The following is a 220,969-nucleotide window of genomic DNA, read 5'->3' as shown; positions in this document are numbered from 1 at the left end:
GCCCGCCCCCCCCCCCCCCCCCCCCCCCCCCCCCCCCCCCCCCCCCCCCCCCCCCCCCCCCCACCCCCCCCCCCCCCCCCCCCCCCCCCCCCCCCTCCCCACACACATGGCGGGTGCGCATGGGAAGGCGACGGCAATGGATTGGGGAGGGAGGGGATGGTGGAGAGCAGGGGACGGGGGAGTGCAGGGAAAGGAGGACAGAGGGGAAGGCAGGACAGAGGGGAAGGCAGGGAGGGGGAGAGGCAGGGAGGGGGAGAGGCAGGGAGGGGGAGAGGCAGGGAGGGGGAGAGGCAGGGAGGGGGAGAGGCAGGGAGGGGCAGGGGAGAGGAGGGCGGGGGAGGCTGGGTAGTGCCGAGCCATGCTCGGCAGCTCCAACCGCCAAACGTGCTGCGCGTCCGCGCGCTGAAATGAACCGCCGGCGCTCACCGTTGCGCACCGACCCACTGTCGAGGGGCGGGGCGTAGGGGAGTGCGGGACAGGTTTTGCGCCATGGATGGAGCAGAACGAGCCTGCAGGGACGGACGTGAGGCGTGCCCCGGATTTCCTTGCGCGCTGCCCCAAGCCAAAGAACGCCTAGCCCACCGCTTCCAGCGCTTCAGCTGTTCGGCTTCACCGCAAAAAGAAAGAAGCCCGTAAAGTCGACCCAAGGGAACAACGAACATCCACGGCCGATGGCGGAACACGCGCGCCGGTGCATCTGGATTGTTCAGGGGGGTACGAAACATCGCCGCTCATGTTCACTTTCACGGGGAAGTATCCATGCGTTCGTACAAGTTGCAGCCGTTGGCCCGCGCCATCCGCGGAGGCCTGATGGTGTCGGTGCTGGGCATGGTCATGCCCGCGCTGGCCCAGCAGGCCAGTTTCGATATCGCCGGGGGGCGTATCGAGGAAGCATTGCCGGAATTCGCCCGCCAGGCCGGAATCCAGATCATCAGCCCCGCCGTCGGCGATCGCGAGAACGCCGTGGCCGTCGCCGCCCTCAAGGGCCAGATGGACGCCCGCCAAGCACTGGGACAACTGCTGGCCGGGACCGGGCTCAGTGTCGCCTCCGATGATGGCCGTACCATTACACTGCGCGCCGATCGGCCCTTGCTGGCCGCCCTTGGCAGCAGCGGACTGCTGGCCACGCAAGCCGCCGCACCGGTCGCCGTGGCCGACACCCAGGCCCCGCAGCCGGCCCGCGACGCGCCGGTCACCCTCGACTCGGTCACCGTCGTTGGTACCCAGATCAAGGGTGCCAAGAGCGCGGCGTTGCTGCCGGTCGCCACCCTGCAGGCCGAACAGATCGAAGCCACCGGCGCCGTTTCCGGCGACGAGTTGTACCGCTCCATCCCGCAGATGGGCGATGTCTCCTTCAGTGGCACCAATGGCGGCAACAGCTCCAACTATGCGCGCGGCGACATCGCCTCGGTCAACCTGCGCGGGCTCGGCGTCGGCAACACCCTGCTGCTGATCAACGGCCGCCGCACCGTGGTCCACCCCACCAGCCAGGCCGATGGCAACCTCGTCCCCGTGCTGACCTACAACGCCAACACCATCCCCGTTGCCAACCTGCGCCGGGTGGAAGTGCTGCTCGACGGGGCTGCGGCGATCTACGGCACCGACGCGGTGGCCGGCGTGGTCAACAACGTCCTGCGCGACGATGTCGACGGCGGCACCATCAGCGTGCAGCGCGGCATCGGCGAGGGCACGAATCTGCGCGACCTCGGCATCAATGGCCTGGTCGGCAGGAACTCCGAGGACCTGCGCAGCAACATCACGCTGGCCTTCAACTACTACTCCACCACCGGCCTGAACTCGCTGGACCAGGACTGGACCCGCAGTGCCGACCGCGCGCCGGATTTCGTGGGCACCGCGTTCGAGGGATTGAGCGGCACCGACAACCGCAACAGCAACAGCCCGTGGGGCAACTTCACCGCGATCGGTCCGCGCGTGCGCCAGGGCACTACCTTCCTGACCACCGCTGCCGGCGCGTTCCATGTGCAGCCCGGCACCAATGAAGGCTGCAACGCCAGTCTCGGCCAGGGCCTGTGCGTGCAGTCCGGCAGCAAGGCCACCGCCGGTGCCGACCGCAACCTGCTGGACAACCAGCAGGCGCAGTTCCCGCTGTCGATCACGCCCGACGTGCGCCGGGTGAACCTGTTCCTGACCGGCAAGCATGATTTCGACAACGGCATCACCGCCTTCGGCGAAGCCGGTTGGTATCAGTCGGAGGCGCGCAGCCTGCAGTCGGGCGTCAACACCATCGCCGCGCTGCCGATGACCGTGGCCGCCAGCAACTACTGGAATCCCTTCGGTGCCACCCGCCTTCCCGATGGCAGCGTCAACCCGAACCGGCTGGCCAATCTCAACGTCGCCGCGGGCGGCATTCCGGTCAGCATCAGCAGCTACCGCTTCGAACGTCCCACCCAGATCGAGGTGAAAAACACCCAGTTGCGTGCCCTGGGCGGCCTGCGCGGTTTCCACTTCGGCTTCGACTGGGAAACGGCGGCGCTGTATTCCAGGGCCAAGGTGGTGGACACCCAGGATGCGGTCAGCATGACCCTGTTCCAGCAGGCGCTGGCGGATTCCACCTCGGCGGCCTACAACCCGTTCTGCGGTGGCTGCAACGACTACGGCAAGCTCGACCGCTTCTTCTACAAGGCCACCCGCAAGAGCGAGACCGAGCTGTATCTGTGGGACATCAAGGCCTCGCGCCCGGACCTGTTCCGGACCTGGGCCGGCGATGTCGGCATGGCCACCGGGCTGGAAGTGCGCCGGGAAACCCAGCGCGACGACCGCGATGCCCGCGTGGACGGCACCCTCACCTACACCGACAGCATCACCGGTATCGCCTATCCCAGCGACATGTACGGTGTCAGCCCGACCCCGGACACCGAAGGGTCGCGCACCGTCGCCGGCCTGTTCGCCGAGTTCTCGGTGCCGCTGGTGTCGCGTGAGATGGGCATCCCGCTGGTGCGCGCGCTGGACCTGCAGGTGGCCGGCCGCGCCGAGCACTACAGCGATTTCGGCAACGTCACCAAGCCGAAGCTGGCCCTGGGCTGGACCGTCGTCGATGGGCTCACCCTGCGCGCGTCGTGGGCCAAGGGCTTCCGTGCGCCCAACCTGGAACAGGTCAACGCCACGGTGGTGAGCCGCTCCAACACGCGCACCGATTACATCCAGTGCGAAGCGGACGTGCGCTCCGGTGCGCTGGCCTCGATCAATGCCTGCGGCACCACGTACCGCTCGTCCACCACGGCGCGGCGCTCCGGCAACCCGGACCTCAAGCCGGAAACCTCCACCAATACCAGCGCCGGCATCGTGTTCCAGCCGCAGTTCATTCCGGACGACTTCGGCCGCTTCACTTTCGCGGTGGATTACTACAAGTACGCGCAGGAAGGCATCATCGGCCTGTTCGGCGAAGGCAATGGCCTGATCCTGGACTACCTGCTGCGCCAGCAGGGCAGCAGCAATGCCAACGTGGTGCGTGCCGCGCCGACCGCCGATGACATCGCCCGCTTCGCCGGCACCGGGCTGGACCCGGCCGGCAAGGTGCTTTATGTCACCGACCAGTACGTCAACATGCAGCCGCAGACCGTGCGCGGGGTCGATTACAGCCTGGCCTGGAGTTCGCCGGAGACCGGCATCGGCCGCGTCGACATCGGCATCAACGGCACCCGCCTGATCGAGTTCTATCGCGATCGTTCGCCGGCGTTGCAGGCGCTGGAAGATGCAAAGGCCACCGGCCTGGTCGATCCGTCGATCGCCATCACCGGCGGCGGCGACCTGATCGGTGACGGTGGCAATCCCAAGTGGAAATGGAGCGGCAACCTCACCTGGCGCTACCAGAACGTCACCGTCGGCGCGAGCGCGCGCTACGCCAGCAGCTACCATGAAACCAGCCTGACCCTGGCCGATGGCACGCCGTGGACGGTGAAATCGCAGACCCTGGCCAACGCCTTCGTGAAGTACGACTTCAACAGCGAAGGGATGTTCAACGGTGTATCGCTCAAGCTGGGGGCCAACAACCTCGCCGACAAGCGACCGCCGGTGTCCGATGACAGCTACGGGTATTCCTCGGCGGTGTACCAGGCCTATCCGCGTTATTGGTATGCGAGCGTGACCAAGGCGTTCTGATCCGCGGTTCCTTCCTTACATCGCTGCCCGGTCGATGCCGGGCAGCGCAGCAGGAGTTTGAATGGGCGCAACATTGGCAGCAGAGCGGGCGTTGTGGTTGGCCGAGCATGTCCTGCCGTGCGAACGGGGGCTGCGCGACTGGCTGAGGCGGCGCATGGCGCAGGCGCAGGACGTGGATGACGTGGTGCAGGAGACCTACGCCATCCTGGCCGCGATGGCCGATGTCTCGCACGTGCGGCAGCCGCGCGCCTATGTCTACCAGGTGGCGCAATCGGTGGTGCTGCAGCAGCTGCGCCGCGCCCAGGTGGTCTCGATGGAGATGGTGGCCGAGTTCGATCGGCTGCCGATCACCGGTGAGGACGCCTCACCGGAACGGCTGGCGTCTTCGCGCCAGGAACTCAACACAGTCACCGCGTTGATCGCGCAGTTGCCGGACAAGTGCCGCCAGGCCTTCATCCTGCGCCGTGTGGAAGGGTTCTCGCAGCGCGAGATCGCCGAACGCATGCAGATCAGCGAGAACACGGTGGAAAAGCACGTATGCAAGGGTATCCGGTTGTTGATGGAGTCGATGAAACAAGGTACGGGTGAGGCAGGATCCACGGGAAAACCGGACAACACGGAGGCAGTCCATGCAAGGCGGCGCTGAGAACCGGATCGATGACGAGGCCGCGCGCTGGGTAGCGCGCGAGGACCGCGGGCCATTGCCGCCGGAAGAACTGGCCGAGCGCGACCGCTGGCTGGCGTCTGATCGCCGCCACTTCGGGGCTTACGCACGCGCCCATGCGGTGTACGCGCGCACCGGGCGTGCCCGCGCGCTGGGCAGTGCCGATCGGGTGCCGGCGGCCAGGCCCGTCGCCGGGTCGCGGCCGCGCCTGCAGTGGGCGATGGGGCTGGCTGCCTCGCTGTGCCTGTTGGTGCTGGGCGTGCACCCGCACACCGATGCCGGTGACTACTACGTCGCCGCCAAGGGCGAGATCCGCCGCGTACCGCTGGCCGACGGCTCGGCGGTGACGCTGGATTCCGGTGCGGCGGTGCGCGTGCATTACACCGACAAGCGCCGCGAGCTCAGCCTGCTGCGCGGCGAGGCCCTGTTCGACGTGGCCAAGAACCGCGCCCGTCCCTTCGTGGTGGTGGCGCGCGATACCGCAGTGACCGCGGTCGGCACCAGCTTCTCGGTCAGCCTCAACGAGCAGCGCACCCGCGGTGTGGAAGTGCTCGTGCGCGAGGGCATCGTGGATGTGGCCAATGCCAGCGGCGCGATCGCACCGACCCGGCTGCTGGCCAACCATCGCGCACTGGCCAATCGCACCCACGGCATCCGCATCGAGAGCGTGGGCCACGACGACCTGGACCAGCAACTGGCCTGGCGCGAGGGCATGCTCTCCTTCAATGGCGACACGCTCTCGGTGGCCGCCGCGCAGTTCCTGCGCTACAGCGATGTGCGCATCATGATCGATGACCCGCTGGTCGGCAGCCGCCGCATCGTCGGGCTGTACTCGGCCAACGACCCGATCGGCTTCGCCCGCAGCGTCGCGCTGAGCCTGGGGCTGGACGTGGAGCAGAACGGCAACGATGTCTGGTTGCGCACGCCGCACAACGCCTCCTACAGCGCACCGCGCTCACTGCAATGAACCAGGACGCCCGAATGAACTCGACTGTGTTGCGCGCGCGCCGGCTGGCGCTGTTGACCGGGATGCTGCTGGCCGGCGCCGTCGGGGTGGCCAGCGCGGCCGACGCGGACGTGCTGATCCGCAATGCGATGGTGTTCGACGGCACCGGCCGCGCACCGTTCGCGGCCAGCGTGCTGGTGCAGGACGGGCGCATCGCCGCGATTGGAAGCGGGCTCAAGGCGCCGGCGCACACCCGCCAGGTGGACGCGAAAGGCCAGGCATTGCTGCCCGGCCTGTTCGACCTGCACACGCACTGGACGCCGAACGCGCAGCCGGCGACGCTGCCGCAGATCGCCAACCGCTACCTGGCCGCCGGGGTCACCACGGTCAGCGACTTCCACCAGCCCCCGGAGGCCTATGCGCCGCGCCGGGCATGGCTGCACAGCATCGACGCGCCGGATGTGAAGTTCGCCGCGCGCATGAGCACCCCGTTGGGCCACGGCGCCGACTGGGGCGATGAAAACACCACGCGCTGGGTCAACTCGCCGGAGGCCGCCACGGCGGCGGTCAAGGCGGTGGCCGCGTACGCGCCGGATTTCATCAAGGCGTTCACCGATGGCTGGCGCTACTCCAACGCCGCCGACAACAGCAGCATGGACGAGGAAACGCTCGCCGCGCTGGTCGCCGAAGCCCATCGCCAGCAGCTGCGCGTGTTCACGCACACCGTGATGGTCAAGCGTGGCAAGACGGCCGCGCGGGCCGGCGTGGATGCGCTGGCGCACAGCGTGCAGGACGGCCCGGCCGACGCGGCGTTGATCGCGCTGATGAAGCAGCATGGCACCCGCTACGCACCGTCGCTGGCGGTGTACCTGCCCGAACGCGTGGATGGCAGCGGCAAGGCGCGCGCCGGCACCGAGGCGTACCGGCAGCGCGAGGCCAACTTCGCCAACGCGCTGCACAACGTCAAGACCCTGCACGATGCCGGCATTCCGATCGTGCTCGGCACCGATGCCGGCATGACCGGCACCCCGCACGGCGCGTCCACCCTGCGTGAGCTGGAGCTGTTCGTGCAGGCCGGTCTGACCCCGACCGAGGCGCTGCTGGCCGGCACCCGTGACAGCGCCGAGGCCCTGGCGCTGGGCGACCGTGGCAGCATCGAGGTCGGCAAGCGCGCCGACCTGCTGCTGGTCCGGGGGCGGCCGTGGGAGCGCATCAGCGACGTGCGCAACACCGAGCAGGTCTACGTGGCCGGGCGCCAGGTGGTGGGCAAGGGCGTACGGCAACCGGCCGGCAACCGTGCCACCGCGCTGCCGCCGCTGGCCATCGACGCGCTCGTCGATGATTTCGAACGCGCCGACCAACGCACCGCGCTGGACACGCTGCGCAATGACGATGCCGACGGCGGCAACGACCGCACCGTGCAGGTCACCGCCGTGATCGACCGCGAGCAGGGCGGCAAGGCGCTCTCGATGCAGGCCCGGCTGTCCAGCAAGGACGATGCGCATGCAGCGGTGATCCTGCCGTTGACGCGCGGGTCGGTGGCACCGGCCGACCTGCGCCGCTGGCACGGCGTGCGCGTGGACGTGCGTGCCGATGCCACGCTGCGGCTGGAGGCACGCGGCCTGGAGGGGCGCCGTTGGAGCGCGCCGCTGGCGACCAGCGGCAGCTGGCGGACGCTCGAGATTCCCTTCACCGCGTTGCGGGGCCAGCCGCCGTACCGCAGCACGGGTCCGCTGCCGGCATGGCGCGGCGACGACGTGCAGCAGTTGCTGTTCTCCGGCACCGGCAGGGCCGGGGAGACGATCTGGTTCGAGATCGACAATGTACGGTTCTACTGAGATGGCGTGGCATCTGCGCATCGCCGTAGCCGTGCTGGTCGGGGCGCTGGCGTTGCCGGCGTCCGCCGCCGATGCGCCAGACAGCGTGCTGGCGGCAGTGGACGCCTACGCCGGCCGCCAGGCCGAGGTCGGGCAGGCACTGTGGGCGCGGCCCGAGCTGGGTTACCAGGAAGTGCAGGCCTCGGCGCTGCTGCAGCAGGAACTGCGCAAGGCCGGGTTCCGCATCGAGGCCGGGGTGGCCGGCATGCCGACCGCGTTCGTGGCCCGTTATGGCACCCGCGGCAAGGGCCCGGTGATCGCGCTGCTGGCCGAGATGGACGCGCTGCCGGGCATGGCGCAGGCGGCCGTGCCGACGCGCAGCCCGCTGCCGGGCCAGGACGCGGGGCAGGCCTGCGGCCACAATCTGTTTGGCGCGGCGGTGGTCGGCGCGGCGCAGGCCGTGGCGCAGTGGCTGAAGGCCAGCGGCAGCGACGGCGAGATACGCGTGTATGGCACCCCGGCCGAGGAAGGCGGCAGTGGCAAGGTCTACCTGACCCGTGCGGGTCTGTTCGACGATGTCGACGTGGCCCTGCACTGGCACCCGGCCTCGGCCAACTCCGCCGCCCAGGGCACCAGCCTGGCCAACATCAGCGGCAAGTTCCGCTTCAAGGGCATCGCCGCGCATGCCGCGCTCGCGCCGGATCGCGGGCGTTCGGCGCTCGATGGTGTGGAGGCGCTCAACGACATGGCCAACATGATGCGTGAGCACGTGCCCGACGGCACGCGTATCCATTACGTGATCAGCAATGGCGGTGCCGCCCCCAACGTGGTGCCGGACGCAGCCGAAGCCTATTACTACGTGCGGCATGTGGATCCGGCCGTGGTACGCGATGTGATCGCGCGCCTGCAACTGGCCGCGCGCGGTGCGGCGATGGGCACCGGCACCGAGGCGACATTCGAGCCTACCGGTGGCGTGTACTCGCTGCTGCCCAACGATGTGCTGGGCCAGATCATGCAGCGTTCGCTGCAGCGGGTGGGTGGGGTGATCTACGACGCCGCCGATACCGCGTTCGCGCAGCAACTGCAGCAAAGCCTGCCGCAGCGCCCTGCGCTGGAAAGCGCGGCATCCCTGGAGCCCTACAGCGCCGAGCAGGCCGGCGGCGCCTCGACCGATGTCGGCGATGTCAGCTGGAACGTGCCGACCGTCGGCCTGAGTACCGCCACCTGGGTCCCGGGTACACCGGCACACAGCTGGCAGGCGGTGGCCGCCTCGGGGGCGCCGATCGGTGCGAAGGGCGCGCTCAACGCCGCGCGCGTGCTGGCCTTGGCCACGGTAACCCTGTTGCAGTCGCCGCAGACGGTGGCGGCGGCGAAGCAGGAGTTCGCGCAGCGACGTGGCGCGCAGTTCCGCTATGTGCCGCTGCTGGAGCGCGCCACGCCGCCGCTGGACTATCGCCAGCGCGCCAAGGAGTAAGCCGGCCGGGAGGTGCTCAGTCGAGCGGTGCCATCACCTTCAGCGGTGCCAGGTCGTAGCCCATCGCCTCGGCGCGCGCCTTGAGCCGGGCAAACAGGGCGCTGTCCATGCTCGGCGAGCGCGACAGGATCCACAGGTATTTGTGGGCCGGGTCACCGACCACGGCCCACTGATAGTCCGGATCGAGCGCGATCACCCAGTAGTCGGCCCAGACCAGCGGCACCCACGCCAGCCAGTCCGGCACGAAGCGTACCTGCAGGCGTCCGGGATGGCCCTCGACCGGGCGCGCCACGCCTTCGGCGGCGATGCGCTCCCCATCGGCGATGCGACAGCCGTTGTGCACGCTGATCCGCCCGTCGGCGCGCAGCGCATAGGTGGCGGTGATGTCGCCCACGCACTTTTTCTGGAACGACACCGGCAGGTGCGCGATCTCGTGCCACTGGCCGGCGTAGCGGCCCATGTCCAGGGCGGGCACGGAGGTGACGGGCGCGGCGGCCACGGCGTCCGTCGCAAGGCCAGCCCAGAGCAGCATGCCGGCGGCGAGCAGGGTAGGGCGAAGATGCATGGCAGACCTCTCGGCTGGACGTTCGAGCTTAGGTGCAGGCATGCATGGGCGTGTAAAGGTTCTGTCAGCGCGGAGGGAGCGGGTGACCGCAGGCTGGCCAGCCGCTGGCACCGGGAGGACGTGCATCCAGGTCGTTACCGTACCGCGTGCGGGGCGTGCGGGGCGTGCGGAGTGCGCGCGCCGCAGCCAACCCGGTGCGTTGATCGGTGTCGCATCGTCCGCGCCTCGCCTTCGACGCCGTCGATCCGGCGCTGCCTGCAGAGCGTCCCGCAACGGAGAGAACACGCAAAAAAAAGACCTGCATTTCTGCAGGTCTTTTCGAATACTGGTGGCCGAGGACGGAATCGAACCGCCGACACGGGGATTTTCAATCCCCTGCTCTACCAACTGAGCTACTCGGCCACTTCATCGCTGCGTTGCCGCTGGCGAGGACGCGAATAATACGGAGGTATGCAGGGTTCGGCAAGCGTTTCGCGAAAAAAATTTCACATTTGTTGCCGCGCGGTACGCAGGCGCAGGCAAGTGCTTGATCCAGCATGCCCGCGTGCCCGGTGCGTGCGCATGAATATCGGTTCAGCACGCACGCCCTGCGCCGCTCAGTGCGTGTCGTCCGGCATGCACCACAGCAGCACGATGCCGATCACCATCATCACCGCCGCCAGCAGCAGTGACGCCTGGTAGGAGCCGCTGTCGCGCGCCAGCGTGCCGGCCAGCGCCGGGGCCACGATCTGGGCCACGCCATAACTGAGGGTGAGGGTGGCCATCGCCTTGGCCGGGTTGTGCGGGTAATGGCGGCCCACCACGGTCAGGGTGAGGCTGACGATGCCGGCGAAGGTGAGCCCGAACAGCAGCGCGCTGCCCAGCCCGGCCGCCAGCCCGTCATCCAGCAGCGGCAGCACGAAGGACACCGCCTGCAGCGCGAAGGCCAGCATCAGCGCGCGGATCAGGCCCATGCGCGCGGCCAGCCGGTCCCAGCCGAACGTGGAGGGCAGGGCGGCCAGGCCGACCACCACCCACACCGCGCTGCCGTGGCCATGGAACGTCGGGGTCTGTTCGAGGATGGCGACGATGAAGGTGGCGCTGACCACGAAGCCGACGCCAGCGCAGAAATAGGCGGCGACCAGCAGCTGTCGCCAGCGTCGCCCGGGCGGCGCCGGGGCGTTGGCGTCGGTGTGGCTGGAGATCGCCACCGGCGCGGGCATCCAGCGCCAGGCCGGGACCAGGAACAGCAGGCCCAGCCCGCCCAGCCACAGCCACTGGGCGCTGGACCCGGCATGCCCGGCCAGGGCCGCCGTCGCCAGCCCCGAGATCACGATGCCCAACCCCAGCCCGGCGAAGTGCAGGCCCAGGCGAGGCCGCTGCTGCTGCGACAGCAGCCAGTTCAGCACCAGCCCCGAGGCCAGCAGCAGCCCGGCCGTGCTGGACAGGCCGGCGACGAAGCGCAGCGCGCTCCACAGCGCCACGTCGGTGGTGATGCCCATCAGGGCGGTGGCCAGCACCGCCAGTAGCAGGCCGATGCGGTAGAAGTGGAACTTCACGCGCATATCGCCCACCCGCGCCACCAGCAGGGTGCCCAGCAGGTAGCCGAGGTAGTTGAAGGTGGCCAGCCAGCCGCCTTGCGCGGCACTGAGCCCGGCGTCGACCCGCATCAGCGGCAGCAACGGGGTGTAGGCGAAGCGGGCCAGGCCCACGGTGAGGACCAGCGCGCAGATGCCGGCGCCGATGACCTGCCAGGGGCGGGGCGATGGAGAGGGCGGGCGGGAAGCAGGCATCGGCGGTCGGCGGGGTGGGGGACGCAGCGATCCTCGGCGATCCGGGTACGGCTGTCTTTCGATAGAATGACCCATCATGTCGATGAAGCGCCAAACCCGTCCGGCCACCTCCGGCGCTGCCGGTCGCGAGCTGGCCGTGCCACCGTTGCGCGCGCTGCCGTGGCCGGTGGTCGCGCATGGCCGGCAGATGGCCCCCGGTGAGCACTTTCCCCCGCACGTGCATGGCTGGAATCAACTTGCCTTCGCCACCGACGGCGTGCTGCAGGTCAGCGCCGCGCACGCGCGGTATGTGATCTCCCCGCAGCAGGCACTGTGGATCCCCACCGGCACGCTGCATCACACCCGCGCGCTGGGCGACGCGTCGTTCCGCAACCTCTATGTGGCCGATGCCATCGCCGCCGGCATGCCGGCGCAGTGCATGGTGCTGGACGTGTCGCCGTTGCTGCGGGCGTTGATCATCGAACTGGACGGCACCCGCGCCGACGACGACGGCCCCTATTACGCCGCGTTGTGCGCGGTGATCGCCGCACAACTGCTGCGCCAGCCCCGCCATGCACGGCACCTGCCGTGGCCGCAGGACGCGCGCCTGCAGCGCTGGTGCCAGGCGCTGTACGACCAGCCCGACGATGAGCGCCCCATGCAGGCATGGGCCGCGCAACTGTGCGTCTCCACCCGCACCCTGGCACGCCACTTCGAGCGCGAGACCGGCATGAGCGTGCGCGCGTGGCGCACAAGGTTGCGCGTGCTGCGCGCGATCGAATGGCTGGCCCAGGGCCGCTCGCCGACCGTGATCGCGCATGCGCTGGGCTACGCTTCGGCATCGGCGTTCAATTACATGTTCCGGGTCGAAATGGGGGTCAGCCCATTGCAATGGCGGCGATCGCGGTGACAATCCTCCCTCGTTCGATGGCGGGTTCGCCGCCTCTGGAGTAACGCCATGCCCGATTGGATGTCACTGCACGATGCCTACGGCAGTGCCGAATCCGCCGGCGCCATGCTGGACGCACTGGATGCCGGTGCGGGGATTGCCGGGGTGGACTGGGACGAACTCTGGTCGCGCCTCTGCCACCAGTCCACGGTCTACACGGCCAGTGTCCACGCGCTGCCGTATCTGCTGCGCGCGGCGCTGAGAGGCTCGCCGGAGACGCGGCTGGAGCCGCTGGTGTTGGCCGGTGCGATCGTCGCGCATGGCGACGACGTACCGGTGGTGCTGCCCGGTCATGCGCAGGTGCTGCAGTCGCTGGACGACTGCGCCGTGCAGACCCTGCGACAGCGGCGCGATGCACCCGGTGCGGAGACGGATGTCGTGTACCTGCTGCAGGCCGTGCTTGCGTTCCGCGGCGAACGGCTCTGGTCGCGGAACCTGGCCGGGGTGCTTCAGGGCGAGCTGTCGGGGGTGTGTCCGGCCTGCCGGTCGGATCTGTACATCGTGATCGATGACGCGCAGGCATTCGTCACCGACCAGGAATGGATCGGCGGGCGCAGCGTGCCGAAGGCGCCGATCGACGGCGGCGACCGTCCCCCGGCGTCCGAGGCGGAGGCCTGGCTGCTGGGCATGGCGCAGACGCATGGCGGCGCGCTCGCCGAGAAGCTGCCGCTGTTGTTCGGCACGTCGCGCTGCACCCACTGCGGGGCGGCGCTGGAGATCGGCGAGGCGGTCCGTCTGGCCAGCTGAGCGCCCGCGCTGCGCGGTTTACGGTGCAGCCGCCGGGGCCGCGACCGCGACCGGGCAGTCCAGGCTCAGCAGCCGCTCGCCATCGAAACGCGCCTGGATCATGCCGTTGCTTTCCTTGGCCAGCGGCCAGCGTGGCTGCGCGGCCGGGCCGGGCAGCGGGTTGCCAAGGTGGAAATAGACCGTGGCCCGGGAATCGCCCGGATGGACGGCAGCGCAGCCAACCACAGGCGAGGCCAGGCGGCCGCAGTCGCCCTGCAACAGGCACAGCCGCGTGTGGCACTGGCCCTCGCCCGACCAGCGGCCCTGCGCGGCCCGGCAGCCCGGTTCAGTGCCGAGTACCGCCCAGCAGGCCAGGCCCACCACGGTGGTGGCCGAGACCAGCGCCGGCAGCAGGGCGCGCCGCAGGCGCTGGCGCCAATGGACAGGCAATGCGTTCATGGCGTGATGATGCGCCACGCTGCGCGCGCTGACCATGTCGCGGCAGGGCCGCCGTGCCGATGGAACGCTGCAACCCCACCAGGGGCCGCGATCCCCGGCGCGCAAGGCCTGCGCGGCGCGCACTGGCGTGCACCGGTGGAACGCTGTTTTACCCCGCCGCCGCGCGGCGTCCACGGCGCGTAGTGTCGAACCTCCCGTCATACCCGCCCGGAGTTGCACCGATGAATGACCTCACCAATACCCGCGTCGTGCTGGCCTCGCGCCCGCAAGGCGAACCGGTGGCCGCCAATTTCCGCGTGGAGCAGGTGCCCGTGCCGACACCCGGCCCGGGCCAGGTGGTGCTGCGCAATCGTTATCTGTCCCTCGATCCGTACATGCGTGGCCGGATGGAAGAAGTCCCCTCGTACGCGCCGCCGGTAGCGCTGGGCGCGGTGATGGAAGGGCGAACGGTGTCGGAGGTGATCGCCTCGGCGCACCCCGGCCTCGCCGTGGGCGAACAGGTGCTGGCGACCGGCAACTGGCAGACCCACGCGGTGGTGGATGGCGAGGCCATTACCCGCCGGCTGCATGACACCGGGCTGCCGATCAGTACCGCGCTGGGGGTGCATGGCATGCCCGGTTTCACCGCCTATGCGGGCCTGCAGGAAATCGGCCGGCTGCAAGCGGGGGAAACGCTGGTGGTGGCGGCGGCAAGCGGGCCGGTCGGTGCGACAGTGGGGCAGATCGCCCGGTTGCAGGGCGCGCGCACGGTCGGCATCGCCGGTGGTGAAGCGAAACGCCGTTACCTTGAAACCCTCGGGTTCGACGTGGCCCTGGACCACCGCGCCGAGGATTTCGCCACGCAACTGCGCGCGGCGGTGCCGGACGGCATCGATGTGTACTTCGAGAACGTCGGCGGCCACGTGTTCGAGGCGGTGCTGCCGTTGCTCAACGATTTCGCCCGCATCCCGGTCTGCGGCACCATCGCCACGTACAACGCGCGCGGTGCGGTCCTGCCCGGCCCGGACCGGCTGCCCGGCTTCATGAGCCAGGTGCTGCGCCAACGTCTCACGGTGCGCGGCTTCATCCAGTCCGATTTCAACACCTTGTTCCCCTCGTTCCTGGAGGAGATGGAGCAGTGGCTGAAGGACGGCCGCGTGCAGTATCGGGAAGACATCGTCGAGGGCTTGGCCAACGCGCCGGAGGCCTTCTTCGGCCTGCTCAAGGGGCGCAACTTCGGCAAGCTGGTGGTCAAGCTGGAGTGACTGCGCACGCGGCGCCGACGCGACCCTGACCCCTGCCTCACGACCGGCGGGCTAGCGTGGCTGCCTCCCCCGACGAGTACAGCGCATGAGCAGCCAAGACAAGCAGCCGGTCCAGCAGGAAGGCGTCAAGGAAAGCCAGCAGGACCGCAAGCAGGACGAAACGGCCCGGCAGCGGCCCGCGCAGACCGACCAGGCGATCCACGATGCGGAAACCCGCCGGCCGCCGCGCAAGGACGATAACCCTGCGTGAGCCGGCGCGACCGCGACCGGCCGGTCGCGGGCATCGCCGGAACGAAAAAAGCCCCGGGAGACCCGGGGCTTTTTTCTGGAATGGTGGTGGAGCCAAGGAGGATCGAACTCCTGACCTCGTCGATGCGAACGACGCGCTCTCCCAGCTGAGCTATGGCCCCACGGATACCGCAACAACCCCGCAGGCACCGCCTCGCGTTGGGCCTAGTCTAGCGCCGTGAATGGGGCGCTGCCAAGACCCGCTGCAATCCCGCACGTACGGGGGCGTGCGTACGCCCTCAAGCGGGTACGACGGCCTCCGTCCTCGGCCGCGCGCCGGAATTCTGAACGTTCGAGTGGATTTGTGAAGAACCAATTCACGCTTGAACCATATGAAACAAGCACTTGCGTACTGTCCCTAGTACAAAAGGACTAGGCAGGAAAACGTAAAGAGGACCAGAAAGGGTGCCGATAAGAAGTGTGACGAACATCCCACACTTTTCTCCTCGAGTACCAACGATGACGACCCGTGCCGCCACCGTTTTCTCCTCGTCCATCGGCGCGCGCCTCGCGCTGCTGATGGGCATCATCACTGCCGTTGCCTTCGTCGTGCTGGCGGTGCTCATCTATCGCCAGGCCGCCAGCAGCTACCAGCAGCGGGTGCAGGCCGGCCTGCAGTCCTCGACCGCGCTGATGCGCGATTCGGTGGACCTGTACGACCGCAGCCTGAGCGACAGCACCGAACGCATGGCCGGCACCTTCCGCGCGCTGCTGCCCGAGGGCGATGCCAGCGTGGACACCGCCCACCCGATGGCGGTCGGCGAGCGCCAGGTGCCGACGCTGCGCCTGGGGGCGCAGGTGATCAACCTGCAGGAGACCGCCGTGGATCGCTTCGCCAGCGCAACCGGCGGCGTGGCCACGGTGTTCGTGCGCGACGGGGAGGATTTCGTGCGGGTGTCCACCTCGCTGCGCAACGCCGAGGGCGCGCGTGCGCTGGGGACCGTGCTCGACCATGCGCATCCGGCGTACCGCAAGCTGCTTGAGGGCGGCCGCTACACCGGGCCGGCGCGCCTGTTCGGGGTGGACTACATGACCCATTACATGCCCATCACCGACGCCAACGGCGAGGTGGCCGGCATCGCCTTCGTCGGCCAGAACTACTCCGACGGGCTGACGGCGCTGAAGACCCGGTTGCGCGGCGCGCAGCTCGGCAAGGAAGGCCACTTCCTGGCGGTCGATACCCGTCCCGGCGAACGCCATGGCAGCCTGATCGTCGCACCGGCCGACGAGGGCCAGTCCATCACCGCGCATGTGGACGCCGCCGACCTGCCGGCGCTGGAAGCACTACTTGCCGGCACCCTCGACCAGGCCACGCTGCACATCCGCGAGCGCGCCGATGGCCCTGCGCAGGCCTACTTCGTCTCGGCCCAGGCGTACGGCCCCTGGCAGTGGGCGGTGCTCGGGCTGGAGCCGGTGTCGGTGCTGCAGAACGTGTTGCACACGCTGATGCTGCGCATCGCGTTGGTGGCCGGGCTGGGCCTGCTGGTGGTAATCGTGGCCCTGCTGGTGGTGGTCAAGCGCATGCTCACCACGCCGCTGGCCCAGGCCGGGCAGGTGGCGCGCGATGTGGCGGCCGGTCGCCTGGACCGGCAGATCGTGGTCGCGCGGCAGGACGAGGTCGGGCAGTTGATGGGCGCACTGCAACAGATGCAGGCCAAGCTGCGCGAGATCATCCAGGCGCAGAACGAGATGAGTCGCCGCCACGCCGATGGCGCGATCAGCCACCGCATCGACGCCAGCCGGTTCGAGGGCGAGTTCGGCACGATGGTGACCGGCACCAATGCACTGGTGGCCGCGCACATCGAGACCAAGATGCGCATGGTCGACCTGGTGCGGTCCTACGCCAGCGGCGACCTGTCGGCGTCGATGGAAGAGCTGCCTGGCGAGAAGGCGCTGATCACCGAGGCGGTCAACGGCGTGCGCGGGCGGCTGCTGGCGATCAACGGCGAGATCAAGCGCCTGGTGGCGGCGGCGGCCGCCGGCGACTTCAGCGAGCGCGGCGACGCGGAGGCCTTCGAGTACGATTTCCGCGACATGGTCCAGGGCCTCAATACCCTGATGGTGACCGCCGACCGCAACCTCGCCGCGTTGTCCGGGCTGCTGCGCGCGCTCGCCGCCGGCGACCTGCGTGGCCGCATCGACGGCGAGTTCCAGGGCGTGTTCGCCACCATGCGTGACGATGCCAACGCCACCGTGGCGCAGCTGACCGCCATCGTCGGCGACATCCAGCAGGCGGCGGTATCGGTGTCCAGTGCCTCGGCCGAGATCGCGGCGGGCAATGAGGACCTGTCACGGCGGACCGAGCAGCAGGCGGCCAGCCTGGAAGAATCGGCGGCCTCGCTTGAGGAGCTCACCGCGGCGGTCAAGCAGAACGCCGACCACGCACGTCGCGCCGACCGGCTGGCCACCGACGCGGCCGAGGTGGCCGCGCAGGGCGGGGCGGCGGTGGCGCAGGTGGTGCAGACCATGGCCGGGATCGAGGCGTCCTCGCACCGCATCGCCGACATCACCACGGTCATCGATGGCATTGCCTTCCAGACCAACATCCTGGCGCTCAATGCGGCGGTGGAAGCTGCCCGCGCAGGCGAGGAAGGGCGTGGTTTTGCCGTGGTCGCCTCGGAGGTACGGGCGCTGGCACAGCGCTCGGCACAGGCCGCGCGCGAGATCAAGGGCCTGATCGAGGCCTCCGGCAGCCAGGTTGCCGAAGGCAGCCAGCTGGCCAGCCAGGCCGGCCAGACCCTGCAGCGGGTGGTCGCCTCGGTGGGCGAATTGAGTGGCCTGATCGAAGACATCGCCAGCGCCAGCCAGGAGCAGGCCGCGGGCATCGAGCAGGTCAACCAGGGCATCGTGCAGATGGACGGGGTGACCCAGCAGAACGCGGCACTGGTGGAAGAGGCCTCGGCGGCGGCGCGTGCATTGAATGCCCAGTCGGCCGACCTGCAGCAGACAGTGGGCCGTTTCCGACTGGCCGGCAGCCCTCGCGCCGAGCGCCAGTCCGCGGCGGCCTGAGTCCGCGGCGGCCTGATTCCGCGCGGTGGCGCCTGCGGTCTCAACATGCCGCTAATGCTCCGTGCCGTCAGTTCGCATGCTACGTGGCCCGAGGTGACACCAGCGTTCGGCAATCGCCTTCGGCCCGGTGCATTGAACAGATCGGGCCAGCATCGAGAGCCTAAATCAGCCTTCCGTCAGCAGTTGCTGAAGAAGGTTGGTTGACATTGGCATCTCAAGCCGAGAAACGGAGAAGGAGGGAAATAAATCCGAAAGTGGATAGCCTCGGAATTCTAAAAATAACATCACTCAATACGGCCACTATGGTGATCGAGTGATGTCATTTATCGTATCAGTTAGTTTTTGGCGGGAGGGTATTGGGTGCGGGGGTTACCAGCCAGTATTCATGCTTTCGCTAAGTCCAGCGCCCACATTTGGTGCTTTCCAAAAGATATTTCCAATGGACACTCCAAATCGCCCGTCACCCCAAAAGAAAGACTCCTCCCCGCTTTTTCTGCAGCTATTTGAAGAGATGCTGGCGCGTTGAACATTGTTCATGAATATCGCGGTATTCAGGGCGTTATTGAAAATGTTGTTGCTGACGGTGATGTCGTGAATCATTCCCGGGAAGGCCGACGCGACTGAAAGTTGAAACTCGCCTCCCTCGAACGTATTGCCTAGTATGGTTACGGAATTTGAATTGTCGTTAATTGACATAATTATTCCGCCAGTCTTGCATGACAGCCAATTTCCAATGCACTTCACGTAGGAGCTATTGTTTCTTATTACGACAGATGACGTCTTTACTTGATCAATTACATTGTTCGATATAATTATCTCAAGCCCTTTGTCTACGAATACTCCAATGCCTGCGCCGCCTGAGCACAGGATGGTATTGTTTGTGATGCGGACGCCTTCAGGCTGTGCATCTGTCGCGCCTAGATACACCCCTCCGCAGCCTAGCATGTAGTTTCCATCTACGAACGAGTTTATTCCGTTATTGCGGCTGCAAACCGCGTATCCCCCGAGTGTATTGAAAAAGCAGTCACGAATTTGATAGCCCTCTCCACCTACGCAGTGAAAGCCGTGTGACAGGAATAGAGAGAAAGATACTCTATTTATGTGAATCGTTGCGTCATCCGGTCGACTCGGTGGCGGGTATGCATATTCCACTCCATTTTGCGCGCGATTCGCTCCGTCAAGCCCAATGTCTTGAAGTAAAATCCCTCCGCCTAGTGCATAAACAAGTGCGACATTGTCCGGGTACCCACTGCCTGCCTGGATGACGCAATTCGGACCAGAACCGGTAATTAATATGCTTGCGGTAGATTCAATTCGACTTTGGATGAATATCGGAAATCCAATAACATAGGTTCCGGGAGGAAATACGATGTGGCCACCTCGACTTCCGGCGCTGTCGATAGCTCTCTGGATGGCAGCTTGATCATCAGTGACGCCATCTCCTCGCGCACCGAAGTCCTGAACGTTGATGAAAATCGCAGCCCCTTCGCTGCTCGGAGAAACAGTTCTTGTGTCCGTCAGGTCATTGCTCTGTGCGCCCCCTCCCATTGCACTGCTGGTCTGCGTGGCGAGCAATGCCGCGCCGATACTACCTATTCCGAAGATCGATGAGAATTTGCGGCGACTTGAGTTTAGCGTATCGGCTGAATCGAGCACTGGCTTAGCTCCTGGGTGATGTATTGCAGACTCTGACTATGATGCGGCTTTTTTTCGCATAAATCTGTGCTGAAATACGTATCTTTGGAGCAGGCGGTTCGGCTGCTTGAACGGAGTCGCCGCCGACTGCCTGTAAAGTGTGATTGAGGGCGCATTCATCAGTGCATTGAAGAGGAGTAGAGGGCTGGCTCTTTCAGCTTGCGCTCCGAGCGGGCATAATCCGCGCCAGAATCCCGGCGGCTCAGCCAGCAGACCAGGGGAGGGGGATGGACGGCCGTCCCCCGCATCGCCCTGCAACCAGCCTGCAACATCCACGCAATACCGTGCCCCATCGCTGCCCGCGCAGCGGTGTCGATGTTGTTCATCCGCGTGCGCCGCACGCCACCCAGATCCGTACCCCCGAGACCCTGCATGCCTGCCTATCGCACCACCCCCGCGTCGATGTCGTCCCGCCGTTCCACCGCGCTGCCGCGCCGCCATGCACTGGCGCTGGCCTGTGCCACCACCGCGCTGTTCGGCCTGGCCGGCACCGCGATGGCGCAGGACGCCACGCCGACCTCGCTGGATGCCATCACCGTCAACGCCGACCACCGCGAGCGCAACCTGCAGGAAGTGCCGGTCTCGGTCGGCGTGGTCCAGGGCGAGAAGATCCGCGATTACACCGCCGGCGGCGACGACACCCTGCTGGCGCTGTCGGGCAAGGTGCCCAGCTTCTACGCCGAGACCACCACCGGGCGCATCTTCCCGCGCTTCTACATCCGTGGCCTGGGCAACATCGACTTCTACCTGGGTGCCTCGCAGCCGGTCTCGATCATCCAGGACGACGTGGTCCTCGAGCACGTGGTGCTGAAGTCCAACCCGGTCTACGACGTGGACCAGATCGAAGTGCTGCGCGGCCCGCAGGGCACGCTGTTCGGCCGCAATACCACCGCCGGCATCGTCAAGTTCGACACCATCAAGCCGAGCCAGGACGCCAGCGGCCGCGTGCAGGCCAGCTATGGCAGCTACGGCAGCGTGGCCATCGACGGCGGCGTGGGCGGTGCGATCAATGACATCGCCTCGTTCCGCGTGTCGGCGCTGTACCAGCACCGCGATGATTACGTGGACAACACCTACACCGGGCCCAGCGCCGATGGCACGGTCGCGCCGCGCAAGAACGCCATGGGCGGCTTCGACGACCGCAACGTGCGCGCCCAGCTGCTGCTGCAGCCCAGCGACAATTTCTCGCTGCTGGCCTCGGCGCATGCGCGTGACTATGACGGCACCTCCACCCTGTTCCTGCGTGGCGCGGTGACCAAGGGCTCCAACAAGACCGACGTGGCGCGCGACCGCGTGGCTTACGACGAGGCGGACAACAACCCGCAGTCCTACAAGACCTACGGCGGTTCGGTGAAGGCGGTCTACGATTTCGGCAATGTCTCGCTGACCTCGATCACCGCCTACGAGACCACCTCCGGTTACAGCCGCGGCGATACCGACGGCGGCGCCGCGGCCAACTTCCCGGTCAACGGCGTGGCCAACGGCTACGGCCAGTCGATGGGCCAGATCCGCGACCTGGACCAGTGGACCCAGGAAATCCGCCTGGCCAATGGCGACGACAACCGCCTCAAGTGGCAGGTCGGCGCGTTCTACTTCGACGGCCGCGACACCACCGATTTCTACCAGCGCGCCTGGTTCCTGCAGGGCAATGCACGCAACCCGAACAACTGGGTGCGCCTGCGCAACGTCAACACCTCCTGGGCCGGGTTCGGCCAGGTCAGCTATGACGTGACCGACAAGTTCACCCTGACCGCCGGCCTGCGCCAGACCCGCGACGAGAAGCACACCCGCCTGCTCAAGACCGCCGATACCGCCGCCGGCGTGGTGACCTACAAGGGTCGCACCGACGTGGAAATGGCCGACACCACCCCGAGCTGGGACGTGAGCGCGATGTACGCGTTCAACCCGCAGTTCAGCGTGTATGCGCGCGTGGCCCGTGGCTTCCGCGGCCCGACCATCCAGGGTCGCTCGGCGGTGTTCAATGCCGACTTCACCACCGCCGATTCGGAAACCATCCTGTCCTGGGAAGCAGGCATCAAGAGCAGCCTGTGGGACAACCGCCTGCGCGTGAATGCCGCTGCCTTCACCTACGTGGTCAACGACATCCAGCTCAACGGCAACGATTCGGATGGCAACGGCGTGCTGTTCAACGCCGACAAGGCCAAGGCCTACGGCCTGGAAGCGGACATGGAACTGCGCCCGATCCCGAACCTGAGCCTGAGCGCCGGCGTCAGCCTGCTGCACAGCGAAATCCAGGACGACCGCGTCTATGCCCAGGTCTGCGCGCTGAACGGCGCGGTGGTGTGCACGGTGAACGACCCGACCATCAAGGTCGGTGCCAACACCTTCGCCCAGATCAACGGCAACCCGTTGCCGAACGCGCCGAAGTACAACATCAACCTGGCCGCGCGTTACGACGTGCCGGTCAACGACAGCGATGTGTTCTTCGTCTCCACCGACTGGAACAAGCAGGGCTATACCAGCTTCGTGCTGTACGACTCGGCCGAGTTCAACTCCAAGGGCAGTTTCGAAGGCGGCCTGAAGCTGGGTTATTCCGGCAACTACGGTGCGTGGGAAGTGGCGCTGTTCGCGCGCAACATCACCAACGAAAAGAACCTCAAGGGCGTGATCGAAAACTACATGGCCGCGGTCTACAACGAACCGCGCACCGTGGGTGTCTCGCTGAACATGAACTGGTAAGCGGCACGTGCCGGCACCGCGATGACGCGGTGCCGGTAGCCGTGCGATGTATCGCCCACAACGCCCTGCACCCGCAGGGCGTTGTCGTTTGCAGGCATCGGCGTTGGCACACCTGCGTGCTATCGTCCGCAGCCGCAGCCGGCGCCTGCGATGTCCAGGTGCCTGGCGTTGAACGGAGCCCGACCATGCTCAAAGAACTGTATGCCCGCTACCGGGACCCGTCCGCCGCCATCGACCTGCTGGCCCGATGCCGGGCGCAGGTGGTGCGCTGGCGCTGGGCGAACGAATCGATGGGGTCGCAGACGCCCTTCTCGCAGGAACACCATGGTGGCCCGGCAACGCGCTGGATCGCCGATGCAAAGGCCAAACCGCAGGTGCACGTGCAGCACGGCCTGGACGCGCACGACCGGGTACTGATCGAGTGCTGGCCCAACGGTCACACCATGGCATGGCTGCACGCACCCGGGGTGCGCCACGGCCTGGGGTTCGATGCCGATGGCGACATCAACGCAGCGTGGGCGCACCGTGAGCAGGACGGGCGCCTGCTCGCGCTGGATCTCGTCGATGCGGCGCGCGGCTTCAACCAGACCTACCACTGGCAGGGCGGGCAGCTGCAGCGCGTGGTGATCGAAAACTGGTCGTCGGACCAGCCCACCTGGTGGTGCCAGAACCTCTATGCCTACGACGATGCCGGCCAGCTCGATACGATCGTGCTGGAATACCTGGAGGCCGATGGCAGCCCCAGCGGACAGCGGCGCCTGGAGTACCAGCGCCCACGCCCGGGTGAAACCCTGGCAACGCTGGGTGCCGAGGTCGAGCGGCTGCTGATCGAGGCGATCGCGGTGCAACTGCCGCGCATTCCACGCACCGAACCCCTGTATTGCCTGTTGCTGTGCTTCACCGACGAAGACCCCACCGCCGCATGGCCGCCATTCCTGGTCTGGGGCCGGCAGTCGTATCGAGATGCGGTACTGGCGCGGGGCGAAGACGTCCGCTACTACCTGTGGGCGCCCGACGAGATCCGCCATGCACAGGGCGACGCCGACGAACACTGGTTCGATCTCCCCGCGCTGACCGAGGCATGCCAGCGCCACGGCCAGTACATGGCGCTGCGCCAGAGCCCGGTGTCGGCCAGGCGTGTGCTGAAGCAGGTGGCCGCGTGGCTGGACGCGCCCGAACGCCGTGCGCTGTTGCACACCACCGAGGATTTCGTGGTGGCCGTGGCCGACAACAGCGGCAACCTTGATCCGCTACCCGGGATGCGCCGTGCGATCGGGCCCGAGCGCTGGGCACGGCTGAAATCACGCGGCTACGTGTGAGGTGCGCGAGGCCGCACGCCCGGGTGCAGCCCGGATGGGCTGCCGGGCGGTGCGGTGTGCATCCGCGCATGGGAGGACGGGGCCAGCAGTCTGCGCTCGCCCCGGGGGCCGATCCGCCGGCTCAGGCCGGCAGCAGCGGGGCCAGCACCGGTTCGAGCTGTTCCCGGCGCCATCCCGCCAGTGCCGGCGGCCACTGGCCACTTTCCAGGTAGCTTTCCAGGTGCTTGCGCGAGGCCAGCACGCCGTCGGGCAGGCCGAGTTCGGCGGTACGCGCGCTGACCGCATCCTGCAGCCGCTTCAGCGCCTGCTTGTTGCTGTCGTTGGCCGGTAGCGCCAGCGGTGCGTCGGCCTCGTCGTCCAGCGGCGTGTCCAGCGCCTGCCAGACCTGGCTGGCCAGTTTGCGCGGCGCCTTGGGGAAGCTCTCCATCAGCTTTTCCAGTGCCGGGACATCGGCCGGCGGCGTGCGGGCGAGCACCGCCGCCAGTTCGTTGTCCAGGATCCAGCTGCGCGGCTTGTCGCTGGCGCGCGCCTGCACGTCGCGCCAGCGCAGCAGCCGCAGCAGGCGGTGTTGCGCGGGGGCGTCCATGAACTGCGCCGAGCGCATCGCCACGTGCGGCCAGCGGTCTTCGTCATGCTCGACGCTGGCAAGCAGGCGTTCGGCATCGTCGTGCAGCCATTGCCGGCGATCGAGTTCGCCGAGCTTGGCGTCGATCGCATCGTGGATGGCGAACAGGTACTCGACGTCGTCGGCGGCGTAGTCCAGCTGCGCGTCGGACAACGGTCGGCGCATCCAGTCCGAGCGCGTCTCGCCCTTGGCCAGGGTGACGCCGGTGACTGCGTTGACCAGCTTCTGGTAGCCCATGCCGCCGCCGATGCCGGCCAGGGCCGCGCCGATCTGGGTATCGAACAGCGGCCGCGGCAGCACGCCGCAGGCGACCTTGAAGGTCACCAGGTCTTCGCTGGCGCTGTGCATGATCTTCAGGATGGCGGTGTCGGCCAGCCACGGGGCCAGTGCCTCGTTCATGCCGGGGATCAGCGGGTCGATCAGCAGGATCTCATCGCCGACGGCCATCTGCACCAGGGCCAGCTGCGGCCAGTAGGTGCGTTCGCGGATGAATTCGGTGTCCAGCCCGATGCGGGTGGGGCGCTGGCGGTAGCGCTCGTCCAGCTCCGCCGGGGTTTTGATCCAATAAGCCACGTGGGTTCCGTCTACTGCAGGGGGTGCACAGGGTACGCAGGATAACGCGCCGTGCCGGGCGCGCGCGCCGGTATCATGAACCGGTCGTCGTGCGGCTTGCCTGGCCCGTCCCGGTTCGGCCATGCTCGACCCTGGTTGCAAGGAACCCGATGTTGCGCACTTCCGCTCCCTTCCTGCCGTTGCTGGCAGCGCTGCTGCTCGCGCTGGCGGCGTGTTCGGCCGACGCGCCCGCGCCGGCCGCCGCCCCGACGGCGCCCCGGGCGGCCGCGCGCACCGCGGCGGCGGCCGTTCCGCCCGCCGCGCAGGTGACCATCGGCGGAGAGGACGCAGCCGAAACCGTGGCGCGCTGGCAGCCGCCGGCGGTGCAGATCGCCGACGATGCGGTGGCCGCCGCGCGGCGCAAGGCGGCACAGGCGTTCGAACAGGACCGGCTGTACGCCGACGAAGAGGCGGCGATTCCGATCTGGCTGGCGTTGCTGCAGCGCGACGGCAAGGACCGCCAGGCGCTGGCCGGACTCAAGCAGGCACGCCTGCGCCTTCTGGAAGAGGCCGGTGCGCTGCTGTCGCGGCCCTTGAAGCAGCGCGAAGCGCTGGCGCAGGCGAGTGACATGGCGCTGGTGCTGCTGGCGATCGCGCCCGAGGATGCGCGCGTGCGCCAACTGCAGTCGCGCGTGGAGATCGCCCAGCGCGTGATCGCCTACAACCGCGCCGGCGAAGACGACCTGCGCGCCGGCCGGGTGGGTGAGGATGGCGATGGCGCGATCCCCAATTTCCGCGAAGCGCTGCGCTTGAACCCGGATGACGTGCGCGCGCGGCAGGGGCTGGCCGCCGCCGAGAGCGCGTTGATCGGCCGGGCCGAAACGGCCGCGCGCGCCGGGGATTTCGCCACTGCCGGTACCTGGCTGGCCGAGGCGGCGAAGGTGCGCGACTCGTCCATCACCATCGCCGATGCGTTCGAACGCGTTGAACGCATCCGGGCCGATACGCTGACCCGGCTGCGCGACGAGGGCCTGCGCGACCTGACCACGCCGCAGGGGCTGAAGCCGGCGCGCGAGAAGCTCGAAGATGCGCTGCGCATTGCCTTGCCGGGCGATCCGGTGGTGGCGCAGTTGCGCGAGCGCATCGAGCTGGTGACCCACTACGGCAGCTTCCGGCCGCGCCAGGTGTTCAGCGATGCGCTGCGCGATGGCGGCCGCGGGCCGCAGATGATCGTGGTGCCGCACGGTGGCTTCCAGATGGGCGCCGGCGACAACGAGCGCGGCGCTACCGATGCCGAAAAGCCTTCGCATTACGTGCGCTTCGAGCGTGGCTTCGCGATGTCGATCACCGAGGTCACCGTGGCCGATTTCCGACGCTACGTGCTGGCCAGCAACGCACGCCCGCGCGCGACCCGGCGCGGGCACTCGATCGTCTACGACGAACGCAGCGGCAACTTCGTGCGCCACAGCGGGGTGGACTGGCGGTCGGATTACAACGGCGCGCCGGCGATCGCCAATTCGCCGGTCATGCACGTGAGCGTGCGCGATGCCGAGAACTACGCGACCTGGCTGTCCGAGCAGACCGGGCGTTCCTACCGCCTGCCCAGCGAGGCCGAGTTCGAGTATGTGGTGCGCGCCGGCAGCAGCGGCCGTTACCCCTGGGGCGATGCCGGCACGCCGCCGGCCGGGGCGGGCAACTTCACCGGTGCCGAGGACGTCTCCCCGACCGGGCGACGCTGGTACAACGCCTTCGTCGGCTATGGGGATGGCTGGTGGGGGCCGGCGCCGGTCGGCAGCTTCGAGGCCAACGCCTGGGGGGTGCACGATGTGGCCGGCAATCTCAGCGAATGGGTAGCCGATTGCTGGCACGCCAGTTACCGGCGTGCGCCGGCCGATGGTGCGGCCTGGTTCAACCCGGGCTGCCGGCAGCGGGTGATCCGTGGCGGCAACTGGGCCAATGCGCCGGACCAGACCCGGGCGGCGTGGCGGCAATCGCAGGACTCGGATACCACCAGCGCCCGGATCGGCTTCCGCCTGGTCCGCGGTATCTGAGTCGTGCCGGGCGGCACTCACGTCGCGTCCCGCCGCAGCCACTACCATGACGCCGTGCCGGCCAGCGTGCGCCGGTCCCGCCAGGAATCTGCAACATGCGCAACGATCCATTCGGTGGTCAACAACAGGGCCGGGCCCGGCGCCCGGGTATGTTCGGCAACATCCGCTGGTGGGTGCTGCTGGCCTTTGCCGGGTATGCGGCGTTCTACTGGTTCTCCAACCGGGCGGTCGACCCGTACACCGGGGAGAGCGTGCTGATCGACAGTTCGCTCGATGCCAGCGAGGAAAAGGCGCTGGGCCTGCAGGCCTACCAGGAGATCCTGGCCCAGGAGCGGCCGCTGGACCCCAACGCGCAGGTCTCGCGCGACGTGCGCGCGATCGCGCAGCGGCTGATCAGCAAGGTGGACGTGGTGGAGACCGCGCTGGCCGAGGAGCATGGGCTGAAGCCGGCGCACTTTTCGCGCGACTTCGAGTGGGAAGTGAATGTCATCCAGTCCGACCAGGCCAATGCGTTCTGCCTGCCCGGCGGCAAGATGGCCGTCTATACCGGGTTGATCCCGGTGGCGCGCACGGTCGATGCGATGGCGGTGGTGATGGGCCATGAAATCGCGCACGCGCTGCTGCGGCACGGTGCCCAGCGCATGGCCCAGCAGAAGCTGACCCAGATCGGGCAGATGGCCGGCGCGGCCAGCGGCATGGACCCGCAGCAGCAACAGATGGTGATGTCGGCGATGGGCTATGGCTACCTGTTGCCGTATGCGCGCAGCCACGAAACCCAGGCCGATGAGGTCGGGCTGATGCTGGCCGCCGCGGCGTGTTTCGATCCGCGCGAGGCGATCCCGCTGTGGGAGCGCATGGGCCAGAGCAGCGGGGGGCAAGCCCCGCCGGAATTCTCTTCCACCCATCCCAACCCCGGCACCCGCATCCAGAACCTGCAGGCGCTGATGCCCAAGGCGATGGAATACCGGCAGAAATACTGCGAAGGCGCGCGCCAGTGATCCTGGCCGGCGTTCGTGGTCAGCGCGCCGGTTCCTTGACCACGACGTCGATCACCCCGTCCTGCACGCGTGCCTTCAGCGCGTCGCCGGGGCGCACCTGCAACGGTGACCGCACCAGGCTGCCATCGTCCTCGCGGGTAAGGATGCTGTAACCGCGCGCCACGGTGGCCAACGGGCTGACCGCTTCCATCGAACGGGCCAGGCCGCGCAGGCGCAATTGGTCGCGCTGAAGCTGGCGGTCGATCGCCGCCGCGGCGCGCGGCTGCAGGCGCTGCAGGCGCTCGCGCAGGGCGTCCAGGCGACGCTGCGGATGCCCGTTGCGCAGCACCACGGCGGCATGCCGCAGCTGCGCCTGGCGGCGTTCCTGTTGCTGCCGCCACACGCTGGCCAAGCGCCGCGCCAGGTCCTGCTGGCGGCGTTGCAGCAGTTGCAGGCGCGCCTGCGGGCCTTGTGCGTTCAAGCGCAGCAACGCCCGGTCGGCGCGCTGCATCGCCTGGCCCAGGCCATGCCGTTGCAGCTGCACCATCCGCGCCGCCAACCGGCGCACGTGCAGCTGCAGGTCGCGCTTGTCGGGCACCAGCAGCTCGGCGGCCACCGACGGGGTAGGCGCGCGCAGGTCGGCGGCGAAGTCGGCCAGGCTGAAGTCGGTTTCGTGGCCCACCGCCGACACCACCGGGGTCTGGCTGGCGGCGATGGCGCGGGCGAGGTGCTCATCGTTGAAGGCCCACAGGTCTTCCAGCGAGCCACCGCCGCGGGTCAGCAGGATCACGTCGTAGCGCCCGCTGGCATCGGCAGCCCGCAGCAGCGCGGTGATCTGCGCGGCGGCGTTGTCGCCCTGCACCAGGCTCGGCAGCAGGTCCACCTCGAGCAGCGGGAAGCGGCGCGCCAGCACGCTGAGCACGTCGCGCACGGCCGCGCCGGTGGGCGAGGTGATGACGGCCAGGCGGCGTACGTGGGTGGGCAGCGCGCGCTTGCGCTCGGCCGCGAACAGGCCCTCTGCCTCCAGCCGCGCCTTGAGCTGCTCATAGGCGCGGCGCAGCGCGCCTTCGCCGGCTTCCTCCATGTGGTCCAGCACCAGCTGGTACTCGCCACGCGCTTCGTACAGGGTCAGGCGGCCACGCGCGAGTACGCGCATGCCGTCGCGCGGGACGAACTTCAGCCACTGGCTCTTGGGCTTGAACAGCGCCGCGCGGATCTGCGCGCGCGCGTCCTTCAGGGTGAAATACATGTGGCCCGACGCGGGGCGGGTGACGCTGCCCAGTTCGGCCTCCACCCAGATCAGCGGGAAGGCGCCTTCCAGCAGGTCGCGGGCCAGGATGTTGAGCTGGCTGGGCGTGAGGATCTGCGCGCTGCGGTCCATGGGCGGGTCAAACGGTACGAACGGGCGCCCATGGTCGCATACGCGTCACGGCCGCGGGTCGCGCGCGGCGTGTTGCTGCAGCGCCCACTGCACATGTTCGCGCACGATCGGCGAGGCGTGCTCGCGGCGCGCGTGCAGCGCGGCCAGGGTGTCGGCGTGGGTGGGGGCATTGCCCAGCGCCACGGCGATGTTGCGCAACCAGCGCTCGTGCCCGCTGCGCCGGATCGGGCTGCCTTCGGTGCGGCGCAGGAATTCGTCTTCCTCCCACGCGAACAGCTGCGCCAGCGACGCGGTGTCCAGGTCGTTGCGTGCACGGAAATCCGGCTCGTCGGTACGCCGGGCGAACTTGTTCCAAGGGCACACCAGCTGGCAGTCGTCGCAGCCGTAGATGCGGTTGCCCATCAACGGTCGCATCGCTTCGGGGATCGGGCCATCGTGCTCGATGGTCAGGTAGGAGATGCAGCGCCGCGCATCCAGCCGCTGCGGCGCGATGATGGCCTGGGTCGGGCAGACGTCGATGCAGCGCGTGCAGGTGCCGCAGTGCGCCGTGGCCGGGGTGTCCACCGGCAGCGGCAGGTCGATGTAGATCTCGCCCAGGAAGAACCACGAGCCGCCCTGGCGGTCGATCAGGCAAGTGTGCTTGCCGATCCACCCGAGCCCGGCATTGCGGGCCAGCGCGCGCTCCAGCACCGGCGCCGAATCGACGAAGACGCGGTAGCCGAAGGCGCCGATCTCCGCGGCGATCGCATCGGCGAACTTCTGCAGGCGGTTGCGCATCAGCTTGTGGTAATCGCGGCCCAGCGCATAGCGCGCCACGTAGGCACGGTCGCCATCGTGCAGCGTGTCCCAGGCCTGGGCATCGTCCTTGTGGCCGTAGTCCATGCCCACCGAGATCACCCGCACCGTGCCAGGCAGCAGTTCGGCCGGGCGCGCGCGCATCGTGCCGTGCCGCGCCATCCACTCCATCGTGCCGTACAGGCCCTTGCCCAGCCAATCGGCCAGGTGCGCTTCGTCCTCGCCCAGGTCGATGCCGGACACGCCGCAGCGCTGGAAGCCGTGCACGCGCGCGATCTCGCGCACGCGCTGGGCGGCGCGGGCCAGGTCGACGGGGGCGGGGAGCGGAACAGCAGACATGGCGACAAGTATAGAATCCCGGCATGCCTGAGCTTGCTGAACTGTTCGATGTAGCCGCCGCGCGCCGGATCGACGCGCAGGCCAGCGCACGGCTGGGCGACGGCGGGGCGAGCCTGATGGAGCAGGCCGGCCAGGCTGCCTGGCAGTGCCTGCTGGAACGCTGGCCGCAGGCCCGGCGCATCTGCGTGGTGGCCGGGCCCGGCAACAATGGCGGCGACGGCTACGTGCTGGCCCGGCTGGCGCGCCAGGCCGGGCGTCATGTGCAGGTGCTGCGGCTGGCCGGCGACGGCGCCGCCACCCCGCTGGCGCAGGCCGCGCTGCAGGCGTGGCGGGATGCCGGCGGCGAAGAGGCGTGCTTCAGCGGCGCGCTGCCGGCAGCCGATGTCGTCGTCGACGCGCTCTACGGACTGGGCCTGAACCGCGCGCCGGCAGGGGATGCGCAGGCGCTGATCGAGACGATCAACGCCGCTGCGCTGCCGGTGCTGTCGCTGGACGTGCCCAGCGGCGTCGCTGCAGGCACCGGCGCGGTGCCCGGCGTGGCCATCCGCGCCCACCTCACCCTGCAGTTCATCGTGAGGCACCGCGGCCTGTACACCGGCGATGCGCTCGAGTACGTGGGCGAGCGCCGGCTGGCGCCGCTGCAGGTGCCCGATGCCGCGCTGACCGAGGTGCCGCCTGCAGCCAGTGTCTGGGCGCAGGCGCGCCTGGCGGCGTTGCTGCCGGCGCGGCGCGCCAATACGCACAAGGGCGAATCCGGGCATGTGCTGTGCGTGGGGGGCAACCAGGGTAGTGGCGGTGCGGTGATGCTGGCCAGCGAAGCGGCCTTGCGTGCCGGCGCGGGGCTGGTCAGCGTGGCCACCCAGGCCGCCCACGCGGCGCCGTTGCTGGCGCGACTGCCCGAGGCCATGGTGCACGCGGTCGAAAACGCCGGCGACCTGCAGGCGCTGTTTCCGCGCGCCAAGGTGATCGCCATCGGCCCCGGCCTCGGCCAGGACGACTGGGCGCATGAACTGTGGCGGCAGGTGCTGGCCAGCGGCACGCCGCTGGTGATCGATGCCGATGCCCTGAACCTGCTGGCCGCCGCGCCGCAGGTGGTCCACGGCGCCATCCTCACCCCGCACCCGGGTGAGGCCTCACGACTGCTTGGCTGCAGCACGGCGCAGGTGCAGGCGGATCGTTTCGCCGCTGTGCACCAGCTGGCCGAGCGCTTCCACGCGGTGGTCGTGCTGAAGGGGGCCGGCACCCTGGTCGCCGCACCGGGCCAGCGCCCCCGAGTCATCGCGGCGGGCAACCCGGGCATGGCCGTGGGTGGCATGGGCGACCTGTTGACGGGCATCATCGCCGCCCTGCGTGCGCAGGGACTGGACGCCTTCGATGCGGCGAGCGCCGGCGCACTGGTGCATGCGCTGGCCGGCGACAGCGCCGCCGCCCAAGGCCAGCGTGGCCTGCTCCCCACCGACCTGCTGGTGCCGCTGCGCCGCCTGGTCAATCCGGAACCCGACATCGCATGATCACGTTTTTCCTGGCCCAGAGCGACGACACCGACCTGCTTGGGCAGTGGCTGGCCGCCACCCGTCCGCCGCAGGCGGTGATGCAGCTGCAGGGCGACCTCGGCGCGGGCAAGTCCACGCTGGCGCGTGCGCTGCTGCGCGCCCTCGGCGTGCAGGGCGCCATCCGCAGCCCGACCTACACGCTGGTGGAGCGGTACCCGTTGGACGACGGGCACGAGGCCTGGCACCTGGACCTGTACCGAATCGGCCAGGCCGAAGAGCTGGATTTCCTGGGCCTGGACGAGGGCAGCGCCTCGCTGTGGCTGGTCGAATGGCCCGAGCGCGGCGCGGGCGCATTGCCGCCGAGCGACCTGCACGTGGCGCTGGACATTGAAGGGCAGGGCCGTCGCGTCCGTCTCACTTCGACCAGCGACGCGGGTCGTGAATGGCTCGCCCGGCTGCCCCAAGGGGGCGACTTGCAGGCCCTTTCTGTCGGCTGACACTAGGAAACACCGGCAGGTTACGGATTATTAAGGGAAAAGGTGTTGCATTTCATTCAGCGCGGTGATTGAATCCTGACCCATGCCAATGGGGAAACCACTCACCGCCATCTGTGCCGCCGTCGGACTGTGTCTGGCGAGCGCCTTGGCGTGGGCGGGCGAAGTCCGCCAGGTGGGCCTGGAGACCGGTGCCACCGGCACCCGCGCCGAAATCGCGCTGTCCGGGAGTGGCGGTTACAAGACCTTGAGCCTGGCCGGCCCGAACCGCCTGGTGGTCGATTTCCCCGACTCCAGTGCCGTCCGCAATCTCAAGCTGCCCGCGCCCAAGGGCGTGGTCACCGCCGTGCGCACCGGCCAGCCGGTGCCCGGCACGTTCCGGGTGGTTTTCGACCTGGCCGAATCGGTCGCGCCGTTCCGCCCGCAGATGCTCAAGCAGGGCGACGAATCGCGCCTGGTGATCGAATGGCCGGGCGATGCGCCGGCCAGCGTGGCCCGCAGCGCGCCGTCAGCGCCGCCTGCCAGCGCGCCGCCCGCCAGCGTGCCGACGCCGACGTCGAGCGCGGCACCGGCCACCTCCACCGCGACCACCACGGCCGCCGATGCGGCGCAGGCGCGCAGCGATGCCGCCCGCGCCACCGCGCTGCTCACCGCCTCCGTGCGCCAGCAGGCCAGTGCCACGGCGGCCACGCCGGTGCCCAGCCCGGCGACGCCCGCGGCGACGGCCGCCAACGTCGCAGCGGCCGGCAACGCCAACGCCGCCAGCAACTCGGCCACCCCGGCCGCGATCCTCGCCGGGCAGGCCACCGCGGCCGTCGTGTCGGCGCCCACGCCCGCGCCGGTGGTGACCCCGCCGGCCGAGATCCCGCGCCCGGCCATGCCCAGCGATGCCTCACGCATCAAGATGCGCGCGGGCATGCGCCCGCTGGTGGTGGCGATCGATCCCGGTCATGGCGGCCAGGACCCCGGCGCCGTCGGCCCGACCGGCAAGCGCGAAAAGGACATCACCCTGGCCGTGGCCCGCGAACTGGCCCGTCAGGTCAATGCCACCCCGGGTCTGAAGGCCTACCTGACCCGCGACACCGACGTGTTCATTCCGCTGCCGATGCGCGCGCAGAAGGCGCGCGCGGCGAAGGCCGACATCTTCATCTCGATCCACGCCGATGCCGCCGAAAACCGCGCGGCGACCGGTTCGTCGGTGTATGTCCTGTCCACCAAGGGCGCCTCCTCGCAGCGCGCGCGCTGGTTGGCCGACAAGGAAAACGCCGCCGACCTGGTCGGTGGCGTGCGCCTGCAGCAGACCGAAGGGACCCTGGCCAGCGTGCTGCTGGACCTGGCCCAGAGCGGCTACATGAAGGCCTCTGAAGACGCCGCCGGCCACGTGCTGGGTGGCTTGAAGCGGATCGGCAAGAACCACAAGCCCAACATCGAGCGCGCCAACTTCGCGGTGCTGCGCACCTCGGACATGCCGGCGATGCTGGTGGAAACCGCCTTCATCTCCAATCCGGACGAAGAGCGCCGCCTGATCGACCCGGCGTACCAGCGCCAGATCGCCGGTGCGGTACTCGATGGCGTGCACACCTTCTTCAGCCGCCAGCCGCCGCCGGGCACGCTTTACGCCGCCCGCGCCGAAGCCGAGATCGACGCGGCCGGCACCGTGGCGGGCGGAAGCAAGTAATCCGCCCGTAGAGCCGACCAACGGTCGGCTCTACCGCGCTGCGGCCAGGCACGGGGCGGCGCTACGCTATCATCTACCGATGAAGTCCTGCCCCCACGTTCCCATCGCCTCCGCCCGTGCGTCCTCCGTCGTCCGGAGCCCTGCATGAGCATCCGCCAGCTGCCTGAAATCCTGATCAACCAGATCGCCGCCGGCGAAGTCGTCGAGCGGCCTGCGTCGGTGGTCAAGGAACTGGTGGAAAACGCACTGGATGCCGGCGCCACCCGGGTCGACATCGACCTGGAAGAGGGCGGCGTGCGCTTGATCCGCATTCGTGACGATGGCGGCGGGATCGCCCCGGAAGAGCTGCCGCTGGCGGTGTCGCGCCACGCCACCAGCAAGATCGCCAGCCTGGACGACCTCGAAGCCGTGGCCACGCTCGGTTTTCGTGGCGAAGCGTTGCCGTCGATCGCCTCGGTCAGCCGCTTCACCCTGTCCTCGCGCCGCGCCTGCGACGCGCACGGGTCGGCGCTGCAGATCGAGGGCGGCAAGCTGGGCGACGTCACCCCGCGCGCGCATGCGCCGGGCACCACCGTGGAAGTACGCGAGCTGTTCTACAACGTGCCGGCCCGACGCAAGTTCCTGCGTGCCGAGCGCACCGAACTGGGCCACATCGAGGAATGGCTGCGCTCGCTGGCATTGGCGCGCCCGGACGTGGAGCTGCGTGTCTCGCACAACGGCAAGCCGTCGCGTCGTTACAAGCCCGGCGACCTGTACTCGGATGCGCGCCTGGGTGAAACCCTCGGCGAGGATTTCGCCGCGCAGGCGTTGCGCGTGGATCACAGCGGCGCCGGCCTGCGCCTGCATGGCTGGATCGCGCAGCCGCATTACTCGCGCGCCAGCACCGACCAGCAATACCTGTACGTCAACGGGCGGTCGGTGCGCGACCGCAGCGTGGCCCACGCGGTGAAGATGGCGTACGGCGACGTGCTGTTCCATGGCCGGCAACCGGCCTACGTGCTGTTCCTGGAGCTGGACCCGACCCGGGTCGACGTCAACGTGCATCCGGCCAAGCACGAAGTGCGCTTCCGCGACTCGCGGCTGATCCACGATTTCGTTTACCGCACCCTGAAAGAAGCGCTGGCTGAGACCCGCGCCGGCATGACCCAGGCCGGGGTCGGGGCCGACGCGGGTGGGTTGCCGCCTGCGGCCTCGCCGGGCACGGGCTATGCCCCCTCGACAGGCGCTTACGCCCTGGCCGGCAACGGGGCGGGCGGCGGCTTCGGCGCGCAGTGGCGGCCGCAGCAATCGCCGTTGGGGCTGCAGGTGGCCGATGCGCCCTCGGCGTATGCCGCGCTGTATGCCGCGCCCGCCGGTGCCGGCGTGTCCGCCGGGTTGCCACCGATGCCAAGCGAGCACGGCCTGCCGGTCACCGCGGCCGACAGCGGCGTGCCGCCGCTGGGCTATGCGGTCGCGCAGCTGCACGGGATCTATATCCTGGCCGAGAACGCCGAAGGCCTGATCGTGGTCGACATGCATGCCGCGCATGAGCGGATCGGCTACGAACGCCTGAAGACCGCGCACGACGGCATGGGCCTGCATGCGCAGCCGCTGCTGGTGCCGATCACCCTGGCGGTCGGCGAACGCGACGCCGATACCGCCGAGCGCGAGGCTGACACGTTGGTGGCGTTGGGCTTCGAGATCACCCGCTCCGGCCCTGGCTCGCTGCATGTGCGCAGCATTCCGGCGCTGCTGGCCAATGCCGAGCCGGAGGGGCTGCTGCGCGACGTGCTCACCGACCTGCGCGAACACGGCCAGAGCCGGCGCATCGCCACGGCGCGCGACGAGCTGCTCTCGACCATGGCCTGCCATGGCGCGGTGCGGGCCAACCGGCGCTTGACCGTGCCGGAAATGAACGCGCTGCTGCGCGACATGGAAATCACCGAACGCTCGGGTCAGTGCAACCATGGCCGGCCGACCTGGGCTCGTTTTTCGCTGGCGGAGATCGACCGCTGGTTCCTGCGCGGACGTTGAAGGGGGAAAAAATGCGGATGTGGACGAGGGGACTCGGCGCGGCGATGCTGGCGCTGGGATTGGGCGCGTGTGGGGACACGCCGCCGGCACCGGTCGCGGTGGCCGCCGATCCGGCGTTTGCCGCCGAACAACAGCAGTGGCGCCTGCAGCGCTACCAGGAACTGCACGCCGCCGACGGCTGGACCAGCCTGGTCGGCCTGCATTGGCTGGAATACAAGGCCCATTACATCGGCAGCGGCCCGGGCAGCGGCATCCGCCTGGCGGTCGGGCCGGACAAGCTGGGCATGGTGTCGCGCCAGGGCGACAGCGTGTGGTTCACGCCTGAGCGTGGCGTCGCATTGAGCGTGGACGACGCGCCGGTCACCGGGCGCATCCGCTTTTTCAGCGATCGTGACGCCACGCCGACCCTGATCCGCTTCGATGGCGGCAAGGGCCAGTTGAGCCTGATCCATCGTGGCGAGCGCTATGCGCTGCGCGTCAAGCACGCCGACGCGCCCACGCGCGCCAGCTTTGCCGGACTGCAGTACTGGCCGGGCGGGCCATCGTGGCGGATCAGCGCGCGTTTCATCCCGCACGAGCCCGGCAAGACGATGCCGATCGTGGACATCACCGGGCTCACCACGCAGATGCCCAATGCGGGCACGCTGGAGTTCGAGCGCGATGGCCGCACCTGGCGGCTGGAAGCGCTTGGCGAGCCGGGCCGCGAGCTGTTTGTCATCTTCGCCGACCGTACCAGCGGCCATGGCAGCTACCCGGCCGGGCGTTACCTGGACCTGGCTGCGCCGGATGCCAATGGCCAGGTGCTGGTCGATTTCAACCACGCCTACAATCCGCCGTGTGCGTTCACCCCGTTTGCGACCTGTCCGTTGTCGCCGCCGGAAAACCGCCTGGACCTGCGCGTGGACGCAGGCGAGCAGGCCTATCACGCCCCTGAAGGAGAGGCTTGAACCATGTCGATGCTGTCACGTGTGTTGTCTTCGTTGTTGATCGCCGGTGGCCTGCTCGGGGCCATGGGTGCGGCGCAGGCGCGCGGTGATGCGCCGGCCGCCAAGCCCGGCCCGCCGGTGCCGCTGCTGTGGAAGGTGACCGGCCCCGGCGACAGCCGGTTGTACCTGCTGGGCTCGTTCCACATGCTGCGCGCGCAGGACTATCCGCTGGCGGCGGACGTCGACCAGGCGTTCGCCGCCTCCAGGCGCGTGGTGTTCGAGTTGTCGCCGCAGGACATGGAATCCCCGCAGTTGGCCCAGAAACTGGTGCAGGCGGCGGTGCGCACCGATGGCACCGAACTCAAGCGCGACCTCGACGCTGCCACCTGGACCAAACTGCAGGCCTATGCGGCCGACAACCAGCTGCCGCTGGCCCAGTTGCAGGGGATGAAGCCGTGGTTCGTCGGCCTCACCATCACCCTGGGCCAGTTCACCAAGATGGGGCTGGACCCCAACCTCGGCCTGGACCGGCACTTCATGGGTCGCGCGGCCGCCGCGGGCAAGCCGACCGCCGGCCTGGAAGACATCGACACGCAGGTCGGCGTGCTGGCCGGCATGTCGATGCAGGAGCAGCAGCAGATGGTGGCCGAGGCGCTGGACCAGGCCGAGAAGGCCGACGTCGAAGGCCGCCGCCTGCATGACGCGTGGCGCCGTGGCGACGACAAGCTGCTGTGGACCTCGATGGCCGCGGAGATGCGCGGCCAGTACCCGCTGCTGTACAAGCGGATCAACACCGATCGCAACGATGCCTGGGTGCCCAAGCTGCAGCAGTACCTGCAGCCCGGCCAGGGCGGCACGCTGGTGGTGGTGGGCGCGCTGCACCTGCTGGGCAATGACGGCGTGGTGGAAAAGCTGAAGTCCAAGGGCTTTGCGGTCGAGCGCATCTGCACCGGGTGCGCCAAGCCCAAGCGCTGACCGGCGCAGCGGGCGGATATGAAAAAGGCGCGGCCGGTGGGCTGCGCCTTTTTCGTTGCCGGTGACCGCAGTGACTCAGCGGCGGGTCTTGGTGCCTGGGCCGGGCGCCGGGGCATCCGGCTTGCCGGTGCCGGTGGAGGTGCCGCCCGGGCGGGGGCCGAAGCCGGTGCCCATGTTGCGCTGGAAGTCCTGCCAAAGCTCCAGGTTGCGCTCGGTCAGCTGGTTCATCATCGCCCACGGGGTCTGGCCGAGGAGGTTGCCCATCTGCTGGCGGAACTGCTGCTGCTGGTCCAGGAAGACCTGCATGCTGCGCTCCAGGTAGTTGCCCATGAAGCCCTGCAGCGAATCGCCGTAGAAGCGGATCAACTGGCTCAGCAACTGGGTGGACAGCATCGGTTCGCCGTCCTGTTCCTGGTCGGCGATGATCTGCAGCAGCACCGACCGGGTCAGGTCGTCGCCGCTCTTGGCGTCGCGGACTTCGAAGTCTTCGCCGTCGAGAATGAGCTGGCGCACGTCCTCGATGGTGATGTAACTGGAAATCTCGGTGTCGTAGAGCCGGCGGTTCGGGTATTTCTTGATAATGCGGTTCGCAGCCATGAAACGGTCACTCAGCACACAGTAGGCGCGCAGCATGGCGCAGTGCAGCAGCACATGCAACCGCCGAAAGGCCCATGCGGCGGGGTATCGCGGCCGATTCGTGTTGCGCAGCATGGATCTGCGCGGGGTGCAGCATTTTCCGGTTCCATGGCGGGGCTGTAGCCGGATGGGCCTGCAAACGTTTTCTCGAACATCGCCCGTAGCGTATTGCCCGCGCGGATTCCATAGAGCCGACCGTTGGTCGGCTGCTCTATGCGCTGCTGCAAGGCAGCCGACCAACGGTCGGCTCTACGTTGCCTGAAGGCAGCCGACCAACGGTTGGCTCTGCGTTGTCGGGAAGGCAGCCGACCAACGGTCGGCTCTACGTTGCCCTGAAGGCAGCCGACCAACGGTCGGCTCTACGTTGCCCTGAAGGCAGCCGACCAACGGTCGGCTCTACGTTGCCTGGAGGCAGCCGACCAACGGTTGGCTCTACGTTGCCGGAAGGCAGCCGACCAACGGTTGGCTCTACGTTGCCGGAAGGCAGCGGACCAACGGTTGGCTCTGCGTTGCCTGGAGGCAGCCGACCAACGGTCGGCTCTACGTTGGCCGGGAGGCAGCCGACCAACGGTCGGCTCTACCAGCCCATGTGGTGGCCGCCGTTGATGTCCAGGTTCGAGCCGGTGATCCACGAGGCTTCCTCGTTGACCAGGAAGGCAACGGCGTAGGCGATTTCCTCCGGCTTGCCGAGGCGGCCGGTGGGGATGTCGGCGATGATTTTGGCGCGCACTTCGTCGGGCACGGCCATCACCATGTCGGTGGCCACGTAGCCCGGCGAAATCGTATTGACGGTGATCCCGAAGCCGGCGTTCTCGCGGGCCAGGGAGATGGTGAAACCGTGCATGCCGGCCTTGGCGGCGGCGTAGTTGGCCTGGCCGTACTGGCCCTTCAAGCCGTTGATCGAGCTGATCTGGATGACCCGGCCCCAGCCGCGGCGGCGCATGCCTTCGATCACCGGGCGGGTCACGTTGAACACCGAGTTGAGGTTGGTGTTGATGACGTCGTGCCACTGGTCCGCGCGCATGCGATGGAAGGTGGTGTCACGGGTGATGCCGGCGTTGTTGACCAGGATCTCGATCGGGCCCAGTGCCGCTTCCACGGCATGGACCATGGCCTCGGCGGTATCCGGGTCGGCGACGTCGCCGGGAAAGATCGCCACGTCGCAGCCGCGCGCCAGCATCATCTCGCGCCATGCCAGGGCTTTGGCATGGTCACGGTAATTGGTGGCGACCCGATGGCCCTGGTCGGCCAGGCGTTGGCAGATGGCGGTACCGATGCCGCCGGTTCCGCCGGTGACCAGTGCGACGCGAGATGTCATGAGCAGCTACTCCGAAAGGCAGGGCCAACAAGGGGGAAAGCGATTCTGCAACATCGCTGCGGCGATGGGTATCAGGCCGGCGGCATGGCCGGGCCGATGTCGTGGCGGGGCAGGCGCGCCGGGTCGAACCCCGCGCTGGCACGGGCCAGCAGTGCGGCCGGGCTGCCGTCGGCGGGGAGACAGCCCGGGTCCTGGCCGAGCGCGGCCCAGGCCTGGCGCAGGGCGGGCAGGGGATGGGCCGGGTCGAGCGGGTGCGCGGCCTCGGACTTGGACAGCTTGCGGCCGGTGTCATCCAGCAGCAGCGGCAGGTGCAGGTAAGCCGGGGTGGGCAGGCCGAGCGCCCGCTGCAACAGGATCTGGCGCGGAGTGGAGTCCAGCAGGTCGGCGCCGCGCACGACATCGGTGATGCCCTGGGCATGATCGTCCACCACCACCGCGAGTTGGTAGGCCCAGTAGCCGTCGGCCCGGCGCAGCACGAAGTCGCCCACCTCGGCGTACACGTCCTGCTGGATCGCGCCGCGCAGTCCGTCCACGAAGGCGACGGTGCTGCCCGGCGGCACGCGCAGCCGGATGGCCGGTTGCGCCCGCGCGCTGCGTGCCACGCAGTGATGATGGATGCCGCCCGCGTCGGCCAGGTCGCTGCGGCTGCAATGGCAGGCAAAGGCCTTGCCGTCGGCGAGCAGGCGGTCGAGGGCCTGCTGGTAAAGGGCGTCGCGCTGGCGCTGATGGACGATCGGCCCATCGCTGGCCAGGCCCAGGGCGGCCAGGGTGGCCAGTTGCTGGTCAACCGCGCCGGGCACGGTGCGCGGCGGGTCGACGTCCTCGATCCGCACCAGCCACTGCCCCCGGGCATGCCGGGCCAGCAGCCAACTACCCAGGGCCGCCAGCAGGGAGCCGGGGTGCAGGGGACCGGTGGGCGAGGGCGCGAAGCGGCCGCGGTAGGGGGAGATGGACATGAACTATGAATCGTCGGTCAGTTTGCGACTTGAATTCAACATGAAGTCCCCGCAGATTTGCAGTCATCAACCTCCAATGAGCGTTATTTCCCCATGTTCAGTCGTATTGCCCTCTTCCTTCTGACCAACCTTGCCGTGCTGGTCCTGGCGGGCATCGTCATGTCGGTGCTGGGCGTCAACCCGGGCCAGATGAGCGGTCTGCTGGTGATGGCGGCCATCTTCGGCTTTGGCGGTTCCTTCATCTCGCTGCTGCTGTCCAAGTGGATGGCCAAGCGCTCCACCGGTGCGGTGGTGATCACCGAGCCGCGCAATCCGACCGAGCGCTGGCTGCTGGCCACCGTCGAACGCCAGGCGCGCGAAGCGGGTATCGGGATGCCGGAAGTGGCGGTCTACGATGGCCCGGAAATCAATGCCTTCGCCACCGGTGCCAACCGCAACAAGGCCCTGGTGGCAGTGTCCACCGGGCTGCTGCACAACATGAGCGAGGACGAGGCCGAGGCGGTGCTGGGCCACGAGATCGCGCACGTGGCCAACGGCGACATGATCACGATGGCGTTGCTGCAGGGCGTGCTGAATACCTTCGTCATCGTGCTCGCGCGCATCGTCGGCGGGTTCATCGACAGTGCGATCTCGGGCAACCGCGAGGGCGGTGGCCGCGGCTTCGCCTACTACATCATCGTGTTCGTGCTGGAGATGGTGTTCGGCCTGGGCGCGACGGTGATTTCGATGTGGTTCTCGCGTCACCGCGAGTTCCGTGCCGACGCGGGCGGTGCCCACCTGGCCGGCCGCCAGAAGATGATCGCGGCGCTGGAGCGCCTGAAGCTCAACCATGGCCAGAGCACGCTGCCCACCCAGATCGCGGCATTCGGCATCGCCGGCTCGACCGCGAAGAAGCTCTTCATGAGCCACCCGCCGCTGGAAGAACGCATCGCTGCGCTGAAGGCGGCAGGCGCCACCGTCAGCTGATTCCTGCGCCAGCCACGCTGAAATGAAAACGCCCGGCTTCGGCCGGGCGTTTTTTTGGGTTCTTCGTCCAACGCCAGATCCACCGCCATAAGCGTGGGTGTATCTGCGGGCAAGCCAGCAGGTACAGGACAACCGAACCCCATTCGCTGCGTCTCGTCTCGCCTTGCTTGCCTGCAAAAAACCACCAGCCAACTGTCTGGGGCGGGGGTGGGTGAGGTCGCGGGGCCCGTTTTGCGCCATGGATGGCGCAAAAGGAGCTTACATGGACGTACTTGCAGCGTGCCCCGCGGCCTCACCCACCCCCGCCCAGCCCGACCCAGGCGCACATCCGCAGCGGTTGACCTGGCCGTTGACGTTGCACTTGCCCACCACCCACCACCCACCAAGGCCGGCCACCCAAACAACAACGGCGCCCGAAGGCGCCGTCGTCGAGGTGTCGCACAAGCGGTGGATCAGAACTTGGCGTCGAACTCGGCCGCGTAGCCGGTGTTGACCAGCACCTTCTGCAGCACGTCGGTGTTCTTCACGTTGCCCGCCACGATCTGCTGGGTCTCCGGGCCACGGCTGTCCATGCGGGCCGGCGTGGCGCCCTTGAAATCGCAGACCCGACCGCCGGCCTCGCGGACCAGCAGCACGCCGGCGGCGATGTCCCAGGCCTTCACGCCGGCCTCGAAATACGCATCGGCACGACCGCACGCCACGTAGGCCAGGTCCAGGGCTGCCGAACCGGTGCGGCGCACGTCTTCGGCGTGCACCAGCAGCGCGTCGACCGCCTTCAACTGCGCGCTCGTACGCTGACGCTCGCGCGGGGCGAAACCGGTGTGGATCATCGCCCCGGCCATGTCCTTGCGGTCGGCCACGCGGATGCGACGGTCGTTCAGCACCGCGCCTGCACCCCGGCTGGCGGTGAACAGCTCATTGCGGAGCGGATCGAAGATCACCGCGTCGATCGGCTCGCCGTTCTCGACCAGGGCGATCGACACGCAGTAGTGCGGGAAGCCGCGCAGGTAGTTGCTGGTGCCGTCCAGCGGGTCGATCACCCACATGTACCGGTTCACGGCCTGCACGCCGCCTTCCTCGGCCATGATCCCGTACTCGGGATAGGCGCGCTTGAGTTCCTTGATGATGACCTTTTCCGCATCCGCATCGACTTCACTGGCATAGTCCATGCGCCCCTTCTGCACGACGTTCAACGCCTCGAGCTTGTTGATGTTGCGCAACAGGACGTTGCCGGCGAGGCGGGCGGCCTTGACCATGACGGTGACGGCGGGTTTCTGCATGGCGAAAAGCTCCCGGAAAGGCAGAGTAGGGGGTACTGGCGGGGGAAAAGAGCGGTCCCGGCGCAGAGGCCGGTCGCACAGTTTACCATCTGTGGCTTGTCTGCTCGCGTTTGGCCTGTTCATGTCCATTGAAACCGCTCCTTCCCGTATCCGATTCGTCCTCGTCGGCACCCAGCACCCCGGCAACATGGGCGCCGCGGCGCGCGCCATGAAGACCATGGGCCTGGGCCGGCTGGTCCTGGTGGCCCCGGAAAAGCCGCTGGATGAAGAAGCGTTCAGGCGCTCGGCCGGTGCCGAGGACGTGCTCGGCGATGCCCCGGTCGTGGCTACCCTGGCCGAGGCCGTGGCCGATTGCACCCTGGTGCTGGGCTGCACTGCCCGTGCCCGCCGCGTCCAGCTTGAAGAGCTGCTGCCCACCGTGGCCGCCCAGCGCGCCCTGGCCAAGGCCGCCGAGCCGGGCGCCGAAGTGGCGTTCGTGTTTGGCCGCGAGCGCACCGGCCTCACCAATGAAGAACTGCAGCTGTGCCACCTGGCCGTGCATATCCCGTCCCACCCCGATTTCAGCTCGCTCAACCTGGCCGCCGCCGTCCAGGTGCTGGCCTATGAGCTGCGCATGGCCGTGCTCGGTGGCGTCGAAGGCGCCGCCCCGGCCGATCCCGAACACCGCGAACAACCGGCCAGCCACGCCCAGGTCGAGGGCCTGTTCGGCCAGCTTGGCCAGACCCTGGACGAAATCGATTTCCACAAGGGCCGCGCCCCGGATTCGGCGATGCGCAAGCTGCGCCGCCTGTTCCTGCGTACCGAACTGAGCGAACAGGAAGTCCGCCTGCTGCGCGGCATCCTCGCCGATGCACAGCGGATGGCGCGATTGGCCAACAATACGCCCGAATGAGCTGACGCAGTTCTCATTTTTTCGGGTAGGCTGTTCGGATTCCTTGGGGGGGGCGAATGGGAGTGCCGGGTCTGCGATGGCTGTTGCAGGGAGGTCTGCTGTGTCTGGCCATCGCCTTGATGACCGGATCCGCCGCTGCCGGTCCCCACAACGTGCTGGTGCTGGGACGGATCAGCGACAACCCCAAGTCACACTATGCGCAACTGCAGCCCCTGCTCGATTACGTGGTCCCGCGCATGCGCGATGTCGGCATTACCGAAGGTCGCATCCTGATGGCGCCCGACGCCCAGCAGATGGCCAGCTACCTGCGCCGCGGCCGCGTTGACTGGGTCACCGAGACCTCCGGCACCGCCGTGGCGCTGGGCATGCGCAGTGGCGCCCAGCCGCTGCTGCTGACCGAGCGCAGTGGCGTGCGCGACTACCACACCGTGTTCTTCGTGCGCCGCGGCAGCCCGATCGTGTCCCTGGCCGACCTCAAGGGCCACACCCTCGCCTTGCAGAACGTGGCCTCCACCAGTGCCTACCTGGTGCCGGTGATGACGTTGCTGGAGCAGGGCCTGACCCCGGAGATCCTGTTGTCCGCGCGCGATGCGGCCGCCCCCGACACCGTGGGCTATGTGTTCGCGCGCAGCGAGGGCAATATCGCCACGCTGGTCCACAAGGGCGTGGTCGATGCCGGCGCCGTGAGCAGCGTGGACTGGACCGACGGCCATCGGATCCCGGCCAGCTACCTGCGCGACTTCCGCGTGATCCACCGCACCGAGCCGTTCCCGCGGGCAGTGGAAGTGGTGCGCGCCGATCTCGATGCGAAGGTGCGCGAGCGCCTGCAGCAGGTGTTGCTGGAGGCCGCCGGCGATCCGCAGGCGCAGGATGCGTTGCAGACGTTTTTTGGTACGTCCGGGTTCCATCGGGTGGATGCGCAGATGCAGCACCGGTTGGATCAACTGAAACTAGGGCTGGCTCGCGTGCGGATGGAAGTGGAATGAGGCTGTTGGGTTCGGGAATGCAGGCACGCTTCGTGCTGGCGATGAGCGGCGCGATGCTGGTGGTGATCGCGATCGTGGCGGTGGTGCTCGGTCGCCAGGCGGCCATGCAGGATGAGGTCAAGCACCTCAGCGGCAACGTCATCCACGATCTGTTCGACCGCAGCGTGCGCAGTCGCGGCGAAGCCCTGGCGCGCGAGCTGTCCGACGCGCTGGCCAACCCGCTGTATTACAACGACCTGGAACAGGTCGGCGCCCTGGTCCGCAATACCTCGCGGCAGCAGGTGGTGCGCTACGTGCTGGTCTTCGACGAGGACGGCAAGCTGGTCCACGACGGCTCCACCGAGGTGATCGACTTCGGCCGGCCGATGAGCGATCCGCTGGCCGCCGGGGCGGTCGCGGCGCGCGCGCTGGTGGTCCAGGAGTCGCCCAAGGTACTCGACAACGCGATGCCGATCATGATCGGCAACCAGCGTATCGGCGGGGTCCGGGTAGGCATGGCGCTGGATGACGTGCAGGCCATGGAGCACCGCGCCAACCAGACCCTCGGCGACCGCCTGCAGCAGGTCGGCAAGCGCCACCTGGGCTGGCTGCTGCTGATGCTCGGCCTGCTGCTGGGCATCGGCGTGGGCGTGATCATCTACGTGCAGCGCACCCTGGTCACCCCGATCCGCTTGCTGGCCGCGGCCGCCCGCCAGATCGAGGCGGGCGACTACCGGCCACAGCTGCAGCAGAGCAAGCGCCAGGATGAGGTGGGCGAACTGGTGCGCGCGTTCGGCCGGATGAGCGAGTCGATCGCCCGCCACGACCGCGAAGTGCGGCGCATGGCCTACACCGATGCGCTGACCGGGCTGACCAACCGGCTGGCGTTCCGCGAGGCGCTGGACCATCGGCTGATGGCTGCGCGCGCCTCCAACCACCGTCTGGCGTTGCTGTTTGCCGACATGGACGATTTCAAGCGGGTCAACGACACCCTCGGCCACGAGGCCGGCGACGAGGCGTTGCTGCAGTTCGCCCAGCGCATCAGCACCGCCGTGGCCCAGGCCGGCGGCGACGACGCCCTGCTGGCCCGCTTCGGCGGCGATGAATTCGTGATCCTGCTGGGCGAGGGCGACGTGGCCGCCAGCGCGCGCCAGCTGGCCGAGATCCTGGTGCGCGAGCTGGGCAAGCCGCTGTTCGTGCAGGGCCGGGAGCTGTTCCTGGGCACCTCGATCGGCGTGACCTTGTTCCCCGACGACGCCGCCGATGCGACCACGCTGCTCAAGAACGGCGACATCGCGATGTACCAGGCCAAGATGGCCGGCAAGAACTGCTACCGCTACTACAGCCGGGCCATGGACCATGCGGTCGAGCGCCGCGTGCACATGGAACAGGAGCTGCGTGGGGCGTGGGAGCGCGGTGAGCTGCGCCTGGTCTACCAGCCGATCTTCCGCACCCGCGACCGGCGCATGGTCGGGGTGGAGGTGCTGCTGCGCTGGCAGCACCCGACCCTGGGCACGATCCCGCCGTCGGTGTTCATTGAAGTGGCCGAGCAGAGCGGCCTGATCGAAGTGATCGGCCCCAAGGTGCTGCGCGCGGCCTGCATGGAGGCGGTGCAGTGGCCGCATGGCGTGGACGGCGAAGGCCTGTTCGTGTCGGTCAACGTCTCCCCGCGCCAGTTGCGTGGCGGCGAACTGCCCAGCCTGGTCGCCGACTGCCTGCGCGATACCGGCCTGCCGGCCTCGCGGCTGCACCTGGAGCTGACCGAGACAGCGGTGATCGGCGATGAAATGCTCGCCGCGGCCCTGCTCGACAAGCTGCACCGCACCGGGGTGAAGGTGTGGCTGGATGACTTCGGGACCGGCTTCTCGGGCCTGAGCCACCTGCGCCAGGTGCCGGTGGACGGGGTCAAGATCGACAAGAGTTTCGTGGCCGACATGCAGCGCGACCCGGACGACCTGGCCCTCACCACCGCGATCATCGCCATGGCCCACGCCCTGGGCATCACCGTGGTGGCCGAGGGCATCGAGCAGGAAGTGCAGTTCGACCTGCTGGCCCAGCGCGGCTGCGACCTGGCCCAGGGCTACTGGCTGAGCCACCCGATCAGCGCCACCGACGTGGTGCAGATGATCGAATCCGGCATCTAGGGGGCAGATCCACGCCCTGCGTGGATGCCGCCCCCTGCATCACCACCGGGCGCGCTCAGACCGGGCGCTTGCTGCTGTCCCCGGCAATTTCGCGCACCAGCTTCGGCACCAGGTAACCGGACAGCCGCGCGGTCAGCTGCGCGTGCAGGTCCTTGGCGGTGTCATCGCTGACCTCGAAATGGGCCACGCCTTCGACCCGGTCCACCTGGTACAGGTAGTAGGGCAGCACGCCGGCGGCGAAACTGCGCTCGCTCAACGCCTGCAGGGCCTCCAGGGAATCGTTGACCCCGCGCAACAGCACCGCCTGGTTGAGCAGGGTGGCGCCGGCGCCGCGCAGGCGGCCCATCGCCGCGTCGACGTCGGCATCGAACTCGTTGGCGTGGTTGGCGTGGATCACGAAGGCCAATGGCCACGGCAGGCTGGCCATCCACTGCACCAGGTCCTCGTCCACGCGTTCGGGCAGCACCACCGGCAGCCGGCTGTGGATGCGCAGGCGGCGCAGGTGCGGGATCTGCCGCAGGGCGTCGGTCAGCTCGACCAGCTTGTGGGTCGCCAGCGACAGCGGGTCGCCGCCGGACAGGATCACCTCGTCGATGTCCGGGTCCTGGGCGATCGCCTCGACCGCGTCGCGCCAGCCTTCGCGGGCCGCGTTCTCGGTGCCGTAGTCGAAGTGCCGGCGGAAGCAGTAGCGGCAGTTGATCGCGCAGCTGCCGGTGGTCACCAGCAGGGCGCGGCCGCGGTATTTCTGGATCACCCCGGTGGCCTTCCTGGCCAGCCCGTCGCCGACCGCATCCAGGCTGAAGCCGGGCACCACCTGCATTTCATCGCTGACCGGCAGCACCTGGCGCAGCAACGGGTCGTGGCGGTCGCCATGGCGCATGCGGGCAATGAAACCCTGTGGCACCCGCAACGCGAACTGGCTGGCGGCCTCGGCCGACAGGGGCAGGGCATCCGGGTCCAGGCCGAGCTGTTCCAGCAGCGCGCGCGGGTCGCGGACCGCCTGGCGCCACAGCTGTTGCCAGCGCACGGGGGTGGGCAGGGGCGTGGCGGAAAGCTGCATGGAATGGGGGCCTGCGGTTATCATGTCGGTCAGAAAAACTAGTCACCCCACCGGTGCCGGTGGGTTTTCCATTCTATCCGGCTCGCCGCGCCTGCGCGGCGTTTGCCCATTCAGGAGTTTCAGCATGGCCACTGTTGGCATGAACGACGTCAAGAACGGGATGAAGATCCTGGTCAACAATGAACCGGCGGTCATCACCGAGACCGAGTACGTCAAGCCGGGCAAGGGCCAGGCCTTCACCCGCATGAAGTACCGCTTCATCAAGTCCGGCCGCGTGGTCGAAATGACCATGAAGGCCACCGATGACGTGGAGAAGGCCGACGTCGTCGACACCAACATGGACTTCATGTACAGCGACGGTGAGTACTGGCACTTCATGGACCCGGAAACCTTCGAGCAGGTCCAGGCCACCAAGGCCGGCATGGGCGGCGCGGAGAAGTGGCTTAAGGGTGAGGAAGTCTGCATCGTCACGCTGTGGAACGGCGAGCCGATCTTCGTCCAGCCGCCGAACTTCGTCGAACTGAAAATCACCGAAACCGACCCGGGCGTCCGTGGCGACACCTCCGGCGGCGGCGGCAAGCCGGCCACCCTGGAAACCGGCGCCGTGGTCCGCGTGCCGCTGTTCGTCAACCAGGATGAAATCATCAAGGTCGATACCCGTTCGGGCGAATACTCCGCACGCGCAGGCAAGTAATCCGGCGAAGCCGGATGAGGGTAGAGCCGACCGTTGGTCGGCTGCACCACCCGGTCGAACCGACCGTTGGTCGGCCATGCCACCCCGTAGAGCCGACCGTTGGTCGGCTGCGCCACCCGGTAGAACCGCCCCTTGGTCGGGGACGCCACCCCGTAGAGCCGACCGTTGGTCGGCTGCCCCACCCGGTAGAACCGCCCATTGGTCGGCGACGGCACCCGTGCAGCCGACCAACGGTCGGCTCTACGTCCAGAGCGTTCCGTTCCAGAGCGTCCCGGTCGCCCACGCCTTCGGGGCGTCCGCCCAGCACAGTGAGCCCGCATGACCGACACCGCACGCATCCCCGAAACCTGTGACCTGCTGATCGAAGCCGGTTACGTGGTCCCGATCGAACCGCATGCGGTGGTGCTGGAAGACCATGCCGTGGCCGTGCGAGGCAGCGAGATCATCGCGATCCTGCCGCGTGCCGAAGCGCGTGCGCGGTTCGCCCCGGTCCGCACCGTGTCGCGTCCGGACGCGGCGCTGATGCCGGGCCTGGTCAACGCGCACACCCACAACCCGATGACCCTGTTGCGCGGCGTCGCCGATGACCTGCCCTTGATGGTGTGGTTGCAGCAGCACATCTGGCCGGTGGAAGCGGCGGTGATCGGGCCGGAGTTCGTGGCCGATGGCACCACGCTGGCGATCGCCGAGATGCTGCGCGGCGGTACCACCTGCGCCAACGAGAACTACTTCTTCTCCGACGTCCAGGCCGCCGTCTACAAGCAGCATGGCTTCCGCGCGCTGGTCGGTGCGGTGATCATCGATTTTCCCACTGCCTGGGCCAAGACCGACGACGAGTACTTCGCCAAGGCGGGTGAACTGCACGACCAGTGGCGCAACGATCCGCTTATCGGCACCTCGTTCGCCCCGCACGCACCGTACACGGTCAACGACGCCAATTTCGAACGCGTGCGCATGCTGTCCGACCAGTTGGACATGCAGGTCCACCTGCACACGCATGAGACCGCGCAGGAAATCAGCGACTCGCTCAAGCTGCACGGCCAGCGCCCGCTGGCGCGGCTGGATCGCCTCGGCCTGGTCAACGACCGCCTGATCGCGGTGCACATGACCCAGCTGACCGAGGCGGAAATCCACCTGTGCGCCGAGCGTGGCGTCAGCGTGGTGCATTGCCCCGAATCCAACCTCAAGCTGGCCTCCGGCTTCTGCCCGGCCTGCGCCCTGCAGCGCGCCGGGGTGAACCTGGCCATCGGCACCGACGGCTGCGCCAGCAACAACGACCTGGACATGTTCAGCGAGAACCGCACCGCGGCGATCCTGGCCAAGGCCGTGGCCAACGATGCCACCGCGCTGGATGCGGCCACCACGCTGCGTGCAGCCACCCTGGGCGGCGCCCGCGCGCTGGGCTTCGGCGACCGCATCGGCTCGATCGAGGTCGGCAAGCAGGCCGACCTGGTCTGCGTGGACCTGTCCGCGCTGGAGACCCAGCCGCTGCACCATGTGCTGTCGCAGCTGGTGTATGCCGCCGGTCGTCACCAGGTCAGCGATGTCTGGATCGCCGGGCAGCCCAAGCTGGTCCAGCGCGAGCTGGTCGGCATGGACACCGCCGCGATCGTCGCCAACGCCCGCCAGTGGCGCGAGCGCATCCGCCACATCCGTGCTTGATGCACCAAGGACCCCCATGACTACCCCACACGCTTCCACTAATTTCGATCAGGCCGAACTGGACAAGTTCGCCGCGCTCGCCAATCGCTGGTGGGACAGTGACGGCCCGCAGAAGCCGCTGCATGCCCTCAACCCGGTGCGCCTGCAGTACGTGGCCAGGCGCGTGGCGCTGCGCGGCGCGCGCGCGCTCGACATCGGCTGCGGTGGCGGCCTGCTCAGCGAGGCACTGGCGCGCGAAGGCGCCGAGGTCACCGCGATCGACCTGGCGCCCGAGCTGCTCAAGGTGGCGCGCCTGCACAGCCTGGAGTCGGGGGTGACGGTGGACTACCGCCTGCAGGCCGCCGAGGACCTGGCCGCCGAACAGCCCGGCAGCTTCGACGTGGTCACCTGCATGGAGATGCTCGAGCACGTACCCGACCCGGGCGCGATCATCGCCGCCTGCCACCGCCTGCTCAAGCCCGGCGGGCAGCTGTTCCTGTCCACCGTCAACCGTACCCCGGCCGCCTTCGCCGTGGCGATCGTCGGTGCCGAGTACGTGGCGCGGCTGCTGCCCAAGGGCACGCACCACTACCAGGATTTCATCAAGCCGGCCGAGCTGGGCAAGTGGCTGCGCGAGGCCGATTTCAACCTGCGCGATGTCAGCGGCATGGCCTACGAGCCGTGGCGCAACCGCGCACGCTTGAGCAGCCGCACCGACATCAACTACCTGGCCCATGCGGTCAAGCCGGACGCTGCGGGTGTCTGAGTCCGGTTTCCCGCAGGCGGTGTTGTTCGACCTCGATGGCACGCTGCTGGACAGCGCGCCGGACATGCTGGCCACCGCCAATGCGATGCTGGCCGCGCGCGGGCGTGCCCCGATCAGCCTGGACGCACTGCGCCCGGTGGTCTCCAAAGGCTCTCGGGCGATGGTCTCGGTGGCGTTCCCGGCGTTGGGGCAGGTCGAGCGCGACGCGCTGGTGCCCGAGTTCCTGGACCGCTACGAGGCCCTGATCGGCCAGCACGCGGTGGTGTTCGACGGCGTCGCCGGCATGCTCGATGCGCTGGATGCGGCTGGCTGCGCGTGGGGCATCGTCACCAACAAGCCCGAATACCTGGCCCGCCTGATCGTGCCCCAGCTGGGCTGGGAAGCGCGCTGCAAGGTGCTGATTGGCGGCGATACGCTGGCCCAGCGCAAACCGCACCCGCTGCCGTTGCTGGTCGCCGCCGAGCGCATGCGGATCGACCCGGCCACCTGCATCTATGTGGGCGACGACGAGCGCGATATCGTGGCCGCCAATGCCGCCGGCATGGCCTCGGTGGCCGCGCTGTGGGGCTACCGGCTGGAGGCCGACGACCCGTTGGCGTGGGGCGCGGAGAGCATGATCGCGCACCCCGCGCAGCTGCAGCGCGGCGACGCCTGGCCGCTGGCGCGCGCCTGACCGCCCGCCAGGCATCGGCGGTTGGCCGATGCGCAGCGCAACCCAGGCATGCACCGGTGATCGGCCCGTGCGTATCCCCGGTAGCCGCCGAGCCTGGCTCGGCCAATTTCTTCCAAGGATTTTCCCCGTGACAACTTCCAGCGCCCTCGACAGTTTCCTGGACAAGTGGCGGACCCGCTGGCCGGAATGGTCGGTGGCCGAGCCGTTCGTTCCCGAGGCCCAGCGCAGCCTGGCCGTGGCGTGGTTTGCGCTGCTGCAGGAGTTCGACGACATCCTCAATACCAACGGCGATCCAACCCCTTCCGACGCCAAGCTGGCCTGGTGGGGCGAAGAACTGCGCAGCTGGGCCGGGCAGCGCTCGCGGCATCCGCTGGGGCGTTTGCTGGAGCCGGTGCGCGCGCCATGGGCGGAACTGGCGCAGGCGCTGCCGGACCTGGTCGAGGCCCGCGCCGCGTCTGTGGCACCGGCCCAGGCGCTGCACGCGCTGCAGGCCTATGCGGGCGCGGTGGCGGCGGTGGAGGCGGTGATGTTCGAGGCGCCGGCGCGCGGCGATGTGACCACCCCCGTGCTGGTGCAGACGCTGGCCCAGCGACTCCAGGAGGCCGGTGTCGCCGCCGTGCCGCGCGCGCTGCTGGACGCCGGTAGCGAGACGGCCGCGCAGCGCTGGGCGCAGCACTTGCTGGCGCGGTGGCCGGCGCGCGTCGCCGGCCCGCGCGTGCGCCGCATGTACGCGTCGCTGGCGAGAACGCGGCTGCAGGCGCGTGCGCAGGGCAGCGAGCCCAAGGTCACGCCGCTGCGGACGCTGCTGCGCACGTGGTGGGCCGGTCGGGGCTGATCGCGGCGCGACCCGTCTATAGGGCCGGCACTGGACGGCATTGGCCGCCCGTACACCGCGGCACTGAGCGCCCCGGCGGCGCGGCACAGTGAGGCGCTGGCGCCCCATGTGCCTCGTCATCTGAGGGCGCGGACCGCCAGGGTCGGTTCCCGAACGACTGCCGACCGTGTCGATCGGCGCGGGGATGCACCCTCCCGGCAGCGCTGCACCGGCCGCGCCCAGCATTGCAGGCATGCCGCCATCACTTGCCGCGTTCAAGCACCAGCAGCGGATCGATGCGGGTATCGAACCAGTTCATGCCCCAGTGCAGGTGCGGCCCAGTGGCACGGCCGGTGGCGCCGACCGCGGCGATCACCTGACCCTGCTCGACACGGTCACCCACCTTCACGTCGATCCGCGACAGGTGCAGGAAATTGGAGCTGATGCCGTAACCGTGGTCCAGCAGCAGCGTGCCGCCGGTGAGGTACAGGTCCGGGCCGGCGAAGGTGACCACGCCGGCGGCCGGAGCCTTCACGGGGGTGTCGGTGGGCACCGCGATGTCCATGCCGGAGTGGCCGGCGCCGGGCTGGCCGTTGTACACGCGGGCATTGCCGAAGCGCCCGCTGATGCGCCCCTGCACCGGCCAGATGAAGGCCTGCGCGAAATCCGGCCGGTCATCGTCGCGCGCACGCGCGGCGGTCACCTGGGCCTGTTCGCGCTTGATCCGTTCGGCGATCGCCGGGGGCGGGTTGACGGTTTTCGGCGGCACCCCGTTGACCCGTTCGGTCGGCCAGTCGCGCGGGGTGACCGCGATGGTCACGGTGTCGCTGCCGCCGTCCGGGCGCCGCACCTGCACCTGCAACGGGCCCTTCTCGTCACGGCCGATGCCGAACACCACGCTGCCATAGCCGCTCACCCGCAGCGTGCGGCCGGCGTACTGCACCGTGCTGCCGGCGGGAACCTTGCCGATGACCATTGCGCCCTGCGAGGCACTGGCCGGAAACACCACCCGGCTGTCGGCCTGGGCGAGGGCGGGCGAGGGTGGCAGCGCGGCCACGCCCGTGGCACCCGCCGCGAGCAGGCCCAGGCCAAGCAACGTCGCCCGCATCAGCGGTCGAAGCTCAGGCGCTGCCCGTTCGGCGCGCCGACCAGCTGCTCGCCGTCCCAGGCCAGCTCGCCATTGATCCAGGTCGAGGCGATCCGCGAGCGGAAGGTCATGCCTTCGAACGGCGACCAGCCGCACTTGGACAGCACGTCCTCGCGCTTGACCGTGAACGGCACGTCCTCCACCAGCACCAGGTCGGCGAAGTAGCCTTCGCGCAGGTAGCCACGCTGGCTCACGTCGAACAGCTGCGCCGGCGCGTGGGCGAACTTCTGCACCACCTGGGTGATCTCCAGCTTGCCTTCGTGTACCAGTTCCAGCGCGGCGACCAGCGCGTACTGCACCAGCGGCAGGCCGGACGGCGCCTGCGGGTAGGGCTTCTGCTTCTCTTCCCAGGTGTGCGGGGCGTGGTCGGTGGCCAGCACGTCGATCACGTCCTCGGCCACCGCGCGGGTGAGCGCTTCGCGGTCGCTGGCTTCCTTGATCGCCGGGTTGCACTTGATCAGGTTGCCCAGCCGCGCGTAATCGCTGCGGTCGAAGCGCAGGAAGTGGATGCAGGTTTCAGCGGTGATCTGCTTGCGGCTGCCGTCGGCGCGGATCAGCGGGCCGCGCTCGAACAGCGTGAGTTCGTCGGCCGTGGAGATGTGCAGCACGTGCAGGCGGGTGCCGTGCTTTTTCGCCAGCGACACGGCCAGCTCAGAGGACTTCAGGCAGGCCTCGCGCGAGCGGATGTCCGGGTGCTGTTCGGCACTGAGCGCATCGCCGTACTTCTCGGCGTACTCCCTGGCCTTGGCATCGATCATCGGGGTGTCTTCGCAATGCGTGATGATCGGGGTAGGCGCGTCGCGGAAGATCGCGTCCAGGGTGTCCGGGTCGTCGACCAGCATGTTGCCGGTCGAAGCGCCCATGAACACCTTGATGCCCGGCGCGGTCTTGGGGTCCAGCGACTGGATGTGGGCCAGGTTGTCGTTGCTGGCGCCCATGTAGAAGCCGTAATTGGCGCGCGCACGGCCGGCCGCGGCGTCGTACTTGGCCTGCAGGATCTCGGCATTCAAGGTGGGCGGGTTGGTGTTGGGCATGTCCATGAAGCTGGTCAGCCCGCCGGCCACGGCCGCGGCCGATTCGGTGGCGATGTCGCCCTTGTGGGTCAGGCCGGGTTCGCGGAAGTGGACCTGGTCGTCGATCATGCCCGGCAGCAGCCAGCGGCCGGCGGCGTCGACGACGGTTTCGCCCGGACGGGCCTCCAGGCCGGCGCCGATCTGGGCGATGCGCCCGTTCTCGATGCGCAGGTCGCCCTGGGTGATGGCGCCTTCGTTGACCAGGCGGGCGTTGACGATGAGCGTGGAGGACATTTCAGTGTTTTCCTGTGCAGCGGCAGGTGGCGTCATGCGCGGCGCGCGGCGGCACCTCGTCGATGCCACCGGGGTGGAAGGGATGGCAGCGGCCCAGCCGGCGCGCAGCCAGCCAGCTGCCGCGCGCGGGCCCATGCGTGGCGATGGCTTGCATGGCGTATTCAGAACAGCTGGGCATGAAGCGGCAGCGCGGCCCCAGCAACGGGCTGATGAAGCGCTTGTAGAAGCGCAGCAGGGCGATGAGCAGGCGGGAGATCACCTGCCAATCTTAGAGCAGTTGGCATGAAGGCCGCATTTGTCGCAGGATGGGCCGTTGGCCCCCTCCGCGTCCACGCGCGTGGCGGGCCGCCCCGGCTGTTGGCCGGGTCAGGTACCGAACTGCGCAAGACGGTCCGCCCCCGCGGTGGATTGGCTGCACGCCTTGCGACTCCGGGGCTGAACGGAGTAGGCGGTGTGGTTGCTGCTGCTGGTCGGGTAGGCTATAAAGGCCCGCTTTCCCGGGCCCCGGGGAATCCAAGGAAGAGCGTTTCGTGGCTGCTAAAAAAACTGCAAAGAAGGCCGTCAAGGCCGCCAAGAAAACCGCCAAGCCTGTTGCTAAGAAGTTGGCGGCCAAGTCCGTTGCCAAGAAACCGGCCTCCAAGCCGGCTGGCAAGCCTGCATCCAAACAACCGGCGGCCAGGACGGCACCCGTGAAAAAACCGGTCGCCAAGACCCCGGCCAAGACGGTGAAGAAAGCCGTCGCCAAGAAGCCGGTCGTCGCCAAGGCGCCGGCAAAGAAAGCTGCACCGGCCAAGAAGGTCGTGGCCAAGAAGGCCGTGGCCAAGAAGGCAGCGGTGGCCAAGCCGTCCAAGCCGGTCGCCAAGGCGCCGGTGAAGAAGGCCGCACCGGCGACCGTGGCAAAGAAATCCGTGAAGCCGGCCGCTGCCAAGCCGGCTTCCAAGCCTGCACCTGTGAAGAAGGTGGCGGCCAAGCAGCCGCCGGCCAAGCCGGTGAAGGCAGCCAAGACCGCCAGCAAGCCCGTGGCAACCAAGCCGGCCGCAACGCCGGTGGCAGCACCCGTAGTGAAGTCCGCACCGAAGCCGGCATCGCCGGCGCCGGCCAAGTCTGTCCCGGCCAAGAGTGCGGCCACGCCTGTTACCCCTCCGGCCTCCGCGCCGGCGCCGGTAACGGCCGCCCCCGCCTCCAAGGCCCCGCAAAACAAGAATCCCGTGCCCGTTTCGAAATCGCCTGCAAAAACCCCCGCCAAGTCCGAGTCCGCCCCCAAGCCTGTTTCGCGTCCGGTCGGCAAGGTCGCCGTTGCCGTCGCCGCGCGTTCGGCCGCCCCGGCCCCGCGCACCAAGGTGAAGGTGGTGGAATACAAGACTGACGAAGCCACCGGTCGTCCGATCCTGCCCGACGGCTACAAGCCGAGCGCGGAAGAGGAGTACATGAGCCCGCTGCAGCTGGAGTATTTCCGCCAGCGCCTGCAGCACTGGCGCAATGATCTGGTGGAGGAATCCAAGCAGACCATCGCGAACCTGCAGGAAGAAGTGCGCGACATCGGCGATGAAGCCGAACGCGCCACCCGCGAGACCGAAAACTCGCTGGAACTGCGGACCCGCGACCGTTACCGCAAGCTGATCGGCAAGATCAACAGCACGCTGAAGCGTCTGGAAGATGGTGACTACGGTTACTGCGTCGATACGGGCGAGGAAATCGGCCTGGATCGCCTGGAAGCCCGCCTCACCGCCGAACGCACCATCGACGCCCAGGAGCGTTGGGAGCACCTGCAGAAGCAGCAGGGCGACTGATCGCTGGTCGTGGTGGAGTGCATGGAAAAACCCGGCTTCGGCCGGGTTTTTTTTGCATGTTGGTCGCGATTGGCGCGTGGATGGGGCAAGGCATCCACGCATGGCGTGGATCTACGGGTGGGTGGATGCTGTGCGGGGCGCGGGGCGGGAAGGCATCCACGCATGGCGTGGATCTACGGGTGGGTGGATGCTGTGCGGGGCGCGGCGCGGGAAGGCATCCACGCATGGCGTGGATCTACGGGTGGGTGGATGCTGTGCGGGGCACGGCGCGGGAAGGCATCCACGCATGGCGTGGATCTACGGGTGGGGGGATGCTGTGCGGGGCGCGCGGAAAAGCATCCACGCATGGCGTGGATCTACAGGTCGCCGAGGTTTAGGCGGCGCAGGGTGGGGTTCTTCCAGGCGGTGATGCCGGCCACGCTCAGCACCGCGCAACCGCCCAGCACCACCGCCGGGATCAGGCCGAGCAGCCGGGCCATCGTGCCGGCGTAGAACGCGCCCAGTTCGTTGGAGGAGCTGATGAAGATGCCGTTGATCGAGGAGACCCGGCCGCGCATCGCTTCCGGCGTGGCCAACTGCAGGATCGTCGAGCGGATCACCACCGAGACCCCGTCGAAGGCGCCGTAGAACAGCAGGATCACCGCCGACAGCCAGAAACTGTGCGACAGCCCGAAGCCGATCACGCACAGCCCGAACCCGGCCACCGCAAACAGCAGCACCCGGCCGGCGTTGCGCTGCAGTGGTCGGCGCGCCAGCCACAGCCCCACGCACACCGAGCCCAGCGCCGGTGCCGCACGCAGGATGCCCAGGCCTTCCGGGCCGTGGTGCAGGATCTCGTGCAGGAACGCCGGCAGCATCGCGACCACGCCACCCAGCAGTACCGAGAACATGTCCAGCGCCATCGCCCCGACCATGATCCGGTTGCCCAGCACGAAGCGGCCGCCCTCGGCGATGCTCTTGAAGATGGGGGCCGCCGGTCCGGTGTGCACCGGCTCGGACACGCGCAGTACGCCCAGGCAGCCCACGGCCAGCAGCGCCACCGACGCGGCCACGCCGTACGCCACGCCCGTGCCGCCCCAGGCCACCAGCACGCCACCCAACGCCGGCCCGGCCACCATGCCGGTCTGGAACATCACCGCGCCGAGCCCGGCGCCGCGCGCGTATTGCGGGCGTTCGAGCACGCGCGCAAACAGCGCGTTGTAGATCGGCGAGAGGAACGCGCGGACCATGCCGGTCATCGCGATCGCCGCATAGATCGGCCATACCCCGTGGAAAGGCAGCCAGCCCTTGGCCACCGCGGTCAGCACCACCGCCGTGAGCACCAGCCCGCTGGCGGCGACCATGCCCAGCCTGCGCCGCGGCAGGTGGTCCACCAGGTAACCGGCGAACGGGGCCACGCAGAAGAACGGCAGCACCTCGGCCAGGCCCACCAGGCCCAGCGAGAACGGATTGCGGGTGACCTCGTAGATGTGCCAGCCCACCGTCACCGCGACGATCTGGTAGGACAGCATCGCGCAGATGCGGTAGGCCAGCAGCAGCGAGAAGCCGGGGCGGGCCAGCAGGGCCAGCGCGCCATCGGCACGGTCGGCGGGGGCGTCGGTACTCACGAGGCGGCGTGCTGCGACTGCGCCGTCTCGCGGATGAAGGCGAGCATGGCGGCCACGCCATTGCTGCGGGTCGGCGACAGGTGGCGCGACAGGCCGATGTCCTGGATGTAGGTCGGTTCGGTGGCCAGGATGTCGGCGGCCGAGCGGCCCGAGTACACCCGCAGCGCCAGGTAGATCAACCCGGAGACGATCGCCGAGTCGCTGATGGCGTGGAAGCGCAGCTGCTGAGCGTTGCCTTCGGGCACGATCCAGACCATCGACTGGCAGCCGAGCAGGCGGTGCTGCTCGGTCTTCCACTCGTCCGGGAAGGTGGGCAGCTTGCGGCCCAGATCGATCAGGTACTGGTAGCGCTCGGACCAGTCGCCGAAGAAGGCGAACTCCTCGGCGATGGCGGCCTGGGCCTCGGCGGCGGTGGCTTCAAGCGGGAACGGGGATGCGGTGGTCATGGGGGGGCTCCAGGCCGGTGCGCGCCTTCCGTGGTCTGGCCTTGATGGTTCGGGGGAGGCACCCGGCCATCCGTGGCCGGGTCTGTGTCGAGGGGTGCCCGGCCGCTGGCCGGGCGGCCGTTCAGCGCTTGCGTACCCAGCGCACGCCCTGCGCGGTGTCTTCCAGCACGATGCCCTCGGCGGCAAGCTGGTCGCGGAGGGCATCGGCGCGGGCGAAGTCGCGGGCCTGCTTGGCCGCGCTACGCGCGTCGATCAGGGCCTGGATGCGGGCATCGTCGTCGGCGTCGCCGGGGGCATTGCCGAACCATGCCGCTGGATCCTGCTGCAGCAGCCCCAGCGCGAGGCCGGCGCCGAGCAGCGCAGTCTTCCAGTGCGCCTGTTCGGCCGGGGCCGCCTTGCGCGCCTCGGCGGCGATGCGGGCCAGTTCGGCCAGCGCCTGCGGCGTATTGAGGTCATCGTCCAGCGCCGCCTCGATCTCGGCCGGGATCACCGCCGTCGCCGGCACGTCGGCCAGGCCGCGCAGGGTGCCGTACAGGCGGTCCAGGGTGCGGGTGGACTGCTCGATCAGCGCGTCGGACCAGTCCAGCGGCTGCCGGTAATGGGCCGACAGCAGCGCGTGGCGCAGCGCTTCCGGCGCATGCTTGCGCACCAGGTCGTGGACGCGCTCGATGTTGCCGATCGACTTGCTCATCTTGGCGCCGCCGAAGTTGAGCATGCCGTTGTGCAGCCAGAAGCGGGCGAAGGTCTTGCCGCCGTGGGCGCACTCGCTCTGCGCGATCTCGTTCTCGTGGTGCGGGAACTGCAGGTCCACGCCGCCGGCGTGGATGTCGATGGTCGGGCCCAGGTGGGCGGCGGCCATGGCCGAGCACTCGATGTGCCAGCCCGGGCGGCCCCGGCCCCAGGGCGAGTCCCAGCCGGGCAGGTCGTCGTTGGAGGGTTTCCACAGCACGAAATCGCCGGGGTCGCGCTTGTACGGGGCCACGTCCACCCGCGCGCCGGCCAGCATCTCGTCCGGATCACGTCGGGAAAGCTTGCCGTAGTCGGCATAGGAGGCGACCGAGAACAGCACGTGGCCCTCGGCGGCATAGGCATGCCCGGCGGCGACCAGCTGTTCGATCATCGTCACGATCTGCGGGATGTGCGCGGTGGCTTCCGGCTCGATGTCCGGCGGGGCCACGCCCAGCGCCCCCATGTCCTCGCGGTAGGCGGCGGCGAAGCGGTCGGTGATGGTCGAGATCGGCACGCCCTGTTCACGCGCGGCGGCGTTGATCTTGTCATCCACGTCGGTGATGTTGCGGGCGTAGCGCAGGCTTCCGAAACGGCGCCGCAGCAGGGCCGCCAGCACCCCGAAGACCACCGGGCCACGGGCGTTGCCGATGTGGACGTAGTTGTAGACCGTGGGGCCGCAGACATACAGGGTCGGACAGGTCGGATCGAGCGGGGTGAACGGTTCGAGCTGGCGAGTCAGGTTGTTGTGCAGGCGCAGGGTCATGGGGTCGGTGGTGGGGAGGGAAGGGGGGCAAGCCCTCGATTTTAGATCACATCGCGGCCCAGCGCCGGGGCCCGCCGCCTGTCCCGTACGGTAACCGGCTATGGGCAGAATCGTCGCGGAAGGGTAATGTTCAGCCCCTTGTGCCTGGCACTGCCTAAACTATCCGCCTTGTCCTCTAACCTGTTGCCAATGAAATCCACTTCGTTGTTGACGCTGGCCTGCCTGCTGGGAGGTGCCGCCTTCATGGCGTGTGCCCAGGACGGCGAGGTCCGTAACCGGGTGGTGATCGTGGAGAACGTCAAGTTCGACTACGCGCAGGTGCTCAACGTCGAGCCGGTGTTCCAGACGTTGCGCGCCACCCGCACCGAAGAGCATTGCGAGCCGGTCTCCACGCGCACGCTGGCCCCGGTCAACGTGACCGGCGAGGAACCCCAGGAGGACAAGGGCCGTTTCGGCCGCTTCATGGACTCGGTGCGCTCGATCTTCCGCCGTGAAGACGGCACCGAGGAAGAGCTGCCGGTGGCCGAAGTCCCGGCCCCGGCCGCCAACAACGGCCCGCTGCTCACCCGCGAATGCCGGATCATTCCGGTCGGCCGCGAGTTCCGCCGCCCCATCGCCTACGACGTGGATTACGTCTACAAGGGCACCAAGTACCGCTCGCGGCTCCCGGAGGATCCGGGCAACCGGCTCAAGATCCGCGTCTCGATCACCCCGTGGATCGGCGCCGAGCAGGGCAGCGCGGCCAATCCGTGAGGCCCGCGGCCTGAATATTCCCTTCAGGCCTTGCACCCACCCCGTACGCATGCAAAGATTGGCGGCCATGAAACTCACCGACTTCCAGCACGACACCAGCGCCGCCCGTATGGCGACCGGCATGACGTCGCGTGCCCGCCGACCGGAACCCCACATTTTCGCTGGGTAACCGGAGCTTCGTGCTGTCTGTTCGGAAAACCCAGCCCCCGCGCTGGGTTTTTTCGTTTCTACGATCTGAAAAGTTTCATCTGTATGTGTTTGTTTGAGCCCTGAACGCGCCCCGGCGCCCCCAACCTCCGCCGGCAACGGTGGAAAACCAGCCGCAAAGGATCGATCGATGTCCCTGAAGCACTTCCTGAACACCCAGGATTGGAGCCGCACCGACCTGGATGCCCTGCTGACCCAGGCCGCGCTGTTCAAGCGCAACAAACTGGGCGAGGAGCTCAAGGGCAAATCGATTGCCCTGGTGTTCTTCAACCCGTCCATGCGCACCCGCACCAGCTTCGAGCTGGGGGCGTTCCAGCTGGGCGGCCACGCGATCGTGCTGCAGCCGGGCAAGGATGCATGGCCGATCGAGTTCAACCTGGGCTCGGTGATGGACGGGGATACCGAAGAGCACATCGCCGAAGTGGCCCGGGTGCTGGGCCGCTACGTCGACCTGATCGGCGTGCGCGCGTTCCCGAAGTTCATCGACTGGACCAAGGACCGCGAGGACGAGGTGCTCAAGAGCTTCGCCAAGTACTCGCCGGTGCCGGTGATCAACATGGAAACCATCACCCACCCGTGCCAGGAACTGGCCCACGTGATGGCGCTGCAGGAACACTTCGGTACCCAGGACCTGCGCGGCAAGAAGTACGTGCTGACCTGGACCTACCACCCCAAGCCGCTCAACACCGCCGTGGCCAACTCGGCGCTGACCATCGCCACCCGCATGGGCATGGACGTGACCCTGCTGTGCCCGACCCCGGACTACGTGCTCGATGAGCGCTACATGGGCTGGGCCGAGCAGAACGTGGCCGAGAGCGGCGGTTCGCTGCAGGTCAGCCACGACATCGCCAGCGCCTACGCCGGCGCCGACGTGGTGTACGCCAAGAGCTGGGGCGCGCTGCCGTTCTTCGGCAACTGGGAGCCGGAAAAGCCCATCCGCGACCAGTACAAGCACTTCATCGTGGACGAGGCCAAGATGGCCTTGACCAACAACGGCGTCTTCAGCCACTGCCTGCCGCTGCGCCGCAACGTGAAGGCCACCGACGGGGTGATGGACTCGGCGCAGTGCATCGCCATCAACGAGGCCGAGAACCGCCTGCACGTGCAGAAGGCGATCATGTCGGCATTGATCGGCCGGTAACGCCAACCAGGGGTAGGGCCGACCGTGGGTCGGCTGCTCCCCAACCGGCGCATTGAACATTCCAGCCGACCAACGGTCGGCTCTACCGAATTCCCATCCCCCTACTGGACCCTGACCCCCATGAGCAATAAAGACATCGTCCTGGCCTTCTCCGGCGGACTCGACACCAGCTTCTGCGTGCCTTACCTGCAGGAGCGCGGCTACAACGTGCACACCGTGTTCGCCGATACCGGCGGCGTGGATGACGAAGAGCGCGATTTCATCGAGAAGCGCGCCGCCGAGCTGGGCGTGACCAGCCATGTCACCGTCGACGGCGGCCCGGCCATCTGGAACGGCTTCGTCAAGCCGTTCGTGTGGGCCGGCGAAGGCTACCAGGGCCAGTACCCGCTGCTGGTGTCCGACCGCTACCTGATCGTGGATGCCGCACTCAAGCGCGCCGCCGAACTGGGCACCAACATCATCGCCCACGGCTGCACCGGCATGGGCAACGACCAGGTCCGCTTCGACCTGGCCGTGAAGGCACTGGGCGACTACCAGATCGTCGCTCCGATCCGCGAGATCCAGAAGGAACACACCCAGACCCGCGCCTACGAGCAGAAGTACCTGGAAGAGCGCGGCTTCGGCGTGCGCGCCAAGCAGCAGGCCTACACCATCAACGAAAACCTGCTCGGCCTGACCATGTCCGGCGGCGAGATCGACCGGTGGGAAGCACCGGGCGAAGGCGCCCGCGGCTGGTGCGCGCCGCGCAGCGCGTGGCCGATCGAGCCGCTGACCGTCAAGCTGAAGTTCGTCGCAGGCGAGGCGGTCGAGCTGGACGGCAAGGCACTGCCGGGTGAGCAGATCCTGGCCAAGCTCAACAAGCTGTTCGCCCCGTACGGCGTCGGCCGTGGCGTGTACACCGGCGATACCGTGATCGGCCTGAAGGGCCGCATCGTGTTCGAGGCCCCGGGCCTGGTCTCGCTGCTGGCCGCGCACCGCGCGCTGGAAGATGCGGTGCTGACCAAGCAGCAGAACCGCTTCAAGCCGGACGTGGCGCGCAAGTGGGTGGAGCTGGTGTACGAAGGCTTCTACCACGACCCGCTCAAGACCGACATCGAAGCCTTCCTGAAGTCCTCGCAGGCCAAGGTCAACGGCGAAGTGGTGCTGGAAACCCGCGGTGGCCGCGTCGATGCGGTGGCGGTGAAGTCGCCGCACCTGCTCAACACCAAGGGCGCTACCTATGCGCAGTCGGCCGACTGGGGCGTGGAAGAAGCCGAAGGCTTCATCAAGCTGTTCGGCATGAGCTCCACGTTGTACGCGCAGGTGAATCGCTGAGGCGATCGAGTGATCTTGCCGGCGGATGTTGAGTCCGCCGGCGCCGAATTTTCGCGCCATGGCCCTGGCCATGGCGAAGGACCCCCGACACATGCTGGAACAGACGCTCACCCACCTGCAGGCCCTGGTGTCGTTCGACACGCGCAATCCGCCGCGTGCGATCACCACCGGCGGCATCTTCGATTACCTGCGCGCCAACCTGCCCGGGTTCAACGTGGAGGTGATCGACCATGGCGACGGCGCGGTCAGCCTGTACGCCGTGCGCGGGACACCGAAGTACCTGTTCAACGTGCACCTGGATACCGTGCCGGACTCGCCGCACTGGAGCGCCGATCCGCACGTGATGCGGCGCGCGGAAGACCGGGTGATCGGGCTGGGCGTGTGCGACATCAAGGGCGCTGCTGCTGCGCTGGTGGCCGCTGCGAATGCCAGCGGGGGCGATGCCGCTTTCCTGTTCTCCAGCGACGAGGAGGCCAACGACCCGCGTTGCATCGCAGCCTTCCTCGCTCGTGGCATTCCGTACGACGCGGTGCTGGTCGCCGAGCCCACGATGAGCGAGGCGGTGCTCGCGCACCGTGGCATCAGCTCGGTGCTGATGCAGTTCAAGGGCCGGGCAGGGCATGCGTCGGGCAAGCAGGATGCGGCGGCCAGCGCGCTGCACCAGGCCATGCGCTGGGGCAACCGCGCGCTGGACCATGTGGACTCGCTGGCGCATGCACGCTTCGGCGGGCTGACCGGCCTGCGCTTCAACATCGGTCGGGTGGAAGGCGGCATCAAGGCCAACATGATCGCCCCGGCTGCCGAAGTGCGGTTCGGGTTCCGCCCGCTGCCGTCGATGGACATCGATGCGTTGCTGGCCACCTTTGCCGGGTTCGCCGAACCGGAGTCCGCGGTATTCACCGAGACCTTCCGCGGCCCGAGTTTCCCGGCCGGTGACATCGCCGAAGCGGAAAACCGCCGGCTCGCCGCGCGCGATGTGGCCGACGCGCTGGATATCCCGATCGGCAATGCGGTGGACTTCTGGACCGAAGCCTCGCTGTTCTCCGCCGGTGGTTACACCACGCTGGTGTATGGCCCGGGCGACATCGCCCAGGCCCACACCGCCGATGAGTTCGTGACGCTGGAGCAGCTGCAGCGCTACGCCGACGCGGTACATCGCATCATCGCCCAAGGCGCCTGATTCCATGACGCCGTCGTGGCCTGCCACTGACGGATCCCCCATCGCGGCCGCGGCCGCCTGTGACGATACCGAAATGCCTTCTTCCCAGCCCCACCGCCAGACCCGTCAGACCATCGTGCGCCTGCTCTCGAGCATGGCCAGCGCGAAGGAGATCAGCCAGTACCTCAAGCGTTTTTCGCAGCTGGACGCCAAACGCTTCGCCGTGGTCAAGGTCGGCGGCGCGGTGCTGCGCGACGACCTGGAGGCGCTGACGTCCTCGCTGTCGTTCCTGCAGGAAGTCGGCCTGACCCCGATCGTGCTGCACGGCGCCGGTCCGCAGCTGGACGCCGAGCTGTCGGCGGCGGGCATCGTCAAGGAAACCGTCAACGGCCTGCGCGTGACCTCGCCGGAAGGCCTGGCGATCGTGCGCCGGGTGTTCCAGGCCTCCAACCTGCAACTGGTCGAAGCCCTGCAGCAGAACGGTGCGCGTGCTACGTCCATCACCGGCGGCGTGTTCGAGGCCGAGTACCTGGACCAGGCCACCTACGGGCTGGTCGGCGAGGTGAAGAAGGTCAACCTGGCCCCGATCGAAGCCAGCCTGCGCGCCGGTTCCATCCCGGTGATCACCAGCCTGGGCGAAACCCGCTGCGGGCAGATCCTCAACGTCAACGCCGATTTCGCCGCCAACGAGCTGGTCCAGGAACTGCAGCCGTACAAGATCATCTTCCTCACCGGCACCGGCGGCCTGCTCGACGAGGAGGGCAAGGTGATCGACTCGATCAACCTGTCCACCGAGTACGACCACCTGATCGCCCAGCCGTGGATCCACGGCGGCATGAAGGTCAAGATCGAACAGATCAAGGACCTGCTGGACCGGCTGCCGCTGGAGTCCTCGGTCTCGATCACCCGCCCGGCCGACCTGGCCAAGGAACTGTTCACCCACAAGGGCTCGGGCACGCTGGTGCGCAAGGGCGAGAAGGTGCTGCGCGCCACCGCCTGGGAGGAACTGGACCTGCCGCGCCTGAAGCAGCTGATCGAATCCAGCTTCGGCCGTACGCTGGTGGCGGACTACTTCGACAAGACCCGTCTGCTGCGTGCCTACGTGAGCGAGAACTACCGCGCCGCGGTGATCCTCACCGACGAGGCCGAAGGCGTGTACCTGGACAAGTTCGCGGTGCTCGATGATGCCCAGGGCGAAGGCCTGGGCCGAGCGGTGTGGAACGTGATGCTGGATGAAACCCCGCAGCTGTTCTGGCGCTCGCGCCATGGCAACCCGATCAACCACTTCTACTACGCCGAATCGGATGGCTGCTACAAGCAGGGGACCTGGAAGGTGTTCTGGTTCGGCGCCGATGGGTTCGAGCGCATCCGGACCTACGTTGAACACTGCGCCGCGCGCAGCCCCAGCCTGGAGGGCTGAGCCCATGAATCACGCCGATTGGACCAAAGTCCCCACCCTGGCCGGCACGCACGCGCGGCTGGAACCGCTGCAGATGGCGCACATCGACGGGCTGCGTGGCGCGCTGGGCGACGGCACGCTGTCCAGCCTCTGGTACACCCAGGTGCCCAGCGCCAAGAGCATGACCGGCTACGTGCAGGCCGCGCTGCAGGCGCAGGCCGAGGGCAAGGTGCTGCCGTTCGTGGTCCTCAATGCCGCCGATGAAGTGGTCGGCACCACCCGTTACTACGGCATGGAAGAGGACGTGCCCAGGCTGAGCATCGGCTACACCTGGTATGGCGAGGCCGCCCAGCGCACCGGCGTGAACACCGAAACCAAGCTGATGCTGCTCACCCACGCCTTCGAGCGGCTGAACTGCCTGAGCGTGGTGTTCGAAACCAGCTGGTTCAATTTCGCCTCGCGCACCGCGATCGCGCGGCTGGGCGCCAAGCAGGACGGCGTGCTGCGCAACCACAAGCGCCACCCCGACGGCACCCCGCGCGACACCGTCATCTTCTCCATCATCGACGCGGAATGGCAGGGCGTGAAGCGCCACCTGCAGCACCGCCTGGACGCACACGCATGAGCACTACCTCTTTCACCGTCGGCATCGTCGGCGCCCGCGGCCATACCGGCGCCGAGCTGATCAAGCTGATCGCCGCGCACCCGAACCTGCAGCTGGGCTTCGTATCCTCGCGCGAGCTGGCTGGCCAACGCGTGGCCGACCACCATGCCGACTGGCAGGGCGAGCTGCAGTTCGAGAACCTGGACGCCGACGCGGTCGCCGCCAAGGGCATGGACGCGGTGATCCTGGCGCTGCCCAATGGCTTGGCCGCACCGTTCGTGGCGGCGCTGGATGCGGCCAGGCCAGAGACGGTGATCGTGGACCTCTCGGCCGATCACCGCTTCGAGCCGAGCTGGTTCTACGGCCTGCCCGAGCTGACCCGTGGCGATTACCTGGGCCAGAAGCACATCAGCAACCCGGGCTGCTATGCCACCGCCATGCAGCTGGCGATCAGCCCGCTGATCAAGCAGTTGGCCGGCCCGCCGCAGTGCTTCGGGGTGTCCGGCTATTCCGGCGCCGGCACCACGCCCTCGGACAAGAACAACCCCGAGCTGCTGCGCGACAACCTGATGCCCTACGCGCTCACCAACCACGTGCACGAGCGCGAAGTGACCGCGCACCTGCGCGTGCCGGTGGAATTCATGCCGCACGTGGCGCCGCATTTCCGCGGCATCACCATGACCGTCAACCTGTGGCTCAACACCGTGGTCAAGCGCGAGGACGTGATCGCGCTGTACCAGGCGTATTACGCCCACGAGGGCTTGATCGAGGTGCTCGACGAGGCACCGTGGGTGAGCCGGATCGCCGGCCGGCATGGCGCGCAGATCGGCGGTTTCGACGTGGCCCCCGGCGGCAAGCGGGTGGTGGTGGTGGCGACCCTGGACAACCTGCTCAAGGGCGCGGCCACCCAGGCCATGCAGAACCTCAACCTGGCCCTGGGCCTGGACGAACTGGCCTCGATCCCGCACTGAACCTTATCCGCTGCGCACCCGACCCCGGGTGCGCGCGTACAACCCGGCGGACGATTCCGCCTACGGAGCAAGACATGGCAGACCTTCTGTGGCAGAAGCCCGGCGTGGCGGTGGACGCCAAGATCCAGACCTTCCTGGCCGGCGATGATGTGATCCTGGACCGCGAGTTCTTCCTGTACGACGTGGCCGCCAGCAAGGCGCACGCACAGGGCCTGCAGCACATCGGCATCCTGTCCGGCGACGAACTGGACGGCCTGCTGCGCGAGCTGGACGTGCTGGGCGAGGACTTCCGCAGCGGCGCCTTCGTGCTGGACGAGCGCTTCGAGGACTGCCATTCGGCGATCGAAGCGCGGCTGACCGAACGCCTCGGCGACGCCGGCCGCAAGATCCACACCGGGCGCAGCCGCAACGACCAGATCCTGGTCGCCACCCGGCTGTGGCTGAAGGACAAGCTGCTGCAGGTGGCCGGCCTGAGCCGGGAGATCGCCAAGGTCGCACTCGACCGCGCCGAGGCCGAAAAGGACCTGCCGGTGCCGGGCTACACCCACATCCAGCGCGCCGTGGTGTCCTCGGCGGGCATGTGGTGGGCCGGCTGGGCCGAGGCCTACATCGACAATGCGATCCGCGCACACGACACCTTCGCGCTGATCGATGCCAATCCGCTGGGCACCGCCGCCGGCTACGGCGTCAACCTGCCGCTGGACCGCGCCCACACCACCGCCGCGCTGGGCTTTGCGCGCATGCAGGTCTCGCCGATCTATGCGCAGCTCTCGCGCGGCAAGTTCGAGCTGGCGGCCCTGGAAGCCCTGGGCGGAGCGACCCTGGACCTGCGCCGCATCGCGTGGGACCTGTCGCTGTTCACCAGCGGCGAGTTCGGCTTCGTCGCGCTGCCGGCGCAGTACACCACCGGCAGCTCGATCATGCCCAACAAGCGCAATCCGGACGTCATCGAACTGATGCGCGCCACCCATGCCAGCGTGGCCGCGGCGCGCACCGAGATCGAACAGCTGCTGTCGCTGCCGTCCGGTTACCACCGCGACCTGCAGAGCAGCAAGGGCGCCATCTTCCACGGCTTCGGCCGTGGCTTGGCCGCGCTGGAGCTGTTGCCGGCGCTGCTGGCCAACCTGGAATGGCGCGATGACAAGCTGCGCGCCGCCATCGACTCGGGCATGTATGCCACCGACGTGGCGGTGGAGGCGGCCGTGGCCGGCGTACCGTTCCGCGAGGCCTACAAGGCCGCGGCCGCCGGTGCCGACAGTGCAGGGCAGGGGCGCACGCCCGAAGGCAGCCTGGCCGCGCGCGTCTCGCCCGGTGCCGCCGCCGACCTGCGGCTGGACGAGCTGCGTGCCCGTTGGGCCGCACTGGTGTGATCACGACGGCGACCGCAAGGTCGCCGTTTCTTCATCGTCGTGCCGGGCCCGCCCGGCAAAGGGAAACTGCATGAAAACCTGTTACCTGGTCCTGGTCACGCGGACCCCGGCGTTCCGCGACGAGGTGGGCGCCGAGCACGCGCATTTCCTCGACGAGGTGCGCGCCCGCGGCCAGCTGCTGCTGACCGGCGGTTTCAGCGACAAGCGCGGCGGTGCCTACGTGCTGCAGGACATCGCCGACCTGGCCGCCGCGCAGGCGCTGGTGGACACCGACCCGTTGCTGGTACACGGCAGCGCCACCGCCCGCATCCACGAATGGAACACGCGCTGAGGCGCACACCGATGACGCTGCCCGTGCATTCGCCGTTCCCCGAACAACCCGTCCCGGCGTGGAAGCGCGCGGTGCTCAAGGTCGGCAGCAGCCTGCTCGCCGCCAACGGTGGTGGCCTGTCGCCACGCCACGCACTGGGGCTGGCGCAGTTCGTCTCGGCCAATGTGCTGGCCGGGCGCGAGGTGGTGATCGTTTCCTCCGGCGCGGTGGCCGCCGGCCGCGCCATCGTGCCGCGCGCGCTGGAAGCCGGTGCGGCCATGGCGGCGCGCCAGGCGCTGGCGGCGCTGGGCCAGGCACAGCTGATCGGGCTGTGGCAGCGCTTCTTCGAGCGCCCGGTGGCGCAGGTGCTGCTCACCCACGACGACCTGCGCAATCGCCGTCGCTACCTCAATGCGCGCGCTACCCTCAATGAGCTGCTGCGGTTGGGCGCGTTGCCGGTGGTCAACGAGAACGACACCGTCTCGGTGGACGAGCTCAAGCTGGGCGACAACGACAACCTCGCCGCCACCGTGGCCGCGCTGATCGATGCCGACGTGCTGTTCATCGCCACCGACATCGATGGCCTGTACAGCGCCGACCCGCGCCGCGACCCTCAGGCGCGTCCGATCCATGACGTGCCCGAGCTCACCGGCGAGGTGCTGGCGATGGCCGGTGGCGCCGGCAGTGGGGCGGGCACCGGCGGCATGCATACCAAGCTGGAGGCCGCCGCCAAGGCCGGCCGGGTCGGCATCGACACCTGCCTGTTCAACGGCCGCGACAGCGAGGTGGTGCGCGCGCTGGCGCAGGGGCGCCTGTTCGGCACGCGCATCCACGCCGCGCAGACCCGCGTGGCCGCCCGCAAGTACTGGCTGCGGCATGCGCCGCTGGAGCCGGGCGCGATCCTGGTCGACGACGGCGCGGCAGCTGCGCTGCGCGACAAGGGCGCCTCGCTGCTGCCCGGTGGCGTGCGCGGCGCGGACGGGGACTTCCGCCGTGGCGACATGGTCGAAGTGCGTCTGTGCGATGCCAGTGGCGAGGTGCGGTTGGCGCGGGGCGTGAGCCAGTATTCGGCCAGCGACATCCGCCGCATCGCCGGCCGCCATTCGCGCGACATTGAAAGCGTGCTCGGCTACAACTACGGTGGCAACGTGATCCATCGCGACGACCTGGTGCTGCTGTGATCGACGCCTTGGGAGGTCGCGCGACGCACTGCGTGGCGGCGCACCTGGGCGTCGTTCGAGACTCCGCAGCCACGCATGGCGTGGCCCTACGTTGCTTTTCCCGAGGATATTGAGATGGTCGCCAGCTCCCCCTCCGACATCCGCGCCCAGGCGCTGGCCTGCCGCGACGCGGCCCAGCAGCTGGCGCAGCTGTCCTCCACCGCCAAGGCGGCGCTGCTGGAGGCGATGGCCGCCGCATTGGAGGCCGATGCCGATGCGATCCTCGCCGCAAACGCGCGCGACCTCGCCGCCGCGAGCGAAAAGGGCGTCGGCACCGCGATGCTGGATCGCCTGGCACTGAACCCGCAACGCCTGGCCGGCATCGCCGCGGCCCTGCGTGAGGTCGCCGCGCTGCCGGACCCGGTCGGCACGATCACCCGCGACGACGTGCGCCCCAACGGCATCCGCGTGCAGAAGGTGCGCGTGCCACTGGGCGTGATCGCCATGATCTACGAGGCGCGCCCGAACGTGACCGCCGATGCAGCGGCGCTGTGCATCAAGGCGGGCAACGGCGTGATCCTGCGCGGCGGTTCGGAGGCGATCCATTCCAATACCGCCATTGCCGCCGCACTCAAGCGCGCACTGCGCGAGGCCGGCGTGGCCGATGCCGCGCTGACCCTGGTCGACGACCTGCGCCGCGAGACCATGCTGGAACTGCTGCAGCTCAACGACCTGGTGGACCTGGCGATCCCGCGCGGGGGCGAAGGCCTAATCCGCTTCGTGGCCGAACACGCGCGCGTGCCGGTGATCAAGCACTACAAGGGCGTGTGCCACCTGTACGTGGACCGCGCGGCCGATGTGGAGCGTGCGCTGGCGCTGCTGGTGGACGGAAAATGCAGCCGGCCGTCGGCCTGCAACTCGCTGGAGACGCTGTTGGTGCACGCCGACAGCGCCGCGACCTTCCTGCCGTTGGCCGACGCGGCACTGCGCGCGCGTGGCGTACAGCTGCGTGCCGATGACCGTGCGCGCCAGTGGCTCACCGATGCGCAGCCGGCCACCGACGAGGACTACGCCGCCGAGTACCTGGACCTGGTCATCGCCGTGCGCGTGGTCGACGACCTCGAGCAGGCGCTGGCGCATATCCAGCAGTACAGCTCGGACCACACCGAAGTAATCGCCACCGAAGACCCGCAGGCAGCCGAACGTTTCGTGCACGCGCTGCGCTCGGCGGTGGTGATGGTCAACGCGTCCTCGCGCTTCTCCGACGGCGGTGAGCTCGGCCTCGGCGCGGAGATCGGCATCTCCACCACGCGCCTGCACGCCTACGGCCCGATGGGCCTGGAGGCGCTCACGGTCGAGCGCTTCGTGGTGCGCGGCGAAGGCCAGACCCGCGCGTAAAGGGTAGAGCCGGCCATTGGCCGGCTCCCTCGGATGCAACGCACGCGCTGTCGGCCGACGGCGGGCGCTGTCCGTGGTCAGATCACCACTGGTCTTCGAGCTTCTGCGGCTTGCAGGCCACCCAAGAGGCGGTCAGCAGCACCAGCGCGCAGAACACCAGGAACCCGAACGGCAGGTACCACGCGCCGCTGATCGCGTGCAGCCAGCCGAACAGGAACGGCCCCAGGCAGCTGAAGGCATAGCCGACGCCCTGCATGAAACCGGACAACGCCGCCGAGCCGGCCGGGGTGCGCGTGCGCAGGTTGATCAGGGTCAGCGCCAGCGGGAAGGTGGACGGGCCGATGCCGAGCAGGATCGCCCACAGCCACGGCGCCTTCATCGGCGCGAACAGCAGCCCGGCGAACGCGATCAGGAAGGCGGAAAAGCCGATCAGCACCAGCGGGAACGGGTTGCGCAGGCGCACGGCCAGGGCTGGCATGGTCAGCGACGGCAGCAGCCCGCAGGCGGCGAAGATGGCCACCATGATCCCGCCGAAGCCCGGGCTGGCACCGGCTTCCACCACGATCCGCGGCAACCAGGTGAACATCGAGTAGGTCATCAGCGAGGTCATGCCGAACATCAGCGTCATGCCCCAGCCCAGCGGCGTGCGCCAGACCTTGCCGTGCGGCTGCGCGGCCGGATCCGCGGCGGTGTCCAGCGGGTCCGGGTGCGGGCGGCGCCGGGCCAGCATCAGCCACGGCAGCGCGGCGGCCAGGGCGAGGATCGACCAGATGCCGAGCGACACGCGCCAACCGGCGCTTTCGGCCAGCGGCACGGCGAGCAGGGCCGGCATCATGGTGCCGACCTGCAGCACGGTGATGTACAGCGTGCTGACGGTGCCAACGCGGTTGGCGAAGTAGCGCTTCACCAGCGGCGGCACCACCACGTTGCCGATGCCCATGCCGGCCAGCGCGACGATGGAGCCGAACAGCAGGCTGCCAATGCCGCCGGCCATCGAGCGCAGCAGCAGGCCCACGGTGGCCAGGCCCATGGCGAGCAGGGCGGTGCGTTCCAGCCCGATGCGACGGGCCACCATCGGCGTGGTAACGCCGAACAGCGCGAACGAGGCCGTGGGCAGCATGCCGAGCACACCGGTCATCGTGGTGCCGAAGCCGAAGGTCGTGCCGAGCAGGTCCAGCAGCGGGGTCACCGACGTTACCGCGGTGCGCAGGTTCAGCGCAGCCAGCAGGATGGCGGCAAAGGCCAGCACGCGTCCGCGCAACAGGGACGAGGCAGGGGGATCGGTTGGCGTCATGGGCGTGGATCTCGTGCAGGTGGCGCAACACCGTGGGGGCGGATGTGCGGAAACGCCGCCGCCGGCGCAGGGCCGGTGGCAGCGTGGATTCAATGGCAAGGATGCGGCAGGCCGCGCGCATCCCGAAGGCGGGCATTGTACCCGCGGTGCATGAATAGGTTGTAGCGCGCGCGTAGGCAGCCGTTCGGTCCTGCGGAAGGGCCGCTTATCGGCTTGGGGCATTTGGCCAACTTGGAGTCCGACGCTTGGATCAGGGGCGCTTCGCTGTCAGATTGCCAGCGCTGGCGTCCACGAGGATGTACTCGCCCTCCTTGCTTTTCCAGGTGGGCGTGTGTCGGTCAATCCGGATGCAAGGTCGGCCGCCACAGGACGTTAGCTCTACCTGTCTTGCGGCTTCCAGCAGCTCTGCCTGAACTTCAATGGCGTCAGCACGTTCCTGTGCCGTCCGTAGCCGAGCGTCGGCTTGTTTGAGTAGCAGCAAATAGCCAACCAGCAACAGTATCGAGAAACCTGCCGATGCGGCGATTACCTTCCATGCCCACGCCACCCTGGGGCGCAGTGCAGCCTCCAGCCGATGCTGCTGATCCTGGAACTGCGCGAGCATAGCCTGCTTGAAGCGGGCTTCCTCCTGCTCCCTGAACTCCTTCATTGCTGCTTGCGCGTTCCTTGCCGCCACCTGCATTTCAGAAACCAGCGTGTCCATACGGCCGGTGGCCAATGTCATTTTTGCGAGCAAGTCGTATGTGTCGTCGTTCATATCGTCCCTGTGGGGCACCTCAGCGAGAGGTGCTCTGCTGTTGAGTGTCCATTTGTCGTTCCTGCGCGTGAAGCGTGGCCTGATCCTGATGCCGTTGCGTTTCAATGGTCAACTGCCGCAGCGTCTGTTCCAGTGGCTGCATCGCTGCGTCGGCCTTTTCAATGAACGCAGCTCTTACCACTGCGGGATTCCCCGGGTCCACTGACGTCGCTATCAGGTGCCCACCCTCCTGGACCGGCGTCAGTGCGTCGATTGAGGGGAGGTGCTTGAGCTTCGCCTGATAGGCCACGGTGCCCGCCACGCCTTCCATCTGCACCCGGTCAAGGTAGCCGCCGGCCTTTGACCCTAGACGTTCGAGATGCTCCATCGCCTGTGCGAACAGGGGGGCTTCCCGCCCAGGTATCTGCCCTTGTCTCGCCAGCACACGCTCCTCCGCCTCGGCCATTGCCTGTTGCCAGCGATCAGGTGTTGCAAATGCGGTTGAAGCGGCTCGCGCGGCCTGCTCGTCTCCTGCCCTAAGCGCAGTGAAATACTGCTCTACCGGTTGACGAGTAGATTGAGACACACTCGGGACAACGGGTACATATTGATGTGAATTCTGTTCGTTTGCGTGCTCCGGGTTGTGCGTATGGTCGAAATGACGCAACGTCGGTGGCGTATGGCTGGTATCAAAATATGGTTGCGGCCTTTCCGGGTTATGCGTGATCGTGATGCCATTTCGCTCCATGAGGTCTTCCCGCAGATGCAGTTGGTCCATGTTGACGTGCATTTGCGGTGCCACGCCATTGACGGCGCGCGCGTAGACTCTATCAATGGTGATCACATTGCCTACGACATTGGAGCCATAATAATTCGGATAATCTGATTCTCCGTAATGACCAAGGCCTGTCGTCGCATGGATGGGAACATTGGGAGTTCCTCTTGGCGGTTTATCGAAATAGTTATGTCCCAGTTGTGCGACGTTGCCAGGCGTCATGGACATCGTTCCGTCAGCATTGAACGTCAGGCCGGCCCGGGCCTCGGCAAGTCTGCCGTCAAGGCGGTTTGGCTGAACGAAGTCTAGAACTCGTGTCGTACGGTCTCCTGAGGCCCTCGATAGCGCCATCATATCGATCAGGTCCGCAGATGGATTCTGCACTTTTTCGCGGCTTAGCAACGCATTCCAGCCGGCGATCTGAGCCTTTGCCTCGTCGTCTCGCCCGGATTGAATTGCCGCCGCGATAGGGGCTGTGTAGTCGTTGATCGGATTGTCATCCTGCGCAATCTGCTTGGCATGTTCGTAAGCGAGCGTTCTGGCGCGCTGAATCTCCCGATCGTTCAAGCCATGCTGGATCTCGTGCGCCAGCACGAAGGTGAGATCGGCAGATCTAAAGTGGGCGGTAGGAATCGCCAGGACACTGGGGGGAAGACTCATCGTATGAGTCGTTGGGTTGTAGGTTCCACCAGCGACGGTGCCACTTAGGCTGGCAAAACTCTCCAGCGGAGCTGATTGACCTGCTTCGGGCGGAGTGACGGCAAGTTTGATCTGGTCGGCCAATACTGGAGATCCGTTCAGCGTGGACTGCAGATTGGTGATCATGTCTTGGGTGACTGGTTGGGTGGTGCCGTTCGCATCCAGATATGTGCTATGCGCGAAACGAAGCGACAAGTTCTGCACGCGCAAGGAAGCGGCCAGATCTGCGCCGGGTGTTGTTCCTTCGCTTTGGAAGTCTCCAGCCGGCAGTGTGATCACGCCGGAGGCGAGATCGTAAGTGCCAACAAGATTGGGAGGGGTGCCATTTTGAGGAAGAGCGAAGCCTCTCAGTTGGCCATTGACAGCATCTTGGTTCAGCTTGAGGAGAAGGTCAGGGTTCTGCACGATTGCTGCGCGTAACTGGTCGTGCTGGGCTGGCGTAACATTTGGTTGCGCTGAGAAATGGTCAAGGGCAGTCTGGAGTTGAGCATTCGGGATCGTCATGGCTCAAGATCCTTTGCCCACGCTGATTGACTCTACGCACCCATGGCGGAGATCGGTTTCCGGTGCGTCGGCTTCACGGCGCTGGCGGATCACTACGCCAACATCCCCTCGGGAATAGAGGTAGGTTGGGATTCGAAAATGCCTCCGGTCCTCTTGCTGAATGATCTCGCCTGTCTCGGGATTGATCATGGGGTGCGGCATGGGGGATTCATACTCTGCCGAACCCTCCACTTCCGAAAACCCGACGTCTTCAAGTGCCTTTACATAAGCGTCGAAATCAAGGCGACACACGGGCGTCATTCCGGCCCCGTCATCCCTGTCATTGCTGAATTCCAGTGTTGCGTTTGTGTAACGTGCGTGCTTTGGATCTATTCGATAGCTAAAGCTGTACCGCCAACTGGAATCGGGAATCTGCGCCGACATAAAACCTCCGAGCTTCGGGTCGGAGTTTCCAATCGGTAGTCGCATGTTCTCAAGTATCCGGCTCTCCGACAGGTCATCGAATGACTTGAGGCTGTCGACCATGCGCAGAAAGCGGCGTCCAACTTCTTCGGGTGAGAATTCCGGATGCATGGAAACAAAGTCGGGCGTCAATGTAGAAGAGGCGCTCATTGAGGCAGGTTCCTTGGACATGGATGTGGGCGTCGCGGAAGGCGTGTGAGAGCAGGAAGCCATCGCGATACAGAGCATTACAAGCGTTTGAGTGCGGAGTATCCCGGGGGCGGGGGCGCGGCTGATGCTTGCCCGCGCTTCTCTAATCACCATGTTCACTCCTATGTGAGCCGGTCTGTTGTTTAGCCGCGAGGGCGGAACCGCTTGGAACGCATGCCTTGTGCAACGACGCCCTTCCGTTTCTACCTGCGGCTTTGTATTCGCGGTGTAATGCGGCGAGTACGAACAGGTGCGATAGACGGCGAACCTGTCCGGCATTTCCTCCATTGCTGTCGGTGTTGTATTCGACAGGGATCATTTTCCTCCGCCGACACTGATCGATTCACCACGGGGGGAGTGGCATTTTGTTTTCGTTGGGCCGGCTTGTCGGTGACGGTCTATGGCTGATTTCTGCAGCCGAATTGCCAGGTGGCCGCCACGTGTTTGCGGCGTAGCCACCATCTGGACTTGCATGAACTTGTCGATAAGAGCTGGGGCACGTCATCTATTCCCCAAATCACCCAGTAGGGCAAGAGACAGGCGCCCGATCTCTTGTCGTCTAGGTTCGTGTCGTTCGACGAGGGCGTATGGCATGGGTAGATCTGCCGCGCTCGTCAAGGCAACTTCCTGGGGCAACCAGGTTGGCATCGCCAATGGCAAACGCGCGCATGCGGTTACTGCCCAGTCGAGGCTGACCAGCAGTGCGTGACGCGGCAGGTGAGTGATAGTGGTCTTGCCGACCCCGAGCGACGCACCTCCAAGGGCCATCCCGGTTCCTGATTCTCTCTGTTGCTCAGTCTATCCAAATCCCGCACTTCCAGCCTTCCTGGCTTTGTAGGGGAAATCCGGGAACTGCTGTCAGAATTCCAAGAGACTTGCGCGTCGAGTCATGAAGGCGGGGAAGGCAGGCGCTCCACTCGAGAAGGCGCGACGGGAAGGGAGTCGGGTGGGGTCGGCCCGCTCTCGCCCTCAAACGGAAAAAGGCCCGAAAGTCTTCAACATCAAGAACTTTCGAGCCTTTCAACGTGAATCTAACACTGACCACCAAAAGTGGTCGGGGAGACAGGATTCGAACCTGCGACCTCTACGTCCCGAACGTAGCGCTCTACCAGACTGAGCTACACCCCGTAAGGAGCCGCCTATTGTAGCCATCCCCGCATTCGGCGGCAAGGGGGATGTTTCATTCACCTTCGGTGCCGTGTCACCACGGCCTTAGACACAAAAGCCTGGAAATCGTGTTTCCAGGCTTCGATGCGACCACCAGAAGTGGTCGGGGAGACAGGATTCGAACCTGCGACCTCTACGTCCCGAACGTAGCGCTCTACCAGACTGAGCTACACCCCGAAGGAGCCGCCAAGAATACGGTGTGAAGGCCGTATCGGCAACCTTTTTTTACAGTTTCAACGCTGCTCGTCGTCCAGCCGGCTGGTTTCGCGGGCTTCGAACCACATGCCGTTGAGGATGGCCACGACCGAGGCCAGGCCGGCGCCGAGGATCCAGGCGAAGTACCACATGGTCAATCTCCTATGTGCGGGGGTGGGGGCCGGCCGCTGGCCGGCGCCAGGGGATCAATACGCGTTGGGGTTGTCGCCCATTTCCTCGGCGGTCGTCTTGCCCTTCAACACGCGGTACACCCAGGTGGTGTAGGCCAGGATGATGGGCAGGAAGATGGCCGTGGCGATCAGCATGATCCACAGCGTGAGGTGGCTGGACGAGCTGTCCCAGACGGTCAGGCTGGAGGTGGGCTGGCTGGAGGAGGGCAGCAGGAACGGGAAGATCGCAAAGCCGACGGTGAGGATGATGCCGGCGATGGACGTGCCCGAGGCGATGAACGCCAGGCCGCCACGGCGGGCACGCAGCAGCACCGCACTGGCCAGCGCACCGAACAGGCCAAGCACCGGGAACACCAGGGTGGCGGGCATGCTGCTGTAGTTGCGCAGCCAGCCACCGGCCACGGTGCCGATTTCGGCGGTCTTCAGCAGCGGGTTGGTCGGGCCGTCGGTGACCACCTGCGAGGTGATCTGGTAGCCGGGCAGGCCGAAGGCCACCCACGCGCCGGCCGCGGCGAACAACACGAAGCTGACCAGCGCCGCGACACTGCCGTAACGGGCCGCCCGCTCGGCCACCGGGCCGTCGGTCTTGATCACCAGCATCGCCGCGCCATGCGAGACCAGCATGGCGACGCTGACCAGGCCGGCCACCAACGCGAACGGGGTAAGCAGGCCGAAGAACGAGCCGGTGTAGAAGATGCGCATGCTGTCATCGAAGTGGAACGGCACGCCCAGCAGCACGTTGCCCACGGCCACGCCGGCGATCAGGCCCGGCAGCAGGCCACCCACGAACAGCACGCGGTCCCAGTTGTCGCGCCAGCGCTTGGACGGCATCTTACTGCGGTACTTGAAGCCGACCGGCCGCAGGATCAGGCCGAACAGCATGGCAAACACCGCCAGGTAGAAGCCGGAGAAGCTGACCGCGTACAGCGGCGGCCAGGCGGCGAAGATCGCGCCACCGCCCAGCACCAGCCATACCTGGTTGCCTTCCCAGACCGGGCCGACGGTGTTGATCACCAGCCGGCGTTCGTCGTCGGTCCTGGCCACGAACGGCAGCAGGGTGCCGACGCCGAGGTCGAAACCGTCCATGACCGCCCAGCCGATCAGCAGGATGCCGAGCAGCAGCCACCAGATCACGCGGAGCGTGGTGTAATCAAGTGCAATGAAGTCCATCTGGATTCTCCTGCCTCAGGCTTGGCCGGGGGCGGCGGCAATGGGGGTAACGGGGCGGATGTCGGCCTGCAGGGTGGGCAGGATGTCGTCGGGGCCCTTGCGGATCGCCTTCAGCATCAGCTTGACCTCGATCACCAGCAGCACCGTGTACAGCGCGGTGAACACCGCCAGCGTGGTCAGGATTTCATGCAGTGCCAGGCCCGATGCGGCATAGAAGGTGGGCAGCACGCCGTCCACCGCCCACGGCTGGCGACCGTACTCGGCCACGAACCAGCCGCACTCGATCGCGATCCACGGTGCCGGCAGCGACCACACGGCCAGCTTCAGGAACCAGCGCTTGTCCTGGAAGCTGTTGCGGCAGGAGAAGTAGAAGGCCACCGCGAAGAATGCGATCAGGTAGAAGCCCAGGCCCGCCATGATGCGGAAGGTCCAGAACAGCGGGGCAACGCGCGGCACGGTATCCATCGCCGCCTTGGAGATTTCTTCCGGCGTGGCGTTGAGGATGTCCTCGCGGTAACGCTTGAGCAGCAGCCCATGGCCAAGATCCTGCCAGTGGCGGTCGAACATCTCACGCGCTTCCAGGTCGTTCTTGTCCTTGCGCACGCGCTCCAGCGCACCGTAGGCGAGCTGGCCGCCGCGGATGCGGTTCTCGGCGCGGCCCACCAGTTCCAGGATGCCGGGGATCGGCTGGTCCAGCGAACGGGTGGCGATCAGCCCCATCAGGTACGGGATCTTGATCGCGTAGTCATTGGCGTGGGTGCTCTGGTTGGGGATGCCGAAGGCGGTGAAGTCGGCCGGGGCACGCTCGGTTTCCCACATCGCCTCGATCGCAGCCAGCTTCATCTTCTGGTGTTCGCTGGCGGCATACCCGCTCTCGTCACCCAGCACCACCACCGACAGCGACGACAGCAGGCCGAACGCAGCAGCCACCGCGAACGAGCGGCGGGCCATGTCCTTGTACTTGTTGCGCAGCAGGTACAGCGCACTGATGGACATCACGAAGATCGCGCCGGTCACGTAGCCGGCACTGACGGTGTGCACGAACTTGGCCTGCGCCACCGGGTTGAACAGCACCGCGGCGAAGTCGACCACTTCCATGCGCATCGTTTCCGGGTTGAACACCGCGCCGGTCGGGTTCTGCATCCAGCCGTTGGCGATCAGGATCCACACCGCCGACAGGTTGGTGCCCAGCGCCATCAACCAGGTCACGGTGAGGTGCTTGACCGCGCTCAGGCGCTTCCAGCCGAAGAAGAACAGGCCGATGAAGGTGGCTTCCAGGAAGAACGCCATCAGCCCTTCGATCGCCAGCGGTGCACCGAAGATGTCGCCGACGTAATGGCTGTAGTACGACCAGTTCATGCCGAACTGGAATTCCATCACCAGGCCGGTGGCCACGCCGATGGCGAAGTTGATGCCGAACAGCGTGCCCCAGAACAGGGTCATCTGCCGCCAGACCTGTTTGCGGGTCATGACGTACACGCTCTCCATGATGGCCACCAGGAAGGACAGGCCAAGCGTGAGCGGGACGAATAGGAAGTGGTACATCGCGGTCAGGGCGAATTGCAGCCGTGACAGTTCTACGACTGTCTGATCAATCATGGCCTGGCTACCTCGTTGGGTTTTGCCGTTTCAGGTGGCGGGAAGGGGTCTACGGAGTGAATTCTGTGACCAGCAACTTCAAACAGCCTTGATTCAGATCAATGTACAAACGGTTCCACGAGGGAATCGTATGCGATCGGCGCAGCCTGCGACCGCTTGCCGCACGGGGGCCATCCCGGCACCCACTACAATCGACCGGAACCTCCCTGTGTCCCTCTGTGAGCTGTCTTGAGCATACCCCCTGACGCGAGCCCTGCCGATACCGCCGCCCTGCGCCGCCAGCGCCTGCACTGGCTGGGCAGCCTGGCGGTCGCCGCGCGCAGCCGCCAGCGCCTGGCCGCGCTGTGCATCTGCCTGTCCGGTGCGCTGTTGATCGGGCAGGCGGCGGCAATCGCCTGGTTGATCCAGGCCGTGCTGGTGCAGCATCGCCCCTTGGCCAGCGCGGTGCCGGTGCTGGTCGCGCTGCTGGCGGTGCTGGTCATCCGCGCGCTGCTGGGCAGTGCCACCCAGGCGGCGGCGGGCGAGGTGGCCGACACCGCGCGGCTGGCGCTGCGCGAGCGGGTCTACCGGCGGCTGCTGGCGCGCGGCCCGCTGTGGCTGCGCCAGCAGCGCACCGGTGAGCTGGGCGAGCTGATGCTCACCCATGCCGATGCAGTCGAGAATTATTACGCCGGCTACCAGCCGGTCCGCATCGAAGTGGTGGTGGTGCCCCTGCTGATCGTGCTGGCCGTGGCCTGGACCGACTGGGTGGTGGCGCTGATCCTGGTGTTCACCGCGCCGCTGGTGCCGTTCTTCATGATGCTGGTCGGCTGGGGCGCCGAAGCGGCCGGGCGTGCCCAGCTGGGTGAGCTGGCGCGGATGAGCGGGCACTTCGCCGACCGCATCAAGGGCCTGGGCCTGCTGCGCCTGTATGGCCGGGGCGAGGCCGAGCTGGATGGCGTGGCCGCCGCCGCCGAAGGCGTGCGCGAGCGCACTATGAAAGTGCTGCGGATCGCATTCCTCTCCTCCACGGTGCTGGAGTTTTTCGCCTCGATCAGCGTGGCGATGGTCGCGCTGTACTTCGGGTTGAGCTACCTCGGGCTGATGTCGCTGCATGCGCAGGTGCCCACGCTGGGCGTGGGGATGTTCTGCCTGCTGCTGGCCCCGGAGTTCTACGCGCCGCTGCGGCGCCTGGCCGCGCACTACCACGATCGTGCCAACGCGCTGGCCGCTGCGGCCGAGGTTGAGCGCCTGCTTGGCGAACTGCCCGCCGCCGAGGCCGCCGTCGACGCACCAGCGGCGGTGCCGCGCGCACCGGAGCTGCTGGAACAGCACGCGCCGCCGGTGCAGGTGCGCGACCTGGTGCTGCGCCCCGTGGGAGCGCGGCACGATGCGATCCAGGGGCTGTCTTTCCAGATCGAGCCCGGCCAGCGCCTGGCGCTGGTCGGCCCCAGTGGCAGCGGCAAGAGCACGCTGCTGGAGGCGCTGGCCGGCTGGCTGCCGCCGCAGTCGGGCAGCATCGTGCTGCGCCCGGGCATGGACGTGGGGTATGCGGGCCAGCGCCCGTATCTGTTCCACGGCAGCATCGCCGACAACCTGCGCCTGGCCGACCCGGGGGCCACCGATGCGCACCTGCGTGCGGTGGCCGAGGCCGCGCAGGTGATGCGCTTTGCCGAGGCGCTGCCCGACGGGCTGGACACGGTGATTGGTGAGCGCGGCGTCGGCCTGTCCGGCGGCGAAGCACGGCGGATCGGACTGGCGCGGTTGCTGCTGCGCGACCCGCAGCTGCTGCTGCTCGACGAGCCCACCGCGTTCCTCGACCCGGACACCGAGGCCGACCTGCTGCGCACCCTGGCCGCCTTCGCACGCGGCCGTGCAGTGGTCATCGCCACCCACAGCGAGGTCGCGATGCGCTGGGCCGATACCCGCCTCACCCTCACCGCCGGCGGCACGGCACTGGCCACGGAGGCCTCGCCATGAGCACCCCGCGCATCCACACCCCGCGCACCGATTCCCTGCGCGGCGTCTTCGCCCGCCATCGCGGCCGCCTGCTGCTGACCGTGCTGCTGCTGTGGATCACCATGCTGGCCGGCACCGCGCTGCTCGGCCTGTCCGGCGGCTTCCTCACCGCGGCGGCGCTGGCCGGCGCGGCCGGGCTCGGCAGTGGGTTCAACTTCTTCTCGCCATCGGCGGGCATCCGCGGCCTGACCATGGCGCGGATCGCCTCGCGCTATTTCGAGAAGCTGGTCGGCCACGATGTCACCCTGCGCATCGCACGCGACCTGCGCGTGTGGTTCTTCCGTCGCGCGCTGCCGCTGGCACCGGCGCGGCTGGCCGGCGTGCGCACCGGGGAGCTGCTGGCACGGCTGATGTCGGACATCGGCGAAGTGGATGGCCTGCTGGTCCGTGCGATCGGCCCGCTGCTGGCGTTGGGCGGCATTTCGCTGGTGGCGGTGGTCTCGACCGCGCTGATCCATCCGCCGGCCGCGCTGCTGCTGTCGGTGTTGGCGCTGCTGATCGGCATCGGCGTGCCGTGGCTGACCGTGCGCGGCGCGGGTGGCGAGGAGCGCGACCGCGCATGGCATCGCGCGCAGCTGCGCGCGCAGGCGTTCGAAGGGTTGGAAGGTGCAGCCGACCTCACCGCGCTGCAGGCGCGCGAGCACTGGAACCAGCGCGTGCTGGTGGCCGCCAAACAGTTGAGATCGCGCGACCGTCGCCGTCGCTGGCGGCTGATCGGCGGCAATGCACTGCATGGCCTGTGCGCGGCGGCCGGGTTGCTGGCGATGGTGTGGGTGGCGTTGCTTGGCTTCCAGCGCGGCGCCATCGATGCGGCCATGGCGGCCGCGCTGGTGTTCCTCACCGTGGCGTTGCTGGAGCTGTGGGCGGGCATCGGCCTGGCCTGGCAGTCGTGGCTGTCCGGCCGGGTGGCGGCGGTGCGGCTGGAGCAGATCGTCGAGCAGGCCCCCGGCGTGGCCGAGCCACGCGATCCGGTACCGCTGCCTGTGGAGGCGGCCTTGCTCAGCGTCGAACACGTCACCTTCCAGTGGCCGGGGCAGGCACGCCGGGTCCTGGATGAGGTGCAGCTGCAGCTGCGCCCGGGCGAGCGCATCGCCATCCGCGGCGACAGTGGCAGCGGCAAGACCACGCTGTCCTCGCTGCTGTTGCGGCTGTGGGACCCGGCCTCGGGCTACGTCCGCTACGGCGGCGTCGACATCCGCCAGTTCAGCCAGGCCGAGTGGCATCGCCAGATCGCCTGGCTGCCGCAGAATGCGCCGGTGTTTGCCGGCAGCATCGCCGACAACCTGCGCCTGGGCGACCCGCAGGCCAGCGACGCGCAGCTGTGGCAGGTGCTAACCGACGTGCGCCTGCAGGCTTGGGCCGACCAGCTGGGGGGACTGCACGCCTGGGTCGGCGAGAACGGCGCGACCATGTCCGCCGGCCAGGCCCGGCGGTTGGCGCTGGCGCGCGCGCTGCTGCGTGGCTCGCCGATCCTGCTGCTGGACGAGCCCACCGACGGCCTGGACGTGGATACCGCGCATGCATTGCTGCATGACATGGTGGCGGCGCTGGGTGGGCGCAGTCTGTTGATGATCACCCACGACGTATTGCCCGAGGGCATCGTGCATCGCAGCTATCGGCTGCGCGAGGGGCGGCTCGGGTAGGGGAGGGTTGGCCGGCCATGGCCAACTATCCTGGCCCCGAGTTCGACAGCCGCGTCGATCGTGCGCGGCTGCGCGACGCCGCATTCGATCGTTGCGACACGCAGGAGGGCGTGCTGTTCCGAACATCCTCGCCACTGATGTACGCGCTCGATCCCGATGCCGGTTTTTCCGCGCGGCAGTCGCGGTTGAAGCACGCATGCGCAGACGGTACATTCCACGCTGCCTGGCACCGAGTGACATCCTCGGAATCGTCGTGATCCGAAAGACCCGCTCCCCTGCGGATGTCGGGATGTCGACGGCCGTACAGGTGAACCAAGGATGGTTTCTCAACCCGGACAAGGACGTTGCCCATGCCCCGCACCGCGATGTTTCTCCTTCTTGCGCTGCTCAGCAGTGGCGCGTCAGCGGACACCGTCTGGACGGGCACCAGCCCACTCTCGGTCACCCGCGGTGCGGGCGACATCCTGGAAACGCGCGGCGGCGCCATCACCCTGTCGGCCGAATCCACCGGTGATAAGGCATTCGTCGGCGCCATCACCTCGCTGGACGCCGGTCCGTTCCAGGGGCGGGAGGCGCGCCTGGCCGGCAGCGTGCAGGTAACCGATGGCGCCGGCATCGCCACGCTCTGGATCCGTGCGGATGGCCCGACAGGGCGTTTGGCCTTCGCGAGTTCGGGGAACGAGCCGGTGCATCTGGCTGACGGCGCACAAGCGAGGGAACTGCGGCTCTATATCCCTTCGGGAACGACCCATCTCAAGCTGGGGGCCACCCTGAACAGCCCCGGGCGTGTCGCAGTCGAGCATCTCACGCTGACGGCGCAGGATGCGCCGTCGGGCGGCGTATCGGCCTATGACGTGGTCGCGTATGCCCTTGCCACGATTCGCGCCAACGCCTTGAACGCCGACAAGGTTGACTGGCCGACCGTGCAGCAGGCGCAGCTGACGCCGGAGCTGAAACAACGTCCCGCCCAGGAGGCGTACGGCAGGATACGCAAGGTCCTGGACGCGCTGGCAGATCGCCACAGCTTCCTCCAGTCTCCCAACGAAGCCTTGGCATACCGCCAACGAGCCGTGGCGACGCGGGCCATCGAGGTGAGGCCGATGCAGGACCTCGGCTACGTACTGGTGCCCGGCCTGCGCGGAACCGATGCAGCCGCCGGTGAAGCCTTCGCGACCGGACTATGCGAGCAGATCGCGCGGCTGGCCCCAACGTCCACCAAGGGCTGGATCCTCGATCTTCGCCAGAACACCGGCGGCAACATGTGGCCCATGCTCAGCGGCGTGCACGCGCTGCTGGGCGATGGCGAGGTCGGTGCATTCCGCGATCGCAACGGGGTGGCGACATCGTGGCGCGCCCGCGCGCCCAAGGCGTGCGGAGCCGACCTTGCCCACCATCGTGTGGCAGTGCTGGTGGGGCCGAAGACGGGGAGCTCCGGCGAGGCGGTGGCCGTGTCGTTCAGGGCCCGTCCGGGCACCCGCTTCTTCGGGCAGCCGACCGCGGGTCTTGCCACTGCCAACCGCGGCTATCCGCTCCCGGATGGCGGCGCCCTGCGGCTGACCAGGGCGATGATGCTCGATCGCTCGGGTGTGGCCTACCCACATGGCATACAGCCCGAGCAGCCTGTGCCCAGCGATCAGGACGCCATCGAGGCAGCGGCAGCATGGCTGCGTTCAATGCCTTGATCCAATAACGCGGCACGGTGCGCTCCTGATGGGTCAGGGGAGGGCAGGTGCGTCCACGTCGCCCGCCGTAGCGCGCGCCTGCGCACTCAGAGCTTGCCGGCCGCCGTGTAGCGATGCACGCCCTGTGCGACGAGCAACCGCAGTTCGTCCAGCAGGACCGGGTCATTGACCGTCATGTTGAAGCAGGATTTCCCGTGCATGTGTTTCTTCAGAAGCGGGCTGATATCCACCAGCAGCTCGGGGAAGTCGTAGACGGGCATGAAGTGGAATGCACACCTGCTGCCGGACATCTTTACCGCGGCAAAGAACTGCGCCTTGCCGTTGGCGGCGGCGTGCATGCCGTTGGCGTAGAAGTGCGCGTCGTCGTCGTGCACGACGACAAGATGATCCTTGTACGGCAGCAGCAGATCCCGCAACGCGGCGAACAGACCCGGCGGCGTCGGTCCGCGCGCCGTATCTGACTGGGTGGCTGAAGCGCGTGGGTTTTTCATGGGTGGCCCGGATCAGCGCGCAGGTGGGGATCGAAGAGAGTGACAGACGAGGCAGTCTGGCAGGGTCACCGCCAGCGACCCATCTGGCCGAAATCAGCCGCAATGGACGTTCGCGGCGGGTCGCGCAGCACCCGCGTATTCAGGCTCCGTCACGGCGGATTTCGCGTCCTTCACGCCCCCTCTACTTCCTCCAACTGTAGCTGAAAGCGTTTCCTGACTCGGGCGAAAAGCCGGCTATATTCCGGAGACCCCAGACGAAAGGAGGGTGTGCAATGTCCCTTAACAAGCAGCATTTGACGATGGCTCGTAGTTTCGGTGTGGCGATTGTCGTCGCCGTCGGACTCAGCTCCTGCGCCACCTACAAAGACGAATTTGCAACGATCAACTCACGCCTCGACCAGCTCGATGTGAAGGTGCAGGGCGCCGCCCAGAGCGCCGAGTCCGCCAATCAGTCCGCCCAACAGGCCAACCAGCGTCTGGATCAGATCGAAGGCCGCGTCCAGCAGCTCGAACAGGCCCCGCGACGCAAGCCGCGCGGTTGATCGCTCCTGCCCCACCTGTGAGAAACGCTTGAATCGGGGACCGGTGGCCGCTTCTGGCCACTGGTCCCCGTGAGCCGCACGCGCTTCATTCCGAGGACCCTTCCCATCCGTACGCACTCTTACATTGCACGCCATGCTGCGCTGGCCCTGGCGCTGGCATTGACCAGCGTCGGTGCGGCCAGCGCGGCAGACAACGCCACGCAACCGGTCGCCGCCGTCGATGAGCTTCCGCAGGGCCAGGACGTGTCCGATACCGTGATCGAACTGGCCGGCTGGGTAGTGGCCAGCAAGGACAGCCAGGGCTACCCGTTCGCGGTCATGGACAAGGCCGCTGCACAGATCCTGGTGTTTGGCGGTGATGGCAAGCTTCGCGGCGCAGCACCCGCGCTGTTCGGCTCGGCTACCGGCGACCATTCCGCCCCGGGCGTTGCCGGCCTCGCGCTGCGCGAGATTCCCGGGCGCGATCGCACTACACCGGCCGGTCGTTTCGTCGGCGGCTATGGCCCCTCCATCGATGCCGGCCGCGTGCTGTGGGTGGACTACGATTCCGCCGTGTCCATCCACCCGACGCCGCCCGGCACGCCGGCAGAGAAGCGCGCCGAACGCCTCGCGTCGCCCACGCCGGATGACAACCGCGTCACCCATGGCTGCATCAACGTGTCCTCGGAGTTCTACGAGCGCGTCGTGCGGTCGACGTTCGAACGCGGTGGTGTGTTCTACGTTCTGCCGGACAACGCGTCGATGGCAGAGATCTTCCCGGAGTTCGCGCAGAGCCGCGCGACGGCGCAGCACGAGGATGGAAAGCGGGAGCGCTCCGGACGCCATTGAGAGCTGGTTGGCCGAGCGCGACGCCGCGCTCTCCCTGCGCTGCAGGCCACGCGCTGCAGGGCCGCTCAGGCCTCCCGGTCGGCGCCCGGCTTGCCCGCCACGTCCAGCAGCCAGTGCGCAAACACCTGCACCGGGCCGGCGGTCAGGCCGATTGGCTCGGGCAGTACCAGACAGAAGGTCTTTGATACGCGCGTGGGGTGGGCCCACGGCGCGACCAGGCGCCCCTGTTCCAGCTCCGCCTCCACGTACAGGCGCGGCACCAGGGCGACGCCCAAGCCGGCCAGCGCCGCCTCGATCAGCATCGCGTGCAGGTCGTAGCGCGCGCCTACCGCGGGATTGGTGAGGAGCACGCCTGTCTCCTCGGCATAGCGCTGCCAGGCGTCAGGGCTGTGCCGCCTGTGCAGACGCGGCAGCGTGTCCAATGCGGGCAAGCGCTTGCGCCCGCCGAGCAGCGATGGGTGGCAAACTGGCAAAAGCACTTCCTGCAGCAGCGGATAGGTCCGCATGCCCGCCCACGCTGGATGCTCGAAGTGCACGGCGGCATCGACCCCGCTTCCTGCCAACGCAAACGGTTCGGTGCGCTCGGACAGATGCACGGTGATGTTGGGATGCAATCGGCTAAAACCGGCCAGGCGGGGGATGAGCCAGCGCATCGCGAACGTCGGTGTAACGGCGATGTCCAAGCTCGCGGCGTTCTCCGGCTGGCCCATCAGGTATTGGCTGTCCCGGTCCAGCCGGTCCAGCAGCTCACGGACCTGGCCGGCGTAGCGCGCGCCATTAGGCAGCAGGCGGACACGATTGCCGATGCGTTCGAACAGCGCGACCCCCAGGAACGACTCCAGCCTGCCGATCTGGCGGCTGATGGCGCCTTCGGTCAGCGAAAGCTCTTCCGCGGCCCGCGCGAAGCTGCCATGGCGGGCAGCCGCTTCGAAGGCGGTCAGGGCGGCGCTGCTGGGGATTTTTCTGCGCATGAAGGGCGTCCAGCGTGACGTTGTGTCACGGAAGCATACCGATTTATCGCTTTTGCGCCTGAAAAGGCAGGCCTAGCATGATGGAACGTCAATGAGGGCCGGGCGCCGCGCCCGGGCCAGGAGAGCACGTCCATGATCTACGCCGTCGAATGCAACTTTGCCGATCCTGCCAGTGAGGCGGAGTGGAACCACTTCTACAGCCTGCAGAAACTGCCCGCACTCATTTCCGTGCGCGGCTTCCACACCTCGCAACGCTTCAAGGCATGCGGTCCCGGCTGCCCCGCTTACCTCGCCCTGCACACGATCGACGGCCTTGAGGTTCTGCTGGGCGAGGAGTACGCCCGGAAGGGCGGTGGCAATTTCGCGCGCTGGCAGCGGCACATCACCCAGTGGCGCCGCACTCTGTACGACAGCCCGGCCCGGGCGCCGGCCATCGAACCGGGCGGGTATCTGCTGGTGAGCCACGCGGGGCCGGGCCCGCTGACGGCGATGGGGATCACCTCGCAGGCACTGCATGCCGTTGCCCTGGACCGCACGCCTGCACGACTCTGGCTGGCATCGGTTGCGCAGGCGGGAGCGCCGGGAGTGGATACCCTGCCCGAGGGCGTGCACGCCTATGTGCCCCTGACCGGGCAGCTGAACAGCCCGCAGGGTGCTGCACCCCGTGCACTGGAGCCGCGCTGACATGCCCGGGCTGACGATCTACTTCACCGAGCAACGCATGCCGGCGCACACCCATCTGGCGGCGCTCACCGAACGATGCACGCAGTTGTGTACCGACCTGCTTGGGGCGGCCCTGGACAACGTGCACATCCAGTACCTGGGCGCGCGTCACGGGCGCGGCTACCCGGCGTCCGCGGAACTGACCTTCCGTCTTTCGCCGACGAGAACGCCAGCGCTCATGGACGAATTCATGCGTCAGCTCGCGCTGGCGATCCAACAGCATGCAGGGATGGCGGCGCGTATCCGTTGCTTTGGCTGCACCCCCGCGTCACTGCACGCCCGGAACGGATGACCGACCATGAATACACCCCTGCCTGGACCGGCCCTGCCTGCGCAGCAGACGGGCGACTTTTTCATCCAGGCCCTCGGTGATGGCCACCTGCCTGCCAGCCTGGAGCTCCTTTCCCACATCGATCCGGCCGATGCCCTCCAGCTGCAGGCACGCGCAGGTGTGCACGATCCGGCGTCGATCCACATCAACGCCTATCTCGTGCGCGGGCAGGGCCGCACGATGCTCATCGATGCCGGCGCTGGCGGCGTCAAGGGATGGGGTGGGCAGCTGACGGCCAACCTCGCGCGGGCGGGTGTGCAGCCTGCCGAGGTGGATGCCGTGCTGCTGACGCATGCCCATCCTGACCATGTCGGCGGCCTGCTCGACGCGCAGGGCGGGGCGGTCTTCGCCAACGCGGAGCTGTTGATCCACCCACGCGAGTTGGCCTTCTGGGAGGACGATGCCCACCTTGCGCGGAGCAACGCGCGCGCACGCGGCAACTTCCTGCTGGCACGCCAGGTCGTCGCCCGGTATCGCCACCATCTTCGGGTCGCGGAGGAGGGCGAGGTGCTGCCGGGCATCCACATGCTGCCGCTACCCGGGCATAGCGCAGGGCACGTGGGCTACCGCATCGAGTCGGACGGGCGAAGCGCGTTGATCTGGGGCGATATCGTGCATTTTCCGCATATCCAGATAGCCCGCCCCGCGGTATCCATCGCATTCGACCAGGACCCGCTGCTGGCGGCCGCCACACGCTCACGGCTTCTGGATGTTGTCAGCGCCGATGGGCTGATGGTCGCCGGCATGCACCTGGGGGAGCTTGGCTTCGCACGCATCCACCGCGTGGGAAACGGGTTCGGCATCAGGTACGAAGACCGGCGCTAGCCACGCAATGACGGGTAGGGCCGCTGGCGTCGCCGAGCTGCCCTGCTGCATGGCGACACCGATGCGCCTGTTCTTCTTTGTCCGCTGTGTCGAGGTGAGTCGGCCGTGGGCGGCCCGGAGGCGGCTACCGGCAGTCGACAACCGGCCTTGTCACAGCACCTGGCTGAACTGCGCAAGCGGCCGTGGGTTGCCACGCGAAGCGAGCCTCGTTCAATCAGCCACTGGATGTCGCCCCCCAGTGGCTGCCTTGCTCACGGCCCTGTATCGACGAAAGGCTCGTTTGCCTCCGTCGGGACACCCACCGGGCCCTGAGTGCCCAGCCCGACTGGCCCGCACGCCTGCGGACCTGCCAACGCACGGGTTCCCCCCATGAGATAATGCGCCACCGACCCAACCCCTCACGCATGGACACCCTGACCGACCCTGATCTGCTGAACGACATCGCTGAGATCGGTCGAATCCAGGCGGTGCCGCGAATCCTCGAAACCGTAGCCCACATCACGGGTTCGCGATTCGCCGCTATTGCCCGCGTGACCGAGATAACCTGGACGGCGTGCGCCACACTCGACACCCTGGGTTTCGGGCTGGTTCCAGGTGGCCAACTGGTGCTCGAAACCACCATCTGCGACGAAATCAGGCAGTCCGCGACCTCCGTCGTATTCGCGAATGCGAGCGCACACCCGCTTTACTCCACGCATCACACGCCCCGGATCTACGGGCTTGAGAGCTACGCGTCCGTTCCCATCCATCGGCCGGACGGGACCTTCTTCGGCACGCTGTGCGCCATCGACTCGGCGCCAGGCAACTTCGACGAAGCCCATGTCCAGCGGTCGATGGAGTTGCTTGCCGAGCTGATTGGAAACTACCTGGACAAGGAAGATCGCCTGCTGCAGGCCGAGAGTGCACTCTCCGATGCGCACCGCGCTGCCGACTTGCGCGATCAGTTCATCGCGGTTCTGGGACACGACCTGCGCAGCCCTCTCCAGGCGATCAGCATCGCCGCAGACTCGCTGGGCATTGACGCGAATTCCGAGCGTCAGCATCGCATGCTCGCGCACATCGCGTCAGGCGTGACCAGGATGGACGGGCTGATCAACGACGTGCTTGATTTCGCCAGAGGGCGCCTGGGCGGCGGCATTCCCATCTCGCTGCAGGCAACCAGCACGCTGGACGCGGAGCTGAAACGGGTCGTGGACGAGGTCGCCATCGCCACTGGGTGCCAGGATATCCAGGTTCAGATACGGCTTGAAGGGACTGTGGTCTGCGACCCCAGCAGGCTTTCACAACTGCTGGCCAATCTGCTGACAAACGCGGCCCAGCATGGCGAACGTTCGTCCCCCATCACGTTGAACGTTCACTGCGCGTCCAATGGGTTCATCCTGGAGGTGCACAACGCTGGCGTCATTCCGTCCAGCAGCATGGACACTATTTTCAGCCCGTTTTCGCGCGAAAAGGGCGAGCGCCCGCGACCGGGTCTCGGTCTTGGCATTTACATCGCATCGGAAATTGCGAGGTCCCATGGCGGCACACTGAGTGTGCAGTCGAATGAGGCCGCTGGGACATTGTTCACGTTCCAGATGCCGAACGCTACGCTGCCGTAAAGGGTGATTCTGACGCAGCGGCAGGTCATGGCGCGCGCCCGAAAGTCGTCGCTGAGGTAGGACGAGACACTATCCCGGCACATGCGAGAGGAGGACAATGACGCCCATGTCCTTACCTGATCCCCCACAAAGCGGGCTGCGGGCAGCCCTGTCGGCAGATGGCTGGAAGCGGCGAATGGCCCTGTGGGGCGGCGCGGTGGCGGTAGCGATGGTTGCCATCGTCTTTGCCAAAGCCAGTGATGCTGCCTTCCTGTTGTTTCAGCGCATCATCGGCCACTCGTTGTGGTGGGCCCTGCTGCTGACCCCCGGCATCTTCGCGTTGCTGGCGTGGCTCACCAATGGGGTGTTGCGTCCAACACGCGGCAGCGGCATCCCGCAAGTTATCGCTGCGTTGGAGAAGCCGGAAGACCATGCCTTTCGCGCTACCAATCTCTCGCTGAGAGTGTCGGCCGGCAAGCTCTTGCTGACCACGCTTTCCTTGCTGGGTGGAGCGTCCGTGGGGCGCGAGGGCCCTACCGTGCATGTAGGCGCCAGCCTGATGTATGCCTTTGGCCGTTGGTTTGGTTTTCGGGACCCACGTGAGCTGTCGCATTTCCTCTTGGCAGGCGGGGCGGCCGGCATCGCCGCAGCGTTCAATACCCCTTTGGCCGGGATCGTTTTTGCCATTGAGGAACTCAGTGGACGGTTCGAACACCGCTTCTCCGGGACGCTCCTCACCGCGGTCATCGTCGGCGGTGTGGTCTCCCTAGGCATCCTTGGCAACTACACCTACTTCGGTCGCGTGGCTACGCTTCTTCCGCTTGGCCAGGCGTGGCTCGCCATTTTGCTGTGCGGCACCGTTGCAGGCTTGGCGGGCGGCTTGTTTGCCAAGCTTGTTCTTTTGAGCATGTCCGGAAGGCCGACCTGGCTAGGTCGGCTGCGGAGTAACCACCCGGTGCTGCTTGCCGCCGCCTGCGGGCTGGTCGTCGTTGGTCTGGCAGCGGCGTTCGGAAACGGTGCGTTCGGCACGGGTTATGAGCAGGCACGGAGTTTGGTGCAAGGCCACGCAGTAGTGGGCCACGAGTTCGGGGTCATGAAGCTGCTCGCGAACCTGGCCTCTTATGTGGCCGGCATTCCGGGGGGACTGTTTTCACCAGCGCTCGCGGTTGGGGCAGGCCTCGGGCATAACCTGTCGGTAGTGATGCCCTCCGTGGACCCTCGTGCATTCGTGCTGCTCGGTATGTGTGCCTACCTGACGGGCGTGACCCAAGCTCCGCTGACGTCGGCAGTGATTTCTCTGGAGCTCACCGATACCAATGGGATGTTGCTGCCCATCCTGGCGACGGTGCTCTTGGCTCGGGGGGTGTCAGGGCTGGTCTGCCATGTGCCCATCTATCGAGGTCTGGCCGAGCGCTTGGCGCGTGTGGATGTGCCAAGAAGGGATCATGTCCATGAGGCGCCTGTGTCGGATAAATGAGGCATGTCCGTGGTTGTCTTGACGCGCGCCTCAGGGCTCGGGTCGGTCGAATGTCTGGCGGGGCATACTGCCCTGGCTGAGTGGCTCTCCGCCGGAATCCCGGCCAACCGGCGCAGTGCCCGTAGATCTCGGTGTGTGGTCTTTGCGGCTTGGCGGGCGGCCGTGGCTTGGGCGCGTTGATGTCCTACCTCAGCCATTGACTGGCGTTATTCTCGATCCAGGGAGGGGCCCAGTGCGCGGAGGGCCCGCGCCAACGGTTCGCTTCAACCGTCTGCGCTCTTGGCTCGGTGTTGAAAGGGCCCTCAACGCTGAGGAGCGTGCTGTTTGGCGTTGCAACGGTGCCTGGCTGACAGGTCACAAAGATCGTGAGCCGCTGCGCGTCAATGTGCCCCCGATGGCAGTTGGACTGTCACCTTCAAGCCCTTGAGGCATTTGGACGTCCCAAGCGTGATCCCGCCCTCGTGCGCGTCCAACGTCTCCTGGACAATGGATAAACCCAATCCGCTTCCCTCTGCGCCGCTTCCGATCACCCGGTAGAAACGGTCGAAGACGCGGCCCTGCAGGTCCTTGGGAATGCCAGGTCCAGAGTCTTCCACCGTAAGAGCGCATTGCTCGCCCGTCTGTTCGGTAGACACCACCACGACCCCATGTTCGGGGGTATACCGGATGGAATTCTCGACGAGGTTACGCACCAGCAAGCCCAGCGAGAACTCGTCGCCGAAGACGTCGGCTTTGTCGAGAACGAGGTTCATGACCTGGTTCTTCGACGATGCCAAGGCCCTGAGCTCTTCAACCTCGCTTCTCACCAGAGCATCCAGGCTCAGCTTGCGAAACACATGCTTTCCGATGCCGCGTTCAGTTCGGCTCAGGGACAGTAGCTGTGATACCAAGCGCTCAACCCGTTCGACCCCTCTGGCAAGCAACCGCTGTGACTCGTGACGTTCTTCATCGAGCGTGGCGAGCCGCGCGTTGTCTGCATGAACCTTCACTGCGCTGATCGGCGTGCGCAGCTCGTGCGCAGCATCGGCGATGAAGCGGCGCTCGCGTGCCAAGGCGAGATCAAGGCGCTGCAGAAGCTCGTTTACCGCGCGTACCAGACCGTGGACCTCTTCCGGGAGCTTCGTGTCATCCAAGGGCGTCATCCGATCGGGGTCACGCTCACCGATGTCCGTCGAGACTTTTCGCAGCGAGCGCGTGGCCCAGGCGACCGTCAACCAGATGACCAAGGCCATCACCGGAAGCGCGAACAGCAGCGGCAGCAGCGTGCCGATGGCAATGTCCTCGGCCAGTTCCTGGCGGATGTCCGAGCGCTCGGCGGACTGAAACCATCGACCCTGTGGCGAGCGCAGCGTAAAGGTTCGCCACTGCGCCCCGTCGATGTCTACATCCGCGTAACCCGGCGATAAGCTCGCCATTGGCGCATTGGGCGCACTGTCTGATCGGAGCAGCAGGCGACCGTCAGGCGCCCATATCTGAAACGCCAGCTTGTTCTCGTAGGCGTGCCCGTCTTTGAAGGCCAATGCCTCGCCAACGCCGTCGGCGCGCCCGTGCCACCCGCGCAGGACGATGGGGTCGCCGGGAAACGCGCTCAGATCGCTGAGCGGCTCGTCCACCAGGCTCAACAGCACCCGCGAGGACTGCACCAGCCGAGCGTCGAACATTTCCCCGGCCTCCTGCAGCCCGGCTCGGTAGCTCAGACCGGCCGCCAGGAGCATGAGCAGGGAGAGCACCCCCAGCAACACGACCAGCAAGCGGCGACGGATGGACGTCATGCAGCTGCATCCGAGGGGTCGCCCAAGGCGTAGCCGATCCCCCGCACGGTGCGGATGATGCCCGGATCCAGCTTCCTGCGCAGTTGGTGGACATGCACATCGACGGCGTTGCTGGCTACGTCCTCATCCCAGCCATACAGGTGCTGCTGGATGGTCTCGCGCCCAAGCGGCCTGCCTTGTTGTTCCATGAGCAGTCTGAGCAGGGCGAACTCCCTGCGGGTCAGGTCCAATGTGTGCCCCTTCCAGATGGCGGTCAGACGCGCAGGGTCCAGGCTCAGCGCGCCGGCTTCCAGTGTCGGTGTCGCACGCCCAACGCTGCGGCGGAGCAGGGCGCGGACGCGCGCAAGCAGCTCAGGCGTGTCGAACGGCTTGCCCAGATAGTCGTCGGCACCCACGTCCAGCCCAAGGGTGCGGTCAGAGGCCCGCTCGCGGGCGCTGAGGACCAGGATGGGCACGTTTCCGCCCGCCGCGCGCACCTTGCGAATGACGTCGATCCCGTCCATTCGCGGCAGACCCAGGTCCAGCACAACCAGGTCGATGTCGCCGTCGCCGATGGCGGTCAGCGCGGCGGCACCGTCCTGCACCCAATCCACGGCATATGCCGCTCGGCGCAGGGCGGTCCGGATGCCTTCACCCAGTGATGCGTCGTCTTCGGCGAGCAGGATGCGCATGCAGGCAGTCTCGTCGTCCCGGGTTCACTTGGCAAGGTGGCCTCGGACCTCCTTGAGTTTGGCGGTCGCTTCGGCCCGGCGCCCGGCGTCGGCGACTTCACGGCCGGGGCGGGGAGGTGCTGCAATCGCCTTCTCGAACGCTGCCTGGGCGCCTTGCCAGTTCTTCTGGTCGCGCAGGAAATCGCCGTAGAAGTAGTTGGCATCGATCCCGTTCGGATCCACGGCCAGGCCCTTCCTCAGCATGGCCGCTGCGGTGTCGTCATTGCCGAACCCCAAAGGCCACCCCGGCACCTGGTAGTAGAGGGCGCCCAGGCTGGTGTAGGCCGCCCCCTGCAGCGCGTTGGGATCTATCTTCAGGGCGGCCTCGAAGTCCGCACGTGCCTGTTTCACCAGACTCAGCGCCCCCATGCCACCTTTCTCGCCGGCGAGGCTGGAGAGGACGATACCCTCCCAGATCAGTGCGCCGGCATCACGTGGCTCGGTCTGGCGGGTCTTCGCCGCCTGGCTGGCCAGGGCCTCGAATGCGGTCTGTCGCTGGGGCTTGCTGGTCTGGTAGTTGATCTGGGCCCAGCGGTCGCGCAGCTGGGCCACCGTCATGGGCGTTCCTGGCTCGGCGGCACAGGCAATGCCGACCAACATGACCAACGCGCTGATGAGCAGGATAAGCATGGTTTTACCGTGACGTTGCTTCATGGGAGGCGTCCTCGTGGATGGGCTGCGCCTGAGAGGCGTGGCGCCTGATGATGGGAAGCTGGGCACGCAGGCTGCGGTCGACCAGCGCGGGAAACATGCCGTTGATGCGTGCGAACAACTTTTCCGGCCAGCCGAGCTGGCGGCGCCGATCGCCTTGGACGATGGCGTGGACAAGCGCAGCGGCCACGGCCTCCGGCGCATCGCTGCCGACCTTGAGCTCGGCGTTGAGCGCATCGACGGCAGGCGTATTGAAGGCGGTGCGCGTGGCACGCGGGGACAGATACTGGAAGCTCAGGCCGGTGCCGTCGTGTTCACGGGAGAGCGCTTCCATCAGGCCGCGCACGCCGAACTTGCTGGCGCTGTAGGTGGCGAAGCCGGCAAAACCGATACTGCCGAAGGTGGAGCCGATGGCAACCACGCTGGCCTGTTCGTGGCGGCGCAAAACCGGCAACAGGGCGTGGATAAGCAGGGCGGAGCCGACCAGGTTGGTCTGCAGCAGGTTTTCCAGCTCATCGGGATGCTGGTCTTCGAACAGACCGAACGCGCTCTGGGCGTGGCCCAGCACCAGTACCGACGGTGCCACATTTGCCTGTCGGATTGCGGCGATCAGGTGCGAGCGGCCCAGTGACGTGGACAGGTCGGCGACCACGGTGTGCACGCGCCCGGCCGGTAGCGCGGCGGCAAGTGTGGTGAGCCGGCTGCGGTTGCGCCCGACGGCCATGATCGAGGCGCCCGCCTGGACCAACGCGTGGCACAGCGCCACGCCGATGCCGCCACTCGCGCCGGTGACGATGACGGTCCTGCCGGCGAGATTCATCACGCGGCCTCCGCCCAGCGCACGCCGTCCTGGCGAAGCGTGCGGAAGATGTCGCCATACAGCACGTAGAAGCGTCGGGCGGCATGGATGACGGCCTGCTGATCCGCCGGATCGTCCAGGCGGTCCATCAGCCCTTCAAAGAAGCCGACATGCTCGATGTCCAGGTCGCCGTGGGACAGCAGGTAGCTGAAGGCGTTGCGCGGCAGGTCAAGCGAGGTCTGGAGGGTGTTGGCCGCACGGGTCGCCAGCGCCACGCTGGTTCCTTCCAGCACCAAGACCATGCCGAAGAAGCCGACCGGGTTGCCACGGTGGATGGTGTCGTAGGCGTAGCTCACCATCAGCTCGGTGGCCAGTGAGGGGAGGCTGGCGGCGGCTTCGGCGCGGTCGGCACCGCAGGCCGCCAGGTCGTCCAGCACCCACTCCTGGTGGCCCATCTCTTCTTCGATGTACTCACCGATGGCCGTGCGCAGCCATTCAAGCCGCGCAGGAAGGCGCGCGCCGCATGCCATGAGCAGCGGGACGGTGTGCCTGACATGGTGGTAGGCCTGCCCGAGAAACGCGACGTAGTCTTCGCGGGCGATCCGGCCGCCCAGCGCGGACTGGATGATCGGCACGGAGATCAGGGTGGACCGCTCCTGCTGGGTCTGGGCGAGCAGTTCGGAATGGAAACTCATGCGGATACTCCCGTGGAAGGAACGGAGGCGGGACGGCGATAGCTCGCATCGACCTCGGCCTGGAAATGGGACAGGATGGCGTCGCGACGCGGGCGCCCATTGGCGGTGAGCAGGCCGGTACTTGCAGAGAACGGCGCTGGCGCGCGCACGATCCGCGAGACGCGGGCGTAGTCGGGCAGGCCGGCGTTGACCTCCGCTACGGCGCGGGCGAGGGCGGCATCGTCCAGGTCGGCACGGCGCGGAACGAGCACGGCGACGTTGTCGGCCTGTGCCTCGCCCCATACCACCGCCTGGGCCAGGTCCGGATGGGAGAGCAGCTCGCTCTCCACCCATTCGGGTGAGACATTGCGACCGAACGCGGTGATGAAGACATTCTTGCGGCGGCCGGTGACGTGGACGAATCCGTCCGCGTCTACGTGGCCCAGATCACCGGTACGGATCGGCCCCTCGGGAAGCGGCTCCGCACCCAGGTAGCCCAGGGCGCGTGCCCCCTCGACCTGGATCTCACCGTCGACAATGGCGATGCGCGCGTGCGGAAGCGCTTTGCCGACACTGCCATCCAGGCTGGCGCCGGGTTGGTTGAGGCAGACCACGGAGGCACATTCGGTCAACCCGTAGCCTTCAAACACCGGCAGACCCAGCGCCCGAGCCCGTGCCAGCAGCCCCGGCCCCACGCGCCCGCCCCCGACGGCGATATAGCGCAGCGAGGCGGGCAGGGGGGCACCGCTTTGGGCGGCCATCACCACCGCCAGCAACAGCTGGGGCACGAGGATGACGCTCTCCGGCTGATAGCGGTGCAGGCATCGCAGTAGCGTCGGTACGTCCAGGCCCGAGGCGCCGGTGTAGCCGATTTCCGCCAGCGATGGGAGCGCAATCTGCGCGTCCGAGAGCAGCGTTGCATACAGCCCGGCAACGTTCTCCAGGAGCGTGGACAACGGCATCAGGCAGAGGTGGCGGCGCGGCGCAATCGCCGACGACCCTTGCACCAGCGAACTGGCGACCGTAAGCAGCGTCTCGGCCGACAGGCACACGCCCTTGGGGCGGCCGGTCGTGCCGGAGGTGTAGGTCACGCATGCGGTGCCAGCGGGAAGGTCGATCGACGTCGCCGGATCGGTCCGCCACTGGGCGAGCAACCCGCCATCCAAGCTCCCCGGTGTGCCCATGCTGCCTGTGGGCGCAGGCGCACCGTCGGCGGAGACAATACACTGGGCACCGCTGGACGCCAGGGCATGAGCGATCTGCTCGGCAGAGAAGAATGTCGGCAACGGCACATGCACGCCGCCGAGCTCGCGCAGGGCAAGATCCAGGACCAGCCACTCAATGCCGTTGTCCAGCTGGCTTGCGACGCGGCGGATGCTCTGCAGGGCCAGGCGATCAGCCAATCGGAATGCGCGCTGGCGGATCTGCTCACCGTTAATTTCCGCTCTGGAAGTGAGTACGCGTGCCGTGCGCCCGCCGAGACTGGCGCTGAGGGGAGAGCTCTGCACGTTCATTTCGCCGCCACCATGGCCTGCCGCGACGGATCCGGATTGGTCGTGGCGCGCGCCTCCTGTTTTCGTGCTTGATGCAGGAACGCACGTCCTGCAGAGACATTCCCGCAGACCACCTTCGGCCGGGTCTCGTAATAGCTGCCCCACCGGGACGCATCGCCGGCAAGTCGCTCCGGGTCTGCTTCGCCAAGTTCCACCGTCACCAACTGCAGCCGGTCGAGGGTGTTCCGCAGCTGTTGGGTGGCCGCGAACAGCACCCAGCGCACGCGTGCGGCATGTAGCATGTCGGTCAAGCGGACAATCAGTTCACGCGCGACGCCGGGGGTGGTGGCGGCGAAGTTGCCGATCTCGGCGATGCGGTCGCGGCCTACGCTGGCGATCTCCCGATGCAAGAGGATCGCCTGTACAGGCTCGTCGAGGTATTGCTCGACAAACAGCGGACCGTCGCTTCCCACGCGTATCCCGACCGCTGCCACCAGGTTTCCCTTGCCATCCCGGAACGCAAGCAGCTGCGGCAGGAACGCGTGCAGCGTGGCACCGTAGCGTTCGCGATACACGCGGGCGATGAACTGCTCCACTTCGCTGCGGCTTGGGTCTTGCGGGCCCACCACCTGCGAATGCGGCAGGTGGGACGGGAACGTGACAGCGAGAGAGGTGGGGATCCAGGACATGGCGAGTATGCTGGCCGGCCCGGATTAAGGCTGAATTAGGTGGTAGTTAAGTAGCCATTAGCTTTTTGGAATGCTTTCGTTGGAGTTGCCCGGCGTTGCGCGCGGCGTGAAAGCTGCACAGCCGGTATTTCTACGCTGTCACCCCATCCACGATGAAGACGCGATATTCCGCGCCTTTACGCCGATGCTTCAACGCCGCTTGATAGAGCGGATCGTCGTAGGCCGCCCTGGCGTCTTCCCGACTGGCGAACTCAACGATTACCGCACCGTCGACCTGTGGCCCCTCCAAGGTCTCGACATTGCCGTAAAACGCAAGGGGCACGGCGGGGTGACCGGCTGTAGCATCGCCGAGTCGGCAACGATCTGCTGGTGAGTAACAAAGTGACGGATTTCGTATCGACCGCAAGCAGTCGAGACACGTCAGTTTGCGGGGTCGCTTCTGAATGAAGCATCGAGTGTGCGCGATATTGAGGTGCTCGGTCACGGGAGGTCGCGTCCTCGTAGTGGCCGGTTCGCTGCCGGAGTGATCCGGCGGCGATGTCATGCAGCGATGTCGTGCAGGAGCCAGGCCAGCCCGACCAGGTTGATCACCACTATCAGCCAGAACATCTGCTGGAAGGAGGCCTTGCGGTTCTTGTGGCGCAGCAGCGACTGGGCAAGCAGGGCGCCTGGCCAGCCGCCGAGGAGTGCGAGCAGCTGCAGGGTCTTTTCGGGGGTGCGGCGGCGGTCGGCCTGCGCGGCGGATTTGTCGTGCGAGTAGGCCAGGAACGTGACGACGCTGGCGCCCAGGTAGGCGGCCGGCAACCATGTCGGCCAGTGCATCCACGCCGTCAGCGCACCCAGGCAGGCAAGGAAGAGCAGTGCGATGGCCTTGCGAGGGAGGATGTCGCGCCCCGTCCGTTCGGCCGAAGGGCGGGTGCGTGCGCCACCACGCTGCAGCGCGAAGCGCACCTGGGCCGCGTTCGGCCGCCCTTGCGCATCGCGCTCGGCCACATAGGTGATGACATCGCCGAGTGCCGGGCGCCGATCGCGCGCGGCAAATGCGCGGATATGCACGAAACAGCGCTCGCCGCCGCCATTGGGCTGCACGAAGCCGAAGCCGCGTGCGTCGTCCCACTCACTGAGCTTTCCCTGCAGTCGCATGTCTGTCCTTAGAGCGTGGAAAGGAACTCGCCGACCGCAGGCCCGAACCGCGCGAAGTCGACCAGGAACGCATCATGGCCCTGCGGCGAATCCAGGCCGATGAAGCGCGCATCGGCGCCCCCGGCACGCAGGCCGTCGGCAATCTGTTGCTGCTGCTGCACCGGGAACAGGATGTCGGTGTTGGCGCCGATCGCCAGCGCTTTGTCGACCTCGATCCTGGCCAGCCCGGCCAGGACATCGCCGTCGGCGTATTCGGCCAGGTCGAACCAGTCCATCGAGCGGCTCAGGTACAGGTAGCAGTTGGGGTCGAAGAAGCGCACGAACCGGCGCGCGTGCCCTTCCAGGTAGCTTTCCACCTGGAATTCCAGCCCGAACGGGTCATCGTCGGCCTGGTCCGAATCCAGCCGCACGCGGCCGAAGCGGCCGTCCCACTCCAGCGCGGACCGGTAGGTGATCACGCCGAGCTTGCGCGCCATGCGCATGCCCGATTCGGGGTAGCTGGCGTCGTCGTAGCGGCCGGCATCCCACTTGGGGTCCAGGCGGATCGCCTCGCGCTGCAGGGAGCGGATCGCGATGGAGAAGGGCAGGGCCTGCGCACTGCCGGAGATATTGATGTGGCTGCGGGCGATGCCCGGGTGCAGCAGCAACAGCGCCAGCGCGGTCATGCCGCCCATCGAGTTGCCGATGACGCAGGCCAGCTGGTGGATGCCCAGCGCGCGCACCACCTCCACCGCCGCACGCGCGCCGTCTTCGATGGACAACTCGGGGAAGCCGAGGCGGTACAGCTGGCCGGTGGCCGGATCGATCGTGGCCGGGCCGGTGGAGCCCTTGCAGCTGCCCAGCGAGTTCACGCAGACCACGAACCAGCGCTCGGTATCGATCGCCTTGCCCGGGCCGAGCATGCCTTCCCACCAGCCGGCCGCGGGGTTGTCCGCGTTGGCGGCAGCGTGCGCGTCCGGCGACAGGCCGGTGACGATCAGGATTGCGTTGCCCGCATCGGCATCCAGCGTGCCCCAGGTTTCAAACGCCACATGCGCGCCGATCAGTTGGCCACCGCGCTTGAACGGGAACGGCGAGGGCAGGGCGTGGTAGCGGGTACCGGGGGGGATGAATTCAGTCATGCGGCCATTTTAGCCGGGTCCGTGCCACGCGCCGCACCGCTGGCGGCACGCAGCATCGCAGCGCCGCTCATGGCCCGCCAATCACCAACGGCACCGGCCCGGCATGCGGCAGGCGAACGCGGATGATCGGGGAATCGACATCGCCGTCCTGGCGATTGGCTTGGCCGGATGCGGACAGGCGCGCAAACACCTCCACCTCCGGATGCGCAGAGAGCGGCTGGGTCGGCATGGGGCTGTCGGCATCGTCCAGCGTGACCTGCAGCGGCAGCTCGGCCAGCGCGTGCTTCTGCACGGCCACCGGCATCGGCGGGCCGCCCGGCACGCGGGCGATGACGAACACCCGGGCGTCGGCAGGCACCTGCAGCCGTGCGGCGAAGGCGGGCGCCAGGCTCACCGTGACGGCCAGCGAAGGCGACGCGCTGGCGGCCTGCGCGGCGGCCGGCAGGCCGGCCTTGTCGCGGGCAACCGCAATCTGCGCGCGCAGGGCCTTGGCCGCGCCCGGCGCAAGCCTGGGCAGCAATGCCTCCCACGTCGCGGCAGCCTCGGCATCCTGGCCGCGCTGGCGCAGCGCGATGCCGATCAGCCAGCCGGCACGTTCGCCGTCGGGGGCGAGCTGTTGGGCGTGGCGCAGCCATTGCAGCGCGGTGTCGTCGAACGTCCTCGTCGGGTCGGCCTGGGCACGCGCCTGCGCCGCTTCCACCAGAACCTCCGGTTCGTCGGGGGCCAACTGCACCGCCCGTGCATAGGCCGCGTTGGCCTCGGCCAGGTTGCCCAGTGCCTGCTGCGAGCGGCCGAGCAACGCCCAGCCATCGGCGCGCTGCGGGTCGCGCGCCAAGGCCTGCTGCAACTGCGCCACGCCGGCCGCGAGGGTGGCCGGTTCGCCCGTGTCCGGCGCCTGCGTGGCAGCCTGGGGCGTGCCCACCAGGGAATACAAACCGTAGCCGGCCAGGCCGAGTGCCACCACCAGTGCGATGAAGGGCGCGCGCCGGCTGCTGGCGCGCAGCGGCCACAGCACCGTCAGCCCGACCGCACCTGCCGCCAGTGCCGCGGCCGTTGGCAACCAGGACCCGCTCACCAGCGCGCCTCGTTGTCGTCCATCGGTTGCAGCTGGCGGCTGCGGCGACGCACCACCCACACCAGCACGCCGGCACCGGCCACCAGCAGCACGACGGGGCCGAACCAGAGCACGCTGTTGCGTGCATCCATGGCGGGGCGATACAGCACGAAGTCGCCGTAGCGCTCGACCAGGAACTGCTTGATCTGGGCGTCGTCGCGGCCCTGCTGCATCAGCGCGAGTACTTCGCGGCGCAGGTCGTGGGCGATCTGCGCGTTGGAATCGGCCAGCGACTGGTTCTGGCACTGCACGCAGCGCAGCTCGGCGGCCAGCGCATGGAAGCGCGCCTCTTCGGCGGCGCTGCGGTAGTGCAGCGGGGTGGGGTCGGAGACGGCCTGGGCCAGTGCCGCCCAAGGCAGCAGCAACGCGGCGAGCAGCAGCCCGCCGCGCAGCCAGCCGTGCAGGTCAGGGCGCGGCGGGAAGAGGGTTCTGGGCGTTGGCATTGGCGCGCTCCACCTTCTCCAGTTCGGGGATCAGCTGGGTGTCGATCACCCGCTGGCTGAGGGCACCGCTGTATTTCCAGCGCACCACGCCGCTGGCATCGACCAGGAAAGTCTCCGGCGCGGCGGTCACGCCCCAGTCGATGGCGGTGCGGCCTTCGATGTCGGTGAGCACCAGCACGAACGGATTGCCCAGTTGTTCCAGCCAGCGCAGCGCATCGGCCGGTTCGTCCTTCCAGTTGTAGCCGATCACCCGCACGCGCTTGGTCTCGGCGAAGCGGGTCAGGATCGGGTGCTCCTCACGGCACGCCGCGCACCAGCTGCCCCACACGTTGAGCACGTAGGGCGCGCCGCGCAGTTCGGTGCTGCTCACCTTGAGGGTCGGGTCGTGCAGCACCGGCAGCGTGAATGCCGGGGCCGGCTTGCCGATCAGCGCCGAGGGCAGTACATCGCGGTCCGGCGCGCCGGATTTCATCACTCCGTACACCATCAGCCCGAGCAGCCCGAAGAAGAACAGCACGCCGATGACGATGGCCACGGGCGGCAACGGACGGGAAGCGGGACGCGGATCGGACACGGGGAACTCCAGGACTCAGGGACGACGGAAACGACGGTCGGCGGCGGTGACGAAGCCACCCAGTGCCATCAAGAGGGCGCCCAGCCAGATCCAGCGGACGAACGGTTTGACGTGCACGCGCACCGCCCAGGCATTGTTGCCCAGCGGCTCGCCCAGCGCCACGTACACATCGCCATTGAGGCGGGCATGGATGCCGGCCTCGGTCATCATCTGCCCGCCGCTGGCGTAGGCGCGTTTTTCCGGGTGCAGCAGCGCCACCTCGCGATCATCGCGCAGCACCCGCACATGGCCACGATCGGCGCTGTAATTGGGGCCCTGCTGGTGGTCCACGCCCTCGAAGCGCAGTTCGTAGCCCGCCACCTGCAGCGTCTGCCCCGGCGACAGCGCGACCTCGCGCTGCACGTTCAGCGCTTCCACCAGCAGCGCGCCGGCCAGGAACACCGCCACGCCACCATGGGCCAGCAGCATGCCGACCATCTCGGCGTTGAAGCGGCCGTTGCCGCGCAGCCGGCTCCAGACGAAACGGGCCGTGCCGAACGCTACCCAGGCCGCCGCGGTCACGCCGGCGGCGGTCTTGAGTGCGCCCTGGGGCGCCATGAAATAGGCAATCCCACCCAGCAGCAGGGCCAGCACGGCCCACGGCGCCAGCATCGCCAGCGCACGCGAGGGCTGGTCGCGCTGCCAGTTGACCAGCGGGCCGAACGGCAACAACGCCACCAGCGGGGCCATCAGCAGCAGGAACAGGGTGCCGAAGTAGGGCGGCCCGACCGACACCTTGCCAAGCCCCAGCGCATCGGCCAGCAGCGGGTACAGGGTGCCGAGCAGCACCATTGCGCAGGCCGCGGCGAGCAGCAGGTTGTTGGCCAGCAGCAGCGTCTCCCGCGAGGTTGGCATGAAGCCGCGACGCGGGTCGTCGTTGCCCAGCGCGCCGGCGCGCAGTGCGTACAGCAGCAGCGCGCCGCCGATGACCAGGGCAAGGAAGATCAGGATGAAGGTGCCGCGCGAGGGATCGGCGGCGAACGAATGCACGCTGGTCAGCACGCCCGAGCGCACCAGGAAGGTGCCCAGCAGCGACAGCGCGAACGCGGCGATGGCCAGCAGCAGTGTCCAGCTGGCGAAGCTGCCGCGCTTTTCGGTGACCGCCTGCGAGTGGATCAGGGCGGCGCCGGCCAGCCACGGCATGAAGCTGGCGTTCTCCACCGGGTCCCAGAACCACCAGCCGCCCCAGCCCAGTTCGTAATACGCCCACCAGCTGCCGAGTGCGATGCCCAGGGTCAGAAAGCCCCAGGCCACGTTGGTCCACGGCCGCGTCCAGCGCAGCCAGCGTGCATCCACGCGGCCATCCAGCAGCGCGGCGATGGCGAAGGCGAACGGCACGGCGAAGCCGACGTAGCCCAGGTACAGCATCGGCGGGTGGATGATCAGCCCGGGGTCCTGCAGCAGCGGGTTGAGATCGTGGCCTTCCAGCGGTGCCGGCAGCAGGCGGGCGAAGGGATTGGAGGTGAAGATCAGGAAGGCGAGGAAGCCGATGCCGATGATGCCGAGTACGCCCAGCACGCGGGCCAGTACCTCGATCGGCAGGCGCTTCGACCACAGCGCGACGGCGCCGTTCCACAGCGCCAGCACCAAGGCCCACAACAACAGCGAGCCTTCATGCGCGCCCCACACCGCCGAGTAGCGGTAGGCCAGCGGCAGCAGCGAATTGGAGTTCTCGGCCACGTAGCGCACCGAGAAGTCCTGGGTGACGAATGCGGCGGTGAGCACGCCGAACGCGCCCAGCAGCAGGGCCAGCTGCGCGAACGCGGCGGGCCGCGCCACCGCCATCCAGGTCGCGCGGCCGCGCTGGGCACCCCACAGCGGCAACACGGCCTGCAGCACCGCCATCAGCAGGGCGGTCACCAGCAGGATCTGCCCCAGTTCGGGCAGCACTCAGCGCGCCTCGGGTGCGGTCACGGGCACGTCGTGCTTGCTGTGCGCCTGGCCCATCTTGTCGGCCACTTCCTTGGGAATGTAATTCTCGTCGTGCTTGGCCAGCACTTCATCGGCGATGAAACGGCCGTCCTGCAGGCGGCCCATGGCGACCACGGCAGTGCCTTCGCGGAACATGTCCGGCAGGATCCGCGAGGTGCTCACCGGCAGGGTGGCATCGCCGTCGGTCACCACGAAATGCGCTTCCAGCGAACCGCTGGCGCGCTGGAACGAGCCCTTCACCACCATCCCGCCGAGGCGGAAACGCGACTGCGGATCGACATCGCCGCGCAGCACCTCGGCCGGGGTGTAGAGGTAGGCGATATTGCGTTGCAGGGCGAAGGCGACCAGCGTGGTGGCCAGGCCGGAGGCGAGCAGCAGCAACAGCACCCAGACCATGCGGCGGCGCTGTACCGGGGTCATCGGCTCAGCTCCGGGGCCAACGTGGCGCCGGGTTGCGACTTGGCGCGCGCCTGCAGCCGCTGCTGGCGGTGCCGGGCCTGCCAGCGCGCCAGGCGCAGGCGCAGCCAGGAGCCGAACGCATCGCAGCACAGCACCAGCACGAACACCGCGAAGGCGGCAATGATGAAGGGCAGGTGGGTCATCGCGGCATCTCCCCGGCAGTGCTGGCGGCACCGCCGCCGATGCGTTCGCCCACCCAGGCCTTGCCGGCCTCGCGCAGCAGGTTGTCGGCGCGCGCCTTGGCCAGCAGCGAGCCGGCGAACCACAGCTTGGTGCCCACCACCATCCACCACAGCGGTGCGATCAGCTCCGGGCGGATGGCGTTGTCACCGAACACGTTGACCGACTGGCGCTGGTGCAGCCCGCCCCACCAGTCCACCGAGTAACGGATCACCGGCAGCAGGCCGACGCCGACGATGGCCAGCAACCCGGCCGCGCGCGCGGCGCTGCGACGGTCTTCGATGGCGTAGTACAGGCCGATCACGCCGAGATAGAGGAACAGCAGGATCAGCTCGCTGGTCATGCGCGGGTCCCAGTCCCACCACGTGCCCCAGGTGCCCCTGCCCCAGATGCTGCCGGTGAGCAGGGTGATCAGGGTGAAGCCGGCGCCCATCGGCGCGCAGGCCATCGCCAGGATCTCGCAGATCTTGATCCGCCAGACCAGCGCGATGGCCGCGTACAGCGCCATCAGCGCGAACACGAACAGGCTCATCCACGCGCTGGGCACGTGGATGTAGATGATGCGGAAGGCGTCGCCCTGGTTCTGCTCCGGCGGTGTCACGAACAGGCCCTGCCAGATCCCGAGCAGCAGCACCGGCACCGCCGCCACGTAGAACACGCGCGACCAGCGCGCGGCGAAGCGATCGAAGGTGGGCGGCGAAGCGGTTTGGTGGAACCAGCGGACAATCGGATGCATACGGCGGTGGTTATCCAACGAAGGGCGACGATTCAACGGACGTGGAGCGGCTTGTTGAACGATGACGCTGGAAACGGTGGTGCGGTGGACGATGGCTCAATGCAGGGAAATCCGGATGGCCGCGGCGGTGGCCAGCGGTGCCAGCACCAGGGCGACCACCAGGCCGGCGCCGAGCAGCAGCAGCGCGCCGACCGGGTCCTGCCCGCGCGCGGCTGCCGCCACGCTGCCCGCACCGAACACCAGCACCGGTACGTACAGCGGCAACGCCAGCAACGCCACGAGAATACCAGAGCGCCGGATACCGACGGTCAGTGCCGCAACCACGCCACCGATCAGGCTCAACAGCGGTGTTCCCAGTACCAACGATGCCAGCAGGATGGGCAGTTGGTCATGCGGCAGATGCAGCATTTCGGCCAGCAGCGGCGCCATGAGGATCAGCGGCCCGGCGGTGGTCGCCCAGTGCAGCAGCACCCGCACCAGCACCAGCCAGGCCAGCGGCACCGGGGCCAGCAGCCACTGTTCGAGCGAGCCGTCCTCGGCATCGCTGCGGAACAGCGAGTCCAGCGACAACTGGCCGGCCAGCAGCACCGCCAGCCACAGCACCGCCGCGCCCACCTGCGCCATCAACTGCGGCTCGCGGCCCAGGGCAAGGGCGAACAGCACCACCACCAGTACCGCGAACATCAGCGGCTGCAGCGCATCGCCGCGGCGCCGCCAGAGCAGGCGCAGGTCGCGCGCCACCAGCGCGCGGGCGGTCTGCCACAGGCCGGGTTCGGTACCGGGCGCGATCATGCCGCCGCTCCCAGGCTGAGCAGGCGGGTCTGCACCGGCGGCGCCGCGTAGGCGCCGTGGGTCGTCACCAGCGCCGCGCCGCCGCTGCGCAGGTGGGCCGAAATCATCCGGTTGACCAGGTTGATGCCCTCCAGGTCCAGGTTGGCGTAGGGCTCGTCCAGCAGCCACAGGGGCGCCGGCGACAGCCAGATGCGGGCCAGGGCCAGCCGGCGCTTCTGCCCGGCCGAGAGTTGCCGCACCAGGGTGTCCTCGTAGCCGGCCAGGCCGACGATGGCCAGCGCGTTGCCGGGCATCTGCCGGGTGCGCCGCCCGTGCAGGCCGCACAGGAAGTTCAGGTTCTCCAGCGTGTCCAGGTCGGCTTTGAGGGCGGGCAGGTGGCTCAGGTACGCCACGAACTGCGACCGTTCCTTGTGCCCGGCGGCCCGGCCATCGATCTGCACCTGCCCGGCGTCGGCGCGCAGCAGGCCGGCCAGCACCCGCAGCAGGGTGGTCTTGCCGGCGCCATTGTCGCCCTGCACCAGCAGCGCCTCGCCAGCGTCGATGTGGAAATCGAGCGGGCCGAACACCGGCTCATCGTTGCGACTGAAGGCAAGGCCCTGGGCGGCCAGCAACGGAGGAGCGTTCAAGGGGCGGGTCTTTGCGGCGGGAAGGGCGGTCATTGTATCGGGGGTTTTGCGTACACTGCCCTTTCCCCCTTTTCGCCTTCCCTGCCGATGCAACCGCAAACCAAGCTGCCCAAGGTGGGCACCACCATTTTCACCGTGATGTCCCAGCTGGCTGCCGAGCATGGCGCCGTGAACCTGGGCCAGGGGTTTCCGGACTTCTCCGCGCCGCAGCGGCTGCTGGATGAAACCATCAAGGCCATGCAGGGCGGGTTGAACCAGTACCCGCCGATGACCGGGGTGGCCCCGCTGCGCCAGGCCATCGCGCAGAAGTCGCTGGACCTGTACGGGGCCCAGGTCGACCCGGATGCCGAAATCACGGTGACCAGTGGCGCCACCGAGGCGATCTTCAACGCCATCCACGCCGTGGTGCGCCCGGGCGAGGAAGTGATCGTGCTGGACCCGGCCTATGACTGCTACGAGCCGGCCATCGACCTGGCCGGCGCGCGCGCCGTGCACGTGCCGCTGGACCCGCAGACCTTCGCGGTCGATTGGGACCGCGTGCGCGCGGCGATCACCCCGCGCACCCGCCTGCTGATGGTCAACACCCCGCACAATCCCTCCGGCGCGATGCTGACCGCCGATGACATGCAGGCGTTGGCCGACGTGCTGCGCGGCACCGGCATCTACCTGATCTCGGACGAGGTCTACGAACACATCATCTACGACGGCCGCCGCCATGAGTCGGCGCTGCGTTACCCGGAACTCCGTGAGCGCGCGTTCGTGATCTCCAGTTTCGGCAAGACCTACCACTGCACCGGCTGGAAGATCGGCTATGCGATCGCGCCGCCGGCGATGAGTGGCGAGTTCCGCAAGGTGCACCAGTACAACACCTTCACCAGCTTCGGCCCGGCCCAGTATGGGTTTGCCGCGATGATCCGCGACGAGCCCGAACACCACCTGGAACTGGGCGCGTTCTACCAGGCCAAGCGCGACCGCTTCCGCGCGCAGTTGCTGGGCACCCGCCTGACCCCGCTGCCGGTGCCGGGCGGTTACTTCCAGCTGGCGGACTATTCGGCGATCAGCGACCTGCCCGACCATGAGTTCGTGAAGTGGCTGACCATTGAAAAGGGCGTGGCCGCGATCCCGCTGTCGCCGTTCTACGAGACTGCGCCGGCCAGCCAGCGCCTGGTGCGGCTGTGCTTCGCCAAGAACGAGGCCACCCTGGACGCGGCGATCGAACGCCTGCAGGTGCTGTAATGAGTGCAGCCATCGAGCGCGGCGACCTGCGCATCTCCCTGGTCCAGGGCAACACCCGCTGGCACGATCCCGCCGGCAATCGCGATTACTACGGTGCGCTGCTGGCGCCGTTGGCCGGGCAGACCGATCTGGTCATCCTGCCGGAGACCTTCACCAGTGGATTCTCCAACGAGGCCATCGACAAGGCCGAGGGCATGGACGGCCCGACCGTGGCGTGGATCCGCGAACAGGCGGCACGGCTGGGCGCGGCGGTCACCGGCAGCGTGCAACTGCGTGCGGGGCAGGGCGTGTTCAACCGCCTGTTGTGGGCCACGCCCGATGGCGAGCTGCAGCACTACGACAAGCGCCACCTGTTCCGTTACGGCAACGAGCACCTGCGCTATGCCGCCGGCAGCGAGCGCCTGAGCGTGGACTGGAAGGGCTGGCGGATCAATCCGCAGGTCTGCTACGACCTGCGTTTCCCGGTCTTCTGCCGCAACCGCTTCGACGTGGAGCGCCCCGGCGAGCTGGATTTCGACCTGCAGATTTTCGTCGCCAACTGGCCCTCGGCGCGTGCGTATCCGTGGCGCACGCTGCTGCGTGCACGTGCGATCGAGAACCTCTGCTATGTCGCGGCGGTCAACCGCATCGGCGTGGATGGCAACGACCTGCACTACGCCGGCGACAGCGCGGTGATCGATTTCCTCGGCCAGCCGCAGGTGGAAGTGCGCGAGGTGGAGCAGGTGGTCACCAGCACCATTTCCGCCGCCGCGCTGGCCGCGCACCGCGCCCGTTTCCCGGCGATGCTCGATGCCGACGCGTTCACCCTCGACGGGCCGGTCGACGCAGGCTGAACGGACGCCTGATGGCTGCGTGTGGCCTCATCCGGGCCACACGCCGGCGCTGCTAGATTCGCCTCGTCACCCACTGAGTACGAGCGGACCGCATGAAGAAGTTTTCCCTGGCATTGATCGCACTGGCCGGCCTGTCCACGGCCTCGGCCGCGCAGGCCGCCGGCAACATCGACTGCGAACTGCACTACAACCTGGCCGGTTGGTCGGTGCTGTACAAGACCGCGTCCGGCACCGGCACCATCAGCTGCGACAACGGCGCGCGCATCCCGGTCAAGATCACCGTCAAGGGCGGCGGGCTCACCGTGGGCAAGTCCAAGATCGTCGATGGCAAGGGCAAGTTCTCCGGCGCCTATTCGCTCGACGACCTGATCGGTTCGTACGCCTCGGTGGAAGCGCATGCCGGCGCGGACAAATCCAGCAACGCGCAGGTGATGACCAAGGGCGATGTGTCGCTGGCCCTGGCCGGCACCGGCAAGGGCTGGGACCTGGGCGTAGGCCTGGGCAAGTTCACGATCGAGCGTCGTTGAGGCAAGCGCGCCGTTGAGGCAAGGGTGGCCCAGCGAACGGCATCCACGCATGGCGTGGATCCACGCGCTACGGCATGCAGTTCTCCGTGGTGCACGCAGCGCTGCCCGTAACGTCACGCGATGCGTGGATCCACAACGAAAAACCCCGGCTCACGCCGGGGTTTTTTGATCTCAGCGTATCAGCGATCAGCCGCCGCGCGGGCCGCCACCACGGTGACCGCCGCCGCCCGGGCCGCGGCTGCCGCCGGGCCGGCCGCCCGGGCCGCCGGGACCACGACCGCCGGGGCCACCCGGGCCGCGGTTGCCGCCCGGACCACCCGGGCCACGGTTACCACCGGGGCCGCGTGCGCTGGCGCCGCCCGGACCACGGGCACCGGGGCCACCCGGGCCACGATTGCCACCCGGACCACCCGGGCCGCGGTTACCCGCCGGACGCGCGCTGCCGTACGGGCTGACGCCCGGGTTGGCATGGTCGGACGGGAAGCTCGGGGCATTGCCCGGGTGACCGTACGGGTGGCGGGACGCGCCCTGGCCACCCTGGCCACCGCGGTTGCCACCGGCACCGGCACCGGCCGGACGGCCCTGGCCGCCGTAGCCGCCACGACTCTCGCCACCACGGTTCTCACCGCCGTAACCACCACCGCCGCCATAGGGGCCGCGGCCTTCAGCGCCGCCACCGTAGCTGCCACGCCCCGGGCCGCCTGCGCCGCCCGGACCCTTCGGCTTGCCGTAGGGACGGCCCTGGCCGCCGGCACCCGCGCCGGCACCCGGACCACGCGCGCCCGGCCCACGGGCAGCGCCCGGGCCGGCATTGCGGTGGCCGCTCGGGCCGGTGCTGACACCGTCCGGCACGTACCAGCTGCGGAACGCGGCCGGGTTGCCTTCCGGCAGCGCGCGGTTGCCCTTGTCCGGGCGCGCCTTGAACGGGCGCTGCGACTGCTTGGCCGCCGCTTCACCGCTGACCGTCAGGCCACCCTTGAAGCCGCCGCCCTTGCCGCCGCGGCCACGGCCGCGTTCTTCGCGCACGTTGTCGAAACGACGCAGTTCGCGGCCTTCATCGGCCGAGTTGTGGCCGTTGACGTAGGCGTTGCTGCGGGCACCGTCGCGCGACACGCGCACGGTGGTCTTGGCGGCGCGACGCTGGCCGATCACCGGCTGCAGGGTCAGCGCCGACGGCGCGCCTTCTTCCAGCTTCAGTTCGGCGCGCAGCGCTTCGACCTGCTTGGCCGGCAGTTCCACCGACTGGCCGCGCAGCAGTTCGCGCGGCAGGCTCACCTTGCCGTAGCGGGTGCGCTTGAGGCGGCTGACCTGGCAGCCCTGCGATTCCCACAGGCGGCGCACTTCGCGGTTGCGGCCTTCCTTGACGACCACGCGGAACCAGTCATGCGAATCGGTGCCGCCAATGCGTTCGATCTCGTCGAACTTGGCCGGACCGTCTTCCAGCGCCACGCCACGGGCGAGGCGGTCGACGATGTTGTCCGGCACTTTCTCCTCGCCTTCCGGGGCGCGCACGCGCACCACGTACTCGCGTTCGACCTCGTAGGAGGGGTGCATCATCGCGTTGGCCAGCTCACCGTCGGTGGTCGCCAGCAGCAGGCCGGTGGTGTTGATGTCCAGGCGGCCGATCGCGATCCAGCGCGCGCCCTTGAGGGCAGGCAGCGCTTCGAACACGGTCGGGCGACCTTCGGGATCTTCGCGCGTGGTCACTTCGCCTTCCGGCTTGTTGTAGGCCAGCACGCGGGAGGTTTCGGTCAGCGCGGTGGCGACGAAGCCACGGCCGTCCAGTTCGACCTTGTCGCCGCTCTTGATCGACTGGCCGGTCTGCGCGACCTCGCCGTTGACCTTGACCAGGCCATCGGCGATGCGCTGTTCCAGCGCGCGGCGCGAACCCAGGCCGGCCTGCGCCAGCACTTTGTGAAGGCGCTCTTCGAGCTTGGGCTGTTCGGAGGCGGTTTCGCGCTTGAGCGAAAGCTTGTTCAACGACGGCTTGCGGGGGGTGTCACTCATTTACTTGGCTCCGGCCGGCGACGGGTGCGTCGGCCTCTGGTTCGGGATCGGCTTCGTCAACAGCCACGGTCGTCTTCGCGACGGCGTTGTTTTCGGTTTCGTTCTGGGGCGCCGCGCGCTCTCCCGGCGCGGTATCGGGTTCGCCATCGCTGGCGGTCGTATCCGCGTCGTCGTCGGCGAGCGACAACGGCGCATGGGATGGGGTATCGGTGTCGTCCGCGTCGGCGGACGCATCACCATTGTCCGGGTCTGCGGGGTGCTCCGCCAGCCGTGCCGAGGCCAGCGCCACGCGGGCTGCCAGGCGCGCGGCGACCGGGTCCACTGGGTCCACCTGGTCTGCGGGATCCGCGGGATCTGCAGAATCCGACGGCTCCGACGGCGCCGGGGTGGCGTCGTCATTGGCCGCGTCCGTGTCCGGCTCGGCCTCCGGTGTCGCAGCGCCGGCAGCCAGGCGACCGGCCGGCTGGCCCTCGCTGTCCAGCGGCAGCTGCGGTTCCAGCTCGCCCAGGTCGCGCAGCTCGGACAGCGGCGGCAGTTCGTCCAGGCGCTTGAGCCCGAAGTAATCCAGGAAACCCTTGGTGGTGCCGAACAGTGCCGGCTTGCCGGGCACGTCGCGATGGCCGATCACGCGGATCCATTCGCGCTCTTCCAGCGCCTGGATGATGTTGCTGCTGACCGCCACGCCGCGCACCTGTTCGATCTCGCCGCGGGTGATCGGCTGGCGATAGGCGATCAGCGCCAGGGTTTCCAGGGTGGCGCGGGTGTAGCGGGTCTTGCGTTCGGTCCACAGCCGGGTGATGTAGCCGTGCACTTCACTGGTGACCTGGAAGCGGAAGCCGGAGGCCACCTCGACCAGTTCCACGCCGCGCTGCGCGCAGCCTTCGCGCAGCAGTTCCAGCGCGCGTTCGATGCTGCCCGGCGGTGCCGGTTCCTCTTCCGGGAACAGGCCCTGCAGCTGCGCCAGGGTCAGCGGCTGGCTGGAGGCCAGCAGCGCGCCTTCGACAATGCGGTTGATCAGCGGTTGATCCATGCGTGGGTCGGGTGCTCAGTCGGATTCGTTGGCGGCGTCGGCGTCGTCGAACTCGCTGTTGAACTGCAGCGGTTCGTTGGTGTTGCCGGCGGCCAGGGACTTGACGTAGATCGGCGCCAGCGGTGCTTCCTGGACGATGTCCAGCAGCTGTTCCTTGGCCAGTTCGAGCAGGGCCAGGAAGGTGACCAGCACCCCCAGCTTGCCTTCCTCGGCGGTGAACAGCGTTTCAAACCGGTAGAACCGGCCGTCCTCCAGGCGCCCCAGCACGTCGCCCATGCGTTGGCGCACGCTCAGCGCCTCGCGCTTGATCGCGTGGCCGGTGAACAGCTCGGCGCGCTTGAGCACGTCGTGCAGCGCCATCAGCATTTCCTTCAGGTCCACCGGCGGCGGCAGCTTCACCGCGGCCCGGTCGGGCACGAAGGCATGGGCCAGGCTGGTGTCGCGATCCTGGCGGGGCAGGGCGTCGATGTCTTCGGCGGCCTGCTTGAAACGTTCGTACTCCTGCAGCCGGCGCACCAGCTCGGCGCGCGGGTCGGCTTCCTCGCCTTCCACGCTCGGCGGCCGCGGCAGCAGCATCCGCGACTTCACCTCTGCCAGGATCGCCGCCATCACCAGGTACTCGGCCGCCAGTTCGAAGCGCAGCTCCTGCATGACGTTGATGTACTCGACGTACTGGCGGGTGATCTCGGCCACCGGGATGTCCAGGATGTCCAGGTTCTGCCGGCGGATCAGGTACAGCAACAGGTCCAGCGGGCCTTCGAAGGCATCCAGGATGACTTCCAGCGCATCCGGCGGGATGTACAGGTCCTGCGGAATCTGCAGGACCGGTTGACCATGCACCACGGCCAGCGGCATTTCCTGCTGCTGTGGAGCGGTCGGCCGGGTTTGCGGGTTCGCGTCGAGCGCGAGTTCGGAAGTCATCTAGTTGACGTCAGTATTGCAACGGACCGGTCGCCGTGCCGTGCCCGCGGCCGGAACATTCCGGGCGGTACGAAGGCTGGCATGACATGACACGCCTGCGTCGGCGCGGTTCCACACTTCAAACAGCAAGGCGCGCCGCGATGGGCAGCGACAGGACTACGGGGAGGTCGTCTACGTGGACTGGTGTGGGGCAGCGGGTCGGTCGTCGGGTGGCGGTGAAGCCGTCTGCCGACGGGGCTGCTGCGTCCAGCCACGTGCAATGGACCCAAGAGTACGGGTTCAGGCCGGCAGTGTCCAGCGAGGCGGGCTAGAATCGTCGGGTTCGTTTAGCTGAACCCTGGAGTTGCCTGTGTGGTACGTGATTGAAGGCTATGACGGCGCCGATGTGCTGGCCGCCCGTATGTCGGTGCGCGAGGCGCACCTGGCCCGTTTGACCGCCCTGCGCGATGCAGGCCGGCTGCTGCTGGCCGGACCGTGCCCGGCGATCGACAGCGAGGACCCGGGCCCGGCCGGTTTCAGTGGCAGCGTGGTGATCGCCGCCTTCGATTCGCTCGACCAGGCCCAGGCCTGGGCCGATGCCGATCCCTACGTGGCCGCCGGGGTCTATACCCGCGTACAGGTGCGCCCGTTCCGCAAGGTGCTGCCGTGAACCGGGTCGAGCGCATCCGCGCGGCCCTGCAGCAGGCGCTGGACCCGGAGCTGCTGGAGGTGGAGGACGACAGCCACCGCCATGCCGGGCATGAGGGCGCGCGCGACGGTCGCGGCCATTTCAACGTGCATGTGGTCAGCGCCGCGTTCGAAGGGAAGCTGCCACTTGCGCGCCACCGGGCGGTCTATGCCGCCTTGGGCAGCATGATGGACACCGATATCCATGCGCTGTCCATCCGCGCCGAAGTGCCAGCCAAAAACGGCTGAAAGCCTTGTCCTGCCTTGTCCTGGCGAGTCCCTCCGGGGACCGCCAGGGACAGCGTTGCGTTACCGCCGTGCGACATTGGCCTAACGTAGTGTTTACATTCAGGATTGAAAACGCTTACATTCCGCGCCAAGCCCCAGATCTCTAAGCCGTGGAGGGCGGCGAAGTGAACAAGGCAGCCATCACAATCAAAGATGTAGCCCGCGAAGCCCGGGTCTCCGTGGCCACGGTGTCGCGTGCGCTCAATGGACATGAAAATGTCGCCGAACCGGTGCGCAAGCTGGTGCTGGAGGTGGCCGCGCGCCTGCGCTATACCCCGCATGCGGCCGCGCGCAGCCTGAGCAGCCGTCGCACCAACACCATTGGCGTGGTCCTGCCGGACCTGTACGGCGAGTTCTTCTCCGAGCTGATGCGCGGCATCGACCAGGTGGCCCGCGAGCGCCGCCAGCACCTGCTGGTGTCCAGCTACCACGGCGACCAGGAGCAGCAGGGCGCGGCCCTGCGCGCGATGCGTGGCCGCGTGGACGGCCTGCTGGTGCTGTCGCCCTATGCCGAGAGCCCGGGGTTCCTCACCGACAACCTGCCGCAGGCGCTGCCCACGGTCCTGATCAATACCTACCTGCCCGAGCAGGATCATCCGGTGCTGAGCATCGATGACCATGCCGGCGCGATGGCCATGACCCGCCATCTGCTCGATGTCGGCCATCGCCGCATCGCCTTCATTTCCGGCCCGGATCTCAACTTCGATGCTCGCGAGCGCCTGCGTGGTTTCCGTGACGCGCTGGCCGCGTTCGGTGCCGACGCCGCCGGCATCGAGTTGCCCGGCGACTTTGACGAAGCCTCCGGCCATCGCGCCGGACAGGAGTTGCTGGCAGCCGGTGCGCTGCCCGATGCGGTGTTCGCCGCCAACGACATGATGGCGCTGGGCTGCCTGTATGCGTTCGCGCAGGCAGGCGTGCGGGTGCCGGCCGATGTCGCCCTGGCGGGCTTCGATGACATTCCGCTGGCGCGTTTCGTTCACCCATCGTTGACCACGATGCAGGTGAGTATCGCCGAGCTCGGCGATAAGGCGATGACGCGTCTGTTGCAGTTGATGGACGGCAACAACACGGAAGCGGCCGGTGACAAGCAGACGCTTGTGCCGCGCCTGATCGTGCGTGATTCAAGCAAACCCAGAAACGAGCCGTAGGTTACGACCGTTGGTCGTGACGCCTTAAAACAACGCAATAAATAAAACGACAGGGGCCGCAACGACGGCCACCACCACCCGGAGATTCACATGACGTATTCCAATCACCGCAATCGCACGCCGGCTCGCAGCCTGCTGACGAGCGCATTGGTCACCTGCCTGATGCTGGGCGCCGCCCCGAGCGTGATGGCGCAGTCGGCCACCTCTTCGCTGCGCGGCCAGGTCGCCCAGGCCGAGGCCGGCACCGAAGTGACCGCGACCAACCTGGCCAGCGGCACCGTGCGCCGCGCGACCACCCGTGCCGACGGCAGCTACTCGCTGATGGGCCTGGATCCGGGCACCTACGACGTCGTGGCCAATGGCCAGACCCAGAAGGTGACGGTGACCGTGGCCTCGGCCGCGACCCTGAACTTCGGCGGCGCGCCGGCCAACGGCAGCACCGCCAACGCCACCAACCTGGATACGGTCAACGTGGTCGCCCCGACCCTGTTGCAGGAAGTGCGTACCTCCGAAGTGGGCAAGACGGTCAGCCTGCAGCAGATCCAGACCACCCCGCAGGTGTCGCGCAACTTCCTGGAATTCGCCGACGCGGTCCCGGGCATGATCTTCACCCGTGATGCCAAGGGCAACACCTCGCTGCGCGGCGGTGCCACCAATGCCGACGGCACCAACGTCTACATCGACGGCGTGGGCCAGAAGAGCTACGTCAAGGGCGGCGGCGTGGCCGGCCAGTCCGGCAGCGCCGGCAACCCGTTCCCGCAGCTGGCCATCGGTGAATACAAGGTCATCAGCGGCAACTACAAGGCCGAGTACGGCCAGGTCTCCAGCGCGGCCGTGACTGCGGCGACCAAGTCCGGTACCAACGAGTTCAAGGGTGAAACCTTCTACCGTTACACCAACGAAGACATGCGCGCCAAGACCCCGGCCGAGCGCCAGGCTGGCCAGACCAAGGAGGCATCGGCCGAGAAGGAATACGGTTTTGCATTGGGTGGCCCGATCATCCAGGACAAGGCCCACTTCTTCGTGACCTATGAAGCCAAGCGCTTCGACCTGCCGGTCACCATCGCGCCGGAAGGCTCGGTCACCAACCGCGTCGGCCTGCTGCCGGCAGACGCCGCCGCCGGCCTCGGCCCGTCCAGCCAGCCGTTCGAGCAGGACCTGATCTTCGCCAAGATCGACTTCGAGCCGACCGACAACGATCGCATCGAGCTGAGCTTCCAGGACCGCGACGAGACCCAGCAGCAGTTCAGTGGCCAGACCGCGCCGGAAGCCGGCCGTGAAGTGGTCAACACCGATCGTCGTTACGCGCTGCGCTGGAACCACAGCGGTGAGCGTTACTACAACGAAATGATGCTCACCCACGAAGATTCCTTCAACAACCCGACCCCACTGACCCTGGGCAACGGCTTCACCTACACCGCGCCGGACGGCACCGAAGACCGCACCCTGGTGAAGATCGGCGGCGCCTCGGCGCTGGATTCGCAGGTGAAGGGCCAGAAGGGCTGGGCGATCGAAGACAACCTGACCCTGGATGGCATCCAGTGGGCCGGTGACCACACCATCAAGATGGGCGCCAAGTACAAGCAGATCGACCTGTACGCCTCCGATGCGGCGCAGATCAATCCGCAGTTCACCTACTCGCTGGGCGATCCGGACTTCCCGTCCGACATCCCGTACAAGGCGCAGTTCGTCAAGCCGGTGACCGGCGTGTCGGGCGTGTCCGGCGAAGTGCGTTCGAAGTCCAAGCAGATCGGCCTGTTCATCCAGGACGACTGGCAGGTCAACGACCACCTGCAGCTGAACATCGGCCTGCGCTGGGACTACGAAAAGACCCCGGCCTACCTGGACTTCGTGACCCCGCAGGCCGTGGTCGACGCGATCTACTCGCAGGATCCGCGCGCTGCTGCCGGCCAGACCTACGCCGATTCGCTGGCGCTGGGCGGGCTGGACATCAGCAATTACATCAGCAACGGCCACAACCGCAAGGCATTCAAGGATGCCTGGCAGCCGCGCCTGGGCTTCTCGTATGACATCAACGCCGACGAGCAGCACGTGATCCACGGTGGCGCCGGTCGTTCCTACGATCGCGACCTGTTCGACAACCTGCAGCTGGAAACCACCAAGCTGGCCCTGCCGCAGCCGACCATCTACTTCCGCAACCCGGCCACCGGCAGCTGCCTCAATGGCCAGGCCGCCTGCTATGACTGGAACCCGAACCTGCTCAACGGCATCGGCAACCTGCAGAGCCTGGTGGGCTCCACCAGCAATGCCGGCCTGGAAGTGGATCTGCTCAACAACAACCTGAAGGTGCCGTACTCCGACCAGTTCAGCCTGGGCATGAGCAACCAGGTCGGTGACTGGCTGACCGATGCCACCATCTCCCGTACGCTGAGCTATGACGGCTTCGCCTTCACGCTGGGCAACCGCTACCCGACCGGCCAGTTCTTCGATGACCCGCGCCTGTGCGGTGGCACCGACCCGGGCCTGAGCCAGGCCTGGAGCTGCAACGTGCCGGGCTTCGGCAGCCTGATCATCGGCCAGCAGGGCATCAAGACCCGCGCAACGCAGGTGCTGCTGTCGGCGCAGAAGCCGTTCACCCAGGAAAGCGGCTGGGGCTCCTCGATCGCCTATACCTGGACGACCGCGCGCCACAACCGCGACATCAATGAGAAGTACGCCTTCGACCGCGGCCTGATCGGCGACTACCCGACCATCCGCTCCAACGGCGCGCCGCGCCACCGCCTGGTGGTCACCGGTTCGTACGCGGGCTTCTGGGGCATCACCTTCGGCGGCAAGGTCACCCTGGCCACCCCGACCGCGGTGAACGACTGGTACCCGGTCACCCAGTCGACCGGTTACGACCTGCCGACCCCGGGCGCCGCGGTGCCCAACGGCAATGGCAAGTTCCTGCTCGGTGGCAAGATCTTCGGCTACCGTTCGGTCGACCTGCAGGCCACCAAGACGTTCAAGATGCCGGGCGATACCGAGCTGTACGCGCGTATCGACATCATCAACATCTTCAACTTCGACAACTTCTCCAACTACAACTACACCAAGACCAACGGCAAGCTGCTGGCCAGCTACAACGAGACCGGCGACATCGTCGGTACCCCGCGCCAGGTCAAGGCGGAAGTCGGCTTCCGCTTCTGATGTCCGCATCACCCTGCAACGCCTTCACCGGCGTTGCAGGGGCAGCACCGCCGGCCGGCCCAGGCCGACCGGCGGACTGCACAGGCGCTTGCCGTCCCCGGATGGGCAAGCGCGTGTGCGGTCGGTGGAACGGCATCCGCCCTGGCGGATTTTTTTGGATCGTGATCTGTAAACGATTTCAGCTTGGTTGAGGCTATGCTCTCCAGCACGAACATGCGCAAAAGGTGGTGGTGGATGAATGCATCTCGGATGGTGTCGCTGGCGTTGCTGTCCGTGGCCATCGCCGGTTGCCAGCAGCAGGCGCCGCAAACCCCGGCGAAACCCAAGCCGCCGGTGATCCTGGTCGAGGCCGACGTGCCGCCGCGCCCGATGAAGCCGGAACTGCCGCCGCTGTTCGACGATATCGAGCGCCGCACCTTCCAGTTCTTCTGGGACACCACCAACGAGGTCAACGGGCTGAGCCCGGACCGGTATCCGTCGCGCCCGTTCGCCAGCATCGCCTCGGTCGGCTACGCGCTCACCGCCTATCCGATCGGCGTGGAAAACGGTTGGGTCAGCCGTACCCAGGCGGTCGACCGCACCCTGCTTACGCTGAAGTTCTTCCGCGACCTGCCGATGGGGCCGCAGCGCACCGGCAAGGGCGGCTACAAGGGCTTTTACTACCACTTCCTGGACATGCAGCAGGGCGCCCGCTACGACAGCTGGGTGGAACTCTCCAGCGTGGATACCGCGCTGCTGATGATGGGCGTGCTGTTCGCGCAGTCCTATTACACCGGTGACGACGCGCGCGAGAAGGAAATCCGCGAGATCGCCGACACCCTGTACAAGCGCGTGGACTGGCCGTGGCTGCAGCAGCGTGCGCCGCTGATCTCGATGGGCTGGTTCCCCGAGAGCGGCTTCATCGACCACGACTGGATGGGCTACAACGAGGCGATGATGGTCTACATCCTCGCGCTCGGCTCGCCGACCCATCCGGTCAGCCCGGATGCCTGGACGGTGTGGACGCGCACCTACGACAACGACTGGGGTGTTTACCAGGGCCAGGAATACCTGTCCTTCGGGCCGCTGTTCGGGCACCAGTACACGCACGTGTGGGTGGACTTCCGCGACATCCAGGATGCCTACATGCGCGAGCGCGGCAGCACCTACTTCCTCAACAGCCGCTCGGCCGCGCTGGCCCAGCGCGAATACGCCATCGCCAACCCGATGAACTGGAAGGACTACGGCGAGAACGTGTGGGGCCTGACCGCCAGCGATGGCCCGCAGAACACCACCCAGGAATACCGCGGCGAGCAGCGCCAGTTCCGCCATTACTCTTCGCGCGGCGCCGGCCTGCGCGAGAACTTCGACGACGGCACGATCGCCCCGACCGCGGCGATCGCCTCGGTGGTGTTCGCCCCGGAGGAAGTGATCCCGGCCACGCTGGAGATGCACAAGCGCTACGGCGATTACATCTATTCCAGCTACGGGTTCCTGGATTCGTTCAACCCCAGCTTCAACTACGACATTCCGATCAAGACCGGCCGGATGGTGCCTGATCGTGGCTGGGTGGCCAGCGACTACATCGGCATCGACCAGGGCCCGATCCTGACCATGATCGCCAACTACCGGAACGATTTCGTCTGGGACGTGATGGAGAAGAACGCGCACATCCGCAAGGGCCTGGAACGCGCGGGCTTCAGCGGTGGCTGGTTGACCCCGGAAGGCGAGGACCAGCCGATGGAACTGCAGAAAGATGAAAAGGCCGCTTCGGCACGCTCGGTCGGCATCGCCGAATCGCGCGCGGCGGCGGCCCAGGAACAGAAGAACAATTCCAACACCAACCGCAACCAGCAGCAGGGGAAGTAAGCAGTGCCATTGTCGTCGCGCCCGAAGCTGGGGTTGAGTCTGTTGCTGCTGCTGGTCGGCAGCGTGATGTTGGGTGGCTGCCGCAAGGAGCCGGAAGGGGTCACCGTGCGCTTCTGGGCCATGGGCCGGGAGGCCGAGGTGGTCAGTGGCCTGATCAGCGAGTTCGAAGCGGAAAACCCGGGCATCCACGTGGATGTGCAGAACATCCCGTGGACCGCCGCGCACGAGAAGCTGTTGACCGCGTTCGCCGCCGACGGCCTGCCGGATGTGTGCCAGCTCGGCAACACCTGGATCCCCGAGTTCGCCGAACTCAATACGCTGGTGCCGCTGCAGCCGTACGTGGCGCAGTCCAAGGTGGTGGACCCGGCCGATTATTTCCAGGGCATCTGGGATACCAACGTCGTGCATGACGAGCTGGTCGGCGTGCCGTGGTACGTCGATACGCGCCTGCTGTATTACCGCAAGGACCTGCTCGCCCAGGCCGGCTACGACCACCCCCCGCGCACCTGGGAGGAGTGGAACCAGATGATGGCCGCCATCAAGAAGATGCAGGGGCCCAAGCGCTACGCGGTGCTGATGCCGATCAACGAGTTCGAGCAGCAGCTGTCCTTCGCCCTGCAGCAGCCCGATCCGCTGCTGCGCGATGAGGACACCCGCGGCAACTTCAGCAGCCCGGGCTTCCGCAAGACGCTGGGTTTCTACGAAAACATGTTCGCCCAGGGCTGGGCACCGCGCATGTCCGAGACCCAGATCTCCAACGTCTGGGACGAGTTCTTCCGCGGCTTCAACGTGTTCTACCTGTCCGGCCCGTGGAATATCCGCGAGTTCAAGAAGCTGCAGCCCAAGGAACTGGAAGGCAAGTGGGGCACCGCCGCGCTGCCCGGTCCGGATGGCCCGGGCGCGGGCATCGCCGGTGGCACCAGCCTGGTGATCTTCCGCTCCTCGCAGCAGAAGGAAGCCTCGTGGAAGCTGATCGAGTTCCTGTCGCGCCCGGCGATCCAGGAGCGCTTCCATTCCATCATCGGCGACCTGCCGCCGCGGCGCAGCACCTGGGACTACCCCTCGCTGGCCAACGACCCGCTGGCGCAGCCGTTCCGCGACCAGCTGGAACGCGTCAAGCCCACGCCGAAGGTGCTGGAGTGGGAGCGGATCGTGCAGGAAATGCGGATCATCACCGAACAGGTGGTGCGTGGTGGCCTCGACCAGGATGTAGCAGTGAAGGAACTGGACAAGCGCGTGGACAAGGTCCTCGCCAAGCGCCGTTGGATGCATGAACGCGATGCGCAGGAGAAGGCCGCCGGTACCGGCGTGCATTCCAGCGCCGTGGCCACGGGAGCAGCGCAATGAAACAGCGTTCGCTCGCCGGCTGGATGTTCGCCGGCCCCGCCATCCTGGTCATCGGCGTGTTCTTCGGCCTGCCGGTGTTCTCGGCGCTGGCGCTGAGCATCACCGACTTCGACCTGTATTCGCTGGCCGACAGCGGCAACCTGCGCTTCGTCGGGCTGGGCAACTACATCGACCTGCTGCAGACCCCGATGTTCTGGAAGTCGCTGTGGAATACCACCTACTTCGTGATCGTCGGCGTGCCGATGTCGATCGCGGTGTCGCTGGGCGCGGCGATCCTGCTCAACGCCCCGGCGGCGCGCTTCAAGGCGCTGTTCCGCACCGCGTTGTTCGCCCCGGTGGTGACCACGCTGGTGGCGGTGGCGGTGATCTGGCGCTACCTGTTCCATACCAGTTACGGCCTGGTCAACTACGGCCTGGGCCACCTGGGGATCAGTCCGATCGACTGGCTCGGCGACCCCAACTGGGCCATGCCGACCATCATGCTGTTCGCGGTATGGAAGAACTTCGGCTACAACATGGTGATCTTCCTGGCCGGCCTGCAGGCGATCCCGCATGACCTGTACGAGGCCGCGCGCATCGACGGCGCCTCGCGCTGGAAGCAGTTCCTGCACATCACCCTGCCGATGCTGGGGCCGGTGCTGCTGGTGGTCGGGGTGATTACCGTGTCCGGCTACTTCCAGCTGTTCGCCGAACCCTACGTGATGACCCGCGGCGACCCACTGCAGAGCACCGTCAGCGTGCTGTACTTCATGTTCGAGGAAGGCTTCAAGTGGTGGAACCTGGGACGCGCCTCCGCGGTGGCGTTCCTGCTGTTCCTGATCATCCTGGCTGTGACCAGCGTCATGCTGCGTTTCGGCCGCAAGAGGCAGTTGGTATGAGTCGTGAAATCGGCCAGTCGCGCTGGCATGCATGGTGGATCAATGGCGGCCTGACCGTGCTGGCGCTGGTCAGCCTGGCGCCGTTGCTGTGGATGCTCTCGGTGTCGTTCATGCCCACCGGCGAGGCGGCGCATTTCCCGCCGCCGCTGCTGCCGTCCTCGGTGACCACCGCCAACTACCACGAGTTGTTCGCGCGCACCGGCATGGGCAACAACTTCATCAACAGCCTGGGCGTCTCGCTGGCGATCACGCTGGGCTCGCTGCTGCTCAACACCATGGCCGGCTATGCGTTCGCCAAGCTGCGCTTCGCCGGCCGCGAGCGCATCTTCCAGGTGCTGCTGGCCGCACTGGTGATCCCGGCGCAGGTGGCGATGCTGCCGCTGTTCCTGCTGATGAAGCAGCTGGGCCTGGTCAACAGCTTCGGCGGGGTGGTGGTGCCGGCGCTGGCCAGCGTGTTCGGCATCTTCCTGGTGCGCCAGTACGCGCGTTCCATTCCCGATGAGCTGCTGGAAGCGGCGCGCATGGACGGGGCAGGGGAGATGCGCATCTTCTTCCAGATCGTGCTGCCGATGCTCAAGCCGGTGCTGGTGACGCTGTCGATCTTCACCTTCATGGGCGCCTGGAACGATTTCATGTGGCCGTTGATCGTGCTGACCGACCAGGAGCACTACACTTTGCCGGTCGCCCTGGCCACCCTGTCGCGCGAACACATCATGGACGTCGAGATGATGATGGCCGGTGCGGTGGTCACGGTGGTGCCGGTGCTGCTGCTGTTCCTGGCATTGCAGCGTTACTACATCCAAGGTCTGCTGCTGGGGAGTGTCAAAGGGTGAAACATGCCGTCGTCGCGGTGGGTCTGGGTCTTGGGCTGATGTGGTCGATGGCGGCCCCGGCCGCCGCGCCGGCACCGTTGCCGGCACCGAAGGTGCTGGACAGCTTCGACGACATGGCGCCCTGGAAACTGGTTGTGTCCGACCAGGTCAGCGGCTCGCTGCGCAGCGTGATCGGCAGTGGCGGCGGGCGCGCGCTGTGCGTGGACTACGACTTCCACGACGTCTCCGGTTACGTGGGCATCCGCCGCGAGCTGGGCATCGAGTACCCGGCCAATTACCAGTTCGGCCTGCAGCTGCGCGGCGACTCGCCGGCCAACGACCTGCAGTTCAAGCTGATCGACGCCAGCGGCGACAACGTATGGTGGGTCAACCGGCCCGGCTACACCTTCCCCAAGGCCTGGAGCAGCGTGCAGTACCGCGCGCGCCAGATCGAGAAGGCCTGGGGGCCGTCGAAGGAAACCTCGCTCGCCCGCAGCGCCGCGATTGAATTCACGATCTACAGCAAGGTCGGGGGCAAGGGCACGGTGTGCTTCGACCGCCTGACCCTGCAGGGCCTGCCGCCGATGGATACCTCGGCGTTGACGCCGTCGGTGATCGCCGACACCGCCCCGGCGCTGCAGAGCCGCATTGCCGATGGCAAGCCCGACACGGTGTGGATCAGTGGCGGCGTGGCCGAGCAGACCATCAGCTTGGACCTGCACAAGGTGCGCGAGTTCGGCGGTGCGGTGATCCAGTGGTTGCCGGGGCTGGAAGCCACCCGTTACGTGGTGCGCACCTCCCAGGACGGGCGCAGCTGGAAGGAAGTGCGCGAGGTGGTCGGCGGTGGCGGAGACCGCGACTGGCTGGCGTTGCCCGATACCGAGGCACGCTACCTGCGTTTCGACCTGAAGGGCGGGCCGAGCTGGCGTTACGGCATCCGTGACATCAGCCTCAAGCCGCTCGATTTCGCCGATACCCCCAACGATTTCATCCGCTCGGTCGGTGCCGACCTGCCGCGCGGTTCGGTGCCCCGTGGCTTCAGTGGCGAACAGCCGTACTGGACGCTGCTGGGCCTGGACGGCGGGCGCGAACAGGCCCTGATCGGCGAAGACGGCGCGCTGGAAGTGGCCAAGGCCAGCTTCAGCGTCGAGCCGTTCGTGCAGGTCGATGGCAAGAAGCTGCTGAGCTGGGCCGACGTGACCAGCACGCAGTCGCTGCAGGACGACTACCTGCCGATCGCCAGCGTCGACTGGGCCCACGACAAGGCCGCGCTGCGGGTGACCGGCTTCGTGCAGGGCACGCCCGACAAGGCCCAGCTGATCGGCCGCTACACCCTGCGCAACCCGGACAAGGTGGCCCACGAGTACACCCTGGCCCTGGCAGTGCGGCCCTGGCAGGTCAACCCGCCGACCCAGTTCCTCAACACCGTGGGCGGCGTGAGCCGCATCGACAACCTGTCGGTGGACGCCACCGACGTGGAGGTCAACGGCACGCCGCGCCTGTACCCGGCGCAGGCCCCGGATGCCACCTTCGCCACCACCTTCGACGGCAAGCTGGACGTGGTGCACCTGGCCAGCGGCAAGCTGCCGGGCACCACCGAAGTGCGCGACCCCACCGGCCTGGCGTCCGGCGCGCTGCTGTACCGCTGGAAGCTGGAGCCGGGCCAGAGCCGCGAGATCGCGGTGGTGCTGCCGCAGACCGGCAGCTGGACCATGCCCAAGGACTTCGACGCCGCCAAGGCGCAGCAGGCCGTGGCCTCGATGTGGCGGACCAAGCTGGACCAGGTCAGCCTGCAGCTCCCGGCGGCCGGCAAGCCGTTGGCCGATACCCTGCGCACCGCGCTGGCACACATGCTGATCTCGCGGATCGGGCCAAGCATCCAGCCGGGCACGCGCTCCTATTCGCGCAGTTGGATCCGCGACGGCGCGATGATCTCCGAGGGCCTGTTGCGCATGGGCCGCAGCGATGCGGTGCGCGAGTACGTCACCTGGTACGCCCCGCATCAGTTCGAGAACGGCAAGGTGCCGTGCTGCGTCGACCCGCGCGGCAGCGACCCGGTGCCGGAGAACGACAGCCACGGCGAGCTGATCTTCAACATCGCCGAATACTGGCGTTACACCGGCGACAGCACCTTCCTGGAGCTGATGTGGCCGCACGTGCAGGGCGCCTATGGCTACATGGAACGGTTGCGGCTCAGCGAGCGCACCGAGGAGAACCGTGCGCGCAACCCGGCCTTCTACGGGATGATGCCGGTGTCGATCAGCCACGAGGGCTACTCGGCCAAGCCGATGCACTCGTACTGGGACAACTTCTGGGCATTGCGCGGCTACAAGGACGCCGCGGTGATCGCCAGCACGCTGGGCAAGGTCGACGCGCTGCAGATCAGCGAGTCGCGCGACCAGTTCCGTGACGACCTGCAGGCCTCGTTGCTGGCCGCCGTGCAGCTGCACAAGATCGACTACCTGCCCGGTGCTGCCGAGCTGGGTGATTTCGACGCCACCTCCACCACCATCGCGCTGGCCCCCGGTGGCGAGCAGGGCCGCCTGCCGCAGCCGTACCTGGACAACACCTTCGAGCGCTACTGGAAGCAGTTCGAAGAGCGTCGCGACGGCAAGCGCGAGTGGAAGGATTACACCCCCTACGAGTGGCGCAACGTGGCCGCGTTCGTGCGCCTGGGCTGGCGCGACCGCGCCTGGCAGGCCACCGAGTTCTTCTTCAAGGATCGCGCGCCGCAGGCCTGGAACCAGTGGGCCGAAGTGGTCTCGCACACGCCGCGCAAGCCGTTCTTCGTCGGCGACCTGCCGCATGCCTGGGTGGCCTCGGACTTCGTGCGCTCGGCGCTGGACATGTTCGCCTACAACCGCGATGTCGACGACAGCCTGGTGCTGGCCGCCGGCGTGCCGACGCGCTGGCTGGACGGCAAGGGCGTGGCGATCAAGGGCCTGCGCACCCCCAATGGCCAGCTCAGCTATGCGCTGAGCCGCAGCGACAAGCAGCTGGTGCTGGAGGTCTCGGCCGGGTTGGTGCCACCGCACGGCGGGGTGATCCTGCCGTGGCCCTACAGTGGCGAGCCGGGCGAGACCCGGGTCAATGGCGAACCGGCGCAATGGCTCAACGGTGAGCTGCGCATCACCCAGGTGCCGGCCAAGGTCGAGATCGAGGTGCCGTCGGCGGTCCGTCGCGCAGAGCGCAAGGCCCCGTAATGTCGACCGCGTCCCCGCCTGCACGCCTGCGTCGTGCCTTTGTCCATGGCGTGCTGCTGGCTTCGCTGCTGGCAGGCGCGGCGCACGCGGCCGGGCAGGCCGCTGCGGCGGTCACGCCTGCGCCGCCGTCGGCCGTGGCCAGCGCCGCCCCGGGCATGAGCATGGTCACCTTCAACCTGCACCACGACCGCGAGGACTGGCCGGCACGGCGCAAGGTGATCCTGCGCGAACTGCTGGCGCTGCGCCCGGATGCGATCGCGCTGCAGGAAGTGATCCAGAAGCCCCATGTGCGCAACCAGGCCGCGTGGCTGGCGCGCAAGCTGGGCTACGACTACCAGTTCGTCTCCACCGACCCGCCGGGCCGCTTCAAGCGTTACGGCAACGCCCTGCTGACCCGGCGCCCGGTGCTGGCGCGCAACGAGCACCTGCTGGCCCCGCGCGGCGACTACCGCACCGTGGCGCACCTGCGCATCGACGTCGACGGCCAGCCGGTCAACGTGTATGCCACCCACCTCAACGAACGCTCGGACGACAGCGGCAGCCGCATCCGAGGCGAGCAGGTGGCCGACCTGCTGGCGTTCATCGCCAGCACCGCCGGCACCGCGCCGGTGGTGATCGCCGGCGACTTCAACGCGCTGGTCGATGCCGGTGACCTGAGCGCGCTGCGCAACCAGTACGGCGACAGTTTCGGCAGCGTGCACGTCAACAACGAACTGGCCCAGGTCAGTACGCTCAACCGCCACTACTACGACGCGCCGTCGCGCATCGACCACATCTTCTTCCAGCAGGACCGGCTGCTCGCACGCGAGGCCAAAATCCTGTTCGACCAGCCCTACGCCGACGGCCGCTGGGCCTCGGACCACTACGGCGTATGGACGCGCCTGCAGTTCGCGCCCAGCCCGGGCAGCCCGGCTGCCACCACGCCCTGAGCCGCTCCTGCGGCAGCGCCAGCGCCACGCTATGCGCGGCGAACCTGCGCCGGAAGCGCGCGACCGGCCCCGTTACGGAATCGCGTGCTCGCTGATCTTCTCCCAGGTCACGCCATCGCGGGTGCGCCAGGTGCCGCCCGTGGCGCAGCAGCCTCCCGCACCCACTGCCATGCGCCCCAGCACCGCGATCACCGTGCCGTCTTCGTGGCGCATTGACTGTCGATCGCAACTGCTGAAAAACGGGTAGGGCGGCGGTGCCAGCACCTCGGTGAGGGTGACGGCCTGTTCGGGGCCGCGCGTGACCCGGAACACCTTGCAGTCCTGCACCAGCAGTTCAACGTCCACACCCGCGAGCCGACCCACGAAGAGATCCTCCGGCGCGGCATCGCGCACCCGGATGGCCGCGTCACTGAGTGGCGCAGGGGCGGGCTGGCAGGCCGACAGCACCGCCAGCATCGCGATGCACGGCATGAGGCGCGCGTGTCGATCCATGCGCCGAGCATGCCACAGCCACGCCATGCTCCACATGCAGACAGCGGCCCGAAGGCCGCTGTCTGGTACTACGTGACGCGTGGCGGATCAGGCCTTGTCGTTCTTGTCCTGATCCTGCTTGGCGTCTTCATCGGCCTGCGCGACATCGGTGGGGATGTCCTCGCGCGCCTCGGCCTGCGCCGCGTGGGCGGCGGCATCGGTGCTGGCCGGGGCGTCGCTGGCGGCGCTGCCGAACAGCTGGCCGTTGTGCACCACCGGGGCAGCCGGAGCGGCTTCGACGCGTGCCACCGGCGCTGCCGGTGCCACCTTCTCCGGCGCGGCCGGGATCGGGTCGACCGCATCGAGCATGCTCGACTGGACCGGACGGGCCTGCTGGCCTGCATCGGTGGCCACCGGTGCCGCGTCGACCACCGGGGCGGCGTCGACAGGCTTCGGGGTTTCCACGACCGGGGCAGCTTCGACGGCCTTCGGGGCTTCCACGACCGGAGCGGCTTCGACAGCCTTCGGGGTTTCCACGACCGGAGCAGCTTCGGCAGCCTTCGGGGTTTCCACGACCGGGGCAGCTTCGACAGCCTTCGGGGTTTCAACCACCGGGGCGGCTTCGACGGCCTTCGGGGCTTCAACCACCGGAGCGGCTTCGACAGCCTTCGGGGTTTCAACGACCGGAGCGGCTTCGACAGCCTTCGGGGTTTCCACCACCGGGGCGGCTTCGACGGCCTTCGGCGTCGCGACCACGGCCGGCGCCGGCGTCGGCGATTCCACGAACGGCACGCGGTCGGTGTAGGACGGCGTGGCGGCTTCCGCGGCCGGGCTGGCCTCGGCGTGACCGGCGGTCACCACGGGGCTGCTGACCACTGCCAGCGGCGCGGCGGCGGCGACGGCAGCCACCGGGGCCGGGCGCGGGGCCTGGACCGGTGCGGCAGCCGGCGCGGAGCCGGTTTCATCGTCGAATTCAAACTCCGGCTGCGGCTGGCCGTTGTTGGCCACGGCACGCTCGGCCTGGACGGTATCGCCACCGTCCTGCTCGCCGTCCTGCTCGTCGGACTCATCGTCCAGACCGTTGTCATCGCTCAGTCCATCGCCGCCGGCAGCGGCGTCACCGTTGCCGCGACGACGACGACGGCCACCGCGACGGCCGCGACGGCGACGCGAGCCGCCTTCGCCATTGGCGTCGTCGCCGTTGCCTGGGGCATCGGTCTGCTCGCCGGCATCGGCGGCCAGCACTGCCTCATCGCCAGCGACCGCGGCAGTCGCTGCGTCGTTGTCCAGCGTCGGTGCCTTCGGCGCCACCGCCTCGGCAACGCCGACGGCAGCAGCGGCGACCACGGCCGCGTCGGTGACCGGTGCGGTGTTGACCGGCTTCGGCGCGTCGGCCTGCGGCTGGCGGGCCGGCTTCTCGCCGTCTGCCTGCTGCGGCTTGCCCTGCGGCGGATTCTGCTTCTGCTTCAACTTCGGCTGCTGCTGCTCATTGCGCGGCGGCTTGGGCTGCTGCTCACCGCGTGGCTTGCCCTGGCCCGGTGCCTGCACCTGGGCGGCGTTGCCGGCCACCGGTGCGGCCACGTCCTGGCGACGCTCGTCGCGGCGCTCGTTCTTGCCGCCACGTTCGCCACGCTCACCGCGGTCCTTGTTGCCACGACCCTGGCCCTGGCCCTGGCCTTGGCTCTGGCCGTTGCCGCCGCGCTCACCGCGCTCGTCGCGACGACCGTTGCGGTCCTTGTTGCGATCCTTGTTGCGATTGTTGCGGTTGCCATCCTGGGCCGGGCGGGCGCTCGGCTGCGGTGCGGCGGCCGGGGCCGGTTCGCCACCGAAGATGCGCTTGAGCCAGCCGACCACGCCAGTGGCGGCCGGGGCGGCCACCACGACAGGCGCGACCGGCGCCGGTGCGGCTTCGGGTTCCGGAACGTCGCGCACCGGAGCGGGCTGGCTGTGCTTGACCTGGGTCACCACCGGGGCGACCGGGATGTTCAGCTGGGCCTTGGTCAGGGCGTGCACCGGCAGCTTGCGCGGCGTGCCGCGCTGGTAGCTCGGCTTGCCGCTTTCTTCGCCCAGCTCGTTCTCGCGCAGGCGGGTCACTTCGTAGTGCGGGGTGTGCAGCTGCTCGTCGGCGACGATCACGATCGGCGCGTCATGGCGCTGTTCGATCTCGCGCAGCGCGCTGCGCTTCTCGTTGAGCAGGTAGTTGGCGATCTCGACCGGGGCCTGGACCAGCACCTGCCCGGTGTTCTCCTTCATCGCATGCTCTTCGGCCACGCGGATGATCGACAGCGACAGCGACTCCACGCTGCGCATGCGGCCATGGCCGTCGCAACGCGGGCACACGATCTGGCTGGATTCGCCCAGGCTCGGACGCAGGCGCTGGCGGCTCATTTCCATCAGGCCGAAGCGCGAGATGCGGCCCAGCTGCACGCGCGCACGGTCGTACTTGAGCGCGTTCTGCAGGCGGTTCTCGACTTCACGCTGGTGCTTGTTGGAGGCCATGTCGATGAAATCGATGACCACCAGGCCGCCCAGGTCGCGCAGGCGCAGCTGGCGGGCCACTTCTTCGGCCGCTTCCAGGTTGGTCTGGAAGGCGGTGTCCTCGATGTCGCTGCCCTTGGTGGCGCGCGAGGAATTGACGTCGATGGCGGTCAGCGCTTCGGTCTGGTCGACCACGATCGAGCCGCCCGACGGCAGGCGCACGTTGCGCTCATACGCGCCTTCGATCTGCGATTCGATCTGGAAGCGGTTGAACAGCGGGATGTCGTCGGTGTAGTGCTTGAGCTTGCGCAGGGTCTGCGGCATCACCTGCTGCATGAACTCGCGGGCGGTGTCGTACAACTCCTGAGTATCGACCAGGATCTCGCCGACATCCGAGCGCAGGTAGTCACGCAGGGCACGCACGATCAGGCGCGACTCCTGGTAGATCAGGAACGCGGCCGGCTTGGTCAGCGCCGCTTCGGCGATCGACTTCCACACCTGCAGCAGGTAATCCAGGTCCCACTGCAGCTCTTCGGCATCGCGGCCGACGCCGGCGGTGCGGATGATCACGCCCATGTCGTCGGGGATGTTCAGCTTGTCCAGCGCTTCCTTCAGCGCGGCGCGGTCTTCGCCCTCGATGCGACGCGACACGCCACCGGCGGTGGGCGAGTTCGGCATCAGCACCATGTAGCGGCCAGCCAGGGAGATGAACGTGGTCAGGGCGGCGCCCTTGTTGCCACGCTCTTCCTTGTCCACCTGGACCACCACTTCCTGGCCCTCGCGCAACAGCTCGCGGATGCCGGCCTTGTTCGGGTCGACGCCAGCCTGGAAGTAATCGCGGGAGATTTCCTTCAGCGGCAGGAAGCCGTGGCGGTCGGCCCCGTACTCGACGAAGGCCGCTTCCAGCGACGGCTCAAGGCGCGTGATGCGGCCCTTGTAGATGTTCGACTTCTTCTGTTCCTTGGACGGCTGTTCGATGTCGATGTCGTACAGCGTCTGGCCATCCACGATGGCTACCCGCAGCTCTTCAGCCTGCGTGGCATTGATCAGCATTCGCTTCATTCTTGCGTTCCTCGCGCGCTGCTACCGCGCGGAACGCCATGGGGTTTCGCTTCTGGTCACGCTTCGACGCCCATCGCGCAGGCGCGGGGAGGGCGGCTTGGGTTTCCAGCGCTACGACACCACGGCAGGCCGCGGGAGCGCTTCATTTTGTTTTGGTTTGGGTGTAACGGGCCGGAGGCAGCTGTCAGACAGGCTGGAGCGCCACAGGGACATGTTTTTTCAGCACAGACGCTTGTCAGGCATCCGGCGATGGCCGGGACCGCCGGTGAGCCGCTAACATGGCCGCCCCGGGGGCGGTGGCTGCGCACTGTGCCGGAATCGCGGGAAGTCGGGCTTCTGGCCCAGAGCAACTTCCAACGAAATCAATCCCTTATCTCGCCCGCCGAGTGTAACAGAATAAAAGGCCAATGACCGTTACCGAGCCCCCCCCCAAAGCCGCTGAAGCCATGACCAGCGTACGTATCATCACTGTCCCGGCCGATCGCGCCGGGCAACGCCTGGACAACTTCCTGCTCGGCCAGCTCAAGGGTGCACCGCGCAGCCTGATCTACAAGCTGGTGCGCAGCGGCCAGGTGCGGGTCAACGGCGGCCGCGCCAAGGCCGAGCGCAAGCTCGAGCCGGGCGACGAGGTGCGGGTGCCGCCGGTTCGTCTCACTGAGGAAGGAGACAAGGCCGGCCCGCCCGCCGCATTCATGAAGCGCCTGGAAGATGCCATCGTATTCGAGGACGATCGGCTGCTGGCACTGAACAAGCCATCAGGCGTGGCCAGCCACGGGGGCAGCGGGATCAGCTTCGGCGCCATCGAGACCCTGCGTGCGCTGCGCCCGGGCAAGACCCTGGAGCTGGTGCACCGCCTGGACCGCGATACCTCGGGTCTGTTGATCGTGGCCAAGAAGCGCTCGGCCTTGAGTGAGCTGCAGGCGCTGCTGCGTGAAGACCACGGCGCCGGCATCCGCAAGCGCTACCTGACCCTGCTGGTCGGGCGGATGCCCGACGGCACCATGACCGTGGATGCCCCGCTGCACGTGGGGCTGCGCCAGGGGGGCGAGCGCCATGTCCAGGTCAACCCGATCGGCAAGGCGTCGATCAGCCACTTCAGCGTGCTGGAGCGCAAGGGCGGCCATTCCTACTGCGAGGTGCGTATCGAAACCGGGCGCACCCACCAGATCCGCGTGCATGCCCAGCACCTGGGCCACCCGGTGGCCGCTGATGACAAGTACGGCGATCCGGACGTCAACAAGCGGCTGCGCGAGCAGATCGGGCTCAAGCGCCTGTTCCTGCATGCGGCCACGCTGGAGTTCGCCCTGGATGACGGTCGCACCCCGTACCTGCTCAACGCGCCGCTGGCCGATGAACTGGTCGAGGTCCTCAACCGCCTGAAGTAACCGCGCCCGGTCCTGCCGGCCGGCGCCAGCGCCGGTTCCGGCTCACCATTTGAACAGCACCAGGCTGATCGCCAGGCTGCCCATCCCCGCCACCAGCCCGTACACGGTCTCGTGGCCCTTGGCGTAACGCTTGGCCGCCGGCAGCAGTTCGTCCAGGGCCAGGAACACCATCACCCCGGAGATCAGGCCGAACACCCAGCCGAAGGTGGCGTGGTTGAGCATGCCCGACAGGGCGAAATAGCCGATCGCCGCGCCGATCGGCTCGGCCAGGCCGGACAGCAGGCTGGCCCCGAATGCGTACCCTTTGTTCTGCGTGGCGAAATACACCGGCACCGCGATCGCGATGCCCTCGGGGATGTTGTGGATGGCGATCGCGAAGGCCAGCGGCATGCCCACCGCCGGGCTTTCCAGGGTGGCGAAGAAGGTGGCCAGGCCCTCGGGGAAGTTGTGCGCGGTGATCGCGATCGCGGTCAGCATGCCGACCCGCTTGATGTAGGCCTTGTTGTTGTCGCGGAACAGCGGGTCCTGCTTGTCCAGGCTCTCGTGCGGGTTGGGCACCAGGTGGTCGATCACCACGATCAGCAGTACCCCGACCAGGAACGCGGCCGTGCCGTAGGCGAACCCCAGCCGGGCGTCGTAGGCCTGGGTGAACGAATCGATCGCCTTGTTGAGGATCTCGGTCAGCGAGACGAACACCATCGCGCCGCCGGCGAAGGCCAGCCCGAACGCCAGCAGGCGAGGATTGGGGCGGCGCGAGAACAGCACCATCAGGCTGCCCAGGCCCGTGGCCAGGCCGGCGGCCAGGGTCACGCCAAGGGCGACCCAGACGTGTTCAGCGGAAATGTCGAGCATGTGCCACAGCGTCCTTGTAGAAGTGCAACGCGCCCCGGGTGGGGCGCGCGAAGGCGAGGCTGGCTGCGGCTGACCTCAATACGGGGGCATCAACCGCCGCGGCGGAGCCGCTCTTCGACCGCGAAGCACTCGTCGGGCTTGGGCTGCGGCGGATTGAAGCTCACCGGCACCTGGATGGTGGTGGACACGGTCTGGCCATTGCGGGTGGCGGCCTTGAACTCCCAGCCTTCCACTGCCTTGCGGGCCTGCTCGTCGAGCTGGGCATTGCCGCTGCCGCTCACCTGCGCCACCTGGCTGGGCTTGCCGGTGGCGGCGATCACCACCTTGAACGTGCTGGTGCCGCCGATGCCCTGGCAGGCCAGTTCGATCGGGTACTGCGGCGGCGGAGTCTTCACCGCGGCCACGTCGGTGGGCGCGGCCACCGGCGCCTCGGGGGCGGCGGGTTGGTTGCAGCCGCTCAAGGCGGCGAGGGCGATGCTGGACAATACGAGGGTCTGCAGTTTCATGGGGTCACTCCGTCAGGGCCGAAGCCTTGGCTGCACAGATGAAGTCGTTTTCGCTCAGGCCGCCCACGTCGTGGGTGGAGAAGCGCACCACGGCACGGTCGTAATGCACGCCCAGGTCGGGGTGGTGGTCCTCGCGATGGGCCACCCAGGCCAGGGCGTTCACGAAGGCCATGGTCCGGTGGTAGTCCTGGAAGCGGAAGGTGCGGGTGAGCGCCTGGCCGTGCTCGGCCAGCTCCCAGCCCGGGACCTGCGCCAGCAGCTCGGCTACCCGGGCCTCGCCGAGCTTGTGGTCGCTGCCCTTGCGCGGTACGCAACGGGCCTGTGCCAGCGGAATCCGGTCGGCCATGAAATCCTCCACTCCCTTTCTTCTTGCAAGATGCCTGAACGATGCGCCGGCCAGTGTATAAACCGAATGAGCGCATAACATGTGATTGGCTAGAATAGCCCGATGATCCAGATATCCGACACTGCCCAGACCTATTTCCGCAAGCTGATCGAGCGTGAGGGCGTGCCCGGCATGGGCGTGCGTCTCAGCGCCGTCGATGCGGGCACCCCGCGCGCCGATGCCCGCCTGGAGTTCGCCGAGCCCGCCGAACTGCTCGGTGACGAGTGGGCGGTGGACTGCGACGGCTTCACACTGTACGTCGATGCGCCCAGCGTCGGCTGGCTCGACGGGGCCGACATCGACATCGTCAGCAATGCCGCCGGCGGCCAGCAGCTGACCATCAAGGCGCCCAAGATCAAGGGCGAAGCGCCCGGTGACGCGTCTTCGCTGGTCGAACGCGTGCGCTGGGTCGTGGAAAACGAAGTGAACCCGCAGCTGGCCTCGCATGGCGGCAAGGTTGCCGTGCAGGAAGTCTCGGCCGACGGCGTGGTGCTGCTGCGCTTCGGCGGCGGCTGCCAGGGCTGCGGCATGGCCGATGTAACCCTCAAGCAGGGCATCGAGAAGACCCTGATGGGGCGTGTTCCCGGCATCACCGCGGTACGCGACGCGACCGACCACGACAGTGGCAACGCGCCGTACATCCCGCGCGGCACGGCCGCCTGATCGCGCTGCGTGCCACTGCGCCGGGCTGACGACATCCTCGCTTGGCTGCTGGCTCGCCAGCCGGACAAGCGCATCCTCGAAAAAACCACGGGCCTCCCCTACGGGTGGGGCCTCTGGCTGCGCGCGTTGACCCCCTTGCCGCGTCCGTTCCGCTCCAGCGAGGTCATCGCCACGCTGATCGATCGCCCGTTGCCCGGGTCGCCTGGCCGGCTGCCGCAGCTGGGGTTCCTGCAGTCGGTGCGGCGCCTGCTGTGGCAGGGATGGGACCCGGCACCGCGTGACCAGCGCTGGATGCGCTGGAGCTCGGCGGCCCTCAGCCTGCTGCTGCACGTGGTGTTTGCCGCCTTGCTGTTGTGGGTGGCGCTGATCCGTCCGCCAACCGAGCCGGAGCAGGGTGGGGAAAGTGGGCGCATGCAGGTCGAGCTGGTCGGCCGCGGCACCCCGCAGGAGGACGGCGGTGGCGAGCCCGCGCCGGCCGCCGCCGCTGCCCCGACCGCGGCCAGCGCACCGCCCCATCCGCCCACCCCCGCCGCCGAGCGTCCCACCGCCGTGGCCACCGCGCCGCAGCCCCGTGCCGAGGCCGCACCGCCAAGCGAGCCGCAGCCGGCGCCGGCGACCCCGCCGGTGGAGCAGCCGGTGCAGGCCACCGAAGTGGCCGAGGCCACCACCGATTTCGTGGTGCCCCCGACCAGCGTGCCGCGTACCGAGGTGCGGGTGGTGCCGCGCCAGGTGCAGGACGTGCAGGTCATCGAGCGCCAAGTCACCGTGGTCGATGCGCCGACACCGCGTCCCAGCACGCCGACGCCGCGTCCGCTGGACCCGCAGCTGCGCACGCCGCAGCTGGCGGTGCGCGAGCGCGAAGTGAGCGTGGTCGAGGCGCCGGCTACCCAGGTGACGGTGCCCGGGCCGCGCGTCGAGGTGACGCTGCCGCAGCGCGACCTGCAGGTGCGCGAGCGTGAGATCCAGCCGGTGACCGCGCCGTCGGTAGCGATGGCCAGCGTGCCGCAGCGCGAGGTCAGCGTGGCCCCCCGCACACCGCAGGTGGCCGTCCGCGAGCGCAGCGTGCCCACGCCGGCCGATCGTCCGGCGCCGGTGGCGCCCACGTCCAGCGCGGCGACCGCAACGGCGACCGCGCCCGCTGCCAGCCGGGCGCCGTCACCCAGTACGGCCCGCGCGGCGGCGCCCGCCGCCCGTCCGGCGGTGAACCCCGGCGATTGGGCCACGCCCACGCGTGGCGACGACTGGGGCGCGGCCAACCATCCGCAGGATGCCGACCTCAACGGGCGCGCGGTCAGTGCCACCGGCAAGAGCGGCGGCAGCCTGTTCAATGCCGACGGCAGCGTGCGCGTGCCCGGCCAGGACGGCAAGGGCGACACCGAACGCGGCGCGCCGGGCGGTGACAAGGATGGCTGGACCAAGGAGCGCATCGCGCAATCGGGGACCTGGCTCAAGCGTCCGCCGTACGACTACACGCCGACGTCGTTCGACAAGTACTGGGCGCCCAACGAATCGTTGCTGGCCGAGTGGGTCCGCAAGGGCATCAAGGCGGTGGAAATCCCGATCCCGGGCACCAGCTCGTCCATTTCCTGCGTGGTCTCGATCCTGCAGTTCGGTGGCGGCTGCGGCCTGAGCGACCCGAACATGCAGGATCAGCCGGCCGTCGCGCGGCCGCCGCCGGACATCCCGTTCAAGAAAGAACTGCAGGAAGACAACGGCAGCCGCTGAAGCAGCCACGCATGGCGTGGCGTTACGGCTCGGCGCCCGCTTCCGTGTCTGCATCCTGCAGGGCGACGAACGCCCAGAACGGCACGTTGCTCTCGCTCCAGTAGCCGCTGGCGTCGTCGAGCACTTCCAGCAACGTGTCGAAGTCGGCGCCGGCATGCGCGCGCAGCGCGTCGGCATCGTTGAAGAACAGCGCATAGCCGTTGGCCGGCAACCAGGCCAGGTCGCGCAGGTTGTCGGTGAGTGCATCCCAGTTGCCCCCGAAGCCGGTCGGGAAATCCAGGCGCGCTGCCAGCCGCATCAGCAGGGTGCGCTTGTCCTGGCAGCCGTCCAGGTCGATCTGCACCACGCGCAGGCCGGCATCGCGCATCGCCGCCGACAACGGACCGACGTCGCCATTGCCGATCGCATACACGCCGGCATTGTTGATGTCGTGCAGGCCCAACTCGAATCCATCATGGTTCATTTCCAGCTCCCGGCCGGTGGTACGTCAAAACTGCGGAAGGTTTCGTAGTGGTCGTCGGTGTAGAACCAGCCGGTGGGCGGAGTGCCACCGGTGACGATGCGACGCGCACCGCGGTTGCCGGCACCCGGGGTGTCGACGGTGTACTCGTGGTAGTAGCCGCGCGGGCGCGGCGGCAGGCGCTGCTCGCGGTTGCCGAACACGCTGCCGTCCTGGCGGTGCGGGAACGGGCCGCCCTGCTGGATCAGCGCGATGGTGCGCCGGGCTTCGGGCGGCAGGAACGCCGGCAGGGCCTGCTGCGCAGGCGCGGGGCCGTCGTCCGGGACCGTAGCGGCCGGTGGCGTGGCGCCGGTCAGCGACGGGGCGAACTGGGGCGGAGGCGGGCGCTGCGAAAATTTGATCGCGGCCAGGCCGCCGATCAGCAGCACGATGGCGACCAGCAACAGCAGGGGCTTGCGCATGGGCAGGGACGGGCAGGGGACAGGCCACTACTGTAGCGTCAACGACCTTCGCCACGATGAGGCGCAGCGCAACAGCGGCGGATGCGCGGCAGCGTCGCCGTCACCGCTGCATCACATCGCCTGCACAGCTGCATGCGCAGGACCAAGTTTCCTTTACATGGCCCTTGGTAAGCTTGCCGGCCATCCCCATCATCGTCAGCGCAACGCCCGGTCTTCGCCGGGTGAGTGAGCTACCAGGAGAACCACATGGCCTACACCCTCCCCAAGCTGTCCTACGCCTACGACGCCCTTGAGCCGCATATCGACGCGGCCACGATGGAAATCCATCACACCAAGCACCACCAGACCTACATCAACAACGTCAACGCTGCGCTGGAAGGCACCGAATACGCCGACCTGCCGATCGAAGAGCTGGTGAAGAAGACCAAGTCGCTGCCGGAGAACCTGCAGGGCCCGGTGCGCAACAACGGTGGCGGCCACGCCAACCACAGCCTGTTCTGGACGGTCATGTCGCCCAACGGCGGCGGCGCCCCGGTCGGCGATGTCGGCAAGGCGATCGAATCGCAGCTGGGCGGCGTGGAGAAGTTCAAGGAAGCCTTCACCAAGGCTGCGCTGACCCGCTTCGGCAGCGGCTGGGCCTGGCTGAGCGTGACCCCGGACAAGAAGATCGTGGTGGAAAGCAGCGCCAACCAGGACAGCCCGCTGATGGACGGCAATACCCCGATCCTGGCGCTGGACGTGTGGGAACACGCCTACTACCTGAAGTACCAGAACCGTCGCCCGGAATACATCGGCGCGTTCTTCAACGTGGTCGACTGGAACGAAGTCGAGCGTCGTTACCAGGCGGCCATCGCCTGAGCGATCCTGCCGGGTAGGTAAGCCGACGGCCAGGCAGCAATGCCTGGCCGTCGTCGTTTCTGTCGTCGTGTGTGCCAGCGTGGTCCGACGCGCGCCCCGCAGGTCAGGGCGCGCTGACCGGCGCGGGCGACTGCAGCCGCAGCGTGGCCATGACGCCCAGCCGCAGCGGGCCGGCCTCGGTGCCGCCGGTGTCTGGCGGCGGCAGCTTGAGAGCCTGCTGGCCGAGCCCGTCGAAATGCTTGACCTGGAAGAGCACGTCCAGGCCATGCCCGCGTGCGCTGCCGGCCACCGACGGCGGATCCACCCGCTCGCCGGGATTGCGCCGGGCCGGCTGGAACCCCGGCGCGCTGCTGACCAGTTCGGCGGTGTCGGCGGAGAAGTCGCCGGCGATCAGCGAGGGCAGGCCTTCGGCGGTGGCACCGATCCAGGTCATCAGGTCGCTCGCCTGGTGGCGGCGCACCTGCGGCTCGTCCGGGTCCGGGCGCAGCCGCGCCACGTAGATGTTGACCAGTTCTTCCTTCAGCTTCACCCGCAGCATCCCCGCCGCGCTGTACTGGCCAGGCGGATGCAGCAGGGTAACGCCGTCCTCGCTGACCGGCAGCCGGGTCAGCATGGCACTGCCACGCCGCAAGGGCTGGCTGGGCGGATCGGCGGTGACGAAGTCGCAGCTGTAGCGCAGCCGGGTGGCCAGCCAGCACGCCGGGTTGCGCCCCTGCGCCTGCAGTACCCGCTGCACCGCGATCACGTCCGGCTGCAGGGCTTCCAGCATCTGCAGCACCTGATCGCGGCGCTGCTCCCACTGGCCTTCGTCCAGGGTGGGCAGCTCCAGGGTGGCCACCGTGAGCAGCCGCTCGCCGGCCTCGTCCTGACGCGCATGGGCCTGTGCGACCGTGGTGGCCAGCAGCAACAGCAGCAGCCAGCCGGGGCAACGTCCTGTAACAGCAGGGGGAATCATGCGCATAACGATAAGTTTACGCTTTGGCCGTCGACGCTTCGTGACTTCCGTTGCGATCGGTTGCGATCGCCTGCCATGTTCGGCGAGTGCTGTCACGTAGGGCCGCAGCGTGCGCCGGTGGGGCCCCTTCCGGTAAGCTCGCATCCTTTCGTATTTGCAGGACAGCCCCATAGGATGAGCACGATCGCAGCCGCCAGCGCAGGCAAGGGAAAGATGCCGCGCCAGATTCCGTACATCATTGGCAACGAGGCCTGCGAGCGGTTCAGTTTCTATGGGATGCGCAACATCCTGGTGCAGTTCCTGATCACCTCGCTGCTGCTGCAGGAGATCACCGCCGAAGGCCGTGCCGGCGAGGCCAAGGACATCATGCACAGCTTCATGATCGGCGTGTATTTCTTCCCGCTGCTCGGTGGCTGGCTGGCCGACAAGTTCTTCGGCAAGTACCACACCATCCTCTGGTTCAGCCTGATCTACTGCGCCGGCCACGCCTGCCTGGCCGTGTTCGAAGACAGCCGCCAGGGCTTTTTCCTGGGCCTGGGCCTGATCGCGCTCGGTGCCGGTGGCATCAAGCCGCTGGTGGCTTCGTTCATGGGTGACCAGTTCGACCAGAGCAACAAGCACCTGGCCAAGGTCGTGTTCGACGCGTTCTACTGGATCATCAACTTCGGCTCGTTGTTCGCCTCCCTGCTGATCCCGCTGGCCCTGAAGAACCTGGGCCCGCAGTGGGCGTTCGGCATCCCCGGCATCCTGATGTTCGTGGCCACCTTCGTGTTCTGGCTGGGCCGCAAGCGTTACGTGCTGGTGCCGCTGCCGCCGAAGGACCCGCATTCGTTCGGCAATGTGGTGCGCACCGCACTGTCGGCGCAGGTGCCGGGCAAGGGCCGCCCTGGCCGTACCCTGGCCATCCTCGGTGCGGTGCTGGCGGTGGCCTCGATGGGCTTGGTCGGCAGCCTCGGCATCGTGATCTGCCTGTGCATCGCGCTGGTGCTGCTGTTGGCCGGTATCGGCGGTGGCACCTGGATCCAGCTTGATCGCGCCCGCGCCGTGCACCCGGCCGAGGCGGTCGAGGGCGTGCGCTCGGTGCTGCGCGTGCTGGTGATCTTCGCCCTGACCACGCCGTTCTTCTCGCTGTTCGACCAGAAAGCTTCCACCTGGGTGCTGCAGGGCCAGCAGATGGCCATGCCGAGCTGGTTCACCGCCTCGCAGATGCAGGCGCTCAACCCGCTGCTGGTGATGCTGCTTATCCCGTTCAACAACCTGGTGCTGTACCCGGCGCTGCGCCGCTTCGGTTTCGAGCCCACCGCGCTGCGCCGGATGACCGCCGGTATCGCCTTCAGCGGCCTGGCCTGGATCGTGGTCGGTGGCATCCAGGTGATGATGGACGGCGGCAACGTCATGTCCATCTTCTGGCAGATGTTGCCCTACGCGCTGCTGACCTTCGGCGAGGTGCTGGTCTCGGCCACCGGCCTGGAGTTTGCCTACAGCCAGGCCCCGCAGGCCATGAAGGGCGTGGTGATGAGCTTCTGGAACCTGACCACCACCATCGGCAACCTGTGGGTGCTGCTGTCCAACGCGGCGGTGCGCAACGACACGGTGACCCACAAGATCGCCAGTACCGGCCTGAGTGAGGCGGCGTTCCTGATGTTCTTCTTCGCCGGGTTCGCCTTCGTGGCGGCGTTGGCCTTCGGTTGGTATGCCAGGCGCTATCGTATGGTCGACAACTACCGTACGGCCTGAGCCCTGACATGACCCCCGTCAACCTGCTGCTGATCGCCATCACCGTCATCGTGTCGTGGATGGCGTTCAAGAACCGCGCCCTCGGCGACCGCCTGATCCTGTGGCCGCCGGCGATCGACCGCCATCGCCAGTACGACCGGTTGGTGACCTACGGGTTCATCCACGCCGACCTGCCGCACCTGGCATTCAACATGATCACGCTGTTCTTCTTCGGCGGCCAGATCGAATCGCTGATGCTGGCCCTGACCGGCAGTTACTTCACCTATCCGGCGTTCTATCTCGGCGCGCTGGTGGTGTCGATCCTGCCCAGCTACCTGAAGAACCAGAAGAATCCCAACTACCTCAGCCTGGGTGCGTCGGGGGCGGTATCGGCGGTGCTGTTCGCCTTCATCCTGCTCAGTCCGTGGAGCGTGATCTTCGTGTTCTTCATCCCGGCGCCGGCGATCGTGTATGCCGCGTTCTACGTCGGCTACAGCATCTGGATGGACAAGCGCGGTGGCGACCGCATCAACCACAGCGCGCACCTGGCCGGGGCCGCGTTCGGGGTGATCTTCATGTTGGCGATGCGCCCGGCGATCTTCGATCACTTCCTGCGCGAGCTGAGCAACCCGAGCTTCCGTCCGCTGGGGTGAGCGGGGCCATCGGGTGCCGACCAACGGTCGCCACCCACCGGGACCGGGTTCACCGGCAACCCACGGCAGGCCACGACCGCTGGCCGTGACGCAGTCCGGACGGCCCCTCGGCCGCCCCCGGGGCAGGGCACGACCGGCGGTCGTGCCACTGCAAAACGACGCGTTACGCCGCTTTCTTGCCTTCCGCGCCGTAGGCGCTCAGCAGGCGGGCATACACTTCGCTGTCGATCTGGTCGAACTCCCAGCCTTGGGTCTGGCCGTTGACGGCCAGCTGGAACAGGCCTTCAAGCAACGAGCTGTCGGCGTCGGCCGGGGCCGGGGAGGCGGTTGCGTTGTCCATGTGGACCTCCTTGTAAAGCAGATTCGGGCAGGCAGGTGTCGCAAAACTCGTGCCAGCTTTCACGCCCTGTCCGTTACCGATATCGGCTTGAATCGCCGTAGCTTTAGGGCCGGATGTGACGCGCAGCGTCGCTGCTTGCCCCTGTTCAGGCTTCACGCGATCATGGCGCCATGCTGCGCACTATCGCGTCAGTCGCCGCAGGAGACATCGCCCATGGCTTCGGTCACCCCGCCCGGATTGGCGTACGAGGTGGAGCACGATCTGGCCAACCACCGGTTCCAGGCCCGCATCCAAGGGCACCTGGCGCTGCTGGATTACCAGATCAAGCGGAAGCGGATGGTCATCACCCATACCGAGGTACCCGAGCCCATCGGCGGGCGGGGCATCGCCGGGGAGTTGACCAAGGTGGCCCTGCGCTATGCGCGCGAACACAAATACAAAGTGGTGCCGGCCTGTGCGTACGCCGAGGCGTTCATGCAGCGGCACACGGAATACGATGATTTGCTGGCCGGATGAATGCGGCCGGCGATGCTTCAGGGACGAACGATCATGATGACCGGTTTCAACAAGGGGATTGCAATGAACAGCGTAGTAAACCGTCGCGCGCTGCGCGCCAGCGCCCTGGCTATGGCCGTGGGCGTGGTGCTGCTGGCAGGGTGCAAGCGCGACGAAGGCGACACCACCGCCGCACCTGCCGCCGCTACCAGCGCGGCGCAGCCGGCCGACATCGACACCGCGGCCACCCCGGCGGCGCCGGTGGAGCTGCGCGATGTCATCGAGAACACGCCGCAGGCCGTGGTCGGGATCAGCTACCCGACCGACCTCGCGCGCTACCCGGGGTTGGCCAAGGCCCTGGCCGACTATGCCAGCGCCGCCCGCGGCGAACTGCAGCAGGCCGTCGACGGCCTGGGCAACGACAAGCCGAGCATGCCGTATGAGTTGTCGCTGAGCTTCGAGAAGGTGCTGGAAACCCCGCAGTTGGTGGTGGTCAGCGCCGACGGCAGCCGGTATACCGGCGGCGCCCACGGCGAGCCGCTGGTGGCCCGTTTCGTCTGGTTGCCCGAGCAGCAGCAGATGCTCACCGCCGACAAGCTGGTGGCCGACGCCAAGGGCTGGAAGGCGGTCAGCGATTACATCGCCGACCAGCTGCGCGAGCGCGTGGCTACCCGCCTGAGCAGCGAGGACATGGACCCGGGCCAGTTGCAGGAATCGCTGCGCAGTGCCAGCCGGATGATCGCCGACGGCACCGAGCCCAGCGCGGACAACTTCAGCCAGTTCCAGCCGCTGACCGGTACCGACGGCAAGATCAGCGCGGTACGCTTCGTGTTCCCGCCGTACCAGGTCGGGCCGTACTCGGATGGCACGCAGACCGTGGATGTCCCGGCCAGCGTGCTGGCACCGCATGTCGGCACGGCCTACGCGGGGTTGTTCGCCCAGGGCTGATCGACGGAGGCGGTGTGGACGCGGGACTGCAACGACGAGTAACGCTGTTGCTGCACGAGGCCGGCATCACCGTCGACGGTGACCAGCCCCACGACATCCACGTACACGATCCGCGTTTCTATGCGCGAGTCATCGCCCAGGGCTCGCTCGGCCTGGGCGAAAGCTACATGGACGGCCAGTGGGATGCCGCCTCGCTGGACGGCTTCCTGCACCAGCTGATGCTGGCCCATCTCGACGAGCGCGTGCACGGCTGGCGCGAACTGGCCGACGGGCTCAAGGCGCGTCTGTTCAACCTGCAGGCCGGCAGCGGCAGTTTCGAGGTCGGCCGGCGCCACTACGACCTCGGCAACGACCTCTACCAGGCCATGCTCGGCCAGCGCCTGGTCTACAGCTGTGGCTACTGGCGCGACGCGGTGGACCTGGACGCGGCGCAGGAGGCCAAGCTCGACCTGATCTGCCGCAAACTCGGCCTGCGCCCGGGCCAGCACGTGCTGGATATCGGCTGCGGCTGGGGCGAGGCGCTGAAGTTCGCCGCCGAGCGTTATGGCGTGTCCGGCGTGGGCATCACCATCTCGCAGGAGCAGGCCGACTACGCACGCCAGTTGTGCACTGGCCTGCCCATCGAGATCCGCCTGCAGGATTACCACGACGTCGAAGAAACCTTCGACGCGATTTTCTCGGTCGGCATGTTCGAGCATGTCGGCGACAAGAACTACCGCGGCTATTTCGAGATGGCGCGGCGCTGCCTGCATCCGCACGGCCTGTTCCTGCTGCATTCGATCGGCGGCAACATTTCCCGGCACCGCACCGACCCGTGGATCGCCCGCTACATCTTCCCCAACTCGATGCTGCCCTCTGCGGTGCAGATCACCACCGCGTACGAAGGCCTGTTCGTGCTGGAGGATTGGCACAGCTTCGGCCCGGACTACGACCGCACGCTGCAGGCGTGGCGATTGAACATCGAACAGGCCTGGGGCGACCTCGACCCAAATCGCTACGACGCGCGCTTCAAGCGCATGTGGCGGTTCTACCTGGCCGCGTCGATGGCCAGTTTCCGCTGCCGGCACGCGCAGCTATGGCAGCTGGTGCTGTCGCCCAACGGCGTCCCGGGCGGGTACATCGCACCGCGGTAAGGCAAGAGCCACGGGCCGTCTCCCACGCGTCTCCGCGTAGAGCCACGCCATGCGTGGCTGGGCGAAGCCAATCCTCCCAAACTGCAATGACCTTGGCAGCGATCGCCAGCGCGTCTCCCTGCACACGCCGAAAACTGCGATACGCAGGCTCCAATCCAATCATCAATTTGGATCCGTCAGGGCTGAGCACGCTCTCGATGTGCGCCCGTCCCGAGAATGTTCTGGGCTGCGCAGCCGCGGGAATTGGTTCATCTGGAAGCGCTGGAACGTCCTCATCCGGCTTCGGTGCAGCCGGTGTTGCAGCTCCGGCATCGCTGGCGAGAGATGGCGCAAAGACTCATGATGACTGCCCCTTGCAGGATATCTGTGAAAAAATCCATGCGACGATCAGGACCATCCTGGCAGTCATGAAGAAAAGGTATCGGGGATATGCGCCAGGATGGCATGGACCTGTTCACTGCTCGGCCAACCGGAAAGATGTCATGGGCGGGCAGCAGCAACAGTTCCGATCTTGGCAGGTGCATCTTCGCGGGTACCTTGAGGTGGCAGACGCGATGAACTGCAAAGGTTATCCTTCCGACGCTTGGGAGTGGGCAACGAAGCCAGTCCCGACTCAGCCTGCACCGAGGTAGTTTTTGATGGAATTTTTGAACCGCCATGCTTTGGCAAGTGCTTGGGTTGCCTTGCAGGGCGCCACTGATGATTCCGCTCTACAAAGCGATTCCCAATGGTCTGCCATTCAGCTCAATATGATGTGTATTGAGGATCCTGAACAGGCATGGAGAGTGGTTGTAGAGATATTTGAATTTAGCTCCGACCCTTGGGTGCTGGAAAATCTGGGGGCTGGCCCTGTGGAAACGCTGTTGAGCTTGCATGGCCAATTTGCACTGAACGCTATTGAATCGTACATGTCGGAGAAGAGGGCTTTTGTGGGTGTCTTGGCCCACGTGTGGCGCGACGCACTGTCGCCGGAAGTCGCACAAGGATTGATGTCTCTAACCAAGAGACGGTGAGCGCGCGAATTCATCTGGGATTGGTAATGTATGAATGATGAAATGTTCGAGAGGGATGATCTGCACGATGCCTTGCTTCACCGCATCTGCATTGACTTGTCATCCCGTTTGGTCGAAATAGAGATGGCGTACTACGCTTCAAGCGGTGACAGGCAAAGGACGCCGGGAGTTCTTCGAATAGAAGGGGTCGGCTCGCTCTCCGCAATCCTGGGTTTGATGTCCCTTGAATCGCATGCCAAATTTGGCAATTTTGTCTCTTGGGTTCCATCTGCGCGTGGCCATGGATATCTCTATCTTGCGAACGGCTGCATTCAGGTGGCATACGAGAGGTACGAGATCTGCTGAATTGGGCGTAGATGTATCCAGCGTGGCGGCGAATTGTGCCTTTGCCAATAGCGTCGTGGAACGGCCAAAAAGTCCGGTTCTATCGCACTGAATGACGCCTCTGCTGTAGCTCCAGCCGCAGCCTTGCGATGTACGGCAGAACCGAGGTGTTGGGCGCAGTTCAGATCCACACTGTGGTCGCACGCGGGAGTTCTTGCGGCGAAGGCCGCCGGCTGGACCTCAGCTACGATTTGGGCTGGCGCCCGAAGGCTCCGCGCAGGCCAATTACCGACACAACGCGGCAGGCCAGCGCGTGTTGCAGCAGGTGGGTACTGAAAAGACGCCGTACCTGCATGGTGAGGGAGGCGAGTGGTTCGGCCGGTATGGTGCAAACGGTGCCCCGGAACAGCAGGTCGTATGGCCAGGTTCCCGGCCTGTCGGACTGATTCAGGCAGGTAAGGTGCTCCATATCGAGTCCGACCATCTCGGGTCGCCGCGTGCATTGATCGATCCGCAGCGGGATGTCTCTGTATGGCGCTGGAGCCTGCTTGGTTGCGCATGGAATTGCTCGTGGCAACTGGGGTTTTGCAGGAGCCAAGTACAATTTCCACTTGGAATCGGAGTGCGTTAACGGAAAAGGGGGTATCGTTGACTTGGATGTCTACTGGTTCGGTGCCGGTTGTGGTGCTCCAGTTACATATACAATTTCAAGGGTGGTGCTTGAGGATGGCGCGGCGGACGTGAACCCCGAACATCTGATTGGCCCTCCTGTCCTTTACGGTGGCGGTCTCTCGCTTGGCGGCGGGGCAAGCTGCTCAGACTTGATGCTCGGATCTGCGCGATCTGAGCTTTCGTGGGCTGGGCAAAGCGGCGTCGACGCTTCCTTCTACGCCCATCCAAAAGGTATCTCAATGTTTGATGGGCATCCTCAGGTCATCAATTACGGGCGTGGTTTCTAGAAGCAATGTATGAACTGGTTCCGTACATGTTCTACTGCATGGTAGTTAACGTGCTTAGTCGAACCTGTGCGATAGTCATGGCCAAGCGAGAGCGCGACAGAACATCCGGTGAAGAGCAGCTTGCTGCTCTCCCGGCCCTGCCATCGCGGGACTCAATGGAAATGCGCGACGCATTCTTCGGGTGCGTTGCCATCATTAGGGAGCGGAGATTTAGAAGTCCGATCGCTATTGTTGCGTCCATTCACCTTTGCTCGCTGGCTGCGTTCGTCATGATGCTTCTCGCTATGGGCTTCGTTCCGTTGTTGCAGTATTTCCTGGATGGCTGATAACCGACAAGACGCTGCACCTGACGGGCAAGGGCGGCGAGTGGCTCGGCCCCGGCCCAGCAGGTCGTGTGGTTGGGGTCTCAACGAATGCCTCAACGGGCACTGGTTCCCGACATTGCGTCATGCCCATACCAGCATTGAAAGCTGGTGGCGCGATTCCAACGGAGAAAGACCCAAGCGATCGCTTGGCGGGCTGACACTACCCGGTACGCCGCGCAGTTGGCGGCGAAGAAGGGATAACGTCGGCACCGGACGCTAAATCCCCCGCTACTCAAGCTGGGGTTACGTCGCGACCATTCCGAATGGATTCAATAGATTCCTTCTGGGTGGTCTGCTCACCGGCGCTTTTGGCTCGACTCAAGAGTCTCGCGCAAAGAGCGATCCGGCAGTCCTGAAGCCGGTCAATCCCGGAAGAAATTGTGAAGGGGACTGCAAGCCATGTCCTCCGGGGGGCGGTGGTACGTGAACAGGCCTGGGCATGGCCACGCAAACGGCTACTGGCATACGATCAACTACAATCAGGATCCAATGTCCTGCATGTGCTATCCAGATCGACCGAGCGGCGGTCTCCAGGGAACTAGCATGAAGAACGTCAACTCGCAGATGCAGAGATTTAGAGAGGCAAGTCGACATATCTGGAATTCGTACCTGATGCCTGGCGAAGGCGTCGTCGACATAGCTGTCGAAGACTCTTTTCGCGAAATTGAGCGGGCGCTGCTGCAGAGTATGGTGCTCGATGGAAGTGCAGCGGCAGATCATTACCGGCGATCCGCCATTAGCGGGCTTTTTGTGAAGCCCAAGCTCGGGTTCCCAGAGGTGCCGGTCCAGTTGGCTAGTGCAGGGCTCGAAGGAAACACGTACTGGAGCAAGGTTGAGCTGGTTGCTGCTGCAGATCTTCCCAGGCTTGAGTTCTTGGATTTCTTTGACTGGATGCACTACGGATATATCGACTACGGCATCGTTCGTGCAGTCGAGTGCGGCTCTGGACGGCGGGTATTGATCGAGAATATGTACTGTGATTTTTGGTGGCGACGTCCCCCCGAGATCGAGTAGCGAAGCGGTTTGGAGTCCAATCCTCAATCAAAAGGAGATTGGACGTGAAGAAGCCTCGATCGGGGTCAGCACGAGCAAGCGCTTGCGCCGCTGCGCCGGGCGCTGGCGTTGGGCAGCCGGGACAGAAATGCATATTTCAACGTGGGGGGGGCGTTGATCAACCTGAGCGAGCCGGCACTCGCGAAGACGGCGTTCACCCAAGCCTGCGCGCTGTCGGCATTGCCGTGCACGTGGGAAGCGTACTTTGATCCACAAGCCCATTGGAAGTAAGCGTTGGCTCCAGCGCCTCGTTTTGAATGGAGGCCGCCGGGGAAACCCGGCGGCCTTTTTTGCGTGCGCACGTTGCCGGCACGCCACCTTCGGCGCTTATCTAGCGCGACGGCAGAGGGAAAGGCATGATGACGCCAGCTTCTACACCCCAAGGAACGGATATGACCCTTCACCGCATCAAGATGCTTCTTGCCGGCAGCCTGCTTGCCCTCGCCCTGACTCCCATTGCATCGGCACAGACGCGCGATGCCACCGCGATGCTGCAGGAATCGGTCGCCAAGGCCGTGGCCTGCCGCGGCGAGTTTGGCGACGACTGGGACCAGGTGGTGCGTGATGCACTGGACACGCTGGAAAGCCACCTGCTGGAGCAGGACCCGGACATGTCCAAGGTGGACATGGATGTGATCTACACCGAGGCGCTGGAAGGCGGCAAGACGATGAAGATGACGCCGGCGCTGCGCGCGTATTGCGAGCAGGCGATGGCGGCGGGGGGCTGAGGCGGGCGCGGCCCTTTTGCGGCGGAACGCGAATACCCCGATCAACAAAAAGGGCCATCACGCGCGGCCCGGCGTCGCCGAGCCGCGCGTGATGACGCCTTGTCACGGCCCGTCATTCATGGCTTTGAAGGCATAGAGCCTCGACAGGATGTAGTAGCCAAGGTCCGCCAGTTCCTGATCATCAAACGCCAACCGGCCAAACTGCGCTGCATCGACTTCCTTCAGCGTCACGATTTCGCGTTGATGCCATGCCGCAGGCTGGGATTGTCCTTCCTGAAGATCATCAAGCCGAATGAACATCCGGCCGTGCTCGTGGGTCAGGCGGACAAGGACGCCACGCTTCGGTTTGGTTGACATCACGATCTCTCCATCGCGTAGAGGGTGCATTCACAGGTCAACTCGGTGGCCGAGGCAGTTCGCTTCCCTCATGCATTAATCCGCCTCCCCCCACGATTTACTGCCCCGCCAACTGCACGCGCGACTGAGAACCCCGTCAACCGGTAGAACCACCCCATGGGTGGCTGCTCCCGACCGCGAACGCCACGCCACGCCCAGCACCAGCAGCCTGCGCGCCGGTACGGTCACCATTTTTTCGCAACGCGTACTTGATGACGCCGTTCTCGACAACCTGTTCCGCGAGTAGCTTCCTCAGACACATTCTTTCAGCGTCCAGGTACTTGAGCCGCTTGGCGTAGGGCACGCTCATGCCGCCGAACTTGCTGCGTCAAAGGTAATACAAGGCCTCGCTGAAGCCGTGCTGGCGGCATAGGCCATTGATTGATATACGAGCCTCGGCTTCGCGCAGGAAGCCGATAATCCGTTCTTCGGAAAAGACTTCTTCACGTCAAATCTCCTTGTGATTGAGCCCTTGTGATTGAGCATTGGCCTTCAAACTGGACCTGCTGGGACTCCGCGTACAACTCGACACCACTAACATCGGAAACCAGAGGGGTGTCTACGAGTCTCCACCCAGCTCACTACACTCAGACAACAGGATGGTGAGCGAGCGCGGATCGACATACATTGAGAGCTCCTGAGTTTCACCCGCCCACCAATCAGCGAGCAGCTCAACGTCAAACGGGCCGTACTGTAGACGACAAGTGGCGCGTGCCACTTCCTGCAAGAGCACATTGGGGGCATAGGCAGAACTCGCGTAGTCCTCGAGCCTTCCAGCAAGACCACCAAATTTGCCATCGAGCTCCACGTCCCACCTGCTTTCAGGCTGGAATGGAATCTCACCGACACCGAGCAGCTCCAGAGTTTTGATCACCGCGAGTACCACTCCCTCGCCCAATGCAGCGTGAGCGTCAGCCCCGAAACCGCAGGCCATCTCACGAATCAGAACCGCCTTGAGCGCCCACCTCTGCTCCCGGGAGAGCAGCGAATGGCCGGTTAACGAACTCACCAGCGTACGAAAATCCCGCGACTCTCGTTCATTCAAGCTCGGCCTCAGCTCCTTGACGAACCGATCAAAGGTCGCCGCCTTTCTGGTCGGCGAAAGATCCACGAAATAGTAGTCATCGGCTTCCGAAAGAATGCCCGATGCGGCGCGCCTAGCGACATTTTTCGTCTGCTCTATTGAAGCCTGTCCGCCACTCCATTGCCCCAAGGAAACGATCCAGGTCGAGAACCAGTCGGTTGAGAGCAAGAAGATGACGTCATCAGTCTCATCAATATCATGAAGCAACTCAATATCCTCGCGGCATGCCCGGCAGCCCACCATATGCCGCATCAAAGACCCCGAAAGGCAGGTGGCAATTATTCACAAGTGCTTTTTCAATCAGCTTCTTAAGCCGATTCTGCCAGTTTCGAATCTGCTGCCCGGGCCCATCCCATGAGCCAGGGCAGCTAGGGCCGAGCGCTGGATTTGGCACCTGTCGGGCTGGATTGTACATATTGCACTTGTCAAATGGGGCGGGGGGCGGGATCCTCTCACGTGATCGTCAACAAAAAACCGCCCGGCAATGCCGGGCGGTCCTGTTTACACGCGTCGTTGAATCGAACGCTTATTTCTTGCCATCACCACCGGTCAAACCACGCTTCTCCAGCAGCGGTTCGATCTGCGGCTCATGCCCGGCGAAGGTGCGGAACAGCTCCATCGCATCCACGCTGCCGCCCTTGGACAGCAGGGTCTGGCGGAAATGGTCGCCGTTCTTGCGGCTCAGGCCGCCGTTCTCGCGGAACCACTTCTGGGTGTTGGCATCCAGCACTTCGGACCAGATGTAGGCGTAGTAGCCGGCCGAGTAGCCGCCCATGATGTGGCTGAAGTACGGGGTCTTGTAGCGCGGCGGAACCGGCGCGTAGTAGATGCCGTCCTTCTCCAGCGCGGCGCGCTCGAAGGCCATCACGTCCTTTGCGGCCGGGACCTGGTCCGGACCGATCTGGTGCCAGCGCTGGTCCAGCATGGCGGCACCGAGATACTCGGTGGTGGCAAAGCCCTGGTTGAACTTGGCCGCGGCGATCACCTTGTCCAGCAGCGCCTGCGGCATGGCGGTGCCGTTCTGGTAGTGCTTGGCGTAGTTCTTCAGGATGGCCGGGTTGTCCGACCACATTTCATTGACCTGCGAGGGGAACTCGACGAAGTCGCGCGGCACGGCGGTGCCCGAGAAGTACGGGTACTTCACGTTGGAGAACATGCCGTGCAGGGCGTGGCCGAACTCGTGGAAGGTGGTGGTCACTTCATCCCAGGTCAGCAGCGAGGGCTGGCCGGCCGGCGGCTTGGGGATGTTGAGGTGGTTGGCCACCACCGGCTTGAAGCCGGTCAACTCGGACTGGGACACATACGAGTTCATCCACGCACCGCCGCGCTTGGAGGCGCGTGCGTAGGGGTCGAAGATGAAGATCGCCAGCTGGCTGCCGTCGGCGTCGAACACGTCATAGACGGTGACGTCCTCGTGGTAGACCGGCAGGTCGGTGCGCTGCTTGAAGGTCAGGCCGTATTCCTGGTTGGCGGCGAAGAACACGCCGTTTTCCAGCACGTTCTTCAGCTCGAAGTACGGCTTGAGCTGGGATTCGTCGAAGTTGTACTTGGCCTGGCGCACCTTCTCGCTGTAGAAGGCCCAGTCCCACGCTTCGAGCTGGAAGGTCGGCTTGCCGGCGGCCTTCTGTTCCTTGTCGATCATGGCCTGCAGGTCGGCCGCTTCGCGCTTGGCGTTGGCGACGGCGGCCGGGGCGAGCTGGCCGAGCATGGCGTTGACCGCTTCGGGGGTCTTGGCGGTCTGGTTGGTCAGGTTGTAGGCGGCGAAGTTGGCAAAGCCCATCAGCTTGGCCTTGTCGGCGCGCAGCTGCATGATGCGCGAGACCAGCGCGGTGTTGTCGAACTCACCACCGCGGCTGCCGCGGGTGATCGAGGCGTCGTAGATCTTCTTGCGCAGGTCGCGGTTGCGCAGGTTGGTCAGCGGCGGCTGGCCGGTGGTGTTGAGCAGCGCGATGACGTACTTGCCGTCCAGCTTGCGGGCCTTGGCGGCTTCGGCGGCAGCGGCGATCTGCTCGTCGGACAGGCCGTCGAGCTGCTTGACGTCGTCCACGACCACGGCCGAGGCGTTCACTTCGTTCTGCACGTTCTGGCTGAACTTGGTGCCCAGGTTGGCCAGCTCGGCGTTCATCGCCTTGAGCTTGGTCTTGTCGGCTTCGTTGAGCTTGGCGCCCGAGCGGACGTAGCTGTCGTAGTACTTCTCGACCAGGCGCACGCCTTCGGCGTCGAGGCCGAGCTGGGTGCGGGTGTCGTACAGGGCCTGGATGCGGGCGAACAGCTTGCCGTTGAGGGCGATGGCATCGCTGTGCGCGGCGAACTTGGCCGAGTAGTCGGCCTGCAGCTTCTTGCGCGCGTCGTTGGTGTCGGCGCCGACCAGGCTGAAGAACACGGTGGTGGCGCGGTCCAGGGTGTCACCGCTCTTTTCCAGGGCGATGAGGGTGTTGTCGAAGGTCGGCTTGGCCTTGTTGTTGGCGATCGCGTCCACTTCCTTCAGCTGCTGCGCCATGCCGGCGTCGAAGGCCGGGGCGAAGTCGCTGTCCTTGATCTTGTCGAACTGCGGGTAGTGCAGCGGCAGCGGGCTGTCGGCGAAGAACGGGTTGGCCTGCTGGGCGGCCGCGGCGGCGGGGGCGGCGGCAACGGCGGAATAGGCGGGCAGGGCAAGGCCGAGGGTCACGGCGACGGCAAGGGCAAGACGGGTGGTCAAGAGGAATTCTCCGGTCAGACAAGTGCCCGAGGGTAACCCGGGGCGACGGCGGCGGGCTTGTGTCGAAAGGCATGTTGCCCACGCGGCGGGATCCGGTCGGCGGCCGTTGACCCGCCCCGACGCCCGGCGGCGCTAAGATGCCCGTCTACCGCCTGAGCCGACCCCATGACTACTGCCTTCGATTTTTCCTTCGTTGACCTCGCCGGCGAACCGCAGGCGCTGGAGCAGTATCAGGGCCAGGTCCTGTTGCTGGTGAATGTGGCCAGCAAGTGCGGGTTTACCCCGCAGTACGAAGGACTGGAAGCGCTGTGGCGGGAATTCGGGCCGCGCGGGCTGGTGGTGATCGGCTTCCCCTGCGATCAGTTCGGCCACCAGGAACCGGGCGATGCCGAGGAGATCCGCGCGTTCTGTTCGTTGACCTACGCGGTGGACTTCCCGCTGTCGGAGAAGGTCGAGGTCAACGGCGAGGGTGCCCATCCGCTGTGGCAATGGTTGAAGGCGGAAAAATCCGGGGTGCTCGGCACGCGCGGGATCAAGTGGAACTTCAGCAAGTTCCTGATCGGCCGCGACGGCCAGGTACTGCAGCGCTACGCCCCGACCGACAAGCCCGAATCACTGCGCGGCGACATCGAGGCCGCGCTGGCCGGGTAATGCCGGTCGTTGGCCGGCCGCTCGCATCAATGATCGCCGCGCGCCCATCGACGCAGGGCGCGGTGCGGCGGGACGCGTATCAGCCGCCGGCCTGCCGGTTGCGCACGTCCTCGGGCAGCAGCGCCAGGATGTCCTGGACGATCTCGGGCAGGCTCTGTTCGGAGTAGCCGCGATGCACGCGCGCGATGCGGCCGTCGTGGCCGATGATGAACATGTGCGGGATCGCCTGGATGCCGTATTCGTCGCTGACCACGCCCTTGGCGTCGTGGATGTAGTCCAGCGGCGGGGCGGTGCGGCTGCGGGCGATGGCGGCGAAATCGTTGCGCGGTTCCTTGAGATTCACCGCATACACCTGCAGCGCGTCATGCCCGATCACCTTCTGCAGGTGGCCCAGGATCGGCAGCTCCTTGCGGCACGGGCCACACCAGGACGCCCAGAAGGTGACGATGACGATCTTGCCGCGCTGGCTGGCCAGGTCGACGACGTTGCCCTCGCGGTCCTTGCCGAGGATCTGCGGCGGGATGTCGCCGGCTTTCGGGGATGGATTGGTGGGCGCGGCATCGTGGGCGGCCAGGCCCACGGCAAGCAGCACGCAGGCGAGGGCGGGGCGGATCTTCCTGATCATCGGGCGCGGTTCCAGGTCAGGCCCGGCCGGTGCCGGGCTGACGCGGAATATAGCCGAACGGGGGCCTGGCGGGTTGGCGGGGGACCCGGGCAGCGGTCGGCGGTCCCGTGGACGGCGGCAGCCACGCATGGCGTGGCTCTACCGGTGCGCCACGCGCTTACTTCTCGACGAACGCGCGCTCGAACACGTAATGGCCCGGGGTACCGATGCGCGGGGAGGTCTGGAAGCCGCGGCTGTCCAGCACGGTGCGCAGGTCGGCCAGCATCTGCGGGCTGCCGCAGATCATGGCGCGATCGTTTTCCGGGTCCAGCGGCGGCAGGCCGAGGGTCTTCTGCATTTCCCCGCTTTCCATCAGCGAGGTCAGCCGGCCCTGGTTGGGGAAGGCTTCACGGGTGACGGCCGGGTAGTACAGCAGCTTGTCGCCGATCATCTCGCCGAGGAATTCGTGCTCGCGCAGTTCCTTCTCGAACAGGTCGCGGTAGGCGAGGTCCTTTTCGTAGCGCACGCCGTGGGTGAGGATCACCTTGTCGAAACGCTCGTAGGTTTGCGGGTCCTTGATCACCGACAGCCACGGCGCCAGGCCGGTGCCGGTGCCCAGCAGGTACAGGTGCTTGCCCGGGTGCAGGTCGCTGATCAGCAGGGTGCCGGTGGGCTTCTTGCCGACCAGCACCTTGTCGCCCGGCTTGATGTGCTGCAGGCGCGAGGTCAGCGGGCCGTCCTGGACCTTGATGCTGAAGAACTCCAGGTTCTCCTCCCAGTTGGCACTGGCGATGGAGTACGCACGCAGCAGCGGACGCGCCTCGGTTTCCAGGCCGATCATCACGAACTGGCCGTTCTCGAAGCGGAAGCCGCTGTCGCGGGTCGTGGTGAAGCTGAAGTAGGCGTCGGTCCAGTGACGGACCTCAAGCACCGTTTCGGCGCCGAAAGCGGAAGACATGGGGGTGGGGTCTGATCTGTGTTGTCGGGCCCAGTTTATCTCAAATGAGATAAATTCTCATTGACTGGCCGGAAAGGCAGGTGGAATGGGGGTTTCAACGGTAACCGGCGGCCTGCAGCTCGAACAATTCGGCGTAGCGGCCGCCCTGGGTCATCAGTTCGGCATGGGTGCCGCTGGCCTCGATCCGGCCGTCGGCCAGCACCAGGATGCGGTCGGCCATGCGCACCGAGGAGAACCGGTGCGAGATGAGCACGGCGGTGCGCTGTTCGGACAGTTCCTTGAAGCGCTGGAATACCTCGAACTCGCTGCGCGCATCCAGCGCCGCGGTGGGCTCGTCCAGGATCATCACCTGTGCATCGCGCATGTAGGCTCGGGCGATGGCGATCTTCTGCCACTGCCCGCCGGACAGGTCCACGCCCTGCTTGAAGCGCCGGCCGATGAGCTGCTCGTAGCCGTGGGGCAGGGCGTTGATGACCTCGTCGGCCATGCCGCGGCGGGCGGCATCGCGGATGCGCGCGTCGTCGGTCATCGCCTCGACCAGGCCCACCCCGATGTTCTCGCCGGCGCTCAGGTTGTAGCGCACGAAGTCCTGGAAGATCACCCCCATGTTGGCGCGCAGGTCGTCCAGGTCGTAATCGCGCAGGTCGCGGCCGTCGAGCAGGATGCGGCCTTCGTCGGGGTCGTACAGGCGTGCCAGCAGCTTCACCAGGGTGGTCTTGCCGGCGCCGTTCTCGCCGACCAGCGCCAGTACCTCGCCGGCGCGCAGCTCGAAGTCCAGGTGGCGCACCGCCCAGCGCTCCGCATCCGGGTAGCGGAAGCCCACGTCCTCGAACACGAAGCCCTGCCGGATCGGCTGCGGGATCGCCACCGCATCGGTGCGCGAGTGGATTTCCGGCTGGATCTGGAAGAACGAGAACAGGTCGTCCAGGTACAGCGCCTGCCCGGCCACCTGCGAGAAGCCGATCAGCAGGCCTTCCAGCAACTGGCGCAGGCGCAGGAAGCTGCCGGCCAGGAAGGTGAGGTCGCCGATCGAGAAGTCGCCGCGCACGGTGCGCCAGGCGATGTACGCGTAGGCCGTGTAATACCCCAGCGTGCCCAGCGCGGCCAGCAGGGTGCCCCAGAACGCGCGCTTGCGCGCCAGTGCGCGGTTGGCGTGGAAGAACTTGTCCGCCAGGAATTTGTAACGCTCGATCAGGAAGCGGTGGAGGTTGAAGATCTTCACCTCCTTGGCGGTTTCCACGCTGGCGCCGATCTGGCGCAGGTAGTCGAGCTGGCGGCGCTCGGGCGTCCACTGGAAGTTGAGCGAGTAGCCGGCCGCGTTGAAGTGCGATTCGCCGATGAAGGCCGGCACCAGCGCCACCGCCAGCAGCAGGATCAGCCACGGTGCGTACACCAGCAGGCCCACCGCCAGGCTGGCCACGGTGATGCTGTCCTGCACCTGGCCGAAGAGCTGGCTCATCAGGTTCATCCGGCCCATGGTCTGGCGCCGCGCACGGTCCAGCTTGTCCTGCAGGTCGGGATCTTCGAAATCTTCCAGGTCCAGTTCGGCGGCGTGCTCCATCAGCCGCACGCTGGTGACGTTGGTGAACAGCTCGGAGAGCAGCGTGTCGGCGTAGTTGACCATCCGGCCGAGCAGGTCCGAGCCGATCGCCAGGCCGAACTCCAGCGCCAGCAGGCCCAGCAGCGGATTGAGCAGGCCGCTGGACAGCGCCTCGCCGAACGGCGGGAAGCCGGCCTCGTGCTGGCTCAGGTGCAGGGCGGCATCGATGATGAGCTTGCCGACGTAGAGCATCGCCACCGGCAGCAGGGCGCGGATCAGGCGCAGTCCCAGGCTCGCGGATGCCAGCCAGGGACTGGTCTGCCAGACCTGGCGCAGGAACGGGGGCAGGTTGCGCATCGCCTGGAAGCGTTCGCGCAGGCTGGGATTCTTCTGGCCGGCAGCGCCGGCGGCGGGGGAGGCGGGCATGGCCGCCATTCTGCCTTGGGGCATGTCAACGGATGGGATAAGCCTGGAGAAGCGCCCCCTGCGTCAGGGGGCGGCCGCGAAGCGGCGGGGGTGTGGCTAGCGGCAAGAGGGGCGCACGTTTTGCGCAGCACCGCGTGGGCGCGGCAGCGCGCATGCGATGGCGCGTACCCTACGGCAGCGGCGGCAGCAGCCCGGCACCCAGCCGGTTCCACGCATTGATTACCGCCACCCCCACGCTGAGGTCGCTGATGCCCTTTTCATCGAAATGGGGCGCCAGCGCATCGAACGCCGCATCGGACGGCGCCCCATCGGGCAAGCGGGTCAGCGCCTCGGCCCAGCCCAGCGCCGCGCGTTCGCGCGCGTCGAAGAAACGGCTCTCGTGCCACGCCGGCAGCGTATCCAGCTTGCGCGGCTCGATGCCGCCCTTGCGCAGGGCCGTGCCGTGCATGTCCATGCAGTAGCCACAGCCGTTGATCTGCGAGACGCGCAGGAACACCAGCTCCATCAGCGTTGGGTCGATCGAGCTGTCATGCACGGCCTTGCTGGTGGCGAGCAGGCCTTTGATGGCCTCGTTGGCCAGACGGAAATACGGAACGCGGGGCGAGGTGGACATCACGGACTCCATGACGGCCACGCTGGCCGCCTTCATCAGGAGGACGCGCCTGCATCACCCGCTGTGACAAGTGCGGTCAGTTTTTCCGGATTGAGCACGCTCAATACCTGCGCGATCCGCTCACCGTCGATGCTGACCAGGGTGATCGAGTGCAGGTGCGCCCCCTGGAAGCGCAGGATCGCGGGCTCGCCGTTGACGTAGCCGATCCGGGCCGGGTGCGCGCCGTTGCGCCGCGCGATGGCCCAGTACAGCTGCGCGATGCGCTCGGCGCCGAGCAGGGGGCGGATCGCCGCGGTGACCCGTCCGCCGCCGTCGGACACCATCTCGGCGTTGGCGTGCAGCAGCGACAGGATCGCGGCCTGGTCGCCGCGCTGGGAGGCCTCCATGAAACGGGTGAGCAGGTCGCGGTGCTGCGCCGGCGAGACGTCGAAGCGTGGTTTGCCGGCCTGCAGGCGCTGGCGCGCGCGATGCACCAGCTGGCGGCAGTTGGCCGGGCTGTGCTCCAGCAGCGGGGCGATCTCGGGGTAGTCGTAGTCGAACACGTCCTTGAGCAGGAACGCGGCGCGCTCGTCCGGCTTCAGTTGTTCGAGCAGGGCCAAGAAGGCCACCGACACCTCATCGGCCAGGGCGTGCCGCTGGGCCGGGTCGTGCAGCGGATCCGGATCCAGCGCGATCTCCAGCGGTTCGGGCAGCCACGGGCCCACGTACTGGACCCTGGCGTTGCGCATGGCGCGCAGCCGGTCCAGCCCCAGCCGGGTGGTGGCGGTCACCAGCCAGCCCTCCGGGTCGCGGATGGCGGCGGTGTCGGCGCCCTGCCAGCGCAGCCAGGCGTCCTGGACGATGTCCTCGGCGTCGCTGCGGCTGCCCAGCAGGCGGTAGGCCAAGGCGAACAGGCGGGGGCGGTGGGTCTGGAAGGTATCGGTCGGGGTCATGCCGGGAGGACGCCGCCGGGGGCGCGGTTGTGACGGGGCTGGGACCACTGTGCCGCAGACGGCGCGCCGTGGCGATGCCGGGTGTCGCCCCACGACCGATGCCCCTTGGCGGCGCGAGGGGGGTAAAATGATGGGCTGAATCCCCGCCAGCCTCCAGCAAGCGAGCAAGTCGTGACATCGATCAAGCAGGAAGACCTCATCCAGTCCATCGCCGACGCGCTGCAGTACATCTCGTACTACCACCCGGTCGATTACATCAAGAGCCTCTCCGCCGCCTATGAGCGCGAGGAGTCGCCGGCTGCCAAGGAGGCAATGGCCCAGATCCTGATCAACTCGCGGATGTGTGCCGAAGGCCACCGCCCGATCTGCCAGGACACCGGTATCGTCACCGTGTTCCTGGAAATCGGCATGAACGTCCGCTGGGACGACGCCACCATGGGCGTGGAAGACATGGCCAACGAAGGCGTGCGCCGCGCCTACAACCATCCGGACAACAAGCTGCGCGCCTCGGTGCTGGCCGATCCGGCGGGCAAGCGCACCAATACCAGGGACAACACGCCGGGCGTGGTCAACGTCAAGGTGGTGCCGGGCGACCACGTCGAGGTCATCGTGGCGGCCAAGGGCGGCGGCTCGGAAGCCAAGAGCAAGTTCGCCATGCTCAATCCGTCCGACTCGATCGTGGACTGGGTGCTCAAGACCGTGCCGACCATGGGCGCTGGCTGGTGCCCGCCGGGCATGCTCGGGATCGGCATCGGCGGCACCGCCGAGAAGGCGATGCTGCTGGCCAAAGAGTCGCTGATGGAGCCGATCGACATCAACGAACTGAAGGCCCGTGGCGCCTCCAACCGCGCCGAAGAACTGCGCCTGGAGCTGTTCGACAAGGTCAACGCGCTGGGCATCGGCGCGCAGGGCCTGGGCGGCCTGACCACCGTGCTGGACATCAAGGTCAAGGACTTCCCGACCCACGCGGCCAACCTGCCGGTGGCGATGATCCCCAACTGCGCCGCCACCCGCCACGCACACTTCACCCTGGATGGCAGCGGCCCGGTGATGCTCGATCCGCCGTCGCTGGAAGACTGGCCGCAGATCACCTACGACGCGTCCAAGGGCACCCGCGTCGATCTGGACACGATCACCCCGGAAGACGTCGCCAGCTGGACGCCCGGCCAGACCCTGCTGCTCAACGGCAAGCTGCTGACCGGTCGCGATGCCGCGCACAAGCGCATGGTGGAAATGCTGGACAAGGGCGAGCCGCTGCCGGTCGACCTCAAGGGCCGCTTCATCTACTACGTGGGCCCGGTCGATCCGGTGCGCGACGAAGTGGTGGGCCCGGCTGGCCCGACCACCGCCACCCGCATGGACAAGTTCACCCGCCAGGTGCTGGAACAGACCGGCCTGCTGGGCATGGTCGGCAAGGCCGAGCGCGGCCCGGCCGCGATCGAGGCGATCCGTGACAACAAGTCGGCCTACCTGATGGCGGTCGGTGGCTCGGCCTACCTCGTTTCCAAGGCGATCAAGGCGGCCAAGGTGGTCGGCTTCGCCGACCTGGGCATGGAGGCCATCTACGAGTTCACCGTGCAGGACATGCCGGTGACCGTGGCGGTGGATTCCACCGGCGAGTCGGTGCACATCACCGGCCCGCGCGAATGGCAGGCCCGCATCGGCAAGATCCCGGTGGTGGTGGCCTGACCCGTTGGGGGCCGACTGTCAGTCGGCACCGCGATGGCAGAGAACGGCGCCTTCGGGCGCCGTTTCTGGTTGCGTATGCCGGCGGCGTCGCGCGGCGCGGTGTGCGCGATGGATCGCGCCAGGATCGGCCGGCGCGTCGGCCGGCGGGTCGGCCCGCGCTCAGCGTCGCGCGTCCACCAGCATCCGCACCGCCAGCCCGCCCAGCACCGTGCCCATCAGCCCCCGTTGCAGCGTCTGCCAGCGAGGGCGCCCGGCCAGGAACGTGGCGATGCTGCCGGCAGCCAGCACGATCAGCGCGTTGACGCCCAGGCTGGTGGCAATCTGCACCAGCCCCAGCGCCACCGATTGCGCCATCACGCTGCCGTGCCCGTGGGGCTGGATGAACTGCGGCAGCAACGACAGGTACATCACCGCGATCTTGGGGTTGAGCAGGGCGGTGAACAGGCCCATCGAAAACAGCCGGCGCGGGCTGTCGCGTGCCAGTTCGCGCAGTTCGAACGGCGAGCGACCACCGGGCCGCAGCGCCTGCCAGGCCAGGTACAGCAGGTACAGCGCGCCGGCGATTCGCAGCACATCGTAGGCATGCGGCACCGCCATCAACAACGCGGTGATGCCGAGCGCGGCGCACAGCAGGTACACCAGGAACCCGACGGCGATCCCGGACAGCGACACCAGCCCGGCCGCGCGTCCCTGGCAGATCGAGCGCGATACCAGGTAGAGCATGTTCGGGCCCGGGGTGAGCACCATGCCCAGCGAAAGCAGGCCGAAGGCGAGCAGGTGGGAGAGGTCGGGCATGCCGCGCTCCGGTGCGCAAGGGGGTGTCGCATGCTAGGCCGGTGGCCGCATCGCCGACAGCCACAGCGGGGCGTCCGGCGCTGGCCGATCTGTATCCATCGTAGGCCGCCACAGCGGGCATAATCGGCAGCGTCCCCCCAACAGGCGCCGCGCATGCCGACCACCTTGTATGGCTCCTCCAGCACCGCATCGCTGGTGGTGCACTGGTTGTTGATCGAACTGGGCATCGAGCACGAGCTGGTGCTGCTCGACTTCGACACCCGCGAGCAGAAGTCGGCCGCGTACCTGGCGCTGAACCCCGCCGGCGTGGTGCCCACCCTGGTGCTGGATGGGCAGGTGCTGACCGAAGCGGCGGCGATCGCGCTGCACCTGGCCGACCTGCACCCGCAGGCCGGCCTGCTGCCGCCGGTGGGCAGCCCACAACGCGGCGAGGCGTATCGTTGGATGTTCTGGTGTGCCAACACCGTGCAGCCGGCCTACCGCGCGTGGTTTTACGCCGATGAAATGGCCGGTGCGGAGAACAGCGAGGCCACCCGACAGCATGCGCGGCAACGCCTGGAAGCGGCGTGGCAACGCCTGGCCGACCACCTTCAGGGCGCTGGCCCGTATGTGCTGGGCGACCAGCTGAGCGTGGTCGATTTCATGCTGGTGATGCTGCTGCGCTGGTCGCGCAACATGCCCACCCCGGGCGATCGCTGGCCGGTGCTGAAGGCCTACGCCGACCGCCTCAAGGCGCGCCCGGCCTTCATCGAGGTGTACCGCCGCGAAGGCATCACCGACTGGCGCTGAGCCGGTGGCGACTGCGTGCGCCGGAGGCGTTTGATAACCTCGCGATGGATCCAACAAGGAGCGACACATGCCAAGGATGCTTCTGGTCACCGTACTGGCGCTGCTGTGCAGCGCCTGCAGCAGCGGCGGCGACAGCTACGACCCGCCCGGCCTGCGCGAGGTGACCGCCGCCAACCAATGCATGGAGCAGTGCCAGCGTCATTTCGACAGCTGCATGACCAGTTCCTCGAGCGTCGACAGCAGCGACCGTTGCGGCGCCGGCGTGGCGACGCAGCGCGATACCCGCTGCGACACCATCGACAACCCGGACCTCCGCAAGCGCTGCCAGGCCAGTGCCGACTACTGTCGCAACCGCTTGCCCGCGCTCACCTGCGGCGAAAACCGCAGCCGCTGCGTGAGCCGCTGCGGCGGTTGAGGCGCGGCTTACGCCGGCAGGATCTCGAGCACCGTTTCCGGTGGCCGGCACAGGCGTACGCCCTGGGGGGTACGCACGATCGGGCGATTGATCAGTTCCGGGTGCTGCAGCATCGCCTCGATCAATGCGGCGTCCTCCAGCAGCGGATTAGCCAGCCCGAGGTCGGCGTACGCCGCCTCCTTGTCGCGCAGCAGCCTGCGTGCCCCCGTCCCCATGGCGCCCACCAGCGCCTGCAGCGTGGCGCGGTCCGGCGGGTCCTTCAGGTACTCGATGACGGTGGGTTCGATGCCCCGCCCGCGCAGGATCTCCAGGGCCCCGCGCGAGTTGCTGCAACGCGGGTTGTGCCAGATCGTCACCGCCATCAATACCACTCCAGCAGCGACACGCCGAGGCCGATGTAGGTGGCCTTGTGGTTGTAGTCGATCATGCTTTCGCCGTAGCCATCGAACACCTGCACGTGGCCGCGCAGCAGGTTGCTGATCGGGAAGCCGTAATCGAGCTGCACCGCCCCGTGCGAACGGTCGCCGCCGCGCAGCGAATGGCGCGCCATCAACGAGACTTCGTGGCCGTTGCGGTTCCAGGTCAGGGTCGCGTCGCCACGGCCCATGTAATCCTCGATGTCCGGGTTGTTGTCGTCCTTGCGGTCTTCCGGCAGGCGATACCAGGGGCGCAGCACCAGCGCCCAGTTCTCGCGGTCCAGGCCGATGGTGGCGATCACCCGGTTCCAGCTGCGCGACAGCGGATCGGCACGGCCATTGGACATGTGGTTGACGCCGATCCCGCTCATGCGCCCACGCCAGCCACCGATCGAGTAGCCGTTGCGGAACAGCATCATGATTTCAGGTTCGTAATTGGTTTCGCGGAACGGGCGCGAGTTCTCGGCGTTGTAGGCCTGCCAGCGCGAACTCTGGGTGTACCCGGCCCAGATGTCGCCGTTGTCGCCGAACAGGTTCTCCACCACCTTGGTCTTGAAGCTCAGCTGGAACTTCAGCTCGTTGCTGTCCAGCAGCTGCGGGGTGGTCACGGTGTTGGCCGGGTTCGGCGACTGCGGCGTCTGGTTCTTGTCGCTGGTCCAGAACGCCGGCAGCAGGTACACCGGCTTGTAGGCACGCAACTGGAACGCGCCCAGCTTGGAGTCCTGGGCCAGTTCCCAGCGGCTGTCCAGCAACGAACCCTTGCCGGCGTTGGCCAGCGCCTGGTCGTGACCGTCGCTCTTGAACAGCTCGCCCAGGCGCTGCTTGGCACGCTGGGTGGCCGGTGCATCGGCCTCGGCGCTGCGCGCGGCCTGGCGTTCTTCGCGACGGGCTTCCTGGGCAGCGGTGGCCGCCGCGTCGGCCGCCACGGTTACGCCGCGGGTATGGCCGAACAGCTTGTCGTAGCACGCCAGGCGCGCCGCGTCGGTATCCACCAGGGCGCAGGCTTCCGGCGAGGCCGGCGTGGGCGCGGCTTCCTGCGCGGCCAGCGGCAGGCTTGGGCTGGCCAGGGCCAGGGCGGTGAACAGGGCAGTGCGGGGGCGCAGGATCATCATGAAAGCGAGGCCAGGTGGCGAGAATGAATGGGGTCGACCGGGACAGTGTGGCCGCTGGCCCTGGATCCCGCCAGCGGACATGCGTCGCAGCCCTCCGCGCGTTTATGCCGGGCGGTGGTGTGCTCGGGGCGTGAAGCCTGCCGCAGCAGTCGGACTCAGAGCCACCAGGCGAAGGCGAACAGTCCCAGCATCGCCACCACCAGGGCCATTTTCAGCGCCACCCCCAGCAGGATGCCCAGCCAGGTGGCCAGGCCCACCTGGGTCGACCGGCCCAGCTCGCGGGTGTGCCAGTACTCGCCGGCCAGCGCACCCAGCAGCGGGCCGGCCAGCAGCCCGATCGGCATGAAGAACACCCCGATGATGCTGCCGATGAAGGTGCCCCAGAGCGCCTTGCTGCTGGCGCCCACCCGTTGCGCGCCGACCACGGTGGCCAGGATGTCCACCGCGAACGACAGCAGGGTGAGCAGGCCGAGCAGGGTGAGCGGCAACCAGCCCACGTGGACGAAGCCATCGGTCCAGGCTGCCAGCAGCAGCCCGGCAAACACCAGCGGGATGCCGGGCAGGGCGGGCAGCACCACGCCCGCGATGCCGATCAGGACCAGCATCAGGGCTAGCAGATAGAAGATGAATGAATAGTCCATGCTGTACCGTATGGTATAGGAAACAGGGTTGACATCCGAAAGGATTTGCCAGTTGATTTTTCGTTTTGCCCGGGTTAAGTTGCAGACGCTGAGCTTGGCAAGGTCACCGTGGATCGTGGCCTGATGATGGTAGATCTTCCGGATCCGCTGCATCGTTGCACCTCGCTTCCCCCTTGCTGTCAGCCGCCTGTACCGGCGTATCCAACAACAAGACAGTTAGGGAGTAGCTAAGATGGCTGAGAAGGGCACCGTCAAGTGGTTCAACGACGCGAAGGGTTTTGGGTTCATCAGCCGTGAAAGCGGCGAAGATGTGTTCGTGCACTTCCGTGCGATCGAATCCCAGGGCTTCAAGAGCCTGAAGGAAGGTCAAGCGGTGGAGTTCGAAGTGGTCACCGGCCAGAAGGGCCTGCAGGCCGACAAGGTGAAGCCGCTCTAAGCGCACACCGCATGCCAGCATGCACGCAACACGAAAAGGGCCCGCGCAAGCGGGCCCTTTTTTTATTCCGCGGCGGTGGGGCCAGGCGCGATCAGCGCAGGATCACCTTGCCGTTGACCACGCGCACGTAGGTGTTCTCGCGGATGCCGCCGAGGTCACGCTGGTTGACCACCACGGTGCGACCGTCGTCCATGCGCACGGTGATGTCGAAGGTATCGCTGGTCACATTCTTCTGGATCTGGTTGCCGGCCAGCGCACCACCCACCGCGCCTGCGGCGGCGGCGACGTTCTGGTTGCCCTTGCTGCCGCCGGTATGGTCGGAGATTTCATGGCCGGCCACGGCACCGACGATGCCGCCGAGGATCGCACCGGTGGCCGACGGCGCAGTGCGCCCGGAGGCGACCTGGTTGATGCGGGTCACCATGCCGCAGTCGGCGCAGCGGCCGTTGTTGTAGCCGTTGTTGTTGCCATAACCGTTGTTGTAACCACTGCTGCCGTAGCCGGGCGAGGTGGTCGCGCAGCCAGCCAGTGCGACGGTGGCGACGGCGGCGGCAGCGATGAGTTGGATCTTCATGGTGGTTCTCCTGGCCAGAGGGGTGGTCGAATGCGTCTGGGGCGCATGCCGCAGATCCTGTCCTGTGCTACGTGAACAGCGCGCCAATCTCCCGCCGCCAGCGTGGCTGGCAGATGAATCAGCGGAAATCCTGGTGGCAGGCCTGGCAGTCGGACTGGATCTTCTCGACCAGCTCGCCCATGGCGATGCAATCGGCCGGCGGCGCCGCCAGCGCCTGGTTGAGGGTGGCGCGCAGGCGGCTGGCGTGCTGCTGGAAGCCCTGGCTGTCCTTGAGGGTGGGGAACGCCAGGTCGACGTCGTTGGACAGCGACCGCAGCGTCTGCAGGCGCGGCACGCTGTCGGCCAGGCTGCAGCGGTTTTGTGCCTGGGCATCGTGCAGCAGTTGCACCTGCCGGTTCATCACGTGCATGAGCGCATCGGGGAACGGGTCCTGGCGGGCCTGGATCGCACGCGCGACCATGATCGTGGCGACCAGGCCGACCAGCAGCCCGAGCACGCCCACCAGCAGGTAGCGATAGGCGGCGGAGTGACGGCGGGGCGGGGCGGGCTGGTTCATGCGGTGGCGTCCTTGAGGGTGGCTGCCGCCGATCTTACGGTGCGTCCTGTGGGTGCGGCGTACGGGTCGGCCGGGGGGAGGGTAAAATTCGCGGATGAACGACGTATTGCGCGAACGATTTGCCGGCATCGACCGGCTGTATGGGGCAGGCACCGTGGACCAGCTGTCGACCCGCCGGGTGGCGGTGGTCGGCATGGGCGGGGTCGGCTCGTGGGTGGTCGAAGCGCTGGCGCGCACGGCGGTGGGGCATATGACCCTGATCGATGCGGACGACATCTGCGTGTCCAACACCAACCGCCAGCTGCCGGCGCTGGCCGGCCAATACGGGCGCAACAAGGCCGAGGCGATGGCCGAGCGCTGCCATGCGATCAATCCGGACATCCAGGTGGATGCGATCGCCTCGTTCCTGACCGTGTCGAACATGGTGGAACTTCTGGACCGCGATTTCGACCTGGTGATCGATGCCTGCGACAGTTTCCGGGTCAAGGTGGAAACCATCGCCTGGTGCCGCCGACGCAAGCTGCCGATCCTCACCGTGGGCGCGGCCGGCGGGCGTACCGATCCCACGCTGGTGCGCATCCGCGATGTGTCGCGCACCGAGCACGACGCGATGATGGCGTTGATCCGCAAGAAGCTGCGCAGCGATTTCAACTTCCCCAAGAACGCCTCGCGCTACTTCGGCGTGCCGGCGGTGTATTCGCTGGAGAACGTGAAGTACCCGCAGGCCGATGGCAGCGTGTGCGGCATCCGCCCGAACCTCGGGGCGGACGCGGCGTTGAAGCTGGACTGCGGCGCCGGCCTCGGCGCGGCCACCCACATCACCGGGGCGTTCGCGTTCGCCGCGGTGGGCAAGGCGCTGGAGATGCTGTTGAAGAAGCCGGCGGCGGCCGCCAAGGCCGATTGAAACCCGCGTGCCGCGCGCTTGGTAGAGCCGACCGTTGGTCGGCTGCTTTCGCGTGAACCGCCGCCCGTTGGTCGGCCGCCGTTGCGTGAACCGCCGCCCATTGGTCGGCCGCCGTTGCGTGAACCACCGGTCGGCTGCCGTTGCGCCGACAGCCGACCAACGGTCGGCGCTACGCTGCCAGGCCAAAGAGTGCGCGCGCATTGGCCGTCGTCTGCGCGGCAATCTCCTCGGCCGGCTGCCCGCGCAGCCGCGCCACCGTTTCCAGGATCACCGGCAGCCGCGAAGGCTCGTTGCGTTCGCCGCGGATGCCGGCATCGGGCTGGTCCGGGGCATCGGTTTCCAGCAGCAATTGCTCCAGCGGCATCCGTGCCACCAGCCGTTGCAGCCGCTGCGCACGGTCGTAGGTCAACGGACCGCCAAGACCCAGCAGAAAACCCAGTTTGTGCAGTTGCGCGGCCTGCTCCGGACTGCCCGGGAAGCTGTGGACGACGCCACGCAGCCCGCCCACCTGCCTGATTGCCGCGATCACCGCATCGACCGCGCGCCGTGCATGCACGATGACCGGCAGGTCGAACTCGCGGGCCAGGCGCAGTTGCCCCACGAAATACTGCTGTTGCAGCTCCGCGTCCAGCCCCTCGACGAAGAAATCCAGCCCGCATTCGCCGACCGCGCACGGGCGCTCGCGCTCGATCCAGGCGCGCAGTTCGTCAAGATGCCCGGCACGGTGCTCGGCCAGGAACATCGGGTGCAGCCCGTAGGCCGGATGCAGTCCCTCGGCCGACTGGCAGGTCTGGCGCAGCTTGGGCCAACTGGCGGCGGTCACCGCCGGCACGATCTGCGTGCCCACCCCGGCCGCACGTGCCCGCGCGATCACCTCGGCGCGATCGGCATCAAACTCGCCGGCGTCGAGGTGGCAATGGCTGTCGACCAGGATCACGCGCGGCGTTTGCGCGGCAGGGCGGGCGGCACCGCTGCGCTGCGATTCTTCCAGTTGGCCAGCAGCAGCGTGCCCAGGCCCAGCAGGATCTCGTCCACGAACGGCACCGGATCGGGAATGAACAGGGTCAGCGCGAACAGGCCGGCGGTCAGCTTGAACAGCGTGGGGTAGCGCAACCGGCGCGCCCATTCCAGCATCGGCAGCAGCAGGGGATTGGCCATGACGCACTCCTCGGACAGATGCTGTAAACGCTATCACGAGCCCCATCGACACAGAACCTGAATGGGTAAGGGGGGCGTGCACGCACTGTGGAGATTCCGTTCAGGCACCGCATGCTGGAATCCGCTCAAGAACGTTGCGGATCGCCCGCAGGGAGCCGGATATGAAAAGTACTACCACCACTGCTTTGGTCGCTGCTGGCGCGCTGCTCGTCGGCGGCATCGCCACCGCTGCCTTCATGAAGAGTGGCTCGTCCGCCCCCGATCCGGTGACGGCGACGCAGACCCGGCCCACCCTGGACACCACCCCGCTGGCCGACGACGGCGCCCGCACCGATGCCGTCGCGGTCGACGACAAGGCCGGCAAGCTGGAGTACGCCGACATCGTCAAGGTCGATCCGCTGACCAGGAAGGAAAAGGCCTACGCCACGGTGATCGGTACGGAGCCGGTGCGCGAAACCTCGACCACCCAGACCCCGCATGAAGTCTGCGAGGACGTGGTCGTGCAGGAACGCCTGCCCGAGCGCGATGGCAACGTCGGCGGCACCGTGGCCGGTGCGGTCATCGGCGGCCTGCTCGGCAACCAGGTCGGCGGCGGCAACGGCCGCAAGGCCGCGACTGCCGCTGGCGCGGTGGCCGGTGGCCTGATCGGCAACACGGTCGACAAGCGTCACGTCGGTGGCCGCGTGGTCAACCGGACCGAGCGCCAGTGCCATACCGAAACGGCGACCTCCGAGTCGACCAAGGTCACCGGCTACAACGTGACCTACCGCAATGAAGACGGCACCACGGGCACGATGCGCATGGCCAGCAAGCCGGGCAACCGCATCCCGATGGGCACCAGCAACGCGGTCACCGGCTACAACGTGACCTACCGCTACGACGGCGCCGAGAAGACCGTGAAGATGGACAACAAGCCGAGCAGCGATCGCCTGCCGGTGATCGATGGCCAGCTGGTCACCCAGACTGCGGCGCTGGATTCGAACAAGCAGTGATGTTTCGCGCCGCGTGATGGGGCGAGCAACAGGCCGGCCTAGTCCGGCCTGTTGCGTTTTGCTGTGACAGCCGGCGCGACCAGCGGGCCCGATCAATGACATCCATTGGCCTGCGCGCGCAGCGTCTGCGAAGATCGATGCCGGCATGGCACAGGGCATGGGCATGAGCATCTTCGATCTGCAACTGGAAACCGACCGATTGATCCTGCGCCCGCCGCGGGCAGAGGATTTCGACGCGTTCCTGCGCTTCTGCACCGACCCGGAGGTCATGCAGCACCTCGGTGGCGTGCAGGCGCCATCCCAAGCGTGGCGCAGTTTCTGCTGCCTGGCCGGCAGTTGGCACCTGTACGGTTTTTCGATGTTTTCGGTGATCGAAAAGAGCAGCGGTGACTGGGTCGGTCGGATGGGGCCGTGGCAGCCGCTGGACTGGCCGGGCACCGAAGTCGGCTGGAGCATCCGCCGTGAAAGCTGGGGCAAGGGCTACGCGCCCGAAGCCGCCGTGGCCAGCATCGAGTGGGCGTTCGACACGCTGGGCTGGGACGAGGTGATCCACACCATCGATGCGGCCAACGAGAACTCCAAGGTCGTCGCGCGCAAGCTCGGCAGCACGCTGCTGCGGATGGGTGAACTGCCGCCCCCGCACGGTGGCAAACCGATCGAAATCTGGGGTCAGTCGCGCGACCAATGGCGGGCGCGACGCGGCCCCTGATGGCCATGCTGCACCCGCGCTTGGCAAGCGGCGCGGGTTGCGGCCAGACTCCCGGCGTGGTCGATTTGGCCGCGCGTCACGGAGGCTGATGGATGTTTGCCGTGGTTCCCGATCCGATTCCCGCCCGCATGAAGGCCCTCAACCGGGCCGAGATCTGCGACGCCAACTTCATCGATTTCGTGCAGCAGTGGCAGGGCGATCCGACGCCGCGGCCAGCGCCGGACGCGCCGATCCTGCCGGGCAGCACGCTGGATGCGCAGGGCTTCGATGCGCTGTTCGAGTCGCAGCTGATCAGCCGCCACCTGGACCTGATGGCGCGCGTGCTGCGCGTGCAGAACAAGGTCTTCTACACCATCGGCTCGTCCGGCCACGAGGGCAATGCGCTGGTGGCGCGGCTGGCGCGGCACACCGATCCGGCGTTCCTGCACTACCGCTCGGGCGCGTTCATGGCCGAGCGCTTCCGCCAGTTGCCGGGCATGGACCCGGTGCTGGATGCGGCCCTGTCCTTCGCCGCCAGTTGCGATGATCCGGCCAGCGGCGGGCGGCACAAAGTGTGGGGCAGCAAGCCGTTGTGGGTGCTGCCGCAGACCTCCACCATCGCCTCGCACCTGCCCAAGGCGCTGGGCACGGCCATGGCGATCGAAAGCGCGCGGCGGATCGGGCACGCGCTGCCGATTCCCGAAGACAGCGTGGTGATCTGCTCCTTCGGCGATGCCTCCTCCAACCATGCCACCGCGCAGACCGCGTTCAACACCGCCGCCTGGGCGGCTTACCAGCGACTGCCGGCACCGGTGCTGTTCGTCTGCGAAGACAACGGCATCGGTATTTCGGTGAAGACCCCGGACGGCTGGATCGCGCAGAACTTCAGCCACCGTCCGGGGCTGGACTACTTCTTTGCCGATGGCCTGGACCTGGCCAGCGGCCATGCCCAGGTGCAGCGCGCGCTGGAGCACTGCCGGCGCACGCGGCGGCCGACCTTCCTGCATCTGCGCACCACTCGGTTGATGGGCCATGCCGGTACCGATTTCGAGATCGAGTGGCGGCCGCTGCCGGAGCTGTGCGCGGCCGAAGCGGCCGATCCCCTGCTGCGCTCGGCGCAGATCGCCCTCGAATCGGGCTGGATGGACGGCGCGCAGGTGCTGCAGCGCTACGAAGCGATGCGTACGCGCTGTTTTGCCGCGGCCGAAGAAGCCGACCGCCGGCCCAAGCTGGATGGCCTGGCGCAGATCCTGGCGCCGCTGGCGCCGTACTCGCCGGCGGCCGTGCAGGTCGAGGCAGGCCGCGTGGCCGCCGCCGAAGCGCGCCTGGCCGCGTTCGGCAGCGAGGCGCAGTTGCCCGAGCGGCAGCCGCCGCGGCACCTGGCGATCCAGATCAACCAGGGCCTGCACGAACTCATGGCGAAGTACCCGTCCACGCTGTTGTTCGGCGAAGACGTGGCGCAGAAGGGCGGGGTGTATACCGTCAGCAAGGGCCTGCTCAAGGCGTTCGGTCCGCGCCGGGTGTTCAACACGCTGCTGGATGAAACCATGATCCTGGGCATGGCCCAGGGCCTGGCCAACCTGGGCATGCTGCCGATCCCGGAGATCCAGTACCTGGCCTACCTGCACAACGCGGCCGACCAGTTGCGCGGTGAGGCGTGTTCGCTGCAGTTCTTCTCCAACGACCAGTACCGCAACCCGATGTTGGTGCGTATTGCCGGGCTGGGCTACCAGAAGGGGTTTGGCGGCCACTTCCACAACGACAACTCGATCGCCGCGCTGCGCGACATCCCGGGGCTGGTGGTGGGCTGCCCGTCGCGTGGCGACGACGCGGCGATGATGTTGCGCACCCTGGCCGCGCTGGCCCAGGTCGACGGCCGGGTGTCGGTGTTCCTGGAGCCCATCGCGCTGTACATGACCAAGGACCTGTACGCGCCCGGCGACGGCCAGTGGCTGTTCGCCTACCCGCCGCCGGAGCAGACGATGCTGCCCGGCGAGGGCCGGGTGTACGACCCCGAGGCCAGCGACCTGGTGATCTTCACCTATGGCAATGGCGTGCCGATGAGCCTGCGCGCGGCGCGCACCCTCCAGGCCGAGCTGGGCTGGCAGGTGCGGGTGGTGGACCTGCGCTGGCTGGTGCCGCTCAATGCCGGTTTCATCGCCCAACAGGCGGCCGATGCCCAGCGGGTACTGGTGGTCGATGAAGGCCGGCACAGCGCGGGGGTGGGGGAGGGCGTCATCACCGCGCTGGTCGAGGCGGGGCTGGGCCACCTGCCGCTGCAGCGCGTTTGCGGCGCCGACACCTATACGCCACTGGCAGGGGCAGCAATGTGCGTGCTTCCAAGCGACAATGCACTGGTAAGCGCCGCCCGGGTACTGGCGCAGGACCTCTGACGCATGTGTGGATTGGCAGGAATGCTGCTGCCGGCTCCGGTAATGGAGCAGGCCGTACTGGAACAGCTGGCGCGACGTATGGGCGACGCGTTGATCCATCGTGGCCCGGATGACAGCGGGGTGTGGGCCGATGCCAGCGGCGGCGTCGCGCTGGCGCACCGACGGCTGAGCATCCTGGACCTGTCCCCGCTGGGCCACCAGCCGATGGCGTCCAACGACGGGCGCTACGTGCTCGCCTACAACGGCGAGGTCTACAATTTCGCCGCCCTGCGCGCCGACCTGGAGGCCCTGGGGCATACCTTCCGCGGCCATTCCGACACCGAGGTGCTGCTGGCCGCGTTCGTGGCCTGGGGCCTGGATGCCACCCTGCAGCGCGCCAATGGCATGTTCGCCATCGCGCTGTGGGACCGCGCCGAGCAATGCCTGTGGCTGGCCCGCGACCGGGTCGGCAAGAAGCCGCTGTACTACGGCTGGGCCGGCGAGGCACTGGTGTTCGGCTCGGAGCTGAAGGCGCTGTGGCAACACCCGCACTTCGACAACGACATCGACCGCGATGCGCTGACCCTGCTGCTGAAGCTGGATTACATCCCCGCGCCGCACTGCATCCACGCGCGCTGCTTCAAGCTGATGCCCGGCCGGGTGCTGCGGCTGGATGCGGCCACGGTGGCCGCCGGTGCCGACGCTCACCGGCCGGACCAGCAGCAGGTACCGTTCTGGAACGCGCGCGAGCGCATGCAGCAGGCCCTGGCGCAGCCATTCGTCGGCAGCGATGCCGAGGCCGAGTCGCAGCTGGATGGTGTGCTGCGTGATGCAGTGGCGTTGCGCATGGTGGCCGACGTGCCGGTCGGGGTGTTCCTGTCCGGCGGGACCGATTCATCGGTGGTGGCCGCGTTGATGCAGGCGCAGTCGAGCACGCCGATCCACAGTTTCAGCATCGGCTTCGAGGGTTCCCACCACGACGAGGCGCCGCTGGCCAAGGCGTTGGCGCAGCACCTGGGCACCGACCACACCGAGCTGTACGTCAGCGGGGCCGACGCGCTGGCGGTGGTGCCGCAGTTGCCGGCGATGTTCGATGAGCCCTTCGCCGACGCCTCGCAGGTGCCCACCGCGCTGGTGGCGAAGCTGGCGCGCGGCTCGGTGACCGTGGCGCTGTCGGGCGACGGCGGCGATGAGCTGTTCTTCGGTTATGGCCGCTACCAGCGCGCACTGCGCAACTGGGCGATGCTGGGCAGGGTGCCGGCGCCCCTGCGGCGCTGGATGGCCGCCCATTCCACCACCCAGGGCGAGGCCTCGCGTACCGGCGGGTTGGCCGCGTTGCTGGCCGAAACCGGGGCGCGGGGAATCGGCGATGTGTACCGCAACCGGATCTCGCGCTGGCGCGATCCGGTGGCGGCGGTGAAGGGAGCTGCCGGGGCGGGCAGCTTCTATGACCTCGCCGACCCGCTGCATGGCGCCGGCTCGCCGGCCGATGCGATGATGCTGGCCGACTTCAACACCTATCTGCCTGATGACCTGCTGTGCAAGGTGGACCGCACCAGCATGGCGGTCAGCCTGGAGGCACGCGCACCGCTGCTGGACTGGCGGGTGGCCGAGTTCGCCTGGTCGCTGCCGCTGTCGATGAAGCACCGCGATGGCGTGAGCAAGTACCTGCTCAAGCGGGTGCTTGGCTGCTATGTGCCGCAGGACATGGTGCACCGCCCCAAGCGCGGCTTCGGCGCGCCGGTCAGCGAGTGGCTCAAGGGCGACCTGCGCGGTTGGGCCGATGAACTGCTCGACCCGGCCCGGCTGGCGGCCGAAGGAGTCTTCAACGTCGAGGCGGTGGTGCCGCTGTGGCAGCAGTTCCAGCAGGGCGAGCGCAAATGGCACACGCACCTGTGGAACGTGCTGATGTTCCAGGCCTGGCAGGCGCATTGGCGCCACGTCCGCGCCGGCGTCGAACGCGGCTGACATTGCGCGCAGCCACCCATGGGGTGGCTCTACGAGGGAAGGCCGGCGGTCTTGCCCCCGCGTAGAGCCACGCCATACGTGGCTGGGACCGCCGACCACGCCTGACCAACAGGCAGCCCACAGGTTGGCGCCACGCGGGGGAAAGCCCCGCAGTCGTGAACCCCGCGTAGAGCCACGCCATGCGTGGCTGGGACCGCCGACCACGCCTGACCAACAGGCAGCTCCCCACGAGCCGGCACCACCCGGCCCCCCAATCAGCCACAGTCCCTACAGCCACGCCATGCGTGGCGGCCTCACCTTCACCGTTGCCGAAGGTTGCGCCGCCTAGGCTGGACCTTTCCCCCAACGGAGACATCCCCCATGGCCGAAGTGAAGATCGCGGTACTGGTCGGCAGCCTGCGCAAGGGCTCGCACAACAAGACGCTCGCCCACGCGCTGGAAAAGCTCGCGGCCGGCAAGGCGCGTTTCGAGCACGTCGACATCGGCGACCTGCCGCTCTACAACCAGGATCTCGACACGGATTACCCCGCCGAGGCGATACGCCTGAAAAAGCAGATCCGTGAGGCCGACGCGGTCTTGTTCGTCACCCCCGAGTACAACCGTTCGATCCCCGGGGTGCTCAAGAACGCCATCGACTTCGGTTCACGCCCCTACGGCGACAGCGCCTTCGCCGGCAAGCCGGCGGCCGTGGTCGGTGCCTCGATCGGGGTGATCGGCACCGCGCTGGCCCAGCAGCACCTGCGCAACGTGCTGGCCTACCTGGACATGCCCGTGCTGGGCCAGCCGGAGGTGTTCCTGCAGGTCAAGGACGGACTGATCGACGAGGCGGGCAACATCAGCAACGCGGGCACGCAGACGTTCCTGCAGGGGTTCATCGACACCTTCCTGGCCTGGATCGCCACCCACGGCGGTCAGCATTGAGCCGGGTGCTTCTGCGATAATGGCAGGACGACGGGCGCCGCAACGGCGTCTGTCGCACTAAATGCGACGCTTGCGGCCGATGCTGCCGGCACTACCGGTATGCCCAGCTCATCCACCGCTTATCCACAGGGTTGTGCATGGCTGGGGCGGTCGCTACGTGCCTACCATGCCCCATGCTCCGCACTGCAGGAAGTACACCCCCACATGTCTGCCCGTTCTGGCTTCCGTTCCGACCGCAAAGACCGCGGTGACCGCTTCGACCGCGACGAATCGCGGATCGACCAGTTGCGCGTGCCGCCGCATTCGATCGAGGCCGAACAGGCGGTGCTGGGCGGGTTGATGCTGGCACCGGAGAGCTACGACCGGGTCAACGACCAGCTGACCGAGACCGACTTCTACCGCCGCGATCACCAGATGATCTACCGCGCGATCCGCGAGTTGTCCGAGCGCGATCGTCCGTTCGATGCGGTGACCCTGGGAGAGTGGTTCGAATCGCAGGGCCGGATGGAGCTGGTGGGTGATGGCGCCTACCTGATCGAACTGGCCAGCACCACGCCGTCGGCGGCCAACATTGCCGCCTACGCCGAGATCGTGCGCGACAAGGCGGTGCTGCGCCAGCTGATCCAGGTCGGCACCGATATCGTCAACGACGGCTTCCAGCCCGAAGGCCGCGAAAGCAGCGAGCTGCTCTCGGCGGCGGAAAAGTCGGTGTTCGCGATCGCCGAGCAGGGCGCACGTGGCCGCACCGATTTCGTGGCGATGCCCGGCGCGCTGAAGGACGCCTTCGAAGAGCTGCGCAACCGCTTCGAGAACGGTGGCAACATCACCGGCCTGCCGACCGGCTATGCCGACTTCGATGCGATGACCTCCGGCCTGCAGCCGACCGACCTGATCATCCTGGCCGCGCGTCCGGCCATGGGCAAGACCACCTTCGCCCTGAACATCGCCGAATACGCCGCGATCAAGTCCAAGAAGGGCGTGGCGGTGTTCTCGATGGAAATGTCCGCCTCGCAGCTGGCGATGCGCTTGATTTCCTCCAACGGCCGGATCAACGCCCAGCGCCTGCGTACCGGCCAGCTGGAAGACGAGGACTGGAGCCGGGTCACCGGCGCGATCCGGATGCTGAAGGAAACCAAGATCTTCATCGACGACACGCCAGGCGTGTCGCCGGAAATCCTGCGCTCCAAGTGCCGCCGCCTCAAGCGCGAGCACGACCTGGGCCTGATCGTGATCGACTACCTGCAGCTGATGAGCGTGCCGGGCAACAGCGAAAACCGCGCGACGGAAATCTCGGAGATCTCGCGTTCGTTGAAGGGCCTGGCCAAGGAGCTCAACGTGCCGGTGATTGCGCTGTCCCAGCTCAACCGCTCGCTGGAAACGCGTACCGACAAGCGCCCGGTGATGGCCGACCTTCGTGAATCCGGCGCTATCGAGCAGGACGCGGACATGATCGTGTTCATCTACCGCGACGACTACTACAACAAGGAAAACTCGCCGGACAAGGGCCTGGCCGAGATCATCATCGGCAAGCACCGAGGCGGTCCGACCGGCTCGTGCAAACTCAAGTTCTTCGGCGAATACACCCGCTTCGACAACCTGTCGCACGATTCGGTGGGGTCGTTCGAATAACGCCGCAGGCCCTGCGGTGGTGTTGGCCGTGGGCTGCACTCTGGTGAATCGGGTGAAGGCGAATCCGGCGAATCCAACCCGGGAGGTGACGACCGTTGGGCGGTACGCCGCGGCACCGGTCCCGGAGCAGGGTAGAGCCGAGCCATGCTCGGCTGCTCTTCCCGCAGCGCGCCGGGCGCGTCAGCCGAGCATGGCTCGGCTCTACCTCCCGCCTTTGGTCAGCCGAGCGTGGCTCGGCTCTACCTCCCGCCTATGGTCAGCCGAGCATGGCTCGGCTCTACCTTCCTGCCTATGGTCAGCCGAGCATGGCTCGGCTCTACCCCCCGCCTTTGGCCAGCCGAGCGTGGCTCGGCTCTACCTTCCTGCCTATGGTCAGCCGAGCATGGCTCGGCTCTACCCCCTTGTACCTTGGCGGTGGTGTTGGAGGTGGGCTGCACTTCGGTGAATCGGGTGAATCCAACCCGGGAGGTGACGACCGTTGGGCGGTACGCCGCAGCACCGGTCCCGGAGCAGGGTAGAGCCGAGCCATGCTCGGCTGCTCTTCCGGCAGCGCTCCGGGTGCGTCAGCCGAGCATGGCTCGGCTCTACCTCCCGCCTTTGGTCAGCCGAGCATGGCTCGGCTCTACCTCCGCGTGTAGGCAGCCGAGCATGGCTCGGCTCTGCCCCCTTCCGCTGTGTCGTGCTGTTATTCATCCGCGTATTCCCACGTTCGTCGGCGCTGGTCGATGTTCGTCGCATGCGGCTTGCCGGCCGATCGGCGCGGTCGCAGTGTAGAGCCGTGGGCAATGACGCCCCGTGCGGTGGAGACCGATGATGACGACCCTGTTCGCGCTGGGCGTGTGGTGCCTGCTGTTCGTGCTGTGCTGGCCGCTGGCGATCCTGGCGTTGGTGGCCTGGCCGTTCGTGTGGCTGCTGAGCCTGCCGTTCCGCCTGGTCGGGATCACCTTCTCGGCGTTGTTCGCGTTCCTGCGCGCGCTGTTCATGCTGCCGGCGCGGATGCTGGGCGGCGGCCCGGTGGCCGCATGAGCCGGCTGTGCGCTGGACTGGTCGCGCTGTGGTTGGCGGCGCCTGCGTTCGCCGCCGAACCGCCCAAGGCGTGGGTGGAACGGCAGCAACCTGGTCAGGTGGGTGCCGAGCCTGCGGCTGGCAAGAACGCGCCGAAGCAACACTGCCGGGTGGTGAAGGAATGGAAAGTGGGCGAGGTGGTCGCGCAGCATCGGGTCTGTGAGGACGCACCGAAGGTGCCGGCTGCGGCCGCGCCGGAGACGATCCGGACACGTACGTGATGTCGATGGGCACGGCCGGTGGCCGGCTCGTGGACATTGCGTGGAGCCGGCCAGCGACGCGCTCTACCGGTTTTGTCGGTGCTGCGCCTAGACTGCTGTCTGCTTTCAGACAGGGAGGTGGTCATGACGCTGACTCAACACGAATTCACCGCGCTCTGCGCATCGCATGGGTTCGGCGCGCATGTCGGCGTGCCGCGGCCGTGGCTGCGGCCGCGCGTACGGTTCAGTCGCCGCGCGCAGACGGATGCACCGATCGGCGCATCGCGGATCGGCGGCGGGCCGGATGTCCCCGCCGGCTTTGAATGGCCTAACCACAAGGGCAGGGCGCTGGATTTCCTGCTGCAGATCAACCTGGCCGACGTGCAGGGTCTGCAGTGCGGGCTGGATCTGCCCGCACAGGGCGTGCTGTCGTTCTTCTACGACACCGAGACGCAACCGTGGGGCTATGACCCGGCCGATCGCAGTGGGCATGTCATCGGCCTGTTCGACGCGGACGGGTTGCGGCGCCTGCCTCCGCCGGATGCGGAGGCCGCGTTGGTACCGTCCGCGTTGGCGTTCCATCAGGCCTGGAGCCTGCCGCATTCGTTTACGTCCGAGGGCGAAGAGGTGGCGCAGGCGCTGCGTGACGCCGGGCTGGGCTGGGACGACGCGGCCGAGGAGGGCTACTACGCACTGGTGGAGGATATCGCCGACCTGGGCTCCCCGACGCCGCGCGAGCGGCACGGCCTGGGCGGGTGGTCGCATAACGTGCAGGGCGACATGGCACTGGAAGCGCAGCTGGTCAGCCATGGCCTGTATTGCGGCGACCCGAGCGGATATGGCGATCCCCGCGCCGCTGCGCTGGCGGCTGGTGTGGCCGACTGGGCGATGCTGCTGCAGCTGGATTCGGACGACGAGGCGATGTGGGGCGATTCGGGAATGCTGTACGCCTGGGTCCGCCGGCAGGACCTGGCCGCGCGGGATCTGTCGCAGACCTGGCTGGGCTTGCAGTGCTGCTGACTGAATCGCGCCGGTAGTGCCGGCCAGCGGCCGGCGCTACCAGAGAGGGTCGACGCGCCCGCCAGCAGCCCGGACCACCGGAGCCATGTTCGAGGCGCCGCCGGCAGTGGTTGCCACCGGGCAAGCACGCACAAAAAACCCCGCCTTGGCGGGGTTTTTCGTTACACGATCCGCAGGGCGATCAGTTCGCCTTGTGGATGGCGCGCTTGCTCACGGCCATGGCGGCGTCGTGCACGGCTTCGGACAGCGACGGGTGGGCGTGGCAGATGCGCGCCAGGTCGTCGGCCGAGCCGCTGAACTCCATGGTCAGCACACCTTCGTGGACCAGTTCGGAGACGTTGGCGCCGACCAGGTGCATGCCCAGGATGCGATCGGTTTCGGCATGCGCCAGCACCTTCACGAAACCGGCCGGCTCGATCATCGCCACGGCACGGCCGTTGGCGGCGAACGGGAAGCTGCCGGCCTTGTACGGGATGCCTTCGGCCTTCAACTGCTGCTCGGTCTTGCCGACCCAGGCCAGCTCCGGCTCGGTGTAGATGACCCACGGGATGGTGTCGAAGTTGACGTGGCCCGGCAGGCCCGCGATCAGTTCGGCCACCGCGATGCCTTCCTCGAAGCCCTTGTGCGCCAGCATCGGCCCGCGCACGCAGTCACCGACCGCCCAGACGCCATCCACGCCGGTGTGGCAGTGGTCGTCCACTTCGATCTGGCCGCGCTCGTTGATCTTGACGCCGGTGCCTTCGGCCAGCAGGCCCTTGGTCGCGGCGCGACGGCCGACGGCCACCAGCAGCTTGTCCACGATCAGGCTCTTCTCGCCTTCGGCGTCGGTGTAGGTCAGGGCGACTTCCTTCTTCTTGCCCTTGGCGGTCACTTCGGCCTTGGAGACCTTGGCCCCCAGGCGGATGTCCAGGCCCTGCTTCTTGAATTCCTTGGCGGCCGCCTTGGCCACCTCGGTATCGGCGGCGGCCAGGAAGTCCGGCAGGGCTTCCAGGATGGTCACTTCCGAACCCAGGCGCTTCCAGACGCTGCCCAGTTCCAGGCCGATCACGCCGGCGCCGATCACGGCCAGGCGGGCGGGGACCTCGGTGAAGTCCAGGCCGCCGACGTTGTCGACGATGGTCTCGCCGTCGAACTTGGCGAACGGCAGTTCGATCGAATCCGAACCGGCGGCGATGATCACGTTGGTGCCCTTGAGCTCGACGATGGCGCCATCGTGCTGGGTGACCTTGACCACGTTGCCCGGCTGCAGCTCACCGAAGCCGTAATAGGCGGTGACCTTGTTGGCCTTGAACAGCATGCCGATGCCGCCGGTGAACTGCTTGACGATCTTGTCCTTGCGGCCAACCATCGCTTCGACGTCGATCTTGGCGTCCTTGAAGCTGATGCCGTGGTCGCCAAAGATGTGGCCCATGTTCCAGAACTGGCGCGAGGAATCCAGCAGCGCCTTGGACGGAATGCAGCCCACGCGCAGGCAGGTGCCACCGAGGGCCGGCTTGCCGTCCTTGCCCAGGGCAGCGTCGATGCAGGCGGTCTTCAGACCCAGCTGCGCGGCGCGGATGGCGGCATGGTAGCCGGCCGGGCCGGCACCGATGACGACGACGTCGAATTGTTCAGCCATTGAGATATTCCTTGTTGCAGTCCCGAGCTTCGGTCGAAGCCGGTGGCGCGCAGGCGCCGGGGAGAGAGCAGGGTGCACCGTGCCGTAAAACCAATACCCCTCCGCGCAGGCGCGGAGGGGTAGGCGGTCTTACAGGCCGAACAGCATGCGGCCCGGGTTTTCCAGCTGGTTCTTGATGTCCACCAGGAACTGCACCGAGTCCTTGCCATCGATGATGCGGTGGTCGTAGGACAGCGCCAGGTACATCATCGGCGCGATCACGACCTGGCCGTTCTGGGCGATCGGACGCTCCTTGATGGCGTGCATGCCCAGGATGGCGCTCTGCGGCGGGTTGATGATCGGGGTCGACAGCAGCGAGCCGAAGGTGCCGCCGTTGGTCACGGTGAAGGTGCCGCCCTGCAGTTCTTCCAGGCTCAGCTTGCCGTCACGGGCCTTCTTGGCGTAGTCGGCGATGGTCTTCTCGATGTCGGCAAACGACATGCGCTCGACGTTGCGCAGCACCGGGGTCACCAGACCCTTGTCGGTCGACACGGCGATGGAGATGTCCGAGTAGCCGTGATAGATGACGTCGTCGCCGTCGATCGAGGCGTTGACCAGCGGGAAGCGCTGCAGTGCGTTGGCGGCGGCCTTCACGAAGAAGCTCATGAAGCCGAGCTTGATGCCATGGGCCTTGACGAACTCGTCCTGCAGGTCCTTGCGCGCGGCCGAGACCTTGGACAGGTCGACCTCGTTGAAGGTGGTCAGCATGGCCGTGCTGTTCTTGGACTGCATCAGGCGCTCGGCGATGCGCTTGCGGATGCGGGTCATCGGCACGCGTTCTTCCGGACGTGCGCCACCGGCCTTGCCGGCGCCGCCGTTGCGGGCGAAGTTGACGATGTCTTCCTTGGTCACCGCGCCGCGACGGCCGGTGCCGTCCACGTCGGCCGGGTTCACGCCTTCGGTGATCGCGGTGAAGCGGGCACCCGGGGGCAGGGCATCGGCGGAGGACTTGGCGGCCGGGGCCGGCGCGGCGGCAGCGGCCGGCGCAGCGGCAGCAGGTGCTGCGGCTGCCGGGGCGGCCTCGGCCTTCTTCTCTTCCGCAGCCGGGGCAGCCGCCGCGGCGCCTTCTTCGATGACGGCCACGACCTGGCTGGAGGTCACGGTGGCGCCCACCTCGAACTTGATCTCCTTCAGCACGCCATCGACCGGCGACGGCACTTCCAGGACGACCTTGTCGGTTTCCAGATCAAGCAGGTTTTCATCGCGCTTGACGGCATCGCCGACCTTCTTGTGCCAGGTGGCGATGGTGCCGTCGGCGACGGATTCGGGCAGTACCGGGGCTTTGACTTCGGTGGCCATGCGGGAGCTTCCTGGTTTGTCTTTTCTAGAATGAGGGAGGGGGTTATTCAGCGACCGAGTCGTTGAACGGGTTGACCAGGGCATCGGCGATCAGCTTCTGCTGTTCGATGATGTGGTCCGCCATGTGTCCAGCGGCCGGCGACGCCGAACGGGCGCGACCTGCGTAATGGATGCTCTGGCCATCGGCCAGGCAGGCCTGCAGGTGATGGCGGATCTGGTACCAGGCACCCTGGTTCTGCGGCTCTTCCTGACACCACACCACATCGGCCGCCTTGCCGTACTTCTTCAGTTCTGCGGCCAGGGCCACGCGCGGGAACGGGTACAGCTGTTCGACGCGGATGATGGCCACATCGTCCTGGCCACGCTTGGTCTGGTCTTCCAGCAGGTCGTAGTAGACCTTGCCCGAGCACAGCACCACGCGCTTGACCTTCTTGGCCTCTGCGTTGGCATCGCCGATCAGGTGCTGGAACTCGCCATTGGCCAGTTCTTCCAGGCTGGACACGGCCAGCTTGTGGCGCAGCAGCGACTTGGGCGACATCACGATCAGCGGCTTGCGGGTGGTCATGCGCATCTGGCGACGCAGCATGTGGTACGCCTGCGCCGGGGTCGACGGCACGCACACCAGCATGTTCTCCAGCGCGCACAGCTGCAGGAAACGCTCCAGGCGTGCGGAGCTGTGCTCCGGGCCCTGGCCTTCGTAACCGTGCGGCAGCAGCAGGGTCAGGCCGGTGATGCGGCCCCACTTGGCTTCGCCGGCAGCGATGAACTGATCGATCACCACCTGGGCGCCGTTGGCGAAGTCGCCGAACTGGCCTTCCCAGATGCACAGGGTGTTCGGATCGGTGGTGGAGAAGCCGTACTCATAGGCCATCACCGCTTCTTCGCTGAGCAGCGAATCGATGATGGTGGCCTGTTCCGGCGACTCGACCAGCTGGCGCAGCGGCAGGTAGTAGTTGTCGGTCTTCTGGTCGTGCAGGATCGCGTGGCGGTGGGTGAACGTACCGCGGCCGACGTCCTGGCCGACCAGGCGCAGGCTGTTGCCTTCGTCCAGGACGGTGGCGTACGCCAGGTTTTCGGCGAAGCCCCAGTCGCCCGGGATCTCGCCGGCAGCCATCTTGCGACGGTCGTCGTACACCTTGGCCACGCGCGAGTGCAGTTCCACGCCTTCGGGCACGGTGTTGATCAGCGTGGCGAGCTGCTTGACCTTCTCCATGCCGACGGCGGTGGAGACCGCGTCGGAGAGCTTGCCGTTGAGCAGCTTGGGCCAATCGACGTACATCCTGCTGGTGGCCGGGGTCTTTTCGACCTGGGCCAGCTCGGTGGTCACTTCACCGGCATCGAGCTTGTTGCGGTAGGCATCGACCATCGCCTTGCCGCCGCCCGCTTCGATCACGCCGGCAGCTTCCAGCGCCGCGGCGTACAGCTCGCGGGTCGTCTGGTGCTTGCGGATCACCTGGTACATCAGCGGCTGGGTGATCGCCGGTTCGTCGGCCTCGTTGTGGCCCCAACGGCGGTAGCACATCAGATCGATGACCACGTCCTTGGCGAACTTCTGGCGGAACTCGAAGGCCAGCTGCGCGGCGAACACGACCGCTTCCGGGTCATCCCCGTTCACGTGCAGCACCGGCGCGGCGATCATCTTGGCCACGTCGGTGGCATAGCGCGTGGAGCGCGTGTCCAGCGGGTTGGAGGTGGTGAAACCGACCTGGTTGTTGACCACGATGTGCACCGTGCCACCGACGGCGAAGCCGCGGGCCTGGGACATCTGGAACAGCTCCATCACCACGCCCTGGCCGGAGAAGGCCGCGTCGCCGTGGATCAGGATCGGCATCACCTGCTTGCGGGCGGTATCGCCACGACGTTCCTGGCGCGAGCGCACGCTGCCGGCCACGACCGGGTCGGCGATTTCCAGGTGCGACGGGTTGAACGCCAGCGCCAGGTGGACGGCGCCGCCCGGGGTGGAGACGTCGGCGGAGAAGCCCATGTGGTACTTCACGTCACCGGCCGAAGCGTGGTCGTCGTGCTCGAACTTGCCTTCGAACTCGTCGAACAGCTTGCGCGGGCTCTTGCCCAGCGTGTTGACCAGCACGTTCAGGCGGCCGCGGTGGGCCATGCCGATCACCACGTCCTTGACGCCATCCTTGCCGGCGTCACGGATGATGGTGTCCATCATCGGGATCAGCGCATCGCCGCCTTCCAGCGAGAAGCGCTTCTGGCCGACGTACTTGGTGTGCAGGTAGCGCTCCAGGCCTTCGGCCGCGGTCAGGCGCTCCAGGGTGCGGCGCTGGGTGTCGGCATCCAGGTTGTAGTTGCCACCGGCCGTTTCCAGACGCTGGTACAGCCACTGGCGCTGCTCGACCTCGGAGATGTGCATGAATTCCGCACCGATCGAGCCGGTGTAGGTCTTCTTCAGGCGCTCCAGCAGGTCGCGCAGTTTCATCCGCGGCTGGCCGGCGATGCCGCCGGTGCTGAACTCGCTGCCCAGGTCGCTCTCGGACAGGCTGTGGAACGGCAGCCCCAGGTCCGGCGGGTTGGTCGGCGGGGTCAGGCCCAGCGGGTCCAGGCGGGCACCGAGGTGGCCACGCGAACGGTAGGCGGTGATCAGACGGCCGACATTGCGCTCGCGCTCATCGCCGGCACCGGTGGCCGAACCGCTGTTGACAGCGTTCTTGGCAGCGTCGGTGATGTGGGCGATGACGGCCGAGTGCGGAATGTCACCGGCTTCGCGGCCCTTGAAGCCGTCGAAGTAGGTCTTCCATTTGGGATCGACACTGTCCGGAGAAACGAGGTACTGCTCGTACAGATCCTCGATATAGGAGGCGTTGCCGCCGGCGAGCTGCGAAGACTGCGCAAACTGCTTCAGTAGATTGTCCACGATGGAGGGTCGGATTCGCTTGTGGGGTAAGGCTTCGATGATCCGGCAGGGAAAAGTGAATAGCCCTGCGCGGGCGGTATCTAACTCCACAAATTGTACCCCCATCGGGACAGGAAGGGGCACCGCGGCGGCCGTGGCAGGACCTGCGGTGTCATTCCCAGACAGGTTCGAGCCCGTGGCGTGAGCTACAGGCCGATGGCCCGCAGTTCGCTGCATTCCCGCGAACGTTCCCATACGCGCTGCAAACCGTCCTGCAACGGTCGCGAACGTGCTGGCAGCGAAAGCCCTGCCTCGCCATCGAAACGCTGGCCGCTGAGACGAAAGTAGTAGTCGCCGGCATCGTTGAGCAGGCAGGCCGAGGCCAGTGCGCGGTCGATCGGGTCGGTTGGCTGGCGCAGGCGGAACACGCTGGGCAGCCGCTGCAGCAGGCCCAGCAGGGGTGAACCGGCGTGGGCGATGGCCGCTGGGTCGTGGACGATCAGCCAGGCCTGCTTGTCGTGGCGGGCGGTGGCGAAGCGGCGCAGGGCCTCCAGCACCGGCGGGGCGTCAAGCAGGCCGGGGTCGAGCTGGCGGCTGTGTATCCACACCTGGCGGCGGGCACGGTGGACCACGGCGGTGGTGATCGCCACCGCCTCCTCGGCATTATCGATCTGGGCCGCCCCTGTCAGCACCCGGCGCATGTGCTGGTGGGCGATGCCCGCTTCCTCGAACACCTCGCCGTGCGGCAGGAAGCCCTGCCGGGTATAGAACACCCGGGCCGGCAGCTGGGCATGCAGGGTCACCTCGGGCCAGCCGCGGGCCCGGGCCACCTCGACCAGGGCCAGCAGCAGCGCTTCGCCGACGCCGTGGCCGCGCCAATCGGCCAGCACGGCCATCCGACCGATCCGGCCATCCGGGGTGAGCCGGCCGGCCCCGACCGGCGTGCCGTCGCCGCTACGCGCCAGGACGTGCACGCTGAGCGGGTCGAGCGCGTCGATCTCCAGGTGGGCCGGCACCTGTTGTTCGTCAACGAACACGCGGTGCCGGACCCGGTGCAGCGCGTCGCGCTGGGCCGGGTAGGGGACGATCTCGACCTGGATGCCGTTGGCCATGCTCAGGCGGGCTTGCCGTCGTCCTGGTCGTCGCTGTCGTCGAAATCGACGATCACTTCGATGCCGTCCTCATGGATGGTCACTTCGTGGACGTCGGGCTGGGCGTCGTCGACCTCGACCGCGGCGGTGCCGTCGACGACGGCGTCGTCGGCGAAGGTGCCGTCCTCGTCCTCGTACTCCGCCTCGTCCTCGTCTTCGTCATCGAAGGCCTGGGCGTCGAACAGCTGGTAATAGCCGCCGGAGACCAGGTCCTGGACGGCATCGCGACCCTTGGCCGAGAGCTTCTGGTAGAGCGCGGCGCCGAGCTGCTCGGTCGCGGCCAGCACCTGCGCGTCCTTGACCGGCAGGGCGAACTCCAGGCCGCTGCAGTACAGGCTTGCCCCGCGCTTGGCGCGGCGCCAGGCCATGCGCGCCCACGGATGGCGCTGCAGGTCCAGGCCAGCGGCCAGTGCGGCTTCGATCTCCTCGCGCGGCACCGGCTCACCGCCGGGCATCACCTCGCCGGCAGCGCGGTAGGTGGTGATGAAGCGGCCGAACCAGTCGCCCAGCTTGTCCGGGTCGTTCATGCGGATGGCGTTGAGCGCGTCGACCACGCGGTTCATGGCCACCACGTCGATTTCGTTCGGGTCCTCGGGCAGGGTCAGGTCCGGATCCTGGTAGCGGATGGATTCGTCGGCGCCCTCGATCAGGGTGTCCAGGTAGTCGCTGATCAGCTCGGCCGAGGCGGGCGCGCGCATGCCGAAGGAGAAGGTCAGGCAGGGATCTTCGGCCACGCCGTTATGCGGGACGTTGGGCGGCAGGTAGAGCATGTCGCCGGGGGCCAGCACCCAGTCATGGGTGGGCTTGAAGCGGCGCAGCAGCTTCAGTTCGACGTCGTCGCGGAAGTCCAGCGGCGGGCGCTTGCCCTTGGTCGATTCGCTGGCGTCGATCTGCCAGCGGCGATGGCCATGGGCCTGCAGCAGGAACACGTCGTACTGGTCGACATGGGCGCCGACCGAGCCGCCGGTGGCGGCGAAGCTGATCATCACATCGTCCATGCGCCAGCGCGGCAGGAAGTCGAAGTGGCCGATCAGGGCGCGTACGTCCGGGTCCCACTTGTCGACGTCCTGGACCAGGAGGGTCCAGTCGTGGTCGGGCATGCCGGGAAATTCCTCTTCCTGGAACGGGCCGCTGCGCACGGTCCAGCCATCGGTGGCGCGATCGTGGGTGATCAGGCGGGCCAGGGCGGTTTCCTCGCAGGCCAGGCCGGCCAGGTCTTCGGGCTGGACGGGAGTCTGGAAATCGGGGAAGGCGGCGCGGATCAGCAGCGGGCGCTTCTGCCAGTAGTCGCGCAGGAACACGGCGGCGGGCATGCCGAGCGGGAGGCCAGGACGGGCCTGGATTTCGATGACGGGGGTCTTGGTCTTGCGGGCAGCCATGGGGGAATCCTTGGAGCGTATAGACGGAAAACGGGGCGCGGCGCGGGCCGGCGCGAGCGGGGCTATTGTCCGCTGGTTGAGGCGGATGTGCACCTGCGGTGGGGTGTCGCGGGGTGTGGCTTTGGTCGTGGCGCGGCAATGCGCGGGGTACGGTCGATTCCAACCGACGGCCGATGCGGTGCCTGCGCCCGGGTCACGCAGTGCAGGGATCGAATCCTGCGGTGGCGCCGGGCCATGCCCGGCTGCGCGGTCGGCCACAACGAAAAAGGGACGCTGGTGGCGCCAGCGTCCCTTCCATGTCACACGGTGGGCGCGATCGTCAGATCGCCTTGGCCAGGTCCGCGGCCAGGCCGATGTAGCCGCCCGGGGTCAGGGCGCGCAGGCCCTGCTTGGCGTCTTCGGGCAGGTCCAGCGACTCGACGAAGGCCTGCATCGACTCGGCGGTGATGCCCTGGCCGCGGGTGAGGGCCTTGAGTTGCTCGTACGGGTTGGGCAGGCCATGGCGACGCATCACGGTCTGCACGGCCTCGGCCAGCACTTCCCACGACGCGTCGAGGTCGGCGTCCAGGCGCTCCGGGTTGACGGTCAGCTTGCCCAGGCCCTTGGCCAGCGAGTCCAGGGCCACCTGGGTGTGGCCGAAGGCGGTGCCGACCGCGCGCAGGACGGTGGAATCGGTGAGGTCGCGCTGCCAGCGGCTGATCGGCAGCTTGGCGCTGAAATGCTCGAACAGCGCGTTGGCGATGCCGAAGTTGCCTTCGGCGTTTTCGAAATCGATCGGGTTGACCTTGTGCGGCATGGTCGAGGAGCCGACCTCGCCTTCCTTGAGCTTCTGCTTGAAGTAGCCCAGCGAGATGTAGCCCCAGATATCGCGGGCCAGGTCGATCAGGATGATGTTGGCGCGGCGCGCGGCATCGCCGATCTCGGCGACGTTGTCGTGCGGTTCGATCTGGGTGGTGTATGGGTTGAACACCAGGCCGAGGCTTTCCACGAAGCGCTTGGCGAAGGCCGGCCAGTCCACCGCCGGGTAGGCGATGACGTGGGCGTTGTAGTTGCCCACGGCGCCATTGATCTTGCCCGTCAGCTCGACCGCGGCGATCTGGCGGCGCTGGCGCTCCAGGCGGGCGACCACGTTGGCCACTTCCTTGCCCAGGGTGGTGGGCGAGGCGGTCTGGCCGTGGGTGCGCGAGAGCATCGGCTGGCTGGCCTGGGCGTGGGCGAGGGCGCGCAGCGTGGCGGTCACGCCGTCCAGGCTGGGCAGCAGCACGTCGCGACGGGCCTGCTCGAGAATCAGGCCGTAGCTGAGATTGTTGATGTCTTCGCTGGTGCAGGCAAAATGCACGAATTCCAGCGCGGGGCCCAGCTCGGCGTCGGCCTTGAGCTGTTCCTTGATGAAGTATTCCACGGCCTTGACGTCGTGGTTGGTGGTGCGCTCGATGTCCTTGACCCGCGCGGCGTGGGCCGGGGCGAAGTCATCGGCCAGGGCGCGCAGGCGGGCGGTGGCGGCGGCCGAGAACGGCGCCAGTTCGACGATGCCCGGCTCGTTGGCCAGTGCCAGCAGCCATTCCACTTCGACCTTCACGCGGGCCTTGATGAGGCCATATTCGGAGAAGATCGGGCGCAGCGCGTCGACCTTGCCGGCATAGCGGCCATCGAGCGGGGACAGGGCGAGCAGGGCGAATTCGGACATGGCAGGCGCGGGGCTATGACGGCGGGGGCCGTCATTCTACGCTGCCCCGGGGGCCTCGGCCTGTGCCATGCGTACGGTGACGGCCTGGATGCGGTGCCCGGCCATGCGCTTGACCGTGAACTGATGCCCGTCGATCTCCAGCTGCTCGCCCTCGTCGGGCAGGCGCTGGAGCTGGTGGACGATCAGCCCGCCGACCGAATTGAGGTGTTCGGGCGCCTCCAGGTCGTGGCCGAGCAGGCGCTCCAGGCGGAAGATCGAGGTCGAGCCGGCGACCAGCAGGCTGCCATCGGCGCCGCGGGTGGGCGCGTCCTTGACGATGTGCGGGTGCTCGTCCTCGATATCGCCCACCACCACCTCCAGCAGGTCCTCCAGGGTGAAGAAGCCCAGGATGCGGCCGTGCTCTTCCACGCACAGCGCCAGGTGGGTGGTGCCGGTGCGGAAGCGTTCGAGCACGCTGGGCACCGGGGTCTCCAGCGCGATCAGGTTGGCCGGGCGCAGCAGCGCGCGCAGGTCGTTGGTGGGGTTGCCACGGGCGATCTCGACCAGCAGATCCTTCATGTGCAGGATGCCCAGCACATCCTCGCCGTCGCGGTCGAACCACGGGTAACGGCTGTAGCGGCTTTCGGCGAACTCGGCCATCACCTCGGCCAGCGCCATACCGTCGCGGAACGAACGCATGTGGTCGCGCGGGCGCATCAGGTCGCCGGCCACCAGTTCAGGCAGCTCCAGCGCATGGCTCATCAGGGTCAGGCCGTGGTCGGGCGCGCTGTCGGTGGGCTGCTGGCGGCCGACGATCAGCTTGAGCTCTTCCCGCGAGTAGCGGTGCGAGGTGTGTTCCACGTCGCCCCAGCCGGCCAGCCGCAGCAGCGCGTTGGCGCTGTTGTTGAGCAGCCAGATGGCCGGGTACATCGCCCAGTAGAACAGGTACAGCGGCGCGGCGGTCCACAGCGACATGCGGTCCGGGCGACGGATCGCCATCGATTTCGGCGCCAGTTCGCCCAGCACGATGTGCAGGAACGAAATCACGCTGAAGGCGATGATGAAGGAGGTCAGCTGCGAGGCCTCCGCGCCCATGCCCAGCGCATCGAACAGCGGCTTCAGCAGGTGCGCGAAGGCCGGTTCGCCGACCCAGCCCAGGCCCAGCGAGGACAGGGTGATGCCGAGCTGGCAGGCCGAAAGATAGGCATCCAGGTGCGAGTGCACGTTGAGCAGCAGGCGGCCGCGCCAGCCGTGGCTCTCGGCCAGGCCCACGGCCTGGGTGTGGCGCAGCTTGACCAGGGCGAACTCGGCGGCTACGAAGAAGCCGTTGAGCAGCACCAGGCCGAAGGCAAGCAGCAGCAGGAGCAGGTTGCCGATCATCGGCGGACCCCGGTCAACGGCGCGGCAGGCGCGGTGACGGAAGGGGCGCGGCACTGCGCATGGGCAGGCCAGGGACTACTGTGGGGGTCGTCACCCATGGGGGCGGAAGGCTTTCTGAATGAACACGAATCCCGAGTCTAGCCGATCACCCGCGCCCTTGGGTTTCAGTCCGCCTTGGGAGTATCGTGCCGAGAGCCGCCAGCCAGGGAATCAGGCCCGTTGCCAGCCGCAGGTTCCCTTTCCAAACCGAAAGAAACGCGGAGTGATGCAATGAGCAAGGGTTTCAGGATCGAACACGACAGCATGGGCGAGCTGCAGGTGCCCAATGATGCGTTGTGGGGCGCGCAGACGCAGCGGGCGGTGAACAATTTCCCGGTGTCCGGGCAGCGCATGCCGCGTGGTTTCATCCGCGCGCTGGGGCTGGTCAAGGGCGCGGCGGCGGCGGTGAACGTCGAACTGGGCCACCTGCCGAAGAACATCGGCAAGGCGATCGAGGCGGCCGCGGCGGAGGTGACCAGTGGCCAGCACGACGCGCATTTCCCGATCGATGTGTACCAGACCGGTTCGGGCACGTCCTCGAACATGAACGCCAACGAGGTCATCGCCACGCTGGCCAACCGCGCCGGCAAGGCCGGCAAGCTGGCCGTGCACCCCAATGACCACGTCAACCAGGGGCAGAGCTCCAACGATGTGATTCCCACTGCGCTGCGCGTATCGGCGCTGCTGGGCGTGCAGGAACAGCTGCTGCCGGCGCTGGTGCACCTGCGCAAGACCATCGACAAGAAGGGCCGCAGCCTGCGCAAGGTGGTCAAGACCGGCCGCACCCACCTGATGGACGCGATGCCGCTGACCTTCGAGCAGGAGTTCGGTGCGTGGTCGGCGCAGTTGGCCTCGGCGCAGGAGCGCATCGAGGACAGTCTGAAGCGGCTGCGCCGGTTGCCGCTGGGCGGCACGGCGATCGGGACCGGGATCAACGCCGATCCGCGCTTCGGCGAACGCGTGGCCAAGCTGCTCAAGCAGCAGACCGGGGTGAAGTTCGACAGTGCCGAGAACAAGTTCGAGGGGCTGGCCGCGCAGGACGACGCGGTGGAAGTGTCGGGCCAGCTCAATGCACTGGCGGTGGCGCTGATCAAGATCGCCAACGACCTGCGCTGGATGAATGCCGGTCCGCTGGCCGGCCTGGGCGAGATCGAACTGCCGGCATTGCAGCCGGGCAGCTCGATCATGCCGGGCAAGGTCAACCCGGTGATTCCCGAAGCGACGGTGATGGTGTGCGCGCAGGTGATCGGCCACCACACCGCGATCACCGTGGCGGGGCAGACCGGCAATTTCCAGTTGAACGTGACGCTGCCGCTGATCGCGGCCAACCTGTTGGACGGGATCGGGCTGCTGGCCAACATCTCGCGGCTGCTGGCCGATACGGCGATCGCGGGGCTGAAGGTGCGCGAGGACCGCGTCCGCGAGGCGTTGGACCGCAATCCGATCCTGGTGACGGCGTTGAACCCGATCATCGGCTACGAGAAAGCGGCGGCGATCGCCAAGCGCGCCTACAAGGAGCAGCGCCCGGTGCTGGACGTGGCCAAGGAAGACAGTGGCCTGTCCGAAGCCGAGTTGCGCACGCTGCTCGATCCGGCAGCGCTGACCGCCGGCGGCATCCATGCTGGTAGCAGCGGCGGCGGCTGACGCCGGCGTCAAGAACGAAAAAACGGGCCGAAAGGCCCGTTTTTTTTTGGCTCTCCTGCCAGCGGCGGGTAGCGGCTTGTTGCATGGCAGATGGCGTCCGGCGATGCGCGCGTGGCGGGAGTGTCCGGGTCACGCGTGCGGGGGCAGGTCTCCGTTCGGGCGTGCCGCGCGCGTGAGGGCCCTGCAGCGGCCGGTAGGCCCCTGAGGTAGTGTCCCCCGGGCCTGGCGGCCTCCTCCTTTATTTTGCCCGGGAGCCTACCGGCCGCTACGGGGCTAGGCTTGCGGCAAGAAGGTAGACGCCAAGTCTGTTTTGACGCTGGGCGGTGGGTCGGGCGCTGGGCCCCCATGCCCTTGGAGGCGAAATAAAGGGGGAGGTGTCGGCCGCAGGCCGACGCCGGAGGACATTCGCCGGAAAGGGCATGGGGGCCCAGCGCCCGACCCACCGACGGCCGCTGGAGTCGAAATAAAGGGAGGAGGCCGCCGCCCGACACCGGAGCCGTCGCCGAAAAAGATATGGGGGCCCAGCGCCCGCCCCACCGACCCCCGCGCGATCAGACCGTCAGTGCCGATCGGCCTGCAGGTTGTCGAAGGTCTCGGTGTAGTCCTTGAACTCCGGAATCCGCTGCACCAGGTCCGGCGGGATCGGCTGCATACCCTCGGGGACCTGGATCTTGACCGAACGCTTGGCCGGGTCCGGCGGGGCATCGGTGAGGGTGTTCTGGCGCAGCACCTGGAGCTGGCCGAACATCCCCTGCAGCAGCGCCTGCTGGCTGGCGTCCAGCGGGATCTCGATCTCGTCGATCTTCATGTGGCCGTTCGGCAGCACGATGATGTTCGGCGCCGGCGCGCGGCGCACGGTGAGCATGCCGTCGCTGACGGTGATCTTCGGCTTGCCGCGCTCGGCGCGGTGGTTGCGGTATTCCTGGTCGCAACCGGTGGCGGCCACGCAGAACAGGGCGAACAGGAGCAGGCACAGCTTCTTCATGGGCAGGTGGCAGACATGAAAAGGGGGAGGACCATTCTAGTCCTCCCCCCTTGCCTGCGGGCCGGGCTGCGACCGAACGTCGCAGCCGTGGCGCTTACTTGCCGCAGTCGTCGATGTCGCTCTGGTCCATCGTGGCGTAGGGCTTGAAGGCCGGCAGTTCGGCCGCCAGCGCCTGTTGCTTGGCCATCATCCCCGGCAGCAGGGCGCACAGCTTCCTGGCCTGTGCCTCGATCTTGCCGGCCTCGGCGTTGACCCGCGCTTCGATGCCCTGGGTATCCCCGGCGAGGATGCCCTTGAGCGCCTCCCCGGCCGCGCTCACGCCCAGGTTGGCCCCGGCCACGCCGATGTCCATGCCGGCCCCGGCCAGCGCTTCGACCTGCTTGCGGTAGTCCACCAGCAGTGCGCGCTGGCTGGCGGTGGTGGTCACCGTCTTGCCGTTGATCAGCAGTTCGCCCTGCGGGGTGATCTCGGCCTTGTCCGACTGGCCGTTGGAAATGCTGATGTTCTTCTTGGCGATCTCCGCGCGGGCCTTGTCGGTGGCCTCCTGCACGGTCCTGCCCACCGACGTGGTCTCGGCCGTGGGTGAGGCACCCTTGCCCGAAGCGGTGGCGGCCTTGTCGGCATCGTGGTTGCCACAGGCCGCCAGCGGCAGGCACAGCAGCAGGGTGGGCAGCAGCAGTCGGGTGGTCATGCGCGCATTCCTTGGGATGAAAGTAGAGGTCACTTGCCGCGGGGCAACTGCACGCGGCCGCCCACGCCGCTGTGGCGGATGTCGCCACTGCCGCTGTTGGCCACGGTGAGGTTGCCGCCGACATCGCGCGCGGTGACATCGCCGGAGCCATGCCGCTCCACGCTGACATTGCCGCCGACGCCACGGATTTCCAGGTCGCCCGAACCCACGTTGCCGACGCTGACGTTGGCCTTCACCTCGCGCAGGTCGACATCGCCCGAGCCCACCGTGCCCAGCTCCACGTTGCCCTGCACACCGTGCAGCGTCAGGTCGCCGGAGCCGACCGTGCCGATCGTGGCGTTGCCGCGCACGTTGCGTGCCTTGAAGTCACCCGAGCCGACCGACAGTACGTTGAGTGCGCCGGCACCGTCGAGATCCACGTCGCCGGAGCCGATCGCGGCGGTGACCAGGCCCTTGATGTCACGCAGCGTGATGTCGCCCGAGCCGACGTCGGCACTGAGCGAGTGCGCGCCGCTGACGCTGGCGTCGCCGGAACCCACCTTCATCTGTACCAGCAGGGTGTCCGGCACGCTGCCGCGCAGGTCCAGGTAGGCGTAGTTGCCGCCGGTGGTGACGTGGTTGCGGCCTTCGCGCAGCAGCCGCACCACCAGCTTGCCGTCCACTTTTTGCTGGGTCACGGTCAGCTCGCGCAGCCAGTCGGCGTTGGACGCGCAGGCGCGTCCGCCGAGCTGGGCCGGGCCGGGCCCGGCGGTCAGCACCAGGTCGTGCTGGTTGACCTCGAACACCACGGCCTTGGCACCGGCCAGGTCGAGCTTGAGCTCGCGTGGTGCGTTGAACTTGCATTGCGGTTCGTCGGCCAGCGCGGACAGCGGCAGCAACAGCAGGGAAGCGACGGCGAGGGTGCGGATCATGTGCGACTCCTGGGAACGGTGGGTCGAAGGGCGGGCGGTCAGATTTCGCCGGCGCGGCGGCGCAGGCGGATGGCGACGATGATGAACACCACGCCGATCGCGGCGCCGATCCAGATGTCCGGAACGCTCAGTGCCAGGAGCTGGTTGGACGGGGCCAGCGCGGCGACCAGGTTGTCGCGGTCGCCGATCACCGCGCGCAGCTGGTCGGTGCGGTAGAACACATCGCTGCCCGGCAGGGTGCCCAGCAGCAGGCGGCCCACGATGTTCTTCCAGAACCAGCCGCTGGTGCTGCCGAAGGCGCCCATCAGGTGGGTGGTGCTGACGATGATGCCGGCGAACAGTGGCAGCATCACCGCCCACAGGAACGGCTTGGTCTTGGCCCAGGCCGAGCACAGCAGCAGCCAGCCCACGCTCGGCAGCGCCCACAACAGGTAGACCGGGATCCAGGACAGGTGGCCGGCGACGATGCTCAACGGACTGGCCGGCCCCCAGATCAGGGTCATCGGGTTGCCGCCGTGCGCCAGCACCACCACGCTGATGATCAGCAGGAAGCCGAACATGGTCAGGATCGAGGCGAACACCGCGATCACCGGCGCCACCAGCAACGCGCTCACCGCCTTGGACAGCACTGTCTGGGTATCGGACAGCGGCAGCGACTTCCAGAACAGGATGCTGCGGTCGCGACGGTCGTCGTAAAGGGCGCCCAGGCAGTAGAAGAAGACCACGAAGGCCAGCACGATGAATGGCCACAGCGAGCTGAGGATCAAGGTCAGGTCGAGCCCGTTGGCCAGGTTGTGCAGGGCCTCCGCGTCGAGCTTCTGGGTCAGCAGGGCCAGGTCGAGCCCGTTGACGTTGACGTTTTCATCGTCGATGACGAAGTTGCCGCTCTTGGCGGCACGATGCATCGCCAGCAGGCCGAACAGGATCCCGACCAGGCTCATCACCAGCGAAATGGCGCCGGCGATCAGGGGGGCATACAGGAACCCGCCGCGGTTCTCCCAGTACTCGCGCTTGAGCATCCACTTGAAGGTGCTGGCCTTGCTGATGGGGTGGTGGACGGTGTTCATGCGTAGGTTCCCTTCATGATGGCCACGAACAGGTCCGCCAGCCCGGGGCTGCGGATCTCGCCCAGGGGCGTGAGCTGGGCGCGTGGCACCCCGTCATACAGCAGCACCGTCTTGCCGAACGGCAGCGAGCGTTCGTCGATCGGCTGCAGCGCGCGCGCGGCCTCCAGCGTCTCGGCCGACACCAGCACTTCGCTGTAGCGCTCGCCGATGTCCTCCATGTCGGTGGTCAGCACGATGCGGCCGTCGCGGATGAACATGACATCGGTGAGGATGTGTTCGATCTCCTCGACCTGGTGGGTGGTGACGATGATGGTCTTCTGTTCGTCGAAGTAGTCTTCCAGCAGGCGCTGGTAAAACTCCTTGCGGTACAGGATGTCCAGGCCCAGGGTCGGCTCGTCCAGCACCAGGACCTTGGCATCGATGGCCATCACCAGGGCCAGGTGCAGCTGCACGATCATGCCCTTGGACAGTTCGCGCACGCGCTGCCTGGGCTGCAGCTTGGTCGAGGCCAGGAAGCGTTCGCAGCGGGCGCGGTCGAAGCGCGGGTGGGTCCCGGCGACGAAGTCGATCGCCTCGCGCACCTTCATCCAGCGCGGCAGCACGGCCACGTCGGCGATGAAGCACACCTCGTTCATCAGCGCATTGCGCTGCACGGCCGGGTCCAGCCCGAGCACCTGCAGCTCGCCTTCCACCGTGGTCAGGCCGAGCAGGGCCTTGAGCAGGGTGGTCTTGCCGGCGCCGTTGGGGCCGATCAGGCCGGTGATCCGGCCGGGGGCGATGGTGAAGCTGGTGTTGTCCAGCGCCAGGGTCTGTTTGTAGGCCTTGCGCAGGCCGCGGGCGGAGATGACGACATCACTTGCAACGGCATTCATGAGGATTTCCCCTGGGGCAGCAATTCGTCGAGATTCAGGCCCAGGCGTTGGATGCGCTCCAGCACCAGCGGCCATTCTTCATTGAGGAACCGGTCGCGCTCGCTGCTGCGCAGCTGCGTGGCCGCTTCCTCGGTCATGAACATGCCCAGCCCGCGGCGCTTCTCGACCAGGCCTTCGTCAGCCAGTTCCTGGTAAGCGCGCGATACGGTGATGGGGTTGAGCTGGTACTCGGCGGCGACCTGCCGGACCGAGGGCAGGGCGTCGCCAGGCTTGATGATGCCGTCAAGCATCATGGCGATCACGCGTTCCTTCAGCTGACGGTAGATCGGAGCACCATCGCTCCATTGGATATCGCTCATGGTCAGCTCCGTGGGTTCAGCGACTGTGCGAATGAGAAGTAAGGCATGGACAGGGAGCTGTGCAGCCGGCGGGGGGGCGTGGGGGCGCCGTCGGCGGTCCCTGCCTCGATGATCGCGCCTGCGTCCTGCGGGCCTTCGAACGCACCGGTGGCGGCACTGCTGCCGACCTCACCGGCGGGGGTGCCCAACCAGCCGAGCAACAGCAGCGCGGAGGCGGCGGTAACGGCTCTGGTGGACTGGCGGCGCATGCGGTTCATGGGCTTCCCCTGCATCAGGTGACTGGTGTTGTATGCAACTATAACACCGGCACGCCGAAGTGCAACGGGTCCATGCCCCCAACTGATGGCAGGGGCATGACAATGCGCCCTGATATTGTTCAAGTGATTGATTTTAAATGGATTCAATCGATTTCGCCTGGCGGCTGGGCTGCCGCCTTCGTTCAGCCTAAGCAATGGTAGGGCAGGTCACGTGGCTATTCAGGTGAATGCAGCCGCTGCTGGCGTCGCGTGGACAGACCGCCAGATTCGGCAATTCCGTCACGGGTGACGCTGGAAACCATCGCATCGCTGTACGCGCGGCCAGGCCTATCGCGGCCAGGGGGACGGCCGCGATGGGGCAAAAGTGCCGGTGATATAGTGCGAAACGGCCCGTTGCCGGCCGTGCGCCGCTGCGCCCGGCGCACGGGGTACCCATCCCGTTCGACCCTTTCGTGGAGTCTTGCAATGCCCCAGATCCGTCCCGAGTCGTCCCCGCGCCGCGCTGCCCTGGGCCGTGCCCGCCGTTGGGGTGCCACGCTGTTGCTGGGCGGGTTGCTGGCCGCCACCGGCGCCCATGCGGCCGGGCTGCTGGACCTGAGCTACCGGCCGCTGGCCGGCAAGGCCGAGGTCAACCTGCAGAAGCAGTACGGCGGCAAGGTGCTGCTGGTGGTCAATACCGCCAGCAAGTGCGGCTTCACCCCGCAGTACGAAGGCCTGGAGGCGCTGCAGCAGAAATATTCCGCGCGCGGTTTCTCGGTGCTGGGTTTCCCGTCCAACGACTTCAAGGGCCAGGAGCCCGGGAGTGAGGCGCAGATCCAGGAATTCTGCACGCTGACCTATGGCGTCAAGTTCCCGATGTTCCAGAAGGTGCAGGTGACCGGCAAGGATGCCACGCCGTTGTACCAGCGCCTGGCGGCGGCCACCGGCGTGGAGCCGGGCTGGAATTTCCACAAATACCTGATCGCGCGCGATGGCCGGGTGGTTGCGCAGTTCCCCAGCAAGGTCAAGCCGGATGATGCCGGGCTGGTTGCGGCGATCGAACGTGAGCTGTCCGTCACGCCGGCAAAGCGCTGACAACCTCGACATCTCGCACGTGCGTGCGACAATGATCGCTTTCGCGCCGACGTCGGCGTCCAGTCACTTCCAGGAAAGCAGCGAATGAAGATGGGAATGCGCGGCGCCGCGGCGTCGGTTCTGATTCTGGCGATGGGTGCCACCGGTACCGTGATGTCGCAACAACCGGCCGCGCCTGCGGCTGCCAAGGAGACTTCCGCTTTGAACTCCCAACGGGAAAAGCTCGGCTACGCCATCGGCATCGATGTGGCCAACTCGTTCGCTCCGATCTCCAGCGAGATCGATCTGGCGGCGCTGCGTCGCGCGGTGACCAATGCCTTTGAAGGCAAGCAGCCGCTGATCAGCCAGGAAGAAGCCCAGAAGACCGACGGCGCGCTGCGCCAGGCCATGGCCGCCAAGAGCGGCCAGCCGGTGCCGGGCGTTGCCCCGGGTACCCCGGCGCCGAAGGTGGACCGTGAAAAGGTCGGCCTGATGCTGGGCAGCTATGCGGTCGGCCCGTCGCTGGCCCCGCTGAAGGACGACCTGGACCTGGACGCGCTGTTCGACGCGATCGGTACCACCTTCAACAAGGGCGCCACCAAGATGACGCCGGAGCAGGCCAAGGCCACGCTGGAAGGCTTCATGGCCGGCAAGCAGGCCGAAATGCAGGCCCAGGCGGCCGCCAAGGCCGGCACCAACCGCACCGAAGGCAACGCCTTCCTGGCCAAGAACAAGACCGTGCCGGGCGTGGTGACCACCGCGTCGGGCCTGCAGTACCAGGTGCTGCGTCCGGGGTCGGGCGAGCGTCCGCTGCCGACCAGCAAGGTGCGCGTGAACTACGAAGGCAAGCTGCTGGACGGCACCGTCTTCGACAGCAGCTACGAGCGCGGCCAGCCGATCGAGTTCGGCCTCGACCAGGTCATCAAGGGCTGGTCCGAAGGCGTGTCGCTGATGCCGACCGGCGCCAAGTACCGCTTCTGGATCCCGGGCGAGCTGGCCTATGGCGAACAGGGTACGCCGGGCGGTCCGATCGGTCCGAACGCGACGCTGACCTTCGACGTCGAACTGCTCAACGTCCTTCCGTAATCGGAATTGGAGTCACCACGGACATGCGTGTAGCGATTTTCGGTACCGGCTACGTCGGGTTGGTCACGGGTACCTGCCTGGCCGATGTGGGTCATCAGGTGGTCTGCGTCGATATCGACCAGGCCAAGGTCGACGGCCTCAACCGTGGTGTCATCCCGATCTACGAGCCGGGCCTGGAGCCGATGGTCAAGGCCAACCACGCCGCGTCGCGGCTGGCCTTCACCAGCGATGCTGCCAGCGCGATCACGCATGGCCAGGTGATCTTCATCGCCGTGGGCACGCCACCGGACGAGGACGGCAGTGCCGACCTGCAGTACGTGTTGGCGGTGGCCCGCACGATCGGCACGCACATGCGCGTGCCGACCGTGGTGGTGAACAAGTCGACCGTGCCGGTAGGCACGGCCGACAAAGTGCGCGCGGCCATTGCCGAGGTGCTGGCCGCACGTGGGGTGGAGATCGCGTTCGACGTGGTCTCCAACCCGGAATTCCTGAAGGAGGGCGACGCGGTCGCCGACTGCATGCGGCCGGACCGCATCGTGGTGGGTGCCTCCAACCCCGATTCGGTGGCGTTGATGCGCCGCCTGTATGCGCCGTTCAACCGCAACCACGACCGCGTGGTGGAGATGGACGTGCGCTCGGCGGAGCTGACCAAGTACGCCGCCAACGCGATGCTGGCCACCAAGATTTCGTTCATGAATGAAATCGCCAACATCGCCGAGAAGGTCGGTGCGGATGTGGAACAGGTTCGCCAGGGCATCGGTTCGGACCCGCGCATCGGCTGGCATTTCATCTACCCGGGCGCCGGTTACGGTGGCTCGTGTTTCCCCAAGGACGTGCAGGCGCTGGCGCGCACCGCGCAGCAGTACGGCCATGAGCCGAAGCTGCTCAATGCGGTGGAGGCGGTCAACGATGCGCAGAAGGGGCATCTTTACCAGTTGATCCAGCGCCATTACGACCGTGGCGAGGATGAAGGCGTGCGCGGCAAGACCTTCGCGGTCTGGGGCCTGGCCTTCAAGCCCAACACCGACGACATGCGCGAAGCCTCCAGCCGGCGGCTGCTGGCGCAGTTGTGGGAAGCGGGCGCCACGGTGCGGGCCTATGACCCGGAAGCCACCGAGGAAGCGCGCCGCATTTTCGGCGAGCGCGAGGACCTGGTGTTCTGCGAGCACGCCTACGATGCGCTGGAAGGCGCCGATGCGCTGGTCGTGGTGACCGAATGGAAGCAGTTCCGCAGCCCGGATTTCGCCCGGTTGCGCGAGATGCTCAACGATGCGGTCGTGTTCGACGGCCGCAACCTGTACGACCCGCAGGAGATCGAAGCCGCGGGCCTGGCCTATTACGGCATTGGCCGGGGACGTTCGCTGCATGCATGATTCCACCCCCTCATCGCGTGAGCAGGCGCTGGAAGCGCGCCTGGTCGAGCTGGAAATGCGCGTGTCCTTCCAGGAGCAGGCCCTGGCCGAGCTGAGTGAAGCCCTGGCCGATGCACGCATCGAAGGCAGCCGCAACGCCGACTTGACCCGCCTGCTGCTGGAGGACCTGGGCAAGGTCCGCAACGCGCTGTATTCCGATTCGGGCGAAGAACCACCGCCCCCGCACTACTGATCGACCCAACGTCATGAGCGATACACTCCGCGACCAGCTGCTGGGCCTGGGCTTCAAAGCCGCGCCCAAGCCCGAACGCAAACCCGAACGCAAGCCCGATGCCCGCCGCGATGGCCGGCCGGGCAACAAACCGCAGGGCGCGCGTCCACCGGCCAAGCCCGGCGATGCCGCGCGTCCGCCGCGCGAAGGCGACGCCGCACGGCGTGCCGCGCACGGCAAGGGCCGTCCCGGCGGCGCCCGTCCCGGCCAAGGCCAGAATTCCGGCCAGGGCAAGCCGCGCTCGCGCGAGGACATCGACCTGGCCAAGGCCTACGCGATCCGCGCGCAGAAGGAAAAGGACGACCGCATCGAAGCCGAGCGCGTGAAGCAGGAAGAGGCACGCCTGCGTCGCGAAGCCAAGGCCAAGCTCGACGTGCTGCTGGAAGGCAAGTCGTTGAACGATGCCGCGGCCGAGATCGCGCGCCATTTCAACTACGGCGGCAAGATCAAGCGCGTCTACGTCACCGCCGAACAGCTCAAGGCGCTCAACGCCGGCGAGCTGGGTGTGCTGCAGCAGAACGGACGCTACCTGCTGGTGACCGCGGCCGTGCTCGACGAGGCCGAAGCGGTGTTCGCCCCGTCGGTAGCCCTGCGCGTGGACCCCAATGCCACCGCCGACGAAGACCCCTACGCCGATCCGGCTTACCAGGTCCCCGACGACCTGGTTTGGTGATTCCATCCGGGTCGCGGCCACCGCGACCCTTTCGTTGCAGGGATGCGCATGACGGCTGACCCCAGTCACGGCTACGTGCCGCATATCGACGGGCTGCGTGCCATCGCGGTGCTGGCGGTGATCCTGTTCCACCTCGACCCGGCCTGGTTGCCCGGTGGGTTCACCGGGGTGGACGTCTTCTTCGTCATCTCCGGCTTCGTGGTCAGTGCCTCGGTACACCGGCTGCCGCCGTTGCCGCTGCGCCCGTCGCTGCAGCGCTTCTATTCGCGCCGACTGCGCCGCATCGCGCCGGCCCTGGTGGCCTGCCTGCTGGTATCCGGCGTCGCCAGCGTGCTGTTGATTCCACAGTCGTGGTTGAGCGAAGCCAGCGACATGACCGGGCTGATGGCCTTTGTCGGCTTGAGCAACTGGGTGCTGGTGGGCGTGGGCAGCGACTACTTCGCGCCACGCGCGGAGTTCAATCCATTCACCCATACCTGGTCGCTGGGCGTGGAAGAGCAGTTCTACCTGCTGTTCCCGCTGTTGTTCCTCGCCTGGAGCCGCGGTGGGCGCGGGCGCCGGCTGAGCCTGGGGCTGTTCGCGCTGGCGAGCATGCTGTCGATCGGCCACGCCGTGTATGCCGGCAGCCATCCCGAGCAGGCGGTGCGGGCGTTCTATGCCACCTCCACCCGGTTCTGGCAGCTGGGCGCGGGCGTGCTGCTGTTCCAGGGGCTGCACCTGCGCCAGCATGACGCCGGCAGCGTGCCGGCGCCGGGGCGTGCCCGCGTGGCGTGGTCGCTGCTGGCCGTGGCGGCGCTGGTGGCGCTGGGCTGGACCCTGTGGTCGGCACGGGCCGGGCACTCGCCCTGGCCGGACGGACTGTGGGCCGTGCTGGCCAGTGCCGGGCTGCTGCTGGCGCTGCATTTCCACCCGCGCGCGCTGGTTGGCCGGCTGCTCTCCAGCGCGCCACTGCGCCGGATCGGGCTGCTCTCCTATTCGTTGTACCTGTGGCATTGGCCGGTGTTCGTGCTGATGCGCTGGACGGTGGGCCTGGACACCCCTGGCCAGCGGGTGTTCGCCACGTTGCTGGTGGCCGTATTGGCCTGGGCGTCCTGGCGCTGGGTGGAGCGGCCGTTCCGCGGCCCCTTGGCGCAGCGCCTTGGCGCGCCCCGCTGGGTGCTGGTGGGCGTCGCGACGCTGGCACTGGCCGGCGGCCTGCAGGCGTTGCTGTATTGGCAGTCGCCGCATCTTTCCCTGAGCACGGTGAGCCGCCATCCGCTGGACTGGTATCCCGATGGCGAATCCGTGGCCACCGATTACCCGGGCTGCACGCTGCAGGTGGGCAAGGAGCGCTTCGAGGGGGGGCGTGCGCGCACGTTCTCACCCGGCGACTGCGTTCGCCCGGTGCCGGCGGGGATGCCGCGCAACGTGTTCGTGGCCGGCGATTCGCATGCGATGGCCTATAACGAACTGCTGCGCCGGCTGGCGCTGGAGACCGGTGCGACCGTGTGGCAGTACGGGCGGGGCGGTTGCCCGCAGTTGGGCCTGCAGGAGTGGCGGTGGGCCTCGCCGGATTGCCAGGCATACGACGCCGCCGTGCGGGCCGACATCGCCCGCCGCGCCGCACCCGGCGATGTCGTGCTGCTGGTCTCGCTGCGGGTGCCGCGCCTGTCCGACCAGTTCATCCTGTTCGACGCGCGCGAGCAGCGCGACAGCGAACACAGCGAGCAGGGCTATGCCGGGCGTGCGGCCGAAGCCGAGCGTGCCATCGCCGATTGGCGCCCGCTCGCCGACGCCGGCGTGCGCGTGGTGCTGGAGGCGCCCAAGCCGGTGCTGCCGGCGCCGCCTTACCGGTGCTCGGACCGCTTCAATGCCGCCAATGCGGTATGTCGCAATGGCCTGCAGGTGCAGCGCGCCTGGATGGAGGACTATCGCGCCCCGGCCCTGGTGGCGCTGCAACAGGTCGCGTCGGGGCTCCCCGGCGCGGTGATCTGGGACCCGTTGCCGATCCTGTGCGACGCCGACGCCTGCCGCGCCCAACGCGATGGCCGCCCGCTGTTCTTCGATGGCGACCATCTGAGCGGCTATGGCAATCGGCTGCTGCTGCCGTCGTTGCAGGCCACGCTGGCAACCCGCCCGCGATAACGGAGCGGGGTGCGTCGGGGGGGATATTCGCGGGGTCATGGCGCCGCGACGGCATCCATCATTCCGTGATCGGCCCAGCCACCTGCCGACCGGCCTGCCAGACCGCCTCGATGCGCTGGCTGTTGGCGATATCGGCCAGCGGATCGGCATCCAGCACCAGCAGGTCGGCGCGTTTGCCGGCGGCAATGCGACCGCGGTCGGATAACCCGAGCAGGTCGGCAGCCTGGGCGGTGGCGGTCCGCAACGCTTCGGTCGGGGTCAGCCCGGCCTCTACCAGCAACTGCAGTTCGCGATGTTCGGCAAACCCGATCACCCGCTGCGGCATCGCGCCGGCATCGGTACCAAAGCCGAGCCGGACCCCGGTCGCGTGCAGCCGGCGCAGGTTGTCCAGGTTGGTTGCCACCGCGTTGCGTGCAGCGGGTATGTCGCTGCCTGCCAGCTGCGCACGTTGCCAGGCCGGCTGCGACCAGCGCGCCAGCACATCGGCGGGCAACGCCTTGCGCAGGAACGGCTGCTGCAGGTACTGCGGATGCTCGGCATACCAGTAGTTGGCCTCGTCGATGGCGACGGTGGCGATGTACCAGGTGCCCTGGTCGCGCATTCTGCGCGCGAGCATCGGGTCCACCGCACGGTCGCGGATGCCGTGGGCGAGGATGTCCACCTGCGCGTCTACCAGCGCGCGTGCCTGCGCCAGGTCGTGGATGTGCGCAGCGACCTTGAGGCCGCGCGCATGCGCTTCGGCAATCGCCGCGCGATACACCTCCGGGGTCATCATCGGCCGCTTGCCGCCCATGTCGTCCACCCACAGCTTGATCAGGTCCACGCCATCGGCCTGCTGGGTGGCCACCGCCGCGCGTGCCTCCTCGGCGTTGCGCGGGCGCGCCACGGGATCGTGGCTCAGGCCCATGCTGTCGGCCGGGGGCGCACCGTCCGGCACCCCGATGCCGCCGCCGGCGCCGTACAGCTGGGCGCCCAGTGCGGGGTCGGCATTGACTGCCGTGCGGATGGCGAAGAAGTCCGCGCCGTTCATGCCCAGCGCGGTCACCGTGGTGATGCCGTAGCGCTGGAACTGGCGCAGGTCGCGCACCACGTTGTCCTGGGTGTAGAAGCGGTCGCCGTGGTCCAGGCCCTGGGTGTTGCCGACGTGCGCGTGGTCGCTGACCAGCCCCGGCAGCAGGGTCTTGCCGGTGTAGTCGATGCGGCGCGCGCCGGTGGCCGCGGCCGGCAGCGGCGTGCCGACATGCACGATGCGGGCGCCGTCGATCAGTACCGGGGTGACCCCGAGGTCACGCTGGCCGTCGAATACACGGGCGTTCTCGAGCAGGATCGGTTCGGCGGCGGCGGCAGGCAGGGCGACGGCGGCAAGCAGCAGGGCCCACAGGCGGGTCGATCGCATGGGCGGCTCCAGTCAGGGGGAGGCTTGAGCCTACCCCATCCGGGGGACCGGGTTGCCGGCCGGCGGCCGGCGCTACCCGCGGCGGGCGATCAACGCCTGCGCGCGCGCAGCAACGGCAGGCTGATCGCGAAGAAACACAGCAACGCGCCGGCCAGCGCAAAGCCACTGCCGGCCAGGAACGCGGTGCGGCCCTGGTCGATGTTCCACAACTGGCCGGCGATCAACGCCCCCAGCACGCCGCCCACGCCGGACGAAAACCCGTACAGCAAGCCCTGGCCATGGCCGTTGAGGCGGCCGGGGAAGTAGGTGGCCAGCATCTGCATCGCGGCGGCGAAGAAGGCGGCAAACCCCAGCGCATGCGCGGTCTGGGCCACCAGCATCACCGGCAGGTTGTCCGGGAAGAGGGCGGTGACGGCCCAGCGCACGGTGGAACTGAGCAGGGCGATCAGCAGCATCCAGCTCGCGTCGTAGCGGCGGAAGAAGCGGCCGATGGTGAAGAACACGCCCACCTCGAACACCACCCCGACCGTCCACAACACGCCCAGCGTGGAGGTGGCATAGCCATGGTGGTCCATGTAGACCGAGAAGAAGGTGTAATACGGGCCGAACGACAGCTGCTCCATGAACGCGGCAAGGAAGAAGGCCAGCACCTGCGGCTTGCGCACGATCTGCCAGAAGCCGGTGGCGTCGCCATCACGGCGCTGCAGGTTGCGCGCGTAGTGGTTGGCAAAGCCCGAGGCGGTGAGCAGGCCGAACAACGGCAACATCAGCCACGGCAGCAGGTGTGCGTTGCCGGCGCCGCCGTGGCCCTCGATGATCCAGCCGAACAGCATCACCACGCCGATGAAGCCCAGCGAACCCCAGACCCGGATCAGGCCGTAGCGATGGCTGTCGCTGCCGAGGTGGGTGAGGGTGATCGATTCGAACTGCGGCATCACCGCGTTGTAGAAGAAGCAGAACGCGATCATGGCCGGGTACAGCCACGGTTGCGGCAGCGGCAGCAGGAACGCGCAGAAGGTGAGCAGGGTGAGCACGCAGCCGATGCGCAGCCAGAAGATCGGGCGCGGCGAGGCGGCGGCGATCGAGGTCCAGGTGGTGGGCGCGACGATGCGGGTGGCATACCACAGGCCCATCATCACGCTGATCGCGGTGACGCTCATGCCGCGGGAGGTGAGGAACAGGCTCCAGTACGGCGTGAACGCGCCGAGCGCGGCGTAGTAGAAGAGATAGAAAGACGACAGGCGAACGGCCGGAACGGCGTCGCGGGTGGAGGCGGTCATGCAGGGTCCCGGTTGTTGCGCGCACCCCGCAACGCGGGGGGCCTACCGATGCATTATGACCGCAGCACCCCGCCGCGGGTGGGCGTGCGGCTCACTCCGGGTCGTAATCCAGGTTCGAGGCCAGCCAGCGTTCGGCCTGCACGCGGTCCACGCCCTTGCGCTTGGCGTAGTCGCTGACCTGTTCGCGGGTGACCCGGCCCACCACGAAATACTGGCTCTGCGGGTGGCTGAAGTAATAGCCGGACACCGCTGCGGTGGGCAGCATCGCAAAGCTCTCGGTCAGGTGCATGTCGGCGTTGCGCTCGGCGTCGAGCAGGCGGAACAGGGTGGCCTTTTCGCTGTGCTCGGGGCAGGCCGGATAGCCCGGGGCCGGGCGGATGCCGCTGTACTTCTCGGCGATCAGGGCCTCGTTGTCCAGCTGTTCGTCCGGTTGGTAGCCCCAGTAGTCGGTACGCACGTGCTGGTGCAGGCGCTCGGCGAGCGCTTCGGCGAAGCGGTCGGCCAGGGCCTTGAGCAGGATCGCGTTGTAGTCGTCGTGGTCGGCCTCGAAGCGCGCCACGTGCGCATCGATGCCGATGCCGGCGGTGACCGCGAAGGCGCCGATCCAGTCCTGCTTGCCGCTGTCGGCCGGGGCGATGAAGTCGGCCAGGCAGAAGTCCGGGCGTTCGACCGGCTTGTCCACCTGCTGGCGCAGGAAGTGCAGGGTGGTCTCGCCATCCGGGTGCTGTACGCGCACGTCATCGCCGACGCTGTTGGCCGGCCACAGCCCGAACACCGCCTTGGCGGTCAGCCATTTCTCGCCGACGATGCGGTCGAGCATCGCGCGTGCATCACGGTACAGCTCGCTGGCCTGGGGGCCGACGATCTCGTCGGTGAGGATGGCCGGGAACTTGCCGGCCAGCTCCCAGGCCTGGAAGAACGGGGTCCAGTCGATCACCTCGACCAGGTCGGCCAGCGGGTAGTCGTCCAGCACATGCAGGCCGGGCTTGCGCGGCGCCGGGGGCGTGTACGCGGCCCAGTCGCCCTGGAAGCGCTGCGCGCGCGCCTTGGCCAGGGGAACCAGGCGCTTGGCATCGCCGCGGTTGCGATGGCGCTGGCGGATGTCGGCGTAGTCGGCCTCGTTGGCGGCCACGAACGCGTCGCGCAGCTCGCGGGAGATCAGCGACTGGGCCACGCCCACCGCGCGCGAGGCATCCTTCACCCACACCGTGGGTGCCTTGTAATGGGGATCGATCTTCAGTGCCGTGTGCGCCCGCGAGGTGGTAGCGCCGCCGATCATCAGCGGCAGGGTGAAGCCCTGGCGCTCCATTTCGCGGGCGACGTGGCTCATTTCCTCGAGCGACGGGGTGATCAGCCCGGACAAGCCGATGATGTCGGCGTTCTCGGCGCGCGCCGCGTCGAGGATCTTCTGCGCCGGCACCATCACGCCGAGGTCGATCACCTCGAAGTTGTTGCAGGCCAGGACCACGCCGACGATGTTCTTGCCGATGTCATGCACGTCGCCCTTCACCGTGGCCATGATGATCTTGCCGTTGCTCTTGGCGGTATCGCCGCTGCGCGCCTTCTCGGCCTCGATGTAGGGCAGCAGGTAGGCCACGGCCTTCTTCATGACGCGCGCGGACTTGACCACCTGCGGCAGGAACATCTTGCCCGCGCCGAACAGGTCGCCGACGATGTTCATGCCATCCATCAGCGGGCCTTCGATCACGTCCAGCGGGCGGCTGGAGCGGATCCGAGCCTCTTCGGTATCGGCCTCCACCCAGGCGTCCAGGCCGTGCACCAGGGCGTGCGCCAGACGCGCGTCGATCGGCTTCTCGCGCCAGGCCAGGTCTTCGCCCTTGACCTCGCCCTTTTTGCCCTTGTAGCGCTCGGCGATCTCCAGCAGGCGCTCGGTGCCGTCGCGGCGACGGTTGAGGATCACATCCTCCACGCGCTCGCGCAGTTCCGCATCGAGGTCGTCGTAGATCGGCATCGCACCGGCGTTGACGATGCCCATGTCCATGCCCGCCGCGATCGCGTGGTACAGGAACACCGCGTGGATCGCCTGGCGCACCGTCTCGTTGCCGCGGAAGGAGAACGACACGTTGGAGACGCCGCCGGAGACATGGCAATGCGGCAGGGTGCGCTTGATGATGCGGGTGGCTTCGATGAAGTCGACGGCGTAGTTGTCGTGCTCTTCGATGCCGGTGGCCACGGCGAAGATGTTGGGATCGAAGATGATGTCCTGCGGCGGGAACCCGACCTGGTCGACCAGGATCCGGTAGGCGCGGGTACAGATCTCCACCTTGCGCGCGCAGGTATCGGCCTGGCCATCCTCGTCAAAGGCCATCACCACCGCCGCCGCGCCGTAGCGCAGCACCTTGCGCGCCTGTTCGATGAACTGCGCCTCGCCTTCCTTGAGCGAGATCGAGTTGACCACGCTCTTGCCCTGCAGGCACTTCAGCCCGGCTTCGATCACGCTCCACTTGGAGGAATCGACCATCACCGGAATGCGCGCGATGTCCGGCTCGGACATGATCAGGTTCAGATAGCGGGTCATCGCCTTTTCCGAATCGATCAGGCCCTCGTCCATGTTGACGTCGAGGATCTGCGCGCCGTTGGCCACCTGCTGGCGTGCCACTTCCACGGCCTCTTCGTAGCGCTCTTCCTTGACCAGCTTGCGGAACTGCGCGCTGCCGGTGACGTTGGTGCGCTCGCCGATGTTGATGAACAACAGGTCCGGCGTAATCACCAACGGTTCGAGGCCGGACAGGCGGGTATGGCGGGAAGACGTCATGGGCGGGCGGGCATCGGTTGGCGAAGGGGGATCAAGCGCATGCGGACAACACGGCGCTCACGCGGCATCGTCCAGCGCGGCGGCAGGCAGGGCACGGGGAGGCAGGTCGGCCACCGCGTCGGCGATGGCGCGGATATGCGCCGGCGTGGTGCCGCAGCAGCCGCCGACCAGGTTGAGCAGCCCGGCGCTGGCGAACTCGCGCAGGGTGCCGGCCATTTCCTCGGGGGTTTCGTCGTATTCGCCGAAGGCATTGGGCAGGCCCGCATTGGGGTGCGCGCTGACCAGGCAGTCGGCCACGATCGACAGGGTTTCCACGTGCGGGCGCATGTCGGTGGCGCCGAGCGCGCAGTTGAGCCCGACCGACAGCGGCCGGCTGTGCGCGACCGAGGCATAGAAGGCCTCGGCGGTCTGCCCCGACAGCGTGCGCCCGGAGGCATCGGTAATGGTGCCGGAGATCATGATCGGCAGGCGTGCACCGCGGGCGTCGAAGGCCTCTTCGATGGCGAACAGGGCTGCCTTGGCGTTGAGCGTGTCGAAGCTGGTTTCGACCATGAGCGTGTCCGCGCCGCCGTCGATCAGGCCGTCGATGGCTTCGCGGTAGGTCTCGCGCAGCGCGTCGAAGCTGGTGTTGCGGAAGCCGGGGTCGTTGACGTCCGGGCTGATCGAGGCGGTGCGGCTGGTCGGGCCCAGCACGCCGATCACGAAGCGCGGCTTGCCCGGCGTGGTCGCCGCCACGGCATCGCAGCAGGCGCGCGCGACCGCGGCACCGGCCTTGTTGAGCTCGTACACCAGGTGTTCCAGGTGGTAGTCGGCCTGGCTGACCGAGGTGGCGTTGAAGGTATTGGTTTCCACCAGGTCGGCGCCGGCCTCCAGGTAGGCGGTGTGGATCCCGGCGATCACCTCCGGCTTGCTGAGCAGCAGCAGGTCGTTGTTGCCCTTGAGGTCGTGGCCTTCCGGCGGGGTGCCGTGGTCGCAGCCGGGGCCATGCGCGTGTGCGCTGTCGTAGCCGGCGACGAAGCGCTCGCCACGGTAGTCGGCCTCCTCCAGCCCATGGCGCTGGATCATGGTGCCCATCGCGCCATCGATGATCAGGATGCGCCGGGCAAGCGCGTCCTGCAGGGCATGGACGCGGTCGGGATGCAGCCAGGGAAGGGATGACATGGCGGGCCTCAGGGCTTGCTGGCGATCAGCGAAATGACTTCGAAATGCGGCGGCCGCTTCTCGCGGGTCACCGTTTCCAGGCTGGAGACGACCAGCCCGGCCTTCTCGGCGAACTTGCGCAGTTCCTTGTCCGAGAAGCCCAGGTTGACGTGGCCATAGGCCTCCACGGCAGCCTTGTGCTCATGCCGTGCCAGGCTGCACAGCAACAGCCTGCCACCGGAGCGCAGCACGCGCGCACCCTCGGCCACGGCCTGGGCCGGCTTGGCCGCATAGGTCAGCGCGTGCATCAGCACGACCAGGTCGAAGCTGCGGTCCTTGAATGGGAGCGCGTGCATGTCGCCTTCGCGCACTTCCACGTTGGCCAGGCGGCGCAGGCGCTCGCTGGCGGCCGCCACCACGCGTGCACTGGTGTCGATGCAGACGTAGCGCTTGGCATGCGGGGCGACCAGTTCGGCCAGCACGCCATCGCCGGAGGCGATATCGAGCACGTCGCCGGTTTCCAGCAGGGGCAGGGCGGTGCGCGCCAGCGCTTCCCAGGTACGGCCGGGCGAGTAGTGCCGCTCCATGTCGCCGGCCACGCTGTCGGCCCAGTTCTGGTCGGCGGCGCGGCTGGCGAGCACGGCCGCCACCCGTTCAGCATCCTGGCGCAGCAGGGGGTCGTCGCTGCCGGTGCTCAGCGCATGCCACAATGCACGCTGCGCCGGGTCCAGCGCGGCGTCATCGAAGCGGTAATACGCCGAGACGCCGGCGCGCCGGTCGCGCACCAGGCCGGCCTCCTTGAGCCGGGCCAGGTGGGTGGACACGCGTGGCTGGGCCAGCGTGGTGATGGCCGACAGCTCGGCCACGGTCAGTTCTTCCTGCTCCAGCAGGGTCAGCAGGCGCACACGGGTGGCGTCGGCGAATACTTTCAGCCGGACCGACCAATCCTCGAGATCCATAAATATCTACCTATCGCGATATAGAGATATTTTCGTCCCTGGGCCGGTGCGGGGTCAAGTCAGCCGGGATCGACCCGCCCCCGGTACAATCGCCCCACCGGGGCGCGCACTGCGCGGCCCTATCACCATATGTTCCTGGGAGGGTGTTGTGGATTTCAGCTTTACCGAAGAGCAGTTGATGCTGCAGGACGTCGCGCGTCGCATCGCGCAGGAAAAGATCGCGCCCAGCGCCGAGCATCATGACCGTACCGGCGAATTCCCGCTGGAGAACATCCGCCTGCTGGGCGAGAACGGGCTGATGGGCATCGAAGTGCCGGCCGAGTATGGCGGCGCGGGCATGGACCCGATCGCCTACGTGCTGGCGATGGTGGAGGTCGCCGCCGGCGACGCCGCCCATTCGACCATCATGTCGGTCAACAACTCGCTGTTCTGCAACGGCATCCTCACCCACGGCACCGAAGCGCAGAAGCAGACCTACGTGCGCGCCATCGCCGAAGGCGAGGCCATCGGTGCGTTCGCGCTGACCGAGCCGCAGTCCGGGTCGGACGCCACCGCCATGCGTTGCCGCGCGGTCAAGCAGGCCGACGGCACGTTCGTGATCAACGGCAAGAAGAGCTGGATCACCTCCGGGCCGGTCGCCAAATACATCGTGCTGTTCGCGATGACCGACCCGGACCAGGGCGCGCGCGGCATCACGGCGTTCATGATCGACACCGACAAGGCCGGCTTCCACCGCGGCAAGACCGAGCCGAAGCTGGGCATCCGCGCCTCGGCCACCTGCGAGATCGAGTTCCAGGACTACGTGGCCAGCGCCGACGACGTGCTGGGCAAGGAGGGCGAGGGCTTCAAGATCGCCATGGGCGTGCTCGACGCCGGCCGCATCGGCATCGCCTCGCAGGCGATTGGTATTGCCCGCGCGGCGTATGAAGCCACCCTGGAGTACGTGAAGGACCGCAAGGCCTTTGGTGCCGCCATCGGTACCTTCCAGATGACCCAGGCCAAGATCGCCGACATGAAGTGCAAGCTGGACGCAGCGCTGCTGCTGACCCTGCGCGCGGCCTGGGTGAAGGGGCAGGGCAAGCGCTTCAGCAATGAAGCGGCGATTGCCAAGCTGACCGCGTCCGAAGCGGCGATGTGGATCACCCACCAGGCCGTGCAGATCCACGGCGGCATGGGCTACTCCAAGGAAATGCCGCTGGAGCGTTACTTCCGTGATGCCAAGATCACCGAGATCTACGAGGGCACCTCGGAGATCCAGCGGCTGGTGATCGCGCGCAACGAGACCGGGTTGCGCTGAGTCATGTGACGGCGTTCCCGCGTGGGGACGCCGTCCGCGCCCTGAAGGCTGTTGACCAGAACGTTGCTTGGCCGCTCCGTGTCAGCGGCCGCTGCAGGCAAGTGTCTGGCCATTCCATGTGCATCGCAGCTGCAGGCTGTCAATACCCACATTGTCGACATGTACGCCATAGAGCTTGGCTGCCTGCAGCCAGTTTTCGATCGCGTGGCGATCCTGGAAGTGATAGTCGCCGCCGAAGATGTCGGGTGCTTCCGGGCCAGTGGCGGCTGCATCGGGAATGGGATTCCCCTGCGCATCACGGCTCTTGCCTTTGACATACTGCGCTTGGTGGACGGAGTCCGGCTCCAGCTTAAGCAGGGTCTGTGATCCGTCCCGCCAAGTGACGGCGTAGGTGACGGAGCTGACACCAAACAGGCGACTGACAAAGCTCAATCCTACCGATGACAGTGTGGTGGAAAGCGAATTCCACACGGTGCTGCCGGTCGTAGCGCCGGAGAACGCGCTGCCAATACGCGTTTCAAGCTGCGATCGCGTGGTGGCGGACTGGATGACATCGTAAGCGGTGAGACCCTTGAAATCCTCCGGAAACGAAATGCCATTGGCGCCGCCGGGATCGTCGGGATGGACCGGGATGACCGCGCCGTTGCCGCCTGCCTGTGGGGTGACCGCAGCACCTGCCGCGCCGTGTGATTCGGCAAGGGCCATGACGCGCAGGAAGGCCTCGTTCACCGGCGCGGGGATCTGGGTCGGGAGTGCGCGGTAGCGCTTCAGTTCCCGGTCGTACTCGACCTCATAGCCGCTGATCTTCACCTGCAGCAAGTCGACCACGAGCGTGGTTCCCGCGCCGGACCCTACGGCGGCCTGCTTCGGGTTGGCGCAGTTGTCGCACACGACAACACCGCCTGCGTGCGCGGGGGACACCACCGCCAGCCAAGGAACCAGCAGGGCTGCGGGCCAGTGTGGGTTGAATCCAGAACGTGCCATGCCTGTTCTCCCTCTTTGTGCAGTGAATCGATCATCGGATATGGATGGGAAGCTCTTTGTAGCGTGGCTGCTCACACGAAATTGTGTTGCGGCGTACAGAAAATGTGGTGCGTGTTGATTGCGACATCGTTTGCGCGCGCGCCGCGCCGAGGACCGAGGCGCCACGCGGATCGCCACGGGCATCTCCAGCGCTGTACGATGCCGACCCGCAATGCGGCACAGCGCCGCCAGGAGTTCCGATGCTCATCTATCGAGGCGCAGGATTTCTGACCCTGCTCACGCCCATCGCCACCTTGCTGCTGCTGATGTGGCTGTGGCCCGATCCCAGCGTTGCCAAGGGCAATACCTCGCTGACCCAGCTTCTGCTTGGATTCGGCAGTGGTGCGGCACTCAATGTGCTGCTGGGTCTGGTGCTCAATCGCGGCCCGCGCGCGGCTGGCGAGCATGCCCGCCACCATTTCTTTTTCCTGCCGATGCAGTGGCCATCGCTGGCCATCGTCGTCGCGTGCGTAGTGGTGGCGCTGCTTCGCTGACGCGTCGCCGGATCACCGAGGGCGCTGTGTTGTTCGGGGTCATGCGTTACAGCGCCGACGAGCGCTATCGGCGGTCGTCTGGGAACCGACCCCACCCCCGCAAGGCGTGCGCGTGGGGGTTGGTTGCGCGCGTCAGGATCGCGCTCGGGCGCCGGAGGTAGGGTCGGCGGCGTGTGTGGATCGGGCTGTGCCTCCGCTTGGGCCTGTCGCGCGCGTGAGGGCCCCTTGGCGGCCGGTAGGCCCTTGGCGTAGTGTCCTCCGGCCTGGTGGCGTCCTCCTATATTTTGCCCAGGAGCCTACCGGCCGCTAAGGGGCTCGGCTTGCGGTAAGCAGGCCGAAGCAAGGCTTTTCTGATACTGGTCGGTGGATCGGGCGCAGGGGCCCCAGCGCCCGATGCTCCGACCGCCGCGCGGCAAAGGATTGAGCGCGCACTTCGTGCTTGCCCCGCATACGGGTGAAGACGCAAAAAAAAGCCCCGGCGCGAGCCGGGGCTTTTCGTTTCAGCAGCGTACTGCCCGGATCAACGATCCGGACGGTGCGCCGTGTTGGCTTCGCCCTGGCGTTCCAGGAACTCCTTGGACGGTTCGTCCAGCTTGTCGCCCAGCATGCGGCGGACCACGATGAAGAACACCGGGATCATCAGCAGGCCCAGGAAGGTGGCGAACACCATGCCGCCGATCACGCCGGTACCGATGGCGTGACGGGCATTGGCGCCGGCGCCGGTGGAGATGGCCATCGGCACCACGCCCAGGATGAACGCGAAGGAGGTCATCAGGATCGGGCGGAAGCGCAGGCGGGAGGCCTCGATGGTGGCCTCGCGCAGGGTCTTGCCCGCCGCACGCTGCTCCACCGCGAACTCCACGATCAGGATGGCGTTCTTGGCCGCCAGGCCGATCACCGTGATCAGGCCGATCTTGAAGTACAGATCGTTGGGCAGGCCGCGCGCCAGCGAGAACGCCAGTGCGCCGAGCACGCCCAGCGGCACCACCAGCAGCACCGCCACCGGGATCGACCAGCTTTCATACAGCGCGGCCAGGCACAGGAACACCACCACGATGGACAGCACCAGCAGCAGCGTGGCGGCGTTGCCGGCCAGGATTTCCTGGTAGGACATGCCGGACCAGTCGTAGCCGAAGCCGGCCGGCAGGTCGTCGCTGACGATCCGCTCCATCGCCTGCATCGCCTCACCCGAGCTGCGCCCCGGTGCCTGCGAACCGACGATGTTGACCGCCGAGTAACCGTTGTAGCGGCTCAGCGACGGCGGTGCGGACACCCAGTCGGACTTCACCACGGTGCTCAACGGGATCATCGCCGGGGTGCCGTCCGCGTTGGTCTGCAGGCTGCTGGGCGTATAGAAGCTGTTGAGCGATTCGGCCCCGGTGCGGTACGGGCCATCGGCCTGCATCGTCACCCGCTTGATGCGGCCTTCGTAGAAGAAGTCGTTGACGTACACCGGGGCCAGCATCAGCTGGATGGTGCTGTACACGTCCGACACCGACAGGCCCATGGTCTGGGCCTGCACGCGGTCCACGTGCAACTGCAGCTGCGGTGCGTTTTCCAGCCCGTTGGGGCGCACGCCGGTGAGCAGGTCGCTCTCCTGCGCCGCCTTGCCGAGCAGGATGTTGCGCGCCTGCGTCAGCTGTTCATAGCCGGCGCCGCCACGGTCCTGCAGCCACATGTCGAAGCCGCCGAACTGGCCCAGGCCCTGCACGGTGGGCAGGTTGACCACGAAGATCTGCGCTTCCTTGATGCCGTAGAAGGCACCGTTCATCTTCTGGATGAACTCGGGCACGGTGACCTTGCGATCCGCCCAGGGCTTGAGGCGGATGAAGCCCATGCCCACGTTTTCACCCGAGCCGACGAAGCTGAAACCGGCCACCTGCAGCATGCCCTCGAACCCTTCCTGGTCCTTGAGCACGCCCCGCATCTGCGCGAAGGCCTGGTTGGTCTGGGCCTTGGTCGAGCCCGGCGGCAGCTGCACGATCGCCAGGGCGTAGCCCTGGTCTTCCTCGGGCAGGAAGCTGCCCGGCATGCGGGTGAACAGGAAACCGCACAGCACGGTGAGCACCACGAACAGGATCATCCAGCGCGGCGCATGGCGCACCGCCGAGGTGATGTGGCCCACGTAGGTGCCACTGATCTTGTCGTAGTACTTGTTGAAGGTGCGGTAGACGACGTTGGGCTTGTCGCTGTGGGTCGGCTTGAGGAACGTCGCGCACAGTGCGGGGGTGAAGCCCAGCGCCAGGAACGCGGAGAAGCCCATCGCGATGGCGATGGTCAGCGCGAACTGCTTGTAGATCTCGCCGGCGGCACCGCCCTGCAGCGCGGACGGGATGA

At 67.3% G+C, this 220,969-nt stretch carries 197 protein-coding genes, 4 tRNA genes and 2 pseudogenes (1 of these 203 running past the window's edge); 104 read left to right on the top strand and 99 right to left on the bottom strand.

Annotated elements, in window-relative coordinates; all coding sequences use genetic code 11:
* Nucleotides 1-759: 759 nt before the first annotated feature.
* The 5 genes from M2421_RS04370 to M2421_RS04350 all read left to right on the top strand — a co-directional run bounded on the left by M2421_RS04370 (nucleotide 760) and on the right by M2421_RS04350 (nucleotide 9,020).
* Nucleotides 760-4,119 (top strand): TonB-dependent receptor, encoded by a 3,360-nt coding sequence (locus M2421_RS04370; protein ID WP_259203507.1) that lies wholly within the window; start codon nucleotides 760-762, stop codon nucleotides 4,117-4,119.
* Between the two features lie 61 nt (nucleotides 4,120-4,180).
* Nucleotides 4,181-4,765, top strand: a complete 585-nt coding sequence (locus tag M2421_RS04365; RefSeq protein ID WP_259203506.1) for an RNA polymerase sigma factor — start codon at nucleotides 4,181-4,183, stop codon at nucleotides 4,763-4,765.
* Nucleotides 4,749-5,750: a FecR domain-containing protein gene (locus tag M2421_RS04360; protein WP_259203505.1), complete on the top strand. Its 1,002-nt coding sequence runs from the start codon at nucleotides 4,749-4,751 to the stop codon at nucleotides 5,748-5,750. Before M2421_RS04365 ends, M2421_RS04360 begins: the two co-directional genes overlap by 17 nt.
* Before the next feature lie 14 nt (nucleotides 5,751-5,764).
* Complete coding sequence (locus tag M2421_RS04355) at nucleotides 5,765-7,567, top strand: amidohydrolase family protein (protein ID WP_259203504.1); 1,803 nt, start codon at nucleotides 5,765-5,767, stop codon at nucleotides 7,565-7,567.
* Between the two features lies 1 nt (nucleotide 7,568).
* On the top strand, nucleotides 7,569-9,020 hold the full coding sequence (locus tag M2421_RS04350) for an amidohydrolase (RefSeq protein WP_259203502.1): 1,452 nt from the start codon (nucleotides 7,569-7,571) through the stop codon (nucleotides 9,018-9,020).
* A 16-nt stretch (nucleotides 9,021-9,036) separates the two neighbouring features.
* Here the strand turns inward: M2421_RS04350 and M2421_RS04345 are convergent, their stop codons facing one another.
* From M2421_RS04345 to M2421_RS04335, 3 genes are all read right to left on the bottom strand, one after another.
* Complete coding sequence (locus tag M2421_RS04345; RefSeq protein ID WP_259203501.1) at nucleotides 9,037-9,585, bottom strand: lipocalin family protein; 549 nt, start codon at nucleotides 9,583-9,585, stop codon at nucleotides 9,037-9,039.
* A gap of 326 nt (nucleotides 9,586-9,911) precedes the next feature.
* A tRNA-Phe gene (locus M2421_RS04340) sits at nucleotides 9,912-9,987 on the bottom strand.
* 194 nt (nucleotides 9,988-10,181) lie between these two features.
* Nucleotides 10,182-11,357 (bottom strand): YbfB/YjiJ family MFS transporter, encoded by a 1,176-nt coding sequence (locus M2421_RS04335; RefSeq protein ID WP_259203499.1) that lies wholly within the window; start codon nucleotides 11,355-11,357, stop codon nucleotides 10,182-10,184.
* A gap of 82 nt (nucleotides 11,358-11,439) precedes the next feature.
* Between M2421_RS04335 and M2421_RS04330 the strand changes: the two genes are divergently transcribed.
* Entirely contained in the window at nucleotides 11,440-12,246 is an 807-nt protein-coding gene (locus M2421_RS04330; protein WP_259203497.1) for a helix-turn-helix transcriptional regulator, read from the top strand.
* A gap of 48 nt (nucleotides 12,247-12,294) precedes the next feature.
* Nucleotides 12,295-13,032 carry a hypothetical protein gene (locus M2421_RS04325; RefSeq protein ID WP_259203495.1) on the top strand — a complete coding sequence of 246 codons (738 nt, stop codon included), beginning with the start codon at nucleotides 12,295-12,297 and terminating at the stop codon, nucleotides 13,030-13,032.
* An 18-nt stretch (nucleotides 13,033-13,050) separates the two neighbouring features.
* Here M2421_RS04325 and M2421_RS04320 read toward each other — a convergent pair whose 3' ends face one another.
* Nucleotides 13,051-13,470, bottom strand: a complete 420-nt coding sequence (locus M2421_RS04320; RefSeq protein WP_259203494.1) for a hypothetical protein — start codon at nucleotides 13,468-13,470, stop codon at nucleotides 13,051-13,053.
* A gap of 221 nt (nucleotides 13,471-13,691) precedes the next feature.
* Here M2421_RS04320 and M2421_RS04315 point away from each other — a divergent pair, with 221 nt between their 5' ends.
* Together M2421_RS04315 and M2421_RS04310 are read left to right on the top strand one after the other, a co-directional pair.
* Complete coding sequence (locus M2421_RS04315) at nucleotides 13,692-14,714, top strand: NADP-dependent oxidoreductase (RefSeq protein ID WP_259203493.1); 1,023 nt, start codon at nucleotides 13,692-13,694, stop codon at nucleotides 14,712-14,714.
* Nucleotides 14,715-14,799: 85 nt separating this feature from the next.
* The gene (locus M2421_RS04310; protein ID WP_259203491.1) at nucleotides 14,800-14,964 is read left to right on the top strand and encodes a hypothetical protein; all 165 of its coding nucleotides are present in this window, start codon (nucleotides 14,800-14,802) and stop codon (nucleotides 14,962-14,964) included.
* Between the two features lie 84 nt (nucleotides 14,965-15,048).
* On the opposite strand, the gene M2421_RS04305 is transcribed toward M2421_RS04310, so the two are convergent.
* Nucleotides 15,049-15,124 (bottom strand) — tRNA-Ala (locus tag M2421_RS04305).
* A 337-nt stretch (nucleotides 15,125-15,461) separates the two neighbouring features.
* On the opposite strand from M2421_RS04305, the gene M2421_RS04300 reads away from it, so the two are divergent.
* Nucleotides 15,462-18,011 carry a Cache 3/Cache 2 fusion domain-containing protein gene (locus M2421_RS04300; RefSeq protein WP_259203490.1) on the top strand — a complete coding sequence of 850 codons (2,550 nt, stop codon included), beginning with the start codon at nucleotides 15,462-15,464 and terminating at the stop codon, nucleotides 18,009-18,011.
* Nucleotides 18,012-18,380: 369 nt separating this feature from the next.
* On the opposite strand, the gene M2421_RS04295 is transcribed toward M2421_RS04300, so the two are convergent.
* Nucleotides 18,381-19,667: a glycosyl hydrolase family 28-related protein gene (locus tag M2421_RS04295; RefSeq protein ID WP_259203489.1), complete on the bottom strand. Its 1,287-nt coding sequence runs from the start codon at nucleotides 19,665-19,667 to the stop codon at nucleotides 18,381-18,383.
* A gap of 411 nt (nucleotides 19,668-20,078) precedes the next feature.
* Here M2421_RS04295 and M2421_RS04290 point away from each other — a divergent pair, with 411 nt between their 5' ends.
* Entirely contained in the window at nucleotides 20,079-22,406 is a 2,328-nt protein-coding gene (locus M2421_RS04290; protein ID WP_259203487.1) for a TonB-dependent receptor, read from the top strand.
* Between the two features lie 185 nt (nucleotides 22,407-22,591).
* Nucleotides 22,592-23,725 (top strand): hypothetical protein, encoded by a 1,134-nt coding sequence (locus M2421_RS04285; protein ID WP_259203486.1) that lies wholly within the window; start codon nucleotides 22,592-22,594, stop codon nucleotides 23,723-23,725.
* Between the two features lie 121 nt (nucleotides 23,726-23,846).
* Here M2421_RS04285 and rnd read toward each other — a convergent pair whose 3' ends face one another.
* Nucleotides 23,847-24,923 (bottom strand): ribonuclease D, encoded by a 1,077-nt coding sequence (gene rnd, locus M2421_RS04280; RefSeq protein WP_259203485.1) that lies wholly within the window; start codon nucleotides 24,921-24,923, stop codon nucleotides 23,847-23,849.
* Nucleotides 24,924-25,072: 149 nt separating this feature from the next.
* Here rnd and M2421_RS04275 point away from each other — a divergent pair, with 149 nt between their 5' ends.
* A complete protein-coding gene (locus M2421_RS04275; protein WP_259203484.1) occupies nucleotides 25,073-26,953 on the top strand; it encodes a formylglycine-generating enzyme family protein in 1,881 nt (626 codons plus the stop codon).
* 95 nt (nucleotides 26,954-27,048) lie between these two features.
* Nucleotides 27,049-27,951: a M48 family metallopeptidase gene (locus M2421_RS04270; RefSeq protein WP_259203483.1), complete on the top strand. Its 903-nt coding sequence runs from the start codon at nucleotides 27,049-27,051 to the stop codon at nucleotides 27,949-27,951.
* Between the two features lie 19 nt (nucleotides 27,952-27,970).
* Here M2421_RS04270 and xseA read toward each other — a convergent pair whose 3' ends face one another.
* Nucleotides 27,971-29,311, bottom strand: a complete 1,341-nt coding sequence (gene xseA, locus M2421_RS04265; RefSeq protein ID WP_259203480.1) for an exodeoxyribonuclease VII large subunit — start codon at nucleotides 29,309-29,311, stop codon at nucleotides 27,971-27,973.
* A 45-nt stretch (nucleotides 29,312-29,356) separates the two neighbouring features.
* Complete coding sequence (gene queG, locus M2421_RS04260; protein ID WP_259203478.1) at nucleotides 29,357-30,445, bottom strand: tRNA epoxyqueuosine(34) reductase QueG; 1,089 nt, start codon at nucleotides 30,443-30,445, stop codon at nucleotides 29,357-29,359.
* Nucleotides 30,446-30,468: 23 nt separating this feature from the next.
* Here queG and M2421_RS04255 point away from each other — a divergent pair, with 23 nt between their 5' ends.
* The 6 genes from M2421_RS04255 to M2421_RS04230 all read left to right on the top strand — a co-directional run bounded on the left by M2421_RS04255 (nucleotide 30,469) and on the right by M2421_RS04230 (nucleotide 38,024).
* Nucleotides 30,469-31,956 (top strand): NAD(P)H-hydrate dehydratase, encoded by a 1,488-nt coding sequence (locus M2421_RS04255; RefSeq protein WP_259203476.1) that lies wholly within the window; start codon nucleotides 30,469-30,471, stop codon nucleotides 31,954-31,956.
* On the top strand, nucleotides 31,953-32,435 hold the full coding sequence (gene tsaE, locus M2421_RS04250; RefSeq protein WP_259203475.1) for a tRNA (adenosine(37)-N6)-threonylcarbamoyltransferase complex ATPase subunit type 1 TsaE: 483 nt from the start codon (nucleotides 31,953-31,955) through the stop codon (nucleotides 32,433-32,435). Before M2421_RS04255 ends, tsaE begins: the two co-directional genes overlap by 4 nt.
* Nucleotides 32,436-32,523: 88 nt before the next feature.
* Nucleotides 32,524-34,110 carry an N-acetylmuramoyl-L-alanine amidase gene (locus M2421_RS04245; RefSeq protein ID WP_259203474.1) on the top strand — a complete coding sequence of 529 codons (1,587 nt, stop codon included), beginning with the start codon at nucleotides 32,524-32,526 and terminating at the stop codon, nucleotides 34,108-34,110.
* A 144-nt stretch (nucleotides 34,111-34,254) separates the two neighbouring features.
* On the top strand, nucleotides 34,255-36,123 hold the full coding sequence (mutL, locus tag M2421_RS04240) for a DNA mismatch repair endonuclease MutL (protein ID WP_259203473.1): 1,869 nt from the start codon (nucleotides 34,255-34,257) through the stop codon (nucleotides 36,121-36,123).
* Nucleotides 36,124-36,140: 17 nt separating this feature from the next.
* Complete coding sequence (locus M2421_RS04235) at nucleotides 36,141-37,070, top strand: DUF1684 domain-containing protein (protein WP_259203472.1); 930 nt, start codon at nucleotides 36,141-36,143, stop codon at nucleotides 37,068-37,070.
* A 3-nt stretch (nucleotides 37,071-37,073) separates the two neighbouring features.
* On the top strand, nucleotides 37,074-38,024 hold the full coding sequence (locus tag M2421_RS04230; protein ID WP_259203471.1) for a TraB/GumN family protein: 951 nt from the start codon (nucleotides 37,074-37,076) through the stop codon (nucleotides 38,022-38,024).
* 75 nt (nucleotides 38,025-38,099) lie between these two features.
* Here M2421_RS04230 and phaR read toward each other — a convergent pair whose 3' ends face one another.
* The 3 genes from phaR to gluQRS all read right to left on the bottom strand — a co-directional run bounded on the left by phaR (nucleotide 38,100) and on the right by gluQRS (nucleotide 40,934).
* Nucleotides 38,100-38,621: a polyhydroxyalkanoate synthesis repressor PhaR gene (gene phaR, locus M2421_RS04225; RefSeq protein WP_259203470.1), complete on the bottom strand. Its 522-nt coding sequence runs from the start codon at nucleotides 38,619-38,621 to the stop codon at nucleotides 38,100-38,102.
* 616 nt (nucleotides 38,622-39,237) lie between these two features.
* The gene (gene phbB / locus M2421_RS04220) at nucleotides 39,238-39,978 is read right to left on the bottom strand and encodes an acetoacetyl-CoA reductase (protein WP_159497296.1); all 741 of its coding nucleotides are present in this window, start codon (nucleotides 39,976-39,978) and stop codon (nucleotides 39,238-39,240) included.
* A gap of 71 nt (nucleotides 39,979-40,049) precedes the next feature.
* Nucleotides 40,050-40,934, bottom strand: a complete 885-nt coding sequence (gene gluQRS / locus M2421_RS04215; protein WP_259203469.1) for a tRNA glutamyl-Q(34) synthetase GluQRS — start codon at nucleotides 40,932-40,934, stop codon at nucleotides 40,050-40,052.
* Between the two features lie 93 nt (nucleotides 40,935-41,027).
* Between gluQRS and htpX the strand changes: the two genes are divergently transcribed.
* Nucleotides 41,028-41,900 carry a protease HtpX gene (htpX, locus tag M2421_RS04210; RefSeq protein ID WP_259203468.1) on the top strand — a complete coding sequence of 291 codons (873 nt, stop codon included), beginning with the start codon at nucleotides 41,028-41,030 and terminating at the stop codon, nucleotides 41,898-41,900.
* 452 nt (nucleotides 41,901-42,352) lie between these two features.
* Here htpX and M2421_RS04205 read toward each other — a convergent pair whose 3' ends face one another.
* The gene (locus M2421_RS04205) at nucleotides 42,353-43,180 is read right to left on the bottom strand and encodes an inositol monophosphatase family protein (RefSeq protein WP_259203467.1); all 828 of its coding nucleotides are present in this window, start codon (nucleotides 43,178-43,180) and stop codon (nucleotides 42,353-42,355) included.
* A 121-nt stretch (nucleotides 43,181-43,301) separates the two neighbouring features.
* Here M2421_RS04205 and M2421_RS04200 point away from each other — a divergent pair, with 121 nt between their 5' ends.
* From M2421_RS04200 to M2421_RS04190, 3 genes are all read left to right on the top strand, one after another.
* Nucleotides 43,302-44,072 carry an RNA methyltransferase gene (locus M2421_RS04200; protein WP_259203466.1) on the top strand — a complete coding sequence of 257 codons (771 nt, stop codon included), beginning with the start codon at nucleotides 43,302-43,304 and terminating at the stop codon, nucleotides 44,070-44,072.
* A gap of 119 nt (nucleotides 44,073-44,191) precedes the next feature.
* Nucleotides 44,192-45,058 carry a phosphate/phosphite/phosphonate ABC transporter substrate-binding protein gene (locus M2421_RS04195; RefSeq protein ID WP_259203465.1) on the top strand — a complete coding sequence of 289 codons (867 nt, stop codon included), beginning with the start codon at nucleotides 44,192-44,194 and terminating at the stop codon, nucleotides 45,056-45,058.
* Entirely contained in the window at nucleotides 45,055-47,181 is a 2,127-nt protein-coding gene (locus tag M2421_RS04190; protein WP_259203464.1) for an EAL domain-containing protein, read from the top strand. The genes M2421_RS04195 and M2421_RS04190 overlap by 4 nt, the downstream gene beginning before the upstream one ends.
* A 55-nt stretch (nucleotides 47,182-47,236) precedes the next feature.
* Here M2421_RS04190 and epmB read toward each other — a convergent pair whose 3' ends face one another.
* Nucleotides 47,237-48,265, bottom strand: a complete 1,029-nt coding sequence (epmB, locus tag M2421_RS04185) for an EF-P beta-lysylation protein EpmB (protein WP_259203463.1) — start codon at nucleotides 48,263-48,265, stop codon at nucleotides 47,237-47,239.
* Nucleotides 48,266-48,365: 100 nt separating this feature from the next.
* Between epmB and efp the strand changes: the two genes are divergently transcribed.
* From efp to M2421_RS04160, 5 genes are all read left to right on the top strand, one after another.
* A complete protein-coding gene (efp, locus tag M2421_RS04180; RefSeq protein ID WP_259203462.1) occupies nucleotides 48,366-48,935 on the top strand; it encodes an elongation factor P in 570 nt (189 codons plus the stop codon).
* Between the two features lie 318 nt (nucleotides 48,936-49,253).
* Nucleotides 49,254-50,597, top strand: a complete 1,344-nt coding sequence (locus M2421_RS04175) for a TRZ/ATZ family hydrolase (RefSeq protein ID WP_259203461.1) — start codon at nucleotides 49,254-49,256, stop codon at nucleotides 50,595-50,597.
* A 16-nt stretch (nucleotides 50,598-50,613) separates the two neighbouring features.
* Nucleotides 50,614-51,342: a bifunctional 2-polyprenyl-6-hydroxyphenol methylase/3-demethylubiquinol 3-O-methyltransferase UbiG gene (gene ubiG, locus M2421_RS04170; RefSeq protein WP_259203460.1), complete on the top strand. Its 729-nt coding sequence runs from the start codon at nucleotides 50,614-50,616 to the stop codon at nucleotides 51,340-51,342.
* A complete protein-coding gene (locus tag M2421_RS04165; protein WP_259203459.1) occupies nucleotides 51,335-52,015 on the top strand; it encodes a phosphoglycolate phosphatase in 681 nt (226 codons plus the stop codon). The genes ubiG and M2421_RS04165 overlap by 8 nt, the downstream gene beginning before the upstream one ends.
* Nucleotides 52,016-52,142: 127 nt before the next feature.
* Nucleotides 52,143-52,850, top strand: a complete 708-nt coding sequence (locus tag M2421_RS04160; RefSeq protein WP_259203458.1) for a squalene/phytoene synthase family protein — start codon at nucleotides 52,143-52,145, stop codon at nucleotides 52,848-52,850.
* A 241-nt stretch (nucleotides 52,851-53,091) separates the two neighbouring features.
* Here M2421_RS04160 and M2421_RS04155 read toward each other — a convergent pair whose 3' ends face one another.
* The 3 genes from M2421_RS04155 to yidD are packed head-to-tail and all read right to left on the bottom strand — an operon-like array spanning nucleotide 53,092 to nucleotide 55,542.
* On the bottom strand, nucleotides 53,092-53,937 hold the full coding sequence (locus M2421_RS04155) for a M23 family metallopeptidase (protein ID WP_259203457.1): 846 nt from the start codon (nucleotides 53,935-53,937) through the stop codon (nucleotides 53,092-53,094).
* A complete protein-coding gene (locus tag M2421_RS04150; RefSeq protein ID WP_259203455.1) occupies nucleotides 53,937-55,283 on the bottom strand; it encodes a dihydroorotase in 1,347 nt (448 codons plus the stop codon). Before M2421_RS04150 ends, M2421_RS04155 begins: the two co-directional genes overlap by 1 nt.
* Nucleotide 55,284: 1 nt before the next feature.
* Nucleotides 55,285-55,542, bottom strand: a complete 258-nt coding sequence (gene yidD / locus M2421_RS04145) for a membrane protein insertion efficiency factor YidD (RefSeq protein WP_121038212.1) — start codon at nucleotides 55,540-55,542, stop codon at nucleotides 55,285-55,287.
* 271 nt (nucleotides 55,543-55,813) lie between these two features.
* Between yidD and dksA the strand changes: the two genes are divergently transcribed.
* The gene (gene dksA, locus M2421_RS04140) at nucleotides 55,814-57,073 is read left to right on the top strand and encodes an RNA polymerase-binding protein DksA (protein WP_259203452.1); all 1,260 of its coding nucleotides are present in this window, start codon (nucleotides 55,814-55,816) and stop codon (nucleotides 57,071-57,073) included.
* 356 nt (nucleotides 57,074-57,429) lie between these two features.
* Here the strand turns inward: dksA and M2421_RS04135 are convergent, their stop codons facing one another.
* From M2421_RS04135 to cysS, 3 genes are all read right to left on the bottom strand, one after another.
* Nucleotides 57,430-58,680: an MFS transporter gene (locus tag M2421_RS04135; RefSeq protein WP_259203450.1), complete on the bottom strand. Its 1,251-nt coding sequence runs from the start codon at nucleotides 58,678-58,680 to the stop codon at nucleotides 57,430-57,432.
* Entirely contained in the window at nucleotides 58,677-59,126 is a 450-nt protein-coding gene (locus M2421_RS04130; RefSeq protein WP_259203449.1) for a SufE family protein, read from the bottom strand. The genes M2421_RS04135 and M2421_RS04130 overlap by 4 nt, the downstream gene beginning before the upstream one ends.
* A gap of 121 nt (nucleotides 59,127-59,247) precedes the next feature.
* On the bottom strand, nucleotides 59,248-60,618 hold the full coding sequence (gene cysS / locus M2421_RS04125; protein WP_259203448.1) for a cysteine--tRNA ligase: 1,371 nt from the start codon (nucleotides 60,616-60,618) through the stop codon (nucleotides 59,248-59,250).
* A 189-nt stretch (nucleotides 60,619-60,807) separates the two neighbouring features.
* Between cysS and M2421_RS04120 the strand changes: the two genes are divergently transcribed.
* The 11 genes from M2421_RS04120 to M2421_RS04070 all read left to right on the top strand — a co-directional run bounded on the left by M2421_RS04120 (nucleotide 60,808) and on the right by M2421_RS04070 (nucleotide 72,404).
* Complete coding sequence (locus M2421_RS04120) at nucleotides 60,808-61,371, top strand: hypothetical protein (RefSeq protein ID WP_259203446.1); 564 nt, start codon at nucleotides 60,808-60,810, stop codon at nucleotides 61,369-61,371.
* Between the two features lie 337 nt (nucleotides 61,372-61,708).
* On the top strand, nucleotides 61,709-62,719 hold the full coding sequence (locus M2421_RS04115) for an N-acetylornithine carbamoyltransferase (RefSeq protein ID WP_259203445.1): 1,011 nt from the start codon (nucleotides 61,709-61,711) through the stop codon (nucleotides 62,717-62,719).
* Nucleotides 62,720-62,839: 120 nt separating this feature from the next.
* Nucleotides 62,840-64,033, top strand: coding sequence for an argininosuccinate synthase (locus M2421_RS04110; protein WP_259203443.1), 1,194 nt, complete (start codon nucleotides 62,840-62,842; stop codon nucleotides 64,031-64,033).
* A gap of 91 nt (nucleotides 64,034-64,124) precedes the next feature.
* Nucleotides 64,125-65,213 carry an acetylornithine deacetylase gene (locus M2421_RS04105; RefSeq protein WP_259203442.1) on the top strand — a complete coding sequence of 363 codons (1,089 nt, stop codon included), beginning with the start codon at nucleotides 64,125-64,127 and terminating at the stop codon, nucleotides 65,211-65,213.
* A gap of 73 nt (nucleotides 65,214-65,286) precedes the next feature.
* Nucleotides 65,287-66,612, top strand: coding sequence for an acetylglutamate kinase (locus M2421_RS04100; protein WP_259203441.1), 1,326 nt, complete (start codon nucleotides 65,287-65,289; stop codon nucleotides 66,610-66,612).
* Between the two features lie 4 nt (nucleotides 66,613-66,616).
* Nucleotides 66,617-67,216 (top strand): GNAT family protein, encoded by a 600-nt coding sequence (locus M2421_RS04095; protein ID WP_259203440.1) that lies wholly within the window; start codon nucleotides 66,617-66,619, stop codon nucleotides 67,214-67,216.
* Nucleotides 67,213-68,166 carry an N-acetyl-gamma-glutamyl-phosphate reductase gene (gene argC, locus M2421_RS04090; RefSeq protein ID WP_259203439.1) on the top strand — a complete coding sequence of 318 codons (954 nt, stop codon included), beginning with the start codon at nucleotides 67,213-67,215 and terminating at the stop codon, nucleotides 68,164-68,166. The genes M2421_RS04095 and argC overlap by 4 nt, the downstream gene beginning before the upstream one ends.
* 74 nt (nucleotides 68,167-68,240) lie before the next feature.
* Nucleotides 68,241-69,536, top strand: a complete 1,296-nt coding sequence (locus tag M2421_RS04085; RefSeq protein ID WP_259203438.1) for an argininosuccinate lyase — start codon at nucleotides 68,241-68,243, stop codon at nucleotides 69,534-69,536.
* 70 nt (nucleotides 69,537-69,606) lie between these two features.
* On the top strand, nucleotides 69,607-69,867 hold the full coding sequence (locus M2421_RS04080) for a YciI family protein (RefSeq protein ID WP_259203435.1): 261 nt from the start codon (nucleotides 69,607-69,609) through the stop codon (nucleotides 69,865-69,867).
* Nucleotides 69,868-69,878: 11 nt separating this feature from the next.
* Nucleotides 69,879-71,027: a glutamate 5-kinase gene (proB, locus tag M2421_RS04075; RefSeq protein WP_259203434.1), complete on the top strand. Its 1,149-nt coding sequence runs from the start codon at nucleotides 69,879-69,881 to the stop codon at nucleotides 71,025-71,027.
* A 114-nt stretch (nucleotides 71,028-71,141) separates the two neighbouring features.
* Entirely contained in the window at nucleotides 71,142-72,404 is a 1,263-nt protein-coding gene (locus tag M2421_RS04070) for a glutamate-5-semialdehyde dehydrogenase (RefSeq protein WP_259203433.1), read from the top strand.
* An 82-nt stretch (nucleotides 72,405-72,486) separates the two neighbouring features.
* On the opposite strand, the gene M2421_RS04065 is transcribed toward M2421_RS04070, so the two are convergent.
* The 9 genes from M2421_RS04065 to M2421_RS04025 all read right to left on the bottom strand — a co-directional run bounded on the left by M2421_RS04065 (nucleotide 72,487) and on the right by M2421_RS04025 (nucleotide 81,385).
* A complete protein-coding gene (locus M2421_RS04065; protein WP_259203431.1) occupies nucleotides 72,487-73,698 on the bottom strand; it encodes an MFS transporter in 1,212 nt (403 codons plus the stop codon).
* A gap of 250 nt (nucleotides 73,699-73,948) precedes the next feature.
* Nucleotides 73,949-74,455, bottom strand: coding sequence for a hypothetical protein (locus M2421_RS04060; RefSeq protein WP_259203430.1), 507 nt, complete (start codon nucleotides 74,453-74,455; stop codon nucleotides 73,949-73,951).
* A 19-nt stretch (nucleotides 74,456-74,474) separates the two neighbouring features.
* Nucleotides 74,475-76,412, bottom strand: a complete 1,938-nt coding sequence (locus M2421_RS04055; protein WP_259203429.1) for an XVIPCD domain-containing protein — start codon at nucleotides 76,410-76,412, stop codon at nucleotides 74,475-74,477.
* A 3-nt stretch (nucleotides 76,413-76,415) separates the two neighbouring features.
* Entirely contained in the window at nucleotides 76,416-77,024 is a 609-nt protein-coding gene (locus tag M2421_RS04050; RefSeq protein WP_259203428.1) for a hypothetical protein, read from the bottom strand.
* A gap of 1,090 nt (nucleotides 77,025-78,114) precedes the next feature.
* Nucleotides 78,115-78,191: transfer RNA gene (locus tag M2421_RS04045), tRNA-Pro, on the bottom strand.
* 139 nt (nucleotides 78,192-78,330) lie between these two features.
* A tRNA-Pro gene (locus M2421_RS04040) sits at nucleotides 78,331-78,407 on the bottom strand.
* Between the two features lie 56 nt (nucleotides 78,408-78,463).
* The gene (gene cydX, locus M2421_RS04035; protein ID WP_259203427.1) at nucleotides 78,464-78,577 is read right to left on the bottom strand and encodes a cytochrome bd-I oxidase subunit CydX; all 114 of its coding nucleotides are present in this window, start codon (nucleotides 78,575-78,577) and stop codon (nucleotides 78,464-78,466) included.
* A 54-nt stretch (nucleotides 78,578-78,631) separates the two neighbouring features.
* A complete protein-coding gene (gene cydB, locus M2421_RS04030; RefSeq protein WP_259203426.1) occupies nucleotides 78,632-79,786 on the bottom strand; it encodes a cytochrome d ubiquinol oxidase subunit II in 1,155 nt (384 codons plus the stop codon).
* 15 nt (nucleotides 79,787-79,801) lie between these two features.
* Nucleotides 79,802-81,385: a cytochrome ubiquinol oxidase subunit I gene (locus M2421_RS04025; RefSeq protein ID WP_259203425.1), complete on the bottom strand. Its 1,584-nt coding sequence runs from the start codon at nucleotides 81,383-81,385 to the stop codon at nucleotides 79,802-79,804.
* 228 nt (nucleotides 81,386-81,613) lie between these two features.
* On the opposite strand from M2421_RS04025, the gene cydD reads away from it, so the two are divergent.
* The 4 genes from cydD to M2421_RS04005 all read left to right on the top strand — a co-directional run bounded on the left by cydD (nucleotide 81,614) and on the right by M2421_RS04005 (nucleotide 86,708).
* Complete coding sequence (gene cydD / locus M2421_RS04020; protein WP_259203424.1) at nucleotides 81,614-83,344, top strand: thiol reductant ABC exporter subunit CydD; 1,731 nt, start codon at nucleotides 81,614-81,616, stop codon at nucleotides 83,342-83,344.
* The gene (gene cydC / locus M2421_RS04015; RefSeq protein WP_259203422.1) at nucleotides 83,341-85,026 is read left to right on the top strand and encodes a thiol reductant ABC exporter subunit CydC; all 1,686 of its coding nucleotides are present in this window, start codon (nucleotides 83,341-83,343) and stop codon (nucleotides 85,024-85,026) included. Before cydD ends, cydC begins: the two co-directional genes overlap by 4 nt.
* Before the next feature lie 17 nt (nucleotides 85,027-85,043).
* Nucleotides 85,044-85,283: a hypothetical protein gene (locus M2421_RS04010; RefSeq protein WP_259203420.1), complete on the top strand. Its 240-nt coding sequence runs from the start codon at nucleotides 85,044-85,046 to the stop codon at nucleotides 85,281-85,283.
* A 93-nt stretch (nucleotides 85,284-85,376) separates the two neighbouring features.
* A complete protein-coding gene (locus M2421_RS04005) occupies nucleotides 85,377-86,708 on the top strand; it encodes a S41 family peptidase (RefSeq protein WP_259203418.1) in 1,332 nt (443 codons plus the stop codon).
* Between the two features lie 86 nt (nucleotides 86,709-86,794).
* Here M2421_RS04005 and M2421_RS04000 read toward each other — a convergent pair whose 3' ends face one another.
* Nucleotides 86,795-87,199 carry a hypothetical protein gene (locus tag M2421_RS04000; protein ID WP_259203416.1) on the bottom strand — a complete coding sequence of 135 codons (405 nt, stop codon included), beginning with the start codon at nucleotides 87,197-87,199 and terminating at the stop codon, nucleotides 86,795-86,797.
* 272 nt (nucleotides 87,200-87,471) lie between these two features.
* On the opposite strand from M2421_RS04000, the gene M2421_RS03995 reads away from it, so the two are divergent.
* Both M2421_RS03995 and M2421_RS03990 read left to right on the top strand, forming a co-directional pair.
* Nucleotides 87,472-87,741, top strand: coding sequence for a hypothetical protein (locus M2421_RS03995; protein WP_259203414.1), 270 nt, complete (start codon nucleotides 87,472-87,474; stop codon nucleotides 87,739-87,741).
* A 147-nt stretch (nucleotides 87,742-87,888) separates the two neighbouring features.
* Nucleotides 87,889-88,569 carry a hypothetical protein gene (locus M2421_RS03990; RefSeq protein WP_259203551.1) on the top strand — a complete coding sequence of 227 codons (681 nt, stop codon included), beginning with the start codon at nucleotides 87,889-87,891 and terminating at the stop codon, nucleotides 88,567-88,569.
* A 65-nt stretch (nucleotides 88,570-88,634) separates the two neighbouring features.
* Here the strand turns inward: M2421_RS03990 and M2421_RS03985 are convergent, their stop codons facing one another.
* On the bottom strand, nucleotides 88,635-89,540 hold the full coding sequence (locus M2421_RS03985) for a LysR substrate-binding domain-containing protein (RefSeq protein WP_259203413.1): 906 nt from the start codon (nucleotides 89,538-89,540) through the stop codon (nucleotides 88,635-88,637).
* A 132-nt stretch (nucleotides 89,541-89,672) separates the two neighbouring features.
* Between M2421_RS03985 and M2421_RS03980 the strand changes: the two genes are divergently transcribed.
* From M2421_RS03980 to M2421_RS03960, 5 genes are all read left to right on the top strand, one after another.
* Nucleotides 89,673-90,224, top strand: coding sequence for a hypothetical protein (locus M2421_RS03980; RefSeq protein ID WP_259203411.1), 552 nt, complete (start codon nucleotides 89,673-89,675; stop codon nucleotides 90,222-90,224).
* A gap of 1 nt (nucleotide 90,225) precedes the next feature.
* Nucleotides 90,226-90,555, top strand: coding sequence for a hypothetical protein (locus M2421_RS03975; RefSeq protein WP_259203409.1), 330 nt, complete (start codon nucleotides 90,226-90,228; stop codon nucleotides 90,553-90,555).
* Between the two features lie 6 nt (nucleotides 90,556-90,561).
* Nucleotides 90,562-91,419, top strand: coding sequence for an MBL fold metallo-hydrolase (locus M2421_RS03970; protein WP_259203407.1), 858 nt, complete (start codon nucleotides 90,562-90,564; stop codon nucleotides 91,417-91,419).
* Between the two features lie 404 nt (nucleotides 91,420-91,823).
* Nucleotides 91,824-93,020 (top strand): GAF domain-containing sensor histidine kinase, encoded by a 1,197-nt coding sequence (locus tag M2421_RS03965; RefSeq protein ID WP_259203404.1) that lies wholly within the window; start codon nucleotides 91,824-91,826, stop codon nucleotides 93,018-93,020.
* 106 nt (nucleotides 93,021-93,126) lie between these two features.
* The gene (locus M2421_RS03960; RefSeq protein WP_259203403.1) at nucleotides 93,127-94,476 is read left to right on the top strand and encodes a chloride channel protein; all 1,350 of its coding nucleotides are present in this window, start codon (nucleotides 93,127-93,129) and stop codon (nucleotides 94,474-94,476) included.
* 380 nt (nucleotides 94,477-94,856) lie between these two features.
* Here the strand turns inward: M2421_RS03960 and M2421_RS03955 are convergent, their stop codons facing one another.
* The 7 genes from M2421_RS03955 to M2421_RS03925 are packed head-to-tail and all read right to left on the bottom strand — an operon-like array spanning nucleotide 94,857 to nucleotide 101,273.
* Nucleotides 94,857-96,227, bottom strand: a complete 1,371-nt coding sequence (locus tag M2421_RS03955) for an ATP-binding protein (RefSeq protein ID WP_259203550.1) — start codon at nucleotides 96,225-96,227, stop codon at nucleotides 94,857-94,859.
* Nucleotides 96,228-96,244: 17 nt separating this feature from the next.
* A complete protein-coding gene (locus M2421_RS03950; protein ID WP_259203401.1) occupies nucleotides 96,245-96,919 on the bottom strand; it encodes a response regulator transcription factor in 675 nt (224 codons plus the stop codon).
* A gap of 24 nt (nucleotides 96,920-96,943) precedes the next feature.
* Nucleotides 96,944-97,558, bottom strand: coding sequence for a hypothetical protein (locus tag M2421_RS03945; protein WP_310439323.1), 615 nt, complete (start codon nucleotides 97,556-97,558; stop codon nucleotides 96,944-96,946).
* 34 nt (nucleotides 97,559-97,592) lie between these two features.
* Nucleotides 97,593-98,429, bottom strand: a complete 837-nt coding sequence (locus tag M2421_RS03940; RefSeq protein WP_259203549.1) for an SDR family oxidoreductase — start codon at nucleotides 98,427-98,429, stop codon at nucleotides 97,593-97,595.
* A complete protein-coding gene (locus M2421_RS03935) occupies nucleotides 98,429-99,103 on the bottom strand; it encodes an iron-containing redox enzyme family protein (protein WP_259203400.1) in 675 nt (224 codons plus the stop codon). Before M2421_RS03935 ends, M2421_RS03940 begins: the two co-directional genes overlap by 1 nt.
* Complete coding sequence (locus M2421_RS03930; protein ID WP_259203398.1) at nucleotides 99,100-100,596, bottom strand: AMP-binding protein; 1,497 nt, start codon at nucleotides 100,594-100,596, stop codon at nucleotides 99,100-99,102. Before M2421_RS03930 ends, M2421_RS03935 begins: the two co-directional genes overlap by 4 nt.
* A complete protein-coding gene (locus M2421_RS03925) occupies nucleotides 100,593-101,273 on the bottom strand; it encodes a thermostable hemolysin (RefSeq protein ID WP_310439321.1) in 681 nt (226 codons plus the stop codon). Before M2421_RS03925 ends, M2421_RS03930 begins: the two co-directional genes overlap by 4 nt.
* Before the next feature lie 61 nt (nucleotides 101,274-101,334).
* Here M2421_RS03925 and M2421_RS03920 point away from each other — a divergent pair, with 61 nt between their 5' ends.
* Nucleotides 101,335-101,637: a hypothetical protein gene (locus M2421_RS03920; protein WP_259203395.1), complete on the top strand. Its 303-nt coding sequence runs from the start codon at nucleotides 101,335-101,337 to the stop codon at nucleotides 101,635-101,637.
* Between the two features lie 167 nt (nucleotides 101,638-101,804).
* On the opposite strand, the gene M2421_RS03915 is transcribed toward M2421_RS03920, so the two are convergent.
* From M2421_RS03915 to ccmA, 11 genes are all read right to left on the bottom strand, one after another.
* Nucleotides 101,805-102,407, bottom strand: coding sequence for a cold shock and DUF1294 domain-containing protein (locus M2421_RS03915; protein WP_259203393.1), 603 nt, complete (start codon nucleotides 102,405-102,407; stop codon nucleotides 101,805-101,807).
* An 8-nt stretch (nucleotides 102,408-102,415) separates the two neighbouring features.
* Nucleotides 102,416-103,528 carry a homoserine O-acetyltransferase gene (locus tag M2421_RS03910; protein WP_259203392.1) on the bottom strand — a complete coding sequence of 371 codons (1,113 nt, stop codon included), beginning with the start codon at nucleotides 103,526-103,528 and terminating at the stop codon, nucleotides 102,416-102,418.
* A 67-nt stretch (nucleotides 103,529-103,595) separates the two neighbouring features.
* Complete coding sequence (locus M2421_RS03905) at nucleotides 103,596-104,603, bottom strand: tetratricopeptide repeat protein (RefSeq protein WP_259203391.1); 1,008 nt, start codon at nucleotides 104,601-104,603, stop codon at nucleotides 103,596-103,598.
* Complete coding sequence (locus M2421_RS03900) at nucleotides 104,600-105,085, bottom strand: cytochrome c-type biogenesis protein (protein WP_259203390.1); 486 nt, start codon at nucleotides 105,083-105,085, stop codon at nucleotides 104,600-104,602. The genes M2421_RS03905 and M2421_RS03900 overlap by 4 nt, the downstream gene beginning before the upstream one ends.
* The gene (locus M2421_RS03895) at nucleotides 105,048-105,659 is read right to left on the bottom strand and encodes a DsbE family thiol:disulfide interchange protein (RefSeq protein WP_259203389.1); all 612 of its coding nucleotides are present in this window, start codon (nucleotides 105,657-105,659) and stop codon (nucleotides 105,048-105,050) included. The genes M2421_RS03900 and M2421_RS03895 overlap by 38 nt, the downstream gene beginning before the upstream one ends.
* A 15-nt stretch (nucleotides 105,660-105,674) precedes the next feature.
* Nucleotides 105,675-107,588, bottom strand: a complete 1,914-nt coding sequence (locus M2421_RS03890; protein ID WP_259203388.1) for a heme lyase CcmF/NrfE family subunit — start codon at nucleotides 107,586-107,588, stop codon at nucleotides 105,675-105,677.
* Nucleotides 107,589-108,050, bottom strand: coding sequence for a cytochrome c maturation protein CcmE (gene ccmE, locus M2421_RS03885; RefSeq protein WP_259203385.1), 462 nt, complete (start codon nucleotides 108,048-108,050; stop codon nucleotides 107,589-107,591).
* Complete coding sequence (locus tag M2421_RS03880) at nucleotides 108,047-108,232, bottom strand: heme exporter protein CcmD (RefSeq protein WP_259203384.1); 186 nt, start codon at nucleotides 108,230-108,232, stop codon at nucleotides 108,047-108,049. Before M2421_RS03880 ends, ccmE begins: the two co-directional genes overlap by 4 nt.
* The gene (ccmC, locus tag M2421_RS03875; RefSeq protein WP_259203383.1) at nucleotides 108,229-109,005 is read right to left on the bottom strand and encodes a heme ABC transporter permease CcmC; all 777 of its coding nucleotides are present in this window, start codon (nucleotides 109,003-109,005) and stop codon (nucleotides 108,229-108,231) included. Before ccmC ends, M2421_RS03880 begins: the two co-directional genes overlap by 4 nt.
* 96 nt (nucleotides 109,006-109,101) lie before the next feature.
* Nucleotides 109,102-109,797 carry a heme exporter protein CcmB gene (gene ccmB / locus M2421_RS03870; RefSeq protein WP_259203382.1) on the bottom strand — a complete coding sequence of 232 codons (696 nt, stop codon included), beginning with the start codon at nucleotides 109,795-109,797 and terminating at the stop codon, nucleotides 109,102-109,104.
* On the bottom strand, nucleotides 109,794-110,456 hold the full coding sequence (gene ccmA, locus M2421_RS03865) for a heme ABC exporter ATP-binding protein CcmA (RefSeq protein WP_259203381.1): 663 nt from the start codon (nucleotides 110,454-110,456) through the stop codon (nucleotides 109,794-109,796). The genes ccmB and ccmA overlap by 4 nt, the downstream gene beginning before the upstream one ends.
* Nucleotides 110,457-110,510: 54 nt before the next feature.
* Between ccmA and M2421_RS03860 the strand changes: the two genes are divergently transcribed.
* From M2421_RS03860 to M2421_RS03850, 3 genes are all read left to right on the top strand, one after another.
* Complete coding sequence (locus tag M2421_RS03860; protein ID WP_259203380.1) at nucleotides 110,511-111,659, top strand: pyridoxal phosphate-dependent aminotransferase; 1,149 nt, start codon at nucleotides 110,511-110,513, stop codon at nucleotides 111,657-111,659.
* A complete protein-coding gene (locus M2421_RS03855; RefSeq protein WP_259203379.1) occupies nucleotides 111,659-112,492 on the top strand; it encodes an amidohydrolase in 834 nt (277 codons plus the stop codon). Before M2421_RS03860 ends, M2421_RS03855 begins: the two co-directional genes overlap by 1 nt.
* A 92-nt stretch (nucleotides 112,493-112,584) precedes the next feature.
* Complete coding sequence (locus M2421_RS03850; protein ID WP_259203378.1) at nucleotides 112,585-113,019, top strand: hypothetical protein; 435 nt, start codon at nucleotides 112,585-112,587, stop codon at nucleotides 113,017-113,019.
* Nucleotides 113,020-113,205: 186 nt separating this feature from the next.
* Here the strand turns inward: M2421_RS03850 and M2421_RS03845 are convergent, their stop codons facing one another.
* The 3 genes from M2421_RS03845 to M2421_RS03835 are packed head-to-tail and all read right to left on the bottom strand — an operon-like array spanning nucleotide 113,206 to nucleotide 116,977.
* The gene (locus M2421_RS03845; RefSeq protein WP_259203377.1) at nucleotides 113,206-115,026 is read right to left on the bottom strand and encodes a pseudouridine synthase; all 1,821 of its coding nucleotides are present in this window, start codon (nucleotides 115,024-115,026) and stop codon (nucleotides 113,206-113,208) included.
* Complete coding sequence (scpB, locus tag M2421_RS03840) at nucleotides 115,019-116,056, bottom strand: SMC-Scp complex subunit ScpB (protein WP_259203376.1); 1,038 nt, start codon at nucleotides 116,054-116,056, stop codon at nucleotides 115,019-115,021. Before scpB ends, M2421_RS03845 begins: the two co-directional genes overlap by 8 nt.
* A 15-nt stretch (nucleotides 116,057-116,071) precedes the next feature.
* Nucleotides 116,072-116,977, bottom strand: coding sequence for a ScpA family protein (locus M2421_RS03835; protein WP_259203373.1), 906 nt, complete (start codon nucleotides 116,975-116,977; stop codon nucleotides 116,072-116,074).
* Between the two features lie 349 nt (nucleotides 116,978-117,326).
* Between M2421_RS03835 and M2421_RS03830 the strand changes: the two genes are divergently transcribed.
* The 10 genes from M2421_RS03830 to M2421_RS03785 all read left to right on the top strand — a co-directional run bounded on the left by M2421_RS03830 (nucleotide 117,327) and on the right by M2421_RS03785 (nucleotide 131,246).
* On the top strand, nucleotides 117,327-117,626 hold the full coding sequence (locus M2421_RS03830) for a YciI family protein (RefSeq protein WP_259203371.1): 300 nt from the start codon (nucleotides 117,327-117,329) through the stop codon (nucleotides 117,624-117,626).
* Nucleotides 117,623-117,892, top strand: coding sequence for a BolA family protein (locus tag M2421_RS03825; protein WP_259203369.1), 270 nt, complete (start codon nucleotides 117,623-117,625; stop codon nucleotides 117,890-117,892). The genes M2421_RS03830 and M2421_RS03825 overlap by 4 nt, the downstream gene beginning before the upstream one ends.
* Before the next feature lie 149 nt (nucleotides 117,893-118,041).
* Nucleotides 118,042-119,079: a LacI family DNA-binding transcriptional regulator gene (locus tag M2421_RS03820; RefSeq protein WP_259203368.1), complete on the top strand. Its 1,038-nt coding sequence runs from the start codon at nucleotides 118,042-118,044 to the stop codon at nucleotides 119,077-119,079.
* Nucleotides 119,080-119,169: 90 nt separating this feature from the next.
* Entirely contained in the window at nucleotides 119,170-122,229 is a 3,060-nt protein-coding gene (locus M2421_RS03815) for a TonB-dependent receptor (RefSeq protein ID WP_259203367.1), read from the top strand.
* Nucleotides 122,230-122,463: 234 nt separating this feature from the next.
* Nucleotides 122,464-124,077, top strand: coding sequence for a glucoamylase family protein (locus M2421_RS03810; RefSeq protein ID WP_259203366.1), 1,614 nt, complete (start codon nucleotides 122,464-122,466; stop codon nucleotides 124,075-124,077).
* 27 nt (nucleotides 124,078-124,104) lie between these two features.
* On the top strand, nucleotides 124,105-125,424 hold the full coding sequence (locus tag M2421_RS03805; protein WP_259203548.1) for a sugar ABC transporter substrate-binding protein: 1,320 nt from the start codon (nucleotides 124,105-124,107) through the stop codon (nucleotides 125,422-125,424).
* A complete protein-coding gene (locus M2421_RS03800) occupies nucleotides 125,421-126,302 on the top strand; it encodes a sugar ABC transporter permease (RefSeq protein WP_259203365.1) in 882 nt (293 codons plus the stop codon). Before M2421_RS03805 ends, M2421_RS03800 begins: the two co-directional genes overlap by 4 nt.
* Nucleotides 126,299-127,135: a carbohydrate ABC transporter permease gene (locus M2421_RS03795; protein WP_259203364.1), complete on the top strand. Its 837-nt coding sequence runs from the start codon at nucleotides 126,299-126,301 to the stop codon at nucleotides 127,133-127,135. The genes M2421_RS03800 and M2421_RS03795 overlap by 4 nt, the downstream gene beginning before the upstream one ends.
* Before the next feature lie 47 nt (nucleotides 127,136-127,182).
* Nucleotides 127,183-130,317, top strand: coding sequence for a discoidin domain-containing protein (locus M2421_RS03790; protein WP_259203547.1), 3,135 nt, complete (start codon nucleotides 127,183-127,185; stop codon nucleotides 130,315-130,317).
* Nucleotides 130,317-131,246 (top strand): endonuclease/exonuclease/phosphatase family protein, encoded by a 930-nt coding sequence (locus M2421_RS03785; protein ID WP_259203363.1) that lies wholly within the window; start codon nucleotides 130,317-130,319, stop codon nucleotides 131,244-131,246. Before M2421_RS03790 ends, M2421_RS03785 begins: the two co-directional genes overlap by 1 nt.
* 72 nt (nucleotides 131,247-131,318) lie before the next feature.
* Here the strand turns inward: M2421_RS03785 and M2421_RS03780 are convergent, their stop codons facing one another.
* Together M2421_RS03780 and M2421_RS03775 are read right to left on the bottom strand one after the other, a co-directional pair.
* On the bottom strand, nucleotides 131,319-131,765 hold the full coding sequence (locus M2421_RS03780) for a hypothetical protein (RefSeq protein WP_259203362.1): 447 nt from the start codon (nucleotides 131,763-131,765) through the stop codon (nucleotides 131,319-131,321).
* Between the two features lie 60 nt (nucleotides 131,766-131,825).
* Nucleotides 131,826-135,257: an Rne/Rng family ribonuclease gene (locus M2421_RS03775; protein ID WP_259203360.1), complete on the bottom strand. Its 3,432-nt coding sequence runs from the start codon at nucleotides 135,255-135,257 to the stop codon at nucleotides 131,826-131,828.
* Between the two features lie 446 nt (nucleotides 135,258-135,703).
* On the opposite strand from M2421_RS03775, the gene M2421_RS03770 reads away from it, so the two are divergent.
* Entirely contained in the window at nucleotides 135,704-136,642 is a 939-nt protein-coding gene (locus M2421_RS03770) for an RluA family pseudouridine synthase (protein ID WP_259203358.1), read from the top strand.
* 42 nt (nucleotides 136,643-136,684) lie between these two features.
* Here the strand turns inward: M2421_RS03770 and zupT are convergent, their stop codons facing one another.
* The 3 genes from zupT to M2421_RS03755 form a co-directional block, all read right to left on the bottom strand.
* The gene (gene zupT / locus M2421_RS03765; protein WP_259203357.1) at nucleotides 136,685-137,494 is read right to left on the bottom strand and encodes a zinc transporter ZupT; all 810 of its coding nucleotides are present in this window, start codon (nucleotides 137,492-137,494) and stop codon (nucleotides 136,685-136,687) included.
* Between the two features lie 89 nt (nucleotides 137,495-137,583).
* Nucleotides 137,584-138,000: an energy transducer TonB gene (locus tag M2421_RS03760; protein WP_259203356.1), complete on the bottom strand. Its 417-nt coding sequence runs from the start codon at nucleotides 137,998-138,000 to the stop codon at nucleotides 137,584-137,586.
* Nucleotides 138,001-138,004: 4 nt separating this feature from the next.
* Nucleotides 138,005-138,346, bottom strand: a complete 342-nt coding sequence (locus M2421_RS03755) for a 4a-hydroxytetrahydrobiopterin dehydratase (protein WP_259203355.1) — start codon at nucleotides 138,344-138,346, stop codon at nucleotides 138,005-138,007.
* A 102-nt stretch (nucleotides 138,347-138,448) separates the two neighbouring features.
* Between M2421_RS03755 and M2421_RS03750 the strand changes: the two genes are divergently transcribed.
* Together M2421_RS03750 and M2421_RS03745 are read left to right on the top strand one after the other, a co-directional pair.
* Nucleotides 138,449-139,048: an NfuA family Fe-S biogenesis protein gene (locus M2421_RS03750; RefSeq protein ID WP_259203354.1), complete on the top strand. Its 600-nt coding sequence runs from the start codon at nucleotides 138,449-138,451 to the stop codon at nucleotides 139,046-139,048.
* A 9-nt stretch (nucleotides 139,049-139,057) separates the two neighbouring features.
* Nucleotides 139,058-140,773 carry a hypothetical protein gene (locus tag M2421_RS03745; RefSeq protein WP_259203353.1) on the top strand — a complete coding sequence of 572 codons (1,716 nt, stop codon included), beginning with the start codon at nucleotides 139,058-139,060 and terminating at the stop codon, nucleotides 140,771-140,773.
* Nucleotides 140,774-140,795: 22 nt separating this feature from the next.
* Here the strand turns inward: M2421_RS03745 and M2421_RS03740 are convergent, their stop codons facing one another.
* On the bottom strand, nucleotides 140,796-141,236 hold the full coding sequence (locus M2421_RS03740) for a barstar family protein (RefSeq protein WP_259203350.1): 441 nt from the start codon (nucleotides 141,234-141,236) through the stop codon (nucleotides 140,796-140,798).
* The gene (locus M2421_RS03735; protein ID WP_259203349.1) at nucleotides 141,233-141,694 is read right to left on the bottom strand and encodes a ribonuclease domain-containing protein; all 462 of its coding nucleotides are present in this window, start codon (nucleotides 141,692-141,694) and stop codon (nucleotides 141,233-141,235) included. Before M2421_RS03735 ends, M2421_RS03740 begins: the two co-directional genes overlap by 4 nt.
* Nucleotides 141,695-141,940: 246 nt before the next feature.
* On the opposite strand from M2421_RS03735, the gene M2421_RS03730 reads away from it, so the two are divergent.
* Nucleotides 141,941-142,552, top strand: a complete 612-nt coding sequence (locus tag M2421_RS03730; protein ID WP_259203346.1) for a superoxide dismutase — start codon at nucleotides 141,941-141,943, stop codon at nucleotides 142,550-142,552.
* Nucleotides 142,553-142,655: 103 nt separating this feature from the next.
* Here the strand turns inward: M2421_RS03730 and M2421_RS03725 are convergent, their stop codons facing one another.
* Nucleotides 142,656-143,603 (bottom strand): endonuclease/exonuclease/phosphatase family protein, encoded by a 948-nt coding sequence (locus M2421_RS03725; protein ID WP_259203343.1) that lies wholly within the window; start codon nucleotides 143,601-143,603, stop codon nucleotides 142,656-142,658.
* Nucleotides 143,604-143,681: 78 nt separating this feature from the next.
* On the opposite strand from M2421_RS03725, the gene M2421_RS03720 reads away from it, so the two are divergent.
* Together M2421_RS03720 and M2421_RS03715 are read left to right on the top strand one after the other, a co-directional pair.
* Nucleotides 143,682-145,244: an oligopeptide:H+ symporter gene (locus M2421_RS03720; protein ID WP_259203341.1), complete on the top strand. Its 1,563-nt coding sequence runs from the start codon at nucleotides 143,682-143,684 to the stop codon at nucleotides 145,242-145,244.
* Between the two features lie 8 nt (nucleotides 145,245-145,252).
* Entirely contained in the window at nucleotides 145,253-145,876 is a 624-nt protein-coding gene (locus tag M2421_RS03715) for a rhomboid family intramembrane serine protease (RefSeq protein ID WP_259203338.1), read from the top strand.
* Nucleotides 145,877-146,039: 163 nt separating this feature from the next.
* Here M2421_RS03715 and M2421_RS03710 read toward each other — a convergent pair whose 3' ends face one another.
* The gene (locus M2421_RS03710; RefSeq protein ID WP_259203337.1) at nucleotides 146,040-146,216 is read right to left on the bottom strand and encodes a hypothetical protein; all 177 of its coding nucleotides are present in this window, start codon (nucleotides 146,214-146,216) and stop codon (nucleotides 146,040-146,042) included.
* 213 nt (nucleotides 146,217-146,429) lie between these two features.
* Here M2421_RS03710 and M2421_RS03705 point away from each other — a divergent pair, with 213 nt between their 5' ends.
* The 8 genes and pseudogenes from M2421_RS03705 to M2421_RS03670 all read left to right on the top strand — a co-directional run bounded on the left by M2421_RS03705 (nucleotide 146,430) and on the right by M2421_RS03670 (nucleotide 153,234).
* Nucleotides 146,430-146,732 carry a GNAT family N-acetyltransferase gene (locus M2421_RS03705; RefSeq protein ID WP_259203336.1) on the top strand — a complete coding sequence of 101 codons (303 nt, stop codon included), beginning with the start codon at nucleotides 146,430-146,432 and terminating at the stop codon, nucleotides 146,730-146,732.
* A 63-nt stretch (nucleotides 146,733-146,795) separates the two neighbouring features.
* Entirely contained in the window at nucleotides 146,796-147,659 is an 864-nt protein-coding gene (locus M2421_RS03700) for a DUF3298 and DUF4163 domain-containing protein (RefSeq protein WP_259203335.1), read from the top strand.
* A gap of 14 nt (nucleotides 147,660-147,673) precedes the next feature.
* Nucleotides 147,674-148,792 (top strand): cyclopropane fatty acyl phospholipid synthase, encoded by a 1,119-nt coding sequence (gene cfa, locus M2421_RS03695; RefSeq protein ID WP_259203334.1) that lies wholly within the window; start codon nucleotides 147,674-147,676, stop codon nucleotides 148,790-148,792.
* Nucleotides 148,793-149,430: 638 nt separating this feature from the next.
* Nucleotides 149,431-149,805: a DUF6869 domain-containing protein gene (locus M2421_RS03690; RefSeq protein WP_259203333.1), complete on the top strand. Its 375-nt coding sequence runs from the start codon at nucleotides 149,431-149,433 to the stop codon at nucleotides 149,803-149,805.
* A gap of 30 nt (nucleotides 149,806-149,835) precedes the next feature.
* Nucleotides 149,836-150,150, top strand: coding sequence for a hypothetical protein (locus M2421_RS03685; RefSeq protein ID WP_259203332.1), 315 nt, complete (start codon nucleotides 149,836-149,838; stop codon nucleotides 150,148-150,150).
* Nucleotides 150,151-151,496: 1,346 nt separating this feature from the next.
* Nucleotides 151,497-151,654: pseudogene (locus M2421_RS03680) on the top strand (integrase core domain-containing protein); the annotation flags it as partial.
* 342 nt (nucleotides 151,655-151,996) lie between these two features.
* Nucleotides 151,997-152,467: a hypothetical protein gene (locus tag M2421_RS03675; protein WP_259203331.1), complete on the top strand. Its 471-nt coding sequence runs from the start codon at nucleotides 151,997-151,999 to the stop codon at nucleotides 152,465-152,467.
* Between the two features lie 431 nt (nucleotides 152,468-152,898).
* A complete protein-coding gene (locus M2421_RS03670) occupies nucleotides 152,899-153,234 on the top strand; it encodes a hypothetical protein (RefSeq protein ID WP_259203330.1) in 336 nt (111 codons plus the stop codon).
* Nucleotides 153,235-153,336: 102 nt separating this feature from the next.
* On the opposite strand, the gene M2421_RS03665 is transcribed toward M2421_RS03670, so the two are convergent.
* The 4 genes and pseudogenes from M2421_RS03665 to M2421_RS03650 form a co-directional block, all read right to left on the bottom strand.
* Nucleotides 153,337-153,591: a hypothetical protein gene (locus tag M2421_RS03665; protein WP_259203327.1), complete on the bottom strand. Its 255-nt coding sequence runs from the start codon at nucleotides 153,589-153,591 to the stop codon at nucleotides 153,337-153,339.
* Nucleotides 153,592-153,789: 198 nt separating this feature from the next.
* A pseudogene (locus M2421_RS03660) lies at nucleotides 153,790-154,051 on the bottom strand (transposase); the annotation flags it as partial.
* A gap of 138 nt (nucleotides 154,052-154,189) precedes the next feature.
* On the bottom strand, nucleotides 154,190-154,921 hold the full coding sequence (locus M2421_RS03655) for a hypothetical protein (RefSeq protein WP_259203325.1): 732 nt from the start codon (nucleotides 154,919-154,921) through the stop codon (nucleotides 154,190-154,192).
* 319 nt (nucleotides 154,922-155,240) lie between these two features.
* Nucleotides 155,241-157,412: a M3 family metallopeptidase gene (locus tag M2421_RS03650; RefSeq protein WP_259203323.1), complete on the bottom strand. Its 2,172-nt coding sequence runs from the start codon at nucleotides 157,410-157,412 to the stop codon at nucleotides 155,241-155,243.
* A 165-nt stretch (nucleotides 157,413-157,577) separates the two neighbouring features.
* Between M2421_RS03650 and M2421_RS03645 the strand changes: the two genes are divergently transcribed.
* On the top strand, nucleotides 157,578-158,063 hold the full coding sequence (locus M2421_RS03645) for a glutathione peroxidase (protein ID WP_259203322.1): 486 nt from the start codon (nucleotides 157,578-157,580) through the stop codon (nucleotides 158,061-158,063).
* A 79-nt stretch (nucleotides 158,064-158,142) separates the two neighbouring features.
* On the opposite strand, the gene M2421_RS03640 is transcribed toward M2421_RS03645, so the two are convergent.
* From M2421_RS03640 to M2421_RS03620, 5 genes are all read right to left on the bottom strand, one after another.
* A complete protein-coding gene (locus M2421_RS03640) occupies nucleotides 158,143-158,688 on the bottom strand; it encodes a TlpA disulfide reductase family protein (RefSeq protein WP_259203320.1) in 546 nt (181 codons plus the stop codon).
* A 157-nt stretch (nucleotides 158,689-158,845) separates the two neighbouring features.
* On the bottom strand, nucleotides 158,846-159,625 hold the full coding sequence (locus M2421_RS03635; protein ID WP_259203318.1) for a ferredoxin--NADP reductase: 780 nt from the start codon (nucleotides 159,623-159,625) through the stop codon (nucleotides 158,846-158,848).
* Nucleotides 159,626-159,719: 94 nt separating this feature from the next.
* Complete coding sequence (locus M2421_RS03630; protein WP_259203317.1) at nucleotides 159,720-161,591, bottom strand: ABC transporter ATP-binding protein; 1,872 nt, start codon at nucleotides 161,589-161,591, stop codon at nucleotides 159,720-159,722.
* Between the two features lie 169 nt (nucleotides 161,592-161,760).
* Entirely contained in the window at nucleotides 161,761-162,204 is a 444-nt protein-coding gene (locus tag M2421_RS03625) for a carboxymuconolactone decarboxylase family protein (protein ID WP_256775565.1), read from the bottom strand.
* 35 nt (nucleotides 162,205-162,239) lie between these two features.
* Entirely contained in the window at nucleotides 162,240-163,136 is an 897-nt protein-coding gene (locus M2421_RS03620) for an RNA polymerase sigma-70 factor (protein WP_259203314.1), read from the bottom strand.
* A gap of 171 nt (nucleotides 163,137-163,307) precedes the next feature.
* Here M2421_RS03620 and M2421_RS03615 point away from each other — a divergent pair, with 171 nt between their 5' ends.
* Complete coding sequence (locus M2421_RS03615; protein ID WP_259203312.1) at nucleotides 163,308-164,825, top strand: fumarate hydratase; 1,518 nt, start codon at nucleotides 163,308-163,310, stop codon at nucleotides 164,823-164,825.
* Nucleotides 164,826-164,984: 159 nt separating this feature from the next.
* Here M2421_RS03615 and M2421_RS03610 read toward each other — a convergent pair whose 3' ends face one another.
* Entirely contained in the window at nucleotides 164,985-165,620 is a 636-nt protein-coding gene (locus M2421_RS03610) for a LysE family translocator (RefSeq protein WP_259203311.1), read from the bottom strand.
* Nucleotides 165,621-165,773: 153 nt separating this feature from the next.
* On the opposite strand from M2421_RS03610, the gene M2421_RS03605 reads away from it, so the two are divergent.
* A complete protein-coding gene (locus tag M2421_RS03605; protein ID WP_259203310.1) occupies nucleotides 165,774-166,409 on the top strand; it encodes a glutathione S-transferase family protein in 636 nt (211 codons plus the stop codon).
* A 67-nt stretch (nucleotides 166,410-166,476) separates the two neighbouring features.
* Nucleotides 166,477-166,824: a hypothetical protein gene (locus M2421_RS03600; RefSeq protein WP_259203309.1), complete on the top strand. Its 348-nt coding sequence runs from the start codon at nucleotides 166,477-166,479 to the stop codon at nucleotides 166,822-166,824.
* 8 nt (nucleotides 166,825-166,832) lie between these two features.
* Here M2421_RS03600 and arsC read toward each other — a convergent pair whose 3' ends face one another.
* The 3 genes from arsC to M2421_RS03585 all read right to left on the bottom strand — a co-directional run bounded on the left by arsC (nucleotide 166,833) and on the right by M2421_RS03585 (nucleotide 168,993).
* The gene (gene arsC / locus M2421_RS03595) at nucleotides 166,833-167,186 is read right to left on the bottom strand and encodes an arsenate reductase (glutaredoxin) (RefSeq protein ID WP_259203306.1); all 354 of its coding nucleotides are present in this window, start codon (nucleotides 167,184-167,186) and stop codon (nucleotides 166,833-166,835) included.
* A complete protein-coding gene (locus tag M2421_RS03590; protein WP_259203305.1) occupies nucleotides 167,186-168,349 on the bottom strand; it encodes a phospholipase A in 1,164 nt (387 codons plus the stop codon). Before M2421_RS03590 ends, arsC begins: the two co-directional genes overlap by 1 nt.
* A 158-nt stretch (nucleotides 168,350-168,507) precedes the next feature.
* Nucleotides 168,508-168,993, bottom strand: a complete 486-nt coding sequence (locus M2421_RS03585; protein ID WP_259203304.1) for a DUF456 domain-containing protein — start codon at nucleotides 168,991-168,993, stop codon at nucleotides 168,508-168,510.
* A gap of 232 nt (nucleotides 168,994-169,225) precedes the next feature.
* On the opposite strand from M2421_RS03585, the gene M2421_RS03580 reads away from it, so the two are divergent.
* Nucleotides 169,226-169,429, top strand: coding sequence for a cold-shock protein (locus M2421_RS03580; protein ID WP_019185917.1), 204 nt, complete (start codon nucleotides 169,226-169,228; stop codon nucleotides 169,427-169,429).
* A gap of 91 nt (nucleotides 169,430-169,520) precedes the next feature.
* Here M2421_RS03580 and M2421_RS03575 read toward each other — a convergent pair whose 3' ends face one another.
* A complete protein-coding gene (locus M2421_RS03575; protein WP_259203303.1) occupies nucleotides 169,521-170,003 on the bottom strand; it encodes a glycine zipper 2TM domain-containing protein in 483 nt (160 codons plus the stop codon).
* Nucleotides 170,004-170,121: 118 nt separating this feature from the next.
* Entirely contained in the window at nucleotides 170,122-170,559 is a 438-nt protein-coding gene (locus tag M2421_RS03570; RefSeq protein WP_259203301.1) for a hypothetical protein, read from the bottom strand.
* A 94-nt stretch (nucleotides 170,560-170,653) separates the two neighbouring features.
* On the opposite strand from M2421_RS03570, the gene M2421_RS03565 reads away from it, so the two are divergent.
* Complete coding sequence (locus M2421_RS03565) at nucleotides 170,654-171,463, top strand: tRNA threonylcarbamoyladenosine dehydratase (RefSeq protein WP_259203300.1); 810 nt, start codon at nucleotides 170,654-170,656, stop codon at nucleotides 171,461-171,463.
* Between the two features lie 169 nt (nucleotides 171,464-171,632).
* Here M2421_RS03565 and M2421_RS03560 read toward each other — a convergent pair whose 3' ends face one another.
* Both M2421_RS03560 and M2421_RS03555 read right to left on the bottom strand, forming a co-directional pair.
* Nucleotides 171,633-172,400, bottom strand: a complete 768-nt coding sequence (locus M2421_RS03560) for a TatD family hydrolase (protein WP_259203299.1) — start codon at nucleotides 172,398-172,400, stop codon at nucleotides 171,633-171,635.
* Entirely contained in the window at nucleotides 172,397-172,621 is a 225-nt protein-coding gene (locus M2421_RS03555; RefSeq protein WP_259203294.1) for a DUF6116 family protein, read from the bottom strand. Before M2421_RS03555 ends, M2421_RS03560 begins: the two co-directional genes overlap by 4 nt.
* A gap of 161 nt (nucleotides 172,622-172,782) precedes the next feature.
* On the opposite strand from M2421_RS03555, the gene M2421_RS03550 reads away from it, so the two are divergent.
* The 9 genes from M2421_RS03550 to M2421_RS03510 all read left to right on the top strand — a co-directional run bounded on the left by M2421_RS03550 (nucleotide 172,783) and on the right by M2421_RS03510 (nucleotide 183,476).
* Nucleotides 172,783-173,613 (top strand): glycine zipper 2TM domain-containing protein, encoded by an 831-nt coding sequence (locus tag M2421_RS03550; protein ID WP_310439266.1) that lies wholly within the window; start codon nucleotides 172,783-172,785, stop codon nucleotides 173,611-173,613.
* Between the two features lie 163 nt (nucleotides 173,614-173,776).
* Nucleotides 173,777-174,322: a GNAT family N-acetyltransferase gene (locus tag M2421_RS03545; protein WP_259203293.1), complete on the top strand. Its 546-nt coding sequence runs from the start codon at nucleotides 173,777-173,779 to the stop codon at nucleotides 174,320-174,322.
* Between the two features lie 92 nt (nucleotides 174,323-174,414).
* A complete protein-coding gene (locus M2421_RS03540; protein WP_259203292.1) occupies nucleotides 174,415-176,694 on the top strand; it encodes a transketolase C-terminal domain-containing protein in 2,280 nt (759 codons plus the stop codon).
* A gap of 3 nt (nucleotides 176,695-176,697) precedes the next feature.
* Nucleotides 176,698-178,641, top strand: coding sequence for an asparagine synthase (glutamine-hydrolyzing) (gene asnB, locus M2421_RS03535; protein ID WP_259203290.1), 1,944 nt, complete (start codon nucleotides 176,698-176,700; stop codon nucleotides 178,639-178,641).
* 360 nt (nucleotides 178,642-179,001) lie between these two features.
* Entirely contained in the window at nucleotides 179,002-179,562 is a 561-nt protein-coding gene (locus M2421_RS03530) for an NAD(P)H-dependent oxidoreductase (protein ID WP_259203289.1), read from the top strand.
* 204 nt (nucleotides 179,563-179,766) lie between these two features.
* Entirely contained in the window at nucleotides 179,767-181,191 is a 1,425-nt protein-coding gene (locus M2421_RS03525) for a replicative DNA helicase (protein ID WP_259203287.1), read from the top strand.
* A gap of 813 nt (nucleotides 181,192-182,004) precedes the next feature.
* Entirely contained in the window at nucleotides 182,005-182,217 is a 213-nt protein-coding gene (locus M2421_RS03520) for a hypothetical protein (RefSeq protein ID WP_259203286.1), read from the top strand.
* The gene (locus M2421_RS03515; protein ID WP_259203285.1) at nucleotides 182,214-182,477 is read left to right on the top strand and encodes a hypothetical protein; all 264 of its coding nucleotides are present in this window, start codon (nucleotides 182,214-182,216) and stop codon (nucleotides 182,475-182,477) included. The genes M2421_RS03520 and M2421_RS03515 overlap by 4 nt, the downstream gene beginning before the upstream one ends.
* A gap of 78 nt (nucleotides 182,478-182,555) precedes the next feature.
* Nucleotides 182,556-183,476, top strand: coding sequence for a YwqG family protein (locus tag M2421_RS03510; RefSeq protein WP_259203544.1), 921 nt, complete (start codon nucleotides 182,556-182,558; stop codon nucleotides 183,474-183,476).
* Between the two features lie 181 nt (nucleotides 183,477-183,657).
* On the opposite strand, the gene lpdA is transcribed toward M2421_RS03510, so the two are convergent.
* The 7 genes from lpdA to M2421_RS03475 form a co-directional block, all read right to left on the bottom strand.
* Complete coding sequence (gene lpdA, locus M2421_RS03505) at nucleotides 183,658-185,094, bottom strand: dihydrolipoyl dehydrogenase (RefSeq protein WP_259203284.1); 1,437 nt, start codon at nucleotides 185,092-185,094, stop codon at nucleotides 183,658-183,660.
* Between the two features lie 129 nt (nucleotides 185,095-185,223).
* Nucleotides 185,224-186,432 (bottom strand): dihydrolipoyllysine-residue succinyltransferase, encoded by a 1,209-nt coding sequence (sucB, locus tag M2421_RS03500; RefSeq protein ID WP_259203283.1) that lies wholly within the window; start codon nucleotides 186,430-186,432, stop codon nucleotides 185,224-185,226.
* Between the two features lie 43 nt (nucleotides 186,433-186,475).
* On the bottom strand, nucleotides 186,476-189,307 hold the full coding sequence (locus M2421_RS03495; RefSeq protein ID WP_259203281.1) for a 2-oxoglutarate dehydrogenase E1 component: 2,832 nt from the start codon (nucleotides 189,305-189,307) through the stop codon (nucleotides 186,476-186,478).
* A 185-nt stretch (nucleotides 189,308-189,492) separates the two neighbouring features.
* Complete coding sequence (locus tag M2421_RS03490) at nucleotides 189,493-190,398, bottom strand: GNAT family N-acetyltransferase (RefSeq protein WP_259203279.1); 906 nt, start codon at nucleotides 190,396-190,398, stop codon at nucleotides 189,493-189,495.
* Between the two features lie 2 nt (nucleotides 190,399-190,400).
* Nucleotides 190,401-191,816 carry a cupin domain-containing protein gene (locus tag M2421_RS03485; RefSeq protein ID WP_259203277.1) on the bottom strand — a complete coding sequence of 472 codons (1,416 nt, stop codon included), beginning with the start codon at nucleotides 191,814-191,816 and terminating at the stop codon, nucleotides 190,401-190,403.
* A gap of 319 nt (nucleotides 191,817-192,135) precedes the next feature.
* Entirely contained in the window at nucleotides 192,136-193,503 is a 1,368-nt protein-coding gene (purB, locus tag M2421_RS03480; protein ID WP_259203276.1) for an adenylosuccinate lyase, read from the bottom strand.
* Nucleotides 193,504-193,539: 36 nt separating this feature from the next.
* Nucleotides 193,540-194,862 carry a hemolysin family protein gene (locus M2421_RS03475; protein ID WP_259203274.1) on the bottom strand — a complete coding sequence of 441 codons (1,323 nt, stop codon included), beginning with the start codon at nucleotides 194,860-194,862 and terminating at the stop codon, nucleotides 193,540-193,542.
* A 270-nt stretch (nucleotides 194,863-195,132) separates the two neighbouring features.
* Between M2421_RS03475 and M2421_RS03470 the strand changes: the two genes are divergently transcribed.
* A complete protein-coding gene (locus M2421_RS03470; protein ID WP_259203273.1) occupies nucleotides 195,133-196,545 on the top strand; it encodes a class II fumarate hydratase in 1,413 nt (470 codons plus the stop codon).
* A 559-nt stretch (nucleotides 196,546-197,104) separates the two neighbouring features.
* Here the strand turns inward: M2421_RS03470 and M2421_RS03465 are convergent.
* From M2421_RS03465 to M2421_RS03435, 7 genes are all read right to left on the bottom strand, one after another.
* On the bottom strand, nucleotides 197,105-197,530 hold the full coding sequence (locus tag M2421_RS03465) for a hypothetical protein (protein WP_259203272.1): 426 nt from the start codon (nucleotides 197,528-197,530) through the stop codon (nucleotides 197,105-197,107).
* Between the two features lie 94 nt (nucleotides 197,531-197,624).
* Nucleotides 197,625-198,221 carry a YggN family protein gene (locus tag M2421_RS03460; protein ID WP_259203271.1) on the bottom strand — a complete coding sequence of 199 codons (597 nt, stop codon included), beginning with the start codon at nucleotides 198,219-198,221 and terminating at the stop codon, nucleotides 197,625-197,627.
* 29 nt (nucleotides 198,222-198,250) lie between these two features.
* Nucleotides 198,251-199,132 carry a DUF4097 domain-containing protein gene (locus M2421_RS03455; RefSeq protein ID WP_259203269.1) on the bottom strand — a complete coding sequence of 294 codons (882 nt, stop codon included), beginning with the start codon at nucleotides 199,130-199,132 and terminating at the stop codon, nucleotides 198,251-198,253.
* A 38-nt stretch (nucleotides 199,133-199,170) separates the two neighbouring features.
* A complete protein-coding gene (locus M2421_RS03450; RefSeq protein ID WP_259203267.1) occupies nucleotides 199,171-200,199 on the bottom strand; it encodes a hypothetical protein in 1,029 nt (342 codons plus the stop codon).
* Nucleotides 200,196-201,071: an ABC transporter ATP-binding protein gene (locus tag M2421_RS03445; RefSeq protein ID WP_259203266.1), complete on the bottom strand. Its 876-nt coding sequence runs from the start codon at nucleotides 201,069-201,071 to the stop codon at nucleotides 200,196-200,198. Before M2421_RS03445 ends, M2421_RS03450 begins: the two co-directional genes overlap by 4 nt.
* Nucleotides 201,068-201,430 (bottom strand): GntR family transcriptional regulator, encoded by a 363-nt coding sequence (locus M2421_RS03440; protein WP_019185943.1) that lies wholly within the window; start codon nucleotides 201,428-201,430, stop codon nucleotides 201,068-201,070. Before M2421_RS03440 ends, M2421_RS03445 begins: the two co-directional genes overlap by 4 nt.
* A gap of 2 nt (nucleotides 201,431-201,432) precedes the next feature.
* Nucleotides 201,433-201,687: a hypothetical protein gene (locus M2421_RS03435; protein WP_259203265.1), complete on the bottom strand. Its 255-nt coding sequence runs from the start codon at nucleotides 201,685-201,687 to the stop codon at nucleotides 201,433-201,435.
* Between the two features lie 465 nt (nucleotides 201,688-202,152).
* Between M2421_RS03435 and M2421_RS03430 the strand changes: the two genes are divergently transcribed.
* The 6 genes from M2421_RS03430 (at nucleotide 202,153) to M2421_RS03405 (ending at nucleotide 208,267) form a co-directional block, all read left to right on the top strand.
* Nucleotides 202,153-202,761: a glutathione peroxidase gene (locus M2421_RS03430; RefSeq protein ID WP_259203263.1), complete on the top strand. Its 609-nt coding sequence runs from the start codon at nucleotides 202,153-202,155 to the stop codon at nucleotides 202,759-202,761.
* Nucleotides 202,762-202,845: 84 nt separating this feature from the next.
* Nucleotides 202,846-203,826, top strand: coding sequence for an FKBP-type peptidyl-prolyl cis-trans isomerase N-terminal domain-containing protein (locus tag M2421_RS03425; RefSeq protein ID WP_259203260.1), 981 nt, complete (start codon nucleotides 202,846-202,848; stop codon nucleotides 203,824-203,826).
* A 23-nt stretch (nucleotides 203,827-203,849) separates the two neighbouring features.
* Nucleotides 203,850-205,199 (top strand): UDP-glucose/GDP-mannose dehydrogenase family protein, encoded by a 1,350-nt coding sequence (locus M2421_RS03420; RefSeq protein ID WP_259203257.1) that lies wholly within the window; start codon nucleotides 203,850-203,852, stop codon nucleotides 205,197-205,199.
* Nucleotides 205,192-205,431 carry a SlyX family protein gene (locus M2421_RS03415; protein WP_259203255.1) on the top strand — a complete coding sequence of 80 codons (240 nt, stop codon included), beginning with the start codon at nucleotides 205,192-205,194 and terminating at the stop codon, nucleotides 205,429-205,431. Before M2421_RS03420 ends, M2421_RS03415 begins: the two co-directional genes overlap by 8 nt.
* Nucleotides 205,432-205,444: 13 nt before the next feature.
* Nucleotides 205,445-206,143 (top strand): DUF2058 family protein, encoded by a 699-nt coding sequence (locus M2421_RS03410; protein ID WP_259203254.1) that lies wholly within the window; start codon nucleotides 205,445-205,447, stop codon nucleotides 206,141-206,143.
* Between the two features lie 48 nt (nucleotides 206,144-206,191).
* Complete coding sequence (locus M2421_RS03405; RefSeq protein ID WP_259203252.1) at nucleotides 206,192-208,267, top strand: acyltransferase family protein; 2,076 nt, start codon at nucleotides 206,192-206,194, stop codon at nucleotides 208,265-208,267.
* Nucleotides 208,268-208,325: 58 nt separating this feature from the next.
* Here M2421_RS03405 and M2421_RS03400 read toward each other — a convergent pair whose 3' ends face one another.
* The 5 genes from M2421_RS03400 to M2421_RS03380 form a co-directional block, all read right to left on the bottom strand.
* Nucleotides 208,326-209,663 (bottom strand): amidohydrolase family protein, encoded by a 1,338-nt coding sequence (locus tag M2421_RS03400; RefSeq protein ID WP_259203250.1) that lies wholly within the window; start codon nucleotides 209,661-209,663, stop codon nucleotides 208,326-208,328.
* A gap of 89 nt (nucleotides 209,664-209,752) precedes the next feature.
* Nucleotides 209,753-210,943 (bottom strand): MFS transporter, encoded by a 1,191-nt coding sequence (locus M2421_RS03395; protein WP_259203249.1) that lies wholly within the window; start codon nucleotides 210,941-210,943, stop codon nucleotides 209,753-209,755.
* A gap of 91 nt (nucleotides 210,944-211,034) precedes the next feature.
* On the bottom strand, nucleotides 211,035-213,719 hold the full coding sequence (metH, locus tag M2421_RS03390; RefSeq protein ID WP_259203247.1) for a methionine synthase: 2,685 nt from the start codon (nucleotides 213,717-213,719) through the stop codon (nucleotides 211,035-211,037).
* A 57-nt stretch (nucleotides 213,720-213,776) separates the two neighbouring features.
* Nucleotides 213,777-214,880: a homocysteine S-methyltransferase family protein gene (locus M2421_RS03385; RefSeq protein WP_259203246.1), complete on the bottom strand. Its 1,104-nt coding sequence runs from the start codon at nucleotides 214,878-214,880 to the stop codon at nucleotides 213,777-213,779.
* Between the two features lie 8 nt (nucleotides 214,881-214,888).
* Complete coding sequence (locus tag M2421_RS03380) at nucleotides 214,889-215,818, bottom strand: metalloregulator ArsR/SmtB family transcription factor (RefSeq protein ID WP_070208802.1); 930 nt, start codon at nucleotides 215,816-215,818, stop codon at nucleotides 214,889-214,891.
* A 148-nt stretch (nucleotides 215,819-215,966) separates the two neighbouring features.
* Here M2421_RS03380 and M2421_RS03375 point away from each other — a divergent pair, with 148 nt between their 5' ends.
* A complete protein-coding gene (locus tag M2421_RS03375; RefSeq protein ID WP_259203242.1) occupies nucleotides 215,967-217,115 on the top strand; it encodes an acyl-CoA dehydrogenase family protein in 1,149 nt (382 codons plus the stop codon).
* A gap of 81 nt (nucleotides 217,116-217,196) precedes the next feature.
* On the opposite strand, the gene M2421_RS03370 is transcribed toward M2421_RS03375, so the two are convergent.
* Entirely contained in the window at nucleotides 217,197-218,099 is a 903-nt protein-coding gene (locus M2421_RS03370; protein ID WP_259203241.1) for a hypothetical protein, read from the bottom strand.
* A 239-nt stretch (nucleotides 218,100-218,338) separates the two neighbouring features.
* Between M2421_RS03370 and M2421_RS03365 the strand changes: the two genes are divergently transcribed.
* Nucleotides 218,339-218,632, top strand: a complete 294-nt coding sequence (locus tag M2421_RS03365; RefSeq protein WP_259203239.1) for a hypothetical protein — start codon at nucleotides 218,339-218,341, stop codon at nucleotides 218,630-218,632.
* A 520-nt stretch (nucleotides 218,633-219,152) separates the two neighbouring features.
* On the opposite strand, the gene M2421_RS03360 is transcribed toward M2421_RS03365, so the two are convergent.
* Nucleotides 219,153-220,969: the 3' portion of a multidrug efflux RND transporter permease subunit gene (locus M2421_RS03360; RefSeq protein WP_259203238.1), read on the bottom strand. The gene runs 1,357 nt beyond the window's last position; 1,817 of the gene's 3,174 nt are visible here — the last part of the coding sequence; the start codon falls outside the window, past its right edge; the stop codon is at nucleotides 219,153-219,155.

Source organism: Stenotrophomonas sp. BIGb0135 (assembly GCF_024810105.1).
In the GTDB taxonomy this organism is placed as follows: domain Bacteria; phylum Pseudomonadota; class Gammaproteobacteria; order Xanthomonadales; family Xanthomonadaceae; genus Stenotrophomonas; species Stenotrophomonas maltophilia_AB.
The sequence above is the reverse complement of the archived record's forward strand: the minus strand, read 5'-3'. Positions and strand labels throughout refer to the sequence as shown.

What these genes read in the sequence shown, in the direction of transcription:
- M2421_RS04370 (WP_259203507.1), top strand. Translation starts at nt 760, where the DNA reads ATGCGTTCGTACAAGTTGCAGCCGTTGGCCCGCGCCATCCGCGGAGGC.
- M2421_RS04365 (WP_259203506.1), top strand. Translation starts at nt 4,181, where the DNA reads ATGGGCGCAACATTGGCAGCAGAGCGGGCGTTGTGGTTGGCCGAGCAT.
- M2421_RS04360 (WP_259203505.1), top strand. Translation starts at nt 4,749, where the DNA reads ATGCAAGGCGGCGCTGAGAACCGGATCGATGACGAGGCCGCGCGCTGG.
- M2421_RS04355 (WP_259203504.1), top strand. Translation starts at nt 5,765, where the DNA reads ATGAACTCGACTGTGTTGCGCGCGCGCCGGCTGGCGCTGTTGACCGGG.
- M2421_RS04350 (WP_259203502.1), top strand. Translation starts at nt 7,569, where the DNA reads ATGGCGTGGCATCTGCGCATCGCCGTAGCCGTGCTGGTCGGGGCGCTG.
- M2421_RS04345 (WP_259203501.1), bottom strand. Translation starts at nt 9,585, where the DNA reads ATGCATCTTCGCCCTACCCTGCTCGCCGCCGGCATGCTGCTCTGGGCT.
- M2421_RS04335 (WP_259203499.1), bottom strand. Translation starts at nt 11,357, where the DNA reads ATGCCTGCTTCCCGCCCGCCCTCTCCATCGCCCCGCCCCTGGCAGGTC.
- M2421_RS04330 (WP_259203497.1), top strand. Translation starts at nt 11,440, where the DNA reads ATGAAGCGCCAAACCCGTCCGGCCACCTCCGGCGCTGCCGGTCGCGAG.
- M2421_RS04325 (WP_259203495.1), top strand. Translation starts at nt 12,295, where the DNA reads ATGCCCGATTGGATGTCACTGCACGATGCCTACGGCAGTGCCGAATCC.
- M2421_RS04320 (WP_259203494.1), bottom strand. Translation starts at nt 13,470, where the DNA reads ATGAACGCATTGCCTGTCCATTGGCGCCAGCGCCTGCGGCGCGCCCTG.
- M2421_RS04315 (WP_259203493.1), top strand. Translation starts at nt 13,692, where the DNA reads ATGAATGACCTCACCAATACCCGCGTCGTGCTGGCCTCGCGCCCGCAA.
- M2421_RS04310 (WP_259203491.1), top strand. Translation starts at nt 14,800, where the DNA reads ATGAGCAGCCAAGACAAGCAGCCGGTCCAGCAGGAAGGCGTCAAGGAA.
- M2421_RS04300 (WP_259203490.1), top strand. Translation starts at nt 15,462, where the DNA reads ATGACGACCCGTGCCGCCACCGTTTTCTCCTCGTCCATCGGCGCGCGC.
- M2421_RS04290 (WP_259203487.1), top strand. Translation starts at nt 20,079, where the DNA reads ATGCCTGCCTATCGCACCACCCCCGCGTCGATGTCGTCCCGCCGTTCC.
- M2421_RS04285 (WP_259203486.1), top strand. Translation starts at nt 22,592, where the DNA reads ATGCTCAAAGAACTGTATGCCCGCTACCGGGACCCGTCCGCCGCCATC.
- M2421_RS04275 (WP_259203484.1), top strand. Translation starts at nt 25,073, where the DNA reads ATGTTGCGCACTTCCGCTCCCTTCCTGCCGTTGCTGGCAGCGCTGCTG.
- M2421_RS04270 (WP_259203483.1), top strand. Translation starts at nt 27,049, where the DNA reads ATGCGCAACGATCCATTCGGTGGTCAACAACAGGGCCGGGCCCGGCGC.
- xseA (WP_259203480.1), bottom strand. Translation starts at nt 29,311, where the DNA reads ATGGACCGCAGCGCGCAGATCCTCACGCCCAGCCAGCTCAACATCCTG.
- queG (WP_259203478.1), bottom strand. Translation starts at nt 30,445, where the DNA reads ATGTCTGCTGTTCCGCTCCCCGCCCCCGTCGACCTGGCCCGCGCCGCC.
- M2421_RS04255 (WP_259203476.1), top strand. Translation starts at nt 30,469, where the DNA reads ATGCCTGAGCTTGCTGAACTGTTCGATGTAGCCGCCGCGCGCCGGATC.
- tsaE (WP_259203475.1), top strand. Translation starts at nt 31,953, where the DNA reads ATGATCACGTTTTTCCTGGCCCAGAGCGACGACACCGACCTGCTTGGG.
- M2421_RS04245 (WP_259203474.1), top strand. Translation starts at nt 32,524, where the DNA reads ATGGGGAAACCACTCACCGCCATCTGTGCCGCCGTCGGACTGTGTCTG.
- mutL (WP_259203473.1), top strand. Translation starts at nt 34,255, where the DNA reads ATGAGCATCCGCCAGCTGCCTGAAATCCTGATCAACCAGATCGCCGCC.
- M2421_RS04235 (WP_259203472.1), top strand. Translation starts at nt 36,141, where the DNA reads ATGTGGACGAGGGGACTCGGCGCGGCGATGCTGGCGCTGGGATTGGGC.
- M2421_RS04230 (WP_259203471.1), top strand. Translation starts at nt 37,074, where the DNA reads ATGTCGATGCTGTCACGTGTGTTGTCTTCGTTGTTGATCGCCGGTGGC.
- phaR (WP_259203470.1), bottom strand. Translation starts at nt 38,621, where the DNA reads ATGGCTGCGAACCGCATTATCAAGAAATACCCGAACCGCCGGCTCTAC.
- phbB (WP_159497296.1), bottom strand. Translation starts at nt 39,978, where the DNA reads ATGACATCTCGCGTCGCACTGGTCACCGGCGGAACCGGCGGCATCGGT.
- gluQRS (WP_259203469.1), bottom strand. Translation starts at nt 40,934, where the DNA reads ATGTCCATCTCCCCCTACCGCGGCCGCTTCGCGCCCTCGCCCACCGGT.
- htpX (WP_259203468.1), top strand. Translation starts at nt 41,028, where the DNA reads ATGTTCAGTCGTATTGCCCTCTTCCTTCTGACCAACCTTGCCGTGCTG.
- M2421_RS04205 (WP_259203467.1), bottom strand. Translation starts at nt 43,180, where the DNA reads ATGCAGAAACCCGCCGTCACCGTCATGGTCAAGGCCGCCCGCCTCGCC.
- M2421_RS04200 (WP_259203466.1), top strand. Translation starts at nt 43,302, where the DNA reads ATGTCCATTGAAACCGCTCCTTCCCGTATCCGATTCGTCCTCGTCGGC.
- M2421_RS04195 (WP_259203465.1), top strand. Translation starts at nt 44,192, where the DNA reads ATGACCGGATCCGCCGCTGCCGGTCCCCACAACGTGCTGGTGCTGGGA.
- M2421_RS04190 (WP_259203464.1), top strand. Translation starts at nt 45,055, where the DNA reads ATGAGGCTGTTGGGTTCGGGAATGCAGGCACGCTTCGTGCTGGCGATG.
- epmB (WP_259203463.1), bottom strand. Translation starts at nt 48,265, where the DNA reads ATGATAACCGCAGGCCCCCATTCCATGCAGCTTTCCGCCACGCCCCTG.
- efp (WP_259203462.1), top strand. Translation starts at nt 48,366, where the DNA reads ATGGCCACTGTTGGCATGAACGACGTCAAGAACGGGATGAAGATCCTG.
- M2421_RS04175 (WP_259203461.1), top strand. Translation starts at nt 49,254, where the DNA reads ATGACCGACACCGCACGCATCCCCGAAACCTGTGACCTGCTGATCGAA.
- ubiG (WP_259203460.1), top strand. Translation starts at nt 50,614, where the DNA reads ATGACTACCCCACACGCTTCCACTAATTTCGATCAGGCCGAACTGGAC.
- M2421_RS04155 (WP_259203457.1), bottom strand. Translation starts at nt 53,937, where the DNA reads ATGCGGGCGACGTTGCTTGGCCTGGGCCTGCTCGCGGCGGGTGCCACG.
- M2421_RS04150 (WP_259203455.1), bottom strand. Translation starts at nt 55,283, where the DNA reads ATGTCCTCCACGCTCATCGTCAACGCCCGCCTGGTCAACGAAGGCGCC.
- M2421_RS04130 (WP_259203449.1), bottom strand. Translation starts at nt 59,126, where the DNA reads ATGACCACCGCATCCCCGTTCCCGCTTGAAGCCACCGCCGCCGAGGCC.
- cysS (WP_259203448.1), bottom strand. Translation starts at nt 60,618, where the DNA reads ATGACCCTGCGCCTGCACAACAACCTGACTCGCCAGCTCGAACCGTTC.
- M2421_RS04120 (WP_259203446.1), top strand. Translation starts at nt 60,808, where the DNA reads ATGAAATCCACTTCGTTGTTGACGCTGGCCTGCCTGCTGGGAGGTGCC.
- M2421_RS04115 (WP_259203445.1), top strand. Translation starts at nt 61,709, where the DNA reads ATGTCCCTGAAGCACTTCCTGAACACCCAGGATTGGAGCCGCACCGAC.
- M2421_RS04110 (WP_259203443.1), top strand. Translation starts at nt 62,840, where the DNA reads ATGAGCAATAAAGACATCGTCCTGGCCTTCTCCGGCGGACTCGACACC.
- M2421_RS04105 (WP_259203442.1), top strand. Translation starts at nt 64,125, where the DNA reads ATGCTGGAACAGACGCTCACCCACCTGCAGGCCCTGGTGTCGTTCGAC.
- M2421_RS04100 (WP_259203441.1), top strand. Translation starts at nt 65,287, where the DNA reads ATGCCTTCTTCCCAGCCCCACCGCCAGACCCGTCAGACCATCGTGCGC.
- M2421_RS04095 (WP_259203440.1), top strand. Translation starts at nt 66,617, where the DNA reads ATGAATCACGCCGATTGGACCAAAGTCCCCACCCTGGCCGGCACGCAC.
- argC (WP_259203439.1), top strand. Translation starts at nt 67,213, where the DNA reads ATGAGCACTACCTCTTTCACCGTCGGCATCGTCGGCGCCCGCGGCCAT.
- M2421_RS04085 (WP_259203438.1), top strand. Translation starts at nt 68,241, where the DNA reads ATGGCAGACCTTCTGTGGCAGAAGCCCGGCGTGGCGGTGGACGCCAAG.
- M2421_RS04080 (WP_259203435.1), top strand. Translation starts at nt 69,607, where the DNA reads ATGAAAACCTGTTACCTGGTCCTGGTCACGCGGACCCCGGCGTTCCGC.
- proB (WP_259203434.1), top strand. Translation starts at nt 69,879, where the DNA reads ATGACGCTGCCCGTGCATTCGCCGTTCCCCGAACAACCCGTCCCGGCG.
- M2421_RS04070 (WP_259203433.1), top strand. Translation starts at nt 71,142, where the DNA reads ATGGTCGCCAGCTCCCCCTCCGACATCCGCGCCCAGGCGCTGGCCTGC.
- M2421_RS04065 (WP_259203431.1), bottom strand. Translation starts at nt 73,698, where the DNA reads ATGACGCCAACCGATCCCCCTGCCTCGTCCCTGTTGCGCGGACGCGTG.
- M2421_RS04060 (WP_259203430.1), bottom strand. Translation starts at nt 74,455, where the DNA reads ATGAACGACGACACATACGACTTGCTCGCAAAAATGACATTGGCCACC.
- M2421_RS04055 (WP_259203429.1), bottom strand. Translation starts at nt 76,412, where the DNA reads ATGACGATCCCGAATGCTCAACTCCAGACTGCCCTTGACCATTTCTCA.
- M2421_RS04050 (WP_259203428.1), bottom strand. Translation starts at nt 77,024, where the DNA reads ATGAGCGCCTCTTCTACATTGACGCCCGACTTTGTTTCCATGCATCCG.
- cydX (WP_259203427.1), bottom strand. Translation starts at nt 78,577, where the DNA reads ATGTGGTACTTCGCCTGGATCCTCGGCGCCGGCCTGGCCTCGGTCGTG.
- cydB (WP_259203426.1), bottom strand. Translation starts at nt 79,786, where the DNA reads ATGGACTTCATTGCACTTGATTACACCACGCTCCGCGTGATCTGGTGG.
- M2421_RS04025 (WP_259203425.1), bottom strand. Translation starts at nt 81,385, where the DNA reads ATGATTGATCAGACAGTCGTAGAACTGTCACGGCTGCAATTCGCCCTG.
- cydC (WP_259203422.1), top strand. Translation starts at nt 83,341, where the DNA reads ATGAGCACCCCGCGCATCCACACCCCGCGCACCGATTCCCTGCGCGGC.
- M2421_RS04010 (WP_259203420.1), top strand. Translation starts at nt 85,044, where the DNA reads ATGGCCAACTATCCTGGCCCCGAGTTCGACAGCCGCGTCGATCGTGCG.
- M2421_RS04005 (WP_259203418.1), top strand. Translation starts at nt 85,377, where the DNA reads ATGCCCCGCACCGCGATGTTTCTCCTTCTTGCGCTGCTCAGCAGTGGC.
- M2421_RS04000 (WP_259203416.1), bottom strand. Translation starts at nt 87,199, where the DNA reads ATGAAAAACCCACGCGCTTCAGCCACCCAGTCAGATACGGCGCGCGGA.
- M2421_RS03995 (WP_259203414.1), top strand. Translation starts at nt 87,472, where the DNA reads ATGTCCCTTAACAAGCAGCATTTGACGATGGCTCGTAGTTTCGGTGTG.
- M2421_RS03985 (WP_259203413.1), bottom strand. Translation starts at nt 89,540, where the DNA reads ATGCGCAGAAAAATCCCCAGCAGCGCCGCCCTGACCGCCTTCGAAGCG.
- M2421_RS03980 (WP_259203411.1), top strand. Translation starts at nt 89,673, where the DNA reads ATGATCTACGCCGTCGAATGCAACTTTGCCGATCCTGCCAGTGAGGCG.
- M2421_RS03975 (WP_259203409.1), top strand. Translation starts at nt 90,226, where the DNA reads ATGCCCGGGCTGACGATCTACTTCACCGAGCAACGCATGCCGGCGCAC.
- M2421_RS03970 (WP_259203407.1), top strand. Translation starts at nt 90,562, where the DNA reads ATGAATACACCCCTGCCTGGACCGGCCCTGCCTGCGCAGCAGACGGGC.
- M2421_RS03965 (WP_259203404.1), top strand. Translation starts at nt 91,824, where the DNA reads ATGGACACCCTGACCGACCCTGATCTGCTGAACGACATCGCTGAGATC.
- M2421_RS03960 (WP_259203403.1), top strand. Translation starts at nt 93,127, where the DNA reads ATGTCCTTACCTGATCCCCCACAAAGCGGGCTGCGGGCAGCCCTGTCG.
- M2421_RS03950 (WP_259203401.1), bottom strand. Translation starts at nt 96,919, where the DNA reads ATGCGCATCCTGCTCGCCGAAGACGACGCATCACTGGGTGAAGGCATC.
- M2421_RS03945 (WP_310439323.1), bottom strand. Translation starts at nt 97,558, where the DNA reads ATGTTGGTCGGCATTGCCTGTGCCGCCGAGCCAGGAACGCCCATGACG.
- M2421_RS03940 (WP_259203549.1), bottom strand. Translation starts at nt 98,429, where the DNA reads ATGAATCTCGCCGGCAGGACCGTCATCGTCACCGGCGCGAGTGGCGGC.
- M2421_RS03935 (WP_259203400.1), bottom strand. Translation starts at nt 99,103, where the DNA reads ATGAGTTTCCATTCCGAACTGCTCGCCCAGACCCAGCAGGAGCGGTCC.
- M2421_RS03930 (WP_259203398.1), bottom strand. Translation starts at nt 100,596, where the DNA reads ATGAACGTGCAGAGCTCTCCCCTCAGCGCCAGTCTCGGCGGGCGCACG.
- M2421_RS03920 (WP_259203395.1), top strand. Translation starts at nt 101,335, where the DNA reads ATGCTTTCGTTGGAGTTGCCCGGCGTTGCGCGCGGCGTGAAAGCTGCA.
- M2421_RS03915 (WP_259203393.1), bottom strand. Translation starts at nt 102,407, where the DNA reads ATGCGACTGCAGGGAAAGCTCAGTGAGTGGGACGACGCACGCGGCTTC.
- M2421_RS03910 (WP_259203392.1), bottom strand. Translation starts at nt 103,528, where the DNA reads ATGACTGAATTCATCCCCCCCGGTACCCGCTACCACGCCCTGCCCTCG.
- M2421_RS03900 (WP_259203390.1), bottom strand. Translation starts at nt 105,085, where the DNA reads ATGCCAACGCCCAGAACCCTCTTCCCGCCGCGCCCTGACCTGCACGGC.
- ccmE (WP_259203385.1), bottom strand. Translation starts at nt 108,050, where the DNA reads ATGACCCCGGTACAGCGCCGCCGCATGGTCTGGGTGCTGTTGCTGCTG.
- M2421_RS03880 (WP_259203384.1), bottom strand. Translation starts at nt 108,232, where the DNA reads ATGACCCACCTGCCCTTCATCATTGCCGCCTTCGCGGTGTTCGTGCTG.
- ccmC (WP_259203383.1), bottom strand. Translation starts at nt 109,005, where the DNA reads ATGCATCCGATTGTCCGCTGGTTCCACCAAACCGCTTCGCCGCCCACC.
- ccmB (WP_259203382.1), bottom strand. Translation starts at nt 109,797, where the DNA reads ATGATCGCGCCCGGTACCGAACCCGGCCTGTGGCAGACCGCCCGCGCG.
- ccmA (WP_259203381.1), bottom strand. Translation starts at nt 110,456, where the DNA reads ATGACCGCCCTTCCCGCCGCAAAGACCCGCCCCTTGAACGCTCCTCCG.
- M2421_RS03860 (WP_259203380.1), top strand. Translation starts at nt 110,511, where the DNA reads ATGCAACCGCAAACCAAGCTGCCCAAGGTGGGCACCACCATTTTCACC.
- M2421_RS03855 (WP_259203379.1), top strand. Translation starts at nt 111,659, where the DNA reads ATGAGTGCAGCCATCGAGCGCGGCGACCTGCGCATCTCCCTGGTCCAG.
- M2421_RS03850 (WP_259203378.1), top strand. Translation starts at nt 112,585, where the DNA reads ATGAAGAAGTTTTCCCTGGCATTGATCGCACTGGCCGGCCTGTCCACG.
- M2421_RS03845 (WP_259203377.1), bottom strand. Translation starts at nt 115,026, where the DNA reads ATGAGTGACACCCCCCGCAAGCCGTCGTTGAACAAGCTTTCGCTCAAG.
- scpB (WP_259203376.1), bottom strand. Translation starts at nt 116,056, where the DNA reads ATGGATCAACCGCTGATCAACCGCATTGTCGAAGGCGCGCTGCTGGCC.
- M2421_RS03835 (WP_259203373.1), bottom strand. Translation starts at nt 116,977, where the DNA reads ATGACTTCCGAACTCGCGCTCGACGCGAACCCGCAAACCCGGCCGACC.
- M2421_RS03815 (WP_259203367.1), top strand. Translation starts at nt 119,170, where the DNA reads ATGACGTATTCCAATCACCGCAATCGCACGCCGGCTCGCAGCCTGCTG.
- M2421_RS03810 (WP_259203366.1), top strand. Translation starts at nt 122,464, where the DNA reads ATGAATGCATCTCGGATGGTGTCGCTGGCGTTGCTGTCCGTGGCCATC.
- M2421_RS03800 (WP_259203365.1), top strand. Translation starts at nt 125,421, where the DNA reads ATGAAACAGCGTTCGCTCGCCGGCTGGATGTTCGCCGGCCCCGCCATC.
- M2421_RS03795 (WP_259203364.1), top strand. Translation starts at nt 126,299, where the DNA reads ATGAGTCGTGAAATCGGCCAGTCGCGCTGGCATGCATGGTGGATCAAT.
- M2421_RS03790 (WP_259203547.1), top strand. Translation starts at nt 127,183, where the DNA reads ATGGCGGCCCCGGCCGCCGCGCCGGCACCGTTGCCGGCACCGAAGGTG.
- M2421_RS03785 (WP_259203363.1), top strand. Translation starts at nt 130,317, where the DNA reads ATGTCGACCGCGTCCCCGCCTGCACGCCTGCGTCGTGCCTTTGTCCAT.
- M2421_RS03780 (WP_259203362.1), bottom strand. Translation starts at nt 131,765, where the DNA reads ATGGCGTGGCTGTGGCATGCTCGGCGCATGGATCGACACGCGCGCCTC.
- M2421_RS03775 (WP_259203360.1), bottom strand. Translation starts at nt 135,257, where the DNA reads ATGAAGCGAATGCTGATCAATGCCACGCAGGCTGAAGAGCTGCGGGTA.
- M2421_RS03770 (WP_259203358.1), top strand. Translation starts at nt 135,704, where the DNA reads ATGACCAGCGTACGTATCATCACTGTCCCGGCCGATCGCGCCGGGCAA.
- zupT (WP_259203357.1), bottom strand. Translation starts at nt 137,494, where the DNA reads ATGCTCGACATTTCCGCTGAACACGTCTGGGTCGCCCTTGGCGTGACC.
- M2421_RS03760 (WP_259203356.1), bottom strand. Translation starts at nt 138,000, where the DNA reads ATGAAACTGCAGACCCTCGTATTGTCCAGCATCGCCCTCGCCGCCTTG.
- M2421_RS03755 (WP_259203355.1), bottom strand. Translation starts at nt 138,346, where the DNA reads ATGGCCGACCGGATTCCGCTGGCACAGGCCCGTTGCGTACCGCGCAAG.
- M2421_RS03750 (WP_259203354.1), top strand. Translation starts at nt 138,449, where the DNA reads ATGATCCAGATATCCGACACTGCCCAGACCTATTTCCGCAAGCTGATC.
- M2421_RS03740 (WP_259203350.1), bottom strand. Translation starts at nt 141,236, where the DNA reads ATGAACCATGATGGATTCGAGTTGGGCCTGCACGACATCAACAATGCC.
- M2421_RS03735 (WP_259203349.1), bottom strand. Translation starts at nt 141,694, where the DNA reads ATGCGCAAGCCCCTGCTGTTGCTGGTCGCCATCGTGCTGCTGATCGGC.
- M2421_RS03730 (WP_259203346.1), top strand. Translation starts at nt 141,941, where the DNA reads ATGGCCTACACCCTCCCCAAGCTGTCCTACGCCTACGACGCCCTTGAG.
- M2421_RS03720 (WP_259203341.1), top strand. Translation starts at nt 143,682, where the DNA reads ATGAGCACGATCGCAGCCGCCAGCGCAGGCAAGGGAAAGATGCCGCGC.
- M2421_RS03715 (WP_259203338.1), top strand. Translation starts at nt 145,253, where the DNA reads ATGACCCCCGTCAACCTGCTGCTGATCGCCATCACCGTCATCGTGTCG.
- M2421_RS03710 (WP_259203337.1), bottom strand. Translation starts at nt 146,216, where the DNA reads ATGGACAACGCAACCGCCTCCCCGGCCCCGGCCGACGCCGACAGCTCG.
- M2421_RS03705 (WP_259203336.1), top strand. Translation starts at nt 146,430, where the DNA reads ATGGCTTCGGTCACCCCGCCCGGATTGGCGTACGAGGTGGAGCACGAT.
- M2421_RS03700 (WP_259203335.1), top strand. Translation starts at nt 146,796, where the DNA reads ATGAACAGCGTAGTAAACCGTCGCGCGCTGCGCGCCAGCGCCCTGGCT.
- M2421_RS03690 (WP_259203333.1), top strand. Translation starts at nt 149,431, where the DNA reads ATGGAATTTTTGAACCGCCATGCTTTGGCAAGTGCTTGGGTTGCCTTG.
- M2421_RS03685 (WP_259203332.1), top strand. Translation starts at nt 149,836, where the DNA reads ATGAATGATGAAATGTTCGAGAGGGATGATCTGCACGATGCCTTGCTT.
- M2421_RS03675 (WP_259203331.1), top strand. Translation starts at nt 151,997, where the DNA reads ATGAAGAACGTCAACTCGCAGATGCAGAGATTTAGAGAGGCAAGTCGA.
- M2421_RS03670 (WP_259203330.1), top strand. Translation starts at nt 152,899, where the DNA reads ATGACCCTTCACCGCATCAAGATGCTTCTTGCCGGCAGCCTGCTTGCC.
- M2421_RS03665 (WP_259203327.1), bottom strand. Translation starts at nt 153,591, where the DNA reads ATGTCAACCAAACCGAAGCGTGGCGTCCTTGTCCGCCTGACCCACGAG.
- M2421_RS03645 (WP_259203322.1), top strand. Translation starts at nt 157,578, where the DNA reads ATGACTACTGCCTTCGATTTTTCCTTCGTTGACCTCGCCGGCGAACCG.
- M2421_RS03640 (WP_259203320.1), bottom strand. Translation starts at nt 158,688, where the DNA reads ATGATCAGGAAGATCCGCCCCGCCCTCGCCTGCGTGCTGCTTGCCGTG.
- M2421_RS03635 (WP_259203318.1), bottom strand. Translation starts at nt 159,625, where the DNA reads ATGTCTTCCGCTTTCGGCGCCGAAACGGTGCTTGAGGTCCGTCACTGG.
- M2421_RS03630 (WP_259203317.1), bottom strand. Translation starts at nt 161,591, where the DNA reads ATGCCCGCCTCCCCCGCCGCCGGCGCTGCCGGCCAGAAGAATCCCAGC.
- M2421_RS03625 (WP_256775565.1), bottom strand. Translation starts at nt 162,204, where the DNA reads ATGTCCACCTCGCCCCGCGTTCCGTATTTCCGTCTGGCCAACGAGGCC.
- M2421_RS03620 (WP_259203314.1), bottom strand. Translation starts at nt 163,136, where the DNA reads ATGACCCCGACCGATACCTTCCAGACCCACCGCCCCCGCCTGTTCGCC.
- M2421_RS03610 (WP_259203311.1), bottom strand. Translation starts at nt 165,620, where the DNA reads ATGCCCGACCTCTCCCACCTGCTCGCCTTCGGCCTGCTTTCGCTGGGC.
- M2421_RS03605 (WP_259203310.1), top strand. Translation starts at nt 165,774, where the DNA reads ATGCCGACCACCTTGTATGGCTCCTCCAGCACCGCATCGCTGGTGGTG.
- M2421_RS03600 (WP_259203309.1), top strand. Translation starts at nt 166,477, where the DNA reads ATGCCAAGGATGCTTCTGGTCACCGTACTGGCGCTGCTGTGCAGCGCC.
- arsC (WP_259203306.1), bottom strand. Translation starts at nt 167,186, where the DNA reads ATGGCGGTGACGATCTGGCACAACCCGCGTTGCAGCAACTCGCGCGGG.
- M2421_RS03590 (WP_259203305.1), bottom strand. Translation starts at nt 168,349, where the DNA reads ATGATCCTGCGCCCCCGCACTGCCCTGTTCACCGCCCTGGCCCTGGCC.
- M2421_RS03585 (WP_259203304.1), bottom strand. Translation starts at nt 168,993, where the DNA reads ATGGACTATTCATTCATCTTCTATCTGCTAGCCCTGATGCTGGTCCTG.
- M2421_RS03580 (WP_019185917.1), top strand. Translation starts at nt 169,226, where the DNA reads ATGGCTGAGAAGGGCACCGTCAAGTGGTTCAACGACGCGAAGGGTTTT.
- M2421_RS03575 (WP_259203303.1), bottom strand. Translation starts at nt 170,003, where the DNA reads ATGAAGATCCAACTCATCGCTGCCGCCGCCGTCGCCACCGTCGCACTG.
- M2421_RS03570 (WP_259203301.1), bottom strand. Translation starts at nt 170,559, where the DNA reads ATGAACCAGCCCGCCCCGCCCCGCCGTCACTCCGCCGCCTATCGCTAC.
- M2421_RS03565 (WP_259203300.1), top strand. Translation starts at nt 170,654, where the DNA reads ATGAACGACGTATTGCGCGAACGATTTGCCGGCATCGACCGGCTGTAT.
- M2421_RS03555 (WP_259203294.1), bottom strand. Translation starts at nt 172,621, where the DNA reads ATGGCCAATCCCCTGCTGCTGCCGATGCTGGAATGGGCGCGCCGGTTG.
- M2421_RS03550 (WP_310439266.1), top strand. Translation starts at nt 172,783, where the DNA reads ATGAAAAGTACTACCACCACTGCTTTGGTCGCTGCTGGCGCGCTGCTC.
- M2421_RS03545 (WP_259203293.1), top strand. Translation starts at nt 173,777, where the DNA reads ATGAGCATCTTCGATCTGCAACTGGAAACCGACCGATTGATCCTGCGC.
- M2421_RS03540 (WP_259203292.1), top strand. Translation starts at nt 174,415, where the DNA reads ATGTTTGCCGTGGTTCCCGATCCGATTCCCGCCCGCATGAAGGCCCTC.
- asnB (WP_259203290.1), top strand. Translation starts at nt 176,698, where the DNA reads ATGTGTGGATTGGCAGGAATGCTGCTGCCGGCTCCGGTAATGGAGCAG.
- M2421_RS03530 (WP_259203289.1), top strand. Translation starts at nt 179,002, where the DNA reads ATGGCCGAAGTGAAGATCGCGGTACTGGTCGGCAGCCTGCGCAAGGGC.
- M2421_RS03525 (WP_259203287.1), top strand. Translation starts at nt 179,767, where the DNA reads ATGTCTGCCCGTTCTGGCTTCCGTTCCGACCGCAAAGACCGCGGTGAC.
- M2421_RS03520 (WP_259203286.1), top strand. Translation starts at nt 182,005, where the DNA reads ATGACGACCCTGTTCGCGCTGGGCGTGTGGTGCCTGCTGTTCGTGCTG.
- M2421_RS03515 (WP_259203285.1), top strand. Translation starts at nt 182,214, where the DNA reads ATGAGCCGGCTGTGCGCTGGACTGGTCGCGCTGTGGTTGGCGGCGCCT.
- lpdA (WP_259203284.1), bottom strand. Translation starts at nt 185,094, where the DNA reads ATGGCTGAACAATTCGACGTCGTCGTCATCGGTGCCGGCCCGGCCGGC.
- sucB (WP_259203283.1), bottom strand. Translation starts at nt 186,432, where the DNA reads ATGGCCACCGAAGTCAAAGCCCCGGTACTGCCCGAATCCGTCGCCGAC.
- M2421_RS03490 (WP_259203279.1), bottom strand. Translation starts at nt 190,398, where the DNA reads ATGGCCAACGGCATCCAGGTCGAGATCGTCCCCTACCCGGCCCAGCGC.
- M2421_RS03485 (WP_259203277.1), bottom strand. Translation starts at nt 191,816, where the DNA reads ATGGCTGCCCGCAAGACCAAGACCCCCGTCATCGAAATCCAGGCCCGT.
- purB (WP_259203276.1), bottom strand. Translation starts at nt 193,503, where the DNA reads ATGTCCGAATTCGCCCTGCTCGCCCTGTCCCCGCTCGATGGCCGCTAT.
- M2421_RS03475 (WP_259203274.1), bottom strand. Translation starts at nt 194,862, where the DNA reads ATGATCGGCAACCTGCTCCTGCTGCTGCTTGCCTTCGGCCTGGTGCTG.
- M2421_RS03470 (WP_259203273.1), top strand. Translation starts at nt 195,133, where the DNA reads ATGAGCAAGGGTTTCAGGATCGAACACGACAGCATGGGCGAGCTGCAG.
- M2421_RS03465 (WP_259203272.1), bottom strand. Translation starts at nt 197,530, where the DNA reads ATGAAGAAGCTGTGCCTGCTCCTGTTCGCCCTGTTCTGCGTGGCCGCC.
- M2421_RS03460 (WP_259203271.1), bottom strand. Translation starts at nt 198,221, where the DNA reads ATGACCACCCGACTGCTGCTGCCCACCCTGCTGCTGTGCCTGCCGCTG.
- M2421_RS03455 (WP_259203269.1), bottom strand. Translation starts at nt 199,132, where the DNA reads ATGATCCGCACCCTCGCCGTCGCTTCCCTGCTGTTGCTGCCGCTGTCC.
- M2421_RS03450 (WP_259203267.1), bottom strand. Translation starts at nt 200,199, where the DNA reads ATGAACACCGTCCACCACCCCATCAGCAAGGCCAGCACCTTCAAGTGG.
- M2421_RS03445 (WP_259203266.1), bottom strand. Translation starts at nt 201,071, where the DNA reads ATGAATGCCGTTGCAAGTGATGTCGTCATCTCCGCCCGCGGCCTGCGC.
- M2421_RS03440 (WP_019185943.1), bottom strand. Translation starts at nt 201,430, where the DNA reads ATGAGCGATATCCAATGGAGCGATGGTGCTCCGATCTACCGTCAGCTG.
- M2421_RS03435 (WP_259203265.1), bottom strand. Translation starts at nt 201,687, where the DNA reads ATGAACCGCATGCGCCGCCAGTCCACCAGAGCCGTTACCGCCGCCTCC.
- M2421_RS03430 (WP_259203263.1), top strand. Translation starts at nt 202,153, where the DNA reads ATGCCCCAGATCCGTCCCGAGTCGTCCCCGCGCCGCGCTGCCCTGGGC.
- M2421_RS03425 (WP_259203260.1), top strand. Translation starts at nt 202,846, where the DNA reads ATGAAGATGGGAATGCGCGGCGCCGCGGCGTCGGTTCTGATTCTGGCG.
- M2421_RS03420 (WP_259203257.1), top strand. Translation starts at nt 203,850, where the DNA reads ATGCGTGTAGCGATTTTCGGTACCGGCTACGTCGGGTTGGTCACGGGT.
- M2421_RS03415 (WP_259203255.1), top strand. Translation starts at nt 205,192, where the DNA reads ATGCATGATTCCACCCCCTCATCGCGTGAGCAGGCGCTGGAAGCGCGC.
- M2421_RS03410 (WP_259203254.1), top strand. Translation starts at nt 205,445, where the DNA reads ATGAGCGATACACTCCGCGACCAGCTGCTGGGCCTGGGCTTCAAAGCC.
- M2421_RS03405 (WP_259203252.1), top strand. Translation starts at nt 206,192, where the DNA reads ATGACGGCTGACCCCAGTCACGGCTACGTGCCGCATATCGACGGGCTG.
- M2421_RS03400 (WP_259203250.1), bottom strand. Translation starts at nt 209,663, where the DNA reads ATGCGATCGACCCGCCTGTGGGCCCTGCTGCTTGCCGCCGTCGCCCTG.
- M2421_RS03395 (WP_259203249.1), bottom strand. Translation starts at nt 210,943, where the DNA reads ATGACCGCCTCCACCCGCGACGCCGTTCCGGCCGTTCGCCTGTCGTCT.
- metH (WP_259203247.1), bottom strand. Translation starts at nt 213,719, where the DNA reads ATGACGTCTTCCCGCCATACCCGCCTGTCCGGCCTCGAACCGTTGGTG.
- M2421_RS03385 (WP_259203246.1), bottom strand. Translation starts at nt 214,880, where the DNA reads ATGTCATCCCTTCCCTGGCTGCATCCCGACCGCGTCCATGCCCTGCAG.
- M2421_RS03380 (WP_070208802.1), bottom strand. Translation starts at nt 215,818, where the DNA reads ATGGATCTCGAGGATTGGTCGGTCCGGCTGAAAGTATTCGCCGACGCC.
- M2421_RS03370 (WP_259203241.1), bottom strand. Translation starts at nt 218,099, where the DNA reads ATGGCACGTTCTGGATTCAACCCACACTGGCCCGCAGCCCTGCTGGTT.
- M2421_RS03365 (WP_259203239.1), top strand. Translation starts at nt 218,339, where the DNA reads ATGCTCATCTATCGAGGCGCAGGATTTCTGACCCTGCTCACGCCCATC.